Genomic DNA, 230686 nt, shown 5'->3' on the forward strand with positions numbered 1-230686 from the left:
AGGCTCTATGGCAGATTTCAATATGGATAAACAATCATTTATAAACAAAGTATCATTGTTTACAAAAGCAATGTATTTAGAATTTGTAAATTGATAACCATACATATTTCCAGCACCAAATCCTGTATTTATGCAACTCCTTACTAGTTTGAAATTTGAGTAATTTTTAGCAACAAAAGTGTTTTGAAGATTTAGAAAATCTTCTTTTTCAGAACAATTATCCACTACCACAATTTGCAATGAAAGATCAAGAGAAGTCTTCTCGAAAATGCTTTCAACGCATTCACAAGTAAGTTTACTTGAATTATAGTTTATTATAACAACGGCAACTTCAAACATAATACTATATAGGTTTTATTCCAATTTTCGATACTTTAACCATAAAAATAAATACTTTTTAAAGGTCGCAAAAGCCTGTATGTAAGAGAGAATAAATCCTTCTTTGCCTTTTAGTATTTGGAGTTTTAAAAAATAATTTTTGATAAAATTCCCAAAAGGAATTGCGATTAAATGAAAGTAATTTGGTCTGATTTTCTTTTCATACAGTATATTAGCAAGCTCTTTAGCCTCTAATGTTAACTGCGAATTGTATTCGTCAAACCCAATACTGTTTTTTGAGAACAAATTATTTTTCTGCATAAAGAAGTTTATGAAGTGCAAATGTAATAAATTTACGGTCATAATTTTTAACTTAAAATTAGCAAATGACACGTTTACCTATATTGATGTACCACAATGTTTCAAATGTTATAGATGATAGCAGAGGGCTTACTGTTTTCAATAAAACGTTAGAAGAACAGTTTTGTTACTTGGTTGATGCGGGTTATACTACATATCATTTTTCTGAATTAGAAAACAAAATAACTATAGAACCAAAAAGTGTCATTATTACTTTTGACGATGTTACTGAAAATCAGTTAATATATGCAGTTCCTTTACTTCAGAAGTACAATTTGAAGGCTACTTTTTTTATTCCATTCGGCTATATTGGGAATGTAGATTCATGGAACTCAGGAAACGAAAAGATAATGTCCATAGAGCAATTGAAAGAATTAGATAGTAGGGTAGAATTAGGACTTCATTCTTTTGAACATAACAGATATGCTGCTTTATCAGAAGCTGAAATAAATGCTGATTTTTCTAAATGTTTTAAAATTATCGAGAATAGTAATCTAAAAGTCTATAATGCTTTAGCTTATCCTTATGGAGACTATCCTAAAAAAGAACCCAATAAATCAATATTTATAAAAGTTTTACAAAAAAATAATGTAAAATTTGGATTGAGAATAGGGAACAGAATTAATAAATTTCCTTTTAAGAATCCATATGAAATCATGCGAATTGACATAAAAGGAGAAGACAGTATGTTGAAGTTTAAAATTAAATTACTTTTAGGAAGATTGAAATTATTTTAGCCCTTTTTCGATTAAAATAATTTTAGCATACCTGGAGAAAACTCCATAAGCATTAATACTGGCAAGTGCCAAGCCAGGTACACCATCCATAAAGCCTCTTTTTAAAATATAGGACGAGAAAAAACGATAAAAAGGTTTGAATATTAACTGAAAATATCCTGCCTTTTTTCCTTTTTTAAAAGAAGTATTTGCTTGGAACCAAGCGTAAGAATCCTTCTTTTGCAAAAGATGAAAAAGACCTTTATAAGTATAGTGAATCATGAAATTTTTCAAGGTACCAGTACTTCCTTTGAATAAGAGTTTTTCATGAACATCTCCAGAAAAAGAGATGGAATCATTTTTCACTAAACGTACCACTTTATCTACTTTATGGTATAAAAAACGATTCATATAAAAATGAGGAAATTGAAGCTTATAACCTTGATGTTTCCCATTTTTGATAACCGATAAGATTTCAATTTTTAGTTTTTGAGAAACACGCTCGTCGGCATCAATAAATAAAACCCATTCTCCAGTGGCATAGGAAATGGAGTGGTTTTTTTGACTAGAGAAATTGTCAAATTTTCGATCAAGTACTATACAGCCCAATTCAAGTGCTTTTTCTTTAGTGCCGTCAGAACTAAAAGAATCAATTACAATAATTTCATCAGCAAATTCAATTGATTTTACAGCATCTTCAATATAATCAATCTCGTTGTAAGTAGGAATTATTACGGTTAATTTGCTCATTTTTTTATTTTAAGAAAAACAAAATTAATAATTTTAGGTTATCTTTGTGACATTATGCAAAAGAATATTTCCGTTATAATTAGCACCTATAATTCTGTCGAATGGCTAAAAAAAGTCATTTGGGGATATAACACTCAAACGTATCGTAATTTCGAGATGGTGATTGCCGATGATGGTTCACGTCAGGAAACTTTCGATTTAATTGATGAATTAAAAAAGGAAGTCTTTTATCCTATCATCCATGTTTGGCATGAAGACAATGGTTTTCAAAAATCTCAGATTTTAAATAAAGCTATATTAGCTTGTACAACAGATTATATAATGATGTCAGATGGCGATTGTATTCCTCGTCCAGACTTTGTAGAACAACATATTAAATTCAGAGAAGAAGGCTATTTCCTTTCTGGAGGGTATCATAAATTACCATTGGAATTGTCTCAAAATATTACAAAAGAGGATATTTATTCAGGGAAATGTTTTGATGTTTCTTGGTTAAAGCAAAATGGAATGCAATCTTCTTTCAAAAACAATAAAGTGACTTCAACAGGTTTAAAAAGTTCAATTTTAAACTTTTTGACTCCAACAACTCCAAGTTGGAACGGACATAATGCTTCAGGTTGGAAAAAAGATATTCTAGCTGTTAATGGATTTGATGAGCGTATGCAATATGGTGGGCAGGATAGAGAATTAGGTGAACGATTGGTTAATTATGGTATAAAACCTAAACAAATTCGTTACAGCACTGTTTGTCTGCATTTGGATCATCCTCGTGGTTATGCTACACCAGAATCTATTAATAAGAATAGAAATATTAGAAAGGAAACTAAAATTCAAAAGATAAAACGAACCGATTTTGGAATAGAAAAGAACAAAGCAACTATATAAGGTTGCTTTTTTTTATGACTTTATTTTTGGGCGTGACCCTCCCAAAAAGTTCGGGTCGGGCTTTACGTTCCCGCTTTTTTGTGAGCGACTAAAAAGTCGTCGCTCACAAAAAGAGCTCCACTTCAATCCCTCACGCAGTCATAAATCCCTTTAATTAGTTAATTTATAAATTATTTTTCAAGAAAATATCTAGCTCAGGAAGTATCAGCTCAGGTGTTAATTGTTTGTATAATTCATCTGGATTTTTTTCTATTTTCTTACGTTCCTCAAATGTGAATTCCTCAAATAAATTAGGTTTTATTTCTAGTAAATGTACTGAGTGGTGTAATTTTCCATCTTCAAAACTAGCCCAATGATCTTTGCTTACATAAGGAGAAAATATAGTAAAAGTTGGTTTGTTCAAAGCTTTGGCGATATGTACCGTACCTCCTTCATTAGAAACCAAAAGAGCACATTGATTCATCAATTTGATAAAATCACGAATGCTTTTGGCATAAATATCCAAAATAATATTGGATTTATTCTGGCACATTTCATAGATTTTTTGTGCTTCTTCTTTTTGATGTGGTGCATAATTAAAAAGAATATACACGTCATAATGAGAAGCAATAAAATCTACCATTTCCGCTACATATTCATAAGGCATCGATTTTTGAGGAGTACTTCCCAAAACGCCGAGAACTATAACTTTCTTGTCAGTATATTTACCTAGCCAATCTTCTTTTTTTTCTCCTTCTGTTAAAAATATTTTAGGTTCATAATTGATAGGTTCAAAATTTCCCGCCTGACTTAATAAATGAATTCGGTCTTCAATTGCTTTACCACAAATTTTGGTCTTTTCTTTAGAGATAGTCAAAGGATGAGTGTAATATCCCCAATTGCCTAGTTTTTTTCGACTTTTGTGACCTATAGTCTGTTTGGCTTCAGAGAATTTACAAATTAATTTACTCTGTGTTTTGGAATAGGGATCAAAAATTATGTCATATTTTTCATGTTTAATTCGGCGAATTAGTTTAAATAAAACAGGAAGTTTTTTTAATTCTTTATCATTTATAGAAATGATTTTGTCGATATTAGGATTATTCAAAATGACTCCGTGAGTAAAATCGTAAGCCATAAAATGAACTTTGCTATCAGGATATTTTGCTTTAAAATTATTAGCAATTACCGAGCTGATTAAAACATCTCCAATTCGTTTGTTTTGTATGATTAAAACTTTCATTATGAGTTATTTGTTTTACTAATTTTTTGTGTGTGATTCTCAATATTGAGTTTTTAATATTAACTCAAATTAGGAAGTTTTATTTCTTTGTGGCAGTATTCTTTGGCGCAAAGTTCTATTTTTTATACTTTTAAACCAAATTATAATTGTAAGCTGTGTCAATAATCATTCATTCGAAATATAAAAGTAAAGAAGAGGCTATTCTTCAGTTAGTTGCTAATTTTTTTAACGAAGGAGATATGATTGTTGCCGGGGCTCGAAATACAATCAAGTCCAATTTTCTTGTTGATGAAAAGGTAAATATTAAATTTTTTCAAAAACCAGGGTTATTCAAATCTATTATTTATTCTTTTTTTAGAAGTACTAAGGCCAAACGCTCTTTTGACTATGCTAATTATTTGTTAGATCATCATATTTTGACTCCTTTTCCAATTGCTTATATTGAAAATAGAAGTGGATTTGGACTTTTGAAAGACAGCTATTATATATCTCAGCAAATTGATCATGATTTTACAATTCGGGAATTAATTCATAATCCTTTATTTCCAGAACGTAATATAATTCTGAAGCAATTTACTGAATTTACTTTTAAAATGCACGAAGCGAAAATTAATTTTCTGGATCATTCCCCAGGAAATACTTTGGTTGTAAAAAAAGAGGCTGGAAAATATGAATTCTATCTCATAGATTTGAATCGAATGAGTTTCAAAAACTTGTCTATTGAAGAGCGAATGGATAATTTTAAGAAAATGTGGTTGTCTAAAACGATGGTTAAAGTGATTGCCAAAGCATATGCTGAATTAAGCAACGAACCTGAAGAAAAATTGCATGCCATTCTTTTGGAGAAAACCGCTCAATTCAAAAGAAAAATAACCAAGAAAAAATATCTCAAAAGAAAAATAGGTAAAAAATAAGATTTCCGATCTTTTTTTTAGAAATAAGAAAACCAAATTCCAATCGATTTATCAATTGAAATTTGGTTTTTTTATTTGACTATAATCTGATTTTTATACAGCTACGTCGTATTCTCTTAACGCATTATTTAACGATGTTTTCAAATCTGTAGATGGTTTACGAGTTCCAATAATTAAAGCACAAGGCACTTGAAATTCACCAGCAGCAAACTTTTTAGTATAACTTCCAGGAATTACTACTGAACGAGCAGGTACAAAACCTTTCATTTCTACAGGAGTTTCTCCAGTAACGTCAATAATTTTTGTAGAAGCAGTCAAACAAACATTTGCACCAAGAACGGCTTCTTTTCCAACGTGAACGCCTTCAACAACAATACATCTTGATCCCACAAATACACCATCTTCAATAATTACTGGTGCAGCTTGTAGCGGTTCCAAAACACCACCAATTCCAACACCACCACTTAAGTGTACATCTTTACCAATTTGTGCACAACTACCAACAGTTGCCCAGGTATCTACCATTGTTCCAGCATCAACATAAGCACCAATATTTACATAACTAGGCATCATAATTACGCCACTAGAAATGTAAGCTCCATAACGAGCCGATGCTCCAGGAACTACACGAACACCTTTTTCAGCATAATCTCTTTTTAATAACATTTTGTCATTGTATTCGAAGATTCCAGCTTCTAATGTTTCCATTTTTTGAATTGGGAAATACATAACAACGGCTTTCTTTACCCATTCGTTTACTTGCCATCCGTCACCTTTTGGTTCTGCAACACGCAATTTTCCTGAATCTAATAATTCAATAACTTCTCTGATAGCATCAGTAGTTTTTGTTTCTTGTAATAAAGCTCTGTTTTCCCAAGCTTGTTCTATTATGGATTGTAATTCGTTCATTTTTGATAAATTTTCTGCAAATATACCAATTTTGGTTCATAGCAAAAAAGAGAAATTTGTTGAAATTGTTATATATTTGTATTTCAAATTAATGAATTATGGAAACGATTAGATTAGAATTTCAGCCTAAAATAAAAGCTAAAATCTTGGAATTATTGAGTTCGTTTTCTTCAGATGAATTGAAAATAGTTCAGGAAGATGCTGATTTTAATAAAAATAAAAAAATGCTTCATGCAAGAGCAGCTAAAATTGATAATGGAACTGCGAAATATAGCACTTTTGAAGAGTTAGATGTTTTGTTGGAAGAAACTATTTCAAAATATGAAGATTAAATTAGCAGTTGAATTTAATAATGATTTAATTGATATAGTAAATTTTATTTCTAGAGATAAGCCTTTAGCTGCTAGAAAATTTAAAAATGATTTAATCAAAAACTTTAAAAGCGATTTAAAGGACCCATTTCATTTTAAAAAATCAATTTATTTTGATGACGACAATTATAGAGATTTTGTATTTAAGGGATATACTGTAATTATTAAAATCGATGTCAAAAAGGAAATCGTTTTCGTTATTGGTATTTTGAAATATAGAAATTCATTTTAAATCAAAAAACACCTTTCAACTATAAATAAATGCCAAGAATACTCTCCATAGATTACGGACAAAAGCGAACAGGAATAGCGGTTACTGATGAATTTCAGATTATAGCTTCGGGTTTAACTACGATTCCATCAGCAACTGCAATAGATTTTTTAAAAGACTATTTTGCTAAAGAAAAAGTCGAAGCAGTACTAATTGGTGAACCCAAACAAATGAATGGGGAACCTTCCCAAAGTGCTTCAATAATTAAGGGATTTGTAACTCATTTTACCAATCATTTTCCTGATATGAAAGTTATTCGGGTTGATGAGCGTTTTACTTCAAAAATGGCATTTCAAACGATGATTGATAGCGGGCTTAATAAAAAACAGCGTCAAAATAAAGCCCTTATTGATGAAATTTCGGCGACTATTATGCTTCAGGATTATTTGAATAGGAAATAACATGATTAATTTAACAAACAGTTATGTTGTTCAGGTGTTTTGTAACTAAAAAATAATTTTTTTTTGCGATTTTTAGAGTTAATTTTGCAATTCCTTAAAAAATACAAAAATGTCCGATACAACAATACGATCCTCTTCCGATGTAGTTTTAATTGGAGCAGGAATTATGAGTGCTACTCTTGGTTTAATTTTAAAAGAATTACAACCTGATTTAAAAATTGATATTTACGAAAGATTAGATGTTGCTGCGGCAGAAAGTTCAGATGCATGGAATAATGCTGGAACAGGACATTCGGCTTTTTGTGAACTTAATTATACTCCTGAAGGAGCTGATGGGAAAATAAATCCAAATAAAGCAATTAGTATTGCTGAGCAATTTGAAGTTTCCAGACAGTTTTGGTCTTATTTGGTAAAAGAAGGAAAACTTACCTCTCCAGAAGATTTTATAAAAAGTATTCCTCATATTAGTTTTGTTTGGGGTGATAAAAATGTTGAATTTCTTAAAAATAGGTTCGAAGCTTTACAATCGAATCCTCTTTTTGCTGAAATGATTTTTAGTACTGATGTTTCTGAATTGCAGAAATGGATGCCTTTAGTAATGGAAGGTAGAAATCCAGACGAAAAAGTAGCCGCAACTTCAATGAAAATTGGAACCGATGTAAATTTCGGAACATTAACCAGAAGCATGCTAGAGTATTTGACAAAATTGGATAATGTTACCATTCATTACAGTCATGAAGTTAAAAAATTAAAACAGAGAGAAGACAAGTCCTGGAGAATAAAAATCACTGATTTGGTTTCAAATCAAAAGAAAAAAATATATACCAAATTTGTTTTCATAGGTGCAGGAGGAGGTTCATTACCTTTATTAGAAAAGGCAAATGTACCCGAAGGAAAAGGATATGGAGGTTTCCCAGTTAGTGGTCAATGGTTAAAATGTACAAACCCTGAGGTGATAGCAAAACACCAAGCTAAAGTATATGGAAAAGCTAGTGTTGGCGCACCACCAATGTCTGTCCCGCATGTTGATACCCGAATGATTGATGGTGAAAGAGCATTGCTTTTTGGACCATTTGCAGGATTTTCTACCCGATTCTTAAAAAATGGATCTTATTCAGATTTACCATTATCGATAAAACCTGATAATGTAATTCCGATGATTGTTGCTGGATATAAAAATATTCCGCTTACTAAATATTTAATTGAGCAAGTACGTCAATCTCCAAAAGACAGAATGAATGCTTTACGCGAATATGTTCCAGGAGCCAGAACTAAAGATTGGAAATTGGAAAGAGCTGGACAACGTGTTCAGGTCATCAAAAAAGATGAAGAGTTAATTGGGAAATTGGAATTTGGTACAGAAATTATCAATACTCACGATGGAAGTTTAGCGGTTTTATTAGGAGCTTCTCCAGGAGCATCAACTGCAGTTTCAATAATGGTTGAGTTGGTAGGAAAATGTTTTCCAGAGCAATTTAATTCACCAGAATGGCAGGAAAAAATGAAGGCTATGATTCCTTCTTTTGGTCAGGCTTTAAATGAAAATCCAGAGCTATTAGCAGTCCTTAGAAGTAATACTGCTGAAGTTTTAAAAATAAATTAATTTATTTATTTAATAAATACTAAATGACAGTTTTAGGTTTCGAATCGAAGAGACCAAAAGCTGTCATTGTATTTTTATTCAATTCTCCATTAGTTTTTTTGTGCTTTTTAAAATCCCTTCGGATAAATTAGTTAGCCAAATTAATTGTTCAATTACCAATTGAGCTTCCTGCATTTTTATAACAAACGCTTCTTCATCTATATTATCAACTTTTTTTAATTCGTTTTCACGGATGTTTTTTAATTCCGTAAATCGATTAGCTATTTCTTTGTTTGAGGCTTCGTCGAGTTCGAGAATCTCTTTGTTTTCTAAAATATCAATAGATTGTTCGAGGTTTTTAAGAACTTTTTCGACCACAATCGTAAACGCTCTTGACGAAGGGGTAGTTTTGTGTGATTGAGTATAAGTTCCTAAGGAAGCTGTTGATGAAAGTAAGGAGTGATTAAGCTCTGTCAATTTATAAAGCAATAACATGTTCTTTTGCTTTGATTTTGGTTCTTGTGACATTCTTTGGAAAGAAGCCATAAGATTTCCAATTTCAATAAAAGCATTTTTTCGTGCTAAACGATAAGAGGTAGTAACTTCTCCTTTTTGAGTATAATAAGTGAAAATTTCTTTTAAATAATTTCTATTAGCAATAATCGATTTTTCTAGGTATTCCGGTGCTTTGATATATTCCCAAGAAGGCCATAAAAAATGATTGGCCAAATAGGCTAATAATCCTCCTGTCAATGTATCAACGATTCTAAACTGAATAACATCCAAATAATCAGTAGTTAATATGCCATATATAAATACAATGTACATCGTTACAAAAGTGGCGCTTACCGTATAATTGATTTGTGCAAAGGCAAAACCTAGCAACATACAGAGAACTGCCAAAATGCTTAATATGAAATGATTTGGCATTAATGATAAGATACTGAATGCAATTATGCCACCAATAACAGTCCCAATAACACGTTGTATGGTTCGCTGTTTGGTCAAACCATAACCAGGTCTCATGATGATGATAGTCGTCATTAAAATCCAGTATACATTTTGAAATGGAAGAAATTTACCAATTAATCCTCCTAAGATTATAGCAATTGTTAATCGTAAAGAATGTCTAAATATAGTTGAAGAAAAACTGATGTTTTCAATAAAAGTACTAATAGGATAATATTGCGGAGTTAAAAACTTCTCCAAATCTTTGTCTTTCCCTTTAAAATCATAATTGTTGGATACAGATGTAAAAGTACGTTCGATGATTTTGATTTTTTCGATTTGTTTTTCAGCATATTCGAGCATGGTTTTTAGCATCAAAACACCTTCTGAAGCTTCTGTTTTTCCTAATTCGTTTTCATACTCACCAATAGCATTTTCTAAAGCCGTTAAATTGGTGCGTAAAGTATGTTCTGGGATAAAATTGGTTCTTTTTACTATGTTTTTAGATAATTGTTTTAATGTTGAAGCCAAGTTATAGGCCAAATTTTGATAGGTTGCCAGAGTTTTGGGGTGTTTGTCAAATTTTTGATGCAATCTGTTATGATCAAATGAAGTAGAGAGAGCCAGTTCTAATATTTCTACTAAAGAAACAAAAGCAATCAACATTTTTCGGTTTTGATTTGATGAAACAGCGTTAATTTGTTTCCCAATAAGTACTCTTCGGATATTATGATGTATGTCATTGAGTTCAACTTGCAGATGCAATTGTTTTTCGAGAATTACTTTTCTGTCGGCAGTACTATTCCATAAGTCTCCTCTTAGTTTAAGATATTTGGCTGTTAATTTGATACATTCGGCAACTTGTAATTCGGCATAACGATACGGTCTTATGTAATGAAATAATAATGAGATAAGTAAATAAAATAATCCTCCTGTCAATATCAAACCCGAATACTGAAGCATTTCTAGACCAGTATGCATGTGTGCAAATGACAATGATGCAGATAACAATGCCGAAAATGATGTAAACGTAGCTCTTTGACCATATACGGACAGCATGGCTAAAATAAATATCAATAACGGGAAAAGTGGATAGAATATATAAGGAATAGGGTAGGTAAGATTGATTAATAAATTGATTCCAGCTACCAAAAATGCAGTAACAATAATTCCATTTATTTTATGTTTCAAACTACTTGGAATATCGCAAGGATAGGTCAAAAAGGTTCCAAGAGCAATAGTAAAACCTATTTCAAAATGATTAAAATAAGTACAAACTAATACCGGAATCACTGCAGATATTGTTGCTTTTAAGGCATTGGTAAAATAGGTGCTATCAGTAAATTTTTCTATTTTGGCAATCATTTAATTTGGTTTAATATAAAGGTAATTTATAAATGGCTTTGTACGGTTTTATTTAATCTATTAAATGTTATAGTACAAAAATATGCTAATTATTATAGAGAGATAAATCATTATCTATTTTTTTACTACTTTTGCCAACCTAATTAAGTGGATTTTTTCCTTTATTTACGCTAGATATTAATAAAAATAAATCAAATGATATTACCAATTATAGGATATGGTGATCCTGTTTTAAGAAAAATAGGGGAGGAACTTACTCCTGATTATCCAAATTTGAAGGAAGTTATTGCAAACATGTATGAAACCATGTATAATGCAAGTGGCGTAGGTCTGGCAGCTGAACAAGTGGGATTGTCTTTGCGTTTATTTGTTATAGATACTACTCCATTTAGTGATGATGAAGATTTGGAAAATGCTGAACAGAACAAATTGAAAGGTTTCAAAAAGACTTTTATTAATGCTAAAATAATAAAAGAAGAAGGTGAAGAATGGGCTTTCAATGAAGGTTGTTTAAGTATTCCGGACGTCCGTGAAGATGTGTACAGAAAACCAACCGTTACAATTGAATATTGTGAAGAAGACTTCGTTATGAAAACAGAAGTTTTTGATGGTTTGATTGCAAGAGTTATTCAGCATGAATACGATCATATCGAGGGAATTTTATTTACTGATAAAATATCATCTTTGAAAAAGAGATTGATTCAAAAAAAATTAAAAAACATTACCGAAGGGAAAACATTTCAGGATTACAGAATGAAATTTTTTGCCAAAAAAGGAAGATAGTTGTATATTCGTTTCAATAAAAAATAAGTAAAAATAATAAAATGAGTTTAGAGAAAATATTATCCATTTCAGGGAAACCAGGTTTATACGTTTTAAAAGTACAAACTCGTACAGGTTTTGTTGCAGAGTCATTATTGGATGGAAAAAAAGTAACAGTAAGTTTGAAAAGCAATGTAAGTCTATTGTCTGAAATTTCTATTTATACTTATGATGCTGAAAAGCCTTTGTCAGAAATCATGCAGAATATTGCCAAAAAAGAAAATAAAGGTCAAACGATTTCTCATAAAGAAGACAATGCAACTTTGTTAACTTATTTCAGAGAAATTTTACCAGATTATGATGAAGAAAGAGTTTATGCGTCTGATGTGAAGAAAATTGTAAACTGGTACAATACGCTTCAAGCAAAAGGATTGCTTGTAGAAGAGGCTCCGGTTGTTGCTGAAGAAGTAGCTCCAGTTGCTGAAGAAGTAGTTGCAGAGAAAGTAAAAAAAGCACCAGCTAAAAAAGCAGCAGCCAAAAAGGAGTAATTAGCTCTTAGTAATTAGTAACGAGCAATAGAATTATGAATCGTACTTCAAGCTAATTACTAATAACTATTCACTAATAACTAAATATATTTTATCCTGTCAAGATGTTTTTCCTGACAGGATTTCTTATTTTTACAAAAAACCAAAACAACATGAACACCAGACAAAGTCAACTCCAAGCCTTCGAACGATTATTAGATATCATGGATGATTTGCGTGAAAAATGTCCTTGGGACAAAAAGCAAACCATACAAACGCTTCGTCATTTAACAATTGAAGAAACCTATGAATTAGGCGATGCGATTTTGGATAATGATTTAAACGAAGTTAAAAAAGAATTAGGTGATTTGTTGCTGCATATTGTTTTTTATGCCAAAATAGGCAGTGAAACGAACGATTTTGATATGGCTGATGTCTGTAATGAAATTTGCGAAAAATTGATTCATCGCCATCCTCATATTTATAGTGATGTTGTGGTAAAAGACGAAGAAGAAGTGAAACAAAATTGGGAAAAACTAAAACTCAAAGAAGGTAAAAAGTCAGTTTTGGAAGGAGTTCCAAAAAGTTTGCCAGCACTTGTAAAAGCAAGCAGAATTCAGGACAAAGTAAAAGGAGTTGGATTTGATTGGGAAGAATCACATCAGGTTTGGGATAAAGTCCAAGAGGAATTACAGGAATTGCAGGACGAGGTTGCTGAAGGTGATCAAGACAAAATGGAAGCCGAATTTGGTGATGTTTTGTTTTCGATGATAAATTATGCCCGATTTTTAAATATCAATCCCGAAGATGCTTTAGAGCGAACCAATAAAAAATTCATCAAGCGTTTTCAGTATTTAGAAAGCAAAGCCGATGAATTAGGTAAGCCATTAATGGATATGACACTGGCTGAAATGGATGTTTTTTGGAACGAAGCGAAGAAGTTGTAGGTTTTAAGTATTCAGTATCACGTAATCTTTGTCATATCGACGGAGGAGATATCTCCACAAGTGACTCGACAATCTAAATTAAAAAATACACCTTTAATGTCTAAATCTCTAAAATCTAATTAAGGAATTATATTGCGGAGTTCCCTCGTTCCTCGGGATGACAATATTGTGGTAATACTTTGTGTTGATTTTTTGTTTTATTCTCTAATCTGCTATTTTTCTTAACTTATTAATGTCTTTTAAAACAATTTTTTTACCAACTAATTCAATTAAATCCAGTTTTTTAAAATCAGATAATAATCGAATACAGCTTTCGGTTGCGGTACCAATCATACTGGCCAATTCATCTCTGGAAAGCTGAATTTTTAAAGTTCCATCAGTATTCGTACCAAAGGTTTCATGCAAATAAATTAAAGTCTCTGCCAATCGTTCTTTTACCGATTTTTGAGCCATATTTACCGTGTGGTCATCAGCAGATTTTAAATCTCCACAAATTGTTTTCATAACATTCATGGAAAATTGATTGTTTTTATCGAAGAATCCTAGTATTTCAGTTTTGGGTATAAAACATACTTGCATATCTTCTAATGCAACAGCACTTAAATTCGCAGGTTCGTCACTAATCATGGAACGCTGACCTAATAATTCTCCTTTAGTAACCAATTTTACAATGTGATCTTTTCCGTTTGGGCTTAATTTTGTCAGTTTGCAAACACCATCTTTGATGCAAAAAATACCATTTACATTTTCTCCTTCTTCAAAAATATTTTCTCCTTTTTTGATAATTTTGGAGGTCTTACAATCTGAAAGTTTTATAAGTTCATCTTTGTTTAGTGCTTTCAAAGAACTAAACTCTCTTACGATACATTGCTCACATTTACTCATAACGGATAGGATTTTCACGGACAAAGTTATACATTTATATGATATTTGTCATTTTTTTATCATAATCTATTTATAAAATTTGCATATCTAAAATTAAGTTTTGTTTATGGAGAAAAATAACTGTTTTCATTGTGGCTTGGAAATAATAGAGGATAAAATTGTCTTTGATGAAAAAGAATTTTGTTGCAATGGATGCAAAACAGTGTATGAAATTTTCAGTCTAAATGGCTTAACATCGTATTACGATTTTGAAAAATCTCCAGGCGCTACTCCACAAGACAGTATTGGAAAATATGATTTTTTAGACAATGAAAGTATTGTTTCCAAATTATTGGAATTTAAAGAAGATGCTACTGCAATCATTTCGCTTAATATTCCGCACATACATTGTAGTTCCTGCATTTGGATTTTGGAGAATTTACAGCGTCTTCAAAAGGGAGTAAATACCTCTCAAGTTAATTTCCCTGAAAAAAAAGTCCGTATCAACTACAATCCTGAAGTTGTTTCTATTAAAGAGATAGTGTATCTATTAAGTTCTATTGGCTATGAACCTTATATTAGTTTAGAAAATTACGAAACTGGTAAAAATAATATCGACAGAAGTCTGACCTACAAACTTGGAGTTGCTTTCTTTTGTTTTGGAAATATAATGTTGCTTTCTTTTCCTGAATATTTTGAAGTAAAAGAATATTGGCTGGATAATTACCGTCCCTTTTTTAGAGGATTAATTTTTGTTTTGTCTTTGCCTTCCTTCTTCTATTCGGCAAGTGGTTATTATGTTTCGGCTTATAAAAGTATCAAATCTAAGATGCTTAATATCGATATTCCTATTGCTTTGGGAATAATCGTAATGTTTGTTCGTAGTACGTTTGATATTGTAATGGATTACGGTTCAGGCTTTTTTGACAGCTTAACAGGCTTGATTTTTTTCATGTTATTGGGGAAAATGTTTCAAATAAAAACCTATAATTTTCTAAGTTTTGAAAGAGATTTTAAATCGTATTTTCCAATTGCGATTACCAAAATAAATACGGATTCTACAGAAGAAAGTATTCCTGTTTATGAAATCGAAAAAGGTGATCGATTATTAATCCGTAATCAGGAGCTGATCCCAGTTGATGGAATTTTAATATCAGATAAAGCCGAGATTGATTATAGTTTTGTAACTGGAGAAGCTGTTCCAATTACCAAAAAATCGGGCAATAAAGTTTTTGCCGGAGGAAAGCAAATAGGGAAAGTTATCGAAATGGAAGTTTTACACTCGGTATCCCAAAGTTACCTGACACAACTATGGAGCAATGATGTTTTTCAGAAAAGAGTAGAACAAAAACACAAAACGATTACGGATCAGATTAGCCGTTATTTTACACCAATCCTTTTATTGATTGCATTTGCAGGATTTGGTTATTGGATATTTTTTGATGCCAATACGGCTTTCAATGTTTTTACAGCAGTGTTAATTGTGGCTTGTCCTTGTGCACTGGCATTAACAGCTCCTTTCACAATGGGTAATATGTTGCGGATTTTTGGAAATAAATATTTTTACCTAAAAAATGCTTTGGTAATAGAGCAATTAGCCAAAGTTGATACTATTGTTTTTGATAAAACGGGAACGATAACAACCAATACAAAATCTAATATTTCTTATGAAGGACAAAGGTTAGATGAAGTAAATTTGATACTAATTAAAAGCGTTCTTCGGGCTTCTAATCATCCTTTGAGCAGAATGCTATATGATTTTTTACCTGAAACTAAAAGAGTAAAACTAGATACTTTCGAAGAAATTACAGGAAAAGGAATTCAGGCTGTGATTGATGGAGTTTCAGTTCAAATGGGGTCTTCGGAATTTGCAGGCACAAAAGAAAGGGATGCAATACAACAAACCGCTGTTCATGTCAAAATAGGTGAAGTGTATTTTGGAAAATATATTTTTAATAATGAGTATAGAGAAGGTTTGTCTGAATTGTTTACAAAATTAAGCTCTCAGTATCAGGTTAAAGTTTTGTCGGGAGATAATGAGGGAGAACGCTTTGTATTAGAATCGATTTTGCCAACAGGAACTGAAATGATTTTTAATCAAAAACCAGAACAAAAATTAGAGTTCATAAAAGGATTGCAGGAACAAGGCAGAAACGTCATGATGGTAGGTGATGGACTTAATGACGCTGGTGCTTTGGCACAAAGTAACGTTGGAATATCAATATCCGAGAATGTAAATGTTTTTTCGCCCGCTTGTGATGCCATTTTGGACGCAAAAGAATTTAAAAAGCTTCATTACTTTTTAAAATTATCTCAAAAAGCCATTTCAACTATCAAAATGAGCTTCACATTATCACTTTTATACAATATAGTAGGATTGTCTTTTGCTATAACTGGAAATCTTCTTCCATTGGTAGCGGCAATTATTATGCCTCTGAGTACCATAACAATAGTGAGTTTTGTAACAATCATGAGTAATTATTATTCCCGAAAAATAAAATAGTTTAACAGGTAATTATTTATTTTTTTTAACTAAATTTAACATATTTTGGCGAAATATGATAATTGTCATATTTTATAAAAAGCGATGATTTTACTTTTGTTTAACTTAAATATTTAAGATATGAGTGTTATCTACTTATTAATCGCTATCAGCATTTTTGTCGCCATTGGTTTTTTTATTGCTTTTGTTCTAGCAGTAAAGTCAGGTCAATATGATGATGATTACACACCATCTGTCAGAATCCTTTTTGATGATGAATTAATTAAACCCTCCGAAAAAAAATCTGAAATTAAAAGTTAAACTAGTCTTTAATCTTTTAATTAAAAATAATCCTAATCTAAACAACTTTAAAAACAATTATAAATATGGAAATGGAACAATTTTATTATGACAACAAAATTGTAAAGAAGTTCATTTACGCTACCATTCTTTTTGGGGTAGTAGGGATGTTGGTTGGGCTTATTTTGGCCACGATGTTCCTTTTTCCTAACATGACCGAAGGAATTTCGTGGTTAAGTTTTGGAAGATTGAGACCTTTACATACCAATGCGGTGATTTTTGCCTTTGTTGGTAACGCAATGTTTGCGGGCGTTTATTATTCGCTTCAGCGTTTATTAAAAGCCAGAATGTACAGTGATTTTTTGAGTAACCTTAATTTTTGGGGTTGGCAATTAATTATTGTTGCAGCAGCTATTTCACTTCCCTTGGGATATACTTCTTCAAAAGAATATGCGGAACTAGAATGGCCAATTGACATTGCTATTGCTTTAATATGGGTTGCTTTCGGTATAAATATGATTGGTACGATGCTTAAAAGAAGAGAGCGTCATTTATATGTTGCCATTTGGTTTTATTTAGCGACATTTATTACTGTTGCTGTATTGCATATTTTTAATAGTTTAGAGTTGCCGATTTCTGCTATGAAGAGTTACTCTGTTTATGCAGGAGTTCAGGATGCGTTAGTGCAGTGGTGGTACGGTCATAATGCCGTTGCCTTTTTCCTGACTACGCCATATTTAGGATTAATGTATTATTTTGTTCCTAAAGTAGCCAATCGTCCGGTGTATTCTTATCGATTGTCTATCATTCACTTTTGGTCATTAATATTTTTATATATCTGGGCAGGACCTCACCATTTGTTATATTCTGCTTTACCTACCTGGGCACAAAATTTAGGAGTTGTATTTTCTGTAATGTTGATTGCTCCATCTTGGGGAGGTATGATTAACGGACTACTGACTCTAAGAGGAGTTTGGGACAAAGTACGTGAAGAACCAGTTTTAAAGTTCTTTGTGGTAGCTATGACAGGTTACGGAATGGCAACTTTTGAAGGGCCAATGCTTTCGCTAAAAAATGTAAACGCAATTGCACACTATACCGATTGGATTATTGCTCACGTACACGTTGGAGCATTAGCATGGAATGGATTTATGGCTTTTGGTATTATTTATTGGTTGGTTCCAAGAATGACAAAAGTGACTTTGTATTCTACCAAATTGGCTAATTTCCATTTCTGGATAGGAACTTTAGGAATCATATTATACACTTTGCCAATGTATTTGGCAGGTTTCCTGCAAGCTTCTATGTGGAAACAATTTAATCCAGACGGGACATTAACTTATGGTAATTTCCTTGAAACTGTTACTCAAATTATGCCAATGTATTGGATGAGAGCCATCGGAGGAACCTTGTATTTAGTAGGTATGTTAACGTTGGTTTATAATATTATCCAAACAGTAAGAGCTGGAGAGGAAGTTGAAGATGAATTGGCAGAAGCTCCTGCATTAGTCTCTATCAAATCAGGAAGACTTAAAGGAGAGAAATACCACTCATGGTTGGAAAGAAAACCAATTAAGATGGCAGTTTTCGCAACGATAGCGATATTAATTGGAGGAATTATTCAAATTGTACCAACGATTATGGTAAAATCAAATATTCCAACAATATCAAGTGTTAAACCATATTCTCCATTAGAACTAGAAGGACGTGATTTATACATTCGTGAAGGCTGTGTGGGATGTCACTCACAATCGGTTCGTCCATTTAGAAGTGAAGTAGAACGTTACGGACCACAGTCTAAAGCAGGAGAATTTGTTTACGATCATCCATTTTTATGGGGTTCAAAACGAACAGGTCCAGATTTATTGAGAGTAGGTGGGAAGTACAATGATAATTGGCATTTTAATCACTTTTGGAGTCCGCAAAGTATATCATCGGGTTCTATTATGCCAAGTTATAAATGGTTATTTGATAATAAAGCTATGGATGTTTCAATGACCGAAAAGAAAATGAAAGCTATGGTGACGCTTGGTGTACCTTATACAGATGCCCAGATTACAAATGGATTAAAAGATCTAAGAACTCAGGCATTAGCTATTGAAGAAAGTCTTAAAAATGATCCTGACTTTGTAAAAAGCTATGAGGAAAGCAAAAAGAAAGCTATTGCAAAAGGTGAAAAATTTGTCCCAATGAACGAGAGAGAAATTGTAGCAATGATCGCTTATATACAAAGACTTGGTACTGATATTAAAGTTCAAGAAAAATAGAAAGTTATGTTCGAACAAATAAAACACAATATGGAAACCATTGCGGGAGTTGCAATTTTTCCAATACTATCATTGTTGATTTTCTTTTTCTTTTTTCTCGGTTTGGGAATTTGGGTATATTCATATAAAAAGGAGACAATAGAGGAAATAAGTCAAATTCCTTTAGAAGATTAAATTGTACAATTTCAAAATATATAAATAATGAAAAAAATAATTCCACCTTATATAAGAGTTCTAGTTCTATTTTTCTTCGTTTTTGGAGTAATGGAGTATTTTATTGATTCCGGAAGTCAGCCTGCTTTCATAAAGTATCCTATGGTTTTGGTTTTTTTGATTGTTTTTCTGTTTCTTTTGATAGCAATCGAAATAACATTATCAGCAGTTAATAAGGTTACCTATCTTTTATTAACAGATGAAGAAAAAGAAAAATTAGCTAATGAAGAAGCTTTAAATTCACAAAAGAATAGTTGGTACCAAAACTTGATGCAAAGTTTTACTCAATCTGCTCCAGCAGAAGAAGAAAAACAATTATTGATGGATCATGATTATGATGGTATCAAAGAATTAGATAATAATTTACCACCATGGTGGGTTTATCTATTCTATGCTTGCATCGTTTTTGCCGTAGTATATTTGGTTCGTTATGAAATTATGGGTGCTCCTGATCAAGATGCTGAATTGAAAGCTGAAATGGATCAAGCTAAAATTGAAGTGGTTGAATATATGAAAACAGCACCCGATTTGATGGATGAAAAAACGGTTGTTTTGTTAGACGATGCTGCATCCATCGGAAAAGGAAAAGAAATCTTTACCACCAATTGTGTAGCTTGTCACAGAGCTGATGCAGGAGGTCAAATTGGACCAAATCTTACCGATGATTATTGGATACTTGGTGGTGGAATTAAGAATTTGTTTCATACCATTACAAATGGAGGCCGCGATGGCAAAGGAATGATTGCTTGGAAAGCATCTTTGAAACCAAAAGAAATTCAGGCTGTAGCCAGTTATGTAATTTCTTTAAGAGGAAGTAACCCAAAAGATCCTAAAGCGCCAGATGGTGAGATTTGGGTTGATGAAAATGCGCCTAAAACAGAGACAGCTTCGGCAGTTCAAACTGTAGATAGTACACAAGTAAAGTAATACTATATAAAAAGAGCTTTGTCAAAATTAAATTTTAAGCAAAGCTCTTTTTTAATGTTGTAAAATTTAAAAAAAATGGCAACTAATCTGGACGAATCTTTTAGAGATACCATAGGGACTATTGATAAGGAAGGTCGTAGAAAGTATATTTATCCCAAAAAACCTTCGGGAAAATTTTACGATTATAGGAAATGGGTCAGCTATTTTTTATTAGCCATTCTTATTGCTAATCCCTTTATAAAAATAAACGGGAATCAGTTTATGATGTTCAATGTATTGGAGCGTCGTTTCAATATTTTTAGTTTCCCTTTTTGGCCACAGGATTTCTATCTTTTCGTAATTTTTATGGTTATTGGGGTCGTGTTTGTGCTTTTATTTACCGTTATTTTTGGGAGAATATTTTGCGGATGGATTTGTCCGCAGACCATTTTTATGGAAATGGTTTTTCGCCGAATAGAATATTGGATTGAAGGTGACAGAGGTGCCCAGATACGATTACAAAAGCAGGAATGGAACGCAGAGAAAATTAGAAAAAAATCAATAAAATGGTTTTTATTTCTAGTGGTTTCATTTTTAATAGCCAATGTTTTTTTAGCTTATCTAATAGGGAGTGATGAATTATTCCGATTGATAGAAGATGGACCTTTGGCCCACACTAGCACTTTTATATCATTATTGATTTTTACGGGCGTTTTCTATTTTGTTTTCGCATGGTTTAGAGAGCAGGTTTGTATTATAGCTTGCCCTTACGGAAGATTGCAAGGCGTTTTATTGGATAAAAAATCAATCAATGTTGCTTATGATTTTGTTCGTGGCGAAAAAGAAGTTGGAAGGGCCAAATTCAATAAACAAGAAGATAGAGAAGCTTCTGGAAAAGGGGATTGTATAGACTGCAAACAATGCGTAAATGTATGTCCAACAGGAATTGATATCCGTAATGGAGTGCAACTTGAATGTGTGAATTGTACTGCCTGCATTGATGAATGTGATACAATTATGGAAAGCGTAGGATTGCCTTTAGGATTGATTCGTTATGCTTCTGAAGATGAAATTGAAACTAAGGCGAAGTTTAAGTTTACTGCCAAAATGAAAGGCTACTCAGCTGTACTATTGATATTAGTTGGGATCCTTACTGGATTATTGTTTTTGAGAACAGAAGTTGAAGCTACTATTTTTAGACTACCAGGACAATTGTTTCAGCACAAAGGAGATAATATTAGTAATATCTATACTTTTAAAATTATCAATAAAACCAATCATGATATTAAGGATATGCATTTTAAATTGGTTGGTATTAAAGGAACTTTGAAGGTTGTTGGAATTCAGGAATTGAAAGTTCCAAAACAGGGAATGTCAAGCGGGACGATGTTTATTGAGATTAATAAATTTTTATTAGAATCGGATAGAACTAAATTAGAGATTGATCTTTACGAGGGAAATAAAAAAATTGAAACCACTAATACCAATTTCTTAAGTCCTCGAAGTTTTGATTAGCTTTAATAGTTTTATAAAAAATAAAAGATAAGAAATGAAAAATAATTGGGGAACTTATATAGTGATTGCTTTCGTTTTGTTCATCAGCTTTATTATGTATTTTGTTTTGAAAGTACAGACCGATAGTAAGTATGATAATGATTTGGTTGTCGAAGAGTATTACAAGCATGATGTTCATTTTCAAGATGAGATGGCACGCATTCAGAATGCTCATGATTTAAAAGTGAAACCTGTAATTACTGTTGAAGCTAATGGTGTTTCTATTGTATTTCCTGCTGATTTTACGCCAAAGGACATTAAGGGAACAGTTGCTATTTATCGGCCTTCAAATAAGAAATTTGATTTTCAGGTGCCTATTTCATTTACGGATTCTGCTTCTTTGTTTGTTCCAAAAAGTAAATTTGTCGGAGGAGAGTGGTATATAAATATGGAGTGGCAGTATAAAGGAAAATCGTATTTGACTAAGGAAAAAATCTACGTTAAGTAGATTTATGAATTATGAATTATGAATTACGAGTTAGCGCAAAGTATGACCACAATATTGTCATCTTGAGGAACGAGTGAACTCCGCAATACAATTCCTTAATATTTGGATAGGGAAAATAGTTTGATTGGTATTGTCGAGTTACTTGTGAAGATATCTCCTTCGTCGATATGACAAAGATTGCGTGATGTGGATTGTGAAAATGGATTTCAGATATTAGAAATTGGTTAGCATTAATCAAGGAAGTTCACAATTCAATGAATAAAAAAACAAGAGACAATTAAAATAGGAGAAAAATTTCTAGCCCAAAGAATGACCGCAATATTGTCATCCCGAGGAACGAGGGAACTCCGCAATACAATTCCTCAATATTTGGTTAAAGAAAATAACTTTGATTTGGATTGTCGAGTTACTTGTGAAGATATCTCCTTCGTCGATATGACAAATATTATGTGATATGGATTATGGAAACATAATTAAAAATATAAATTACAATGTTTTACACCGCTTTTTTATTTGGATTAATAAGTAGCTTTCACTGCATAGGAATGTGCGGTCCTATTGCTATGATGTTACCTGTAGAGCGAAATAATCCAGCAAAAAAAGTAGTTCAAATTATTACGTATCATTTAGGGAGATTAACAGCTTATGGAAGTATCGGATTGCTTTTTGGACTGTTAGGGAAAGGATTCTTCCTGGCTGGAATTCAGCAACAGTTATCTATTTTAGTTGGAATTGCAATGATTTTGGTGATTCTAATTCCTGAAAAAGTTTTGGCTCGATATAATTTTTCTAAGCCAGTTTATAAATTGATTTCAAAAATGAAGCAAAAGCTTGGAAGTCATTTTAAAAATAAAAGTTTTAAGTCTCTTTTTATAATCGGTTTGCTGAATGGTTTTTTGCCATGCGGAATGGTTTATGTTGCCTTGTTTGGTGCCATTGCCATGCAAAGTGCAGGTTTTGGAGTTTTGTATATGGTACTTTTTGGCTTGGGAACCGTGCCATTGATGAGTTCGGTTGTTTATATAAATTCATTTCTTACGGTTCCAATTCGGAATAGCATTCAAAAAGTAATTCCTTATGTGGGAGTTGCAATAGGAGTGTTGTTTATTCTTAGAGGTCTTGGACTCGGAATTCCTTATGTTTCTCCTTCCAATATGAGTTTGTTTGTACAGGAAAAAGCTAATTGTCATTAATTGGTTTTTTGTGAATTAATGAGAAAGATGTGAGCTTAAGTTGAGAAAAACACTCTCTGATGGTCGTTTACAACTAACATTAGTGGAGACTAAGTTTCTCGTAATTTAATTTTAGAACTAAAATCTTTAATTAAATTATGCAAGTATTTGTAATATTCAAATGAATTTTCTCTAGCAAACTGTTCCATTTGTAACTCTGAAATTGATATTAGATGTCTTCTATCAATTTCTACATTTTTTATTTCGTCATTATAAATATTACCCATTAATGCAGGGATTTTAAATGGAACTGATTTTAGAACGTTTTCAAAACTCGAATGAGAAAATCCATTTCGCAAAAGATCATTAATGAATTTCTCAAGATGTGCTTTCTCGTCTAAATTTATCAATCTTTGATTGAAACAATTTGTTATTGTAGAACGTAAGGCCATTCCTTGATATTTGTTGTATGCTTTTATCGAATCTTGCTCATTTTTATTATTTAAACTGTTATTGTAAATCAAAACAATTTTTAATAACCTTTCTAAAATATGATTTCCAATAGTAATACCTGCGACGTGCGCATCAAGAATTAAACATCTAAAAAATTCGTTCATTAATTGGCCAACACCAAAGAATAGATTTGTTTCAATTTCAAAATAAGGTTCCAATTTTTCAAAATTTGATTCGGCTTTATTAATTAAAAATTGTTTATACGTTTCTAAATCCATTTGTTTGTTGTTAGATATTAATTCATTTTAGGCAAGTTTGCCACTAACTCATTTATATACGAAACAAACTTCTGTACATATATTTAAAATGTGGCTCATTAACGAAGATTTGCTTAAATATTTACTCTATTTCAAATATAGAGATTTAAAATCACAAACCTATACATGTGTTTTTTGTTTATTGTAGATGTTTTTTTGCTCCTCGCAGTAAAATAAGGCTTCTGAAGAGAAAATAATACCCTGATGAGAGCTTCCGTCGTCCTGATACGGGCTTCGTACTCTCTGATATGGTCTTCGTACAGCCTGTTGTATGCTTCGTACTCCCAATTATAGTCTTCGGAGATGGAATTATCTGCTTCGTAAAGGTTTTTGCTAGATAGTTTTGATTATAGACAGAATTTAGATTGTGTTCCAGAGTGGGAGATTTTCGCTTACAAGGGACAAGAGTATACATTAGGTTTGCATTATCACATAAGTTTGTCATTCCGACGTAGGAGGAATCTGCACAAGTAGCTCCGCAATTTTAGTCAAATAAGTGATTCAAAAAATCAAGGTCTGGATTAATTGTTTTTATGAGGTCTAATTTCTTTTCTCGTCTCCAGCCTTTTATTTCTTTTTCACGGGTAATAGCTTCCTGTATCCAAATAAACTTTTCATAGTAAAGCAAAAAATGAACATTATAACTTGAGGCAAATGTTTTGTTTTTAGATATTATATTGTCTTTGTGTTGCTCCAAACGTATTTTTAAATGATTGGTAACACCCGTATATAAAACAGTCTTTGCTTTATTGGTGATTATATAAATGTAGTACGTGTGATATCCTTCTTGAAATTGCATAATACTAAAGTAGTGTTTTGATTACAAATAAAAGAATACTACCGTTAGTAATGATAATTTAGATATGGAAAAATTTACGGAATAGTATTGCGGAGATTCCTCGTTCCTCGGAATGACAATATTGAGAGTAAAAAACTTTATGGTTGAGGTTCAATAACTTTACAGAAAACCCTAAACCTTCTTTTGAAACTCAAGCCATCCTATCCCCGATAGTAGTGGAAATCCTTGTTGCCCGGGGTTTGGGCAACAAGATTGCAACGGATTGCTTCGCCAGTTCGGCTTTCAGCCTCGTGTGCGGGAACCCATGCTTCCTGAAAATGTCTAAATTCTCTGCTCCTAAATACTATACAAATTTCAAATCGTCATAGAAAATAATGCCGTATCTGGTGTCTTTCTTTTCAATCGTAAATCGAACGCCATGCAGATGTTACGCACGTATGGTTTTCCTTTTTCGGTAACTAGAATTTTGTTTTCGTTTATAATCAATAGACCATCTTTTTCCATCTCTTCAAGCTGGATCAAAATTTCTGGAATTTCGGGAACATAATTGGCGGAATCTTCCCAACTGGTTTCGAATTGACACATTAGATTCAGAATGTGTTTTCGGATGATGAGGTCTTCAGTAGATAAATGATGACCTCTATATACGGGTAACTTGCCCCATTCTAATATTTGGTAATAATCCTCGAGATTCTTGACATTTTGAGCAAAACTATACCAGCTGTCACTGATAGATGAAACTCCCAATCCAATCATTAATTGGGTTTTGGATGAGCTGTAGCCCATAAAGTTTCGATGTAGTTTTTTATTGTCGAAAGAGTTGTATAAGCTGTCGGATTTTAATGCAAAATGATCCATACCGATTTCATGATACTCATTTTCGAAAAGTAATTCTTTTCCAACTTCGTATAATTTTCTTTTAGTTTCATCTTTGGGAATGTCTTCATCACGAAATCCGCGTTGTCCGTTGCCTTTTATCCAAGGTACATGCGCATAACTGTAAAATGCCAATCGATCGGGTTGTAATGAGTTTGTTTTTTCGATGGTATCAACGATATTTTCAATTTCCTGAAAGGGGAGTCCAAAGATAATATCATGACCTATGGATGTATAGCCAATTTGTCTGGCCCAGAATGTTACTTTGGCTACGTTGTGAAAAGGCTGGATTCTATGGATGGCTTTTTGGACTTTTTCGGAATAATCCTGAACTCCAAAACTGACTCTTCTAAAGCCTAAATCGTATAATTTCTGCAAATGAGCATGAGTTGTGTTGTTGGGATGTCCTTCGAAACTGAATTCGTATCCTTCTGCTTTGTCGGCATGAGATAATATTCCGTTCATTAAGTCTTCAAGATTTTCTATGGAGAAAAAGGTAGGTGTTCCTCCGCCCAAATGAATTTCTTTGATTTTTGGTCTTTCGCCCAAAATTGTGCAATACAGTGTCCATTCTTTTATAACAGCTTCGATGTATGGATTTTCGACCGCATGATTTTTGGTAATGCGTTTATTGCAACCACAAAAAGTACATAAGCTTTCGCAAAAAGGCAAATGAATATATAAACTAATGCCTTCTTTATCATTGCTTTCGAAGAAAGATTTTTTTAGAGTTTCGATCCAGATTTCATTTGTAAATCCTGACTCATCCCAATAAGGAACCGTAGGATAACTCGTGTAACGGGGTCCTGGAACATTGTATTTTTGAATAAGTGAGGTTTCCATAGAGATACATTTTTATATGTAATCAAAATTAGTCTGACTTTTTAGTAATAAAAATGATAATTATCATGTTGAGTGTTGTCTATTTACAAACAAAGAGACTCAAATGAGTCTCTTTGTTAAGTTATTAGAGTATGCATTCATTGATTGTGTCTACCCATTTTTGAGCTAATCTGTGATCTTCATATAAACAATTAAAGTCTAGAAAATGATTTTCGATATTGTAAACTGGAATCATTTCTTTTTTCATCGTGTCTTTATGAACCAGTTCTATTTCGACTTTTGAGACAGTTCCTAATTTGCTTTGAGTTGTTACTGATAAATTGCACAAAAGAATGTTTTTTAGATTTACAAAATAGGCAGTTTCTTCTTTGTAGCTAAAATCGATAAATAAGAAACCTTTGTTTTTTTGATCTATAGATATGATTTTTTTGTTCTGTGTTTCGGTTAAATCAAAATCATAATGACCGTTTTGACTGTATTGTTTCTTTATTTGGGTTATTTTATTTTTATTCGAAATGTTTGAGCGAAATACTAAAGTCAGAGGAATGCCTATTAATACTGTAATTACAAGGCCTATTATTGTTACGGAAGTATCCATTTTTTGTTTTTTTGAGAATTATACATAATGATTTGTTTTCTTGGTTCTGTTTGAATCAAGAAGAAATTAAAAGTTTTTTAACTTTTATAAAACGAGATCATGTAATTAAATCACCAAAAATAATGGAAGGGGAAAAGTAAAATCGAAACTTCTGCACATCTGTCGATGTCTTGGTTTGATAGTACTATTTTAATGTTATTTTCTTTTAGACTTGTAAATAATGGGAGTAATGTGTTACTGCTTAAACCAACTGGAATACGGTTGTTGTGTTTTAGATCCGGAGTTCCTCTTTCTATACTAGGTTGAATGAAATGAGAAGTACTTAAACTTTCTTTACCAAATTCAGTATTGTTTTCTTTTTGAAATGTAATTACAGCATCGTGATTTGCACTATATGCAAATGTAGACTGAATCAATAGACCAGTAAATACGATAAATTTCCAAAAAGTTTTCATGTGGCAAATTTAGAGAATAGGTTTTTGATTAACGAGGGTATTATGGTAAATGAAAGTTAAAATTGTTTGTTTTGCGGTATAAAAAAGCCTCAAACTAATGAAAGTATGAGGCTTTGTATGTAATTGAAAGTTTAAATTTATTCTTGACCTAAATTTCTCAATTGTTTTAATTTTTCTTTCCAAACATCAAGGCTTTCTTTGTGAATAGCAATGTTTTTACGAACTTCTAATACTATTGAATTTTCTTTTTTAGCATTTTTTGTATTAGTAAAAAACTGAATGTTATTCTCTAATTGGAAAATTTCGTTTTGAACTTCTTCAATTTTTCTCATCAAGAAAATCTTCTCATTATCAAGTTTACGAGTATCGTTACTTTCAGATAAATGATCCATTCTGTTAGAGAAACGCATCATTTCAGTGTCTTTTTTGCTCAAGCTTAATTTTTCAAATAAAGCATCTAAGATTTTATTGAACTTTCCTTCGATATGTCTTCTTGGGAATGGAACTTTTCCAAATCCTTTCCAAGTTTCTATATGTAATTTGATGGCATCCAAATCTGTTTTGTGATCTCCTGTTAATTCAAATGCTCTTAATGTTTCTAAATAGGCTTTCTTTTTGTCAAAAGCTTCTACTTCGTCAACGTTTTCTACACTTTTGTGTTCTTTTAATTTATCAAAATAATGGTTACAAGCTTCTCTAAATTCATTCCAGATTTTATCAGAATATTTTCTAGGGACATGACCAATTTTTTTCCACTCTTCCTGAATTTGCTTCATAATAGGAGTAGTACTTGCAAAATCAACGCTTTCTTGTAATTCTTTGGCTTTTTTAACCAAAGCAATTTTTTTATTAAGGTTGTCGTTTTGGTCTTTTTTAATGTCTTTGTAAAAAGAATTTTTAAAGCTATTAAAGTTTCTTACAGCTGTTTTAAATGATGCCCAAGTAGCTTCATTTACATCAGATGGAACTTTTCCGGCAGAGAAAAAAGCAGTACGTAATGCCTCAACTTTTTCAATCTGAAGCAACCATTGTGAATGCGCATTTACTTTTTCAGTAGCTAAAACTTCAATTTGGGCAATAATTTCTTTTTTCTTTTCCAGGTTTTCAAGTTCGGTTCCTCTTTGGCTTTCAAACAATACTTCACGCTTATCGTGCATTTTTTTTGTTAGCTCACTAAATTGATTCCAAATCTCATCACGGTGTTCTCTAGAAACTGGTCCAATGTCTTCCTTCCAGATACGGTGAAGATCTTGAAGTTCTCTAAATGCTTTATTGATATCGGCTTCTTTTAATAATTCTTCAACACGAGCAACGATTTTTTGCTTTTGATCTAGATTGTATTTAAAGTCAATATCTCTTGCTTCTCTATCAAGGTGTAAATAGTCATAAAAATTCTCAACGTGGAAGTGATAATTATTCCAAACGTGATTGTATTTGTCTTTTGGAATAGAACCCGCATTTTTCCATCTTTCTCTTAATTCATTAAAATGATTTAAGGTGTCTTTGATGTTGGCTTGCGGATTAATTAATTCTTTAAGTTCTTCTACAATGGCTAATCGAACCTCCAGATTGGTTTTTAAATTAGATTGAAGACTTTTAAAATGAACATTTTTATTGTCTTTGTATATCGTGTAATATTGATCAAACTTAGATTTTAAAGGAGAATGGTACTGGAATTCTTCGTTAGGATCTTGGTTCTCCTGATTAAATTCTTCTCTTTTCTCTTCAATAAAGTGATTGTATTTGGCTAAAAATGCTTTTCGAATTTCTTCAACATGCTCTTTAATAGACATTACTTTTTCATTTGTAACTAAATTTTTCAATTCATTTACAAGTGTTTCCATTGGTAATGCTTCATAATCAAGCAACGGAATGTCGTGACGCTCTTTTAATGTTTCATCTTCACTTTCCTCAGCATTTGTTTCGGCAATGGCGTCGAGAACGGTTTGCTTTTCATCGGCTGCATTTTCATCAGTTGTTGATACAGTTTCCACTTCTGGAATTACTGTATTTTCTTCTGCAACTGAATCGCTGATTTCATTTTCGGTCACTATAGGTGTTTCAGACTGAATTGTTTCTTGCAATTCACTTACTACTTTTCCGTCTGTCTCATTTTCGTTAAGAGCCAGGTTATCATTCTTTTCTTCTAACATTTTGTAAATGTTTAAGGTTTTTATTTATTGAATGCGAAAGATACTAAAGGTGCGCCAAAATACAAAATAAAACTTTTGATTATAGCTTATTATTTAAGGTAATTCTTTCTTTTTATACGTTATTTGAATTTGGTCTAGTTACTAACTCGTTTTTTTAAGTTTCTAAAAGGGAGTATGCGATTGATGGAAATTAGGAGAATGGTTTTTAGGATTAAAAAAAAATGAGTTTTTGAGCTGTTGTGAATGCTTTCAAATTTGTATTTTGGCTTAGATTCTAAATATGTTCGTTTTGTAATATTTTAAACAATCAAAACTAAAGAAGAATTCGAGAGAATATGCAAAACCTAATCAAGATCTATGTCTTATCTATTATTCTTTTTAGCTTAACTGCTTGTGGTGGAGGTAAAACTGCTTCGTCAACTGTATCTGGTTTTAACACGGCTAATTCAATTACAACAATCAGTTCATCAGGCAATGAAAGTGTTCAAAAACTTACTGATTATACAAGCTATTCGGTTGCTAGTATTGTTAACTGTGGACAAGGCATAGTGACTAATGTTAAAACCGTCAGTCTTTTTGGTGATTACGATGGAAAAGTACAAAATAAAAGTCTTTCTGATTTGAACTTTAGTGGTTGGAATCACTCTACCAATGGAAATATTGCTGAATGGACCAATTTGAAATTGACAGGTAGTAGTTACAGTTTTGACAATAACATAAAAGCAAATAGTAGCTGTAACAATCTTAATACTATTGATATTGTGCTTTTAAAAAAAATTGCCGATTGGAATCATCAACACTCAAATGGTTTTGAATGTAATATCCTCGCTCGAGGTCATAAATTTGGAGATATCGAAAATCTGGTATTCGACTTGAAAATCAATAGTGCTAAAACCAAAATACCTAGTGTAGAAAGTTTAAAAGCTACTTATGCTAACTATGTAAATGATTCTATTGTTGATGCTTTGGAAGATGGTAAAGTCAATATAGGTATTACACTAGGCGACAATACAAACCTGAACGCCTCCATTATTATTCAATTAGATCAGAAAATTCTAAGTGATAAATGGGTTCGAGTGACTATCCCGATGGATCAGTTGTCATTCTATCAGGAAATTAATTATAAACATACCAGCAAAACCCAGGCGGATTTGAATAATATTATAATTAACCGCATTCTGATAGTTGGGGAAACCAAAAGTGGTTCTGTACTGCGCGGTAAGATTAATAATTGGAATGCAAACGTTCCAGAAACTTTTAAAGAAATGGATTTAAGCTTTAAGAAAATTGAATTCCAGTTGAAGTAGGTTTTTTAGCTTTAAAATAAAATATTCGAACAGAATAAAAGGGTTTATTTCTATATCAAAAGCCCTCAAAATTAAGATCCATTTTGAGGGCTTTTGTTTTTTGTAAAATGAGGATTCTTTATTTGTTCCAAATTTTCCAAGCTTTTTCGGCTTGAAAAATAAGCATATCCATACCATTTTTTATTTTGGCTCCTTGAGCTTTTGCTTTGCTTAGAAATGCAGTTTCTGCAGGATTATAAATTAAGTCGTAAGCAATATGTTTTTCTGTGAAGTATTCATAAGGGATAAGCGGAAAAGCATCAACATTCGGACTAGTTCCTACAGGAGAACAATTGATGATAATTTGATAGTTATCAAATGTAGTTGCATTGATTAGTTCGTAGCTAATACAGTTTTCTTTAGCTTCACGTGATACAAATGTATAGGCAATGTCTAATTTGTCTAAAGCAAAAGCAACTCCTTTTGATGAACCGCCAGTTCCTAAAATAAGGGCTTTTTTATGATGCGTTTCCAATAAAGGCTTCAATGATTTTAGAAAACCATAATAATCGGTATTGTATCCTTTTAATTTTCCTTTTTTGGTGAATTTTATAGTATTTACTGCTCCAATTTCAGATGCGTTTTTAGATAATTTATCCAAGAAAGGTAATATATCCTGCTTGTATGGAATAGTAACGTTTAGTCCATTAAGATCGGTATTGTTTTTCCTTAATTCAGTGAAATAATTGATTTCAGGAATATCAAAATTTTCATAAGAACAATTTTCAAAATGTTCATTACTGAATTTTTCTGTGAAATATCCTTTTGAAAAGGAATAACTAATATTACGACCTAATAAGCCAAAACGTTTTCTTAAAACTTCAATCATTATTGTATGTTATGTTTGTCAATATAATTTCTTACCATTTTCTTTTGCCACACAACTGGAAATAAATCTTCTAGAAGTATGTAGTTTTCAGAATTTAAGCGTAAGGCATTACTCAAGTGAAATTTGGCTTTGATATTATCTGAAATCATAAAATACAATCCTGCTAATCGATATTCGATTTCATTTTCCTCTGGGAAATACTCCGTAGCTTGTAGTAATGTTTGAATAGCGCTTTCGAATTCACCTAAAAACTGAAGGATATCTACCCAAAATAACCAAGTGTCAAGTTGGTGATCTCCAAATTCTACAGCTTTTCTATAGCCAAATTCAGCTTCTTCAAACAGGTTCATTTGTTTGTTAATAGCTGCGAAACGTTTCCAGTACAATTTATTTTGATTGTCAATAGCTAAAGCCTTGTTGACAAAAAATAATGCTTTTTGGAAGTTTTTTTGGCGTACATAGAAATCGGTAATGGCAATCCAACCTTTGTCTAACAAAGGGTCTTCATGAACCGTTTTATTATAATATTTAAGAGCCAAAACTTTGTTGCCTAATCTTTCATAGCATTTACCTATTCGAAGTAAAGCATAGGAAGTAGCATCATCCAATTCCAATGTTCTGTTGTAGCTTTCAATAGCTAAATCATATTTTTTTAAGCGTTCCAGTGCTTTTGCTTTTTCCATAAAAGCACCAAGGAATTCTTCATCTATAAGAGTTGCATAATCAAATGCGCGGATGGCACTTTCATATTCTTTTACGCCATAGAACAAGCGTCCCAACTGATGCCAAGCAATCTCGCTGTATGGATTTTTGTTGATGTATTTATTTAAATAAGCAATCGCTTCTTGGTTTTGGTCTAAAAATTCAAAACAATAAACCACATTATATAAAGCAGATTGGTCTTCTAAATCTTCTTCGAGACATTTTATAAAGCTTTCTTTGGCTAATTCAAGATTGTCCATAAAAAGATATTCCATACCAATTAAGTTGTACACATCGGCATAGTCATCAGTATATTGTAATGCTATTTTAAGCATTTCAACAGCTTTTTCATGTTGATCCCTTTTAGAGCAAATATTGGCCTTCTGAATATATATTTCTTCGTTTGTAGGTTCGATAGCGAACAACTCATTCAATAACTTTTCAGCTATTTCGAGTTTATCATCATAAATTAGCATTTCTACTTGGACTAATTTAAGGCCACTAGATCTTGGATGTTGTTCCAAAGCTAATTTTAGAGCTTTTTTGGCCAATGCAGTCTTGCCCATATCGAGATAATGAAGAATAATTTCTTCAAATTCTTCGGAGTCAAAAAAGAGTACTTTGTTGGTTTTCAACATAGACTCAAATTTGGATAGGGATAAGTTATAATCTTCTTCTTCGTTGCTTAATTGCATACTGTGTGTTTTTAAATTATCCTTAAATAAAATTAGGAAAACGTATTATTGATATGAGGAAGATTTCTATTTGTTGTGAACAATTTAATTAACATGTTTTTTTTCAATAGTAATACTAAATATGAATGGTAATATAAAAGGCATTTTTTTAAAATATAAAATCTGAATTCTTTGTGTTTTATTCAAATATAAATTATTTATCTTTAGCCATAATCTCGTTCATTACTTCTATAATTATCGCGCAACCTTCTCGAATTTCTTCTTCCGAAATAGTAAGAGGTGGAGTAATTCGGATGGCACAGCCTTCAAACAGCAACCAAAATAGAATTAAACCTCTGTCTTGGCATTTTAAAATCACTTCATTTGTGATGTCAGCATTCGCAGTCATAGCTGCAAGCATTAATCCTCTTCCTCTTATTTCCTGTATCAAAGGATGTACCAAAAGTGATCTAAAAAGTTTTTCTTTCTCTAAAGTATCTGTAATTATATTGGTTTCAGTTAATTCTTTCAAAGTCGCTAAGCAAGCTGACGCTATGACAGGGTGTCCTCCAAACGTAGTAATGTGGCCTAATTTTGGATTTTCTGTCAATAAATCCATCATTGCTGATGAAGTGGTGAAAGCTCCTACTGGCATTCCGCCTCCCATTCCTTTTCCCATCACAACAATATCTGGAACTACATCATAGTTTTGAAATCCAAAAAGAGCACCAGTTCTACCAAAACCTGGTTGAATTTCATCTAAGATCATCAAAGCACCTACTTCAATACACCTTGCTTTTACTTTTTGCAGAAAATCATTATGTGGCTCAATAAAGCCAGCTCCACCTTGAATGGTTTCTAATAAGATTCCAGCTGTTTTGGTAGTTATTTTTTGTAAATCAGCTTCGTTATTGAATGTTATAAAATCGATATCTGGAAGTAAAGGACGAAAAGCTTGTTTGCGTTCTTCAAATCCCATTACGCTCATTGATCCCATGGTATTTCCATGATAGGCATTGTGACATGAAATAAGTTGACTCCTTCCTGTTACTCTTTTTGCAAGTTTCAAAGCGCCTTCAATTGCTTCTGTTCCTGAATTAACCAAATAGGTTTTGTCTAAGGGAGCGGGTAGAAGAGATGCCATTAACTTACAATATTCTACCGCAGGACTTTGTGAATATTCACCATAAACCATAACATGCGAATATTTGTCTAATTGGTCTTTTATAGCATCATTTACTCTTTTATTTTGATGACCAAGAGTACAAGCAGAGACACCTGCTACAAAATCTAAATATTTTTTATTATCAGTGTCAAAAATATAAGATCCTATGGCATGTGAGACTTCCATACCCAAAGGATAAGGGGAAGTTTGTGCTTGATATTTTATGAAATCGGGATTCACTTTTATAAGTTTTAAAGGTTTGTAGTTTTGTTTTCAATGCCAAAACATGTAACCTGAATTTTACTAATATATTTAGTTTATTTCTTTGAATTTTTCTTATCGTAATTCAAAGTTTCTTTTCGAACTTTCATAGGGACACTTTCTTTTGCTTTGTCTTTTTGAGTTGCTTCAATGATTTTTAGTTCTTCGGCATTTTCTTCTTCGCTAAAAACATCATCTTTAGATTTTATTCTTTCATCGCCACGCCAATTTAGTCCCCGAAGTGTTCTGGCATTTTCGGGTAATTCAGATTCAGGGTATATATCTCCGTCTACTTGTGTGAAAAAAGTAATCGTATCTATTGCATTTTGATCAAAAATAATATTGATTTTACTACTTACATTTTTATTAATTCCGATGAGCTCCTTAGCATCATTTCTCATGTAGTATATAACTTCAGCATTTTTTATTATATCTACATCATGGAGTTTTCCATCTTTGAATTTTCCAAATAAATTTTGCCCTTTGGTTTGATTATATCCAGTTCCGAGTGTGTCTTTTGAGACTAGAAAAGTATTGTTGAGGACTTTGAGGGAATCTAGTTTTTGTGTTTTTTTATCCCCAATAAGATGCATTATGTCTCCGGTTATTTGGCTATCTCCATTCCAAAGTATTGGGTTTCCTATTAATTTTGTCAAAGAAATTTTAGAGCTAGAATGAATAGAATCACATTTTCCACTCATATCAGTTTTGTAAAAACGAACATTGTTAAAAGCACGGAGGATTCTATCTCCTTCTTTACCTGTAACCATTAGTTTTTTGCCATGAATATAGACTGAGTCGTTGTCTACAAAATTGACAGCCAATGCTCTTTTGGTTACAAACATAGAGTCTTTGTTCTTGTATAATTCAGCATAATGTCCTCGAACAACACCACGATTGATAGAATCAGTTATTTTTACATTTCGAGTTGCTGATGCAAATTCTTTATTTCGGTCATAATACAAGCTATCTCCTTTTATGACTCGGTCATCATATTTGATGTAGGATTTATCTAAAAAATGAGCTAGATTTTTTTTGGTATCATAAAATCCTTTTTCAGTATAAATGTAATTAGTTTTACTGGTAATTGTAGATGGTCCAAATAAGTAAGAATGCCCTGAATTACTGTAAAAATCTAAATGATTAGACTTGATTTCATAAGTTTTATTGGTAAGTGTTACCGCAGTTAAAAATTGAAATTTTTTCTGTTTTACGTAATATCTTCCCGATTTACTTTTTAAAGTATTGTCTTTGTTGATAATAGTTCCGTCTGTGTTGTAAAATACTTCTTGAATATTTCGATCAAAATTAATAGTATCAGTTGCTAAAGTAGCATCGGGTGAGCTCATTACAGCATTACCGGTTGCAAAGGCTTTTTTTAATTCGCCACTATACTCTGCATAATTACTATTTAAATATAAAGTGTCTCCCTGCACCAATTGAACATTTCCAAAAGCTTTTAAATAATTTTCTTTCTGAAAAAAATAGGCTTTATTGCAGGTTAGGATTACGCCATCATGGCTTACTTTTACATTTCCAGTAAGTAAAAGAGCATCTGGATACTTTAGCTGATCAACATCGGCAAAGTCAGATTGTTCAATATGTATTTTTTTTGGAGCTTGTGCCAAAACAAAGGTTGTACTAAGTAATACCAGGTTATAAATAATGAAATATAAAGATTTCTTCAAGGGTCTTGATTTTTTTGTAAATTTATGAAAAATGAGACAAACCCTTTAAATATTAGGATTTATTTATAACAGTTTGTTAGAGGAATAGGGTGAGGAATTTTTTTAGAAAATAAATAGTTATAAACAAAGAGATTTTCTATTACGTTGTAGTGGTTTTCGACTGGTAAAAAGTCTATGTTCTAGAGGTGTTGTTTGTTGTTTTTTTTTGAAAAATCCTTAAATTTATAGGTTGGTACAATATTGATAAGTGTCAATTGTATATTTTTAATTTTTATGATTTAAAAAAAAATGAACACAAAAAAAATAGTAATGACAGTAGTAGGTATTTTGCTTATAACTGCAGGATGTAAAACTAAAGATGTAAAAATGAGTGTACAAAAGAAAGAAGTTGTTTCCGAAAATAAGGCGGTAGTGTATCAGGTTTTTACTCGATTATTTGGCAATAAAAATACAACTAATAAACCTTGGGGAACCATTGAGGAAAATGGAGTTGGGAAATTTAATGATTTTACAGACAAAGCACTTCAGGAAATAAAAGATCTTGGAGTTACGCATATTTGGTATACAGGAGTTCCGCATCATGCTGTGATACGAGATTATACTGCAATAGGAGTTTCAAATGATGATCCTGAAGTAGTGAAAGGGAGAGCTGGTTCTCCTTATGCTGTTAAAGATTATTATAATGTTAACCCGGATTTAGCAGTAAATCCAGAAAAACGCTTAGAAGAATTTGAGGCTTTGATTAAACGTACTCATAAAGCAAATCTTAAAGTAATTATTGATATAGTTCCTAATCATATTGCCCGTAAGTATGAAGGTAAAACGAATCCAAAAGGTGTAAGAGATTTTGGTGCCGATGATGATGTTACTGTTGAATATAAAAGAGATAATAATTTTTATTACATCCCAAATACTCCATTCCAATTGCCTGATGGTGATAAACCTTTAAATGGTGAACGCAATCCTTTGATTGACGGGAAATTTGATGAGAATCCTGCGAAATGGACAGGGAATGGATCTAGAATGGCAAAGCCTGATAAAAATGACTGGTACGAAACAGTAAAAGTAAATTATGGTATTCGACCAGATGGTTCGAAAGATTTTCCGGAATTACCTACAGGATTTGATAAACTTTCCTATAAAGAACATTTTGACTTTTGGAAAGACAAAAGTGTACCAAGTTCTTGGATCAAATTTAGAGATATTGCTTTGTACTGGACTGCCAAAGGTGTAGATGGTTTTAGATATGATATGGCGGAAATGGTTCCTTATGAGTTTTGGAGTTATATGAATTCGTCAATAAAAAATGCAAATCCGGATGCTTTTCTAATAGCAGAGGTTTACAATCCAAAAGAATATCGCAATTATATTCATTTAGGAAAAATGGATTATTTGTATGATAAAGTAGAAACCTATGATAAATTGAAAGACATTATTCAAGGAAAAACACCTCCAGATGGTTTGTCTTATATTCAAAAAGGATTAGCAGATATTGATGTTCATATGCTGAAGTTTTTAGATAATCATGACGAGCAACGATTGGCAAGTCCAGAATTTGCAGGTTCTGCAGAAAAAGGAAAACCAATGATGGTTGTTTCTGCGATGATAACTTCGGCGCCAATTATGATTTATTTTGGTCAAGAAGTAGGGGAGGCTGGTAATGAAAATGGAGGATTTGGTTCTCATTCTAGGACTTCAATTTTTGATTATGTAGGAGTTCCAAATCATCAAAGGTGGATGAATAATGGCGCTTTTGATGGAGAGAAACTTACACAAAGCGAAAAAGAACTGCGTGATTTTTATAAAAGAGTATTAAGCTTTTCTGCCAAAAGTCCAGCAGTAATGGGGGAGTTTCAAGACCTTCAGGAAGTAAATCGTCAAGCTGGACTTGGATATGATCCTAATCATGTATATTCATTTGTTCGCTGGTCAGATAATCAAAGATTAATTGTACTTACTAATTTTTCTTCTGAAGTTACTAATATTTTTGAATTAAAAATCCCTGTAGATATTATTACTAAATGGAATTTGAAAGATGGTAATTACACCATCAAAGATCAATTATATGGGAGTACTATTCAGTTAATAGTTGTAAATGGCGAGGGAAAATCAAGAATTTCAATTAAACCTTTGGAATCCTTTATCTACCAATTGTAAATAATTAAAAAAGAAGTGATCTGTTTCTCTTTAGCCCCGATACAAGTGAAAATCCTTTTTGTTTTTTCTTTAAAAACAAAAAGATTGTAACGGATAGCGGGTACTATACTTCTTGAAAATTATTGCTGTTAATGCTCCAAAAATAAGAAAGGCTGTTTCATACAATTGATGAAACAGCCTTTCTGTTTATAGTACTTCGAAACTATTATTTCAACTTATTCATTGTATCGGTAAAATCTCCTGAAATGGTTACACCATTGTTTTTGGTAACATTTCCATAAACCGTGATAGAAGAGCCTGAAGCAAATTCTACACGAGCACCACTGTTTAGGATAAGGTTTCCGTAAATTAGAATACTACCATCTATTTTTAGCGTACCATTTACATTAAGAGATAAATAAGGATTGTTGTAATTTCCTTGTGCCATTGAACCTTTCATGGTAAAGACACCTCCGCTATTAATATTTATTCCTTGAGCTACTGAAAGCGAACCACAGAATGTTAAGTTTTGATTTACGTTTATTCCTTGTAGTGAAGCAGCACCTTGATAACTTAAGTTTTCACCTGAATTAACATTTAGCCAATCTCCACCTTTGTATGTTGGAAAACTTGTACAGTTAATTGAAGCCGATAGCTTTTTAATAATTTTTAAACCTCCGGTTCCTGTGGCAACAAAAATATAATCGCCAACACTTTTTACATAATTGGCAGAACCTCCTAAATAAATACTCCCTAATGAAACTAAAGTGTTATTCAAGTTTTTGTAAACGGCTATTCCTGCGGCACCATTTGCACTATATACATAATCACCATTTACCGAAACGGCATTCGTAACTATATCTTCTTGATTTATATTTGTGATTCCTGTAGGTAAAGCCAAGGTTTGTAATAAACTTCCAGTTGAGTTAAAGACTTTCAAACCGCTATATCCATCTGCTACTAGTAAATTTGAGCCTTGAAAATCAATTGTTCTTTTGGCATCTGGAACATCAGTTGATGTAGTAATTGATGAAACTAAAGCCATTGTGTCAGAGTTGTAAATTTTGATGCCTTCAGTACCACTAAGGACAACTACTTTATTAGTGATATAACCCAAAGCTCTTAAATCGGCAATTGATATAGATGTATTTATTTCATTTGTTGAGTTATTGATTTTAGCTAAAACTCCGTTATTTCCAGAAATTGTAAAATAATTTGAATTAGCAATAGCTACACCTGTACCAACATTTCCAGTTAAAGAAACACGCGAATAATCATTGGTTAATAATCCGTTTTGTAAAGGCATTTTTCCAACAAATGCTGAAGAAGTTAATTCTGGATTTGCATCTTTGCTTGTAGCTCCAGAGATATATAGGATACCATTATTGTAAACAACGGTACTAATGTCAGTATTTGGTAATATTGCCTGAACTACTAATTTAGGATTATTTGGTTGTGAAATGTCAATTACGTCAATTCCTCCCAAATAGGTTTCTCCTTGCGTATTGTATGAAACATATGCATAATTATCTTTTACATCTACATGTGTAGCGGTAAGTTTTTTTCCATCATAAGTTGGAGAATTTACTTCTGCCAATAATGACATCGGGAAATTATCCGTTCCTTGTATTGCTGTATTTCTGGAAGTTAATTTTGAGGTTGTTAATGTAATAACACCAGAATTGGAATAATCCATTCGATTTGACAATTCCGTAGTGTTTGAATTTAAGACTACTTTTGATTCATTGCTCGTAGTGGTATCATCTGATTGACAGGCTTGTAATAGAGTAATAATTATTAAAAATAATGCAAAAAGATTCTTTTTCATTTTATATTGTTTTTTGAGTGACAAAATTACAACATGAAATTTCTATAACTTAAAGATTATCAGTGTTTAACTAATTTAAGATTGTTTTTAAAGATGGTATCTGTTAAAATTTTATTTTTCAAGGCATTTTAACATAAAGAAAGCTTTATACGCAAAAAAGATCTCTATGAGAGATCTTTTTTTAATATTTTGAATATTTAATTTTGATAAGCTGAATTAATGTCTAATTAAAGTTACTTTTTGAAAGTAGCTCTGTAATTATCATTTACCTTTTCCCAGTTGACTATATTGAAAAACGCATCTATATAGTTTTTCTTTTTGTATTGATAATCTAGAAAGTAAGCGTGCTCCCAAAGATCAATTCCTAAAATAGGTGTTCCGTGGAATCCTACAACAGGTGCATATGTCATTAATGGATTGTCTTGATTTTGTGTAGTTGTTAATTGGAGTACTCCAGTTTTATCAACTACTAACCATACCCAACCTGATCCAAATTGCTTTATTGCGGTTTCTTTAAATAAAGTTTTAAAATTAGAAAAAGAACCAAAATCCTTATTGATACTTGATGCCAATGTGTCTATTGGCTCGCCTCCTGCTTTTGGTGAAATAGTTTTGAAATATAAACTATGATTATAATATCCTCCTGCATTATTACGTATTATGGGATCATTAATATCTAATGTTTTTAAAAGATCTTCTATAGTAAGGTTTTCAAATTTTGTACCTAAAACGGCTTTGTTAAGATTATTGGTAAAATATAAATAATGTTTACCATAATGAGATTCTAATGTTAAAGCCGATATATCTGGGGCTAAATCTTCATATCCAAAAGCAATTTTTTCCATTTGAAATGAACCTTCTGCGGCTTTGACATCATTTGGATTGCCTATTTTTATTTTTTCTTGTACTGTTGGTAATGGAACTTCTACAACCTCAGTCATTTTTTTTTCATTACAAGAAATTAAGACCAAAATAAAGAGCAAATTTGCTAAGATAAAAGTGTTTTTTTTCATGAAAATAATACTATTACTTTATTAGGGAATGAATTAATTTGATATATTTTTTTTTAGCTTCATCTTGTGTAAGATGGCTAATTTGAATCCAAGCATTTGTTTTGAATGCATTTCTTAAATCAGAATTGTCTGTAACTGTAAAGTTGCTTTTGTCAAATGTCGCCTGTTTGTAAAAGGCATAAAGACGTAATTGTACATCTTGAGGCAAAGATGCTTGTGTCATAAAAGAAGCAATTTCCACTGCTTCTTGAAATCGTTTGTCTAAATCTTCTTCAATCATTAAGCTTTAATTGCAATTATTGTTTTCCCTCCAATTGCTTTTTGATTTAATTCCACATTAATTGGAGTACCTAAAGGTAAAAAAATATCAACTCTTGATCCAAATTTAATAAAACCTGCATCAGTTCCTTGTACAACTTGCATTCCTTCTTGTGCATAATTTACTATACGCTTTGCTAATGCACCAGCAATCTGACGGTACAAAATAGCTCCAAAAGTTTGATTTTCTACAACAATGGTTGTTCTCTCATTTTCTTCACTAGCTTTTGGGTGCCAAGCTACAAGGAATTTACCAGGGTGGTATTTGCTAAACTTTACAAGACCACTTATGGCATATCGTGTAACATGAACATTTATGGGAGACATAAATATTGAAACTTGAATCCTTTTGTCTTTAAAATATTCGCTTTCAAATACCTCTTCTATAACGACTACTTTTCCGTCTACAGGAGCAATAATGTGATTTTCATTGATTTCTACAGTTCTTTTTGGATTTCTAAAAAATTGCAAAATGATAATCAATAATAATAGTGTTACAATTTCAATAGTCATTTTGATCCATTCTGTTTGAATGAAATGATCTGATGCTAAGAAAATTACAGCAGTTACAATTGTACCTAATAAAATACTTTGAGTTCCTTCTTTATGAAACATAATTTAAAATTTGATAAAATAAAAATATAATTGGTGCTACAAAGATAACACTATCTAGTCGATCTAGGATGCCTCCATGTCCAGGCATGATGTTTCCACTGTCTTTTTTTTCTGAAATTCGTTTAAATTTGGATTCTACTAAATCTCCAATAGTTCCAAAAATGCCAACAATAGCAGCAATTATAAGCCAAATGTAAGTATTCTTATCTGGAAGCATTAAAAAATATTTTGAAATAAAATAACTTGCAATTAATGCAAATCCAATACCGCCCAAGAATCCTTCAATGGTTTTTTTAGGAGAAATCCTTTCAAATAATTTATGTTTTCCAATTGATTTTCCAACCAAATAAGCAAAAGTATCATTGGTCCATATTAAAATAAAAATACTAATCAGGATATTTGGATTGTAACCTTTAATTCCAAAAGGTATTTTTGTGATAATAATAAAAGGCAGAACTATATAGCCAATTAAATAGGCGAATTTTGAAAATGAATCTACTTTTAAATTCTTGTTGTCGAATAGAAATACAATACACTTTAAAGAAACAATAAGAGATAAAAATAATACGGCTAAATCAAAACTTCTATTATACCTTAGTATATATATAAAACCATCACTTTTTTCAGCTATTGCAATTTTATAAAAAAAGAAATAGAATAAACAAGCTATTATAATTGGAGCAATCTTGTTTAAGTGTACTAAATTGCAAAATTCACTTACTGCAATTAATAAAAAAACTCCAAATAGTACAAAAAATGTTTCTATAGAGTATTGAATTGATGCTATTAGTAATAAAATATAAATAGCTCCAGATATTGATCTTTTTAGTGTTTCATTCATTTTAAAGATCTTCTAAAAGCAATAGATATAAATTTTTTGCAGAGCTTCCGTACTGAGTGAAATCTTCCTCCTTGGCTTTTTCAAAATATTTGATTGTTGTAATATTGGTTGGGTATTCTGTTAAATATTTTTTTCGAATAGCACTAAGTCCATCACTTTTGCCTTCAACGATTTGGCTAGTTTTTGCCAAAATAACTATATTGGCGGGTAAATCGTTGGGTTTTTTTTGTTTAATTTGATTAGATGAAAATAAAATTGACCCTTCTTCTGCTACTAGATTTTCACAACCTGATAATAAAAATTTAGGATTAATATTTTGACCATAACTAAGTTTGTTTTCATCTAATAATAAAAACAGTTTAGGTTCGTAGCATAAAGCTTCGCATTCAAACCAATCATTTTCTTCAAGTATGTTTTCAAATTGTTCTTTTACTTCATTTAAATTTTCGCAGTATAAAAATTTTCCTCCATTTTTTTTAAAATTATAGATGAATTGTTCATCTAAAGGGGAGTTGATATCTGGATTAGGTCTATTTGAATTATCATTTCCACCTTCATCCGATGAAGGGGAATTAGAACCAAATAATTTTTTAAAAAGATTCATAATTTGTTAGTAATCGTTTTGTGTTACTTGAAAACGTTCAAAGATAAAAAAATCTTAATTCAAAACGTAGTTTTGAATTAAGATTTTAAATATTTGTTAATTTTTAAATTATGAAACTACTTCACCTAAGTTTTTGTCAAAAGTTCTTTTTCCAAATATAGCTTCTAAGTCATCTTTGAAGATTACTTCTTTTTCGATCAAGATATCAGCTAATTGATTTAACTTGTCTTTGTTTTCTTCTAAAATTTCAATTGCTCTTTTGTACTGTCCTTCAATTAATTCTGAAATTTCAGCATCAATTATTTTGGCTGTTTCATCAGAATATGGTTTAGAAAAACTGTATTCACTTTGTCCAGATGAATCATAATAGGTAACATTTCCTATTTTGTCATTCAAACCATAAATAGTTACCATAGCACGTGCTTGACGCGTTACTTTTTCTAAATCACTAAGTGCTCCAGTCGAAATCCTGTCAAAAGTTACTTTCTCAGCTGCTCTTCCACCCATAGTAGCGCACATTTCGTCTAACATTTGATCAGTTCTTACGATCTGTCTTTCTTCTGGAAGATACCAGGCAGCTCCTAAACTTTGTCCACGAGGTACGATAGTTACTTTGATAAGTGGCGCTGCATGTTCAAGCATCCAGCTTACAGTTGCATGACCTGCTTCGTGAATTGCAATTGCTCTTTTCTCTTCAGGAGTGATGATTTTGTTTTTCTTTTCAAGACCACCAATAATTCTATCTACAGCATCAAGGAAATCTTGTTTGTCAACTGCTGTTTTATTGTTACGTGCTGCAATCAAGGCCGCTTCGTTACAAACATTAGCAATATCTGCTCCAGAAAAACCTGGAGTTTGTTTTGCAAGAAAATCAAGGTCAAGATTCTCTACTTTTTTGATTGGAGCTAAGTGAACCTGAAAAATTTCAGCTCTTTCACGAATATCTGGTAAGTCAACAAAAATTTGTCTGTCAAAACGTCCAGCACGCATTAAGGCTTTGTCTAGGACATCAGCTCTATTGGTTGCTGCTAAAACAATTACATTAGAATTAGTTCCAAAACCATCCATTTCAGTTAGTAATTGATTAAGAGTATTCTCTCTTTCGTCATTACCACCAGACATATTGCTTTTACCTCTAGCTCTACCAACAGCGTCAATTTCATCAATGAAAATAATTGCTGGAGATTTTTCTTTGGCTTGTTTAAAAAGATCACGTACACGTGAAGCGCCAACTCCTACGAACATTTCTACAAAATCAGAACCAGATAGAGAGAAGAAAGGTACTTGCGCTTCTCCTGCAACAGCTTTGGCTAATAAGGTTTTTCCTGTTCCTGGAGGTCCTACTAATAATGCTCCTTTGGGAATTTTACCTCCTAAATTAGTATATTTTTCAGGGTTTTTAAGGAATTCTACAATCTCTTGTATTTCTTCTTTAGCACCTTCTAATCCAGCTACGTCTTTAAATGTAGTTTTGATATCTGTTTTTTCATCAAAAAGTTTAGCTTTTGATTTTCCAATATTGAAAATTTGACCGCCTCCACCACCTGGGCCACCTGACATTTTTCTCATAATAAAGATCCAAACACCAATTATTATTATTATAGGTAATAGGCTTATTAATATATCTGTCCAATTGCTTTTTGGTAAAAAATTAAAATCTTTCAATTTGCCTTCAGCAACAGCTTTTTCCAATTTAGTTTGAAAAATTTGATCATTCCCTATGTCGAAAGAATAATGAGGTCCTTTGTTGGGTCTGTCTAATATGTCTTTAGCAACTTTTTTATGTTCAGGATCGCTTAGAGCTTTTTGATTTAAAAAAACTTCAGCTTCACTTTTATTATAAACAATTACCTTGTCAATTTGTCCTTTTTCTAAATAGGAATTAAATTTTGAAGATGTTAATTGAGCTGGCTCTTGAAAGTTTGATCCACCAGTTGCAAAACTTATTCCTAAAAAAATTAATATGATTGCAGTATATACTAACCAAGGACTTACCTTAAAATTATTCGAATTTGGATTATTATCTTTAGCCATTAGAAAATTATTTCTTTAATATTTGTTTTCGATTTTAGTGATCTTAGCATCACCCCAAAGACTTTCTATGTTGTAATATTCACGGATATGTTTTTGAAATACGTGCACTACAATATGAACATAATCCATTAATACCCATTCGGCTACATCAGAACCTTCCACATGCCAAGGTTTGTCTTTTAAATCTTTAGAAACTGTTTTTTGAATTGAATTAACAATAGCATTCACTTGAGTATTTGAGTTACCATTGCATATTACAAAATAGTCACAAACAGCAGTGTCTATTTCTCTTAAATCTAGAATATCTATATCACTTCCTTTTACTTCTTCTATTCCTTTTATGATGTTTGCTAATAGAGCATCATTGTTTATAGTCTTTTTCGCCATTTATTTTTTTATATGAATTTGTAAAGTTACCATTTTTTGTGATTAATTTTGAACCTTAACATAATATTAAATTATGTTTTGCAAAATTAGGACAGATGAAGTTAATCAAACTCGATGCCATAGATTCTACAAATGATTTTCTAAAAGGTTTATCGAACAAACAAGAGGTTCAAAATTTCACAGTAGTTACCGCTGAAACTCAATTGAAAGGGAAGGGGCAAATGGGATCAAAATGGGATTCTGAGTCAGGTAAAAATCTTATAATGAGTGCTTTGGTTAAGGGTTTTTTGTTTGATCATGAAGCTGTTTTTAACCTTAATGTAGTGGTTTCACTAGCTGTAATCAGAGCTTTGAAAAAATATAATATTCCTGAATTAAGTATCAAATGGCCTAACGACATTATGTCAGCCAATAAGAAGATTGGTGGCATATTGATTGAGAATAGTATCAAAGGCGATGGAACTATCACTTCGATTGTTGGATTAGGACTAAATGTTAATCAATTGAATTTTCATAATTTACCAAGAGCTTCTTCGTTAGCCTTAATTTGTAATGCTAATTTTGATAAAGAAGAAATTCTTTTTGCAATAGTTTCAGAGTTGGAAGCAATGATAATAGATTATGATGCAAAATCTTCTTTTTTATGGACGGAATATTCAAATGAATTGTTCAAAACTGGCATTCCAACAGCTTTTTCGGATGAAAATGAAATCAATTTTATGGGAATTATAAAAGGAGTTTCCGCTGTGGGAAAACTTCAAATTCTATTAGAAGACGATAGTATTTGTGAATACAATCTCAAAGAAGTGCAGATGTTGTACTAATAAAAAAGCCTTTTAGCTAAAAACTAAAAGGCTTTGAAATTTTTATAGAAACGTTGTTACAGTTTTGTCATGTTGTTGGCTAAAGTTTCAATGAATTTTGAAATTGGACCTTTTATCATCATTGCCATCATTGTATTGAATTCACCTTCAAAATTTAGTTGTACTGCGCTTGATTGTTCGGAAATAGTATCAATGTTAGCTACTAAAGTAAATGGAAGTTTATCACTTGCAGCGCCCAAAACTACTTTGTTTGGTGCTATTTTATCTTTCATTTTTAATTTAATTTCCGGCATTCCTTTTAATCCAAAAATAAAAGCGTCTTCACCTGTAATTTCAAATTTTGCAATATTATCCGGCATTAATTTTTCGAAGTTTTTTACATCGATTAATAAATTAAATAATTCCTGTGCAGATTTTTCAACGGTAACCTTAGGGCTTTCTAAATTCATAGTTGTATTTTATTTGTATTCTGATTAAGCAGTCTAAAATTATATATTCCAAGTTGATGGACTAACATTCCATTCTCTCAAAGTTTGCTCTTCTTTTTCGGTTATATAACTTTTTGCAACTGCCAAATTCAATAAATTTTGATAATTACTCAGTGTGTATAAATCGATTTCAGCATTTTTGAAGTTTTGGTCTGCCACATCAAATCCGTAAGTGAATATAGCTGCCATACCTTTTATAACTGCTCCTGCTTCCCGTAAGCCATCAACGGCAAGTAGGCTACTGTTTCCAGTACTGATTAAATCTTCTATAATTACTACGCTTTGTCCTTTTTGTAAAAAACCTTCTACTTGATTTTGACGGCCATGTTTTTTGGGTTCTGGTCGAACATATACAAAAGGTAATCCCATGCTCTCGGCAACTAGCATTCCGATGCCTATTGCTCCAGTGGCTACACCTGCAATTACATCTGGTTTTCCAAATTGTTTTTCGATGTTTTTAGAAAATTCGTCTCTAACATAATTTCGTATGGCTGGAAACGAGAGGATTAAACGATTATCGCAATATATTGGCGATTTCCATCCAGAAGCCCATGTAAAAGGATTTCCTGGATTCAATTTAATTGCATTTATTTGCAAAAGCAATTCGGCTGTTTTTTCGGCTGTATCTTTATTAAAAATCATAATACAAATGTATAAAGTTTTTGTTAACGACAAACCACTTTTTTTGACAAATCAAATCTCTAAGGAGACCGATTTTCAACTTTTTTTGCTGGACAGTATTGATGTAGAGCAACTTATAGTGAAAATATTTCAAAATAAAATTAATAAAGCGTATTTGTATCATCCAGATGAGAGCTTAATTATGAAAACTTTGAAAGCCAAAATTCCAGTAAATAAAGCTGGCGGAGGTTTAGTCTATAATAAAAATAGAGAGGTTTTGTTTATTTTTAGAAATGGAAAATGGGATTTGCCTAAAGGAGGGACTAATAAAGGTGAAGATATTGAAAACACCGCTATGCGGGAAGTAGAAGAAGAAACAGGCGTAGATGGATTGAAAATTATTGAAAAACTTCAAAAAACCTACCATGTTTTTAAACGTAATGGAAAATACAAATTAAAAATTACACATTGGTTTGAAATGGAAACTGATTTCGAAGGAACACCAATTGGTCAAATTGAAGAAGGTATCGAAAAAGTTGCATGGCTGAATCCAGAGCAAATCAAAGAAGCATTGAAAAACTCGTATGAAAATATAAAATTATTGTTCGAAGAGCAATAAGGTAGTTGTTTAAAACTTTTTGGGCGTGCCACCAGTAAAAAAAGGGGCTAATCTGTATTGCGTAGATTAGCCCCTTTTTTTACTGCTGTCAGGCTATCCGCACCGCTTTGGCGGTTTGCTTCTATCCTTCACGCAGACCTAACAATCTTTTTGTGAGTGAATACATTTTAGGTTTTTAATGCCATTTTAATTTTTTTCTTTCTAGCCAATAATCAGTTGATTGAACGCGAAAAGATTGAAGTTGTTTGATTTCTTCTTCGGATAATTCAAAATTATTTAGTTTCCAATTTTCTTCCAATTGATAACTGTCAGATGCTCCACTTAAAACCATAAAGGGTTCAATTGTTTGAATGCAAAAACGCAAGGCAACAGCGTCAACTCCAATTTCATATTTGGCAGCCAGTTGCTCTAATACATTATATAACTTGAGATAATGCGGATAATTGGGATTGGGTAAAAGTCTGCCGTTAGCAAGCCCTTCTTTAATGATAATTCGATTGCCCTTCTTTTTTATAAGATCCAAAATTGTTGCTAAACTTTGTTCTAAGATGTTATAAGTAACTTGAAAAACATCAAAAAGTGGTTGGTTATCAACAGCAATTTCTAATGCTTTTCTCAAGACATCCACTTGATTATCGCCTGAAGTTGTGACTCCAATTCGAATATGATATTGCTTTTTGATTTGAGCTAGTTTTTGTAAAACAGCTTCATTTTCTAACACTCCAGTATCAAAAGTAGCAGAGTGAATCTGTAATGTAGAAAGATTTGGAAGTAATTCTTTGGAAACCTCCCATTGCTGTATCAATTGTTCAATACTATGGTCTTTTACTTCGTGAATACTCGCATTTGGATCAAAATTAGCGGTATAAACATACCCCCATTTAGTAGCTACTTCTATTGTTTGATCCTTTTTAGTTTTTATCCAGTCAGCAAGTAATTCTTCGGCTAAGCCATAACCTGGAGCAGTATCATAATAGCGGATTCCTTTTTTGTAAGCTGTTTCTAAAACTTCAATTCCTTTGGCTTTGAAAATTTCTAAGTCAAAAATTTCTCTTACATTTTGTTGGATGTTAATATATAATGGACGACCTATGGCTGCAGTGCCTAATCCTACTGAAAAATTGTTCATTTCTTTAATTTTATTCAAATATATTTAAAATATAAGCTTTACTAAAAAGAACTTTTGATTTGTTTTGGTGGTTTGATTCTAACAAGGCAAGTGCTTTTAGAAAGTGTTTAATCAATTTTAAATTGAATTCTTGAAAAGTTAAAAAGAGCATGTCTTAGACCTTTCAACTGAAATTTATCACTGCAAACTTTTTTACTACCTTTGCAAAATGAATAAGAAACACCATTCCAACAATATATTACTAAATTTAGGCATCGAAAGCTTAAACGAAATGCAAGAAGTTGCACAAGATGTTATTTTAAATGATAATAATGTTTTATTGCTTTCTCCAACGGGTTCTGGAAAAACACTAGCTTTTTTACTTCCTATTTTCGAAATGTTACAACCTGAAATTCTATCGGTTCAATGTTTAATTCTTGTGCCATCACGTGAACTAGGATTGCAAATTGAACAAGTCTGGAAAAAAATGGGAACTGATTATAAAGTGAATGTATGTTACGGAGGACATTCTATTGATACCGAAATTAAAAATTTGAGTAACCCTCCAGCAGTTTTAATAGGAACACCAGGGCGAATTGCGGATCATATAGATCGAGGAACTTTTCGATTGGATAAAATTCAAACGTTAATTCTGGATGAGTTTGATAAATCTTTGCAACTAGGTTTCCATGAACAAATGTCTTTTATAATTGGAAAACTTAGCAAACTCAACAAACGTGTTTTGGTTTCGGCGACTTCTGATATTGAGATTCCAAAATATACAAGAGTAGTCAATCCTACGATTTTAGATTTTATCCCAACAGAAGAAGAACAAGTAAGTAATTTGTCGACCAGAATGGTTATTTCTAAATCTAAAGACAAAATTGAAAGTTTGTTCAATTTAATTTGTTCATTGAAATCACAGTCGGCGATTGTTTTTTGTAATCATCGCGATGCTGCAGAACGAATTAGTGATACTTTAAATGAAAAAGGAATTTATGCGACCTATTATCATGGGGGTATGGATCAAGAAGAACGAGAAAGAGCATTAATTCAGTTTCGTAATGGAAGTGTAAGCTATTTGATTACTACTGATTTGGCAGCACGCGGATTAGATATTCCCGAAATGAAACACGTAATTCATTATCATTTACCACTAAAAGAAGATGAATTTACTCACAGGAACGGTCGTACTGCTCGTATGCAAGCTTCGGGAACTGCTTATCTTATTGTAAATGAAAGTGAAAAAAAACTGGATTATGTGGATTATGGCATGGCAATTTTAAATGTAGAAAATGTTACAAATTTGCCTAAACCACCCGAATTTCAAACGATTTACATTAGTGGAGGTAAGAAAAACAAATTAAATAAAATAGACATAGTTGGTTTCTTTTCTCAAAAAGGAAAACTAGAAAAAGGAGATTTGGGTTTGATAGAAGTGAAGGATTTTATCTCTTTTGCAGCAGTAAAATTCAATAAAGTTAGAGATTTATTACATGCTATTAAAGATGAAAAAATGAAAGGGAAAAAGTTTAAGATTGAAGTTGCCAGAAAGGTTATTAAAAAAGAGGAAGAGTAGGTTTCAGATATTAGATTATGTTTGTAATTAATTTAATAACTTAAGAAAACATAGTAGTAAATTTTTAAAATAAGATCTAAGGTTCGTAAATATTATGTTGTTGTTTTAAATTACAAACAAAATAATTGATTTTATGTTAATAAAAAAAAGGATTGATAAAGGAGTTGTTTTTTTTTATTATTATGTTTGCTGACAAATACTTACCTAATAGAGTATATTATTAAACCCCAAATAAATTATGAAAAAAGTTATTGCAATTGCTATTTTATTTATTAGTTCTGTTGGTTTTAGCCAAATTAAAGTTGTTGAAACTGTGCCTGTTGAGAAATTAGGTAGAGTAAATAATGCTTTTTATGTTCAAAAAATTGGAGATGATTTTACCTTTTTCTATACTACAGTTCAAAGTGATGAAGAGGAAGCAGCTCTAAAGAATTTTACATTTAAAAATGTAGATAATGCCTACCAAAGCTTTTACGGTATTATTTCAAAAGGGTTTACAGCAAGTCCTTTGAATGATGTGAAATTAGAATTACCTAACAATTTTGTTTGGTTGCATTATATTGTAAGTTCAGATAAAACAACTGTACAATTTATGGTAACAAATAAAATAGCTAGTACTACTAATGTTTCTGAGCCATTATCAAAAGAACAAATTGAAAAATTATTTCAAAAAAGCTAGTCTTAGTTTCTAAGATTGTAGTCATAAAAAAACGTCTTGAGAAATCAAGACGTTTTTTTTATGGAAATAAATTAAAGCTATATTTTCTTAACGTATTGTGTAATAATTACAATTTGTTGTCCATCGACTTTTCCTTCTATGTATTCGGCATTTTCGTGGTCTAAACGTATGTTACGAACAGAAGTTCCTTGTTTGGCTACCATACTCGAACCTTTTACTTTTAAATCTTTGATTAACACTACTGAATCCCCATGAGTTAAAATGACACCATTTACATCGCGATGTACGATTTTGTTTTCATCTTCTTCACCTTCGCCTGTGGCTTGAGCCCATGCTAAAGTATCTTCGTCAAAATACATTTGTTCTAACAATTCTTGTGGCCAGCCATTGCTGCGTAAACGGCTCAACATTCTCCAAGCTACAACTTGCACCGGAATATGTTCGCTCCACATACTATCATTAAGGGATCTCCAGTGGTTTAAATCTTCATGACCAGGATTTTCTATTTGGTCTATACAAGTAGAGCAAGCGTAGATACTTTCATCTAATCCACCTTTTTGAGTAGGTAATACTTGGTATTCTTTTAAATTTTCGGTTGCAGCACATAATTCACATTGTGAACCACTGCGTTTATTTAATTCTCTTTCAAAGCTCATTGTTGATGTTGTTTTTTTGCGAAAGTAGCACTATATATGCATTTTTCTATGTTTATTTGGTATGCTATTTTTTAACACGTACTGCTTCAGGAACTAATAATTGATATTCTCCGTTATTGCGCAAAACATCTCTTACGATACTAGAACTTATAAAAGAAGTTTTTGCAGCTGTTAATAAAAACACAGTTTCAATTTTAGACATCCTTCTATTTGTGTGGGCAATTGCTTTTTCGAATTCGAAATCGGCAGGATTACGAAGACCTCTCAAAATAAAATCGGCTTTGATTTTTTTGCATAAATCAATAGTCAATCCTTCATAAGTAATAACAGAAACCTTTGGTTCATCTTTGAATGTTTCTTCAATAAAGCGCTTTCTGTCTTCAAGCGAAAACATATATTTTTTTTCAGCATTGATTCCAATCGCGATTACAATTTCATCAAACAAGGAAATTCCTCTTCTAATAATATCTTCGTGACCTAATGTGATAGGATCAAACGATCCTGGGAATATGGCTTTTTTCATTTCTAATTTAATTTAGTTGTTTTTCAATTCTTGAATCTGGGATAATCCAAAGCATTGCCACTGCAATATAAAGTAAACCAGAAATCCAAGGAGACAAAAAAGCTAATGGAATAGCCAAAAGATATGCTATAGTTGATATTTTACCTTTGAAGTCGTTTTCAACTGCACGATGCAAAATCGAATCTTTACCTTCTAGTTTTATAATTTTATTTTGAAGCATATTATAAGCTATAGAGCATATCAGCAGGATAAAACCATATATACTCATTGGTACAGCTGCAAAATGATGTTCACCAATCCAACTTGTAGCAAATGGAATTAAGGACAGCCAAAAGAGTAAAAAAAGATTGCCCCACAAAATTGAGCCATTCACTTTTTTAACTACCTGAAACATGTGATGATGATTGTTCCAATAAATTCCTACGTAAATAAAACTCAAAACATAGCTCAGGAAAACTGGAATTAAATGTGTTAAGGATTCAAAAGTGTCTTCTTCAGGCGCTTTTATTTCCAAAACCATAATGGTAATGATAATTGCTAATACGCCATCACTAAAGGCTTCAATTCTTGTTTTGTTCATTTTTTATTTGATTTTTATTTCCTTAAAACCTCTATAATTTCTCCTTCTTTATAGAGGTTTGCAATTTCAGATTTGGAATAATGAATTGTTCTTTTTGAATAGTTTTCTGGTTTATCAATGTCTTTTATTTCATACGGTAAATAAGCATCATAATCATTGTGGGTTGTATAAATACTATCTTTTGTTACCTGATCTATTCTCATACTCGAATAATATCCATTTGAAAATTTTAAATGATAAATATCTCCTTTTGCTGGTGTTTTTATTAAAATTGCGGATTCATCTTTTGATTCGATGTAATTATTTATAAAAAATGTAATGGCTAAAACCAAAAGTATACAGCCAGAATACATCCAAATTGGATTATTGAGTTTTTCGTTTTTTAATTGTAATTGACTATTTTTATCTAAATCGTCATAATCAAAAATAGTACTACAATTTGAACATTCGATGTTGACATATTTTCCAATAGGAAAAAGAGGTATTAATGTGAGATGAGTATATCTTCTATAAATGCTAAAATTCAAACTATTTTTTGATTCACATTTTGGACATTTTGAATCCAAAATTTGACCATTCTTTATATTTGAATCTTGAACTCCTATTAATACCATCATAAATTAGCCATTTGTTTTTTACTAAGTTAAAGCCAACTCAATCGCATTAGTAAATAAATCAGTTAATGTAATTCCAGCTGCTTTAGCTTGTTGTGGAATTAAACTTTCTGTTGTTAATCCTGGAATAGTATTCATTTCTAGCATGTGTGGTTCGCCGTCTACAAAGATGAATTCACTTCTAGAGAAACCTTTCATTTTCAAAACTTCATAAGCACGTTTTGCCGCTTCACTAACTTTTTGAGTCATTTCTTCAGAAATTCTGGCAGGAGTGATTTCCTGAGATTTTCCTTGGTATTTAGCTTCATAATCGAAGAAATCATTTTCAGAAACAATTTCGGTAATTGGTAAAACAATTACTTTTCCTTGGTAATTGATAACCCCTACTGAAACTTCAATTCCGTCAAGGAAACTTTCAATGATGATTTCATTGTCTTCTTTGTAAGCTACTTCAATAGCAATAGGTAATTCAGCTTCAGTTTTTACTTTTGAAATTCCAAAACTAGAACCAGATTTATTTGGTTTTACAAAGCAAGGTAAACCAAGTGTTTTTACGATTTCGGCAGTATTAATTTTGTCACCTTTGTTCAAATAATATGAATTTGCAGTTTTGATTCCGTATGGTTTTAAAACTGAAAGCATATCCCGTTTGTTGAATGTTAATGCGGCTTGGTAATAGTCACATGAAGATTGTGGAATACCAATTAGTTCGAAATAGGCTTGCATTAAACCATCTTCACCTGGTGTTCCATGAATAGCATTGAAAACACAGTCGAAAGTGATTTTAGTTCCATTTACATTGGTTGAAAAATCATTTTTGTCAATTGGAAATTCATTGTCTTTGTCATCAACATATACCCATTTTTCTTTGAAAATGTGGATTCTAAATCCGTTATATTTAGTTTTGTCTAAGAATTGATAAACTACGTTTCCGCTGATTAAGGATATTTTGTATTCGCTGGAATAACCGCCCATGATGATGGCAATATTTTTCATTTTATATGTTTAATTGGTTAACTGTTTAATCGATTAACCGATTAAACGTAGTACTAAACAAAATTATCATTTTTTTTGAAACGAAATAGCTTTATCTTTGCGGGAAATAAAAAATATTTATGAGCTTAAAAAAATATCTTACGAGTCGCGTATTTTTTGGACAAGTGCTTTTGGCATTTGCTATTATTGCAGTTTTAGGTTATTTATTCATGCATTGGTTGACTTTTACGACCGATCATGGGCATGAAATTTCAGTTCCGGATTTAAGAAAATTGACGGAAGAACAAGTAGAAGATAAACTTGACGCCTTGGATCTGGATTATGAATTGTTGGATAGTGTTGATTATAGAGACGATTTTCCAAAATACAGTGTAGTAGAGCAGGACCCGATGCCAGGCACGAAAGTAAAAGTTGGTAGAAAAGTATATATAAAAATTAACTCATCTGGATTTTCATCAGTACGAATTCCAGATTTAATTGAAAAAACATATCGTGAGGCTGTGCCAACACTAAAAGCTTTAGGACTTGAAGCTGGCACAATTACGTATGTCCCAAACCTAGGAAAGGATATGGTTTTGGAAATGCGATATAAAGGAAGAAATGTAAAAGCGGGAGACCGTGTTTTGAAAGCTTCAAAAATTGATTTGGTTTTGGGAGATGGAAAAGAGAGTTATCAGGAAGAACCAGTGGACAGTACAGCTGTTCCAGCAACAGAAACAGAAGCACCAAATGAACAATAATATTGAGCCAATAGAAGACTTAGACGAAGAGTTATTTGAACATTACAGGTTTGAAGTGCCCAAAGGGCAAACAATTTTACGAATAGATAAATATTTGATGGGTTTGATTCCAAACGCTACAAGGAATAAAATTCAGAATGCTGCTACCGAGGGAAATATTTTTGTAAATGATGCTACAGTAAAGTCTAATTATAAAGTTAAAGCTTTTGATGTGGTGCGTGTAATGTTATCGCATCCGCCATTTGAAAATAGAGTAGATCCAGAGGATATTCCACTAGATATTGTTTATGAAGATGAGGCACTTTTATTAATTAACAAACCGCCAGGTTTAGTTGTTCATCCAGGTCATGGGAATTATACAGGAACTTTGGTAAATGCGCTTGCCTTTCATTTTGAGAATTTACCAATGAACAGTAGCGAACGTCCTGGATTAGTTCATAGAATTGATAAGGATACTTCTGGATTATTGGTTATTGCCAAAACGGAAGCTGCAATGACTCATTTGGCAAAACAATTTGAAGCTAAAACATCAGAAAGAGAATATATTGCTCTAGTTTGGGGTAATGTTACCGAAGATTCTGGGACTATTGAAGGGAACTTAGCTAGACACTTGAAAGATCGTATGCAAATGGCAGTTTTTGCTGATCCGGAAATTGGTAAACCAGCAATAACACATTATAAAGTTCTGGAACGTTTTGGGTATGTTACATTGATTTCATGCCGATTAGAAACAGGAAGAACACACCAGATTCGTGCGCATTTGAAACATATTGGTCATCCACTTTTTAATGATGAACGCTATGGTGGTCACTTGATTTTGAAAGGAACTACTTTTACAAAATACAAACAGTTTATAGAGAATTGTTTCAAAGCATTGCCACGTCAAGCGCTTCATGCCAAAACACTTGGTTTTGTTCATCCAAATACAAATGAACTGATGCGTTTTGATACTGAATTACCTCAGGATTTTCAAGATTGTATTGAGAAATGGAGAGGATATTCTAAATCGCACCAAGTGGATGAGGAAGAGTAGTTATTAGCTATTAGTTGTTAGGCTTTTTCTAGCTAAATGATATAAATAAAAAGAGGTGTTAAGAAAAATCTTAACGCCTCTTTTTTTTGTGTTTTCTATATGAATTTAAAAACTAAAAACCATCAACTAAGAACTATACTTCTGTTTCCGGAGTTGGATTTGAAGTATCCGAAGGATTATAATCTATTGAAGTGTGACCTGGTTTTTTAACGCGCGGTTTTTGTTTTTTCATTTGTTCTCCAATAATGTTTGAAGCTGAAAAACTAGTAACCATACTGTTTAACATATCACTTGCTGCTTGTGGAGAATTGGGTAATAAAATTAAGTTCGAATTGGTATCTGCACCAATGGCTTGCAAAGTATCGTAATGTTGTGTAATTACAATCAAAGCTGATGCTTCTTGCGAATTAATTCCCACTTGGTTTAATACTTCGACACTTTCTACTAATCCTTTTGCGATTTCTCTTCTTTGGTCGGCAATACCTTGACCTTGAAGTTTTTTACTTTCGGCTTCAGCCTTTGCTTTTGCAACAATTCTAATACGTTGTGCTTCCGATTCAAACATGGCTGCTGTTTTTTCTCTTTCAGCAGCATTAATTCTGTTCATAGCATTTTTTACCTGAATATCCGGGTCAATATCGGTAACCAAAGTATTGATGATATCATACCCATACGCCATCATTGCTTCGTTTAATTCTCTTTTTACCGCAATTGCAATATCATCTTTTCTTGCAAAAACATCGTCCAAAATAAGTTTTGGAACTTCAGCACGAACTACGTCAAAAACATAAGCAGTAATTTGGTCATGTGGGTATTCTAGTTTGTAGAATGCCTCGTAAGCGTGTTCAGGAATTACTTTAAATTGAACTGAAATTTTCATTTTCACAAACACATTGTCTTTAGTTTGAGTTTCAATAATAACATCAAGTTGTTGAATTCTAAAGTTTACACGCCCAGCAATTCTGTCAATGATTGGAAATTTAAGTTGTAATCCAGAGTTTCGGATACTCAAAAACTTACCGAAACGTTCTACAACAACCGCAGTTTGTTGTTTTACTGTAAAAAAGGAAGAAAAGAGAATAATTAGCCCAAAGACTAAAAGAAAAATCATAAATGGTGCCATGAGTTTTTTGTTGTTTAAGTTAAAACTATTATACGTACTGATAGGATTAAAGTTACATGTTTTGGTAAAATTAAACTTATTCTTTAATCCTAAATATGCTGTTTGATAACTCCTTTCGAACCTGTTGGGCTTGGCTGTAATTCTAAAACCGAATTCGGAGCAAGATTAGGTTCTATTCGATGTGAAACAAACAGGATGGTAATATTAGTTTCCCTTTTTATTGTGTTGATAAGTTGAATTACCAATGCTACATTATGGTCGTCTAAACCTTCAATTGGTTCATCTAGAATTAATAACGGAGGATGTTTGAGAACCGCACGGGTAATAAGCGCTACTCTTTGTTGGCCAATCGAAAGTCTGTTGAAAATTTTGTTTTTCAATGGTGTCATTTCAATTAAATCAAGCCATTGAGAAACAATTTTTCGCTGCAAGGTTGTTGGTTGTCTGTACAACCCAATGGAATCGAAGAAACCAGAAAGAATCATTTCTTCCAAAGTTGTATTTCTATTGAACAAATCAGTCATGGATGTTGAGAAAGACCCAATTTTCTTTTTGATTTCCCAAATGCTTTCCCCACTGCCTTTTTTTCTTCCAAAGAGTTCAATGTCCTGTCCATAACCTTTGGTGTTATCACCCGAAATTAATGATAAAAGTGTGCTTTTTCCAGAACCATTCGGACCTATAAGCTGCCAAAATTCACCTTGTTTAATAGTCCAGGAAAGCGAATCGATAATTGATCTTTCGTCATAAGAAACAGATATCTTATTCATTTTTATAAGAATACCATCTTTAAAAACTTCTTTGTGAATAGGTATTTTGTATTCATTATTTTCAAGTGAATGATCTTCAGTTATTTTTATATCGTTCAATTCAAATGAATTGTTTTCTATTTGTGCTTTATTAGAAATAAAAGGAAGCAAATCGGCCGTTCGATTCACCAATTGAATAATTCGAACCGAATTTGATATGGTTTCGATTGCTGTTGCTAATTCTAATCGGGATTTTTGGTCAAGATGATCCATTGGATTATCCAGAATGATATAGTCAGGATTTTGTTTGAGACAATATTTTAAAAACTCTTTTTTTCGTTCTCCAGATGAAAAGGTACGTAGGTTTCGGTGAGCTTCAACTGTAGCTTCGATTGAATCGTGTTTGAATTCTTCCTCTATTAATTTTTGAATGGATATATCAGAAAATAAGATTCCTTTTTGAGTATTGAAATCTGATAATTTTCCTTGAATTTTTCCTGATAATAAAGTATCTATGAAGTTTTTTTTATCAACCTGATTGGATAAAAGAATGTCCCAATGTTTCATTTTGTGCGTATTGAAAATAAAATATCTAATTTGGTGAAATTAGCCATAATAATGCAAATTTGAAAAGGATTTACCCAATAAAAAAAGCCTCAACAAATGAGGCTTTAATGGTTTTAATCAAGTTTATTAAATTTCTTTATCCACAGTTTCTGGCTCTTCTATTTTTTCTGTTTCTTCAATTTGAGCTACAGGTTCTTCAAGTTCATTTGTTTCTTCTTCGTTTTCATTGTTTTTATTTTTAGAAAACCATCCTTTTACTTTATTTTTGAAAGCACCAAAGAAACCTAAAAGTGCCAATATAATTACTTTGGCAAATTTAGCAAAGATTGCAAAGAATCCAACTTTAGCCAAAACCTTTCCAGCAACAAGACCTCCAATTGTCCAGGCTGCTACTTCATCTACAGATGAGTCAAAATCGTCATATTTATATCCATCATTAAATTGAACAATATCAAGCACTTTATTAATATCTTTTTGGACAAGAGGCAAATCATTTTCGGTTGCAATAGCGTTCAATACCAAAACTCCTTTTCTACCTAGGACTCTAACATTATAGTTTAGTGTATTTATAGGGTCTTTACCAAATTTTATTTCTTTTGCCCAGTGCAGAATTTTTCTGTCTTTATCATAAAATGGTTTTGCTGCCCAACCTACAATATTAACAGGTTCATAACCTGCTTTTTGTCTTTCCTTGTTTTCTTCGACAGTTTCTTTTTGCATTTCGGTTAGCAAATCATCATAATTAATATCATCTGCGTCATCGTCTTCTACGTGACCAATCTCATCGTATTGGATGTTAAAAACATATCCATTTTGACTAAGTATACCTTGATTTTCAGGTAAAAGTAAACCCAGAGTCAAATTGTCATCTTTTGGATTACCCCATAAATCGACTAAGACTCTTTCTGCTTGAACTGGATTTAGATATTTAAAACCTTTTGGAACATTTATTTTTCCAACTCCGTTTTTTAAATTAATGGTTCCATGCTCGTATTTAAACGATTTCTCGATAGAGTCCATTTTTTTTACTGAAGCTTCATCTTGAGAATACATAAAATAAGTGATGAGGCAAGAAATAATTGTCAAAGTAATTTTCTTCATTTTCTATATTTGGTTAATGATTGGTAAAAAAACATGTAGTTAAAAAGACTACATGTTTTCAAATATAAGTTTTTTTTTAATAAATACTATTTTTTATTAAGAAGGTATTTTACCAATGTATTAAATGATGTAGAGAGAATTTAATTTATTTCAAAGGAAAATTGGATTCAAAAGTTTTGAAACGAGAATCCAAATTTTGAATTAATTGTTTTTTTACTGCTTTATCCTGAATAAAACTATAGTTGATACTGTTGTAAACAAATTGCTTGATATCAGTATAAGAAATAGTCGGATATCTTTTGGCTAGTAAAACATATTGCTCAGTCATATTGGTTCGTAATATTCCGGCATCGTCTGTGCTAATGACAATAGGTACTCCAAATTCTTTATATAATAGAATAGGATGGCGATTTTCTTTTACTTTCAAAATGAATTCATTACTCGTCAGATTGATTTCAACAGGAATATCATTCTTAGCCATGTAACGCAATAAATCATAGCTTTTATCTTCGTAAGCGATATCAACTCCGTGCCCAATTCTATTGGCACCTGCGGTATAAACAGCAGCGTTGATATGCCAGGACAATTCTTCTGGGCGAACTAATCCTAAGGTGAGTTCTCCTGCATGCAACGTATATTTTACTTTTGGAAATCGGCTGTGACAATACTTGAACATCAGCATGTGTAACTCATAATCTTTCATCGATGTTTCACCATCTTCGGGAGAAACTATGTTTACGCCCGCCATCAAAGGACTACTATCTGCAGAGATAAATGCTACAACCAAATTTTTGAATAAATCTACTGGTTCCATAAAGCGTAAAACAAAATTCTGGTAGCGCATCGTGAATTGTTTATCATCGATTTTTAATTCATTGTGCATTTTGCCAACAAAATTGGTATTGAAATCGGTGGCGTATTTTTTAGCATCATTTTTAATGAAAATAGTATACAAAGAATCCAAGGATTGCATGACAGCTTTCTCATTTTTATTGGCAACCATTTTTCGTAATTGCGTATTGAATTTGGCTAAATCGTTTGTTTGTATAGCGCAAGGAATAGTTGATAATTGAGTTTCGATGTAGCTTACATTTTCTTTTATAGCTCTATTTTTTAGTTCTAATAAACCTGCTTCAAAATTTCCGTTCGTGGCGGGCTCAAACTTCATGAAAGATTCAAAAAACTGTTTATCCGAAGGGTAATCGACATAGTTAAAATCCTTAACTGACCATTTATGCATTACTTTTTGTTTGTAAGCTTCCAATTCTCCATTCTTTTGTAAAGTCGAGAATAATACCCAGTCTGTTCCTGTTTGTTTTTCTTTACTAACAGTCATGGTTTGAGTATTCAGATAGAAATCTTGAGCGATCGCATGAGCTAATAAAGGTTCGGCATAAATAGAACCTGAATAGTGATGATGCAAATCACCACCTTTAGGCATTTGTGCAAAAAAAGCAGTTAGAGCTGCTTCGTTATTTCTAATTTTCTCGAAATATTGCTCTGTTGATTGTGAAAATCCAACGTTGAATAGGATACAAAAAAGGAAGGTGTGAAATAATTTCATGTTCTATATTTCCTTGCAAATATAACAAAAATTTGGAAATTTGTTTGAGTATTATGGTTAATTGATTTTTAGTAACTGTTTTACTGTTGATTTTCAGTGTAATCCAAATCGACATGAAAGGTTTCTTTTAATTTCCATAGCGCCAATAACGAACCTATTGATAATATAGATCCGACAATCATTCCTGCTTTGAGAATATCTCCTTCAAAAATGCGATCTCTGAAAAAACTATATATTAAAATAATCAACGGAAGCGAACCTCGAACAAAATTTGGAACTGTTGTAGTTACAGTTGCTCTGATATTGGTTCCAAATTGTTCTGCTGCAATGGTTACAAATAAAACCCAATAACCTACAGAGATTCCCATCGTAAAACAAAGGAGGTAGAAAGTAGAAGCAGATATTCCGAAGGCATTCAAGTAAACAAAAACCATAATCAGATTGAAGACCAAGAACAAACACATGATTTTTTTTCGGCTTTTTAACCATTGGCTGAATAATCCGCTGGCAATATCTCCAAAAACTAAACCGGCGTAACAAAAGGCAATTGCTTTTCCTGCTACTATGGTTTCGGCATGTTCTACACCAAGTGCTTTTGCAAATTCGGGTGAAAAAGTAATTAGAACGCCCACTAAAAACCAAAGTGGAACTCCAATCAAAATGCATTGTAAGTATTTATAAAATCGTTTAGAGCTGGTAAACAAAGACAAAAAATCTCCTTTCTTTTCATCACTTTGCAGTACTTGTTTAAACATTCCAGACTCATGAATACTGATTCTTAAAAACAATAATAAAATTCCAAGTCCACCTCCTGCGTAGTAACACAAGCGCCAGTCCTGAAAAATTTGATATACTAAATAAGCTGCGACCGCACCAGAAACCCCAACCGATGCAACTATCATGGTTCCGTAGCCACGTTTTTCTTTTGGTAAAGATTCGGCAACAAGAGTAATTCCAGCTCCTAATTCTCCTGCAAGTCCAATACCCGCAATCAATCGCCAAAACGCATATCCATCAACGGTAGTAACCATTCCATTGGCAATATTTGCTACAGAATAGAGTAGGATAGAACCAAATAAAACGGAGATTCGTCCCTTTTTGTCTCCTAAAATCCCCCACAAAATCCCTCCGAAAAGCATCCCAAACATTTGCATACTAATGAGATATTCGCCTTGGTTTCGAACTGCATCGCCTGTTATTCCTAAGTCATTGAGACTGTCTGTACGAACAATTCCAAAAAGTAATAAATCATAAATATCTACAAAATAACCTAGTGCAGCTACAATTACTGCAGCATTGAGAATGGATTTAGGATTTTTTATAAGCGATTGAGGAGAGTTAGTCATTTGGTTTTGGTCTTTTGGTTTTTCTGGAAATCAAAAATACACAAAAATAAATACCGTCAATTTTAATTTTCTATGGTGCTATTAAACAATTCAATTTATTGTTTCTGAATTCTAGATTTCAATTTGTATTTTTGAAACAAATAATTGCTATCCATGAAAATTGTATTATCGCCTGCCAAGTCATTAAATTTCGAACAAGAATTACCAACTTCTCAATATACATCATCTTCTTTTTTGAAAGAATCAAGACAAGTTCATAAAGTTTTAAAACAACAATCGCCAAAATCTTTATCAGAGTTAATGTCTATTTCGGATAAATTGGCTGATTTGAATTGGAAACGCAATCAGGATTGGAAAACGCCTTTTACACCTGAAAATGCTCGCCCAGCAGTTTATGCTTTTGATGGAGATGTTTATACAGGATTGGATGCTTATTCTATTCCAATTGAAAAAATGGAAGAGCTTCAAGATAAATTACGAATTTTATCGGGGCTTTATGGATATTTAAAACCATTGGATTTAATTCAGCCATATCGTCTGGAAATGGGAACTAAATTACCTATTGGCGAAAGCAAAAATTTATATGAATTCTGGAAAAAAAACTTGACAAATTCATTGAATAAAGAACTGAAAAAAGACGAGTTGTTTATCAATTTGGCTAGTAATGAATATTTCTCTGCAGTTGATGTGAAAGGGTTGAAAGTACCAGTAATTACTCCAGAATTTAAGGATTACAAAGATGGGAATTTAAAAATCATTAGCTTTTTTGCAAAGAAGGCAAGAGGATTGATGGTTCGTTATATTTTGGATACCAATGCGCAAACGCTTGATGATTTAAAAGGCTTTAATTATGAAGGTTACCAATTTGATGGAAATTTATCCAAAGGCAATAATTTGGTTTTCACGAGATAGATTTAAACAGGCCAAATAAAATGTAAAAAGAATAGGCAGGAGTTAATTCAATTTCCTGCCTATTTTCTGATTATGCTTTTTCGTTATATTTTGGGTTATAATCTACCATCCATTCAATACCATATTTGTCTCTAAACATTCCAAAATAGGTACCCCACGGACTATCACTAATTGGTACTTCAATAGTTCCGCCTGCTGAAAGTCCGCTGAATAATTTGTCGGCTTCTTCACGGCTTTCTGCATTAATAACTATTTTGGACCTGTTTTCATTTTCATTTACGCGTCCCATTCTCTCAGGAACATCATTTGCCATCAAAATATTTTTGCCGATAGGCAAAGCAATATGCATTATTTTATTAGCTTCATTTTCTGATATTGGATTGTCAGGGCCTGAGATGTCTTTGAAACGAATAATCGTTTCAAATTCTCCGCCAAATGCTGATTTGTAAAAGTTGAATGCTTCTTCGGCATTTCCGTTGAAGTTAATGTGTGGATTGATAAGTGCCATACTATTGTTTTTAATGTTAATTTAAATTTGAATTAATTTTGTGATAAGAAATATAGGAAGCTGTCAAAATACCTAAAAAGATCAAAGGAAAAAAGGATTGAAAGTCCATTCCATCAATAGCAAAATGACTAATGCTTGCAAAAATAAAATCAAAGGCAAAACCCGCATAAGCCCATTCTTTAATACGCTTTGGTACTTGTGGGAGGATGAGTGATAATGCACCCAAAACTTTAAAAACAACTAATGCGTTTCCAAAATATTCAGGATAACCCAAATGCCGTATGCCTTCTTTAGCCATTTCTGTTTGTGAAGTGAATGCAGGAATTAATCCTTCCATTATAAAGATTAGCCCAGTTGTTATCCAAAAAATGATTTTCTGTTTTTTCATACTGTTATTTTTTTATTGTTGCGGAAATTTTGACATATCTATAAAGAAAATTTCCCAAGTATGTCCATCAAAATCTTCTATAGTTCGTTGTTGCATAAACCCATAATCTTTCATTTCAGTTGGTTCTATTCCACCAGCTTTTAGACCATCAGCCATCATTTTATTTACAGCTTCTATATTCTCCATCGATAGTGAAAAAAGACCAGCGATATTCGTTTTGGTATCGGCAATTGGTTTAGTTGTAAATAAAGAAAATTTTTCATGTGATAAGAGCATTACAAAAATACTTTCACTCCAAACCATGCATTTTCCTGTTTCGTCAGAGAATTGTGGGTTGTTAGTAAACCCTAATGCAGTATAAAATTCCATTGACTTTGCAAGGTCACTTACTGCTAAATTGATGAAAATTTGTTTATTCATTTTGTTTGTTTTTTAATTGTTAGTAGTTGATTCTCTTGTATAATTCAGCAACCAATGATTGCCATATTTATCTGTTAAGTCGCCAAAAATCGCGCCCCAAAATGTATTTTCTAATGGATGATCGGACTGACCACCAACTATTAAAGCTTCATATAAATTTTTAATTTCTATTTCGCTCTCACAATCAACCATTAAAGATAAATTATTCCCTTTAATGATTCCGGTTTTTGGAACCATATCTGTTGCCATTATTACAACTTTTCCATTGGTTAAGGTTGAGTGTAATATGAAGTCTTTCATTGTTTTCGGCATTTGGTCAGCCATTGGAGATTCACCAATAGTTTGAAAATACAATTCGCCACCTAAACATTCTTTATAAAAATGCATCGCCTCTTTACAATTACCGTTGAAAGTTAAATAGGAAATGATATTTTTCATGCTATGCGTTTTTTAGTGTCTCGATATCAAACTTTTTCATTTGCATAAAAGCCTCCATTACTCTTTGTGATTTAGCAGGGTTGGTCATTAATTCTCCTAAAATAGTGGGAACGATTTGCCAGGACATTCCAAACTTATCTTTCAGCCAACCACAATTACTTTCTTCGCCACCCTCGGTAAGTTTGTTCCAGTAGTAATCTATTTCTTCTTGTGTTTCACAATCCACTACAATTGATATTGCTTCGTTGAATTTAAAATTTGGTCCACCGTTCAATCCCATAAATTTATTTCCGTTTAATTCAAAGTTTACAACCATAGGTGTGCAAACTTTTATTGATGAATTTTTAAAAATACTGCAATAAAATGTTGCTGCTGCTTCGGCTTGTCCATTAAACCATAAACAAGGATAAATCTGATTTTTCATTTTCTTTTGTTTTAAATTGTTTTCTGAAATTTGTTGAACTAATTCTGTGCTTTGAAAATGTATCTTAAAATGTTTTTTTATATTAATACTTTTTTAAATGCATAACATATTGAACAATACAAAGATGTAACAACAACGTAAAAAATAAGTTGTGTATAAAAGACAAAAAAAAGGTCATTTGCGACAAAATGTTTTTTAATTTAGTAATATGAAAAATGTTGCAATTTTAGTACCCGAAAATTCAGTAATGCAAGCCATTGCAGATCCTCAATATTGTTTTAATGCAGTAAATCAGTTTTTAGCTGTTTCAGGTAAAAAGCCCTTATTTAATGTGGAATTGGTTGGTCTGAAAAAAGAAATCTTTATAAACGAAGGAAAATTTTCTATTCATACTGATGCTTTATTGAAAGATGTAAAAGAAACCGACTTGGTAATTATTCCTGCTTTGTTTGGAGATATGTCTGAGGCTATTAAGTCTAACAAAAAAACTATTTCGTGGATTGTTGACCAATATAATAATGGGGCAGAAGTGGCTTCACTTTGTGTAGGTGCTTTTTTGTTGGCTTCGACAGGTTTGCTTAATGGTAAAAAATGTTCGACACATTGGGGATTTCAAAATGAGTTTAGAGAAATGTTTCCTGAAATCGAAGTTCAAGACGGCAGTATTGTTACCGAAGAAGATAGAATATATTCAAGTGGTGGTGCAAACTCCTATTGGAATTTGTTATTGTATTTGGTTGAAAAATATACGGATCGTGAAACTGCTATTCTTACTTCCAAATATTTTGCAATAGATATTGACCGTGAAAGTCAGTCTGCTTTTGCGATGTTTCAAGGTCAAAAAGGGCATACAGACGAAGCGATAAAAAATGCACAAAATTATATTGAACAAAATATTGGAGAACGAATTACTGTCGAGGAATTGGCTGATACTGTTGCACTAGGTAAAAGAAGCCTTGAACGCAGATTTAAGTTAGCGACCAATAACACAGTTTTGGAATATATTCATCGTGTAAAGATTGAATTTGCCAAACGAAGTTTCGAAAATAGCCGCAAAAACATCAATGAAGTAATGTTTGATGTTGGCTATACTGACACAAAAGCATTTAGGACAACTTTTAAAAAAATCACAGGTCTTTCTCCTGTTGAATACCGAAATAAATACAACAAAATGGCTAAGAGTAATTAAGTTGTTTTATCAATTTGATGGAAACTTATCCAAAGGGAGTCATTTGTTGTTTACGAGATAGATTTTAAGCAGCAGATGACAGAATACTCAGGAAGTTTCTAAGTCTTAATTTATTGCGTTCCTGAAGTAAAATTGGGTATACATTAAATATTGTGTTGAATAGTATTGAAGAGAAAAACATTTCGTATAAACTTAAGATTAATGTTACGATCTGGTATATTAGCACAAAAATGAATCCGAAAAAATGACATAATTCGGATATTGTTATTTCATTAAGGAGTTTATAAATTTCTTGTATGGTTGGTTTTTTTGTTATTTTAATTTTTGTGTTGCAATGTCTGAAGAATGTGTTTTTTACGCAGTATGTAAACAGGTCAAGTTTTAGCAGTTTATAAAATCCTATATTTTTAGTTATTTCAAAATTCTTGGCGGAATAAAAGAAAGAGCAGTTATATTTCCTTATAATCTCTGCAATCCATAGTCCGGGAAGACCACTATAAATAGCAATCATAAGAGAAATTATTTGATATACTAATTGTTGATTCATTTTACTTTTCAGTAAGATTGTTCATGATAGATGTTTTATCCTATTTTTTATAATTTGTTATAAGTATAAAATACCACTCAAGCCATAGCGAACTAGAGAAATAATCTTTAACAAGTTGGTGATTATAGTTTTATTGTAATGCTTTTATAAATTGTTTCATTTCCTGCATTGTTCCCACTGTAATCCTTGTCCATTTTCCTTGTTCGACATAAATTCTTGTACCTTCTATATTGTTGTCTTTTAATTTCTGGAAATAGTCTTTCTTATAATTTGTCAAAGAAAAATAGATGAAGTTTGTATTGGATGGAATGCATTCACAATTTAATTTTTGAAGTTCATCAATAGTATATTTTCTTGCTATTTCATTTTGAGAACTGCAATCCGAAACAAATTTATTGTCTTTCAAAGAGGCAATAGCCGCAAGTTTTGATAATACACTAACACTATTATTTGTGTTTGATTGTAGATTTGCCAAATTGTTAATCAGCGTAGTATCTGCAATTGCATAACCAATTCGAGCTCCTGCTAAACCGTATATTTTGGAAAATGTTTTGGCAACAACAATATTTGGATGAGTACTAATAAGGCCGCTAAGTGATTGTTGTTTTGTGAATTCCAAATAGGCTTCGTCAATTAAAACGATTGCAGTAGGAGGAACATTGTTTACAAAATTAACTAATTCATTCCTTTCACAAATTGTTCCTGTCGGATTGTTTGGATTACAGATATAAACCAATTTGGTGTCTTTATCCACAGCTTTTAGCATAGCCTGCAAATCAATTTTTTTGTCAGCATTGAGAGGAACCTTTATTTTTTTTAAACCCAAACTATCCAAAGTAGCAGTCCAGTATTCATAGCTTGGGTCAGCGATAACATAATTTCCTTTTTGAGATGCAGCAAACTTTGCGACTAAATCCAATATTTCAGTGGAGCCTGCTCCTAATAGAATATTTTCGTCTTTAACATTGTTTTTTACTGCAAGGTTAGAAATTAGTTGAGTTGCAATCTCCCAATTATATCTGTTGCTAAGAGTCAAATTGTCGGCAAATGCTTTTCTGGCTAATGGAGATGGGCCATAAGGATTTTCATTAGATCGTAAAGTAATAAAATTATTTTGAGGCTCTAAATTGTCAAATACGTTTTCTGACACAAGAGGAAGGGGAGAAGCAAAAGAATTCATGTTTGTCATTCCAATACCTGCAATTCCTAATCCTACATTTTTTAACCAAAGACGTCTATTTATTTCCATGTTGAGATTTTAATGATATGACTCTCAATAGACTTATTTGTTACAAAAGCATTTTTAAATTCAACTATAATCCCAATCTTGCTAAACAGATGTTAACTGTAATTCGTTTATTTTCCCATTGTCCAAAGTAACTTATCAACGATTCTATTTCGGCAAATTACACTCAAATTTTCTAAGTCATTAAATTCGTTGTGAATTATATCAGTTAGAGAATTAGTATATTTTAAAGAATTTTCAAAAATAGATTCATTATTATTTTTAAATCCAATGAGTTTATTTTTGTATATAGAATATTTGTTTTCCTTTTGATTTAATGTTTTTCTTGCTAAACTATCCATTGGGATTATTTCCCATGGATTATTTAAAAACAATATTTTTGAAGCCATCGAAGTCATGATTTTTTTATTCGTTATAGTTTCGGATAATTTTTCAGCAAATAAATCAACATTATCAGACTCATTGTTTTTTATCCACAAAGAAGTTTCTGCCAACAATTTATTTACAGTCCCGCTTGGAAAATTTCTAACAACTCTGAATTCAATTAGAAAAGAATAAAAGCTACCAGCATCTTTTTTAATGTATTCTTCGGGTGATATTTTTCCTTTTTTAAAATTTTGAAACTGATTAATATAATTTAAATCAGTTCTGTAGTAAGTAAGGAAATTTCCAATAGCTTGAATTTGTTTTGTCGTCATTATTTTTTACTTAATAAAGGATGTATATTTAATTTTGATTAACGTTCTGTTGTGGATTAAAGAGGTGATTTTTAATAAAGACTAATCTCGCATAAAGACCATTATGCGCGTGTTATATTTTCCATATTCGTTTAGATTTTTGCCATTCGCATTTGAATATTTTTTTTGAAAGTAAAATTATTTCATCTAAATTTTCTTGCAATTCATCTTGTTTTAAATTTAGTACATCTTCAAATCTTAAATTCTTCGAAAGTTTATCAATTAATGCCTCGATTCTATGATGGTTTGCATTATCCGAATCTAAATACAGGAGAACTTTATTTGCCAATTTGTTGACTTTGTGTATCGATGCGACATGAAGATGATAGTCCGTTTTTATGATTTCGCCAATTGCTATTTGGCTGATTTTTCGAGCTTCCTCTAATTTATGATGCATATTCATAACGATTAGATGACAATCAGCATAAGCCACAATCAATTCACTTAAAATTTCTCGTAAATTTTCCATCCAAGCAATTCTAGCACTTGAAATATTATTTGATTTTACTTGACAGAGTGCTATAAAAGCCGCTATTAAAGCTACTAAGATTGGTAAAATATAGGTCAGTAGATTTGATTCATTATTTTGTTCAAATTGAACTCTAATAATTGGAATTTCTGATAGAATCATTTTTAGATTTTTTTAGGTAAAATAGCACATAACATTCTTTCTTTCAAATATAAAGATTTAAAATTATAAACCGCTACCCGTAATTTTTGCTTATTCTAGCTGTTTTTGTACTCCGCCCAGTAAAATCGGGATTCCGAAAAAAAAATAATGCCTACAAAAGATCTTCCGCCTCCGTCAAAAGGTCTTCCGTCGCCATCAAAGATGCTTCCGTGCTCATCAAACGAGCTTCCGCCTCCATCAAGAGGTCTTCCGTGTCCATCAAACAAGCTTCCGCCTCCATCAAAGATGCTTCCGTGTCCATCAAACAAGCTTCCGCCTCCATCAAACAGTCTTCCGTGTTCTAATTATTGTTTACGGAGTGGTTATGGTCACCTTCTGATGGATTTTTGAGAGATAATTGTATACAAACCGAACTTGATTCTAATCGAGGATACTAACAAAGAATCACTATGTTTGTCTTTAGCCCCGATAGTAGTGGAAATCCTTGTTGCCCGGGGTTCGGGCAATAAGATTGTAACGAATAGCGGGAACCCATGCTTCCTGAAAATACCCATTCTTTATGCTCCTAAAAAAGCATACTTAATTTTATAAAAAAAGCCAAATTCATTACGAATTCGGCTTTTCTATATTATGTATTTAAACAACCTGTATTAATGCATAGCATCGGCTGGGTTAATTTTATTTTTTCCTTTTTTGACCAAAAGAATTATGGGAATACAGAATAAAAACATAATTCCTAACCACATAAAAATATCCATATAGGCCAAAACGGTACTTTGTTTCATTACAGAATAATCTATTACTTGGTACGCTTTATCTAAGGCTTCATTACTGGTAAATCCTTTGGACATAAAGCTTTTTTGTAAACCAAGAATACGCTGTTGTACCTGATAATTAGTTGGGTCTAAATGTGAAACTAAATTTACTCTGTGTTCCTGACTCCAACGGGTGATAAATGTGGTAATGATGGCAATACCAAATGATCCTCCCAATTGACGCATCATTCCGGTAAAAGCAGCTCCTTCTCCAATATGTTTTCCTTTTAATGTAGAAAGGGAAAGTGTTGTGATGGGTACAAATAATAATCCCAATCCAATTCCTCTTAAAATTAATGGCCAATATAAATGCTCTACTCCAGTATCTGGAGTCATGTTACCGTACATTAAAAAACAAAAGAAGAAAAAGACTAAAAATCCAACTCCTACCATATAGGTTTGCGGTACTCCTTTTTGAATTAAATTACCAATTATTGGCATCATAAAGGCTGTAGTTATCGAACCTGGAATTAGTAATAATCCCGCATCTGTTGCTGTCCATCCTAAGATAGATTGCGTGTAAATTGGTATAATTAATGTTGAACCATACAACCCGAAACCGAGTATAAAACACATAACGGTTCCGATTCTAAGATTTCCATCTTTTAGAACGCTTAAGTTTACAATTGGATGTTTATAGGTGAGTTCTCTCCAGATAAAAAGTATTAAACCTGCGATGGTTACAACACTCAAACCTGTAATTAAAGGATCATTAAACCAATCGTCTTGTTGTCCGTGTTCTAAAACAAATTGCAATGATCCGATGAAAGAAGCTAATAATACAATTCCCCACCAATCGACCTGATTTGCCTTTAGTTTCTCACCATATTTTGGGCTTCTTACGAAAGAAATGGCCAAAATAGTAGCGATAATTCCCAACGGAATATTGATGTAAAAGATGTAAGGCCAAGAATAATGATCGACCAAATAACCTCCCAATGGCGGACCAAGTGTTGGTCCAACAATTACACCCATTCCGTAGATAGCTTGTGCCATTCCACGTTTTGCAATAGGATAACTCTCAGTGATGATGGTTTGTGCTGTTACTAATAAGGCTCCACCTCCCATACCTTGTACGAATCGAAAGGCTACTAATTCCCAAATGTTTGTTGCGTTTCCGCAGAGGAAAGAACACACTGTAAAAAGTATAATCGAGGCTACAAAGTAATTACGTCTTCCAAATTGTTGCGATAACCAACTGGTCATTGGAATTACAATAACATTTGCAATAGCATAAGCGGTAATTACCCAAGCTACATCGGTTAAGGTAGCTCCAAGACTCCCTCGCATATCGGTAAGTGCTACGTTTACGATGGTCGTATCAACGATTTCCAGTAAGGCACAAAGTACCGCTGTAATCGTGATAAGAATTCGTCTATAGCCGTATTCGACTAAATCGTCGTCTGCTGCTTGTACTGTTTTTGTCATTTTTAATAAATTATAAAATGCGTTTTATTTTTCTCACCATATAAGGCATATAAGTTCATTTAAGAGTTAGCTTATGTGAACTTATATGTCTTATACGGTTGATTTTTTATTTGTTTTGCAGTACTCCAAAAAAATCTTTCTGATTACTTAGTCAAAACTAATCTAAAGTCTGATGTATTACTTCAAATGCACATCAACATCAGCATTCATTCCTGGACGTAATAATTTTATTTTTTCAGGATCATTCGTTGCGTCTAAACTAATTTTTACTGGTAATCTTTGAATTGTTTTTACAAAGTTTCCTGTAGCATTATCAGGTGGTAATAAAGAGAAACGAGAACCTGTAGCCGGAGAAAATGAAGTTAAAGTAGCTTGAAAATCATAGTCAGGGTATGCATCTACTTTTATAGTTACTTTTTGTCCGATAACCATTTTGTTTAATTGTGTTTCTTTAAAATTAGCAACAACCCACGCTTCATTATTGTTGATGATGTAAAATAAAGATTGTCCAGCTTGTACTAATTGTCCTGGTTGAATATCAATTTTAGAAACTTGTCCATCAATAGCAGCAGTTACAACAGTATATGTCAAGTTTAACTCAGCAGATTCCAGTAATGCTTTTGCTCTTTTAATGTTTGCTGCAGCTACTAGAGTTTGTTTATCAGAAACTCTTGATTTTGCTTCGATAGCCGATTTTTGATAAGAGCTTGCGTTTTGTTGTTGTTGCAAAATACGTACTTGACTTTCGGCTTCTTGTTTGGTAGCTAAAGCTTGTTCGTATTGTTGTTTGGTGATAGAATGTGTTTCGTATAAGTTTTTATAACGTGCATAATCACTGTTTGCTCTTCCTAATCTAATTTTGGCTGTTTCAATATTTCCTCCTGCAGATTGAATATTAGCATTCGAAACTGCAACATTTGCTAAAGCACTTCCAATTTCTTCTTTTGCAGATTCAAAACTTCCTTGAGCTCCTACAAAAGCAGCATTAGCTTCTTCTATTTTCAATTGATAATCTCTTTTGTCTATAGTAAATAAAGTATCTCCTTTTTTTACAAATTGATTATCTTTTACATAAACTTTATTGATATATCCCGAAACTCTTGGGATAATTGGGTTCATGTTTTTCTCTATTTGAGCATCATCCGTTTCTTCATGTTTTTGAGAATGGAGGTATTTTGAAATTCCATATGTTCCACCTGCAAGGATTAAAACAGTTAGGATTATAATGAATTTGGTGTTTGTTTTTTTCTTTTCCATGGTGATGGTTATATTTTAGAAAGGTTGAAGGTTTGAGATAGTTGGCCAGTAGTTGAAAGTAATTCGTAATATCTTTGAATAACATCTACTTTTGAAATAGTTTCGCTAATTTTTGATCTAAGTTGCTCTACATCGGCATCTAGTAAATCATTAGTATCTGCAAGTCCATTTTCGTTTTTGTCTTTTACGATACGATAATTTTCGGTAGATTGTTCGACAGCCTGAGTTAAAACAACACTTTGCTTTAAAGCCAAATCATAATTAGTAATCGCTTGTTGTACTTGAACTCGAATATTATCCTTTAATAATTCTTCGGAAGTTTGAACCTCAAGAGATTTACTTTTTGCAACTTTTACCTCAGTACCATTTTTTAGAATACCACTAAGATCGTATGATACACCAACTCCTAAGAACATGGCATTTTGTACAGTCAAAAGGTGTTGTATGTTCAAAGCCGCATATCCTCCTGTCAAAGCAACGCTTGGATAATAGTTAGATTTGGCCATGTTTAAATTATTTTGAGAAGCCTTTTTCTGAAACTTTATTGCTTCCAAATCTTTACGATTTTCAAATGCTGGTTTTTCGTCTGTAGGAATTTCATCCTTAGGGAAATTAATCAAATCACTTTCATTAACTACTAATTTTGTACCTGTTGGTAATTTCAAAATCGTAACAAGGTAATAATTGAATATTGTCTCATTGTTGATAGCTTCATCAAGTGATAACTGAAGTTTAGAAACCTGAAGTTGTGCTTTTAATAAATCATTACGAGGAATGATTCCATTTTTTTCTAAAGCAATATAATCAGTTACACGTTGTTGTGCGCTTTTTTGATTTTCCTTTATTAATTCAATGGTTCTTTGAGATTTGTACAAATTGGCATAATAGTTTATTACTCGCATTGCCACATCTTCTTTTGTTTTAGAAGCCATTGCATTTTCTGCCTGAAATAAATTATCTTGAAGCTTGATTTCGTTTTGAATTTTAAATCCAGAAAATATTGGTACTTTCAAGCTAGCTTGACCTATAGATATATGACCAGGTACAGGCATTTCACTAGCTGAGTCTCCAGCACTAATGCTTGAACTGATTGTTGGTTCGTTTAAACCAAGAAATTGCCCTGATAGTGTTAAATCAGGATACTGATTGTTTTTTGCCGATTGTAATTCGTGTTTCTTTGTGTCTACTTTGGTGTTCGCCAATGTAACTTCATTACTCTTAGTCCAAGCCAATTGTATCGCTTCTTCTAGCTTTAAATTGGTTTTTTCTTGGGCAGTTATAGATGAAATTCCAATGAAGAAACCTCCAAAAAGTATTAAATAACTAACTTTCATATGTTAAGAGGGCTTTAATGGTTTGTTGAATGTGCATTGTCAAAGTTGTTTTTATATAAGTGTTGTATTCTTCTTCTGTTTTTAGATCTAATAAGTTTTCAAAAAAAGGTTTGTTCATTTGGAAATGAAAAAAAGTTCCTAAAATTGTTGGAGTTATAAGTTCGATGGTGACATCTTTTCTGAAAACTCCTTTGGCCTGACCTTCTTTAATTATAATTTCCAATGATCGTAGGTTCGTCTTTTTTATATCTGAAAAAGATTCTAATTCTAAAACTCTTTTTTTAGAAGCTAATTCAAAATGTAAAATTCTATAAATTCCCTGATTGCAATTAAGTCGATTAACATACAGGTCAATTAGTTTGTACATCTTTTCGACAGGTTCTAATTGTTCGTCTATTAAATCGCTTAAAAGTTCTTTAAGACTGGAGGTTTTATATAAAACCAAAGATTCCAGTAGTTTTTCTTTGCTGCCAAAATAATAAGAAACCATTGCAACATTAATCTTCGCTTCTTTAGAAATATCCCGAATCGAAGTACCATCAAATCCCTTTTCTGCAAATAACTTTTCCGCTACTTGTAGAATTTGAATTTGTTTCTCGTTTAAACTGTTTTCCACCGTTTTTATTTTTAAAGGTACAAAATTAAACACTTGTTTAATTTAAACACTTGTTTAGTTTTGTTTTAACTTTTTTTTAACGTTATTTAGATTGAAGCTTTAATTGTAATTAAAATTACATAAATTAACCTTAAGTCATCTTGTTAGCTGTGTAATTTTCTGATTTTCAATAGATAAATAAATTGTGAATATCTATTTCGAGAATTAGATATTATTTTTTCTTTAAAATCTATCTTTGGCATCCTTAAAAAAATACATATATGAGCACAATTTGGTACGAATGCAAAATTAAATACAGAAAAACTGATGAAGCAACAGGAACGCAAAAGGTTACAACAGAGCCTTATTTGGTAGATGCGTTGTCTTATACAGAAGCAGAGAGTAGAATTACCGAAGAGATGTCTGCTTATATTAGTGAAGAATTTAAAATCACCAATATAAAAACGGCAAATTACGCAGAAATTCACCCTTTCGAAAATACAGACCGCTGGTTTAAATCAAAAGTTTCTTTGATGGCTTATGATGAAGAAAGTGGAAAAGAAAGAAAATCGAATATGTATTTATTAATTCAAGCCAATGATGTAAGAGAAGCTTATGATAATACAGTTCACGTAATGAAAACTACCTTGAGTGAATATTCTATTCCAGCTATTTCAGAATCTCCTATTATGGATGTATTTCCATATTTTTCTGGAGAAGATGAAGAACTAGAGAGTTTGGAGAAGTTTAATGCGCGTAAAAATTCTAAACCAGCAGTTATAAAAGATGCTGATTTTGAAGATTCTATGGAATTTGAAACTGCTTTGGAAGAGGAGGAAATAGAGGCTTAAAATAAATTAAGCAATAAAATAGATGACTTTGTTTGGATAACTAATCTTCTGATTGTCAAATAAAGCACCAAAATGGATTAGAAATAGTGACTCACCAGTAATAAATTGGAGGGTTTTTTTCTTTTAACATTTTGGTGTTTTTTTATTTGTCAGACTATACTATATTTATAAAAAAAATCGGATACATTGAAGTTATAATTATTTAAGCTTGGTTAATGGAAAAGGCAATAAAAGAATTTAGCTATGAAGAACTTCTTAAAAAAGTAGAAGAACAAGATATACTTATAAAAGAATTAAATAATGAAAGGCAGGACATAACTAATTTTGAATATTTTGTAAAAGATTCTCCAGACTTAGTATGTATTGTGGATTCCGATGCCTATTACAAATTTGTTAATGATTCTTTCAGTAAAGTACTTGGATATTCGAGAGAAGAATTAGTATCCATACCTTTTTTTAATTTCATTCACCCAGATGATTTAGATATTACTTCATCTACTTTCAAAAATTTAGCAAAAACTTCTCCAGTAATCGATTTTGAAAACAGGTATATAAAAAAAAATGGCGAGATTGTTATTTTGCAATGGAAAGCCAATTTAAATAGGTCTAATAATTTAGTTTATGCGATTGCCAGAGATATTACAGATATTAGAAAAACTCAGGAGAAACTTTTATCCAGTGAAAGATCACTCAACGAAGCGCAAAAAATTGCAAAATTTGGAAGTTGGGATTTTATTTTAATGACTCAAGAATTAAACTGGTCCAACGAATTATATGAAATTTTCGAATTTGAAAAAATACCAAATGATCCGGAACTTTATAATAAATTCAAATCTTGTTTTTTTCCAAAAGATGCCGAAGAATTAAGTATCAATATTGAAAATACGATTACAAACAGGGTACCTTATGAAATGGAGCATCGTATTCTGTTACCAAATCAAACCATAAAATGGGTATTTTGCACAGGAGTTTCAATAGTAGATAGTAATAATAATGTAGTGGCGCTAAAAGGAGTTGTCCAGGATATTACTCAAAAAAAACAGATAGATGATGCTATAAAAGCCAAAGAAAAAGCGGAAGCTTCTAATAAAGCAAAATCGGATTTCTTAGCAAACATGAGTCATGAAATACGTACTCCGCTTAATGGAATTGTCGGTTTTACGGATTTGTTATTAAAAACAAAATTTGATAAAGATCAATTAGAATATCTATCTACTGTAAATGAATCGGCTAATACGTTAATGGAAATCATTAATAATATTCTTGATTTTTCAAAGATCGAATCGGGCAAGTTAGAATTGATTTCTGAAGAAATTGATGTTTACGAATTATCAAGTCAGATAATAAATTTATTCAAATACGAAGCCAATCATAAAAAAATTGATTTATTACTTCATATTGACGAAAATGTCTCGCAATTTATTGTGGGAGATTCTTTTCGACTGAAGCAAATATTAGTTAATTTATTGAGTAATGCTATGAAGTTTACTTTTTCAGGGCATATCAAATTAAATATAACGCAAGTAGAAAAAGATGAGACAATCTCAAGTATTAAATTTTCGGTAATTGATACAGGAATTGGTATTAAGGTTCAAAATCAAAAGAAAATTTTTCAATCTTTTATTCAAGCAGATAATACAACTACCAGAAAGTACGGAGGAACTGGTTTAGGATTAGCTATTTCAAGTCAATTATTAGCCTTAAAGAACAGTGAACTCAAATTGAGTAGTTCATATGGTATAGGCAGTGAATTCTTTTTCATTATAGACTTTGAAAAAATCGAGCAAAAACAAAATAATTCAGTTGTTGAAACGAGTATTGAAAGAAACAAATCTTCCAAGCCATCAAACTCACTAGATAACTATAAAGTGTTAATTGCCGAAGACAATAAAATAAATATGCTTTTGGCAAAAACATTAGTTCAAAAAATTGTAGCCAATTGTACTATAATTGAAGCCACCAATGGTTATGATGCTGTTGTTTTGGCTGAAATAGAACTACCAGATCTTATTTTAATGGACATACAGATGCCAATTCAAAATGGCTATGATGCTACAGCTGCCATTAGAAAATCAAAAACCACTATGAATATTCCTGTAATCGCTTTAACTGCGGGAGTTTTAAATGGTGAAAAAGAGAAATGTATTAGCCACGGAATGTCGGATTATATTACAAAACCGATAGTGCATACCGATTTAGAAAAAGTACTACATATGTGGTTGAAAAAGTAATCAAAAGGTATTTATCATTTTTCTTATGTTTTAAATAAAATTTCACATTAATAAATCAATTTTCTTTTGACTTTTATAAAGAAAGATTTTTCTGAAAATACATAATTAGTAATTTATTTGACTCTAATTATTTATATGTTAGTATTTTATGTTAATTTTTTTCATATCTTTAATTTTACTTTTTTGTTGCATAGTTTTCTCTATTAATTCAATTTTGCTTTGAGATATAAAATGAGCATTCCTTAAAATTGTTTTAAAAAGTACAATGAAGGTTGCACATTAGATGTTTCAATGGTAAACAATAAATGTCTTCATATGAAAGAAAATTTACCATCTGTTGAAGAATTATTACAAAAAATAAAAAAACAAGAACATACTATTTCGCTATTGCAAAAGAAGATTGACTCTATTGCAAATTTTGAGTTTTTTACCCGAGAAACTTCCGATTTTATTTGTGTTTCGGATTTAAATAGTTATTTCAAAGAATTTAATCTTGTATTCATTAATAAACTAGGATATTCTAAAAGAGAATTACTGGTAAATAGCTATATTCAATATGTTTATCCAGAAGATATTCCTAAAACAAGGAACGCTTTACAAGAACTTTTAAATGGGAATAAAACCGTAATTTTTGAAAATAGAATCCTTTCCAAAAAAGGAGAACTAATAACGGTGCAATGGACTTCAATTATAAATCCTTCTAAAAATTTGGTGTATTCCATAGGAAGAGACATTACTGAAATTAGAAAAGTTCAAGAAAAATTATTCGCAAGCGAAAGTTTACTAAATGATGCTCAGAAAATTGCAAAAATTGGAAGTTGGGAATTCAATCTTCTAAACAATGATTTAATTTGGTCTAACGAACTGTATTGTATTTTCGAAATGGAGAAGAAGCCAAGTAATCATTTATTTGATAATTATTTGAAATATTTTTCTGAAGAGGATAAGGAGATGGTATATAGTAAAATACATGCATGTGTGCAAAATAAAAAACCTTATGAAGTAACTCATAAAATACTATTTCCTGACAATCGAACCAAGTGGATTTATGGAACAGGAATTCCAATATTAAATGATAAAGACGAAGTAGTAGCTTTACGAGGGGTTGTTCAAGATATTACCGAAAAAAAAAGAATAGAAAATGAAATTTTAGCAAAAGAAAAAGAAGTTGCCGTTATTAAAGAGAAAGAGAGAGAACAAGAGAGTAATGCTAAGTTTAGAAACTATGTAGAGAATGCTCCAGATGGAGTTATGGTGGTAAATATGGAGGGATGCTTTATAGAAGTGAATCCGGCTGCTTCTAAGATTACAGGCTATTCCAAAAAGAAATTATTAAAAAAAAAGCTGAGAGATTTAACGCCATCGGATTCTCTAGTAAATATTGAACCTATTTTTTCAACTCTTTTTTTGAAAGGAACTTCAAATGATAGTATACCTTTTATACATCAAGATGGAACTATACGTGACTGGTCAATTGATGCTGTTAAACTTTCGGAAAAGCAAATTTTATTGTTTGTAAAAGATGTGACTGAACGGAAAAAAGCAGAAGTAAAGCTAAAGGAAAGTGAACTTTTTTTAAAAGAAACTCAGGATATTGCTCAAATAGGAACCTATAGTATCAATATGTATACAGGAAAATGGGCACGTACCGATTTGTTGAATACAATTTTTGGAATTGATTCTGATTATGATTTGAACGCAGAATCATTTACCGCTCTAGTTCATCCGGATTGGAAAGAAAATTTAGAACTTTATTTTCAAGATGAAGTGGTTAATAAAAGAAAACCATTTGATAGAGAATATAAAATTATAAGAGTAAACGATAAGGCAGAACGTTGGGTGCATGGAATGGGAAGCTTAAAATGGGACAATGAGAACAAGCCATTAGTTGTTTTAGGAACCATTCGTGACATTACAGAGCACAAATTATTAGAATTGGAATTGATAAAATCTAAAGAAAAAGCCGAAGAAAATGAAAAAGATTTATATGTAAAGTATATTGAATATGAAGAAATAAACGAAAGGTTAAAACAAACTAATAGGGAACTAAAAAAAGCAACAACTCAGGCAGAAGAAGCCAATAGAGCCAAATCGGATTTTTTATCCAATATGAGTCACGAGATTAGAACACCATTAAATGGTATTGTGGGTTTTACCGATTTATTGATGAAAACTAATCTCGAAAAAAACCAATTGGAATATATGTCTACGGTTAATATTTCGGCCAATTCATTAATGGAAATTATTAATGATATTTTAGATTTTTCTAAAATTGAGTCTGGAAAATTGGAATTACACATTGAGGATATTGATCTTTTTCGACTATTACATCAAGTGATAGAATTGTTTAAACACCAAGCCAATTTAAAAAATATTGTTTTAACGCTTGCAATCGGAGAAAACGTTCCACAATTTATTTACGCAGATTCAATACGATTGAAACAAATATTGGTAAATTTAATTAGTAATGCATTAAAATTTACCTCTTTTGGACATATTAGATTAGATGTCGAACATGTAAAAGAGGGTAAAAAAAAGACGGTTATAAAATTTTCTATTAAAGATACAGGTATTGGAATTAAGCATTACAATCAAAAAAAGATTTTTAATTCATTTGTACAAGAGGATAGTGCTACTTCTCGAAAATTTGGAGGAACAGGTTTAGGTTTGGCAATTTCTAATTTGCTGCTTGGACTAATGAAAAGCAGTATGCAGCTAAAAAGTAAATATGGAGATGGAAGTGATTTTTTCTTTTTTATAAAATTTAAAAAAGCAGAGCCTATAAAAGAGAATTTTACTGAGTTAGCAACACATAGAGTAATTAAAAAAATAGAGAAAACAAAAAACCTAGATGCATATCGAATTTTAATTGTAGAAGATAACAAAATAAATATGTTTTTAGCGAAGACTCTAGTGAAAAGAATTATTCCAAATGCTGTTATTTTGGAGGGTAGGGATGGTCAGGAAGGGGTTGAACAATTTGAAGTAAACAAACCTGACTTGATTTTAATGGATATTCAAATGCCTATAAAAAATGGATACGAAGCTACTCTCGAAATCAGAGCTCTTAAAAATGGTGATAAAATACCTATTATTGCTTTGACAGCAGGAATTATGCTTGGGGAGAAAGATAAATGCTTAGAGTTTGGTATGAATGATTATGTTTCAAAACCAATAATAGAAGATGATCTGGATGTGATTATTCATAAATGGTTACCATAGGAATAGTTTTGTGACTATCTAAATAAATAAGCGGTTCTGATTTTGTATAGAATGTGTATAAAAAAAAAGAGCGTCGAATTACTTCAACACTCTTTTCGGGGCATTATAAATTAATTGCATTACAGTTTCTGTGCAGATTTAGCAGTACAACAAGATTTTTTAGATTTGTCGCATGCTTTTTTTTCTTTAGCAGTGCATTCTTTTTTTGTAGATTCTTTTGACTTTGTTTCTTGAGCACTCATATTCATCCCTGCCGAAAAAAGAGCTACTGCTAAAATGGTGATTAGGTTTTTCATTTTTTGATTTTTGATTGTTAATGAGTTTCAAAAGTATTCCTTTTTTTGAATAAGGATTATTAATTAACTTTTTTATAACGTAATGTTGGGAATATATTGAGCTCAATAATAGCAACATTCATAATTAAAAATGAATATCTTTTTTTTGATTAAAAACTGTGCTTTTCTTTAATTATTTTAATTAAATCAGAGCTACTTAGAACACCCGATTGTCTCCATAATTGTTTTCCGTTTTGGAAGAGAATCATTGTTGGGACTCCACGAACTTGATATTGAGAAGCTATTTGTTGATTTTTGTCGACATCAATTTTGATGATTGAAATTTGTTCTCCCAAATTATCTTTTACTTCTTTTAAAATAGGAGCCAATGTTTGACAAGGACCACACCAAGTGGCAAAAAAATCAACCAAAACAGGTTTCTCTGATTGAATAATGTTGTTGAAAGCACTCATTTTTTGGAGTATTTGTTTTTAGGGACGGTGCAGCCATTAGGCCCACAGCCTGAATTAAATATAGCTTGAATAAAGAAAAATAATCCGAAGACAATAAAAAACCATTCGTGTGTATTGTAGGCTTGAGCGAATAAGAATATGGCAAAAGCTAAACGAAAAACCCGCATGGCATTCCAGTTGCTAAATAGTAATTCTTTCATTTTGTAGGTTTATAAAATGGGATTTTCAATTTTATATTTGGGATCGTAGCTAATTTCTTTTTGAAAAGTTTTCAAATTAATTTCAAAATTACTTATTATTAATATTTCAGCAAAATTTGTACTCATATTTACATTCAAAACGCCATCAATTGCAGTAAACTTTTCGGAAACTGCATTGCTACATCCATTACAAGTGATGCCTTCAAATGAATATAAATTTACAATAACTGTATTGTTTTTTTGTATTTCTATCCATAATTCGGTTCCAGCTCTTGGTGTTACTGAATTTTGAGATACTTCTATTTTTAAAAAGTCGAAAGCTGCCTTGAAAAGCATTTCATATTCTTCTCGGCTTCCACCAAATGGAGGATTTGTTTCGAATGTTCGGTTGAATAATAATCCGGCAATTTTTCCTTCTTTAGCTAATAGCTGATGCATTTTCCAAACGTATTTTTGGCGCATTGTGGGAGGCAAAGCACAGAAAAAAGTTTGTTCGAGGATCAAATCATATTCGCCTTTATGTTCAAAAAAATCTCCTAATAGAATATTGATGTTAGGATTATCTTTGAATTTGGTTTTTAGATTTTGAACCAATGTAGGGGCAATATCAATAACGGTAACATTTGTAAAACCTTGTTCTAAAAGATACACTGCTTCATAGGTGTTTCCACAACCGGGAATTAAAATTCGAGTGTTTTTATCTTTTAAAGTATCGATATAACTTTTTATAGGCAGTGATACTGTTCCAAGATCCCAACCTGTTGTATTGGCTTTATATTGATTGTCCCAATAGGTTTGATCCAAAGGATTATCACAAGCTACTACGCAACATTTTAAATTGTCCATACTTATTTTTTCTTTTGAAAGTGTTTATATTTTAACAACTAAGTTTACTGAAATAGTATTGCTTCTTAGGTACTTGCGTGAGTGATAGGAGCTAGCTACCGAAGTAGCGCGGATAGTACGACAGCATCTCAATAAAAGGGCAAATACTCGCAAAGATTAGTTGCCCTTTTATTGGGATGGTGGCACGCCCTGACTATTTAAATTTTACTTTGGCACACAAAATCAGTTCTGGGAACATTAGTTTTTGTAATAGCATTAAATCCGCCTTCAATTTCGCTGAAATTTCGAAACCCTCTTGCTTGCAAAATAGATGCGGCGATCATACTACGATATCCACCTGCACAATGTATGAAAAATGGCTCGTTTGGATCAATGTCTTTCATCCAATCGTTGATGTTTGCCAGTGGTTTACTGTAGGCTTCGGCTACGTGTTCGGCACTGTACTCTGTTTCTTTACGAATGTCGATGATTTTGCTTTCGCCAATTTTTACTTGTTTTTGGAATTCCTCGGCTGTAATTCTATTTACGATGTCAATTTCTTTTTTAGCATTTTTCCAAGCATTAAAACCACCTTCTAAATGACCTACTAAGTTGTCAAAACCTACACGACTTAAGCGGGTTACAGTTTCTTCTTCACGCCCCAGTTCGGTAATTAAAAGAATTGGTTGTTTTACATTGGCAATTAAAGCACCAACCCAAGGAGCAAAATCCCCATCGATTCCTATGTTTATGGATTGTGGAATGAAGCCTTTGGCAAAATCACCGTTTTTTCGGGTATCTAGAATTAAAGCTCCAGTTTCATCAGCAGTTGATTCAAATTTTGTTACTGATAAAGCATTCATCCCATGTTTTAAAACTTCCTGAAAACTGTCATATCCTTTTTTATTCATGGCTACATTCATTCCAAAATAAGCTGGAGGAGGAAGTAAGCCATCGGTTACTTCGGTTATGAATTCGGTTTCGGTCATGTTGGCTCTCAATGCATAATTAGTAGCTTTTTGATTTCCGATGGTCGAAACTGTTTCTTTGCTCATGTTTTTACCACAAGCACTGCCCGCGCCGTGTGCTGGATATACAATAACATCATCGGACAAGGTCATAACTTTGTTTCTTAACGAATGGAAAAGTAATCCTGCCAGTTGTTCCTGAGTCATTGAAGCTGCTTTTTGAGCAAGGTCTGGTCTTCCCACGTCACCAATAAACAGGGTGTCACCAGAGAAAATAGCATGGTCTTTTTTATTTTCATCAATTAACAAATAGGTTGAGCTTTCCATAGTATGGCCGGGTGTATGCAATACTTTTATTTTGATATTTCCTATTTCAAATAATTGATTATCGGTTGCAATAATGGATTCAAACTCGGGTTTTGCAGTTGGACCATAAACGATTGGAGCACCTGTTTCTTTGCTTAAATCAAGATGACCAGAAACAAAATCAGCATGAAAATGAGTTTCAAAAATATATTTCAGTTTCACTCCATCGCGGGTAATTCTGTCTAGATAAGGTTGTGTTTCTCTTAGCGGATCTATTATAGCAGCTTCACCATTGGAAGTGATATAATAGGCTCCTTGCGCTAAACATCCTGTATATATTTGTTCTATTTGCATGATTTTAATTTTAAAAAGAGTTACAAAGTTACTCCTGTTTTATGATACTATATGTGATAAAAATTACTTTGTTAGATGAAAATTTCTTTAATGATAATGTAAATACCCATTATCAAAACAAACCATCCAAAAATTGGCTTGAGTTTGTTGCTATCTATTTTTTTGGATAGGTGAGTGCCAATAAACATTCCTATGAAAGCCATACTTGAAATACTCAGTAAAAAGATATAATCTATTGGTGCACCAATATATAAATCACCTGCAAAACCAATAGCAGAATTAATAAAAATGATTAATAATGAAGTGCCAACAGCTTGTTTCATTGGTAATTTGGCAAAAAACAAAAGAGCAGGAATGATTAAAAATCCACCACCTGCACCTAGAAAACCTGATATAGTTCCAATCACAGCTCCAATTACTGCTAGTTGCCAATAATTAGTACTAATAGCGTGTATTTGAGTTTTGGTTTTACCAATCATAGAAATAGATGCCGATACCATCAGGATTGCAAAAATGATCATGATTAGAAAGTTCTTGGTGACTTGAAAATCATTTATGGTAAAAAGCAAATTAGGAATCTTCAAAAAAATTACTTCTCGAATAATCAAAATTGAAAATACGGAAGGAATGGCAAAATATAATGCCGATTTGATTTTGAGGTTTCCCATTCGATAATGGCTAAAACATCCTGATAAAGCTGTGACTCCTACTATGAATAAGGAATAACTAGTCGCCAGTTTTGGATCAATTTTGAATAAATAGACCAATATAGGAATGGTTAAAATAGATCCTCCACCGCCGATTAACCCTAAAGAGAGTCCTATTATGACCGAAGCCAAGTAACCAAAATATTCCATGTCCTGTTTTTATATTTCAGACAAAGATGCGAAGTGTTTTTTTATATAGATGTAACTTTTGTCACATTGGTTTAGGTTTGTCTGAAAGCTAAAATTTGCCTACTGTTAGCCGAATACGATTAACTATAGAATTTCAATCTGATTGCGGTGCAAAACGACCAAACCTCGCTGTTCCATTTTTTTGAGTAGCCTCGATATAACTTCTCTGGAAGTATTCAAATCAGATCCGATTTCTTGATGTGATAGTTTTAATTCTTTGCAGCCACAAGCTTCAACTTGGCGTTTTAGATAAAATTCCAACCGCTCATCCATTGCTCTAAAAGCAATACTGTCAATTACCTCTAGTACTTCTTCTAAGCGATTGCGATACGAGCCTACAACAAATTCGTACCAACTGCGATGTTCCATCATCCATTTGTCCATCATTGCTAATGGAAGCATGATTATCTCAGCATCTTCAACTACTTTTGCCATGATTTGGCTTTTTTCATTCTTGATGGCGCAAACCATAGATAAGGCACAGGCTTGTCCAGGTTGTAAGTAATACATGAAAAATTCGCCACCATCACTGTCTTCACGATAGACTTTGATTGTTCCTTTTACTAATAGTATGGTGTTTTTAATATATTGTCCAGTGCGCATGATCACTTCTCCTGCACTAATATTTTTTATTATTTCATTTGCTTTGATGTCTTGTATCAATTCATTTGAAAAGGAAGGAAATGTTTTTTTTAATAGCTCTGGCATTTTGTTTTTTATTTAGAAATTAATTGGAATTCAGGAGTGTAAAAATACTAAAAATAGAACTTATTTATAATTGAAATGACGTCTGATATGATGTTGAAATATATTCGATATTACGAAAACGTTTTCTTTAAATTATTGTATAATTCACAAAAAAGGGGTGTATTGTTTGAGGAAAATCTCGTATTTTTACGAAAAAATATATATTATGAATTTGACACAAGAAGAATGGGTTTCTCAAATGGAAGCCGATGAGAATGCAGTCCTGTTAGATGTAAGAACCGAAGATGAATGCGATCAAGGCATAATAGAAGGTTCTATTAATATTGATATTCATAAAGGTCAGGAGTTTGTTGATACTATTGCTGCATTAGATAAAAGTAAAAATTATTATGTGTATTGCCGCTCTGGAATGAGAAGTGCAAAAGCATGTGAAATTATGAACGAGCTGGGTATAGACAATGCCTATAACTTACTCGGTGGAATTATAGAATGGGAAGGTGATATAGTTTAACATCACAAAAAAGAGGCCAACGCCTCTTTTTAAAATTTAATAGAAATAACCAAAATAACCAAGAATGAATACAATACCTCAAGAATTTCAAATTACATCTTTGCTTAACCAAGACACTTATTTGGTAAACGGCGAATTAAAAAAATGGACAGGAAAAACAACACCAGTATATTCAACTATTTCTTCAACTGAAAAATATGAACCAACTTTATTAGGTTCTATTCCATTTATGGGAGAAGCAGAGGCACTAGAGGTAGCAGAATCTGCTAAAGCAGCCTTTAATAATGGACAAGGATTATGGCCAACAATGAAAGTTGTTGATCGTATCAAATGCATGGAAAAGTTTGTTGTTAAAATGAAAGAAACCCGTACCGAAGTAGTGAAACTTTTGATGTGGGAAATCGGTAAGACATTAGGCGATTCTGAAAAAGAATTTGACAGAACGGTAGAATACATTGAAGATACTATCGAAAGTTATAAAGAACTACATGGCCGTAGCGCACATTTTTCTAAAGTACAAGGAATTAATGCCATGGTACGTAGGGGACCAATTGGAGTTGTATTGTGTCTTGGACCTTATAATTATCCATTGAACGAAACCTTTACATTGCTTATTCCAGCTTTGATTATGGGTAACCCAGTGATTTTCAAGCCTGCTAAACATGGTGTATTATTAATTTCGCCATTATTGGAAGCTTTTAGAAGCAGTTTTCCAAAAGGAGTAATTAGCATTGTTTATGGTAGAGGTCGCGAGATTGCTTCACCAATAATGAAATCAGGTAAAGTAGATATTTTGGCTTTGATTGGAAACAGTAAATCAGCTATTGCTTTACAAGATCAGCACCCAAACAAAAACAGATTGCGTTTGGTATTAGGATTAGAAGCTAAAAATCCAGCAATTATATTACCAGATGCTGATTTGGATTTGGCTATTCAAGAATGTATAGCAGGAACTTTGTCTTTTAATGGGCAACGTTGTACTGCTTTGAAACTTTTATATGTGCATGAATCAATTGCCGAAGAGTTTAATAAACGTTTTGCAGCCAAAGTTGATTCTTTAGTATTCGGTAATCCATGGGAAAAAGGAGTTTCATTAACACCACTTCCAGAGGCAGAAAAGCCAGGGTATATTCAGGAATTAATTGACGATGCTACCAGTAAAGGAGCAAAAGTGATTAATGCTAAAGGAGGAGAGCATAGCGATAATTTTATATTTCCTGCGGTTTTATATCCAGTAAAAAAAGACATGCGTGTGTATCAGGAAGAACAATTTGGTCCAGTAGTACCAGTGTTGACTTTCAAAGATATTCAAGAGCCATTGAATGATATGGCTGAGTCAAATTATGGACAACAAGTAAGTTTGTTTGGTAAAAACATCAAAACTCTCGCTCCACTTATCGATACTTTGGTAAACTTGGTTTGTAGAGTAAACTTGAACAGTTCTTGCCAGAGAGGACCAGATGTTTTCCCTTTCACAGGAAGAAAAGATTCTGCTTTTGGAACATTGAGTATTCATGATGCTTTGCGTTCATTCTCAATCAGAACTTTTGTTGCTTCAAAAGACAATGCCTATAACAATGAAATAGTACAAGAATTGTTAAACAGTAAAGAATCAAATTTCATCAATACCGATTATATTCTATAATCATTTTTTGAACTTTTTTAAAAGAGGCGATCTAGTTTTAGATAGCCTCTTTTTTGTATTAATACAGTATTGAATTTATTTTATCTTTTATGATTTTGTGACAAATAAAGGTATTATACCTACCTATGCTATTTTTGTTTAATCCTAGCGATGATGAATCGATGAAGCTGTAGAGTGGTTTAATGGGTTGTTTTTTAGTAATGTACTGGTGTTGTGCTGCTAAATTCCTTATCTTTGTTAGAGTAGTTTTTTAGTTTATTTCTAAAAATAATAATAACTACTGATTAGAATGATTAAAGGAATTTAATCTGTGACAAGTTTTACTTCAAAATATTTATTAGTATCAAAAAGAAAGCAAAAATAGTCGCCAAAAATTTCCACGGGTATTTACATCGCGAGCCTTATTATGTGCATCCCAAATTAAAATTCATTCCTAATATAATTGTTAATAGCATCTCTCTTTTTATTGCTATTGCATTAATAAGTGCCATTTTGTATTTATTATGTAGCTATTTGATAAAGGCTTTTTATAATTTATAATTATTTAAAATTCAGTATTTTAAATAATATTTGAAAGGTTGTATTTGGCTTTTTCCATGAAAAAAGTATATTTATTTTGTTACAAAAAACTTTATTTTTAGACTTACTTGTTATTATTAACCAGTAATTATCAAAAAATAAAATCAGCATGATAAAAAACTTCCTTACACAGGTATCAGTTGCTCTTTTTTTTCTTGCTCAAAGTAGTTTTGCACAAGAGCTTTATATGCCAAGAAATATAAAAGAGGCTTATACCAAAGAAACCCGTTCAATGGATGGCAAACCAGGTAAAAAGTATTGGCAAAACCACGGTGCATATACAATGGATATTACCGTAAATCCTACCAACAAAACAGTTAGTGGAATCGAAACTATTGTTTATGAAAACAATAGTAATGATACTTTGAAAAATATGGTAATCCGTTTTGTTAATAATTTGCATAAACCCTCTTCACCAAGGAGTGGGACGGTTAGTACAGATTTTTTATCTGATGGATTAACAATTACTTCTCTCAAAATAAACGGAATTGTTTATAATGAAGATGCCAGAAAATGGGGTACAGTTGGGAATGTGAAAATGAAAAGCCCAATACTTCCTAAATCTAAGGCTACTTTAGAAATTGAGTGGAATTATCCATTATCTAAAGAGAGCGGAAGAGAAGGACAAATAGATGAATCGACTTTTTATGTAGCATATAGCTATCCTAGAGTATCTGTATTCGATGATTATAATAAATGGGACAGATTGCCTCACACGGATCGTCAAGAGTTTTATAATGACTTTAATGACTATGTTTATTCGGTTAAGGCTCCTAAGAATTATGTAGTGTACGGAACAGGTGATTTGTTAAATCCTGATGCCGTTTTAAATCCTGAGTTTTCGGCTCGTTTAAAGAAATCGTATACTTCAGATGATATTACGCATATTGCTAATGAGCAGGAAATGAAAGAAGGACGAGTTACCCTTCAAAATGATTGGAATACTTGGAAATTTCAAGCAAATAATATTACCGATGTGTGTTTTGGTTTAAGTAATCATTATTTGTGGGATGCAGGTAGTGTGATCGTAGATTCGAAAACCAAACGTCGCACCAGTACACAAGCTGCTTATGATGTAAAAGGAACAGATTTTATCAACTCTGTTAAAAACAATAATTATGCATTGGCATGGTTTTCTAACAATTGGCCAGGAGTTCCATACCCATTTTCAAAAATGACCGCTTTTCAGGGATTTGCAGATATGGAGTATCCTATGATGGTTAATGATTCTCAAATGGGAGATCCGGTTTTTGCTCAATTGGTACAAGATCATGAAATTGCTCATACTTATTTTCCTTTTTATATGGGGATAAATGAAACTAGATATGCTTTTATGGACGAAGGTTGGGCTACTACTTTTGAATATCTTATTGGTATAGCCGAACACGGAAAAGAAGCTGCTGATAAATTTTATAAAGAATTCAGGGTTGAGCATTACATTAATGACGCTTCAACCGAAGAAGATCAACCGATAATTTCAATGTCGACGCAGGTTTCAGATGCGGGTTATGGTAATAACTCTTATGGAAAAGCTTCCCTATCTTATATTGCTTTGAAGGATTTACTTGGAGATGATCAATTCAAAAAATCACTTCATTTTTATATGGATACCTGGAACGGAAAACATCCTATCCCGTGGGACTTTTTTAATTGTATGAATAGCAGTTCAGGCAAAAATTTAAATTGGTTTTTCAATAATTGGTTTTTCACGAATAATTATATTGATTTGGCTATTGATAAAGTAGAACAATCCAAAGGCACTATTTCGATTAAAAATGTAGGAGGTTTTGCGATTCCTTTTGATGTTGTTGTCGTTTACAAAGATGATTCAAAAGCGGTTCTACACCAAAAACCATCCATTTGGGAAACGAATCAAAAAAGTACTGTGATTTCTTTTAAAGTTGATAAAATAATAAAATCGATTTCTGTTGATAATGGTATATTTATGGATGCTACTCTGTTAAATAATATATGGAATAATCAATAAAATTGCTTTTTATTTGATATTTACTAATTTTTGTATTTTATTTTGGTTTTTATTCAAAGTTTGTTCGTTTTCATGATAAATATCAGTTTTAGTGCTATAACGTTTTCTTAAATTTGATGTATAATTTAATAGCACAGATCATGAAAGCAAATTTTAAATTTTTAGCACTATTAACTTTACTAATTACAACAGGAACAAAGAGTATAGCTCAGGAAATAAGCTGGTATGCTCCTGAATATTCTAATTCATTACAAAATCCATTTGTAGGAAATCAAAAGGCAACAGATGGAGGGGGAGAAATATTCAATCAGATGTGTGTGCTGTGTCACGGTGTAAAAGGACAAGGAAACGGGGAAGCGGGGCGTACACTGCAGCCACATCCTGCTAATTTTACTGCTCTGAATGTAAAGAATCAAACAGATGGTGCTATTTTTTGGAAAATAACCAATGGCAATGCACCTATGGCTACTTACTTTGAAATTTTAACAGATGATCAACGATGGAAGTTGGTCAACTATATACGAGAATTAGAAAAAAAATAATTTTGAATTAGTAACCGAATAATTTTTTTTTAAAGAAAACCGTTACGACTTATTAATTTAAGTAGCAGCGGTTTTTTTTTATTTGCATGTACTAGTAGATGAAAAATAATTTTAGATAGCCACACTAAAGAGTTTTTACGGAATTGAAGTATGTGATTTATGAAAAAATACAACAAATTTAGCTGTAATCAATAAAATAATAACATTAGTTTCTTTCGATAATGATGTATTTATAGATGTTAGTTCGTTAAAAGTTTTGATTTATAATTTATTTAAATGTGTTTTAATTGAATATTTGACAAATATGATGTAGTATATTGTTTTTTGTTTGATGATAATGTAATTTTGCACGAAATATCAGATTTTATTTTTTGTGTTAGCAAAAGCCATAATTCCGGTATCCCTTTGAAATTTAAATAGATAATAAATCATATATAAGAATTAGAAAAAATAGTTTTGAATTAGTACCTGAAAATATTTTTTTAAGAAAAAACCGCTACTACTTATCATGTAAGGAGTAACGGTTTTTTTGTGAATAAAATCTATTTATAGCTTTTAATAAAATTAGAATTTCATATTTTTAATGTGATTCCAATTTAATTAAATGGTTTGGTTGTTAAATTTAGTTTTTTTACCAAATCTGAACTCTTAAAGTCTTTGGTTGCCACATTTTGCTTCCTTCTTTGATGTTAAATGCTTTGTAGAATTCTGGTGTATTTGCTAATGGTCCATTAACTCTAAATTGTGGAGGTGAATGTACGTCTGTCATTATTTGTTGTGATAAAGATTCCTTAGTTGCATTTACCATCCAAGCATATCCATAAGCCAAAAAATAACGTTTTTCAGGTGTCAGACCACTAACAATCTCTTTGGTTTTGTATTGTTTCGTTTTTTTAAATGCTTCAAAACCCATAATAACACCACCTAAATCGGCAATATTTTCTCCTTGATTTGAATCTCCGTTAACATGTTTGCCGCCTTCAATTTCAAATTTATTAAATTGCTCTACAATTAATTTGGTTTTGGCTTTGAACTTGGTATAATCTTCCTTTGTCCACCAATTGTTTAAGTTTCCTTTATCATCATATTGGCTTCCTATGTCGTCAAATCCATGAGTAATTTCATGTCCGAATGTTGAACCACCAATGATTCCATAAAGAATAGCATCATCCGGCATTCTTCCTTCAAAACCTGGGACTATAATATTGCAAGCAGGTACACAAATTTCGTTATTGACAGGGTTGTAATAAGCATTATACGTTTGAGGATATAAAAGCCATTCTGTTCTATCAACAGGTTTCCCAAACTTATTAATCATATAAGTATAATTCCATCGATTAACAGATTTTATATTGTTGATATATGCTGTTTTATCGATAATAATCGAACTTAAATCCTTCCACTTGTCAGGATATCCAACCTTCATTACTATTTTATTTAATTTATTTAGAGCTTTTCCCTTTGTGGTTTCACTCATCCAATCTAACTTTTTGATACGTTCTGCATACACATCGCGGACATTATTTCCTATTTCAAGAAGTTTTTCTTTGGTACCTTTTGGCAAATATTCATCGATATATACTTGTCCAATTAATTCACCTAATCCTTCGTCTGTTTGTCTTACGATTCTTTTCCAGCGTGGTTTTTGTTTTTTAATTCCATTCATCACAGTGCTAAAGAAATAGAAATTTTGACGCTCAATATCTTTATTCAAATAAGCTGCATACGAATTGAATAAATCCCATTTTAGATACGTTTTCCATTCGTCAATTGTGTAACTTTTTAGTGCAGCATTTAATCCTTTATAAAATTCCGGTTGACCAACAATTACAGTATCGGCATTTTTAATATTTAAATTGGTAAACATTATTTTCCAATCAATGTCTGGAGTAAGTTTATTCAGTTGGGTAACTGACATTTTATTATAGTTCTTATTTGGATCCCGAAGATCTTCCAGTTTTCTGGAATTCTTTGCTAATTCAGTTTCCAATTTCATTACGATTGTAGCATTTTCAGAAGAAATATTTTTATTTTCTCCACATAATTCAAATATTTTAGCAATATGTTTTACATATTCCTTTCTAATATTTTTGGTTTCAGCATCAGTATCAAAATAATAACTACGCTGTCCTAGTCCTAATCCACCTTGATTAATAAACAAAGCATTTTTTGAACTTATTTTGTCATCTTGACTTACACCAAAACTAAAGGCAGGTGTTGTACCAGTAGTTTGAAAATAAGCAATTGTTTGCAATAAACTTGATACGTCTTTTATATTGTCAATCTTAGAAATTTCATTTTTAAGAGGTGTAATTCCAAGTTTATCAATAGTGATTGAATCCATTCCTGAAGCATAGAAATCACCAATTTTTTGTTTATTACTCCCTTTGTCAGCATTAGATTCGGCAGATTTTAGGCAGATAGTTTTAATTTGATTATTAATCGTATCCTGAATTATTCTGACAATTCCATTACTTTTTTCAGAAGAAGGTATAGGATTCTTTTTGAACCAACCTCCATTAGCGTAATTAAAAAAATCATCTGATGGATTGACAGTTGTATCCCTATTGGTAAGTAATGGGTCAACAAATGCAGTGTCTTTTTTATTACAACTAGCTATGCTTAATGTAATTATTGAAAAAAGGGTAATTTTGGTAATTATTTTCATGTACAATAGATTTAGTAAAGAATTAGTATTAAATTAAAGAAAAAATGTTACAATAGATACTGATTTTGTTTGTAATATTTTTACATATAAGTTTTAAATTATTGAATGGAAGTACATACTAGTTTGGAATTCTTGACATTGTATTTAAAATAGTAATATAAAAAAGCAACCCTGAAAATCAATTATTTTCAAGGTTGCTTTTTTAGTAAAAAATTAAAAATTCTTATTTAGCTTTAAATCTTAGCAATTTTTTTATCCTTTAAGCGAAGCCATATCAATTACAAAACGGTAGCGAACATCACTTTTCAGCATTCTTTCATACGCTTCATTAATGTCCTGCATTTTGATTAATTCAATTTCCGAAACAATATTGTGTTCACCACAAAAGTCAAGCATTTCCTGAGTTTCGGCAATACCACCAATCAAAGATCCTGCTACTGATTTTCTTCCCATAATCATCGGAACAGTGTTCAAAAATGGATCTAACGGTCCTAAATACCCAACTAAAACCAAAGTTCCATTCGTATTCAAAGTCCCAACATATGGATTCACATCATGGATGTAAGGAACCGTATCTATAATCAAATCAAATTTTCCATTTACAGAATTCATTTGATTATCATCTGTCGAGATAATTACAGCATCTGCACCCAAATCGAAAGCATCTTTTTCTTTACCAGGGCTTCTTGAAAAAAGTGTTACTTCGGCACCTAATCCTTTAGCCAGCTTGATACCCATGTGACCCAATCCGCCTAGACCAACAACAGCTACTTTACTTCCTTTCCCTACTTTCCAATGGCGAAGAGGAGACCAAGTCGTGATTCCTGCACATAATAAAGGTGCTGTAGCAGCCAAATCAAGATTGCCAGGCACTTTTAAAACGAAGTGCTCATCAACCACAATTTTTTCTGAATAACCGCCAAGAGTCATCCCGCCCAAATGTTTGTCAGGAGCATTGTAAGTTCCGACCCAACCATTCGAACAATATTGCTCTAAATCTTGCTTGCAATTATCGCAAGTGTGGCAAGAATCTACTAAACATCCAACGGCAGCAAAATCACCTACTTTTAGTTTGGTAACTTCACTTCCTATGCTGGTCACTTTTCCAACAATTTCATGACCTGGTACGGCTGGATAAGTGGTGAAACCCCAATCATTTCTTGCGGTGTGCAAATCGGAGTGGCAAACACCACAATACAAAATGTCAATTTCAATATCTTTTACAGTCAGACTTCTGCGTTGTATTCCCATTTGTTCCAAAGGAGCATCAGCGGATTCCGTACCGTATGCTTTTACATTCGTTGTTCCCATATTTAAAATTTTAAATTAGTTTTTTAAAGTGTATTTTTAAAGATAGTATTGTTCTTAATTGGTGGGCAGGTTTTGTGAATTTTATCAGAATCATTGTAATTAAAACGGAGCACATTTTGAGGATGTATGTTCCATATAATGAGTTGTATAACACTTAACGTAAATATACCACATAAAAATCAATTCTTTTATCTGTATTGAGTTAACTTATTGTTTTTTAATGTTTTGAACTGATTTTATAAAGATCTTTTAATTTAAAAACCGATATTCATTTGGTGTATATCCAGTCGATTTTTTGAACATTCGGTTAAAGTGTTGCGGATATTTAAAACCCAATTCAAAAGCAATTTGACTAACGGTTTTTTCAACATCAAAAATTCGTTCTTTAGCAAGGTCAACTATTTTTAATTGAATGTGTTCCTGAGCCGTTTTTCCAGTTTCTTTTTTGATTAAATCACCAAAATAATTAGCAGAAAGATGCAAACAATCGGCAAAATAACTAACTGAAGGAAGTCCCAAATTATTAGGGTTTTCAGACTTAAAATAGTCGCTAAGCAAATGCTCAAATCGTGATACAACACCAGTATTCAAATTTTCCCTCGTTATAAACTGCCTGTCATAAAAACGCACACAGTAATTCAGTAGTAATTCAATACTGTTGATAATGATGCCTTTACTATGCTTGTCTATGGTTTGTTCCAGTTCGAATTTAATTTTATCAAACAACTCTTTTATAATCTGACGTTCTTTTTCAGACAAATGCAAAGCTTCGGTTATTTCATAAGAAAAGAAAGAATACGTATCCATTCGTTTATTCAATTCGCTCCCTTTTAGTAAATCAGGATGGAAAAGCAGTCCTAAACCAGTCGGTTTGTAATTAGCATCATTGTTTATTTCCATGACTTGCCCAGGTCCAATAAAAACAAGCGTTCCTTCTTCATAATCATACGTATTTCGACCGTATTTTATCTCTCCGCAATCTCCTTCTTTTAAGTAAATACTATAAAAAGCCAAGTTCATTCGAACATTATTCGGAAGTTGTTTGCTAGTAGTATTATCAAAAACACTAACCAAAGGATGAATCGTTTCGATCCCCTTTAAAGCATTGTATTCTGATATTTTGTCAATTTTTAGAATAGTGTTCATCGCCTTTTCTTTACATTTATACTACAAATATACAGTGCATATAATTAGATTGTTAGTCCAAAGACTCAAATCAGTAATAATGGTACTAACATCCGTAATCCATATACAAAGTGGGCTCTTTTATTGGGGGAAATTTGCATCATTATAATTTTGTAATACTAAAAATCTATAAAATGGAAACACGTAAACTAGGAAACAGTGGGCTGGAAGTATCTGCTTTGGGAATGGGATGTATGGGATTGAGTTTTGGTTATGGACCCGCTACAGATAAATTACAAGGAATAAAATTAATCAGAGAAGCCCACGAACAAGGCGTTACTTTTTTTGATACAGCCGAAGCGTATGGCATAGCAAACGAAGAATTAGTTGGCGAAGCCTTAGCTCCCTTTAGAAAAGAAGTTGTCATTGCTACCAAATTCGGATTTAAAGAAGGAAACTCGACTTTGGGTATGGACAGTCGCCCAGAACGCATAAGAGCGGTTGCTGAAGAATCGTTAAGACGATTAAAAACAGATGTTATTGATTTGTTTTATCAACATCGGGTAGATCCAAATGTGCCAATAGAAGATGTTGCAGGTACTGTAAAAGAATTGATTCAAGAGGGAAAAGTAAAACACTTCGGACTTTCGGAAGCGGGAGTAGAGTCTATTCGTAGAGCGCACGCTATACAACCCGTAACGGCTTTGCAAAGTGAATATTCTATTTGGTGGAGAGAACCAGAATTAAAAACACTGCCAACTCTGGAAGAATTAGGAATTGGTTTTGTGCCTTTTAGTCCGTTAGGAAGAGGGTTTTTGACAGGTGCTATCACTGAGAATACACAATTTGATTCAACCGATTTCAGAAACTCATTGCCTCGTTTTAATGACGAAAACAGAAAAGCCAATCAAAAATTAGTGGATTTACTAGCGGTAATCGCTTCACAAAAAAAGGCAACTCCGGCACAAATTGCATTAGGTTGGCTGTTGGCACAAAAACCGTGGATTGTTCCTATTCCCGGAACCACAAAATCACACCGATTGACCGAAAATATTGGAGGTGCTTCTGTTGAATTATCCATAAGTGATATTCAGGAAATCGATGAAGCTTTTGCAAAAACCAATGTGAAAGGAGACCGATATCCAGCACATATACAAAGCAGTATCGAAAAATAAAAGAGGGATCAATTATTAAAAAATAAAAATTAACCACATAGAGACATAGAAAAAAAAGAATTGGATAGCCAAATTCTTCGGATCACATAGCTATGTTTGTCTTCAATAAAGTGAAATGCCTTTAGAAATTGATTAAATCTATGTTTCTATGTGGTTAAAAAACAAACGAACTATTAATAGATTAAAAAATATAAAATGGATTTAGAAAACATCATTTTTCCTAAGGGAGAAAAATTATCAAACGATTGGTTTACAGGAAATGCATTTTTGACACCGCTTCTAGGGAGCGATGCGAATAATGAGTACTCGATAGGAAGTGTTTATTTTGAAAAAGGAGCAAGAACCAATTGGCACACGCACCCCAAAGGACAAGTGCTGATTGTAACTTCTGGAAAAGGTTTTTATCAGGAAAAAGGGAAGCCTGCACGAGTAATAACCAAAGGCGATGTTGTAAATATTCCAGAAGATTTAGAACATTGGCACGGCGCTTCGGCAGAGACCGAAATGATACACATTGCCATTACCAATTGCAAAAACAATGTTTTTGTAGATTGGTTAAAACCTGTCAATACAGAAGAATACGCTGAAGCAAACAGCTAAAATCAAAAGTATTCAATTGCGAAAGCGATCGAAATAATTACCTGCCAAAAATCTCTAAATACAATAAAGTGTTTGGATATTTTTTTTTAGGAGCAGAAAATCCGTTTTCAAAAAAGCCTTTAGTCCCGCTGTACACTATATCTTTTTATCCCGAAAAAAAATCGGGATAAAAAGGATGCCGTTTCCATCGGGGCTAGACTAGAAGTTCAGTTTTTTAGAAGAAATTGGAATAATCATACTTTCTGTCTTCTATTCAAAAAACTAATTCTTTTAAATTATAGAATAGCTTTATTGGAGCTTAGCACCTCCTTATTCTTCTTCAACAACATTTTAATAGGACAAAAAAATTGAATCTTAAAATAAATTCAAAAATCCGATATTTTTTATAAAAATTAAATACTGATAATCAGTTGTTTACTATTTATGTTAAAATATTAACGTTTTTTCAAAGCAACCTTATTTGTTATTTGCCCTCTTCATATTATATAAACAATATAAATATTAGTATGAAAAATTTTAGATTAAAATCAGTTTTAGTAGCCTTATTTGTGTTAACTTCTTTGGTTTCATGTAATAATGATGATGATGAGTCACCAGTTACAGAAACTGCAAAAATTGCTTTCGTAACAGAAGTAAAAGGTCCTGCAACGGGAAAAGTAAATGTAGAATTAAGCTATGATGTAACTTTTGTACCTGAGACTGCCTGTGGAGTGTTTAGTAAGTTTTCAGACGTAACTATTGGTTCTGTTAAAGGTTTACAGGTTGAAGTAAAATATCCATCTGATGTTTGTACACAACAAGTTCCTGCTCCTAAAACTGTAGTTTACAAATTCAAACCTACAACTAAAGGAACTTATGAAATTAAATTCAAAAAATCTGCAACAGTATTCATAACACAAACTGTTGTGATCTCAGAATAGATTTTTTAAACGGCTTAAAAGAGGCATTTAAGTTGTGAATTTATTTAATAAAACACCAATCTAAGATTGGTGTTTTTTGTTTTTAGGAATAGTTAATTACTAGTTTTATTGGTGTTTTCTACCAATACTATTGGTACTTCGTACCTGTCTTGTTGGTGCTTCGTACCTCTACTATTGGTACTTCGTACCTGTTTTGTTGGTGCTTCGTACCTGTCTTTTTGGTGCTTAGTACCAATACTATTGGTGATTATCACCTGTTTTATTGGTACTTCATACCTTTACTATTGGTACTTAGTACCAATACTATTGGTGTTTAGTACCTGCCTTGATGGTGTTTAACACCTGTTTTTGATGAATTATCTTGATACAAGTTAAATAAGGTTTAGGCATTTTATCACGTTTCGATATCATGGATCGTTAAATCAAAGCTGTTTTTCTGAATTACAACTAACCATCTAGTTTGTCAATTCTGACGAAGGAGGACACGAGGATTTATCCGAATTGGCGAAGCAATCTCCATTAGAAACTCGATAATAAATGTAAAATCTTTACAGGATAGTATTACTAAGATATCCTGTTTTGGCGCGAGCGTTTCGCTCGTAACCATTCCAATTTGATAAGCGATCTCATACTTTGTTTTCACGAGCGTGACGCTCGCGCTCGCGGGGGACTGCAATCGTGATTCAAGAAACACTTTGATGATTGGTAAAAAAAATGTTTTTAAAACATTTACGGTAAAAGTCGGGAGACTTTTGACAGATTTACATTTTTTAAGAACATTTAAAAAAAAGCGCAAAGTCATGAGACTCTGCGAAGCAATTGTTATTTAAAGGAACACTTCGGAGAGCGGGGGACCTATTACATAATTGTTAAGTTTTGTTGTATTATTACACTGAATAGTAGTTAGTTAAAAATGGTTCTTAATCTCTGAAATTTTACAGCTGGCTGTGAAAGACCCATCAGTTCGTATAGGTGTGAATTGATTTTGATTGTAGGCACGAGCTAGAAGCACGCGCTAGCGGGGGATCATGAATGTACTAGATTGCAAATTTTTGTTGTTTTTCAAATAATTCCATTCCTGGAACATCAGAATATCTTTCATTTAATCTACTTCTTAAACCAAATAATCTTTTTTCAGCTGAATCTACAATTTGGGAAAAAAGACAAATTTGAACTTTACCCATTTCTACTTGATTTGCATTTACAACTTTTTGAATAGGCTGTATTTTATTATCAAAACTATCTCCAACAACAAAAGCATTAATATATGGATTTTCTATTAACGTTCCACAATTCATAAACTCTTCAACATAATCTACAGCCTGATTTCTTTCATTTTTTGATAATTTGAAACCACCTTTTTTCAACTCAATAATTAAAATTTTGTTGATTGATGATAATCCATTTTCATTATCAAATGCAACTGTTCCTGTTATTGAAAAAGTAGAGTTTGACATTACAACAATATCAGGTCTTTTTTTATGGTTATTAAATACGTTTTTGTCAATTTTTTTTCCAAAAACTTTTTCAATAGAAGTTTGTAATTGACTGTTTGAAGAATATTCTGGAGAATCAAATTCTGGTCCAAAAATCCAACGTGCACTCGCCACTAAAGGATGAAGTACATGTAATTCGTCCACAGTATTGTCATTTGATAATTTTCTAATAGCTTCAATCACAGTTATTCTTTTATCTATTTCATCTAAAACAGTTAAAGCATCTTTTATACTCCAATTGTCTAAAATTTTATTTAAACCTATAATATCTTCTGAAGTTAGCAATGAAAGTTTTTGTAATAATTGTGTTCCACTTCTAGTTTTTTCTAAACTAATTACTGTTTCAACCGCTAATGCAATTGATTCTTGTCTCGCAGTTGGATTTGATATTGAAATATTTTGAATTACTTCATTAAATTCATATTTTGCTAAAGGACTCAGTTCATTATATTCTTTTATATAATCTTGTTTTATTTGTTTTGTTGTTTCTTCAATATTTTCTTGGGCTATTTTAGAAAACATTGATTGAATACAAATGTCAATTTTTTCAAACAATATATCTAAAATGTCATTTCTTTTGAAACCTGTCCAATCTTCTAATATAAAATCTCCTAGATCATCAGATTGAATAACAACAGAATATCTTTTTGCAAGTTTGGTTCTCCCATCTAAAACCATATATTTTCCTATAATCCAAGATGGTTCACCAACTAATCTTCCTCCTTGCCAAAAAGCGATGCCTTGATAAAGAGTTGATTTTCTTGCTTTTTTAGAATCAATTAAATGTACGTTTAATGAAATATTTTTAACTTTAATAGTTTCTGTGAAAATTAAGCCACTATGATCTTCGAGTTCGATTGTTTTTCTATTTATAGAAACAATAAATTTTGGATCATGAAGAAATCTTGCTGATATAATTTCTAATATATTTTCAGCTTTAGGTAAGTTTTTTTCAACTATTACTTCTAATCTTGTTCCGTGTTTTTTGGTCTTTATAAAGTTTTCTTCTTTAATAAGAAAAGGTTCGCTTTCACTTTTTGTCGTAACTATGAAATTTGATTCTACACCATTTTTAGATGTTATTACATTGTATTCATTATTAAAACAAAGCATTCCATGTCTGCCAACACCATTTCTTCCATATGCAAATCTTTGAAGATTTATATCTTTTGGAAATTCTACTTTTTTACCTTGATGTTTTAGTCTATTATAACCTAACTTCATCCATCTTGAATAAAATTCGTCTTTAGTAAGTCCAATCCCATTGTCTTCAATAACAATTTTTTGACCTTTCCCTTCAGGAATAAAAATTTCAACTTCGGTTGCACCTGCATCCCATGCGTTAGCTACAATTTCAGTTAAAGCAATTTCAGCAGAACTCCCTAGATTTCCTAATGTTCTTATTAGATAATCTTCCTCAAAAAGTGAACCTTGGATATATTCTTTTTTGCTATTCATTTGGTCTTATTTCTACGATTTTTTGTATCATGTTGCACAAAGTTCTGACTTTATACTTTGTAAATTACTAAAATAGTAATAAATTCCTCAAAGGAAAGAAGAAGTTATTATTTGAACTGTTTGAAATCTAATCTTTTAAAATTGATTTTACTTTTTGTATGGGCATTTTGTAACACATCTATTGTATTATCTATATATCTTCTAGGACTTCCAGAGACACTACAATAAAATGATTTGATATGAGTTATGATGTTTTCAAGTTTTTCCTCATCTTTTAAGTTATCATAATCTCTTTGAGTTAATATAAACCAATCAAGGTTAATATGCATAATTTTTCCAGATTTAAGACTTATTTTATCTTCGAAAATTAAATTCTGTACGAGTATTGAATGGTCGGCCGACGACTTATTAATATACAGATAATCATTGATTGAGGAATGAGCAACGACGCCCAAATAATTTACATCTTCTTCAATTAAATACGCATCGATTATTGGTTGTCCAAAATAAATTTGTTCAGTTTTATTTAAACTAATTTCTCCGTGTGCAAAACCACCCTTCATAGCAATTTTATGCCGAATAGAGTTTGCAAATATCCCTCTGAGTGCTACTAAAAAATACTCAAAATTTTCAAAAGAATCGTTTTTTGAGAAAATTACTATTGAATCTGAAAAGCTCACGACATATACATCTGCATCATAAAACCGCTCACTGTTTTTAAGTGAAAGTCTATTTTCAACTGTCTCTTTGAGTTTTGAAATTTTAGAAAGTTCCTCATAGATTTCAGCATGAGATTTTCTCATAACTTTGTCTTTGAAGCCTAATATATCAAGAAAAGCAACGAATCTTGGATCGGTCGTTTTCCACTTATTAGGTGTATTTATTATTATTTTTTCGGGCATTTTAAATAATTTCTGATAACTAGTTTATAATTGTTATAATCTACCCAAATTTAGGTGTATATGCAAAGGTTTATTTACTATTATTCTTTTTTCAAAAATATACAAATTTAATTACAAATTCATCAGTAGACAATAAATAACGTGGCATAAGTAATCTGAAAAATAAAATATAAAAAAGTGCCATAAAACCTAAGTCTTACAGCACTTTCACCCCAAATTAAATAACTAAACCTATTCTTTTATAACATCACCTTCTTTAATTTCTTCGCTGGCAATTTTTACCAATTTATCATTCAGATTCAAATCACCGAATATTTCGATTTTATTCTCGATTTCTCTTCCTTTTTTAACTTCAACTCGGGTTGCTTTATGGTTCACGACTTTAATAACAAAAGTGCCTTCGGCAGATTCTACCAACGCTGTTTTTGTGATTACATAAGTGCTGTCTTTCGCGTTAAGCGGTAAAATCACTTCGGCAACCATTCCAGGCAATAAATTTCCTTTAGTGTTGTGAACATCCATTTCTACACGTTCCGAACGCAGTTTCAAATCCAAAGCACCAGACATTCTCTGAATCGTAGCTTTGAAAGTATCAGGCAATGATTTTACATTAAAACTCATTTCGTCCCCTTTGTGTAAATACCCCGTGTACAGCTCTGGAATAGAAACCGCCAAACGCAATTTATCCTGTTGCTGAATCGTAACTAAAGGTGCACTAGATGTTGGGCCAACAAACGTTCCTAAATTGACATTTCGAGCCGCAACAACGCCATCAAAAGGAGCGCGAATCTCCAAATATCCTCTCATAATCGAAACTTCTTTGTGCGCTGCAATTGCCGCTTGGTATTGAGCATAATCAGAGTTTTTCTTTCCGCTTGCCATTTCCAAATCGTTTTTAGAAATCGTTCCTTCTACTTTGCTCGTTTCGTACAAACGGTTGTAGGTACTTTTGCTAGTTTGATAAATCGCTTCCATCGATTTTAATCTCGATTCGGCAGCAGCCAATTGTGAACTTATCTCGGGAGCTTCCAAAACAATCAAAAGTTGTCCTTTTTTTACTTCGGTTCCAATATCAACTTTTAAAACTTTGACAAAACTGCTTACTTTGGCATATAAATCCACTTGTTGAAAACCAGTTAATTCAGCTGGCAAACGCAATTCGGTCGTTAGTTTTTCTTTGGCTAAAAGAAAAGTCTCTGTTTTAGGTTCAAGTTCCGCCGTAGGTGCTTCTTCCTTTTTAGAATTACAGCTATTTAGAAATAGCAAGGCTGCAAATAATAGCGCGGTCGATTGTATAATTTTATTATTTTTCATTTTTTGGATTTAATGATGAGATATAATGGATGCTTTCTTCGTCTTCTGGATCTAAAGAAACAGATTGTGTTGTGGTATGTTCTTGTGCCCAAGCAAAAATCAGAGGCAAGATTAACAACACCGCAAAAGTCGAGAATAATAATCCCCCGATTACTGCTCTTCCTAATGGTGAAACCTGATCGCCGCCTTCTCCGTGACCAATTGCCATTGGTAACATTCCCGCAATCATCGCAACCGAAGTCATGATAATCGGACGAAGACGTAAGGCTGCTGCTTCACGAGCTGATTCTAATGCGTTGCCATTTATTTTTCGTAATTGCTCGGCATTGGTAACCAATAAAACGGCATTAGCTATCGAAACCCCAACCGACATAATGATTCCCATATACGATTGTAAATTTAAGGTAGAACCTGTAATCGTAAGCATCAATAAAGAACCTAAAACTACTGCTGGAACTGTCGTTAAAATCACTAACGAAACTTTGAATGATTGGAAATTAGCGGCCAACATTAAGAAGATTACAAAGATGGCAACTAACAATCCAACTTGTAAACTGCTTAATGTTTCGCTCAATACAGTACTCATTCCAATAGGCGAAATGAATAACCCCCGCGGTAATTCGCCTAAAGAACTTATCGTCGTTGCTACATCTTTTGTTGCCGTCCCCAAGTCGGTTTCATGGATGTTTGCAGTAACCGTAATGTATGGCATTGCCCCTAAATTATCATTTTCACCACTTACATATCCAGGTGTAATTTTTGCGACATCGCTTAAAACCGGACGAAGTGAATTCTTTAATACCGGAATTTCACCGATATCCGTTTTGCTTTTCATTTGATTCAAAGGCACCTGAACCTGAACATTCACAGATAAACCTGATTTTTCATCAATCCAGGTATTTTTCTCCGTATATCTCGATGATGAGGTTGAAGCAATTAATGAACGCGAAATATCATTCATATCGACACCTAGTTCAGCAGCACGAGTACGGTCAATATCAATATTCATGGCTGGATAATGAATTGGCTGTCCGATCTGAACATCTCTGAAATAAGAGAATTTATTCAGTTTTTCTACAAGCTGATTGGCATACAATTCATTTCGTTTCTTGTCTTTTCCTGCAATTCGAATTTCAATTGGAGTAGGTGAGCCCTGACTCAAAACTTTATCGGTCAATTCAATAGGTTCAAAAGAAATTTTTACATCAGGAAGAATCTTTTTAATTCTCGCTCTAAGGTCATCTTTAAAATCATCCATATTGGCTTCATAATCTTTCAAACTCACCTGAAAAACAGCTTCATGAGAACCTGCCATGAACAAATAAATAGGATTGATAGAGAACAATGACGGATGCGAACCTACATATACAGAAGAAATTCCGATGTGTTCTTTGCCAACCATTTTCTGTAATTCTTTCAATACCAAAATGGCTTTTTCTTCAGTACGTTCGATACGGGTTCCATCAGGAGCGCGCATTCTCAGCTGAAACTGACTTGAATTTACTTTAGGAAAAACATCTTTTCCGATGGTTGTAAGAAAGACTACAGCCAAAAGTGTAATTCCAATTAGATACGTCAGACCTGCTGCTTTTTTGAAAGGAAACAAACGATCTAAGGTTTTCATAAATCGAATTCGGAATCGTTCGAAACCACTTAGTTTTCCATCAGAATTAAAGTCGTCTCTTTCAACCATATGTTTTTTCTGAGTGATTAACTCTTTCTCTGATTCTGGCGTTAATCCACAGTCGTTAAATTCGGCTTCATCATCCGTAATATTCGGTGCGTGTTCGTGTTTTGGATGGTCTTTCATCAACCAGTTTGCCATGACTGGTACAAATGTCTGCGAAAGCAAAAATGAAATGACCATCGAAAACCCAATCGCTAATGCCAAAGGCAAAAACAACGCTCCCGGAATTCCTACCATCGTAAATGCAGGTGCAAATACGGCAAGAATACACAGCAGAATTAATAATTTTGGTAACGCAATTTCTTTACAGGCATCCCAAATAGCGAGTGCCTTGGGTTTTCCCATATCGAGATGCTGGTGAATATTTTCGATCGTTACGGTACTTTCATCCACCAAAATTCCAATTGCCAAAGCCAATCCGCTTAACGACATTAAGTTGATAGTTTGTCCGAATAATTTCAAAAACAATACTCCCGAAATAATTGAAATCGGAATCGTAAGAATTACAATCAAAGCCGCACGTTTGTCTCCAAGGAAAAGTAAAACCATTAAACCAGTCAAAACTGCACCAATAATTCCCTCAGTAATTAAACTTTTAACAGAATTGATTACATAAACCGATTGGTCAAATTCGTATGATAATTTTACATCTTCGGGCAGCGTACTTTGGATTTTAGGAAGTTCAGATTTTAATTTCTGAACTACATCCCAAGTCGAAGCATCTCCCGCTTTGGCAATACTGATATAAACGGAACGTTTTCCGTTTACCAAAGCATATCCATTGGTAACATCGGCACCATCTTTTACAGTAGCAACATCACCTAATTTTAAGTTTTGAACACCACCTTTAAACAACGGAATTTCCTCAAAATCCTTAATATCTCTAATGGTATTGTTAGTAGGAGTAAGATAATTGATATTTCCAATTCTAACATTTCCAGAAGGAGCTGTTTGGTTGTTTACACGAATGGCTTCAACAACTTGGTCTGGTGTCATATTGTGCGAACGCAGTAAATCTGGATTTACGTTAACCTCGACTGTTCTTGGGCTTCCGCCAAAAGGAGCCGGCGATAATAAACCTGGAATTGATGTAAAGGAAGCACGAACATAGACGTTAGCCAAATCTTGTAATTCATTATTAGAACGTATTTTACTGCTCAAAACCAATTGCCCGATTGGCAAAGAAGAAGCATCAAAACGAATGATAAACGGCGGTTGTGTCCCTGGAGGAAATGCCGCCTGAATTCTGTTCGATAAGGCACTTAATTCGGCAGCAGCCTGAGCCATATTTGTGTTTTCGTAATAGGTTAATTTCATAATCATTAACCCTTGAATATTCTTGGTTTCCACCGATTTTATACCATTGGAAAAAGGTAAAATATTCACGTAATTTTTGGCAAAATAAGCCTCCATCTGATCAGGAGTATAACCTCCAAAAGGATGTGCGATGTAGATTACCGGCAAATTCATTTTCGGAAGAATATCTACCTTAATGTCCTTGATGGCGCCAATTCCGAAGAAAAATAAACCCGCAACTAATACTAATATCGAGATGGGTTTGCGGAGTGCAAAACGTATTAAATTCATTAGGATCTATAATTAAAATTCATTTGTAAATAAGTCAAAATTGCCCGTGGCCGCTACTTTTAGCAAATAGGATTGCCACACATTATTGTTGATAATGTCACGATCAATTTCGGCACGGTTCAGCGTAAACATGGTTTGTGTTAAATCGGTCAGATCGGTCAAACCATTTTTGTACAAAGTCGATTTTTGCAGATACGCTTTTTGCGCAGCATTAACCTGAATTGGCGCTTCGGCATAGTTTTCTAACGTGATTTTTATTTTATCATCTGCCAATGCCAGCTGCGATTTTAACTCTCTGTCGGCCTGATTGTATTCTTCTTTCAAAGCTTCCGTAACAAATTTTTGAGCTTTTACTTGTTTACTCATTCTAAAAGGAGTGGTCAGATTCCAGCTGATTCCAATTCCAACCAAATAATTAGAGCGGTCTGGATTTACGCCATCCCAATAATTTCTGCTAAAAGAGTTTTGGTCGATTGCATAACCAGTCTCAAAACCAGAAGCCCGGGTTTGTAAAACTCCAAACGCACTCATTGTTGGATAGTAAAAACGTTTGTATAATTTAGTCTGCTGATTGCTGTAATCAATCTTTGTTTTGTACAATTGTAATAAAGGATGCAGGCTGTCAGAAGCCTTTTCGTCAAATGCTAATTGTTTTGGAATCTGATTTACAAAAAGCGTATCGGCAATGAAATTTTGTGGTGCAACACCCATTAAATCGACCAATTTGTTGTTTTGTTCTTTGACGAAATTTCTAGCCAGATTCAAAGCGATTTTAGCTTTCGAAACTTCGGCGGTTGCCAATGTAGAATCGACTCCTGCCAACAATCCGTTTTTAACTCGGGCAACAGCTGTCTTTTTGAAAACTTCGGCACGAGTTAGATTTTTTTGTTGTGAAATTAATAACCTTTGGCTTGCCAATAAATTCAAATAAGCTGATGAAATTTTGATTTGCTGTTGAAATTTTTCCTGATTCAAATCTTTTTCTTTCGCCTGAACATCGACTTTCGCCAAATTAATTTTTTCCTGTGTTTTTCCAAAAGTGAAAAAATCCCAGTTCATATTGACCAGATACAAAGCACCAAAAGCGGCGTTCCAGTTTTGCTCTGGCAGTGCTGGTCCGGAAGAAGCAGTTCCTAAACCATTGAAACCATATAAAGCACCATTTTGCCCATTGATAGTTCCATAATCTTGTTGTGCCGATAAATTTAGATTAGGTAAATAATCGCGACGAGTTTGTTGAAGGGTTTCTCGCGAAGCACTTGCGTAATTGCTTTTTGCTTTTACAGAACCATAGTTTTCCAGACCCGTTTGTATCGCTTCTTTCAAAGACAAGGTTTGTGAAAAGCCAGTGGTAGCAAAAATCAAGAAAAATAATAAAGTAATTTTTTTGAAATACATAAAACTCAGATATTGAAATTATGCCCCAAAATTATTTCTCTTAAGCGGATATAAGCCTCCTTAAATGATGTACTGCAATGATAAATGACCAATTCAATTGGTCATTTATTGGGAATAATAATTAAAAAATAGTGGTTAATTTGTAAACTATTTTAGTATTAAAGATGAACAAAAAGTTTAATGATATAATGGAAAATAAATGGTGGCAGGAAATTGCTGTCGTCGGTTTTTCATTTACGATTTATACCTTAAAAAATGATTGGATGTTAATTAGTTCTTTCATTTCGATTTTGATGGGTATTTTTTTCTATTGCATTTTATACATGCACGCCCAGTTCAATCGTTTTTTTATATTACCTATATTATTCAAAGGACAAAGGCCTCTAAGTTATATCTTTTTGACACTTTTAGGAGTGTTGGTGTTTTCGGTAATTCTATATGAAATTACGGAGTTGAATATGTTTAGCAAATGTCATTTGTATCAAAACTCACATCAAAGAAGTTATGTTTATCAATTAGCCAGCGTTTTGGGGACATTGGTTTGTATTTTGAGTCCGATTATTGTTTTTAAATTCTACAGAATCAATAAAAAACAAACTGATGAGACTTTGCTTTTCAACCAAATGCAGTTGAATTCGCTAAAAGGACAATTGAATCCTCATTTTTTATTCAATACTTTTAATACTCTTTACGGAATTAGTCTTGAATTTCCAGAAAGAACGCCCGATTTGATTATGAAAGTGTCGCAATTAATGCGTTACCAACTCGAAAGTAATAACAAACAATGTGTCTCTCTGGAAGATGAATTGGAATTTATAAATAGTTATATTCAACTGGAAAAAGAGCGTGTTGGCTATCGTTGTGAAATCACTTATGATAGTAAAATAGACAATGAGAATGCTTATAAAATTTCTCCAATGTTATTGATTGCTTTTATAGAAAATGCTTTTAAACATGGGACTTGCGCTATCGAAAAATGTTTTGTCCGTATCATTATAACAGTCGAAAATGGATTACTGCATTTGCATGTAGTGAATTCTATTCCGAAGAAAACGGATGTTGTTTCGACAAAAATTGGTTTAAAAAATACGATTGAACGTTTGAATCTAATTTACGGAAAAGAGTATCAATTAGATATTAAAGACGATAAAAATACTTATATTGTAGATTTAAAACTGCAACTTAAAAAGTTTGTATAATGAAGGAACCCAAAAAATGCATTATTGTTGACGACGAACCGGCAGCGCATTATGTTTTGGCGAATTATATCAAACAAAATCCACAATTAGAATTGGTTTTTCAAGGTTATAATGGCATTGAAGCAATGGATTATCTTCGGGAAAACAAAGTAGATCTGATGTTTTTAGATATCAATATGCCCGAAATTTCAGGAATGGAATTGCTAAAAATTCTTCCAATTCACCCCAAAACGATTTTAACGACAGCTTATTCTGAATTTGCTTTGGAAAGTTATGATTATGGTGTGATTGATTATCTTTTGAAACCGATTTATTTTCCACGCTTTTTGAAGGCTATCGAGCGTTTTTTTTCTACAGAAATTATAAAAGCCGAACCCGAAGAAGCAGCTGTCAATTCCATAAGTGTAAAAATTGATGGGTATTTGATAGACATCGAATTAGATCAGCTTTTATATGCGCAAAGTTTTGGTAATTATGTGAAGTTACATACTATCAAAAGAACGTATTTAGCATCAATAACCACAACAGAATTAGAGAAATGCCTGCCCGAAAAAAACTTTATGCGAATTCATAAATCGTACATCGTTGCAATCGATAAAATTGACGATTCGGATAAGGATTTTGTTGTTATCAAAAAAGAAAAATTACCAATTGGAATTACTTACAAAAGAGAATTATCCGACCGATTGAAAAAATAAAAATTAGAAATAAACGTGCTTACTAACTCAATTATTTCAAAATGAAGCCTGCTTGGATTATTCTTTGCAGGTTTTTTTGTTATTTTTTAGTTTGATCAGATCAATTGAGAATAGAATAATAAATTGAAATTTGATAATTCTTTTGATGAATTCTATAATTTGCAATAGCTATAAAATCAGAACTTTATAAAATTATAAACTGCAAAATACTAATAGTTTAAAATATAAAGTTATGGGAGATTATAAAGATTTAAAAGACAGTTCTGCTGTTCAAAAAATAAAAGATTTAGCAGAAAACATAAAAACGTGTATGTTTTGTACATACGATAATAGCGGAAAACTGAATTCAAGACCAATGTCTGCGCAAAAAATTGATGATGAAGGGAATCTTTGGTTTTTATCTGATAAAACCAGTGAAAAGAATCATGAAATTATAGCAAATTCAAAGGTTGAGCTTTTTTTCTCGGCACCTCATGACCAATTTTTGACATTGCATGGTCATGCGGCTATTTTATATGACCGAGAAATTATAAAAGATTTATTTACTCCAATTGTAAAAGTGTGGATGCCTGAGGGCGAAGACGATCCAAATCTAAGTGTTATAAAAGTCGTTCCTAATGAAGGATATTATTGGAATAATAAACATGGAAAAGTAATTGCAGCAGCCAAAATGACTGTAGCATTTATTATAGGAAAAACTATGGACGACGGTATTGAAGGAAATTTGAATTTGTAGAATTCAATAAAAAAGGCAGCTATTTTTTTAAACAGTTGCCTTTTTACATTCTTAGAAATTAGCTTTACCGATTTATTTTATACCTAACTCTTTTAGGAATTGATCAACGTCTTTTGAGTTCCAACCCATGGCTGTTATTATGGCTTTTGCTTTTTTTGCATTTTCTATAGCATTCTTTTTATCATCGATTTTATTATATAATCTGGCTAATAAAAGAGTGCTTTCAGCTGAATTATTAATCTCGATTGAATGTTTAGCCCATGAAATAGATGATTTCAAAGCATCTTTATCAGTTATATGTTCAATATAAACTTTGGAAATACTATTGATTGTTGAATAATCATTCCAAGCCAATTTCTCTACAGATTCTGAAGTAATCTGCTGGTAATTTTTCCAGCTTTTTATACCCTCATACATTTGTAAATCATACTTAAAAACTAATGAATCTACTTTTCTTATATGGATATTTTTTGCAATTATTCTGTTTTTGGAGTAGTTGATAGAATCCAGATAATTCATGTTTTGGGTTAATGTTTTTTTGACCACACTTACAATTTTGGCTTCAACTCTTTTTGGCGAAGCTATTTTTGCAAAATCGTTTTGATTATTTAAGATTGTTTCAAATCCTTTTGAATTCAAATCATTAACGCCATAAGCAACAATTTTCCAATTTATTGGAGTTATCAGTTGGTCTTTGGATTGGGTTGCTAAATACCTGGCTGTTACATTATCACTTTTGTCGGAATCAATACTTTTTCTCAAAGCATTTAAGTAGATCAGACAATTTTCTGGATTTCTTACATCCTCATTGACTTTTCTTTCCAAATAAGGTAATTGTTTATCTGGGTTTAGCGCATTTTTGGCTTCAGTAAGAAATTCTTCGGTGGTGAATTCGCCTCCAGTACTGTAAAGATGAGTTTCTTTTTCGTCCAGAAACAGAAAGACTGGGAAGGATTTTATGTTATATTTTTTCATAAACTCTTTTCCTATTGGTGTTTCAGAATCCATCATTACATTAATGAAATTGCTGTTGAAAAATGTAATGACAGTTGGTTCTTTTAAAACGGTATTTTTCATTTTGTTACAATGTGTACACCAAGTGGCATAAACCATAACAAAAATTGTTTTTTTGGACACTTTAGATTGTTCAAGTGCCAGTTTATAATCATTTTGTATAAAATTAATGGATGTTTGTGCTTTTGTTGTTACTGTTACAAACAATAAAATTAAGATAAAGGTATGTTTTATGAAAGTTTTCATTTATGGACTATTTGGAAGTAAAACAGTTGGTTTAAAGTTGCAATTTAATACTTTTTGGTAGCTTTAAAAAAGAGTTCCCTGGATAAATTGCTCTTGAGGGGTATCATTAAACAGAAAGGTGTTAGTTGCAAAAAACTGTTTTTTATTTTCATCAAATAATCTCAAAACTACACTGTCACAAATAAAATGCAAATCGATTGTAGTAAATAATTGACTGGCTTTTAGTAAATTTTCAGGAGTTAATCTTCGGGCAATGGACAGATGTGGACTATCACTTTTTTTCATATCCTGAATTTTAAGTGATTTGTTAAAATGCTTCATGATGTGTTTCAAATCTATTTTAGAATCATTATCGGGAGCTATAAAAAAAGCTCCGTTTGGGAATGAACCAAATTCATTTAGGTGTACTGCGACTGGAGTCAAAGAATTGCATAATTTGATTATTTGATTTTTAATGGATTCAATTGTAGTTTCCGTTGCTTTAAATTCGCAAATGGTAATGTGTCCTACAGAGTTTTTACTATTGTACCAACCTACTTCATTAGCCAATTGCTCTTTCATGGTTTTAATCAAAATGAGATGATCTTCGGGAGGATGAATGACAAGAGAATATAGCTTTTCCATTGGGACTTTTTTAATACGCAAAAGTAAAGATTTTTAATTATTAGAATTGCCAGCTTTTTTCCGAAAATATTATTTAAACAGAAATTTAGGAAAATTCTAGAATTTATTTTTCAAGTTGAATAGTATTCTTATAAAAGTATTGAAGAGTGTTTTTTGACGAGTTTAAAAACCATTTTGTTTGTTTTTATCTCAAATTCCATTTAACTTAGCGTGTCTTTATTTTAAAGGAAAAAATCAATTTATAATAATTTTGTTTCATTATTTATGATATATATTTATAAATAATGCCTATAATTGTATTTTTTACACTTTTTAAAAATAATTAATCTTTAAAACAATTTCTCTTGAAGAATTTTGTACTCTATTTTGTATTCTTAATAACTTTTTCTTTGACCGCTTTTTCACAAGAGTATTCGGTTAAATTTCTCGATATATCAAATGGTTTGTCTAATAATTCGGTAATTACAATTTATCAGGATAGTGATGGTTTTATGTGGTTTGGTACCTATGACGGATTAAATCGTTATGATGGTTATAATTTTAAAGTGTACCGCAATAAGATTAATGATAAAAACTCATTGTCTTTTAATACCATTTATAATATTGAAGGGGATTCTAAAAAAAATATATGGGTTGGTGGTTCAAATGGAGCTTGTGTTTTTGATAAAAAAGAATCTATTTTTCATCCGCTGACTTATGTTTCAAAAAATAATACTACTCAAGTTTTAAAAGACATTATTCATCAGATTAGATCTGTTTCAGAAAATTTGGTGTTGGTAGCTTCACAAAATTATGGTTTGTTAATTTATCAAAATGGATCTTTTACTGGAAAACATATAGATCTTGAGCAATCCAAAACTAAAGGTTTACAATATGGCTATAACGCTGCAGTTCTTGAAAACGACCCCAAAAATGGTCGTTGTTGGGTATATGTAAGAAATGTGGGGATTTGTCAGTATAACTATAATTCAGAAAAATTAAAGATAGTATATCCATTATCAATGGAAGTAAAATGCATGAAACTTTCGGCAGACGACACACTTTGGTTAGGAACTGATGAAGGGTTGTTTTCTTTTAACGCAAAGACAAATTCATTTTCTGAAAATTATTTGTCGGCTAACTGTACCGTTACAGATATTCATTTTGATAAGAAAAAAGAAATGTTGATAACTACAGATGGTTGCGGCATCTATAAAGTGATTGGTCAAACGAAAAAAGCAATTCTTTATAGCTTAGCCAAAGGCAAACAATTTGTAAAAAGTAATTCGATATGGGCTTTGCATGAAGATGTTGCTGGAAATATATGGCTTGGTACTTTACGTGGTGGTATAAGTATGATAAGCAATAGTCCAAAATATTTTAAGAATATAAAAGATAATAATGACAGTGATCCTGCTGGAAATTTTATATTGTCCTTTTGTGAAGACGAAAATAAGAATCTGTGGATAGGAACGGATGGAGCAGGATTGAAGTATTGGAATAAAAAAAGCAATAGCTATACGCTTTATAGTACCTCGGCTTCTTCGCCTCATAAAATCAGCAGTAATTTTATTACAGGTATAATAAAAGATAATGCTAATGAGATTTGGGTATCCACATGGGCAGGAGGGGTAAATCGTATTAATCCTGTAAATAATACAATAACTCATTATTCATGTTATAATCCTTTTACAAAACAGATTGAAAAAAACATATGGTTTGTGTATAAAGATTCCAAGGGAACAATATGGGCAAGTGCTACTAATGAAGGTTGTTTGTATTTTTTTGATAGTGCCAAAAATGCTTTCGTTCTTTTTGATAAAACAATAGATAATTTGCAGTGTCTTGCTGAGATGAGTGATGGTAAACTTTGGGGAGGGAATAACACTTCGTTATTTGCTATCGATAAAAAAACCAAAAAATACGAGAAATTCCCAATTGGCAGTGCGATTAGATGTATTTATGAGGATAAAGATAAAAATCTTTGGTTGGGAACTCAAGAAGGAGGGCTGTTATTGTTTGATAGAAAAACTAATAAATTTAAAAGATTAACTACTGATGATGGCTTGCCTTCAAATACTGTTTTGAGGATGTTGGAAGATAAGGGAGGGAACTTATGGATGAGTACCTATAATGGAATTTGCAGATTTGATAAAAAACGAAAAACATTTAGAAATTTTTCTATAAATGATGGCTTGCAAAGTAATCAGTTTAGTTTTAATGCTGGTTTAAAATTGTCTACTGGAGAATTTCTGTTTGGTGGAATAAATGGGTTTAACTCCTTTTTTCCAGAAGATATAAAAGAATTTAATCAGAAGAACAATTTACATCTGACGGATTTTTATGTAAACAATCAGCCTATAGAGGAAAGTAAAAACGAATTAATTTCGGAATGGGATTCGGGTAAAATTAAAGAAGTAAAATTGCCTTATGATCAAACCACATTATCAATAGAGTTTGTTACATTGGATTATAATAATGCCGACAAAATAAATTATGCATACTATCTAGACGGCTGGGATAATCAATGGAATTATGTAGGTCAGGCCCGAAGAGCAAATTATGCAAGATTGACAGAGGGTAAGTATGTTTTTAAAGTGAAAACTACCAATTTCAGAGGTGGCTGGAATAAAGAGGTAAGTCTTGTTACTGTAATAGTTTCACCACCATGGTACCGTAGCTGGTGGGCTTATACTTTCTATTTATTGGTTGGAGCAGGAATTATTTATGGGTATATCAAATACAATAAAAACAAAGAGAAATTAAAGTATAAAGTAAAGGTAGCCGAATTAGAAAGTGCCAAAGAAAAGGAAATTGCAGAGAAGCAGTCATCAATGTTTACGTATATCTCTCATGAGTTTCGTACGCCTTTATCTTTGATTATAAATCCGTTAAAAAAGGCAATTCAAAAAGGAAATACTGAAAATAGTTCTTCGGTAAGTGATTTGGTAATAGCACATAGAAATGCCAAAAGGCTTTTGAGTTTAGTAGATCAGCTATTGCTTTTTCGTAAAGCTGAAAATGATGCCGATGAACTCAAAATGTCTGTTATAAATGTCAATAATCTTTGCTATGAAATTTACCAGTGTTTTGTAAATCAGGCAAAAGATAAAAATATTGACTATACTTTTCAGATACCAGAAAACAATATTGAAATAATAGGGGATTACGAAAAAATTGAGATATCATTGTTTAATTTGATTTCTAATGCTTTCAAGTTTACTCCCGTTGGTGGAGAAATTGGTCTTAATTTATCTGAATCTGAAACGGATGTAATCATAGAAGTTTTGGATAGTGGGACAGGAATTGCAAAAGATGATTTGGAAACTATTTTTGAGAAATTTAAAAGAGGTAATTCTAAAGTTCCAGTAGGAGGTAGTTCTGGCTTTGGAATTGGACTTTTTATAGTTAGGTATTTTGTCGAAAAACATAAAGGGAAGGTTACTTGCAGTAGCGAAATAGGAAAAGGAAGCTCATTTAAACTGAATTTTTTAAAAGGTCAGGATCATTTTGAAGATTTACATATAAGTATAGTTGCTCCCAAATTGAGTCCATTGGTTGAAGAATTAATGACTGACAATATAGAAGAGATTGTAGAGTTCTCTGCAAATTTAACTTCAGAGACTGAATTGCATAAAGTGATGCTTACCGATAAACGCACACTTTTAATTATAGATGATAATACCGATATCAGAAATTATTTGATTGGACTTTTTTCCGAAACGTATATAATATATAGTGCAGACAATGGTGAAGAAGGTTTAAAACTAACTAAAAAACACATGCCGGATTTGGTCATCAGTGATATTGCAATGGATGTCATGGACGGACTTGAGCTATGTAGAAAAATAAAGGAAAACAGCAGCTTGTCACATATTCCAGTAATATTGTTAACAGCTTCAAAAAATCCAGAAACGCATCTACAAGGGATAAGTGACGGAGCCGATGATTACATAACCAAACCATTTGATGATGATTTGCTCGTTGCACGTGTCGAATCACTATTGAAAAGCCGTAGTAATTTGAGAACATACTTCCTAGATAGTATTACGCTTAAAGAAAACACTCAAAAAGTTCCAGCCGAATATCAGGAGATTCTAAAAAAATGTATTGCAATTATAGAAGCCAATATTCATAAGCGTGATTTTACCATTAAAAATTTTGCTGCCGAGATGGGAATGAGTCATAGAACTCTTTATACTAAAATTAAAATCATTTCGGGACAAACTCTAAATGCATTTATACGTTCTATACGCATAAGAAGAGCCGCAATGTTAATGCTTACCGAAAATATGAATATTGCTCAAGCAAGTGTTGAGGTAGGTTTTGAAGATCCAAAATATTTCAGACAGCAATTCGTTAAACTTTTTGGGATGACACCTTCTGAATACATCAAAAAATATAAAAGCTCTTTTAATTCTGATTTGAATATTATAAAGTAAATTTTAGTACTTACACTTGGGTTTTATATCGGAGACGATATTCTCTTGGAGATATTTCCATTACCTGTCTAAATGATTTTGAAAAGTGAAATGGATCGTAATAACCCAATTGATAAGCAATTTCTTTTATTTTAAGATTACTGAACTGCAAAAGGGAACACGATTTTTGAATTTTTAACTGATTGTAATAATCCATAGGAGTAGAGGATGTTTTTTCTAGAAACAAGGCTCCAAAATAGGAGCTCGAATAGCTTACATGATGTGCTATTTCTTGCAGTGTAATTTTATTTATTAGATTGTTTTTCATAAATATAATACTCATCGGAATTACATCTAAAACTTCTGTATCAGCTGTTTTTATTTTTAGAAATTGATCGGTGTATTTTATGCTTGCTAAAAAATGCTGTAAACAAATACTAGAATACTCAAGATTATCAGGATTAAAACCCATTTCCAGATTCTGATAAATTTCTTCAAATAAGTTCAGCCTGTCAGATGATCTGCTGTCGTTTAGATTTAAAACTTTTCCCGAAACTGCAGTATGTAAAGAGTTTGCTGTTCCTTTAAAATGCAGCCAGTAAATGCTCCAGGGTTTTGAAATTTCCGCTTCATAACTGTGTGCTTTGTGTGCGGGAATTATAAAAGCCTGATCTTTGGTAAGCGAAAATTGTTCATTTTCAATAGTTATAAAGCCTTTTCCATTTTCACAATAAATAAGTATATGCTCGAGTGCGCCTTTTGACCTTTTCCTAAAATGATGTTTTGCATTGGGATAATAGCCAATATGCGTAATGAACAGGTTTTTTGTCAGTTCATTTTCAGACTGAAAGCTGCGAATACTATAAGGAACAACTATTGCTCTTTCTCCTTTAAAACCATCTGCGATCTGATCCATAGTACGGTTATGTGTATTTTTAGAATGAAAAATATTTAAAGATAAATAAAAACATATCAAAACCATGGTAATTTACATATTATGGAGTAATATTATTATAAATGTGATGTTTTAATGTGGTAAAATGTTTTTAGTAAGATATTTTATAGGTTATATGGCATTAAATCATCAAAAATAAATTCAAATAAATACACTTACCCTAAAAAATAGGCTTTATTATTTTTAGTATGGTAATTTTGATATAAAAATCTATGTTTTATACATGTTTTACATAAATATTACATTTCTGGACGTGTAGTATGTAACGATATTTGTATTGATAAATAAATTAAAAAATTAAATATATATGAGTAAGTATAATTCTTCTTACCTGCTTTTTATTGCATTGGTTTCAGCAATGGGTGGTTTGTTATTTGGATATGACTGGGTTGTAATTGGAGGGGCAAAGCCTTTCTATGAAGTTTTTTTTAATATTACTAACTCACCTTCTATGCAGGGCTGGGTAATGGGAAGTGCTATTTTAGGCTGTTTGTTGGGTGTAATGATTTCAGGAAGTTTATCTGATAAGTATGGAAGAAAACCGCTGATGATTGTAGCTTCCATCTTTTTTACTCTTGCAGCTCTTGGTACCGGGATGGTTGATGCGATTGAATGGTTCATATTCTGGAGGGTTATTGGAGGTATCGGTATTGGTATCGCTTCAAATCTTTCACCAATGTATATAGCCGAAATTGCACCAAGCGAATCCAGAGGCAAATTTGTTTCTATAAATCAATTGACGGTTGTTATAGGGATATTGGCAGCCCAAATTGCAAACTGGTTAATTGCTGATCCAATTGCAGAGGGACAGGATATTTTGAATTCATGGAACGGGCAATGGGGTTGGAGATATATGTTTTGGGCAGGAGCTATTCCATCTGTAGCCTTTTTTGTTTTGATACTCATTATACCCGAAAGTCCAAGATGGTTAGCGAATCAGCGGAAATATGATAAAGCAGAATCTATTTTTACTAAAATTGGAGGTCTTTCTTTTGCAAAAGACCAAATAGAAGAAATTAAATCAAGAACTGGAGAAATCAAAGAGGAAGTCAGTTATAAAATGCTTTTTGAAGGCAAGATGCCAAAGATTCTTTTATTAGGGATTGTGATAGCTGTTTTTCAGCAATGGTGTGGTATTAATGTGATTTTTAATTACGCTCAGGAAATCTTTTCAGCAGCAGGTTATGGCGTTTCAGATATCTTGTTTAATATCGTAATTACTGGTTTAACCAATGTAATCTTCACATTTGTAGGAATGTATTTTGTTGACAAATGGGGAAGAAGAACTTTGATGCTTATTGGATCAATGGGGTTGTTTTTTATCTATGCTTTATTAGGTGCTTGCTATTATTTTGAAATTACAGGTCTTGCTGTTTTAGGTCTTGTTATTGCGGCAATTTCCTGCTATGCAATGACATTAGCACCTGTTACCTGGGTAGTCTTGTCTGAAATATTCCCGACAAAAGTACGCGCAATGGCAATGGCTATCTCCACTTTTGCCCTTTGGACTGCTTGTTTTGTACTTACTTACACTTTTCCAATACTCAACAGCAGCCTTGGCTCTTACGGAACATTCTGGCTTTACGGTAGTATCTGCTTAGCTGGATACTTTTTCCTTCGCTATTCTTTGTCGGAAACGAAAGGAAAATCTTTAGAGGAAATAGAAAATGAATTGACAAAATAAAAGCATATAATAAAATGGAAAATATAACAGCAGAAGATTTGCATGCAAAACAATCAGTAAATGAAATAGGTCAGGATGAAAAAATCACGGCTTATTTAATTCAATCAACCGTTAATGAAGAGGGTGTCGTACGTGTTTGGGAAGAAGATATTTTATTACCAACGTACCAAATTGGTGAAGAAGAAAAGAATCCAATATTTCTTGAAAAACGTGTGTATCAAGGAAGTTCAGGAGCTGTTTATCCTTATCCTGTTGTTGAAAAATTGGCTGATGAAAAACACGATAAATCGTATCACGCCCTATTTTTAGAAAACATATACATCAAAATAATGATTCTTCCGGAATTAGGCGGACGCGTTCACATGGCGTATGACAAAGTAAAACAGCGTCATTTTGTGTATTACAATCAGGTAATTAAACCTGCTTTGGTAGGACTTACCGGTCCTTGGATTTCTGGCGGAATAGAGTTCAACTGGCCACAGCATCACCGTCCGAGTACTTTTTTGCCAACAGATTTCAGCATCGAAGAAAATGCAGACGGAAGCAAAACAATTTGGTGTAATGAAGTAGAAAGAATGTTTAGAACTAAAGGAATGCAGGGATTTACACTGCATCCTGATAAAGCCTATATCGAAATTAAAGTAAAAATATACAATCGTACCGCCTTTCCACAAACGTTTCTTTGGTGGGCAAATCCTGCGGTGGTTGTAAACGATGGATATAAATCGGTATTTCCTCCAGATGTAAATGCAGTTTTTGATCATGGAAAAAGAGATGTCTCTAAATTTCCGATTGCGACTGGCGAATATTACAAACAAGACTATTCTGCTGGCGTGGATATTTCGAAATATAAAAATATTCCGGTTCCAACATCATATATGGCGGTGCAGTCTAAATATAATTTTGTGGGAGGTTATGAGGATAATGTTCAGGCAGGATTACTGCATGTGGCCAATCATCATGTGTCTCCTGGAAAAAAGCAATGGACTTGGGGTAATGGAGATTTCGGTCTGGCTTGGGACAGAAATCTAACCGACAAAGACGGTCCGTATATCGAATTAATGACTGGAGTATTTACAGACAATCAGCCTGATTTTTCTTGGCTTCAGGCTTATGAAGAAAAATCATGGGTGCAGTATTTTATGCCTTACGCCGAAGTTGGATATGTTAAAAATGCAACCAAAGATGCGATCATAAATATTGAAGTTGAAGGAAACGAAGCTGATTTAATCTTGTACACAACAGGCCTTTATGAGAATTTAAAAATTGAATTAAAAGACAAAAAAAATAACGTTTTATTTCAGGATGAAATTACAATATCTCCTGTGAATCCGTATAAAAAAAGAGTTTCGATTGGGGATTCTTTATCAGAGGATTTAGTTTTTACGGTTTATACTTCTGACGGAAAAATTTTGGTTCAATACCAAGAAGAAAAGGCCGAAATAAAACCTGTTCCCGATCCTGCAAAAGCGGCGCTGGATCCAAAAGATATTGCTTCGATGGAGCAATTGTATTTAACAGGATTGCATTTAGAGCAATACCGACATGCAACATACAATCCACTGGATTACTATTTTGAAGCTTTAAACAGAGATTCAAGAGATGTAAGATGTAATAATGCTGTTGGTTTGTTAATGTTAAGAAGAGGTCAGTTTGAAAAAGCCGAAACGTATTTCAGAACCGCTGTTGAGGTTTTAACAGAGCGAAATCCAAACCCGATTGATGGTGAATCACTATACAATCTTGGTTATTGCTTAAAATTGCAGGGGAAATTTGACGATGCTTATAATTCTCTTTTCAAATCAACATGGAATGCAGCGTGGCAGGATGCAGCGTTTTATGCTTTGGCGCAAATAGACAGCATAAAAGGGGAATGGACAGAAGCTTTAGAACGCGTAGAATCGTCACTTATCCGTAATTGGCACAATCACAAAGCACGTCAATTGAAAGCTTCTATTTTAAGAAAATTAAATAGAAATCAAGAAGCTTTATCGTGGATTGAGGATTCGATCAAAATTGACCGCTTTAATATGGGATGCCGTTTTGAGAAATATTTGATAACCAAAGACCAAGCCATTCTTGATGAAATGAATACAATAATGCGTCAATGGTCACATGGATATATAGAGTATGCATTGGACTTTGCGGGAGCTGGATTGTATCTGGAAGCGGAACAATTATTGCAGGAGTCTATACAAAGTAATGATGAGGTTTATCCAATGGTGTATTACGCTCTGGGTTATTTTGCTTCTAGAAATGGTGATACTGATAAAGCAATAGAATGGTATAAAAAAGCTGCTGTACAGTCTCCAGAAAAATGTTTCCCAAATCGAATTGAAGAAGTAAATATTTTGCAGGATGCCATTAAATTAAATGCTGAAGATGCAAAAGCACCTTATTATTTGGGGAATTTCTGGTATGCATTCCGTCAATATGAAGATGCTGTAAAATGCTGGGAATTGTCGTTTGACATAGATGAAAAATTCCCTACCTTGTTAAGAAACCTTGCGCTTGCTTATTTCAATAAAACGGATAATAAGGCCAAAGCTCAGGAAATGTTAGAAAAAGCATTTGCATTGGACATAACAGATTCAAGGATTTTTATGGAGCTGGATCAGCTTTATAAAAAAATAGGTAAATCGCCGGAATTTAGATTAAATGTTTTAAATCAATATCCAGATTTAGTCGAAGAGCGTGATGATTTGTGTATTGAAAGAATTACACTTTATAATCAGACAGGAAAGTATGCTATTGCAAAAGAGCTGATTTCTAAACGGAAATTTCACCCTTGGGAAGGCGGAGAAGGAAAAATAACGGGACAATATACTTTGTGCAGAGTCGAATTGGCAAAAAGTGCAATTTCAGAAAACCGTTTTACTGATGCTTTACAATTGCTGAAAGAAACTGAATTTTATCCGCATGATTTAGGTGAAGGAAAATTGAAAAATGCTGAGGAAAATGAGGTTTTTTATTATAAAGGATTGGCTTATAAAGGTCTTGGAGATTTGGTAAATGCAAATGCCAATTTTATTCAGGCAACGCTTGGATCACCTGAACCTGTTCAGGCATTTTTCTATAACGATCAGCAACCAGATAAGATTTTCTATCAGGGATTGGCATGGCGCGAATTAGGTGATGAAGACAAAGCACGAAGCCGTTTTAACAAACTGCTGGCACATGGTGAAAAGTATTTATTCGAAAAGTCCAGAATTGATTATTTTGCGGTATCACTTCCAGATTTGGCGATTTGGGACGATGATTTAAATGTTCGTAATCAAGTACATTGCTATTATGTGATGGCTTTGGGACATAGCGGATTAGGAAACGAAAATGAATCTGAGAAATATTACCAAAAAGTAAAACAGTTAGATAGTAATAAACAGACCTTTCGTAAATAGAAAGTTGTTGTTTACAGTATCATAATTATAAAATTTAATCAAATGAAAATCAAACCTATCATAACAGCTGTTTTGTTATTTCTTTTTCTCACTTCATGGGATTCTGACGACAAGAAGGTAATGAATATAGCCGGCGACTGGACTGTTCAGTTGGACAGCGCCGATATTGGACAGAAAAACGGCTGGCAGAACATGAGTTTTAAACAACTGATAAAATTGCCGGGAACTACTGATGATGCAGGCCTTGGAGTGGCTAATACTTTAAAACCAAGTTTGGAGAAACTTCAAATGAGTCATTTAACCCGAAAGCACAGTTATCTTGGCGCTGCGTGGTACACCCGCGAGATCACAGTTCCGGATAATTGGAAAGGGAAAGAGTTTATACTAAAGCTGGAACGTGTAATCTGGAAAACAAATGTCTGGATTGACGGCAAAGAAGTACAAGGAGAACAAAACAGCCTGATTGCACCGCATTATTTTGATCTTAGTCAATATCTAACAGCCGGAAAAACGCACCGCATAACAATTCGTGTTGATAATCGTAAACTTTTTGATATCAGTGTTGATAATATGGCGCATGCTTATACCAATGAAACACAGATCATCTGGAATGGAATTATTGGTAAAATGGAAATTGAAGCATTTGATGCTATCCATATTACTAATCTTCAGGTGAAGCCTGATATTAATGCTAGTAGTACAAAAGTGAAGGTGACGCTTAACAACAGCACAAAAAATGCAAAAGGAATTTTAAGCATTACGGCAGTAAATAAAAAGACTAAAATTTCGGTAGCAGCACTTCAAAAGGAAATCCAGATAAAAACGGGAGAATCTTTTGTTGAAGTAGACTATAATATGGGCAAAGACGTAAAACTTTGGAGTGAGTTTTCACCTGAATTATATGAATTAACTACCGAATTAAAAGCGGGAAAAAACATATCCAATACTTCTGTAGATTTTGGTATGCGAAACTTTTCCAGAAAAGGTTCTGTTTTGACTATTAATAGACAGCCAGTATTTTTAAGAGGAACATTAGAATGTGATATTTTTCCGCTTACCGGGCATGCTCCGATGGACAAAGAAGGATGGAGAAAAGTTTTTGGAATGGCTAAAAACTGGGGATTAAATCACTTGCGTTTTCATTCCTGGTGTCCGCCTGAAGCAGCATTTGAAGTGGCAGATGAAATGGGATTTTATTTGCAGGTCGAATTGCCAGTCTGGGTACTAAAAATTGGAGAAGATCAAAAAACAACAGACTTTTTATATGCCGAAGCTCAGCGCATGATTAATGAATATGGAAATCATCCATCCTTCTGTATGTGGTCGATGGGGAATGAGTTACAGGGAGATATGACAGTTTTGACAAAGTTGATGAACAGTTTAAGAGTTCAGGATGATAGGCATCTTTATACAACAACTTCTTTTACTTTCGAGAAAGGACATGGAGACTGGCCAGAATCTGATGATGATTTTTTTATTACACAATGGACTAAAAAAGGATGGGTTCGCGGACAAGGCGTTTTTAACAGTGAATCTCCAACGTTCAATAAAGATTATGCAGCTTCTGTTGAAGGGATGACAGTGCCTTTGGTTACCCATGAAATTGGTCAGTATGCTGTTTATCCTAAAATTGATGAAATTGCTAAGTACACTGGCGTTTTGGAACCAATCAATTTCATGTCGGTTAAGGAAGACCTGGAACGTAAAGGCTTAATCAATAAAGCAGCTGATTATACAAAAGCTTCGGGAAAATTGGCTGTACTATTATATAAAGAAGAAATCGAAAGAGCATTAAAAACGGCAGGAATAAGCGGTTTTCAGTTACTTGATCTGCATGATTTTCCTGGACAAGGAACGGCTTTAGTAGGCTTGTTAGATGCTTTTTGGGATAGTAAAGGATTGATTACAGCAGAAGATTTTAGACAGTTTTCAGCTCCTGTTGTGCCTTTAATACGGTTTAATAAAGCAACTTATTTAAACAATGAATCCTTTACGGCTTCTTTGGATGTAAGTAATTATTCTGATGCAGTTTTAAAAGATCAGGAAATAGAATGGAGTATTACTGATTCTAATACCATAGTGGCTTCAGGAAGTTTAAAAACGACAATTAGCATTGGTTATAATCATAAATTATTGGAGTTAAATGAAAGTCTTCAGAAAATTACAGAGGCTACCAAATTGACTATAAATGTATATCTGAAAGGAACTGCATATCATAATCAATGGAATATTTGGGTATATCCGGAAAAACAAACTATTGATTATGGGCAAGTGGTTTATACCAAAAATCTGGATGAAGCATATAAATTGCTTAACGCTGGAAAAAAAGTATTATTAAATCCAGATTGGAAAAAGATAAAAGGCATTGAAGGAAAATTTGTTCCTGTATTTTGGAGTCCGATTCATTTTCCTAAACAGGCGGGTACAATGGGTGTACTTTGTGATCCATCAAACAAAGCACTTGCCGATTTTCCGACAGATATGAATACAGACTGGCAATGGTGGGATTTGAATGTGAATTCAACGACGATGATTACAGATGAAATCGAAGGAGGAAATCCGATTGTAGAAATGGTAGACAATTTTGCAAATAACCGAAGACTGGCATCTCTTTTTGAAGGAAGTGTACAATCGGGGAAACTGGTAATTGCTTCTTTTGATTTAGCAACAGATTTAGATAAACGCCCAGTTGCAAAACAAATGCTGATTTCGATTTTAAAATACATGAACAGTTCTTCGTTTAATCCCGAAGCGATAAAAAATCCTGAAATTTTAAAATCTATATTGGCTGATCAAAAAGAAAAAAGGAAGGAAGGCGCAAAAAGTATCTATTAACATGCCTTATTGTAATAGATCAAAATTTGAGAATGCAAATTCTGTTTTTCAAAATTATACACAAGGAATCTAAAAATTCATAACTACCAAAAACAAATCTGACTACAATAATTTAATTTTTGTAAGAGGATTTGTTTTTTTTATAATCGCTTCAGTATCTCTTTCTGATAGCTAAGGAACTGCAAACCTTTCCAATAAAAAAAGTAATTATCTGACATCGTCATTTTTCGGTATTGCTGGTAAATGATCAAAATTAGTATGCCTTTTTGAAAACTATTTGTGGTTTGTATGTTCAGGAATGATTTGTTTAGGAGTTTTAAATGAACGTAAAAATAATGAATCAGATGAAATACTGATGAAAGCTTATAAAGATAGTGTCAAAAAGTATTGTCAATGTTATTATTAATTTGAGCGAAACATAACGGACATATAAATTGAAATTAAGTGGCTGTTTGTTGAAAAATGAATTAATATCATATGAAACATCTGGAAATTCAAATGTAAATAAAAGAGATATTTTTCAAAATAATAAAAGTATAGTGCCAACAAAATCGATTAATACTTAAATAGGGAAATACATATAATTTGATGTAAATGGATAAAATGTTTACAATGTGTTAAGGATTGTTTTTGAGGATTTAATTGTTTTTGGCTTGAAATAAGCTATTCGTTGATGAATTTCAAACGTTTTAGCTAAAAAACAGATATTTTTCAAAAATTGAATATTGTTTAAAAAAAAGCAATTATTTTTTTATAATTTCTAAAAATTAGTCATAAATAATGGTTAATTACGATTTTGACCTCCTTTTTTTTCCATTTTACCCCTCCTGAAACTTTAGAACTAACCATTACTTTGCACTTATAGTTATTTTAATGGGGTATTATTATCAATTAGATAAATATGTTATTATATAGTTAAGGTATCGATTTCGGAACATTAAAAATGGCACTGTTATTAATAATAAAAAGTTGGTTTGATTAAAATAGGACTAGAAACTGAAATTGGATATCTCAAGGTTTAAAGAATAAAAGAAAATTTAAAGAATATATAATGAAGAAAATTATCGCTTGTTTATTTCTATTAGGAACACAGTTTATTTCTGCGCAACAAAATGAATGGGAAAACCCTCAACAAATTGACCGCAATAAACTACGTCCACATGCTTCTTTTGTAATTTATAATAATGAAGAAAATGCAATCAAAGGAAATCCAACAGAATCATCTTTATATAAAACTTTAAATGGACAATGGAAATTTAACATTGTAAAGAATCCAGCAGCAAGACCTTTGGATTTTTATGCAGTTAGTTTTAATGATAAAGGATGGAGCGATATTGCAGTACCAAGCAATTGGGAAATGAAAGGGTTTGATATTCCTATTTATACCAATATTATTTATCCTTTTCCTAAAAATCCACCTTTTATAGGAGGTGACTATAATCCAGTTGGAAGTTATCGCAAAACGTTTACAGTTCCTGAAAATTGGAATGGTAAAGATGTGATTTTGCATTTTGGGTCAATTACAGGTTATGCAAGAGTTTATGTGAACGGTAAAGAAGTCGGTATGACTAAAGCTAGTAAAACACCAGCCGAATTTGATATCACTTCTGCACTTAATAAAAAAGGAGATAACACACTTGCCGTACAAGTATTCCGTTGGCATGATGGAAGTTATCTGGAAGATCAGGATTTTTGGCGTCTTAGCGGTATAGAGCGTGATGTGTTTTTAGAAGCACAGCCCAATTTATCAGTTTCAGACTATCAGGTTACAGCAGATCTTGATAAATCGTTTATCAATGGTTTATTATCTGTAAAAGTTGATTTTAAAAGAAATAATTCAAAGTCAAAAGCTGATGGTAATTGTACATTAAGATTATTAGATGCTGCAGGTAAAGAGGTTTATACAAGTAATCAAAAGCTTTCGGCTAATTCAAATAATTTGGTTTTTAATACTACTTTGAATAATGTTCAAAAATGGAGTGATGAGACACCAGTTTTGTATCGTTACATTATCAAATGGGAAGGACAAAAAGGAGACAGCGGAGTTATAACTGGTAAAGCAGGTTTCCGTAATGTGATGATTAAAGATGCTCAACTTATGGTTAATGGGAAGCCTATTATGGTAAATGGGGTGAACATTCACGAGCATGATCCAATCAATGGTCACGTTCCAAACAGAGAATTGATGATGAAAGATTTGTCTCTTATGAAACAAAATAATATCAATACTATTAGAATGTGTCATTATCCTCATGATTCTTATTTCTATGAATTGTGTGATGAATTTGGTTTCTATGTAGTAGATGAAGCCAATATAGAAACTCATGGTATGGGTGCCGAAGGGCAAAGTCCGTTTGATAAAAATCTTCATCCGGCTTATTTACCTCTTTGGGAGAAAGCACATTTGGATCGTATTGAGCGTATGCTAGAAACGGATAAAAATCATCCTTCAATTATCTTATGGAGTATGGGGAATGAGTGTGGTAATGGTGCTGTATTTCATGAAGCCTATAAATGGCTTAAACAACGTGATCCTTCACGTCCTGTTATATTTGAGCAAGCTTTGGAAGATGTAAATACAGATATAGTAGCACCAATGTATCCAAGTATTCAATACATGAAAGATTATGCTGCCAGTAACAAGAAAAGACCTTTTATAATGTGTGAATACAGTCATGCTATGGGAAATAGTAATGGTAATTTTCAAGAATACTATGATATAATTGCTTCGAGTCCAAAAATGCAAGGAGGTTGTATCTGGGATTGGGTAGACCAAGGAATGAAAACACAAGATGAAAAAGGAACAGAATTTTTTGCTTATGGTGGAGATCTTGGTGGTAAAGACATGCATAATGATGAGAATTTTTGTGCAAATGGTCTTGTAAGTGCTGATCGTATTCCTCATCCTGGATTAAAAGAAGTGAAGAAAGTATATCAGGATATCGCTTTTGATTATAAAAATGGAAGCTTGACTATAAAAAACAAATACCAGTATTTAAATCTTTCTGAGTTTGATTTCAAATGGGAGTTATTGAAAAATGGTCAAAAAGTACAAGATGGAAGCTTCGCTTTGACAACATCGCCAGGTCAAGAAAATTCGATTCCTATTGATTTGAAAATTACAAATGATTCAGAGTTTTATTTAAGTGTTTATGCATATACTAAAATAGGGACTCCATTGGTACCTACTGGTCATGAAATAGCAAGAGAGCAATTTAAAGTTAATGAGGCAAAGTATTTTGTAAAAAGTACTGTTGCTGAAGGAAAGCTTAAATATACTGAGGAAAATAATGTTCTAACTTTTTCTGCAAAAAGCACAAGCGGAACTTTTGATTTAGGAAAAGGAATACTTAGCAGTTATAAAACAGTAAACGGAGAGGAGCCAATTACAGCATTTCCAATCCCTTTTTTCTGGAGAGCTCCAACAGATAATGACTTTGGTAATCAAGCTCCAAAAAAATTATCAGTTTGGCGTGAAGCACATAAAAATGCTAAAGTTGAAAGCGTAAAAGTTGGAAAAATGACTCCAGAAGGATTACCAATTGTTGCCACTTATTTACTTGAAAGTGTAAAAGTACCTTATACCGTTACTTATTTAATTCAAAATAATGGAAGTATAAAAATTACAGCAAGTATAAATGAAGGAACTCAAGATTTACCTGAAATGCCGCGCTTTGGAATGAGGATGGAATTGGCTTCGGATTATGAAAATTTACAATATTATGGACGTGGACCATGGGAAAATTATTCAGATAGAAATACTGCCAGTTTTATGGGGATCTATGATGATAATGTAAAAAATCAATTTACCTGGAGTTATATCCGCCCACAAGAAAGCGGTTACAAAACTGATGCTCGTTGGATAAAACTAACTAATAAAACTGGAAAAGGGATTAAAGTTACAGGAGATCAGGCATTAAGTTTTAGTGCTATGAATGTTTCTACAGAAAGTATTGATCCAGGATTAACAAAGGATCAGCGTCATACCAACGATGCGCATCCAGAGAACAAAATTTATTTTCATGTAGATCTTGCACAACGCGGAGTTGGTGGTGATGATAGCTGGGGGAAACTTCCACATGAGCCTTATAGATTGACGGCTAAACAATATTCTTATAGTTATACTATATCAATTGAGTAATTTTTTTTGCCAATTTTAAAAATGTACAAATGACACTTATAAATAACCAGAAACAAAAATAACCTAAAGAAAACTCTATGACAAAAACCAAAAACTTATTTTTTTATTGCAATGAAGTATTGCAAATAACGGTAAAGCAATTAGCAAATAAAATGCTTATGCAACCCACTAATACATTCTTAGATTGATAAAATAATTTAATTAGACTACGTGATGATATTGAAATTGTATCAATGTCAATTTTTAAAAACCAAAAAAAAAATAACCTTAAAATTAAAGAGATGAAAAAAATTAAATTTTTATTTTTTCTTGCCTTTTTTGCAATCCTTTTTACGGGATGTCAAGATAATGAAGATGATTTTCCAAGTTCAGAAAACCCTACGCTTGTTGTTGGAACAACTGAAATTTACGGAGCGCCTAACAGAAAATTTGAAATTAAAGCAGCTTTAGCAGATGATTTAGGATTAAAGAGTGTACGAATTCAAATACCAGAATTAGCACTAGATAAAGTAATCGCATTTGGAACAGATCCTTTGGTTACAACTTATGATTTGAGCTATTTTTTTGAAATTCCTGCTGATAGAGGAACATCAGAAGCTTTCAAAATCAAATTGACAGTAACTGACGTTTCTAATAATTCTATTGATAAAGACATTAATTTGCGATTAGATGGAGAGTTTGATGCTCCCGCTATTACGATGATAACTCCAAAAGAAGGAGCTGTTATTTTGTTGTCAACAAGTAATGAAATGCCAGTTAATTTTACAGTTAATGATGATTCAGGTATTGATTTTGTTCAGGTAAAATGTGCTGCTTTAGGTATCGATGAAATGGTTCAGTTAACAGATTCACCTCAGTCATATACTTTCAACAAAACATATTTATTGCCAGTAACGGCAGCTAATTATGTATTGACAATTACTGCAAGAGATAAATTTGCGATACCAAATACAGGATCATTAAATATTAATGTTGTTGCTACTAACGAATATCCAGCTATTTATTTATGTGACCAACCAAAAGGGACAAATCTAACAACAGATGCTGCGGGTGTTCCTATGTATTTCCATGAGAAAAATGGCCAGGATTTCGAATTTAAATATTATGCGGATTCAGATAATAAAGAAGTTTATTTCTTAGGACAAGAGTCTGATTTTGCACCACATTGTTTTGGATTAGATGCATCAGGAAATTTAAAAGATGATGTAACTGGGGCTCCAATTGTTTTACCAACAAAAGGGTATTATAAAATAAAAGTGAATCCAAATACAATGGCTTATTCAGTAGAAAAATATACGCCATCAAGTAAAGTTTGGGCAGATATTGCTAATGGATTATGGCATGATGACGAAGCGCTTAGAAGACCTTTTGTAAGTGTTTGTGGCGAAGGAGTTAAAGATGCAAACTGGGATACTTGGAATGCATGGACAAATACTGGATTACATTTAGTTAATAATCCAAATAATCCATATCAATTAGTTGGAGAGATTACGTTAACAGGATCAACGGTGAAAATTACTTTCACAGGTCAGTGGTGGAATCCACAATGGAGATTAATTAATAACGGTATTGCAACTATGTCACCAGGAGAAAACGGTAATGGAGCATATCCAGCGGCGGCAGGAGTATATAAAGTTATTGTTGATACTGAGTTGGAGAGAGCCTTTATAACAAAAAAATAGTTTGTTATAGCCTAGTTATAACATTTAATAAATAAAAATATCTGAATATGAAATATAGATTTATATGGTTATTTATAGCCGTGTTGTGCAGTGCAACAACATTTGCGCAGATAACAGTAAAAGGATTGGTAAAGGACAAAAGTTCTTTACCAATTCCAGGAGCAAATATTGCTTTGAAAGGGACAGGGACAGCAATTTCTACCGATTTTGATGGTAGATTCTCTATTGTAGTTCCCAATAAAGATTCCCAACTTGTATTTTCTTTCATGGGTTTTACAAGTAAAACCATAATTGTTGGAGATAGAACTTTTATTGATGTTGTTTTGGACCAAGCAGGTCAAAGCTTAGAGGAAGTGGTAGTCGTTGGATATGGAACAATGAAAAAGAAAGATGTAACTACATCAATATCTTCTGTAAAAGGGAAAGAACTTCAAACCATGACAGTTGGTAATGTTACCGAATCATTGCAAGGAAAAGTAGCAGGCGTACAAGTTACAGGACAAGGAGGTCCAGGAGCTCAGCCAAGAGTATTGATTCGTGGTATTTCTACTCTTAATCTTAGCACAGATCCTCTTTATGTTGTTGATGGTGTCCCAATGGGAACTAGTATCAACTTTTTGAGTAACAATGAGATTGAATCTATGGATGTGCTTAAGGATGCTTCTGCAAGTGCTATTTATGGTTCTCGTGCTTCAAACGGTGTTATCCTTATTACTACCAAAAGAGGTAAAGTTGGAAAACCTAAGTTCAATGTAGATTTGAGTAATGGTTTTCAAATGGTGAATAATCCTTATAATATGGCAGATGCTGAAAGCTATGCAAATATTATGAACAAAGCATATACTAATTCTGGATATTCTGAGTATTTGCCAAATGCAGAACAATACAGAGGCAAAACTACCGATTGGTGGGGTACAGGAATAAAAAAAGGTTCACCAGTGCGTAATGCTTCTATTGGAGTAACAGGAGGTTCTGAAAAAAATACGTATGCGGCAAGTTTGAACTATTATAAATCGGACTCTTTTTACGGAGTTGGAGGATGGGAAAGAATTACAGCAAGAATTGCTAATGATTTCAAGTTTTCAGATAAAGTTTCTGTTGGAATTACTTTAAATCCTCGTTTTGAAACTTGGGGTTCACCAGGGAACTGGGCCGATTTTGATAAAATTGATCCAATTACTCCAATTTATAAACCAGCAGATCAATTGAACGGTACAGAAAATGAATACAGCATCTATGCACGTTCTCCATCGTATGTTTGGAATCCAGTAGCCTCAGTGGCGAGATACGATGATTATACTGATCAGTATAATTTGAACACCAATGCATATTTACAATATGAACCAATCAAAGGTTTGATTTTCCGTACACAAGGATCTATTGAAGTAGGTGATAAAACACAAAGTATTTTTAGACCTGATTTCGTAATTGATGCTGCACACGAAAAAGCAGAAATAAATAGTGTTGAAAGAAAAAACACTACTAATCATGACTGGACATGGCAAACAACAGCTACCTATACCAAAACATTTGCTGATAAACATAATGTATCTTTAATGGTAGGTGCTACAATGGAAGAGTATAATGGGAATGATGTTTGGGGGTATGGAGAAGGTGTTCCAAATAATTCTGATTTGATGAGAGAGGTAAATGCAGCTACTAAAAACCGTAATAGCGCGGGTAATAGCTGGTCTAGTTCTCTACAATCTTATCTTTCACGTCTTTCTTATAATTACGATAGTAAATATTATTTGACAGGTAGTTTCAGACGTGACGGTTCTTCAAAATTTATGCAAAATAACAAATGGGCTAATTTCCCATCTCTATCTGGATCTTGGAGAATTTCTAACGAAGGATTCATGGATAACACAAAATCTGTGATAAATAATCTTAGTTTAAAAGCAGGTTGGGGTAGAGTAGGTAATCAAAATTTACCAGATGCTGTTTATCAGTCAAATATTGGACAAGATTATTATGTTATTGGTGGTGAAGTTGTAGATACTTCTTACCCTTCTTCTATGGCAAACAAAGACATCAAATGGGAAACTGTAGAAGATTTTAACTTTGGTCTTGATTTTGGATTGTTTAAAAACAAATTTTCAGGAACATTAGAGTACTATCAAAAAACAACAAAAGATATGTTGTTTTTGAAACAATTCCCAACCTATAGTGGATTCCCAGGATTTTCAACTATGTGGACAAATGTGGGATCTATGAAATCGAATGGTATTGATTTGATTTTGTCTTATAAAGATAAAAAAGGTAGTTTCTCTTATGGTGCTGATTTTACTTTTACGACTGTTAACGTTGATATGATTTCTTTATCAGCAGATGGCGAAAAATTATATGGATCAAACAATAGAACTTTAACTGTTGAAGGTGATGAACCTGGATATTTTTACGGATATGTAGCTGATGGTCTATTCCAAAATCAGACAGAATTGAATGCTCATACTGATGAGCACGGAACTAAATTACAACAGTATGCTAAAGTTGGTGATATTCGTTTCAAAGACGTAAACGGTGACGGTAAGCTGGATGATAAAGACAGAACGAAAATTGGTTCTCCATGGGCGGATTACACTATGGGATTGAATTTGAATTTTGCATATAAAGGTTTCGATTTGATTGCTAACTTCTATGCAAGTATTGGAAATGACATTGTAAATCAAAATATTTCTGATTTGTACAATGGTGCAAGTTTGACAAACAAAGTTGCAGGACTTGAAGACATGGCTTGGCATGGAGAAGGAACTTCAACTAATGTTCCCCGTTTGTCTAAAAATGACGATAATGAAAACTTTACCAAATTTTCATCATTGTACGTTGAAGACGGATCGTACATGCGTATGAAAAACCTTCAAATTGGATATACATTCCTGAACCAGTTTGGACTTGACAGACTTAGATTGTCTATATCAGGTCAAAATTTATGGACTGTAACTAATTATAAAGGTGTTGATCCTGAAGTTGCAGGAGGAGATCCTGAAAAAGGAGACAGAGTTAAAGGAGCAGGTTTTGGAGGATGGAATTATCCAGTACAGCCAACAATCTTGATGGGGCTTAATGTAGGATTTTAATAAAAAAAAACATGAAAAAAATAATATTATCAGTACTAACTTTTGCTGTATTTGCAGTTTCTTGCGAAGATTTTATAGATAAAGAGCAAAGAGGAAAGCAAACCTTAGAAAACTACTTTCAAACAGCAACAGAATGCGAAAACTATGTAAATGGGTTAACGCGTAGATTGTTGATAACAAGTGACTGGTACACATTGCTGGCACCAAGATTAACAAACGAAACAGCCACAGATGATGCCTGGATGGGTAATACTGGACAGGATAGTGGTGCTTTCAGACCTTGTGCACAGTACATTGTTACGCCTGAAAACATGGGATCGATGAACAGTATCTATACAGCTCATTATTATACTATTCAATCGGCTAATATTGGTTTAGAAAAAATGGCTTTATCACCGCTTTCTACTACGCAGAAAAATCAATATGTAGGTGAATCATTATTTATTCGTGCCTATTGCTATTATGAGTTAGTAAATAACTTTGGAGCAGTTCCATTATATACAACATCTCTTGGTACAGCTGATTTGAAATTAGAGCGTAGTTCTGTAACTGCTGTTTATGCACAAATTGAGGCAGATCTTAAAGAATCTGCAGCAAAATTAGAAGGTATTACAGTTGACAGAAACGGAAGGGTAAACAAATGGGCTGCTTATGCTTTATTAGCTCGTGTATCTTTATTTCAGGAAAAATGGGCAGAAGCAAAACTATATTCAAACAAAGTGATCACGGAAGGACCTTATGCTCTTGAAGCAAATTTCTTAAACATCTGGAATGTGAATAATCACAACGGCGTTGAATCAATTTTGGAGGCTCAATCCTCTTCTGTACAGGATAAGAATTTAGGATCCATGTTACCAACTTTCTCAGGAGCACGAGGCGAAGACAAGAAAAACTTCCCAAGCAATGATGCTAAAGATGTTATTGATGGTTGGGGATGGTGTATGCCAACCAGCGATTTGGAGAACGCTTATATTTCTGAAAATGATGTGGTACGTCGTAGAAGTACAATTACTAAATGGGGCGAAGCTGCTTATGGTGATGAGGTGTTAAACCCAACTCATAAATTTAGTTTGAACGACAATAAATCAGGACGTATCTGCCGTAAATATTATATTCCTATAGCGACTCGCCGTGCTTTGGACAAAAAAGATGGTAAATTACCATTGAATGTGCCATTGATTCGTTTGGCTGAAATGTATTTGACAAGAGCAGAGGCTGCTTATCAGTTAGGTGATGCCGGAGCAGCTTTGGCAGATATTAATATTATCAGAGCCCGTGTGCAACTTGATGCTAAAGTAGGTTTGGCAGGCCCAAATTTATTGAGACAAATCTATAAAGAACGTCGTTTAGAATTGGCTTTCGAAGGATTGCGTCTCTTTGATATCCGTCGTGAGAAAGATCCAAGTACAGGAAGACCAGTTATAGAATCTTTGATGGGAGCAAACGGAACTTTTGTTAAATATAACTTGAGTTCTACTGATCCTTATGAGACTACTAATTTGAAAGAAGCGCAGGACAAAGGAATTAATTTTAACCCTGCTAAAAATTTATTATGGCCAATTCCTCAATTGGAAATCGATTTAAGTGGTGGTTTAATTTCACAAAATTCTGGATATTAATATGAATAGTATTAAAAACTATAAAGTAAGCCTGCTATTCGCAGGCTTGCTTTTAATCAACTCATCGTTAATTAGTTGCTCATCGGATAACAACTCTGATGCTTCGGAACCAGCTACTAGTTCTGCAAAAGATTTAAATGTTAATCTGGATGCGAATCTTCAAACAATGGAAAGCTTTGGAGCTTCTGATGCTTGGCAATGTAATTTCATTGGACAAAATTGGCCTCAAGATAAAAGAAATCATATTGCTGATTTATTATTTAGTAAAGAAGTAGATGCGCAGGGAAATCCAAAAGGAATTGGATTATCGTTATGGCGTTTTAATCTGGGTTCTGGAAGTGCAGAGCAAGGAGAAGCGAGTGATATAGGTGATGAATGGAGACGCACAGAATGTTTTACTGCTGATGGTACTACTTATGACATGAGTAAGCAAGCTGGTCAAGTTTGGTTCATGAAAGCGGCTAAACAGCGTGGTGTAGAAAAATTATTGGCTTTTACCAATAGTGCACCCGTATATTTAACAGGAAATGGTAAAGCTCATGCAAGTATTAAAGAGTTTTATAATCTGAAGGATGGAAAAATGCCAGACTTGGCTGATTTTTGGGTGAATTCTATTGATAAATTGAAAACAGAACACGGCTTAACAATAGATTATATAAGCCCTTTCAATGAGCCTCAATATGAGTGGGACGGAACAGGTCAGGAAGGTTCTCCTGCTACTAATGCTAATATTTACAGTTTTGTAAATACGTTGTCACCAAAATTACAGGCAAAAGGTCTTGAGTCTAAAATTGTGGTTGGCGAAGGAGGTTCATACGAGCCATTATACAAAACTATAAGTGGTTCAGCAAGCAGATCGAATCAGATTGATTATTTCTTTGGATCAAATTCAACCAAAAATATTGCTGGATTGAGTAATGTGAAGAAAACAATATCAGGTCATAGTTATTGGCAGGCTTGGCCATTGAGTACTCTTATTTCTTCAAGACAAGCTGCAGCTTCCAAAATACTGACTGCTCCAGGACTTAGTCTTTGGTCGTCTGAGTATTGTATTCTTGAAAGTCCAGGGACGTCTGAACTTCCAGGTGGAGGTGGACCAGGACGAGATTTAGGAATGAAAACAGCGCTTTGGGTTGCTAGACTTGTAAGCACAGATATTGCTGTAGGTGGTGTTACTTCATGGCAATGGTGGACAGCCATAAGCCGTGGTGATTACAAAGATGGTCTAATTCACGTAGATGATAATGCAAGCAATGGAGCTGGAAATGCCAATTATTGCAAATTTGACGGATATGTAAGAGAGACTAAAATACTTTGGGCTTTAGGGAATTTTTCATTTTTCGTAAAACCTGGGATGGTTAGAGTTCAAATACCTAATGTAGATAATGCTATCGCTACTACAGGTGTAATGTTAACTGCTTATAAAGATGAAATTGCTAAAAAACTGGTAATTGTAGCTGTTAATTTTAGTGAAACTGCAACAATTCGCAAACTGAACCTTTCAGGTGGAACTGTAGTAAATAATAAACTGACACCTTATATCACTTCGGATACTAAAAGCTTGACAAAAGGAACTGATGTAGATGCTGCAAATTTTGAAATACCAGCAAGAGCAGTAGTTACCTATGTTGGGACTTATAAGTAAAAAGTCAAAGGAAAAGAATAAAAATTACCATAATTTATTTCGTTTCAACGAAAGAAGAAATCTTCATGACGTGAGTAAATAGTGAAGATTCTTCTTAGTTGGAATGATAATATTGTGGCTATAAATAGAAAGAATATAAAATGAAAAAGGTATATGTCTCGCTTTTATTGTTAATCAGTTCTATGTCTTTTGCACAGAGAACAGCTACCATAAGTATTGATAATGTTGTACAAACAATGGATGGTTTTGGAGGTTCAGATGCTTGGAGATGCCAATTTGTTGGAAAAAATTGGCCTGACCAAAAAAAGAACGCTATTGCCGATTTATTGTTCAGTAAAGAAATTGATGCTGAAGGAAACCCAAAAGGAATTGGACTCTCAATTTGGAGATTCAATCTTGGGGCTGGGAGTACGGAGCAAGGAGAAAACAGTAAGGTTTCTGATGAATGGAGAAGAAGCGAATGTTTCCTAAATGCTGATGGAACGTATGATTTCTCAAAGCAAGAAGGACAAAGATGGTTTTTACAAGCGGCTAAAAAACGTGGAGTCGAAAAATATTTGATTTTTACAAACAGCCCGCCTGTTTCAATGACAAATAACGGATTGTCTTTTGCAACTCAAAAAAACAAACTGAATCTGAAAGAAGGATCTATTCCGAAATTTGCTGATTTCTTCGTTCAAAGTATTCAGGGATTAGAGAAAAAAGAAGGAATTAAGTTTGATTATGTGAGTCCAATAAATGAACCGCAATGGGAGTGGATGGCAAATAATGGTGATAAAAATAGTCAAGAAGGAACACCTGCTACCAATCAGGAAATTTATGATTTGACAAAAGCGCTTTCTGATAAGCTAAAAGCTCAAAAAATGAGTACCAAAATTGTTATTGGAGAAGCTGGGCAAATTAATTATTTGTATGAAAATGTAAATGGTGAAAACCGAGATAATCAGATAGATTACTTTTTTGGGAATACCAAAACAAATATTGCTAAACTTCCTAATGTAGAAAATACTATTTCTGGACACAGTTATTTTACCACTTGGCCAGTTGACAGACAGGTTTTAAGTCGAAAATTAATTGCTGCCAATGTAAAACAAAAATCAGGTTTAAAATATTGGCAATCTGAATATTGCATTTTGGAAAATCCAGGAGAATCCGAAATCCCTGGAGGTGCTGGTGGCGGAAGAGATTTAGGTATGCAAACTGCTTTATTTATTGCCCGTTTAATACATAATGATATTGCAGTTGCTAATGCAGCTTCATGGCAATGGTGGACATCACTCACTCGTGTAGATTATAAAGACGGTTTGATTTATCTGGATGATGGAAAAAGTAAGGGAGGAACAGCGCCTGATTATGTTAGAAATGATGGAGAATTCCATGATTCAAAAATGCTTTGGGCATTAGGCAATTACTCTTTGTTTGTACGTCCGGGAATGCTTAGAATTGATGTTCCTAATCAAGATGAACTGGGTGCAGCAAATGATGTAATGTTAACGGCCTATAAAGATGCTGAAAATAAAAAACTAGTGATTGTTGCTGTAAACTGTGGAAAATCGGATCAGAAATATAATTTTAATTTAACAAATAAGACATTGAAAAATAGCGAACTAACTCCTTATGTAACTTCTGAAAATTCAAATCTAAAAAGAGCGAACATTCAGAAAATAGATAAGGTATTGATTCCTGCAAGATCAATTGTCACTTTTGTTGGTGAATTACAGTAGTAAAGTCGCAGTTCAGATCTGAGGCGAAATAAAGAATTATAATAGAAAGCTTAGCAACTTAGAACTTAAAAAAATAAATATAGTGTTTACAAAAAAAATCTTGATCCCTGTTTTTTTATTCAGCTGCCTATCTGCATTTAGCCAGATATCGTTTGGAGATTCAAAAAAAATAAATGACAACTGGAAGTTCAATCTTCAGGATACTCCGGAAGCACAAAATACGAGTTACGACGACAGTAAATGGCAATCTGTAAATGTACCTCATGACTGGAGTATAAAAGGGCAGTTAAGCCCAACTTTGGCCGCTTGTACAGGATTTTTACCTGGTGGAATTGCCTGGTACAGAAAATCTATTAATGTACCTCAAAGTAAAAGTGGTGAAAAAGTATATTTATATTTTGAAGGTGTTTACAACAGAAGTGAAGTCTTCATTAACGGACATTCATTAGGTAAACGTCCAAACGGATATATTTCTTTTGCTTACGATGCAACACAGTATGTGAAATATGGAGCAGAAAATACGATTTCAGTTCGTGTAGATCATAGCCAAAGTGCTGATTCAAGATGGTACACAGGTTCTGGAATTTATAGAAACGTTTGGCTAGTATATTCAAACCCAGTTCATATTGCACAATGGGGAGTTTATGCTTATCCAGAAGTAAATAAAGGAAACGGAACTTTGAATGTTGAAGTTGAAGTTGAAAACAATTCTAAAGCAAAATCAGCTCTTACCGTTATAAATGAATTGATTTCAAAAGATGGAAAATCAGTAGCAAAAGCAACAAGTAAAATTGATGTGGCAGGAAACCAAAACGGAAAAATTGCTGCTAAAATGAATATTAAAAACCCTGAATTATGGGATTTAGAACATCCAAATTTATATCAGCTTAAAACTACAGTATTAAAAGACGGCAAAGAAATTGACAAAACTGTTACACAAACCGGTTTCAGAAACTTCACATTCGATCCTAATAATGGTTTTGCCCTTAACGGAAAATGGATGAAAATGAAAGGGGTTTGTTTACACCACGATGCAGGAGTTTTAGGTTCTGCAGTTCCAAGAGAAGTTTGGAAAACCAGACTAAAAACGCTTAAAGAAATTGGAGTAAATGCAATCCGTACGAGTCATAATCCACAAGCTCCTGACTTTTATGAGCTTTGCGATGAATTAGGATTATTGGTATTGAATGAAGCATATGACGAATGGGAATTTCCAAAACGTAAATGGTTAGAAGGATGGAATTACGGAACGCCAGGATTTGAAGGGTCATTTGATATTTTTGCCAATTGGGGAGAAAAAGATTTGGAAGATTTTGTACGTCGTGACAGAAATCACCTTTCAGTATTTGCATGGAGTATTGGTAATGAAGTAGATTATCCAAATGATCCGTATTCTCACCCTGTTTTAGACAAAGGAAAAGACGGCTTTGGTCAGGCAACTTATGGAGGCTACAAAAAAGATGCACCGGATGCAATGCGTCTTGGGGCAATTGCAAAACGTTTAGTAGCAGCTGTTAAAAAGTACGACAAATCTCGTCCAACAACAGCTGGACTTGCTGGAGTTGCAATGTCTAACGAAACAGAATACCCAGGGTCATTAGATATTACAGGATATAATTATACAGAAAGCAAGTATCAGTCTGATCATGAAAAATACCCAAACAGAGTAATTTTTGGAAGTGAAAATGTTCATGATATGGGTCCTTGGCTGGCTGTAAAAAATAACAAACATATTTTCGGACAATTTTTATGGACTGGAATTGATTATTTAGGGGAATCAGGAAGATGGCCTTCAAGAGGTTTCTATTCAGGATTGGTTGATTTCGCTGGTGTTATTAAACCACGAGGGTATTTCCGTCAGTCATTATGGTCAGATAAGCCAATGGCATATCTTGGAACTTATCCATTAAAAAATGAAAAAGAGGTTTCTAAAGATGCATGGTCGATCTGGAATTACGATCAAGGTCAAAAAATCCGTGTAGTTTGTTATACCAATGCAGCCAAAGCACGTTTGGAATTGAATGGAAAAGTGGTTGGAGAAACAAAAGTGTACGACGAGAAAACTGGAATCATTTATTGGGATATTCCTTTTGCTTCAGGAAAACTGGAAGCAATTGGTTTGGATGCAAATGATAAAGAGGTGAGCCGTTATGCTATCAGTTCAACTCAGCAGCCAGTCGAATTGACAATTGCAGATAAAAATATCACTATTGCAAAAGTCAAGGGTGTTGCAAAAATCATGGTTCAGGTAAAAGATCAAAACGGTCTTCCGGTAATGCTTTCAGATAATGAAGTTACTTGTACGATAAATGGTGCTGGAACATTATTAGGATTGGAAGCTGGAAACAACAGCGACATGACTGATTATACAGATAATGTTCAGAGAGTTTTTAACGGACACATTGCCGCTTATATTCAGGCAAACGGAAATTCGACAGAACCAATTAAAGTTACTTTTACAAGTCAATGGTTAAAGCCTGTAGAAGTTACTATAAATGTAAAATAAATGCTGTTTTTTCAAACAGATGTAAGAATAAAACGAGTTAACCTATCAGCAATTGAGTTGATAGGTTAATTTATTTTTATATAAAAAAAATTTCATTATATTTAAAGTGTAAAAACAACACATATAATTATCAAAATGAAAATAAAAAATATATTTGCTCTGATAATAGGAGCTGCATTAGTATCAGTTAGTTCAAATGCACAGACAAAAAATTTCGCTAAAGAGGAATTTAAACAATGGGCACAAACACCTCCAATGGGTTGGAATAGCTGGGATTGTTATGGTTCGACAGTAGAAGAGCATGAAGTAAAAGCCAACGCCGATTATATGGCTAAAAACCTTAAAAGTCTGGGTTGGGAATATATAGTTGTAGATATCAGATGGTTTGTCGAAAATGACAAAGCAGGAGGGTATAATCAAACCGATCCTCGTTATGTAATGGATCAATACGGAAGATATCTGCCGGCTTTGAACCGTTTCCCATCTGCAAAAGATGGACAGGGATTTAAACCTTTAGCAGATTATATCCATAAAAAAGGATTGAAATTCGGAATCCATATCATGCGCGGAATTCCTAAAAAAGCAGTCGAAGACAAAATGCCAATAAAAGGCGCAAACGGAATCACTGCTGACCAAATTTATTCTACAGCTTTGCAATGCGAGTGGCTAAAAGATAATTATACTGTCTTGGCTGACAAACCCGGTGCTCAGGAATATTATAATTCTATATTTGAACTTTATGCACAATGGGGTGTAGATTTTATCAAAATTGATGATTTATCAAGACCCTATCATGAAGGTGAAATCAACTTGATTAGAAATGCAATTGATAAATGTGGCCGCAAAATTGTTTTGAGTACCTCACCTGGAGAAACGCCAATTACTGCAGCACCTCACGTAACTGAACATGCTAATATGTGGAGAATGGTTGATGATGTTTGGGATACTTGGCCACACGTTACACACTTGATGGATGTTGCCCAAAAATGGTATCCATATATTGCCCCTGGAACATGGCCTGACTGCGATATGATTCCGTTGGGAAGAATATCGTTAAGAGGAGAACGTGGTGAAGACAGAATGTCCCGCTTAACAAAAGACGAGCAATACACACTGATAACATTCTTTAATATTTTCAAATCACCTTTGTTTTTTGGTGGAGATTTACCAAGTAATGACGCATTTACTTTGTCTCTATTAACGAACAAAGAAGTTGTAAAAATGCACAACGAAAGTACTGCTGTAAAACAGCTTTTCCAAAAAGATGGAAAAGTCGCCATTACTTCAAAGAATGCCAAAGACGGAAGTACTTATTTGGCATTGTTTAATATTTCAGATGCAAATTCAGAAAAAGTAACTGTAAAGCTTTCAGACTTAAATCTAGCAGGAACAGTTGAGTTAACAAACTTATGGACAGGTGAAAAATCGATTCTTTCGTCAAGTGAAATTACAACAGAACTAAAACCTCACAGTTCGATTTTGTATAAGATAAAAAGCAAAAAATAATGAAAAAAATAACTTTTAGCCTGGCATTATTTTTAATGCTCTTCAATTTTTCACATGCCCAAAATGCAAAAGGAACTCCGCCAGTTATTGCAGATAAAGACTTAACGGCTTATCTCTTTGTGTACTTCACAGGAAATAGTGTTGAGGAAGAAGCAGTGCGTTATGCAATAAGCTCGGATGGGTATCATTATTATCATTTAAATGACAATAAACCTGTCATAGATAGTAAAATTATTAGTTCTACAGGTGGCGTTCGTGATCCGCATATTTTACGTGGAGCCGATGGCAAAACATTTTATATGGTTTTGACCGACATGACTTCATCCAAAGGTTGGGATAGTAATCGTGCAATGATTTTACTAAAAAGTACTGATCTTGTAAAATGGGAAAGTAATGTTGTAAACATTCAGACTGCATTTCCAGGAAATGAAAATTTAAAAAGAGTTTGGGCACCTCAGACAATTTTCGATGCAAAAGCAGGAAAGTACATGATTTACTTCAGTATGCAGCATGCTGGAGGTCCTGATAAAATTTATTATGCCTATGCGAATAAAGATTTTACAGCTTTGGAGAGTGCTCCAAAATTATTATTTGTGCCTAAGTCAGAGAGAGCCTGCATTGATGGTGATATTATAGAAAAAGACGGCGTTTACCATCTTTTTTATAAAACGGAAACTGAAAAAGCAGGAATTAAAGTGGCAACAACACCCGATTTGACTTCTGGAAATTGGACAGAAAACGATAATTATCTGCAACAGACAAAAGATGGAGTAGAAGGTTCAAGTGTTTTTAAACTAAACAATTCTGATGATTATATTTTAATGTATGATGTATATACAAAAGGGAAATATCAGTTTACAAAAACCAAAGACTTAGAAAATTTCACTGTTATTGACAACGATATTTCAATGGATTTTAATCCCCGTCACGGAACTATTTTGCCTATAACCCGTTCAGAATTAAAAAGAATTACCGCTAAATGGGGAATGCCAGCAAAGTATCCAAAAGTGAACAATAACCCGGTTTTAGAAGGATATTACGCTGATCCAGATATTCTGTATTCTAACAAAACTAAGAAATACTATATCTACCCAACAAGTGATGGATTTGATGGCTGGTCTGGTTATTATTTCAAAACTTTTTCTTCTGATAATTTAGTGGATTGGAAAGATGAAGGCATTATTATAGACCTTAAAAAAGACGTTACTTGGGCAAATAGAAACGCTTGGGCTCCTTGCATTGTTGAGAAAAAGATTAAAGGAAAATACAAATACTTCTATTATTTTACTGCTGCTCAAAAAATTGGTGTTGCTGTTTCCGATAATCCAACAGGACCGTTTAAAGATAGAGGAAAAGCTATTGTAAGCACAAGACCTGAGGGAATAACAAACGGTCAGGAAATTGATCCGGATGTTTTTACAGATCCAAAAACTGGGAAAAGTTATTTGTATTGGGGAAATATGTATATGGGTGTTGCCGAATTAAATCCTGATATGGTTTCTCTAAAACCTGGAAGCACAAAAGTGATTGCTGTAAATGATTCTTTCCGAGAAGGAACTTATGTAATTTACAGAAACGGAAAATATTATTTCTTTTGGAGCGAAGACGATACCAGAAGTCCAAATTACAAAGTGCGATATGCTATTTCAGATTCACCAGTTGGTCCACTTGTAATGCCAAAAAATAATACAGTTCTTCAAGGAATCAAGGAGCAGGGAATTTATGCAACTGGACACAATTCTGTATTGCAAATTCCAAATAAAGACGAATGGTACATCACATACCACAGATTCTCTTATCCTACAGGAATAAAAATGGGTGATGCTGGCGGTTTCCACCGTGAAGTTTGTATTGACAAATTAGAGTTTGATAAAGACGGTTACATAATACAAGTAACTCCAACTCTTGAAGGGATAACACCAATTGTAAATACAAAAAGATAATGAGGTTTAGTCATTTTTTTTTCGCATCTAAAACAATAAGGACTATGATTAAGAAGATAAAACTAGTAACATTATTATCGTTCATTTTAGTAACAATGAGCTATGCTAATGGTAAATCGTCTATCGATACTAATAAGATTGTAAGTAAACAACTTTTTGATTTTGATTGGAAATTTTCTTTAAGTAATGCTTCTGATTATAGCTCGTTAAATTTTGATGATAGTAATTGGAGAAAATTAAATCTGCCTCACGATTGGAGCATCGAAGGAAAATCAGAAAAGGCAAATCCTAGCGAAGGTGATGGAGGATTTTATCCAATGGGAATTGGATGGTATAGAAAAACATTCTCTGTGCCTGCGAATTGGGATAAACAAAAAGTTGCCATTTATTTTGAAGGAGTATACATGAATGCTGAAGTTTTTATAAACGGAAAATCAGTAGGAATGCAGCCATATGGTTATACTTCTTTTGAATATGATTTGACACCTTATCTGAAATTTGGACAGCAAAATACAATTGCAGTTAAAGTAGATAATTCACAACAAAAAAATTGCAGATGGTATAGTGGATCAGGTATTTACCGCCATGTTTGGTTAAAGGTTAGAAATCCAATTCATATAAAAACATGGGGAGTGGCTATTAGTACACCAGAGGTAAAAAACAATAAAGCAAAAGTTCTAATTAAGACTATTGTAAAAAATGAAACGGCTATTACTCAAACGGTTTCATTGTCTTCAAATATTCTTGATAAGAAAGGAAAAAAAGCAGCTTTTACTTCTAGTACAATAACGCTGCAACCCAACGAGGAGAAAGAAGTTTCGCAAAACAATATCGTTGAGAATCCTAAGTTATGGTCACCAGAGACGCCAAATTTGTATCAGGTGAATTTAGTGGTAAGCAAAGACGCTAAGGAGATCGATGGGATTACAAAAGATTTCGGAATTAGAACAATTGAATTTAGCGTTGATAACGGTTTTGTATTAAATAACAAAAAAGTGTTGTTAAATGGAGGTTGTGTACATCATGATAATGGTGCTTTAGGTGCTGCTGCCTATGATCGTGCGGAAGAAAGGAAAGTAGAATTATTGAAGAAAGCAGGTTTTAATGCTGTAAGAACATCTCATAATCCGCCTTCGGAAGCATTCTTAGATGCTTGTGATCGTTTAGGAATGTTAGTTATAGATGAGGCTTTTGATGGATGGAGAGAAAAGAAAACGACTTTCGATTATGCCAGTATTTTTGATAAATGGTGGAAACACGATGTAGAATCCATGGTGTTGAGAGATCGAAATCATCCTTCAATTATCTTTTGGAGTATAGGAAATGAGATTATTGAGAGAACAAAACCTGAAGCAGTTGAAACGGCAAAAATGTTAGCAAATGCTATTCATGCAATAGATTCAACACGTCCCGTAACCTCGGCAATGACGACTTGGAATGAGGGTTGGGAGATTTTCGATCCTTTAATGGCAGCTCACGATGTGGCAGGTTATAATTATGAATTAAAACGTGCTGAATCGGATCATATAAGAGTGCCATCTCGAATTATTATGCAAACCGAATCCTATCCTAAAGATGCTTTTGAGAATTGGAATTTAGTTCAAAAACACAGTTACATCATTGGGGATTTTGTTTGGACAGCAATGGATTATCTAGGAGAATCTGGTATTGGACGTTATTTTTATCCCGGTGAACCCAAAGGAGAACATTGGGAATCCAATTTATACCCTTGGCATGGTGCCTATTGTGGTGATGTCGATTTGATTGGATGGAGAAAACCAATCTCTCATTATAGGAGTATGTTGTATAATGACAATGAGAAATTGTATATGGCTGTTCGCGAACCAAATCCCGAAAGTGGAGCAATAGAACTCACTCGATGGGCAGTTTGGCCTACTTGGGAAAGCTGGAATTGGCCAGGTCATGAAGGAAAAAATATTGATGTGGAGGTGTACTCAAAATATGCTAAAGTTAGATTGTATTTAAACGGAAAAGTAATTGGAGAGAAAGAAACTTCCATAAATCAAGAGTTCAAGGCTGCGTTTACGATTCCATATACAAGTGGTGAATTAAAAGCAGTTGGATTAGAAAATGGTAAAGAAGTAGAATCAGTTGTATTAAAAACAGCTAAAAAAGCATCAAATATAAAATTATCTGCCGATAGAAATAAAATAAAAGCCAGCGGTCAAGATTTGTCTTATATCACTGTAGAAATTACTGATGATGAAGGGAATTTAGATCCAAATGCAGAAAATGAAGTTGTATTTAAAGTCTTTGGACCTGCTGAAATCGTGGGGGTTGCAAATGCAAATTTAAAAGATACAGATTTGTATGTTTCGAATACCAGAAAAACTTGGAAAGGCAGGGCAATGCTCATCGTAAAGAGTACTAATGACGCTGGTGATGTTACTATTGAAGCTATTGCTAATGGTTTGAAAAGTGATAAAATTAAAATTGTATCAACTAAATAATAAAATAGTTTGGGATGTTTAAACGTAGAATAATTACTGTAGTTGCTTTCTTTTTGTGTGTAGTATTTCCTGTTTTTTCACAGCATAAAACCATAGAAGCTAAAAACAATATACCTCTAGATTCCATAAGGATGAGTGATCCTTTTGTCCTTGCTGATAAAAAAAGCAATATGTATTACATGACAGGTACGGGTGGATTATTGTGGAAAAGTAAAGACTTAAAATTCTGGTCTGGTCCCTTTGTAATTGCAAAACCAGATCCTCAATCGTGGATGGGGCAAACTCCAATGATTTGGGCTGCAGAAATACATGAGTACAAAGGGAAGTATTATTATTTTGCTACTTTCACTAATGAAAAGACTACTATTGATGATAAAAAAAACAATAGAAGAGCAAGTCATGTACTGGTAAGCAGCAAACCCGATGGACCTTATGTACCGATGAAGGACGAAACTTATTTGCCTGAATCGATGTCTACTCTTGATGCAACTTTGTGGATAGATAAAGACAAGAAACCCTATATGATTTATTGTCATGAATGGGTTCAGAATAATAATGGGACAGTTGAAAAAATCGAACTTAAACCAGATTTTAGCGGAACTACAGGAAAAGCAAAGATTCTTTTCCGTGCTAAAGATTCACCTTGGAGCAAACAAAATGAAAACGGATTTATAGAGCCAAATAAAGTAACTGATGGACCATGGGTTTTTCAAACCAAAACTGGTAAATTAGGTATGTTATGGACCAGTTGGGTGTACAATGTATATACGCAAGGTGTGGCATATTCTGAAAGTGGTACGCTTGATGGACCCTGGATACAAGAAGCTGAGCCAATAACTCCATCTAATTTTGGACACGGTATGATGTTTCGAACTTTTGATGGTAAGTTGCTTATGTCGTTACACAGCCATTATGAGAATAATAAAGGGAAATATATTCGTGTTCCAAAGTTTTTTGAAGTAGATGATTCTGGTGATAAGATCAGGATTGGCAAAATATATGGTCGGTAATGATGAACATACAACTTGTATATTTAAAAAGAAGAATTTAATATTTAAATAAAAGTATTAAATGATTAAAAAAAAGAATTTAATGATTAAATAAAAGCATTAAATAATTAAAAAGAAGAATTAAATACTTAAATAAAAGTATTAAATGTTTAAATAAAAGAATTCAATACTTAAATAAAAGTATTAGATAATTAAAAAGAAGAATTTAATACTTAAATAAAAATATTAAATGTTTAAATAAAAGAATTTAACTATACTATTTATTACATCACAGGTTAGTAATTTCAGTTTGGTTAGCAAAGGCTGTTTCTCTTATAAGGAACAGCCTTTGTATTTCCTATTGTAAATAGAAATCGAAAAACATTCTATATTATAGTCACTTTATTATATTTGTAATCTATATCATTTAGCTATTATTAGTTTGAAAAATTATTTACTTTTTTTTGTATTATTTACGATTAGTTATTCGGGTTATTCATCGAGTACTAGTGATTCTATTTTTGATAAGTTGAATGATGCCTTAAAAAATAAACAGAAATATGTTTTATTAAAAGAGGAACGTATTTTAAATTTTAAAAAAATTAAATCAGAAGATTTAACGAAGGAACAAGAATACAATTACAACAAAACTTTATATACAGAATACCAAAAATTCAAGTCAGATTCTGCAATTTTATATGTCAAAAAAAATCTTGTAATTGCTGCAGCACTTCAAAATGCTGCTTTATCAAATTTAGCCGAATTACAATTGGCTAACTTATATTCTTCATCAGGGAAATACAGGGAATCTGAGGCAATTTTAAAAAGTATCAATAAAAAAACACTCGACAAATCATTACTGCCCAATTACTATATAGTTTACAGGGAATTTTTCGAACACTATAATGCAAATAGTTTCAGCAAAATATACATTGAACAAATAGGAAAATATCGAGATTCTTTGCTTGGTGTATTAAATCCTGCAACATTGAATTTTAAAATCAACCAGATTCAGAAAAATGTTTTTGATAAAAAGTTTGCTGTTGCTCTAAAACAATTATCGATTTTATTGAAATCTACCAAAGAAGAAGATTCTCAGTATGCCATGATTACATACCTTTTTGGGAAAATTTATGAAACTACTCATCAATTAGAATTAAAAAAAAGATATTATGCGCTTTCGGCTACTGCAGATATAAAAAATGCTATAAAAGATAATGCTTCACTTCAGGAATTAGCTTCAGTTTTTTATGAAATAGGAGACGTTGACATGGCTTATAAGCTTACACAATCAGCAATTGAAGATGCACTTTATTGTAATGTTCAGTTTAGAACACTGCTAATGTCTCAGATTTATTCGATTATCAATACCGCTTATTTAGAAAGAGAAGCCCAAAGAAAAACCGAATTGCAATTGTATTTGTTATGCATTAGCTTACTTTCTGGATTCTTGATTGTGGCGATTGTTTATGTGTACAGGCAAATGAAAAAAGTATCCAAAATTCGTGGTGAGCTTTTTGTAACCAGCCAAAAATTAGCCGAATTAAATAAAGATATTACTGAAACAAATAACGAATTACAGGAACGAAATGCACAATTATCTGAATCTAATCATGTTAAAGAAGAATATATTGCACATTTTTTTAGTTTGTGTTCGAGTTATATCAATAAATTAGAAAATTATCGCGTTATTTTAAACAAAAAAGCAGCAGTCAAACAATTTGATGAGATTTACAAAATACTAAAATCAACCACTTTGGTTGAAAAAGAACTACAAGAATTATATGAGAATTTTGATGTGATTTTTCTAAACTTATATCCAACTTTCGTAAAAGACTTTAATGCACTGCTTATTAATGAAGAGCAAATTGTATTGAAACAAGGAGAATTATTAAATACAGAACTTCGCATTTTTGCATTAATCCGCCTCGGGATAACAGATAGTGTGAAAATTGCAGCATTTCTTCGTTACTCTTTAAGCACTATTTATAATTACCGAACCAAAGCTCGAAATAAAGCGGTAGTTTCTCGAAATGATTTTGAAGAAATGGTCATGAAAATTGGATTATTACCTTTAAGAGCTTAATTTTTATTTTAAAAGCACTACTTTTTTTACCTCTTTTTTTTATTTAAATATCTGATTTTTAATATTTTGATTTTTAAATTCACTACTTTTTTTGTTTAGAAATTCAAAGCAGACTATAACGTTTTAGCTTTACATTATTATTAAAAGATGCTTTAGAAGAAGAGTGTCTTTAATTATAAAAATTTAATGCTTTAATAAATTAAGAGGTATGTTTAAAAATGTTAAAACAATTGTTTTTTTACTATTGTTGAGTTCATTCGCTATGAATGCACAAAATAAAGTTCCAGTTTATCTTGATGATAAAAAACCTATTAATGAGCGTGTAGAAGATGCACTTTCTAAAATGACTACCGAAGAAAAAATTGCCATGATTCATGCGCAATCAAAATTTAGTTCACCTGGTGTTCCGCGTTTGGGAATTCCAGAAAATTGGATGACAGACGGTCCACACGGAATTCGTACCGAAGTTTTATGGGACGAATGGGATCAGGCTGGTTGGACTAATGATTCTTGTACTGCATTTCCAGCTCTTACTGCTTTATCAGCAACCTGGAATAAAGAAATGTCCTCTTTATACGGAAAGTCAGTAGGAGAGGAAGCTCGTTACCGAAATAAAAATGTATTGTTAGGACCTGGGGTTAATATCTATAGATCGCCATTAAACGGTCGAAACTTCGAATATATGGGAGAAGATCCTTTCTTGACTTCAAAAATGGTGGTGCCTTATATTAAAGGAGTTCAATCAAATGGAGTGGCTGCTTGTGTAAAACACTTTGCTTTAAACAATCAGGAAACGAATCGTAATGCCGTAAATGTAATTGTTGACGACCGTGCGTTATATGAGATTTATTTGCCTGCTTTTAAAGCTGCTGTTCAGGATGGTGATGCATGGGCAATTATGGGTTCGTACAATAAATATAAAGGACAACACTGTTGCCATAATGAGTTTTTGTTGAATAATATTCTTCGCGGAGAATGGGGATTCAAAGGAGTTGTAATCTCAGATTGGGGAGGAGTTCATGATACAAAACAAGCTATTCACAATGGTTTGGATATGGAATTTGGTTCTTGGACTAACGGACTTTCATGGGGAACCAGCAATGCTTATGACAACTATTATTTGGCAAAACCATACTCAACTATGATTGCTAAAGGAGAAATTGGAACTAAAGAATTAGACGAAAAAGTACGTCGTATTTTACGCTTATCTTTCTTAACAACAATGAATAAAGAAAGACCTTTTGGATCATTTGGAACAAAAGAACATGCTCAGGCTGGTTTGAAAATTGCTGAAGAAGGTATTGTATTACTTCAAAACAAAAATAATATTCTTCCAATTGATTTAAACAAAACAAAGAAAATCGCGGTTATTGGAGAAAATGCAATCAAGATGATGACAGTTGGTGGAGGAAGTTCTTCACTTAAAGCTAAATATGAAGTATTGCCTCTTGACGGATTAAAGAAAAGAATTGGCAGTCAGGCTGAAATCGTATACGCTCGTGGTTACGTAGGAGATCCAACTAGTAATTATAATGGAGTGGTTGCAAAAGTTAGTTTAGAAGACAAACGTTCTCCAGCTGAATTAACTGCAGAAGCTTTAAAAGCTGCAAAAGACGCTGATGTTGTATTGTTTTTTGGAGGTTTAAATAAAAGCGACAATCAAGATGCTGAAGGAGCAGATCGTAAAGATTTAGGTCTTCCATACAATCAGGATAAATTAATCAGTGAATTGGTTAAAGTAAACAAAAATGTGGTTTTTGTAAACATTTCAGGAAATGCTGTGGCTATGCCATGGGTAAATGAAGTTCCGGGAATCGTACAAGGTTGGTTTTTAGGTACTGAAGCAGGTACTGCTTTGGCCGCTGTTTTGGTTGGAGATGTGAATCCATCTGGAAAACTAACATTTACTTTCCCTGTTAAGTTATCGGATAATGGAGCTCACGCTTTAGGAGAATTCCCAGGGGGTGACGATGTAACGTACAAAGAAGGAATTTTTGTTGGATACCGTTGGGCTGACAAGCAAAAAGTAAAACCTTTGTTTTCTTTTGGACACGGTTTAAGTTATACAACTTTTGAATATGGTAAAGTAACTGCCGACAAAAAACAAATGGCAGCTGGTGATAAAATTACTTTTTCTGTTAAAGTAAAAAACACAGGAAGCCGCGATGGATCAGAAGTAGTTCAGCTTTATATAAGCGATTTAAAATCATCTTTGCCTCGTCCGGTAAAAGAGTTAAAAGGTTTTGATAAAATTTTGCTTAAAGCTGGTGAAGAAAAAACAGTAACTTTTACTGTAGATAAAGCTGCCTTGAGTTTCTTTGATGATAAAAAACATGACTGGGTTGCAGAGCCTGGAACTTTTGAAGCTTTAATTGGAGCATCATCTACAGATATAAAATCTAAAGTGAGTTTTTCACTTCAATAAAATCATTTTTAAATTGGTTGTTTGTAAAGCTGTAATTGTAAAAAGTTGCAGCTTTATTTTTAAAAAAATAAATAGCATGAAAAAAATAGTATTATTTGTAGTTGTTTTTTTGTCATTACAAAAATCTTCTGCACAAAGTTTAAACAAAATGCAATGGTTTAATGAACCTGAAAAATGGGAAATTAAAAACAATGCATTGATTATGAATGTTACGGCAAATAGTGATTATTGGCGCATTTCACATTACGGATTTACCGTTGATGATGCTCCATTTTATTATGCTAATTACGGCGGAGAATTTGAAGCTAAAGTAAAACTGACAGGTAATTATATTGCCCGTTTTGACCAAATGGGATTAATGATTCGTATTGACGAAAAAAACTATATTAAAACTGGAGTTGAATTTGTAGATGGAAAATTTAATATCAGTACGGTAGTGACACATGACAAAAGCGATTGGAGCGTAACAACTTTAGATAAAGCACCACCATTTGTCTGGATAAAAGTAGTAAGAAGATTAGATGCTATTGAAGTGTTTTTCTCTTATGATGATAAAAACTATATCCTAACTCGTAATGCGCCATTGCAAGACAATACACCAGTTATGGTAGGTTTGATGGCTGCATCCCCAGACGGAAAAGGTTTTGAAGCTAAATTCGAAAACTTTACTGTAAAACATTTACCAGATCAGCGCAGAGTAGAATGGCTTAAAAATCATCAAGAATAAAGAATCAATAAATTTATGTTTTTATGTTTTAAAAAAGTATTTTTAATTTTTAGATTAAATCAAAAGCATAAAATCACTTTTAATCAATTATCATTTTATGAGTTCCATTTCTACAGATATTAGACCAAAAAAGCATTATGAAATTTTAGACGGTTTACGTGGAGTAGCTGCAATTTTAGTTGTTGCTTTTCACATTTTTGAAGCTTTTGCTGGTGGAAATCGTTTCAAACAAATTATTAATCATGGTTATCTGGCTGTTGATTTCTTTTTCCTTTTATCAGGATTTGTTGTCGCTTATGCGTATGATGACCGCTGGGGAAAAATGACACAATGGGAGTTTTATAAACGACGTTTAATTCGTTTGCAGCCCATGGTCATTATGGGAATGATTATTGGTGCTGCGTTATATTATTTCCAGGCTTCGGATATATTATTTCCACAAATTGCAACTATGCCAATATGGAAATTGGTATTAGTAATGTTTATAGGATTCACGTTAATTCCGTTAACACCATCAGCAGAAATCAGAGGTTGGGGCGAAATGCATCCGCTTGATGGTCCTGCTTGGTCGTTATTTTTTGAATATATCGCAAATATTTTATACGCTTTAGTTTTTAGAAAATTCTCTAATAAAGTACTTTCTATTTTTGTTTTGATATTTGCAGGAATGCTAATTAATTACACTGTTTTTGGTCCAAAAGGAGATGTTATTGGCGGATGGTCATTGAATTTTGAACAGATGAATATTGGTTTTACCCGTTTATTATATCCATTTTTTGCAGGGATTTTACTTTCTCGTCTAAGGAAATTAATACATGTAAAAGGAGCTTTCTGGGTTTGCAGTTTATTGATTGCAATTGTTCTTATAATGCCAAGAATCGGTGATGAAAATAGTTTATGGATGAATGGATTATATGAGTCTTTTTGTATTATTCTTATTTTTCCTTTAATTGTTTCAATTGGTGCTGGTGGCGAAATTAAAAATCCATTTTCTCTTAAAATCTGCAAAGTATTAGGCGATATTTCATATCCAATTTATATCACGCACTATCCACTTATTTATTGGTATACAGCTTGGGTAGTAGATAATAAAGTTTCGTTAGAAGATGGTTTTGCTTTAGGAATAGGAGTTTTGATTGCCAGTATTGTAATCGCTTATTTGTGTTTAAAATTATATGATGAACCCGTTCGTAATTGGCTTCAGAATAAATTTCAAAAGCAAAAACCTGTTGTCGCAGAATAATTTAGTTGGTTTCAATTTTATATTTAAAAGTTAAGTAACTCTGTTTTGTGTAGAAGATTTTTCTTCATACATCAAAACAGAGTTATTTCATTTTATTTATGTTTCGATCCCATATAAAAAGTTATTTTAGAACCATTAGTAATAGTAGTATGGTTGATGAATAAACTATTTAAAGGTTTTCCGTCTAGCAATACTTTTTGGACGTATACGTTTTTAGGACTTTGATTGATTGCTTCTACGGTAAATGTTTTTCCATTTTCTAATGTAAGTTCTGCATTGTTTACAAGTGGTGATCCCAAAGCATATTGATCAGATGCTGGAGTGACAGGGTAAAATCCTAACGAAGAGAAAATATACCAAGCACTCATTTGACCGCAATCATCATTACCGCCTAAACCATCAGGTGTAGGTTTGTATTGCATATTTAAAATTTTACGGACTTGTGCCTGAGTTTTCCAAGGCTGGTGTGTCCAATTATAAAAATAAGCGACGTGATGTGCTGGCTCGTTACCATGAACGTATCCTCCAATAATTCCTTCTCTGGTAATGTCTTCTGTTTCTGCAAAAAAGGAATCAGGTAAATGCATTGTAAATAATGTATCCAATCGAGAAGCAAAAACTTTTTTTCCGCCCATCAAAGTAATTAAGTTTTCGGGGTTATGTGGTGCAAAAAAACTGTAATTCCAACTATTGCCTTCTATAAAACCTTGTCCGTTTGTACTTAAAGGATCAAATTCTTTTTTGAAGGTACCGTCAGCCAATTTGGGCTGCATAAATCCAGTATTTTTATCAAAATTATTTTTCCAATTCTCAGAACGTTTTATAAATTCATTGTAGATTTCGGTTTGATTTAGTTTTTTAGCTAATTGGGCTATACACCAATCGTCATAAGCATATTCTAAAGTGTTTGAAACTGAGATTCCGCTTTTTTCAGCTGGAATATATCCCAAATCCATATAATAGCCAATTCCTTCATAATCTCTATGTTTTGCTGTGGTAACGCAGGCTTGTAAAGCTGCATTGGGATCACCTTTATAAACACCTTTGATAATAGCATCAGTAATTACAGATACACTGTGATAACCGCTCATACACCAGTTGTCATTGGCATAATGTGACCAGATTGGCAGCATGTGAAGACTGCTTTGATCATAATGTGCTAGCATAGATTTTACCATATCGTTGTTGCGTGATGGCTGAATTATATTGAAAAAAGGATGCAAAGCTCTATAAGTATCCCATAAAGAAAAGGTGCTGTAATTAGTAAAACCATCTGCTTTATGTGTTCCCTGATCTAAACCTTTGTACTCTCCATTTACATCGGTATAAACGGTAGGATTTATGAAAGTATGGTACATGGCTGTGTAAAAATTCACTTTGACATCATCGGAAGCTGTAATTTTTATTTTATTTAGTTCTTTGTTCCAAGTAGATTGGGCTTGTGCTTTTACTTTTTCAAAATCCCAATCTTTTATTTCTTCTCTCATGTTTTGCAAAGCGTTTTCTTGGCTAACAGGAGACAAAGCAAATTTTATTTTAATTTTTTCGGCTTCATCTGTTTTAAAATCAAAATACATTCTGATTTTTTTTCCAGCTATTTCTGGAAAGTTTTTATTTTGATCAAATTTTCCCCAGAAGCCTCTATAGACTTGCTTGGTTTCATAATTTTTTTGACCATATTGTGTGAAAGGTTTAGAGAAAGCCATCGCAAAATAGACAGTTTTCGTTCTTGCCCATCCATTGGTTTGTCTGTAACCAGTAATTAGAGTGTCGTTAATGACTCTTATATACGTCCAAACATTTTTGTCATTATAATTATAAATCCCAGCCATCAAATCTAATATAATATGACTTTCATCTGATTTTGGAAAAGTATATTGATGCATACCAACGCGGGTGGTAGTGGTCATTTCGGCTAAGATATTTTCATCATCTAGCTTAACTTTATAATAACCTGCTTCGACAGTTTCGTTAGTATGAGAAAATGCCGAACGATAACCGCTTTTTGGATTAGAAGCGGTTCCTGGATTTAATTGTAATTTCCCTTGTGTTGGCATTATCAAAAAATCTCCAAGATCTGAATGTCCTGTTCCGCTTAAATGGGTATGACTAAAACCGACTATGGTTTTATCCTCATAGCGGTATCCTGCACAATATTTATATACTTCGCCATTGTATTTTCCATTCTGTTCATAGGAAATAGTATCTGTTTCCGGACTAAGTTGTACGGCTCCAAAAGGAACTGTAGCGCCAGGATATGTATGCCCCATTTTTTCGGTACCAATAATTGGTTTTACAAATTGAACCAGATTTTGCTGTGCATTAGTAAAATAGAAACTTAAGAATAAAACTGGCAGAAATATTTTTTTCATCTGAGGGTATTGAATTTAAAATAAGCAATTTTTTTGAGTTGAATTTAAAGTGTAATTTACTTTATTTAGACCAAAAGTTGGATGTTGAGACTGTAGAAATAGATGCTATTTCACCTAATTGTGGCACAATGTACCTTAAACCTTGTTTGTTAGCAGCTTCTATAAAACGCTCTACAGGTTCTGTCCAACTATGATGTGCCAATGCAAATCCTGCCCAATGTACGGGCATTATAGTTGTAACTTTAGCATCAATGGCAGCTTGTACACTTTCTTCGGGGAACATATGTATTTGACTCCAGTTTTCATTGTATTGCCCACATTCCATAAAGGCAAAATCAAAGGGACCTAGCTGTTTTCCTATTTCTTTAAAATGTTCACCATAACCGCTATCACCACTAAACCAAATTTTTTCCTTTAATGTTGTTAAAGCCCAGCCACCCCACAAAGATTTGGCTCTATCGGTTAAACCTCGGCCAGAAAAGTGTCGTGTTGGTGTAAAAGTGATTTGTATATCATGAAAGTAATCAGCATCCCACCAATCAAATTCAGCTATTGTAGAAGCTTCAATTCCCCATTTAACCAAATGACGTTTTACACCCAAAGCCACATAAAATTGTTTCACTTTCGGTTTTAATTTTTGAATACTATCATAGTCCAGGTGATCATAATGATCATGAGAAAGCAATACTAAATCAATAGGGGGTAATTGGTCAATTAGATCAAGGGTATTTTCAGAAAATCGTTTTATAGGAAATGGCGCAATTGGGGCAGCATTACTTCCAAACATTGGGTCGATTAAAATAGTCAAACCATTTATACGTAATAAAAGTACGGAATGACCAAACCAAATAAACCGCACATTTTCTGAAGGTTTCTCGAACTCCTCCAGATTAAAAGGAATTATGTTTAAAGGCGTTTTTGGGGCTCTGTCTTTTTTATCGCAAAATTGTTTGTATAAGAGCTTCGGTATCGTTCGGATACTTATATCCATTGAAGTATTTTCAATGTTTAAAAATTTTTCACCATCCCATTGTTTTGAATTGGAATAGAGTTGTATATCTGATTTTGTTGGTTTGGCTCCAAATTGTTTTCTCATATTAATACCTTTTTTAATTTTCTTGCGAAATTAATTCTTGAGAATAAATTGTTTTTTCATCCTTTAAAAAGAGAATCAATCACCACAATTGTAAAAGTACAACTGAAAATAATAAATGTATGCAAATTCCATAAAAAATTAGATTTTAAGAATTGATCCCGTTTTGTTAAATCTTCAAAAAATAATTTAGTTTCTTATATCTTAATTATTTAATCTGATTTTTAAAACAATTAAATGGATTGGGTGTTAAAGTTGAATAGGTAATAGTTTATTATTTAGTTAAAATATTTAATATTATTTCATTTTTTAATAAAGTTTAGTTTAAAATAATAAAAGTGTAAAATTTAATTACAGTGTTTTAATTTGTTAGTTAATTTACAAAATTAACACTATACGTTGTAAATATGCAAAAAATGAAAAAATACCCCCTAATTTCGACAAATTAACCCCCTGTATTGTAGGTAAAATAAGTATAATTTTGAATTTTATTTTTAACAAACAAATACTTTATTTTATGAAAAAATTAAATTCTTTTTTATTTTTAGGAATGGTTCTGATTGGGGCATTAAATTCCTGTAGCAATGAATCCAGCGCTGAACCACAAGCGGAAAACACTCAAGAAGCAAATGCCAATATGGTTATTACACCTTCGAAACTTACGAGTAAGTCTACAGGCGTTGCTGGTATAGCTGGTGTGAATTGGGCTGATGGAAGAGACAATTTTGTAGATGGCTGGGTGATTCCGTCAGGTTTAACTGCCAGTGATAGTTACACTACTGTTGAAGCGAAAACTAATTCTCTTTTAGACGCTTTTTCTACTAATATAAATGGTGTAAATACCATACGTATTCCAATTAATCCTCCATCAGTTTCCGAAAGTTGGTGGAATAGCTATACAGCAGTTATTGATAAAGCAACTAGTAAAGGGTGGAATGTGATTATTTGCTGTTGGGAATCTTCTGCATCTAAAGATGGAAAGATAGATGATACAACTAAATTTTGGGCGATGTGGACAACTGTTGTAAATAAGTATACGAGTAATAGTAAAGTGTACTTTGAAGTTTTTAATGAACCGCACGGATATACCTTAAGCCAATTAACAACAATTTATAATGATTTTCTAGTAAAATATCCAAGTGTTCCTAAGGGGAGAATATTATTATCAGGTACAGGGTATAGTGATGATGTAAAAGGAGTTGGTGCAGATAGTCGTTTTACTAGTTGTTTATTGTCTCTGCATAATTATGCATTTTGGGCTACACGTACTGCAGCGGCTTGGCAAACGGATTGGCGTAGTAGAATGGGTAGTTATGCTTCACGAACAGTTATTACTGAATTTGGTGCGACTATGAATTCGGGTAAAGATTATCAAAACGGACCACAATCTGACAACGAAATAGCTTATATAGTTTCTACGAGCGATGTATGTAGAACTGATAAAGTGGCTAGTGTTTACTGGCCAGGATTGAGAGACGGTGATTCCTATAGTCTTCAAAGCAGAGGTGGTAGTGGTACAAACATTACTTTATCAACTGTTAATGCTTCGGGAGTATTTCGTTTGAGATATGGATGGGGGCTTTAATTAAATAAAAAAGGATCTCATTATGTGTAAATATAATGAGATCCTAAATAATGCTTAATAGATTAAGCCATTTGCTAAATAAATGGGTGAAATAAAATTGTATAAAAATCCTATATTTGCATCGTGAAATTTATACACCTAATATTATCAATCTACATAATCGCTCTGTCTTGTTTACCATGTACAGATGTAGAAGGCAATATTGGAAATAAAAGAGCATTAATTACAACTCACGAAAAAGCAACATCAGGACATCAGGATGATATCTGTTCTCCATTTTGTATCTGTAATTGTTGTCATAGTTTTGGTTTTTATAAAACTGCTGATTATTTAGTATCAGCAACTATAAAAATAAACAGAGAAAGTAGTAAAACAGAGTACAGCTCAGTTTTTCTTTCAAACTTTTATGCTTCTATTTGGCAGCCGCCTAAAATTTGTTAAATATAATTAGTTTTTTAAATCCTTCTCTGAAGTATCAGTGAGGATATTATAGTATTTAACAAATCAAATTACAATGAAAAATATATTTTTATTATTGGCATTAGTATGCAATTTCGCTATACTTTTTGCTCAAGAGCCTGTTAATGATACCCTAAATAAAAAGTCTGAAGAGCTAGACGAAATAGTAGTACAATCTACAAGAACAAGTCGGACAATTTCTAATACACCAACCCGAATTGAAGCTATTGATGCTGAAGAATTAGACGAAAAAAGCAATATGAGACCTGCCAATGTCAGTATGGTTTTACACGAAAGTACAGGTATCCAAGTACAGCAAACCTCGGCTACAAATGGCAATGCTAGTGTAAGGCTTCAGGGCTTGGATGGAAGATATACTCAACTGTTAAAAGATAACTATCCTAATTTCGGGAACTTTGCAAGTGGTTTAAGCATTTTGGAAATCCCACCTTTAGATCTTAAACAAGTTGAAATTATCAAAGGACCTTCATCTACTTTATATGGTGGTGGTGCCATTGCAGGAGTAGTAAACTTTATTTCTAAAACACCAAATGAGGAAGGAGAGTATAACTTTATAATAAATCAATCCAATGTAGGGCAGACTAATATTGGAGGTTACGCTTCTCAGAAAAAAGGGAAATTTGGATATACATTATTAGCATTGTATAATAATCAATTAGCTTATGATGTGGATAAAGATAATTTTTCGGAACTTCCAAAATCCCATAGTTTTACAGTAAACCCACAACTTTTTTATTATCCAAATGAATCAACAACGTTTATGTTGGGTAATAGTTTTTTACAAGGCAATAACTTAGGAGGAGATATGCAGGTTATATCAGGTAACTCAAATGAAAACAATGTTTATTTTGAAAAAAATGAGACCATTCGGAATGCAACTACTTTTGAGTTTGATAAAAAATTCAGCAATAACCAAAGCTTTAAATTGAAACAAAGTTTAAGTTTCTTTGATAGAAAAATCAATATTCCAACGTATAGTTTTTCGGGGCTTAATACGAATAGTTTTACTGATGCTTCTTATGTTTTTCATCATAAAGAGCACAATATAATCAGTGGTTTAAATTTAGCGTATGATAACTTTAAGCAGTCTCAAGGAGCATCGATAAATAATAGTCTGAATGCAAAATCAATCACAATAGGAGTCTATGCTCAAGATACTTGGGATATGACTGAGAAATTAAAATTGGAATATGGTGCCCGTCTTGATAACGTTAGTTTTAGCAATATCAATTATAAAAAAAATCAAACTTTTATTTTACCAAGAATTTCGGGCTTGTACAAATTTAATCATGAATTTTCTACTCGTTTAAGTGGTGGTTTGGGATATAAAATTCCAACAACTTTTACGGAACAAACAGAAACTATTCAGTATCAAAATGTTTTGCCATTAAGTGATGTTGAAGTTGAAAAGAGTATAGGAGGAACGCTTGATTTTAATTTCAAAACAAAACTAACACACGAGTTGCTTTTTAGTATTAATCAGATGTTTTTTGTAACTCAAATAAATAAGCCATTAGTTCTAGAAACGGATAGCTTTGATAATTCGTTTTTTGTAAATGCCTCTAAACCTATTACGAGTAACGGTTTCGAAACCAATATTAAATTGATATTTAGAGAAAACTTTAAGTTTTTTGGAGGTTATACTTTTGCAAATGCTAAGAATACGTATTTAGCAACCAATCAATACATACCATTAGTGCCTAAAAATAAGATCAATTTAACTTTGGTTTACGAGAAAGAGGATGACTTTAAAATTGGTTTGGAAAGCTATTATACTGACAAGCAATTTTTATATAATGGAATGGAAACTCCTTCTTTTTGGGAATTTGGAGCAAGTGCCCAAAAGACTTTCGGTAAAGTATCTATTTTTATAAATTTTGAAAACTTTACAGATGAACGTCAAAGTAAATATAAGAGAGTGGTTAACCCTCCATACAATAATCCTACGTTTGATGATATTTGGAATCATACAGAAGGGTTTGTCTTTAACGGAGGCTTGAAAATTAAATTGTAATAATAGAACTAAGAAGAAATAACCACTTTTAAGAAAGTATTCCCTTATTGAAATTGTAAGCATTAACAAACTTCTCAAGAAATTGGGAAGTTTTTTTATGTTCTATACAGAAATATTTAATGGTTCTCAACTGTTGATATTACCTTTTTATTTATTATTCTTCGACAAAGTCAATAAAATGGCTTAATTTGTTAATTAAAAGTTAATTTTAAGTACTATGTGATACACAATACCTTTTTAAAGATATATATTTGCATAGGATATTATTATATGATCCAAGTTATTTAATCAATCAAAAAACAATCATTAATCAAAAAATTAATTATCATGAAAAATTCAATCATTTATTTAGGAGTTGCTCTAATCGCATCAACAACAGTTTTATCAGCATCAAATCTGTATTCATTTCCAAAGACTTCATATGAAGTTACATCTTCTGAAACAGTTTCTCCCTTGAGCATCGCCATTTGGAAAGGAGATTTAAGCAGTGTCAAAAAATTCATAGAATATGGCACAGATGTAAGTGAAAAATCAAACGGAATGACTCCTTTAATGGTAGCAGCCCGTTATAACAAAGTTGAAATTATTAAATTTTTGTTATCTAAAGGTGCTGATGCTAAAGCTAAAGATGTAAACGGATTTACAGCTTTAAAATATGCTGAATTATCGAATGCTTATGAAGCCATCAAAGTTTTAAAATAATAAATAGAATAAAATCTGAATGAGACATCATTGATGATGGTGTCTCATTTAAAAAATCAATCAAATCAAATCAATCAATCAATCAATCAATCAATCAATCAAATCAAATCAAATCAAATCAATCAAATCAAAAAAATAGTAATCATGAAAAATTCAGTTTTAATCTTAGGAGTTGCATTAGTATCATTTTCAAATATTTGTAATGCAAAAAATACAGTTAACTTATCAAACAATTTATTCCAAAATATAGTTTTATCAGATGATACTACCGAAACACGAACTAATGAAGCTGCAAAATTTGAAAAACCTTCCTTAATAGATGATGTTGAAGTATTCAATCCAGAAACAGTAATTACCAGTACTCCAAAAACAATAAAAGAAATCATTGTTGAAGGTGATAAGATTGTTGAGAATGCAGTATCAGTTTCGGATGAGGTGGCATTTATGGAATATGAAGAATCAATGAGAGAAATAGTTGCTCAATCAGATTTAATTACAGAAAGCACTGTTTCAGATGTAACTTATCCGCTTTATATTGAAAGAACACTATCTGATGAAATTACTGAGATGGAATTAGTTATTGAAAGTAATGTGACCAATGAGGCACAACCACTAGATTTTAAAAAAATAAATAGTAATTCTATCATGATTAATTCAATTAGTACTAAAAAATTCATTGGAATGAATTAATAACAAGAGCGAAACATATAAGCTAAATGCTTAGGGGATTTTATAAAAGAGCACCATTATAAAGAGTATAATGATGCTTTTTTTTTTTATGCATATAGGAAATAGTTCTGAAACAGTTTTGTAAGGATAATTAATTTTCTAAAATCTCCAAATCTACTACTTTACCATCATTTTTTCATAAACAGCTATTTGTATTTCCTTTTCTTTAATTAATTATTCTTTTTTTGCAACTGTTTGTTTGAGTTTTTTTCTGCTTGAGTTTCAAAAGGTATTTGGAGATATTTCTCCATTAGTATTAAAAATTTGTGGATCAATATTTTACTTAGTCGCTACAAAGCACCCATTTGTAAAGATATTTATTTAAAATATTGATATTTAGTTGTTTGTGGTGTATTCTACTCTTTGCTAATATGATTTTGTTGACATGCAGGTGAAGTATATTTAATCTTTTTTTCCTTTTTTTAAATTTAATAATTTTATGAAATAACTTAAATTTTTATAGATTAAAGAAACTGTAAGTTGGTATCATAAATCAATTGAAAAGCGTAGTTATAGCGATTAGAGAATTGCCCGAAACTACCAGATAAAAGAGATGAAAAGTTTTTATTAGTTTTTGTATTAATCATATTTTTAGATGTTTATAAAATATTTAACACTCAAACATGGGAATTATATAAGTTTTCTATATAATTTTGTAACATCAAAAAACGATTTCAAGGTTTTACTAAATATTACATTTTTATTTTATTTAAATCAACTAATATATTGCGTATGAAAACAGTTTTGATGGTTTTGTTTGTTTGTCTTAGCTCTTTTACTATTAATAATGTATCTGATAAAAAGATAATATTAAATGAGCTCGATAATTTAAAATTAACTGATCATGTTAATGAAATCAAATCATTAATAAGTGCTGATCATAAATACAATAACAAAATTGCATTTTTGATTGATATGAAAATTAAATCTGCAAAGAATCGTTTTTTTGTATATGACCTTCAAAATAATAAAATATTAGATCAAGGACTTGTTGCACACGGTAGCGGTTCGGAAACAACTGTACGTGGAGAATTGAAATTTAGTAATGAACCAAATTCTAACTGCACCTCACTTGGAAGATATAGTATTGAGAAATCTTATAAAGGTATTTTTGGTAAAGCTTTCAGACTTAATGGTCTGGATGAATCAAATAACAATGCTTTAAAAAGAGCTATAGTGTTGCATGAGTATTCAGCGGTTCCTTATGAAGAACAGGATCATTATATCGTAAACAGCCATGGTTGTCCAATGGTTAACGAAGTGTTTTTTAAAAGACTTGAAAAAATAATTGATAACTCTGATTCAAAAATCATGCTTTACGTTTATTATTAATATTCGAAAATAGACAGAATAAATAAAAAAAGAGCTCTTTTGTAGTAGTCATGGTCGGAAGAAAATCTTCCGACTTTTTTTGTTTTTAATTATTTATTTAACGAGATTTTTCTTGTTTATAGTATTGATTTTACGTATATTTATTACTGGTAAATCAGTAATCTATGGCAAATTTTAAAGACCACAAAGTATCCGTTAAAGAGTTATTAGGCTTCATTCCAGAGGCTCTCTTATCCCATCTTTCCACCAGTACTAAAGTAGATCATTATTCAAAAGTTCTTCATGGCAAAAAAGTATTTTATCTGCTTTTATATTCTATAATGGATAACGAAAAGCTCAGCCAACGAACATTGGAAGACACCTTTAACTATTCAGGTTTTAAATCTATATTTAACTTGGATGAATCAGAAACTATCCGAAGAAGTTCAATTTCAGAGAGACTCTCGAAGATTGATGCGAGTTATTTCAAAGAAATTTTTGAATGTATGTATGATCGTTTTTCTGAGAGTTACAATCAGTTAGAAAGAGGCAAGTATAATTTAATTCGGGTAGATAGTACCATTGTTGCAGAAGCTGCTGGAAAACTCAAAGAAGGTATTGATCAAAAAAGCGGTAAAAAACTTATAAAATATAGTGTTTCCTTTGACGGAATTCTTCCTTCTGGTGTTGAGATATTTAATGCTCAAAGATATTCAGCAGAAGATAATGCTCTTCCCGAAGCTATTTTAAATCAAGTAAAAAAAGATACTGAACATAGCAATATTTACATTATCGACAGAGGTATTCAATCCACCCGAACTATGAAAGACTTTGATAAAAAGAATATCAAATTTGTTATCAGGTCTAAGGAAAACCGAAAACATCAAGAAATACGGTCTTTGATTCTGGAAAATCAGGATTTAGATATTGGAGAAAATATCTTAATTCAAGACAGTATTGTCAACCTTTACACAGGTGTTCCAATAAAAAACAAGCGAGGGAACACACATCATCGCCAAGAAAAAGTCGATAATCAATTCAGGCTAGTGGTTGTGAAAAACAAACAAAATCCCGAAAAAGTTTTTTGGTTTATTACTAATGATTTTCAACTTACTGCTAAAGAAGTTGCTGATTATTACAGGAAAAGATGGGATATTGAAGTTTTTTTTAGATTTATCAAACAAGAACTCAATTTTAGTCATCTTGTTTCACTCAGCAAAAATGGAATAGAAGTAATGGTTTATATGACTTTAATTGTAGCAATGCTTATCCTTATATATAAAAAAGCAAATAATATTGGTTATAAAACCGCTAAAAGAAGATTTGTTTTGGAACTTAGAGAACTTATTACTGCAATAATGATAACGTTGGCAGGTGGAGATCCTTCAAAAGTCTTTAAAACATAAGTGGCCGGAATTTCTTCCGACCACTACTACTTTTGTAGAGCTCTTTTTTTATGCTACAAAGTTAGAAACATAGCTCATGAATTCTTTAGAGTTGTTATTTTTTTTATTACAATCCTTTTTTGTTTTTATTAAGGAGTCACATTTTTTTTATACTACTTTCATTCAATAGTCAACTTAATTCTACTTCTAATTTTCGTTTTTAAAATTCTCCTCAATAAAATGAGTCTGATTAATTAAATCACCAATGTATTGCAGTATAATTAATATTTGTTGCAGATTTTCCTTTATCTCTTCAATTATATCAGTAATCAAAGTGAATCTCAGCTTAAAATATTATAGTATGGAAAAACAACGCTTATCTAAAATACTGGTATATAGCGTTCTAATATTAAATAGTTTAAAAGTCATACCTTAGATATGATAAAACGAAAGGATCTTACAGTTGTAGATCGGATTAAATAAATTGAATATTCATTTTTCTTAATAGCAAAAATTTTGCATTTTTTTTTATTGCGTTCTATTTCAATGTTTTTTTTAACAGTTAAAAACTTATTTTTCGCAAATATTTGCAAAAAATATGCATTTTATGCAAAAAAAAAGCAAACGTTTCAAATATATTTATATATTTGAAACGCCAATAGAAACCAAAAAATATGAAAACCAAGAAATTATGAAAACAAAGTTAATTACATTACTATTTATTGGGGGGATTATCTTCTCAGGAAATGCAACAGAGGCTGCAATAAAAAAGCAACGTTTTGATCAAAAAAGCGCTCAGGTTGAAATTTCGGGCCAAGTAATTGGTCAGGATGACGGAATGCCAATTGCTGGAGCAACTATTTATGCAAAAAGCAATAATAAAATAGCAACAATTACAGATGAGTCAGGAAGGTTTAAATTAAATGTTCCAGAAAATGAAACACACATCATTATAAGTTATATAGGTTACGCAAGATTAGAATTCAATTTACAGCAAACTACAGATTTGATTATAAAAATTAAGCCAGCTGAAAATGTTTTAGAACAAGTTGTTGTAACTGCATTAGGTGTTAAAAAAAGTAACAAAGCCGTTTCATATGCTGTAACTGAATTGAAAGGGAATGAATTTACCAAGGCTAAGGAAAGTAATATTGCAAATGCTTTAGTTGGAAAAATTGCAGGTGTAAATGTAAGCAGTACGGCAACTGGGCCAAACGGATCAACCAGAGTTGTGATTCGTGGAAATGGTTCATTAAACGGAAATAATCAGCCGATGTATGTTGTAAATGATTTACCTATAGATAACACTCAACTTAATTTACCAGGTATTGGCAATGGCGCTGGTTCTACAAGAATAAATGTTGATAGAGGTGACGGAACTTCTGTTATAAATCCAGATGATATTAAAAGCATTACGGTTTTAAAAGGGGGAACTGCAGCAGCATTATACGGTGCAAATGCAGCAAATGGTGTTATTTTGATTCAGACCAAAAGAGGGTCTGCTCAAAAAGGAATTGGTGTAGAATACAATACTTCATTCACTTTTGAAACTCCATCTATTATACCTGATTGGCAATATGAGTATGGTTCTGGTGCCGGAGGAAAAAAACCAACAACTAAGGAGGAAGCTATTGCTGATGGCCGTTGGTCTTGGGGTGCAAAAATGGATGGGTCTAATGTTATACAATTTGACGGGGTTGAGAGACCTTACGTAGCTCAAAAAAACAATATCAAAAACTTTTACAAAACAGGAACAACTTTCATTAACTCTATCGCTTTATCTGGTGGAAATGAAAAGGCAACAGGGCGCCTTTCGTTTCTGAACATGGATAATCAAGGGGTTGTGCCAAATTCAGATTTTAATCGTAAAAGTGTTAACATTGCGAGTAACGTGAACTTAACAAATTGGTTGAAATTTGATGCTGTAGTTCAATATAATTTAGAAAAATCAAATAACAGACCAACAGTTTCTGATGCTGAAGCAAATCCGAACTGGGGAACTTATATGATTGCCAACACAGTTGATATTAGAAACCTTTCTCCAGGATATGATGAAAATGGTATTGAAGAGGCTTGGAATCCTGTTGCGGTTGCTACCAATCCTTATTTTGCAGTTAATAAAATTCAAAACAGCGATACTAAAAACCGTTTTATTGGAATGCTGAATGTAAAAGTAAATTTCACACCCGAATTATTCCTTCAAGGACGAATTGGTCAAGATTATACTGATTACGAGTTTTTTGGGTATATTCCAAAAACAACATTAAACAATCCTGTTGGATATGCACAAGGTTCAAGAATGAAATTATCAAATCTGAACTCTGAAGCAATCCTTAATTATACTAAGAAAAATATTTACGATAATTTCTCTTTAAATGCTTTAGTAGGAGTTAATTCCCGAACTAATTTAAGAGATGAAACAAAAGTTGAAGGATCTAATTTTGTATTAGATGATTTCTACGCTTTAAGTAATTTATCGACACTGACTTATACTTATCCTTACGGAAAAACCAAAACAAACTCTGTTTATGGAGCTGTAGATTTAGATTATAAAAATTTAGTTTTCTTAAACTTTACTGGACGTCAGGATTGGTTTTCTACTCTTTCTGCAGAAAATAATACTGTATTTTATCCATCTGTAGGAACAAGTGTTATACTTTCTGAAATTGTAAAAATGCCAGAATGGGTTTCATTTACAAAGCTAAGAACTTCTTGGGCACAGGTTGGAGGAGCAACTCCAGATCCGTATGCACTAAACCAATCATACTCTATGGTTCAGGGTGGGCATAATGGACAGCAATTGCAAACTCCAACAAGTACGAGAGTCCCAAATTCAACTTTAAGTCCATTGACTTCTACAACATTTGAAATTGGAGCTGACTTAGGTTTTTTAAACAATCGTTTAAATATTGACTTTGCATGGTATAACCGAGCAACAACAGATGATATTGTTGAAACTACAATTTCAAATGCATCTGGTGCTAACACCGCTTTATTGAATCTTGGAAAAATGAGAAATAAAGGAGTTGAGCTTTTAGTTAGTGGTAAAATTATTGCTTCAGGAAATTTTTCATGGGATGCTAGCTTTAATGGGGCATACAATAAAAATACAGTTGAAGCTCTTACAGATCAGCTTAGTTCGATTACGATGGCGACTTCTGTAAATGGATATGTAACTATTACAAGTGATGTTGGCAGACCTTATAGTACTATAAAAGGGTATAAGCCTCTTACAGATGCAAATGGCAATACTGTTTATAATGTAAGCGGTGGTTCAGCGACTATTGCTAGAGGTCCGCTTGAGGAATTAGGTCAGGGAGTTCATCCTTGGTCCGCTGGAATCAGCAATGAATTTAAATATAAATCATTTTCATTCAGCTTTTTGGTTGATGGTAAATTTGGAGGAAGCCTATACTCAGGAACTGATTTGTATGGAACTCGTATGGGATTAACAAAACTTACTTTGGAAGGGCGTGAAAATGGTCTGCCGATTAAAGGTGTAGACACTAAAGGAAATCCAGTTGACATGGTAATTGCTCCGGAAAACTTAAGAACGTATTATGATGGTTTAAAAAGCATTTCTTCAACATTTGTTTACGATGCAAGTTTCGTAAAATTAAGACAAGTGGTTTTTGGTTATCAATTGCCAATTGAAAAACTAAAAGGTTTATCTAAACTTCAGGGAGCCTCTATTTCTTTTATAGCAAGAAACTTATTCATTCTTTATAAGAAAACACCAAACGTAGATCCTGAATCTGTATTTAGTGCTGGAAACGCTCAGGGTGTAGAACAATTTGGAGTGCCAAAAACAAGAAGTTTTGGTTTAAGTTTAAACGTTAAATTTTAAATTACAAAGACATGAAAAAGATAACCATTTTATATATTACAGGTATACTTTTAGGAAGTATGACAGCTTGTACCAATGATTTTGAAGAAATAAACACTAATCCAAATGTTGTTGAGAAACCAACTCCGAATTATGTTTTTAGTAAATCGCAGCTTGACGGTTTAAACAATAATTACTATTCTGTTAATATCTTACAATGCGGAGGCATGTTACAGCATTATGCTACTTATAAAGAAGCGTCTGGTGTTGGAGATAAATACTTAAATAATGAAGTCTATTTTTCAGCATATTTTAATCAAGCATATCCAACTGGTATAAATGAAGTTGAAATTGTAATTGATGCTTTAAAAAACAATCCGAACGACAGTAATAGATTGAACATTGCAAGAATTTGGAAAGCTTATTTATACCATAGGGTTACTGATTTGTATGGTGATGTTCCATATTTTGAAGCTGCAAAAGCAAATAGCTCGCAAATTTTTCTGCCAAAATATGACACTCAGGAATCTATTTATAAAGATTTATTGAAGGAGCTTGATGAAGCGGCAACTGCATTAGATATTTCTAAACCAAGTTATGGTAATGCAGATTTTATATATAACGGAGATGTTGCCAAATGGAAAAAATTCTCTTATTCGCTAATGCTTCGTCTTGGGTTGAGATTAACAAAAGTTGATCCGGCTCTTGCCAAAATTTGGGTTACAAAAGCTATTAATGGTGGGGTAATCTTAAACGGATCTGATAATGCAATTATGAAATATACGGATGGTCCAAATGATCTCAATAGAAACCCAGTTGGTTTTGATTCAAGAAAACAAGATTTTACTCAAGGTTCATACGGTCAAAAAAATGTTGAAGGTGGAAAATTATCTAATACATTTATCGATCTGTTAAAAACAACTGAAGATCCTAGAATCAGCGTTTATGCTGGAGTTTGGGAAGGAACAGTGCAAAACACAGCTCTTGCTGTTCAAAAAGGTTTTCCAAACGGACTGAAGACAGCTCCAACTCCAATTGAGCAAGCTACATTTTCTGAGCCAAACCAAAGTACTGTTTTTAAATACGATGCACCTCTTATAGTTTTAAGTAATGCTGAAACGAATCTATATTTAGCGGAAGCTGCTGCAAGAGGATGGTATATAAATGAAACTGATAAAGATTTATATGATAAAGGAGTAAAAGCTTCATTCTTGAATATGGGAATTTATGGAGTTGGTTACGCTATTACAGATGCAAGTCCATATTTAACAGTAAATCCTTTTAATACTGCTGGATCTTTTGATGAAAAAATGAATCAGATTCACACTCAGATCTGGGTTGCTTTATTTGTTGATGAACAAGAAGTTTATGCAAACTGGAGAAGAACTGGATACCCTGTTTTAGTACCTGTAAATTTCCCTGGAAATGTTACAAACGGAACAATTCCAAGACGTATAAAATACCCAACTAGCGAATATTCAGTGAATTCTGTTAACTTAGCAGAAGCGAACAAACGCCAAGGAGAAGATGCTTTTACAACAAAAATTTGGTGGGATAAATAATTATACGAGAAATAAATGAGCATTTTAATTCTTACTGCATGCATTGTTTTTTTAATCCTGCAAATCGCTTGGTTTAAAATCAATCCTTTTATTGCATTCATTATAACAGCTTTATTAGCAGGTCTTTTTTTAGGCCTGCCAATAAACACTTTGTCGCAAACGGTGCAAAAAGGTTTGGGGGATATGCTAGGTTCAATTACATTGATAATTGTTTTCGGAACTTGCATCGGAAAACTAACCGTTTCGTCTGGAGCTGCCAATGTTATTGCAAAAACTGTTATGGGATGGACGGGCAAAAAATACGTTCGCTTGGGCTTAATGATTACTGGGTTTATTGTTGGGATTCCTTTATTTTATAGTGTTGGTTTTGTTTTGTTAGTTCCGTTAATTTTTTCGGTAGCCCATCAGTTTAAATTGTCAAAGGTATATTTAGGAATTCCTATGCTTGCGTCACTTTCTGTTGCGCACGGTTTTTTGCCACCACATCCTTCTCCAATGGCATTGAGTAGTATTTTAAATGCTGATATTGGACTTGTTTTAGTTTATGGGATTGTCATTGCTATTCCAACAATTTTTATCGCTGGCTTATTATTTTCGAATTTGCTTAAAAACATCAAAACCGAGTCAAATCATGAAATCTTAAATGTAGAAGAAATTGCAAATGAAGGTAAACTTCCAAGTTTTTCCATTAGTTTATTCTCTGCTTTATTTCCTGTTTTTGGTTTAACATTGACTTCGTTATTGCCATTAATTTCAAAAAACGAAACGGTTATCAATATTTGCAAAACGATTGGCGAACCAAGTATGATTATGCTTATTTCACTGCTTATCTGTACGTACACATTAGGTATAAGAATGAACCGAAGTTTAAAAGTTGTGATGGATGATTATGCAATTGCAATTAAGGATGTTGCTCTAATCGTTTTAATTGTTGGTGGGGCAGGAAGCTTAAAAGAAGTTATGATTGTTAGTGGTGTAAACGAAACAATCGTATCTACTTTGACCCAGACAAATATTCATCCCTATTTATTGGCTTGGATAATGGCCGCGATTATAAGGGTTTGTGTTGGTTCTGCTACTGCTGCTGGTTTAATGACTGCCAGTGTTTTACTGCCTTTACTACAAGCAAACCACCTCGACCCTAATTTGTTAGTTTTAGCGGTCGGGGCAGGAAGCTTGATGTGTTCACATGTAAACGACCCAAGTTTTTGGATGTTTAAAGAATATTTTAATATCAGCCTAAAAGATACTTTTAAATCATGGACAGTCATGGAATCTTTAGTATCTGTTTTAGGAATCATTTTCGTTTTTATTTTAAACTCAATTATACATTAATATCATGAATTTATTGCCTCAAGAAAAATTTGAAACATTAGGATTATCTCTACCGCCAGCACCAGAACCGCTTGGTATTTATAAACCTTATTTAGTAGATGGTAAGTATTTATACCTATCTGGACATGGCCCTGTTAGAGATGACAAATCCTTAATCATCGGCCGAATTGGAGATGATATGGATATAGAAAAAGGAAAAGTAGCTGCACAACAAGTTGGATTAACAATGCTTTCTACAATTGTAACCAATTTTGGAAGCTTAAATAGAATAAAAAGAGTTATAAAAGTCTTAGGAATGGTTAATTGCTCTTCAGATTTTTTAAGACATCCTTACGTAATCAATGGCTGTAGCGAATTGTTTGCCGAAGTTTGGGGTCAAGAAAACGGAATTGGAGTAAGAAGTGCCGTAGGAATGGGCTCCTTACCTGATAATATTCCGGTAGAAGTAGAAGCTATTTTCGAATTATATTAAATAAATTAAAGAATGAAAACCAATAAACCACAAACCAAAATTGTAACTTTTGGCGAATTGTTACTCCGAATGAATGTCGTCGAGGGCTATCGTTTTACACAAGCCAACGAAATGCGCGTTCATGTTGGCGGAGCCGAAGCAAATGTTTGTGTTTTACTTTCTCAATTAGGAATTCAAACCGATTATGTTACACGCTTACCGCAAAATGATTTGGCTCAATTAGCCTTAAATGAACTTCAAAAATATAAAGTAAATACATCTAATTGTGTTTATGGTGGAGAGCGCTTAGGTTTATATTTTGTAGAAGCAGGAAATCAAATTAGACAATCGCAAGTCATTTATGACCGAAGTAATTCTTCTTTTGCAACTATTAAAGAAAAACAGATTGATTGGAATGCTATCTTAAATGATGCAACTCATTTTCATTGGTCAGGAATAAGTCCTGGAGTTTCTCATGAAGCAGCTTTAGTTTGTAAAGAAGCTATTTTAACAGCGCACAAAAAAGGATTGCCAATTTCTTCCGATTTTAATTTCAGATCTAAATTATGGCAATACGGGAAACAGCCGTCTGAGATTATGCCTGATTTACTTCAGTATAGCACGATTACAATTGCTGATTTAGATGCAATAGAAATTTATTTTGGAATCAAAACGGATACAAAAGAATCTGATGCTGATCGTTTTCAAAAGACATACGAATTAATAAAATCCAAAATGCCTTTTCTAAAAACGCTTGCAATGAGTTTTAGAAAATCAGATGGTCCAGCACATTTATACAAAGGGCTACTGTTGCACGAAGGCAGTTTTTATGAAACAAAAGAACATAAAATACATGTAGTGACCGATCAAATTGGTTCTGGAGATGCTTTCACCGCAGGATTATTATATGGACTCACAAATGAATTATCCGGGCAAGAATGCATTGACTGGGCAACAGCATGTGGTGTAATTAAACAGAGTATTCCAGGAGATTTTGCAATTAGCAATTTAACCGAAATTAGTCATTTTATCAAAAATGGCACAAGTAATAGAATTAATAGATAAATTATCCTCAAATTATGTACAGCATTTTAAAAACACAAGGCGTACTTCCGTTAGTAACTCAAATCAACATTCAAACTGCCGAAATCATATTGAAATCAGCTGCAGCAACTGGTATTAAAGTCATCGAATTTGCAGCTCGATCAAACGATGCAAGGGAAGTTTTTAGCCAAATGATTGCGTTTAGAAATGCTAATAATTTAAATATAAAAATAGCCGTCGGATCTATTTTAACTGTAAATGATGCTGAAATTTACCATCAATTAGGAGCAGATTGTATTATTTGCCCGCACACCGATTTAGAAATTGGTAATTATTGCTTTAAAAATAATATTTATTGGATTCCCGGTGCTGCCACTTTAAACGAGGTACTTCATGCTAACAAATTAGGAGCAGAAATAGTGAAATTATTTCCAGCCGATAAAATTGGCGGGCCAGGATATGTAAAAGCTATAAAAGCTCCTTTTCCTAATTTAAAATTAATGCCAACTGGTGGTGTTACCTTAGAAGAAAGTAATTTGAAATCTTGGTTTAAGGTTGGTGTTGTCTGTGTTGGAATTGGATCAAATTTGTTTTCAAAAGAACTTTTAGCTCAATTAACGTATGAAAAATCAGTTGAAGCTTTTCAAAATTTAATTGAAGTTATTGAAAAAACAAGAAACTAAATCATGGAAAAAAATTGGTGGAAAATTAATTCCGAAACACTTATCGATACTCCTTTTTTAGCAGTTTACGAAGATCGTTTACAGCACAATATCAAACAGCTTATTGAAAGCGTAGATGGTAATGTTGAGAAATTAAGGCCGCATATTAAAACACATAAAATAGGCGAAATTTTAGATTTGTTTAAAACATACAAAATCAACAAAGTCAAATGTGCTACAATTGCTGAGGCTGAACTTTGTGCGATTCACGATATATCTGATATTCTTTTGGCATATCAACCTGTTGGATTACGAAAAGAACGATGGATTTCTTTAATTAAAAAATATCCTAATTCTAGTTTTTCTACCATAGTAGATAATTTAGAAACAGCAAAAGCATTAAATGAAAGTGCTGAAAAAAATGATTTGAGACTTTCTGTTTTTCTGGATTTAAATACAGGAATGAACAGAACTGGAATTTCGATTTCTAAAAACTGGAGTGATTTGATTGCCCAAATTATTGAATTAAAGAATATTCATTTTGCAGGAATTCATATTTACGATGGTCATTTAAAAGGGGATGTAGAACAACGTACATCTGCGGCTTCGAATGTGTTTTTTAGTATAAATGAAGAAATTGAGAGAATTCAGCGAATAGTAGGTTATGAATTAAAAATTGTTGCTGGAGGATCAAATACTTTTCCGTTTTATTCTCAACAAAAAAATGTAGAATGCAGTCCTGGAACTTTTGTTTTTTGGGATGTAAATTACAGTGTTAATTTACCAGAACAAAACTTTAAACCCGCAGCCGTTCTTGTTGGAACCATAATTTCTAAACCTACAAGTTCAACTTTTTGTATTGATATTGGTTATAAATCCGTTGCTTCAGAAAACCCAATTGATAAAAGATTAGTGATTTTGAATGATGAAAATTTAATTCCAACAGCACACTCAGAAGAGCATTTAATTATAGAAAATAAAGGTAGAAATGAATATAAAATTGGTGATATTATTTATGCCATTCCGTATCATATCTGTCCTACTTGTGCTCTCTATGACACGGTTAAGGTTGTTAACATATCACATGAAATTTACAATCAATGGTCTGTTATTGCGAGAAGTAGAAAAATTAATATTTAAAAGTCCACTAATATGTTTATAATAGATGCCCATTTAGATCTTAGCATGAATGCGATGGAATGGAACAGAGATTTGAGAAATGATGTAAAAACGTTACGTCTTTTAGAAAAAGGGATGAACGACAAACCAGATCGCGAGCGTGCAACAGTTTCGCTTCCTGACCTGCGAAAGGGTAATATTGGTATTGTGGTTGCTACTCAAATCGCTCGTTTCGTAAAACCAGGTAGTAGTATTCCAGGCTGGAATTCTCCCGAGCAAGCATGGGCGCAAACACAAGGACAAGTTGCATGGTACAAAACTATGGAAGAAGCTGGCGAAATGGTTGGTATTACCGATAAAAAATCGCTTCAAAAACAACTTGATTTGTGGAATGATGGTACTCCAAATGATAAAAAACCAATTGGTTATATTTTGAGTTTAGAAGGTGCCGATTCTATTGTTGATATTTCTTATCTGGAGAAAGCTTACAATTACGGATTACGAGCAATAGGTCCAGCACATTATGGTCCAGGACGTTACGCAAACGGAACAGATGCAACTGGGAAAATGAATCAAAACGGACTTGATTTATTAAAAGAAATGGAACGTTTGAATATCATTTTAGACGCAACACATTTATGTGATGATGCTTTTTGGCAGGCGTTAGATCATTATAATGGTCCTGTTTGGGCAAGTCATAATAACTGTAGAAGTTTGGTTGATCATAACAGACAATACAGTGATGAAATGATTAAAGCTTTAATTTCAAGAGGTGCTGTTATTGGTGGTGCTTTAGATGCTTGGATGCTGGTTCCTAATTGGGAAAGAGGTATTTCGACTCCTAAAGAAATGCAATGTAATCTGGAAACAGTTTTCAAACACATGGATCACATTTGCCAATTAGCAGGAAATGCAAATCACATTGGTGTGGGGTCTGATCTTGATGGCGCTTTTGGTACAGAACAAGGACCTTACGATTTAGATACGATTGCTGATTTGCAAAAATTGGTAATGATTTTTAAAAACAACGGTTATTCTGATGAAGATTTAAAAAATATCTTTCATCAGAATTGGATTAATTTTTTAATAAAAAATTGGAATTAAATAAAAACTAAACTTGGAACTGCCTTCTTATACGATTGTAATTTTTCGTGATTGGGATCAACCTCTGTAACTACATAATCAACCTCGGATAAGCTGGCAATTTTCATTTTTAAAATAGTATCTAATTTTTCAGAAATAGTCAAAATAGCTGTTTTTTCAGAAGCCTGAATCATTGCTTTTTTTACCTGAACGGTTTCCCAATCTGAATCTGAGAAACCTCCTTCGATATCTAAAGCATTGGTTCCTAAAATTAGTAAGTCAACTTTTATATTTGCGAGTTGATTATAGACATCACCGCTCACACACATTTGGCTGTAAGAAGAAATACTACCGCCAATCATAATAATTTTGACATTCGGTTTGTCTAGAAGTTCAACAGCTGATAAAACAGTAACAGTAAAAATAGTAAGATTTAAATCATTTGGAATTAAGCGAATGAACTCTCTAATAGTAGTTCCGCCACCAATTAATAAAACCATACCATCATGAAGTAAACCTAAAGTTTTTTTCGCAATAACCTGTTTTGATTCGCCTTCATAAGTTTGATTTGATGAAGAATGATGGTACGCTTTTGTCATTGCACCACCTTTTACTTTAATCAATAGAGATTCCGACTCAAGTTCATTTATATCGCGCCTTACGGTATCCTCTGAAACATATAGTTTAGCCGATAGCGTTTCAAAACTTACACGAGTATGTAAGTTAATCTCTTTTAAAATATAATTTTTACGTTCTTCCTTAGTATAATTTACTACTTCATTCTCATTATTCATGCAAATTCAATTTTGTTGGGACAAATGTAAACAAATAATGCAATATTATTGCGAAACAAAAAATAACATGAAAGAATAAAAAAGTTAATTACCTTATTTAAAAGACATTTATGCCTTGTTGAGTTTTGCATATTTTTTGCAAAAATAACCGTAAACAATACATTTGTTTACAGCTAACCGGAAATAAACCATGAAAAAAAATCTTATATTTCTTCTATTATTTTGTTATTCCATCGGAAATGCACAATCCACTTTCGATAACAATTCTATAATTCCTGCTCCTAATTCGTATAAAATTACAGGCGATAGCATTCGTTTAAACGGACAGATAAAAGTTGTTTTTGATAATAATAAATTTAGTACAAAAGAACTAAAAACAGCGCAAATTTTTGAAAATGCGGTTAATGTAAATTTGCCATCAAAAAAAGCTTCAACCGAAGTTACATTTATAACCAAGAATCCATCTTCAACATCAAATAAAGAGGCTTACAAAATAATTATTACTTCAAAAAGAATAGTAGTTACAGGTTCAGAAGAAGGATTGTTTTATGCTGTTCAGAGTTTGATGCAGTTACTTCCGAATAAACCATCAGACAAAAAAGAAATAAAATTGCCATGTGTAATTATTCAAGATGAGCCAAGATACGTTTACCGCGGATTACATTTAGATGTTTGCAGACACTTTTTTTCTGTTGATGTTATAAAAGATTTTATCAGTCAGATGGCGTATTATAAATTGAATAATTTCCATTGGCATTTAACGGATGATCAAGGTTGGAGAATTGAAATAAAGAAATATCCAAAACTAACTGAAATTGGATCAAAAAGAGCGCAGACTCTGGTTGGAAATAAGTTTGAAAGATCTCCACAATTCTTTGACGGAAATCCGTATGGAGGTTTTTACACGCAAGAAGAAATTAAGGAAGTCGTTAAGTTTGCCGAAGAACGTTATGTAAATATAATTCCTGAAATCGAAATGCCAGGTCATGCAACCGCAGCAGTTACTGCTTATCCTTATTTATCCTGTTTTCCAGAACGAACTTATAAAGTGGTGGAAAACTGGGGTGTTTTTGAAGATATTTTTTGTGCAGGAAAAGAAGAAACATTTACTTTTTTAGAAGATGTACTAACTGAAGTGATTGCTTTATTTCCTAGTAAATATATTCATATTGGTGGAGACGAATGTCCAAAGGCAAGATGGAAAATATGTCCTAACTGCCAGAAAAAAATCAAAGATTTAGGTTTGAAAAATGAGCATGAATTACAAAGTTACCTAACCACGCGAATAGAAAAATTTCTTAATGCAAACGGCAGACAAATTTTAGGTTGGGATGAAATGCTCGAAGGCGGATTAACTCCAAACGCTGCTGTAATGTCTTGGCGTGGTGAAGCTGGAGGGATTAGTGCTGCGAAACAGAAACATTTTGTAATCATGAATCCTGAACAAGTTTTATATCTTGATTACAACCAAGGATATTCACCACAAGAACCATTAACTATTGGAAGATTAACTACCGTTAAAAAAATATACAATTACAATCCGACTCCTATAGATAGCCTAACAATTGAAGAACAAAAATACATTTTAGGAGTACAATCAAATCTTTGGTCAGAATATCTAACAAGTCCCGCCAAATTAAATTACATGCTTTATCCAAGACTATTTGCCTTAGCAGAAATCGCTTGGACAGAGCCTCAAAACAAAAATTATGATCATTTTATTTTAAATCAAATACCATATCATTTAGAAAAATTAGAATCACAAAAAAGATTGTATAAAGTTCCAATCCCTTTTGGATCAAATGAAATAGCTCTAATTGGTTCAGAATATGTTTTAGACTTAAAACCAACGATTAACAATGGTCAAATATTTTATACGATTGATGGTTACAATCCAGATGAAACTGCCGAACTTTACAGTAAACCAGTATCTATTACTATTCCAAAAGGAGAATATCGAATTATAAAAACTATTCAGATGAGTCCGAGTGGCAAAAAAAGTTCTATCAGTAAAATAGTAGTTAGAAATCCAGATTTAAAATCGGCTTTAGCAATAAAACTAACTAAAAAAGGTTTAAAATATGAATATTATACTGGAGCATTTTTTCAGCAAGTACAAGATCTAGAATTGGCCAAACCAATTAATTCAGGCATTTTTGAAGGAACCGTAAGTAGTGAAAAATGGAAGTCAAAAACAGAGCGTTATATCGGCTTGAAATTTGACGGATACATCTATATCTCAGAAACTGCAAATTATACTATTTCTACACTTTCAGATGATGGGTCGAAGTTATTTATAGATAATGAATTAGTGGTTAACAACGACGGAATTCATTGGCTTAATGAGGCTTATGGAGCTGTAAAACTCGAAAAAGGTTTTCATAAATTCAATATCAGCTATATTGATCAGATTGGCGGAACTACTTTAAGTTGTTTTATACAGCAAGAAGGAAAAGAAAAGGAGGAAATAAATGCTTTACAATTGTATTACGAATAAGTGAGTTTACGCAACTAAAAAGTAAAGATAAAGTTAAGTTGCATTTTTGTTGTATGTTAATTGGTTGTTTTGTTTCATAAAAATATAAGTAGTAAAAAATAAAAAAATAAATCATGTTAAAAAGTAAAATCGATAAAGCGACAGGATTCGAAAAAAGATTCGAAAACATCAATACGGTTGTTTTTGAAAACTCTAATAGTGCTTCAAAAGCAGTTGCTCAGGAAATTTCAGCTTTAATTCAATCGAAACAAAAAGAAAATCAACCTTGTGTTTTAGGGCTTGCAACGGGTTCTTCTCCTAAAGGCTTATATGCTGAACTGGTGCGTCTTCACAAAGAAGAAGGTTTGAGTTTTAAGAATGTAATAAGTTTTAATTTGGATGAATACTATCCAATGGAACCTAATTCGATCAACAGTTATGTTCGTTTTATGAAAGAATTGTTGTTTGATCATGTTGATATTTTACCTGAAAATGCTCACGTTCCCGATGGTTTTTTAACTAAAGAACAAATTGCAGATTATTGTCATGATTATGAAGCAAAGATTGAAGCTTTGGGTGGTATCGATTTGCAAATTCTTGGAATTGGAGGAAACGGACATATTGGTTTTAATGAATCAGGTTCCCTTCAAAATTCTAAAACACGTTTAGTAGCTTTAGATCATATTACAAGAGTTGCGGCAAGCAAAGATTTTTCTGGATTAAGTAATACTCCGAGAACAGCAATTACGCTTGGAGTAAAGAAAATCATGGAAGCCAAACAAGTTATTTTGATGGCTTGGGGAGAAGGAAAAGCAAATGTCATTAAAAAGTCTGTTGAAGATGAAGTAACGAATCAAATTCCTGCTTCCTTTTTACAAGAGCACAATAATGCAGTTTTTGTTTTAGACAAAGAAGCATCTTCTAAATTGTCGAGAATCAATAGACCTTGGTTGGTAGAAAAAGTAATTTGGACGGATAAACTAACTCGTAAAGCAGTTTTAGGATTGGCACTAGATCTTAAAAAGCCAATTTTAATGCTTACTGATGCTGATTATATTGAGAACGGAATGAGCGATTTATTAGCTGATTCGGGTCCTGCTTACGATATTAATATTAAAATTTTCAATAAATTACAAAATACGATCACAGGTTGGCCAGGAGGTAAACCAAATGCAGACGATTCTAACCGTCCTGAAAGAGCAGAACCAGCAAGAAAACGTGTACTACTTTTCAGTCCGCATCCAGATGATGATATCATTAGTATGGGAGGAACTTTTATGCGTTTGCAAGAGCAAGGACATGAAGTGCACGTAGCGTATCAGACTTCTGGAAATATCGCTGTCGCAGATGATGAAGCGTTGCGTTTTGCAAGATTTGTAATTGATTACAATGAAAAATTCGAAATCAAAAGCCCTGAAGCAGATGCTATTTACCAAAAATCAATCTCTTTTTTAAGTAATAAAAAGAATAGTGAAATTGATATTCCAGAAGTACGTTATATAAAAGGATTAATCCGAAGAGGTGAGGCGAGAGCAACAAGTCATTTTGTTGGTTTGCCAGATGAGCAAATCCATTTTATGGATCTTCCATTTTATGAAACAGGTACAATTGAGAAAAAACCAATTGGGAAAGAAGATATTCAATTGACCATGGACCTGATTGAGAAAATTAAGCCACATCAAATATATGCGGCAGGAGATTTGGCAGATCCACACGGAACACATAAAGTTTGTTTGGATGCAATTTTTGAGGCTGTAAAAGAATTAAAACCAAAATCATTTATGGATGATTGTTGGCTTTGGTTGTACCGTGGAGCTTGGCAAGAATGGGGAATTGACGAGGTTGAAATGGCCGTACCAATGAGTCCTGATCAGGTTTTAGCAAAACGCCATGGAATTTTCAAGCATCAATCACAAAAAGACGGAGTTGTTTTTCAAGGAACAGATGCTAGAGAGTTTTGGCAAAGAGCTGAAGATAGGAATGCAGAAACTGCTGCTTTATATCAACAATTAGGATTAGCAACTTATGCAGCTATGGAGGCTTTTGTTAGATGGCATTACTAATTAAGGAGTAAAAAAATCATAAGAAACATACAAGGAAAAATGTATGTTGCGTAAAAATATTTTTTTTAATTAATTGAAAATCAACTTAATATAATTGGTTTTCAATAAAAAAAGCGTATAAATCATATGATTTATACGCTTTTTTGTGGAATTTCGCCGGGTATAGAACTATTCTAAAAACCCCATATTTTAATAGGCTTAAAAAAGGTTAAACCCTTGGGTAACCGATTTTACCACCTTAAAAAACTGTCCAAATTATCACAAATCGTATGTGTAAATTTACGAATTAAATGCTAGATACAAAAAATATGAGTTCATTTTTTGAACTAGTTATCCAGCATTTATTAAATTTTTTAAGAGAGAATTTGTTTTTGAAATTTCAAGTTTTAACTGTTTTCAATCCACAATGAGGGGGAGGACTTGATCAATTTCTAAACTAGTGTATTGGCAGAACTCAGAGATGGATAGGAGTTCGTTTTCTTGTTTGTAAAGAGCCTCTCTAATCTTGTGATGTAATCGGATGCTTTGTCGGTAGCTTTTGCCTGTGATGCGTTGTATATCTTTTGGATAGATACACAACCTCTTCGTTATGTTTTTCATACACTCTAGGTTTGTGTATAGCTATTTCAGGACAAGACATGACTTATCGTGTCTAAATTTATGAAAAAAATCAATCGGTTAGTTTCGACCAAACAAGATGTGATATCTTTCGTCTAATAGAGTTTTGTATTTTTCTTTATAAGCTGCAGAAAGAAAAGAGTTTTCAATCCATTGGTGCGCTGTAGTTTTTTTGTTTTGAAAACGTTTGGCTATTCCTTTGATTTGTTTGTCATTTAGATCCAAGGTTTTGCCTAGTCTTTCGAAATGTTCCCATTTGAGTTTTTTCTTTTTTCCTTCAATGGTTAATGCGAGTTCTTCGGTGTCCTCTGGGTTTACGATGGCTACATTTAGCAGATCATAAGCTGGTGCTAAGATCCATTTTTCATTGCTGTGGATCATTGAAAAGTTTTTGAGGTGCATGTCGTTATTTCCTGTGAGAAAACTGAAAATAGCTAGTTCTAAAAAATACACTTTATCCAATAAGGTATTGTCGGAATACTCGTTGAGTGCTTTTCCAATTTTTTCCATTGAGCTTTTGTATTTATCAAAGGCTTCAGTGATTTGGAACATATCTAGCATATGAATCTTTTCGCCTGTAATAGTCCTGTCGATTCGTTTGGTGATATAGGATAGCTCACCTGATTGCAAACGAATAAGACTTGATTGGACGGTATTGATTCCAAATGCTTCAGCAATGCGCATAGTTAGGTGTTCATTTTCGGGCATTTCTGCGAATTGCTCAGAAGGTGGTTTGAAAATATAATTACCTCCCAAGGCACCAACAACAGTCAAACGTCCTTTGTTTTCTTCTTTGAGGGTATCTTGTACTAACGATAATGATAATTTGGGTTGTACTCCTGGAATAGCCACACTTCTTTCGACTACATTTTTGGCCAAGGATGCCATTTGTTCTAAAGTATGTTGGAAAGCAGGTTGTTGTTTGGTTCCGAAAAATTCGAGACTGCAGGTTTCGTGAAAATCATCTTGAGTATTTTCATCGAGTTCTTTATAACAGTATAGGCATTTTTTACTCATTTTCTTCTTCCTTTACAATTGGTAGTACACTTACAGCTCCGATGCAATTTTTGCAACAGGCTAACAACAATCCCATACGGTCGTTGGGGTTGATTTTCCAACTTTTAGAAGCGATATCCAATAACCAACCTTCTGGAATTAATCCCTCAAAAAAAGGAAATAACCGTTTATCGGTGTATCTTTTTGTCTGTACCGGCATCGTTACTGAAATCGGTTCTTTGGGATGCTGGGTTACATATTCAGGAGTGTATTCAAAATGGTATTCGCCCTCGTCAGTTTCGGTCAGTATTCCTGCGATATCTTCTTTGTAATAAATGGCTGCTTGTCTCATATATTATCCGAATTAGTCTTGAATAATTCTCTGGCATTTACTGGAGCCAAGGTATGTCCAAACATTTTGAGAACCTGATTCACTTTTTCAAGATTCAGATTTTCTTTACCTTGTTCTATTTTTCGAATTACGGTAAGCGCTACTCCTGCACGTTCGGCAAAGGCTTCCTGTGTCAGTTTCACTTCATTTCTTTTTTCTTTTACAAAGTCGGCTAGTGTTGTCATGATTATATGCTTTTGCAACGATTTTAAACAAATGTAGTGAATTATATGTAAAAGCATATAATTTTGACTTATTTTATGGTTCTATATGTAAAAGCATATAGTTTGATATTGTTTTCTTTGCATTTCACTTTATAAAAAGACACTAATCCAATGCAACTCGCCGCGGCTGTGGAGTAAACCCGAACCGATCGAGAAAGAGCAACCACCATAATACAGGAGGGCTTTAACTATAATACGGCTGGAATGCAGAGAAGTGGAGGAACGAAGCGCAACGAAATGAAGCTGTATTATGGTTATGGTAGCCCGACCGAACGCAGGAAGAGACTGTGTGAAGATGAGGGAGAGGAAGCAGGGGGTAAGGCTGCTTGTTTTCAAGCTGCCTTACCCCCTGCTGACGAACGTACTGTGGAATGGAGGGAGGAACGACCGACTGGAACAGCCGAACGAAACTAAGGGAACGACCGGATAGAGACTGCTTGATTGCCCGTTATTTTATGAGCACTTACTTCTTTTTAATGCTGATTGTATAGATAGTACTATGGGTACTATGTCAGGTAAATTGCGGAATAAACTTGACATTTAAAATATAATAGTTATCTTTGTTGCTTATTATGAAAGTAACAGACAAAATAGTAGCTAAAATAAATCGAATAGATACAGGAGATGTATTCGGATATGATAGTCTTGGATTAACTTCGGATGAAATTATTGCTGGTTCTAAAGCCTTAAGTAGATTAGTTGATAAAGGAGTTATTAAAAGAGCTAGAAAAGGTTATTATTATAAGCCAAAAGTTTCTGTATTTGGGGAACAAAAACCGAGAGAAGATGTTTTACTCTCTCTTTATTTGTTTGATAAGAATAAACAAGTTGCTTATATAACCGGAACTAGATTGTATAATAGACTTGGTTTGACGACTCAAGTACCTACTTCTATTCGTATTGCTTCCTTGGATAAACAAATTAAAGGTAAAGTGGGAAATGTAGTTATTAAACCTGCGAAGAGTTATGTAAAAGTTACTGCTGATACTATTAAATATTTAGAACTATTGGATGTTATTAAAGACTTGAATACCATACCTGACTTGCAAAAAAGTGATGGGCTTGTCTATTTGAAAAAAGTAATCTATAATTTTGACACTACCGAAATAAAAAAGCTGGTTACTTATGGAGCTGCTTATCCTCCTAAAGTTAGGGCTTTACTTGGAGCACTTTTGGAAGCTTTGCGAATAGAACCTATTGTTTTTTCTGTTCTAAAAAAGTCAATAAATCCTTCTAGTAGCTATGAATATGGCATTAACTCAACGATGCTTACTACCGCTAACACTTGGAATATAGTATAATGAATCTACATTTAGATAAAGACAATTTTGAAGGTGCTATTGTTGCTACCGCTGATTATTTTGAAATTCCAGAGATTTTTATTGAAAAGGATTATTGGGTAACTTATGCTTTGCATCAATTGTTTCATTCTGAAGTGAAAGATTTGATTGTTTTTAAGGGGGTACTTCATTATCCAAATGCTATGGTGTTATTAAGCGATTTTCGGAAGATATTGATATCGTTGTTGTGAAGAATGATACTGATACTGGAAATGTTTTAAAAAATAGATTGAAAGACATTACAAATGTAATTGATAAATCTCTTCTTGAGGTTGTACTTAATGATCCGAATACTAATAAGAAAGGCAGTATTCGAAAAATTATTTATTCCTATCCAAAGGTTGGTGTAAAAGGTCTTTATGGCGAAGTAAGAGAAAATATTGCTTTGGAAGTTTCTCATTTGGGTAATGCGGAACCTAATGTTGTACAACCTATTCGTACTTTGATTGCGGATTATATTAAAATTACACCCAATATTGAATTAATTGCTGGGTTTGGATTAGAAGATTTTCAGGTACAAGCTTTGTCAGTTGAGCGCACTTTTTGTGAAAAGATAATTGGCCTGGTTCGTTTTTCTTATATTGAAAATCCTTTGGAGGATTTGTCTAACAAAGTACGTCATACTTATGATTTGCATTTATTGATACAACTTGACTCTATAAAAGACTTTGTATATTCAACTTCTTTTGATACAATGTTATTACAGGTTGCCAAAGATGATGATAAAGCAATTCCTAACGACAAAAATTGGTTGTATCAACACCCGAAAGAAGCACTAATTTTTAGTAAAACTGCTACTGTTTGGGACACTCTAAAAAAGACCTACACTGGTTCTACATTTACCGAATTAATTATCGGGAAAGCTTTACCGCCTGATGAAAATGAGGTTTTGGGAACTTTGTTGTTTCTTTCTAAACGTATTGAAAGAATAGAGTGGGATGTTGAGAAATAAACGATTTAGTATTTATTGAAATCTAAATATTTTTTAAATGTAACTATTTGTTTATGTTTTGTTTATAGAAAATTTCGAGTCGCAAGCATTAGCTGTGAACTTACTATTTTGTAACAAATTAAGTAAATATTTGTTACAAAATAAATGTTTGTTAATTTGCCTTTTTTGTGGTAAAATAATAGTAAAGAATCTATTAAATTAGTCGGAGAAGGGGATTGCTTGGATTGTAAATTTTAAATACATAAGACTAAATAATTACTCTAAATTGAGTTGATAGGCAATAGATCGTCTGGCACCGATTTTTATAAAGGCACTGCTTTCTGCTAATTCTTGTAAATCTCTAGTTGCGGTGGCTTTAGAGGTTTTATTAATAGACATGTATTTCTTAGCAGTCATACCTCCTTGAAATCCTTTTTCGCCTTGATCCATCATTTTTGTTATGGCTTTTAGCTGTCGTTCATTGAGATCATTTTTGAATTTTTCGAAAAACTTGGTTTTCTTCAGGGCGAAGAGAATAACTGTTTTGGTATCTGTTACGGCTTCAGATAGTATGTTGAAAAAATAAATAATCCAATCGGTAATATGTAAGTCACACAGGGCTTTTTTAAGTTCGGAGTTGTATTGTGCTTTATTCTTTTCAATTACTTTTGAAAGACTTATAAAAATAAGAATGTCTAATTTTTCGACTAGGGCTCGTCCTATACGTCCGTTGTCGTCTTCAAAAGGATGTAGTGTTTCAAAATACAAATGGGTAATGGCCGAAAGTATCATAGCTTCTCCAATTTTACCTACTTCTGTTTTTGAAAAATTCTGATACCAATGAAAAAAGTGGTTCATTAAATTAGGTAGGTCCTTTGAGGGAGGTGCTTCGTAATATACTATGAAGTTTCCATAACTTCCCGAAATGACTTGCATGGGTTCGGTACCAGAGCGGTATTTTCTTGCATTGATTCCTTTTTCAGCATTCATCAGTAGCTCGTGCCAGTGTAATAATAACGATTCATCCAAAGGTTTTGCATACGTATTTTGTACCTCAATCATCAATTGGGCGATGGCATTTGCTTTATTGTTTTTGGTGTTTTGATGAAAGTCTTTGATTCCCAAATTAAGTTTGAGTGATGACATTATTTCTTCGCGGCTAAAATATTCGCCTTCAATTTCAGACGTTTTTAAAGCTTCGACCAGCATTATTTCAATAAAAATCTCCTGTTTTGTTGCCTCCGAAAAACCCATAAGGAGTCCGTTGGCTTCGCCTACTGCTAAAGCAAAATTTTTTATAATTGGTTGGATGTTACTTTCATCAAAAGTAAAATCAGGAAAGTTTTTGAATTGCCAACTCTACATGGTGAGCCGATTAAAAGTGTTATTCGGCTCAAATACACTAAAAATATGAGCTGATTAGGTTGTCTAATTGGCTCAAGATTGTGTTGAAATAGAAACTAGACTGTTTTTAATGAATCAGTTACCATAATTTTCGCAAGCGGGATGTAATTACTAGTTGAGGATAATTAACTGAAGTATTACTAAATCAAAAGGCTATTACCGATATAAGGTAGTTAATATCAATTTCATTTTCAAAAACTGCAATTTCTATCTTTTGGTTTAGCCTCAATAAACCATCGATATTACCATTATATTTTTGGTAAATCCTTAATTGTTAGATATTTATGCGGTTTCTCATAAAATAACTGCTAACGTCTTGGCGCTACAAGAGGTTTGGGATTAAAGAGGCGAGTTTTTTCCATTATGCCCACCCGAGCGATAGCGAACTGACGAAGTAAATTTTCCAAATACAAAACCATCTTCAAATTCAGCCAAATACCCAAATCTCTTGTAACGGCTCCTATGTTTGTAATTTATTATATTTAAGTAATTTAAAATCTAAAATTGAAAGAACAAATGAGCAGAACAAGATATTGTAACGGCTTAGGCATTATAGCTTCACTAACATGATTATCCCTGCTCATTTCTTGCTTCAAACCGTACAGTTTATTTGAACAAAAAGTTCGTGCTAGGATCGTTGGTTGTATTGCAAGACTTGTTCTATCAATAAAAAATAAAAGTAAAGAAAATGGAAAACAAAAACAACTATTGTGGTATTGATGTTTCGAGCGAAACATTAGATGCTTATTTTAAGAATAAGAAAGGTATTGAACAACATTTGCAAGTTTCCAATTCGGTATCTGGATTTAGAGAATTGATAAAAGAAACAGGAAAAGAAACTCACTTTGTTATGGAATCAACAGGTGTTTATCATTTGAGTTTTATATTCTTTTTGAATACCAAAAATATAAAATTTAGTGTTGTGAATGCCCTTCAAATCAAGCGTTACATTCAAATGCATTTAGAGCGCAATAAATCGGATAAGAAAGATGCAAAACGGATCTATGAATATGGATTAGATCGTCATCCAGAATTGTATCAAATGCCTGACAACACTTACTTTGAATGTCGTTCTTTAAATAATTGTATACACGATTTAACCAAAGAAGTCACCAAGTTCAGCAATCATATACATAGCTTAAAGAAGTGTCCTTTTGATACGAAATCGGTAGAGAAAAGCTTTGATAAAATCATCAAAAAACTAAGAGAAGAGAAGCAAAATTTAGAACTTGAGTTACAAGAAAAACTCGTTGAATGGGAAGGAGAAACTTTAAAATTAGTACAGAGTGTAAAAGGAATTGGAACTAGGGCATCAGCCGAATTAATTATCTATACTAAAGGGTTTAAAGATATGAATTCCTATAAACAATTGATCTCGTATGCAGGGTTAAGTCCCACCGAATATCAAAGTGGAAGTAGTATAAGAGGAAAGGTTAGAATCTGTAAACAAGGAGGAAAACAACTACGTAACATCTTATATATGTGCGCGCTAAATGCAAAGAAAACCAATGCACATTGTAGTGCATTATATGACCGATTAGTAGCTAATGGAAAGAACAAAAAAGTAGCTCTAATTGCAGTGTGCAATAAGCTGCTGAAAATTGTATTTGGAGTAGTCAAAAACAGAACTTTATACCAGAATATTTATTTACAAAAAACGGCTTAAAAATTAGTTTTTTTACACAGTTCATGTTGTGCGTAGTATTAATTTTTCTTATATGTTGTTGTTTTTTTATCTCCATTTTTTGTTATGATTCTATTTTCAACAGCTTTTTTTAAATCTCTACTCGCTGTTGCAGATGATAAATCTTTGAAATAATTTAAATAATCTTTTCTTGTAAATTCATCTACAAAATTTTCAATAAAAACTTGAATTCTATCTTCATTAGAAAGCTTTTTTACTGAATTTTCTAAAAGTTCATTTAAAGATTGTTCTATTATACTCAACATATATTCAATGAATTTTGTTGATTTACCTTCTTTATCGGAAGCAGATAATGCACTATAGTATGCTGATTGATTTTTTGATATTAATGTTTCAAAAGGCAAAAAAGCAAAAACTGGATATTCGTCCATTAAAATTAAAGTTTGCCATAATCTTCCCATTCTTCCGTTTCCATCCATAAAGGGATGAATGAATTCCATTTCATAATGAAAGACACAGCTTTTAATTAATGAAATTTCAGATTTGTCCTTTAAGTACTGAAATAAATCTTTCATTAAAAATGGGACATTTTGATACGGAGGAGCAATATGCTCAACTTTAGAACCTTTTACAATTCCAACACCTTTTATTCTATATTTTCCTGAATTTTCAATAAGATCTTTCATTAACATTTTATGAGCTTTTAAAAAATCTTTTTCAGAATGATATTTAAGTTCATTTAAATTTTTATAAACCTCCAAGGCATTCAGTACTTCGATTATATCTTTTTGAGGCCCGACAACTCTTTTGTTTTCTAAAATTGCCGTAATTTGTTCTTCAGATAAAGTGTTTCCTTCAATACTTAATGAAGAATGAATTGTTTTTATTTGATTTTGTTTTCGCAATGTTGGATTAGTTTTTACTAAATATTTTGCATTTACTTCTCCAATCTTTTCAGAAATTGAAGATACGAATTTTAATATTTGCGAAGTTATTTCGTATGGAGGTTTCATATTTTGATACTATCATTTGATACTATCAAAAGTATAAATTTAATTCGATTTTTGATATTATGTTGGGAAATATTACGCACAACGTCTTGGTGCTTGTCGTGGTTGGGGATTTCGAAGCCGAGTATTTTCGGTTAAACGAATATATGAATAAAAACGTTGATTCCACTAAAACCCCAATCACGACAAACGGCTGTTATGCGTTCGTTTATTTTTTTTTAGTCCAAATGTTTGCAACTTCAAAATGTCGGTAAAAGATTATCCAATTAGTTTCTTCGGAAAGTATTGTAACGTCATCTGAGCTTGGATACAAAAAATCAGTCCAATATTTTAAGAAAATTGATTTTGAAGTTTTCAATGTAATATTGTTTTTCCAAGTTACTATTATTTCTTCATTCCAAGGTTCAAGTAATAATTGTAGTTTACTTCTAAATCTTTCTACTTTCAAATTGTTTTCTGCATTTGTGCTTATCCAATCTGTTTGAGTATATTTTTCTATTAAGTTCTGTTCAATTTCGAAGTATTTAATAATCTTATTTAACCGTTTGGATTCAGATTCAGAAACGGGCTGAATTTGGCTTTTTTCCAATTCAGAAATTTCAGAATTATGATTTCTTTCCCATCTCCATCCTAATTCAAAATCCTTCAAAGGAATAAATTCTGAAACTTCAATATTTATTTTCAATGTTCCGTTTTTTTAAATGATGCACCCGTCCTGGCGCTACAAGAGGTTTAGGATTAAAGATGCGAGTTTTTTCCATTATGCACACCCGAGCGATAGCGAACTTACGAAGTAAATTTTCCAAGTACAAAACCATTTTTAAATTAAGCCTAATGCCCAAATCTCTTGTAACGGCTGGTGGCAGTTTTTATTTCGTCCGTTTTGCTTCTATCTTCTTTCCATTCTGTAATAAAAACAAATTTGAAATTTCTCCTTTTTCGTTCTTTTCAAACTGAATTTGTGCATCTACTACTTTATAGAAAAATAACATTTCACTTTCTACAAATATCGGAAACGTATTTTGTCCTGTCAATTGTGAAAATAGTTGGTCTTTATCTAATGAAATTTTGATTTCAAAATCTTTTTCAACCTGATAATTCCCAACAAACTTTTGAAGTTCTTCAGTTGTAATAATAATTTCTTTTCTGATTTTTTGCACAGGCAATGGTTTATTATATAGAATATTTCTAATTGCTTTAGAAGGAATTGACACGTTGTTGTGATTTTGAAGTATTATTATTGTTTTATCATTCGTAATATGTCTATCGATAAAAGTTACATAACCTGGCCAACCCCCATTATGGTTTGCAATTTTCCCAAAATCAGCATTTTCTTCAATTCCCCAACCAAAACCATAATTCCTTTTAGCTCCGTCTTTCAAAGTTGCTACTTCAAAAACTGCTTTCATTCCCTCTTTTGTGAGTAATTTATTGGTGTATAATACTCTATCCCAAATCAATAAATCCTTTACAGTTGAATTAACTGTTCCGTCTCCAACAATACCATCAAGCCAAATAACCATTTTAGTTTCTTTCAATTCGTCTGGTAAAACATATTTTTTCAAACTATCTGAGTAAACATATCCAAAAGCATAATTGTCAATTTTCTTTGGCGATAATCTACGAGTGTACACAAAGGTATTTTTCATTTTCAACGGTTTGAAAATAGCTTTTTTTAGATAGTCAGCGTATGTCAAACCCGATACTTTCTCAATTATTGATGCCAATAGTGCATAGCCCGTGTTGCTATATTCCCATTTAGTATTTGTCTCAAATAATATTTTTGGTTGATGATTACTAAATATATTAATTATGTCTTTGTTAGTGGCAATTTTAGATTTGTCAAATAAACTATCCATAAGCTGCATATAGTCTGGAAGACCTCCAGTATGATTTAATAAGTTTCTTACAGTTATACCTTTATAAAAAGAAAGTTCGGGTAAGTATTTTTGGATGTCATCGTCCAAATTCAACTTCCCTTTTTCTTTAAGTATCATTATCCCCATAGCTGTGAACTGCTTTGAACAAGATGCCAATTCAAAAATCGAATTTTCGTTCAATTTATCTTTTGTTGTTTCGTTTGCAAGTCCAAAACTATGGCTATAAATAACTTTCCCTTTTTCTGCAATTAGAAAATTTCCATTGATTTTCTCTTTTGAATAAAGAGAATTGAGTAAACTGTCAATTTTTTGAATTCTGTCTTGTCCAAATGTAAGATGCCCAATTAAAAGAAGTCCGATTGTAATGGCTAATTTCATTTTTTTATTTTTTGTTAATTAATGTAGGTGAGATGTCTCGCAAAATTGCCACCAACGTCTTGGTGCTACAAGAGGTTTGGGATTAAAGATGCGAGTTTTTTCCATTATGCACACCCGAGCGATAGCGAACGGACGAAGTAAATTTTCCAAATACAAAACCATCTTTAGATTCAGCCAAATGCCCAAATCTCTTGTAACGGCTCCTATGTTGGCAGTAGTTATTTTTTTGAGTTTTCGTCTATTTCATTTATTATTTTTTCAAAATCTGTTAAATCTCCAATTTGCATAAAGTTCATATCTTCTCTTTCAAATTTTTTATAATTTTCAAAATTCCGATAAGCTAAAAGATATTGTTCAATCGGGTTTTCATTATTATCGTGTTTTTGAATAAATATTCTTTCGACTTTTTCTAAATAGTATTTTCTGAACAAAATAGAGTAGGCAGTTTTTCCTTTATTATTTTCATAAGGAACGAACAAGTCGTTGTAACCTTCTGGTAATTTTGTTGATATTTTACTAATTCCTTTACCAAACTTACACTTTCGCTTGCTGTTATGAAGTTTTTTATCAGGAAAAAGTGTGTGAACTATTTTTGTGTTTTTATATGTTATTAAATGATATTTTTCTGATTGATTATAATTATAATATCCTGTGTATTTATCAAAAACATCAGGTTTGTTATTCTTTGTTATGTTTTTGTTTTCTTCACAAAAAATGGTGTCAGCAATTTTTACATAATCAATTATTGGCATCATTCTCGGATTAAACTTGCTTGGATTGTCAAGTTTTAAATTCTCTATTTCGTTAGGAATCCAATAGTTTTTGAAAGATAAAAAACTATGTCTTTCATTTAGATGTTTAAAACCTGTATCTAAATTTCCTTCAACAAATATTAGCTTATTATTTTTTGAAATTGTTTTAATTGAAATTTGTGTAGCATTTCCATTTATAACAGTTGCATCATAATAATATTCCCAATTAGATTCCGCTTCATTTTCAATAATAGTTAATTCCTCTTTTGTGAATAAATTTTCCATTTTTTCGATTTTGCGGGATAATTACTGCCAACGTCCTGTCGCTACAAGAGGTTTGGGATTAAAGATGCGAGTTTTTTCCATTATGCACAAATTTTCCAAGTATAAAACCATCTTTAAATTCAGCCAAATGCCCAAATCTCTTGTAACGGCTTAGCCATAGTTATTTTTTCATTAGTATTGAAAGTAATTCTATTGTTGAAATTATTTTCTTTGTTTGTTTACCTTCTGTAATGAATTTTAATAATTCTTCTTTATAAATTGGATTTACAAAAGTTTTCACATCCTTAAATTTATTGTCTTTTTCATTAATTATAATCAATTCTTCTTTCAAAAGATTAACTAAATCTTTACCATTTACGCCAAATGAATTTATTTTCCCAAATTGATTTGGTTCTAAAACTATCCAATCTGTTAGGCGTTTAAATTTTCCATTTGAATAAAAAATGCGTATAAAACTCTCAAGCAATATTTTTGATTTTTTTAAAGTATTTTCTTGTAATTCATTGTTTATTTCATAAGCCAAATCTAAACTGTTATCTTCATTGTTGCAATTAATAAAGTTGACTTTTGGAATTGATGTAGTTTTTATATTTTGGCCTAATCCTTCAAAATTACAGTTGTAAAAGAAAGTGTTTTTATCAATATTGCATTCCCAAAATAGGTTATAATGTATGAAGTCACAATTATGAAATGTTATCCCAGAGAAATTAAAACGCAATTTAGACTCTAAACTGTTTATAAACATTAGTTTAACATTGTTTAATACATTATTCCCAGATGAAAATAAATCAATAAGTAATTTGGTATTATGTTCTCTGCTATTTGAATTAAACTGAATATTTATAGATATAGCTAAGTTAAATAAGCCCGATATAGCTTTTCTTTTAATTTTATAATTTTCTATTTTAAAATCAATTATTTGTTCAATTAAATCACGTAATTTAAGAATGTTATCTTCTGTCCAACTTTCTGTATTCTTTACTATATAACTTATTGTATCGGATCCGTGTGTTAATTTTTGTCCAATGAGGTTAATTAAATCAAAATCTATAGGATTTTCATCATCAATCTCTAACATTTTCCTTAAAAAAAGACTAGTGAAATAATTTTCGAAAAAATCGTATTTGAAAGAAAATATTTTATTTTCTTTTGTGAATAATAAAAATGGATGTGTTTGAAGTGATTTAATTGTATTATCGTCTATATCTTTCAATTTTAAAGAGTTAATTACAAATGTTTTAAGCTCATCTTCTCTAATAAAACCTTTATTGTAAATTGCAAGATGATTAAAAATGACAATTTGGGAATCAACTTTTATTTGCTTTACTCTTTTTTCTTCTCGTTCACAAATTCTATAAATTATATAATCAATCTTGTTGGTTTGATTTAGCCAATTTGATTCAACTGTATTATCAGAAAATAAGACTTCTTGATCACTTTCAACTATTTCTTTTATTATATCTAATACAAAAGGGTGATAAAATGCTATATTATTTTCATTAGGAATATTAAAATCCTCTGAAATAGTAATTGCTTTTTTTTCCTTCCTTTCATCTGTTTTAAAGCTTTTCTTAAAAAATTTATTTCTTCTATCAACGTCAAAAGGTTGTAATTCAATTGACTTAATTGATTTATCTATAATATTAGTATTGTCCCAAAAAAATGTTCTTGAAGTAATGACAATTTTTGTGTTTCCCAAACCAGAATTAGAACTTATGATAGAATTAAAGAAATGGTCTATATCTAAATAAACAGAACGTGATACAATTTCTTCAAGTCCATCAACAATCAAAAGCAAGTTGCCAGCATCCATACTTAATGAAAACAAATCCTTATCGATGGAACTCTCTCTTGATGAATTTGATGCAATATATAAGTTGTATAAGTCTAATTTTTCACCTGTCCTTTGTTGCTTATTTAATTGTTCTTGAATCTCAAAAGAATCTATAAACAAAACGTTTCTTCTATTTGTTTTACTATACTCGTCAGAAATATATTTTGCAAAAGTTGTTTTTCCAATTCCTGCAGTACCTTTTACAACAAGAATAGGACTATCAGGCTCATCAAACCACTTTTTTATATTTAAATTATCACTTTTATAATTTGGCTCAATAAAGTTTTTTATGTTTAAATACTTTTCTTCATCATTATCAAGATATTTCTCAATCAAACCTTCAATGAATTCATCTACATAGTAGATATTTAAAGGTTTAAATAATGACTGAATATTGTTTATTCGTTTATCAAAGTTTATCTGCGATTTTTCTTTAGGAATGAAAATAATTGTATTATTCTTAAAAATTATTGGATGTTTTTGTTTAAGAAATTCTAATGTTTTAGTTTGAATAATACCTTCATATAAATATAAATAGAATGTAACATTTTTTTTCACTTTATCTTCCTCACGAATTAAATGAAAACCTATCTTGCTTTTTTTACTTTCGTAAATCTCAATCTCTTCAATTGAATTAGATGTAGTATAATTAGATATAATCTTTTTAAAAAGTTTATAACCTCTAAATTGATTGTTATTTAATTCTTTTGGGTCTTTTATTTTTAAAATATATTCCCCTCCTTTATGATTTTTGTCTATAAGAGGATATCCTTGAGGTTTTTGTAAAATATTTAAGTCAAATCTCAATTTGACGAATTCTATAATTGAACCAAGCCTAATATCCTCTTTGGCATTTGATAGAAATTCAATTATACTTTCACCAAAATAACTATTCTCTCCTTTACTTCCACAGTATGTAACTTCTCTTCCAGAAGTCAATGCCCATCTGGAACTATACTCGTCTAAGTTAATTGATTTATATTTAGCTGGATTCGTCAAAAGTAGAGTTGTTGCAAAACAACAATCGGATAATATTACTAAATGTTTAGAATTAATTTTTGAAACTAAGTCCAGAATAGTTTCATTTCCCAACCAGTTTGTGTGATTATCTTGATGTCCATCGGAAGGTATCCAAAAACCTCTATTAGCACTTTTCTTAAAACCTCCATGACCTGAAAAATATATTATTAGACTATCATTTTCATCTAAAATTTGCGAGTAATTTTCTAATTCATTTTGAATATTAAGATTAGTTGCATTTTCATTTATTAATTCTGTTATAAAATCATTTTCAAAAAAAAATTTTTCTAGTAATACAAATTTTAAATCTTGTACATCTTTAACACAAGTAGTAAGCAAACTACCTTCTCCTATAAATTTTGGATATCTGTCTATACCTATTAATAATAGATGGTTTCTCATTTTTTTTTTATAATTATGGCTAACTAGTATATAGGCGAAATAAAACTTCTCATATATTCCCATTCCTGGTTGCATTGGTGAAGTTTTGTTTCGCTTTCGTTTGTTTCAAATATATTGTTTTTTTCTTACAAAGCATCAATTTATTCTAAAACAAAAAAAGAGGTTCATCACTCTATCCCACTGTTTTCTCCTCGTTCTCCAGCTATCATTAAGATGTATGTATCTCATACGATCATAAAATTTCCCTCTGAGCCTCAAACCAACAATCGATAGTACAACTAACCCTATTATTTCATACCACTGTATTTTATCCTAGATTTAATTATGAATCAAACCTATAATTTTATAGAATCAGTAACAAACAGTACAGTGTGGGATTCAGGAATTGAATACTATAATTGGAGTACAAAAAAATAAGGATTGTATCTCATATTTATGGAAACTCTTCGTATATGTAGGAAAATAGAGAAACACTATATGAACATTTTCATTGAAATTCTCAAAACCAATGAGCACATTTACATTTTCTAAAAAGTAACCCAAGAAATTTTAAGACCTAAATAATCTGGACATATATAAATTTATGAATAATAAGTTTGTTATGATTTTAAAATAGATTATAAGAGTTTAAAATTGTAAGGATCAGAATGTCATTTAATTATAAAAATCAATTGCAGAGGAGGTGATAATTCCTAATTTTAGTTGCTCATTTTTGCATAATATAGCAGGACAATAGACTGCAATTTTTTACATTTATTTTTTTATGAGAATCTATTTTTATATACATAACTTAAAAAGCAATAATGTATATTTGGTGAAATTTTTTATTGAAATAATATGTTAAACACAATATGTTTCATTTCTTTTAAATAATTAACAATGGACATGGAGAAAATATTTGAGGAATTATTACTTGCAAATACAGCTAAAGAAGTTACAGACTTACTTGAAAATTTAATTGACAATTTTAATGTTCAATGGAACCCAGTAGGTGGATACAAAGATAATATAGCAACTATTAATATTGGTACTGATCCTGCAGCGGGATTAGCCGAAAGAATGACTAATGCAATAGATGCGGTTATGGAACTTGAATGGCAAAATCAAGGACAACCAAATAATTTTACAAGCCCTAGAATTGCAGCAGAAAATTGGTTTAATCTAAAGGAAGGGAAGTTAAGAAACATAGATAATGCGCTAGATAAAAAGATTCAAGAACTAGCAAAAAAAATTAAAGTAACACTTAGGGATTCAGAAAGAGAAAATTACCCGACTGTAGAGATTAGAGACCAAGGCATTGGAATTAAAGCAGATGATTTTTCTAAAACAATTCTAAGTTTACATGGACAAAATAAAATATCTAAATTGTTTTTAATGGGTGCTTATGGTCAAGGTGGTTCTACTGCCTTATCATATAATAATTATACAATAATTGCATCCAAACCAGCAAAAGGAGAAAAAAAATTTACTGAAGAAGTAAGCTGGACGATTGTACGTATAAATCCTGGTAATATAGATTCAGATAAATTAGAATGGTTTGAGTATTGTGTCGATAAAAGTAATGGCCAGCCTTTTAATTTAAAAATAAATGATAAAATATTTAAACACGGTACTTTAATACGTCATATCGGTATGGACTTAGGTAAATACACCGCTAAAATTACCGGTCCAACATCCTCTTTATGGTACCTAGCTCATCATTATCTTTTTGACCCAATCATTCCAATTACTATAAGTGGAGAAAGAAAAAAAGACTTAAATCAAGGCAAAATTGAAAACCGAAGTATTTTTGGAAATAATAGGCGATTAACTCGTGGAGGAGGCGATGAAAAGAATCTTACGCAGTACCAAAATGAAGTTAATTTAACCTTCAAAGATGGAAAAGTTACAATTTATTATTGGGTTCTTACATTGGAAGGCTCTGATAAACCAATGGATAGAATCAAGAATTACTGTTTATCTTCGCAGCCCATTATTATTACATTTAATGGACAAAAACAAGGTAGCTTAAGTAGCTCTATTATTAAATCTGATTTAAAATTGCCATTTATCGAAAAATATTTAGTTGTGCAAATTGAATGTGATGGATTGGATAATGAATCAAAACGTCATTTATTTAGTAGTACGAGAGAATCATTGCGGGACACTTCTATTTTGGAAGAATTAAAAAAGTTAGCAATAGATACATTAAAAGAAGATGATAAGTTAAAATTTCTTGACAAAGAAAGAAAAGATAGATATTTAAAGAAAGATGTAACAGAATCTTTAGATAAACTTCGAAAAAAATTAGCTAATAGAATAAATGTTTATTTCAAAGCTGCTGGCAGTGGAATAGAAGTAAAAGCTTCTGAAACTAAAGAGTCTGTTAAAAATAAAAAACAACAGCCAATTCCTTTTAACGATCCACCAACATTTCTAGAAATAACGACCGAGAAAGACAAAGAAGTTTACGTTGGTAAAATATTTAGTGTTAAATTTAAAACTGATGCACATCCAAGTTATTTTACAAATCCAGATGCTTTCCTCGCTGTTATTGAACCTCATTCTTTTGGTAGTTTCACTGGTTCAGCCAGAGTAATTGACGGATATGGAATTGCATATTTTAAAGCTAGGGATACGAATGAGTCTCAAACTAAAGGTTCTATAACTTTAGAACTTAGACCTCCGAGACAAAAAACTTTAAGTGATTCTATTAATGTGATTGCAGTTGATTCTGAATCTGATGTAAATTCAAAAAAAACAGGAGATAAAAATGTTCCAAATATCCAAATTCATAATATAAATGAAGATGATGCATATTATAAAGATTCTGATTGGAATTCTGATACTGTAGCTGATGTAGATATAAGCAGTGACGCAGTTGATATATTTATTAACGATTCCAATAGGCATTTGACAAAATTAATTACAAGAGCTCAACAATATAGCACAGCCTCTGTTGAGTCCATAAAGAATAGATATAGGGAGCATATTGGATTTTGTGCTTTCATGATAAGCCAGAATAAAATTGAAAATAGTTTAAAAAATGACGAAGGACATGCATTGTCACAAGAAAATATTGATTTAATTAAAAAAGCTGATTTAGCAAATGCTTGTGAAACGATTGTTGACATGATTAATGATTTTTTTCAAGTAATTATAACAGAAAGTGTAGAAGAATAATGGTTTCAGATAATATCCCAACTCCGTGGTCCAAACTTAACGCAAGAGATTTTGACTCATGGCATTCAATGTGCTCATATTTAGGAGCATTTCCACCCCCGCTCGCAAATTATTTTATACAATATTTTTCTAATGAAGGTGATCTTGTTTATGATCCATTTTCTGGTCGAGGAACAACCATCTTAGAATCAAGGATTTTAAATAGAAATTCTCTAGGGACAGATTTAAATCCAATAGCTTTGGCGTTAAGTGAAGCTAAAAACTGTAATTTGACCAAAGAAGATATTTATTCAAGAATTGATGAGCTCGAAGAAAAATATGATTACGCATTATACCAACCTGAAGCGATAGCGCAATCAGATGAAATTCACCTCATTTTTCATCCTAAAACGTTAGCACAATTATGCTATTTAAGGAGAAAATTACTTAAGTCAGAGAAACAGATTGATAAATATTTAATCGGGATTACTCTTGGTATACTCCATGGAGGTGAAAGAAAAGACACAACCTCTGCTTATGCTTCTATTGACATGCCAAACACTTTTAGCATGTCTCCTGAATATGTTCGCAGATACGTTCAGACTAAACAATTGAATAGAATTGAAAGAAATATTTTCAATCTATTAAAGGAAAAAACAGATAGAATTTATAAAAAACATACACCTTTAGGTGGAAAAGGTTTTATTTTAAAAGCAAATGTAAAATCATTATCCAAATATCAAGAATTGCAACAATATAAAAATTCTGTAAGTTTGGTACTTACATCTCCTCCATATCTTGGTATTGTAAATTATGCCAAACAAAATTGGATTCGCTCCTGGTTTATGGATCAAGACCCTATAGCAGTTTCTAAAGAATTAGATGACGACTTAAATTTAGATGAATGGATTGAATTCTCTAAATTAGCAATAGTAGAATTAAAACAATTTTTAAAAGAAGATGGAGTGGCTGTTTTTGTTATTGGAGATGTTGCAAAATCAAAAAATAGTGTTATATCTTTAGCAAGAGAATTTTGTTTAATGATTAATGAAAACAAGTTTTTTAAAAATGTTTGGTGTATAAATGACGTCATAACTAGTTCTGATAAAACTACTAGAATTTGGGGAGATAAAAAAGGAATTGCGACAACAACGGATAGAATAGTTATTTTGTCAAACATAGATCCTTTCGAAAAGTTTAAGAGCAAAAATCAAATTGAAAAATTGAATTTAGAATCTGTTGAAGAAATTACTAAATACTTTATAGGAAATTATAATTAAACTTTAAATTTAAAAAAATAAATGTAAAATGTATGATTGGGAAGTCAAAAGTATTGCGAATTGATGATGATTCAAAGCCTGATTGGTATGATGAAATAGACCCTGTATCATTTTACGAAAAACATTTTGAAACAACTTTTCTGGAAAAAATAAGTGTTGTTTATCCCGATTTTATTGGAATTAGCTTTGCCTTAAAGATTGAAACCGTTTTAGGAGAAAGTTCAAAGCCCGATTTGGCTATTATAAGAAAAGATTACAAAGAATGGTATATCATTGAAGCTGAAATGGGTAGACATTCTTGGGAAGACCATGTTGAAAAACAAGTTAAGGTTTTTACAAATGGAATATATGAAAAAAATAAAATAGCAAATTATATTTTTAAACAAGATTTAACTAATGTTCTTGAACTAAAGCATTTAGAAAACATGGTCAGTTTAATTCATCCAAAAGTTATGGTGGTGGTTAATGAACATAAGCCACATTGGCAGAAAGAAATAAAAAAACATAAAGCTTTCTTGAGTATTTTTCAAATTTTTAAGGGCTTGAATGGATTTGAAATTTTTCGAATTGAAGGCGATACCCCATTTGTATACAGAGACAAGTCACATTGCGACTTTCTTAGAGGAGGTAGTAATATACTACAGGTTTATACTCCACATTTTATAACAGAACCTGACGATCAAGAAATTCAAGTTACCTTTAGAGGTAAACAAACAAAATGGATAAAAAAAAGTCAAACAAATGGAACCGTTGCTTTAATATTTAAAGGATCGTCAACATTTTTGCAGCTGGAGAAAAAATATATATTGTACGTAACTGATAAAAATGAATATTTCTTAGACCTAAATTAATTATGGAAGAATTAAAAATTGAATTTGCATCGGATTTAGTTAGCTCATATAAAAGACTTTCATATAAAATATGGTATGCTTTAGCAGAATATGTCGATAACTCTACTCAAGCTTACGAAAATAATAAAGCTATTTTAGATAAAGTTTACGAAACTGAGAAAAGTAATCTCATAGTGAATATTAATTACTTTAGAGGCCAAACCATTGAGGAGGATTACTTTGAAATTATAGATAATTCAATTGGAATGTCTACAGATGATCTAAAGAGAGCATTTAAGATCGGATTACCTCCCGAAAATAACACTGGCAGGAGTAAATATGGTCTTGGAATGAAAACTGCATCTTTTTGGCTTGGTGACGAATGGACAATTCATACTAAAAAGTTAAATGAAAATACAAAAAGTAGTTTAACGCTAAATTTAAAGTCTATTGCGCAAGGTAGTTTATCATTAAACATCGAAACTGAAGAAGCAGATACAAAAGATCATTACACTGTGATAAAAATATATGGATTGCACAGACGTTTTAAAGGAATGACAATTAGTAAAATAAAAAGCTTTTTATCATCAATCTATAGGTTTGATTTGATCAATGACAGGATGGATTTGGTATGGAATGGTGAAAAATTAGAATGGTCTAATTTTGTCGACAACGATTTTATAAAAAATAGTGAAATGGAACCGCTGAAAAGACCTTTTGATTTTATGGTAAACAATAAACGTGTACATGGATGGGCCGGTATCTTGTCAAGTGGAAGTAGAAACAAGGGAGGATTCTCATTAATTAAACATGAAAGAGTTATACAAAGTCCTCCGAATGGTTATAAACCCGAAAGTATTTTTGGAGAGCAAGAAGGAGGAATCAATGATTTAGTTAATCAAAGGTTAGTAGGTGAAATTTACTTAGATGATTTTGAAGTTAGCCATACAAAGGATAGTATCTTGTGGGAAGGAACTGAAGAAGAGGATCTTGATGATCAAATATTCAAAGAAATTGGTGATTTTAAGAAAACGGCAGTACAATTTCGTAAAAGGGCTGTCGATGAGAGAGGTCCTTCCGAAGAAGAAGTAAATATTGCGATTGATGAAATTACTAAGGAATTAAACTCGGGAGAGATTGCAGATACGCTATTCGCATTAGAATTACCTTCCGACGATATCATTTCAATTTCTAATACGCAACTGGAAGAAGTAAGCAAGTCGAATATTGAACCAATAATTGTTACATTAAACCAACTAACAATTAAACTATATGTTGACGATACAATGTCTATCAATGATCCATATGTTATCAATAATTCTACGAGCGATAGAGATACTGTCATAATTATTGTTAACAAGAATCATCCATTTTGGAATGAATTAGGTGATAGTAGAGGAGTATTAAATTATTTACGTCAATGCGTTTATGATGGAGTTTCCGAGTGGAAAGCTTATTTTTTTAATTCCTCCATTAAACCTAATACAATTAAATATATAAAAGATGACTTACTTAGGGTACCTTTTAATATTGAACGCTCATAAATGGTATTTAATGCAAAGACAGATGAATATTTACAAATGCCTTTTCAATAAGATTAATTTTAATTTTTAGTGAATATAAATCTAATAAATATTCTTCAGTTTCAATATTTGAACCATATCGAAAAGTTATACTTTCTGGGTCAAAATCATTTATTGCTAAAATTGTATTTTTAAACCAAAGCGGTATCTGCTGATTAAATCTAGTTAAGATAAGTTTTTCGAAAGTATCATAAAGTTTTTTTAAATTATGAATTTTTATTTCTTTTCCTATCATTGTAGATTTAATAAATAATTCAATGCTATGTCTGTAACAGAAAATAATAGGACATAAAAAAACTGCTCTTTCGTTGCTTTCAATTGCTATTGTAACAAGTTCATCAGCAGATCGTTTGTATGATTTTGCAAGCAAAATTTTATCAGAATAATCAGCCAACAATTGATCAATATACTTTCACCCGTTATTCCTATATTAAAATCATTAGGCTCAAGAAATAAAGGAGTTATTCCATCTATAAATTCATCTATATTATCTTCATAATGCTCATTACAATTTAGTCCATACATAATATTTTCATAGTCGGGCATATTTTCCCAATACGAACTAATGTAAGCTAAAACTCGAATATCAGAAAGATTGAATCTTTTTTCTAATGTCCCTTTGGATTTTGCTTCAACACTAAAAAATTCTGGAAAATAGTAAATTGAATCAAGAATAAATTTTTTGTCAGATTTTAGTAAACGCTTAGCTTCAGCAAACTTAAAAATAAGTGAATAATTAATATCTGATTCCATAAAAAATAATTATTTTAAAAGTTGAAAATTACTATTTACCAAATATTCGTAGACGGATGAAGCAGTTTCGGTACTTATGACCTTACTTAAAGCTAAATCTATAAGTTTTCCTTTTAGTAATTGTGCCCAAGTTTTTTTTGGAAGATTATATTGTAATTCCCTTAATTCATCAATTTCATTAAAAATTATTTCTTGTCCATGACCTAAATTAATAAGATGTTCAATAATGTTATCAATCTTTTTATCCAGATCACTTTTTGTCTTATTATTTTTACTACGCTTATTTTTTCTTTCAATATAAGATGCACCTTTAACAGAAATTTTAACTTTATCTGAATCGCCATATTTGTCTTTTAATATGACATATCCTCTACTATGCAAATCTTCTGCAATTTCCCTGGACTCTTTATCACGATATTTAATATTATTAAACTCGAGAATTCGTTCTATTGAGTACATCTCATCTCCAAATAAACTATTCAACTTTGACAGTACAAAATCATTTTTATCTGATATTGTCTCTATTATTAATAATTTTTGACTATCAAATAAAGTTTCAATAATGGACAAATATCCTATCGTTAATTTTAAACTTTTTTTAAATCTATTAAGCCTCTCTATTTCTTTCTTAATTTCTGGTTCTTTTTCTATACCATATATAGAATAAACGTGATCAAAAATTGAATTGTATTGTTTATCAAATAGTTCTAATATTATATCATTATCTGGAATTATATGATTGCTAATATGTAGCTCTGATTTTTCAATCAAATCATCAGATTCTGCAATAAATTTAGTTAATATTGTGTTTTCAGACTCTAATAATATCTCAATCTCATTCTCATACTTTTCAAGTATTTTGAAAAAGTCAAAATGTGAAATTTCTTTTAAATTATAATTCATTTTAAATATTTTTGAAATTTTTAATCTAATTGTAGGCAAATTAATAGTTAATTAGTAAAATAATCGAACATATTCTTCAAATACTATATTGCAGAAAATAAAAGAATAAATAGAATTGTGCCAAAAATTTATTCTTGATTTTTAAATAATCTTTTGTAATATTATAAAAAAAGATGCCCCAAGCATCTTTTTTTGTTTCACAATTTAAATTATTCATAGCCATGAAAAACACATCTGGCTCTTTTATTCTTTATTGTAAGATTTTTTAACTAATTGCCCTTTAGTATTTTTATTAAACTTTAATTCGGCATTTTCTTCTTCAACTAATTTGAAAAAATCAGATAAGGAAATTTCTAAAAAATCACAAATTGCAAAAAGTTTACTACATGTAACATTATGATCACTTGATGTATATCTTTCTAAACCTAAGTTTTTACCAATCTCAGAATAATATTCATTGTTTTCACTCAAAATTGCATTACCACGTTCCTTATACAACTTTTTAATGACAATAGAAATTGAATTAGTAAGTTCTTCTATTTTTATTTGCTTCCTCATAAAAACAAATAGAATGATAAAAAAATGCGATAACAATTACACATGTGTAAATAATTTTGTTATATTTGTATTATTTATTACATTATTTTTAATGTAATTTTGCGATTCTTCATATAAAATATTTGAAGCATTCGCTTTGAATCTCGTACTAGAAAATTGGCCTTTTCAAATTACCACGAGATGATAAGTATGATGCTCACGTCATTGGCGTGGGCTCACTTATTTGTGGTAAGGTATGGCCAATACCTCTAGTGCAGTAAGCTGAGTTCCGCGCCTTTTTTATTGGCAAAATCTCAGATGATTCCTAGCTAATCCCCTTCATATTTTTCATAGTCTCGCAGTCAATTAGTTGCTAACCTAACCGCTAACACCAGCTTGCCTATGATTTAAAAACAAAGAATATGTAATTAAGGCCTGTGCTATTTCTCTATTTTGAATTAGTATTGAGCACAGGCTATTAAAGCAAACAAAAAAGGCCCTCTAGCCGTCTGGACAACTACTGAGAGGACCTATAGCCAAACAAAACCAACGTTTCAATTAACCAACCCAATACTATGAAAAATATTTCATTTTACAAGGGGGGCAGGGCTTTTTATTACCTAATTATAATGGGTAGCATACTGTCTTTTTCTCCTCTTCAGGCCAATCCTTTTCTCAGGCAAAACAAACTACAATCACAGCAATTTCAAATTCAGGGAACTGTCACCGATGGCAGCAATCCGTTGCCCGGCGTAAGCATTGCGATAAAAAACAAAACTAAAACAGCCACTGTAACGGATTATAACGGTGAGTACAATCTTTTTGCCTCCCCAAAAGACACTTTGGTATTTTCGTATGTAGGCTTCAAAACAGTATTTGTTGCCGTTCATGACCAGCCTGTTATTAATGTGGTTCTGCAGGCAGATGCCACCACACTCAAAGAAGTAAAGATTAATGCGGGCTATTATTCGGTCAAGGAAAGCGAACGCACAGGGAGTATTGCCCGCATCACTGCCAAAGACATCGAATCACAGCCTGTATCGAATGTGTTAGCCACGATGCAGGGACGCATGGCAGGTGTCGATATCATACAGGATGGTGGTACAGCGGGAGGTGGTTTTACGATCAAAATAAGGGGACTCAACAGCCTTCGGGCAAATGGCAACGAACCGCTATATATTATAGATGGTGTCCCATATTCCTCTGAAACCATTGGCTATAGCGATACGACTCCCGGAATGGCGACTCCTACCAGTCCGCTCAACAGTATTAACCCATCCGATGTAGAAAGCATCGAAGTATTAAAAGATGCCGATGCTACCGCTATTTATGGTTCCCGTGGAGCCAATGGAGTGGTATTAGTTACCACCAAAAAAGGAAGAGCAGGTAAAACCAAAGTGAGTGTTACTGCTTCTACTGGGATTGGCAAGGTTACCAAGATGGTGGATATGATGCATACCCAAGACTATCTGAACATGCGTAGGCAAGGTTTTGTCAATGATAAAATTACTGCCTATCCAAGAACGGCCTACGATGTGAATGGCAGTTGGGATCAAAACCGTTATACCGACTGGCAGGAAGAATTATTGGGAGGCACAGCCACTATTTTCAGCATGCAGGGTGTCGTATCTGGAGGATCGGACTTGACACAATACCTCCTCAGTGGCACGTATCGATCTGAAACCACAGTAATTCCTGGGGACTTTGGCTATGACCGGACAGCGGTTCATTTTAATATGAATCATGCCAGTGAGGATAAAAAGTTCAAGCTTGTTTTTTCGGCAGGATACAGCTTTCAGCAAAATGTACAGCCCACAGAAGATTTGACGCGTAAAGCAAGAAATCTGGCACCTAACGCTCCTGCTTTGTACGATGAGAATGGGGAACTGAATTATGAGAATAATACGTTCCAAAATCCATTGGCACCGCTCAAGAGTTTTAGCACGGCAAAAACAAATGATCTGGTAACCAATGCCGTACTGAGTTATGAAGTAGTACCCAGTCTGGAACTCAAAGCCAATTTGGGATTTACAGATTTAAATAATGGCGAACAACAAATAATCCCCTCCACGATTTACAATCCTGCTTATGAAATTGGCAGTGATAACTCGATCTTATATACGAATGCTACAGCCAGACAATCTTGGATCGTGGAACCGCAACTGCATTGGAGCCATAATTTTGAAAACAGTAAAATAGATATCCTGGTTGGAGCTACGGCACAGCAGCAGCGTTCGTCCAGACTCTATCAGTATGGGGTAGGTTTTTCAAGCAACAGCCTGATTACCGATTTGGCTTCGGCCACTGATAAGTATGTGATTGCAAGTGATGAAACCATATATAAATACCAAGCCTTTTTTGGAAGGATTAATTATAATTACCAAGAGAAATACATTGTGAATCTGACGGGTAGGAGGGATGGATCAAGCCGCTTTGGTCCCGGAAAACAGTTTGCCGCTTTTGGAGCGATAGGGGCTGCATGGTTATTTTCGAATGAAAATTTTCTGAAAAACAATTCCGTTGTAAGCTTCGGGAAACTGCGTGCCAGTTATGGAACTGGCGGGAATGACCAGATAGGGGATTACCAGTTTTTGGATACCTATGCCTCTTCGGGGCTCAATTATCAAAATGCAGTGGGTTTAGATCCAACCCGTTTATTCAATCCTGACTTTGGCTGGGAAAGCAGTCAGAAGTTCGAAGTGGCTTTGGAAACAGGATTTTTTCAGGACAGACTTTTTCTAACGTTAGCCCATTATAGGAATCAATCTTCGAATCAGCTGGTAGGAATCCCATTGCCGGGGACTACTGGATTTACGTCAATAAATGCCAATCTGGACGCCACTGTACAGAACTCGGGTCTGGAATTGACTCTGCGCACGGTAAATTACAGCGGCACCCATTTTAAATGGACAAGCAATTTTAATATTTCGGCAGCGAAAAATAAACTGCTTTCGTTTCCAGGATTAGAAGGTTCAACCTATTCGAACCGATACATTGTTGGAGAATCAACCAGTATTGTAAAAGTTTATAATTATAAAGGGGTCAATCCGCAAACGGGATTGTTTGAAGTAGAAGATGTCAATGGTGATGGCAAAATTACTGCTCTGGATGATAAAAAAAGAGTGGAGGATTTGACACCTGAATATTACGGAGGATTACAAAATGTACTACAGTATAAAAATTGGCAATTGGATTTTCTGTTTCAGTTTGTAAAACAAAAAAATTACGATTGGAGTCCCTCAGTACAGGGAGGCAGTTTTTTTAATCAGCAGGAGGATCTGGTTAATGCGTGGCAAAAGCCGGGAGATATAGCACCCTATCAAATGTATACCTCTGGACGCAATAGACCGGCGGTCACTGCGTATAACAATTATTTGAATAGCAATGCCATGATTGTTGATGGTTCGTATCTCCGTTTGAAAAATATAGAACTGAGCTATATGCTGCCGCTGCAGACAAAGAAAGCCAGCTGTCGATTGTCATTACAGGGACAAAACGTGTTGACATGTACTCCGTACAAAGGAGGCGATCCCGAATTTAAATATACAGGATACTTACCGCCGCTGCAGGTTTACAGTGCAGGCGTACAACTAACTTTTTAATCTAAAAAATAAAGCTATGAATACTGTATTTACTGCTCTGAAATATTTTATAATCACAGGGATTATCCTGTTTTTAGTACTGTCCTGCGACAGTTTTGTGGATGTGGATTTGCCTAAATCACAACTGACCAAAGAAGCCGTTTTTGAAGATATGGCTACTGCCAATGCTGCTATGGCTGGATTGTATGCCAAGATGCGGGATGCTGGTGTCCTGACAGGAAGCGCTGTTGGAGTTTCCTGTTATCTGGGGCAGTATACTGATGAGTTTGATTATTATCAGCAGGATAAAATTTCTGATTTTTATGCTAATTCGCTTTATGCGGGTGTGTCTGGAGTAGGCGATATTTGGAACCAAAGCTACAATCAGATTTATGCTGCCAATGCTATTATTGAAGGGGTAGATCAGTCGGTTTCTTTGCCTGAATCTGGGCGCAGTCAGTTAAAGGGAGAAGCGTTATTTATCAGGGCACTGCTTCATTTTTATCTGGTAAATCTGTATGGAGACGTGCCTTATATCACTACTACGGATTATGAAAAAAACAGTAAAGTGACAAGAACGGCAAGTGCTGCGGTATATACGTATATCGTAAATGATCTTACCGAAGCGATTACGTTATTGCCAGAAGACTATGTTTCGGAGGAGCGCGTGCGTCCTAACCGAAGCGCGGCCTCGGCGGTCTTGGCTAGAGTGTATCTGTATATGGGATTGTATGCCGAAGCAGCGAATGAGGCATCGGCTGTTATCAACAGTCCGCTTTATGTTTGGGAAACCGATTTGGATAAGATTTTTTTGAAAGAAAGTAGCACCACGATTTGGCAATTTATGCCCGATGTTGATGGCAAGAATACAGCTGAAGGGAGCTTGTATATTTTTACAGCAGGACCGCCCTCTATTGTGGGGTTGAGAGCCGATTTTGTTGATGCTTTTGAAGCCAACGACCAAAGAAAAGTGCATTGGACAAAAGCCGTAACCGATGGAGTTACTGCTTGGTATCATGCCTATAAGTACAAAGAAGAAAATTACACAGGAAGTTCTGTAGAGTATTCGATTGTATTGCGCTTGGCAGAGCAGTATCTGATTCGGGCAGAAGCAAGAGCAAGACAGGGAGAACTCATCAGTGCCAAAGACGATCTGAATCTGATCCGCCATACAGCTGGATTGCCCAATACAAGCGCCATTACGGCGGATGAAATTGCGGCGGATGTATTGAAACAACGGCGATTTGAACTGTTTACAGAATTTGGGCAGCGCTTTTTTGATCTGAAACGATTGGGGAAACTCGATGCTGTTTTGTCAATCTCCAAACCCGGCTGGAATACCGAAGATAAACTGTGGCCATTACCCGCATTGGAATTGAGTTCGAATCCGAATTTGAATCCACAAAATCCAAGTTACTAAATGGATGAGATGCTAGTTAGAACGAAATACCACTTTTTTTTATTTTTAATTAGTACTTTTTTGCTGTGCTCTTGTCCTATGGTGGGACAGGAGCCACAAAAGAGGGATTTGAAAGAAGCAGATTATGGCAAGTGGGGCACTTTATGGACGAAAGGACTTTCAAATCGAGGGAATTGGGTCAGTTTTGAAATGACTTATCAGGATCATAATGATACGTTGTTTTTAAAAAGAACTAGCGGAAATACAACTTATACTTTTCCGAAAGGCAAGAATGGGCAGTTTGGAAGCGAAGATATTTTTGCCTGCCTGTTGCCTAATGCTGTTTTGCAGGTGACTGAATTGCGTTCTGCAAAAATACAGTTGTTCCCGGATGTTAAGCGGTATGATTTGTTAGTGGGAGGCAAATACATCCTGACCAGTAATAAGGGGAGGAATACCATTAGCCTGATTAAGATCAGAAATCAAAAAGGAGCAGTAATAGACAGTATATCCAATGTTACGGATTATGTATTGAATCCGAAGAAAAACGGGATGCTGTTTACTGTTACAAATGGCAGTCAGCATTCGATAGGCATTATTAATTTTGAGGACCACTCTAAACGGATTATTACTCAAAGTAAGGGCGGTTCCTTTTATCAATTAACATGGCAGGCGAATGGAAAATCGGCAGCCTATCTATTGGAAACAGATACTGTTGCAAAAACAAAAGTAATACAGCAGTATCGGATTGCAGACCAGCAGCTTTTTACATTTGATACTCAGAAAACTATAGGTTTTAAAGATGGTTTTGCTATATATGATCGGTTTAAGCTGTCTCTATCTGAAAGCGGCAGCCAAGTGTTTTTTTGGGCTGCTTTGAAGTCACTGTCTGAATTGAAAAAGGAGGATAATAGGGCAGAGGTATGGAATGGAACAGATAAACAGATCTACCCTTCCCAGCAGTTCGAAACGTCCGAGGGAGAACTGCCTAAATTGGCTTGTTGGCATCCGGAGAAAAATCAATTTAGTATTGTCAGCAGTGATGCCTTGCCACAAAAGAGGCTAAGTCCAAAGCAGGATTATGCATTGCTCTCTAACGCATATTGTTATGGCTTAGAAAATACCTACTATGAAAACGTGGATTACTATCTTAAAGACATCTGGACTGGGAAGGAAAAGCTGCTTTTGGAGCATCAATCCCATGATCCGAATCAAATTGGCTTTTCGGCATTTGGAAATACCATCATCTATTATCGGAATAAAAATTGGTGGATTTATGATATTGATGCAGGGAGTCATCGCAATATGACCCAAGGCATAGTAACCAATTGGGATAATTCGAGTACTAATGCACCGCATCAATTTGATGTATATGGCAATCCAGGCTGGAGCGCAGATGGTAAAAGTGTGCTGTTGTATGATGAGTTTGATATTTGGTGCGTAGCTTTGGATGGTTCTAATTTTCGAAGATTGACTACAGGAAAAGAGCAGCAAACGAGCTTTCGGATTGCAGCCGTTGAAAATGCGGGTTTCAAAATTGCAAACTATGAGGGTAGAAATCCTTATGTCTATGATCTGTCGAAAGACCTGCTGTTAGAAGCCAAGAGGCAGACGGATTATGCAACGGGCTATTACCTGCTTACCTCTGGAAGCAAAGTGCAAAAACTGGTTTTTGAAGCCAGTAAAATTACCGATCTGCTAAAAAGTGAAAAGGGGAATTACGTATATACAAAACAGCGTTTTGATCAATCACCAAAACTGCTGTTCCTGTCAGATGATCATAGGTCTCCCAAATTGCTGTTTGAATCCAATAAACAACAAAAGAAGTATTATTATGGGAGGTCAGCATTGATTGCTTACAAGAATAGTAAAGGAGAGCCTTTAAAAGGAGCCTTGTTTTACCCTGCTCATTATGATGCAGCAAAGCAATACCCTATGGTAGTGAATATCTATGACGCATTATCTAAGCACGTATATGATTACGCGAATCCATCATTATTAAACGCAGAGGGGTTTAATATAACTAATTTTACCCTTAATGGTTATTTTGTACTGCTGCCAGATATTAATTATCAATTGGGCAATCCTGGTATTTCTGCTGTTGATTGTATGACGGCAGGAGTGACGGCTATTATAGAAAAAGGGATTGTAGCCAAAGATAAAATTGGATTAATTGGACATTCGTTTGGAGGCTTTGAAACCAATTTTATTATTACACAAAGTGCCTTATTTGCAGCCGCAGTCTCAGGTGCAGGGATTAGTGATCCTATTGAATTGTATTTTAATATAGGACAAAATAGAAATATGCTGTCTGATATCTGGCGGTTTGAAAGTCAGCAATGGCGCATGGGAAAATCACTGTATGCCGACAAGGAAGGGTATTTGCGGAACTCCCCAATAATGCACGCTGATAAAATAAAAACACCCTTGCTATTGTGGGCAGGTAAAAATGATCGGATTGTTCCGATGCACCAAAGTGTTGCTTTTTATCTGGCTTTGCGCAGATTGCGGGTAAAGAATATATTTCTTGGATATCCAGAGGAAGAGCATTCTATAGCAAATCCAGAAAATCAAATAGATTTAACACATCGGGTACAGCAATGGTTTGACTATTTTTTAAAAGACAAAACTTCCGAATCGTGGATTTCGAAAGGCACAAGCTTTGAGTAGCTAAAAATATAATGCAGTTTCTTATATTCGAAACTGCATTATCTTTCACAAAGGAAAATAAAGGCTTAATTATTATAATGCAATTGCGCCACACATTTGCCTTGTGCGTTTTTTGCATAAGCTGTAAAGCCTGAACTTAGACATGCTGCACCTGTTCCAGGGCTACACTCGACTTCTACTTCGTCACAATCATTTACTGATGGATTGTGAATGTATGCTACTATCGGCAAAGCTGTTTTGCTTTTACTGGATACATTGGTGCTAACAGCACCTGCACTTGCTAATGCAAATGCTGCTAACGGCAGCACAAACATTTTTAAAAGATTTGTTTTCATAATTACTTAAATTAAAATTTATTAAATGTGATCTACTCTTTTCTACAGGTTTTCGATCTTTGGTCCTGCTACTGGCCAGTATATTTTAATGTCATATTTTTAATCTTATCATTGCGGGAGTTGCGAAGTACGTGACAAAGCAGCCTCACTATCACAATTCGTAATTCGTAATTCCCAACACAAGTCATTGCGAGGAACGAAGCAACCTCACTATCACAATTCGTAATTCGTAATTCATAACTCATAATTCACAATTCATCCTTCCCCCAATCTTGTCATTCTGACGAAGGAAGAATCCCCACAAGTAACTCCACAATCCATATAAAGCAACACTATCACCCAACACAAGTCATTGCGAGGAACGAAGCAACCTCACTATCACAATCCACAATCCACAATCCACAATTCACAATTCATAATTCGTAATTCATAATTCGTAATTCATAATTCACAATCCACAATCCACAATTCATAATTCGTAATTCATAATTCATAATTCGTAATCCACAATTCATAATTCATAATTCGTAATTCACAATTCATAATTCAAACTTCCCCAACTTCGATCTAATCCTCTCCCCATACCCATACTTAAGCAGAAAATGCCCCGAAATCACATACAGTGCATCCCTTGTGGCAAAGAAATTTTTCATTTTGAATCCTTCTTCATCAAATACATAAAAACTCAATACATACGTTTGTTTAGTAATATCATAGACATCGACAACGGTTGCATTTTTCCAAACGGCAGCATCCTCATATCTGCCCCGCAATACTGAATTAACAAACAACAGGTTATTGGTAATAGTCGTATGCCTGTTAACCATATAAGGTGGCGCTGCAAGTTTACTATCTCCTGATTGCTTTATTTTAACCACTTTTAGTTTTGCTTTTGAAGTGGTATCAATCGTATGCGCACGATGCTGAACATTTAGGTTCTCGTCAGTAACTATATATTCATTGCGATAGTAGTAGGTATAGACTAGTTTTTTCTGTTCAGGGCTGTATTGGAATGTTCCGTCAGTATCAAAAATACCATCCATCTGTTTCTGTAGTACCCGTTGATTGTACTTGATCTGTAGCGTATCATTATGGCTGATTGTGGCTAAAATATTTTCGCCAGAGTATTGTTTTTGAGTACGAAAGGCGATGAGGTTGGTATTTATAAATTGTATATCCGAAAAATAGAATTGTTTATCACTGATTACTTTGGCTTTCCAATCGGCAACTTTACCTTTATAAATTACTGGTACAGTGCCATCATATAGATAAAAATCAGGATAGGACACCCGTACCTCGACCGCTTGAAATTTGAAGTTTTCACGATCCAGCAGGATAGTGGAGAGTTTTTTGCTTTTCAGATTAGTATCGATTTCAAGAATCTGCAATGGAGCCAAGCGATTGGCTAGATAGATTTTTCCTTTACCTGTTCCTGCGACATAATACGAAGTGTTCAGTAAATCAATGCCTGCTACTTTTGAAGCGGTACCTTGTGGAAAGCTGCGGATAAATGGATTTTCTTTTTGCATAATGTCTTCAGAGAAAAGAAATAGCCCTACGATGAATGTTGAACTTATAAATAGTAGCGTTACTAATCGAAATAGCACTTGCTTTGTAATTGAATGTAGAATAATGGCTATGATCCCCAGAACCACAAATGAAGTATTGAATATAAGATGTTCTTTCCATCCTAATTTTTCAAGTATGCCACCACAGGAGCAGGGAACAAAAGAACTGAAATTGAGAATGATGATAATATAGGTTGTAAAAAGTACCATTAGTGAAACTGCTGCGTGAAGTGTGTAATACCTAAAAATGGGAACTGCCAATAGAACAGCTATTACCAATTCTAAGGTTAATACGCCAACAGCTGCATAATCTGCAAATGGACTTAAAAGCGGTGACTGTCCCAATTGCGCCTGAAAATTTTGAAAATCAAGTATTTTGCTGACCGCAGCATATACAAAAAGAAGTATAAACAAATAGCTTATAAGGGTCTGATAGTTTTTTACAAAAATTGTACTTAATTTCATTTTCTTGATTTTTAGTCTTGTAAAATTCTGTGAATAAAAACGGTAAGGAATGGTGATTTGGGAATTATACTATGCAATTATAAAAGTGTTGCTTTTTAACCTGTTCTTTTTAACTCTAATTATCTTGGATTAGCTTCGCCCTGCTATTTTAATCATAAAATCACGGGAGAATTTTTAGCATTGGCAGGCGGGAGTGATCCAAGAGACGAGGAGGAACGACGAACGGCTGGATCGCGATAGGAAAACCGAAACGAAGTGAGGTTCATCGAACACCAATAACAATAAAAGTCAAGCGAGCTAAAAAAGTAAAAATTAATTTAACCCCTCTGTTGATTCTTTTCAATACCCCTTACTTTCACAAATTAATTCGCGCTAATTTGTGTAATTTGTGGTAAAAAAGCATAATAACTTTTTGCTTCACCATTTACACCAAATAATTTTGAGTAGTACTTGCTACGCCCTGTTCTTTTTAACTGAAATCTTCTCAGTTGGCTATCGCTTGTGTCCTCCTTTAGGAATAGCAAAAGGGTAATTAACATATGCAAATCATGTAAGTTTGTCATTCCGACGAAGAAGGAATCTCATCAAGTAGCTCGACAATCATAGTAAAGCTATCCTTTAAAAAAAAACTATTAATTGTCAGGCAGCTAAATCGAAGATTCATCGAACACCAATAACAATAAAAGTCAGGTGAGCTAAAAAAGTAAAAATTAATTTAACCCCCTCTGTTGTTTCTTTACAATACCCCCTTTACTTTCACAAATTAATTTGCGCTAATTTGTGTAATTTGTGGTAAAAAAGCATAATAACTTTTTGCTTCACCATTTACACCAGATAATTTTAGTAGTACTTGCTACGCCCTGTTCTTTTTAACTGAAATCTTCTCAGTTAGCTGTCGCTTGTGTCCTCCTTCGTCATAATAGCAAAAAGGGTAATTGACATATGCAAATCAAGTAAGTTTGTCATTCCGACGAAGGAGGAATCTCATCAAGTAGCTCGACAATCTTAGTAAAGCAATCCTTTAAAAAAAACTATTAATTGTCAGGCAGCTAAATCAAAGATTTATCGAACACCAATCAAAATAAAAGCCAAGTGAGCTAAAAAAGTAAAAATTATCTTGGATTAGCTTCGCCCTACTATTTTTAATCATAAAATCACGGGAGAATTTTTAGCGTTGGCAGGCGGGAGTGATCCAAGAGACGAGGAGGAACGACGAGCGGCTGGATCGCGATAGAGGAAATTTGTACGATTATTTTTTGACTAAAAATCGTGAGGCAGTGAAATCGAAGATTCATGAATACAAAAAAAACAATAATAACCCATGAATATTTTTTTGTTACTTTTTTTATCAAGGCAAATCGAAGATTCAGCGAACACCAATTAAAATTAGCGTTAAGTGAGCTAAAAAAGTAAAGAGTATCAATATCACTCTGACGCTTATTTACAACGAATAAGTTCTTCCATCGGGTTTAACTTATTTATTCCAAAACGGAAGTACGCTTCACCTCACTAGGAGCATATTTAAATCTTTTTTTAAAAGACTTATAAAAATTGGTATAATCATTAAAACCACACATAAAGGCAATTTCCTTTATAGGAATTGCTGTCTGTTGAATTAAAAGATGGGCACGTTTTAATCTTTCTTCAGTATAAAACTGATAAATACTGGTATTAAAAAAATGCCGGAAACCATCTTTTAGCCTGAATTCATTTGTTCCGAACATTTTTGCTAAAACTTTGGCACTTGGTAGCGGGTCTTCCAGATTATTAAGAATGTAGTCGTACACGTTTTGGATAATTGCTGCTTCAGTTGGTCTTGGCAAACCAAGGTTTATTGTGTTTGTATGATCTGACAAGCTATCTTGAAGGTGAGTAGTAATAGAACTAATTATGATTGTATTGCTATAAAGTACTCTTGAGACTGTACAAAAAGTGGGGATAATTTGGTTTTCTGCAGTTATAAAAAGCAGTTGAATGGTACTGTGAAAGCTGTCGTCATCGACTATTTGATTGCTGATGCTTTTCCATAACGGATGGATTTGTATGGCCAGAATTTCATCAAAGTTCTTTTTAAACAATTGTTCGGATGGCAATCCTAATGCCAAAGGTAAATTAGAACTAAAGCCTTGAATAGTAAAGTAATTATCCAAAATACAGGTATGCTGAATAAGGTTTTGATAGCTGTAATGCAGATTTATAAACCCCGAGGTAACAATTTTGGATTGCATTTCTGTTGCAACTGAATTCAGTATAGCTGCAAGTTCATCGAGTTCATCTGCTGGAACACTTTGCTGTAATCGAAACATAAGATTTCCTGTTGCCATCTCGAAGAGCATGTGGTACAAATCTCTAATTCTTTGTTGGTTTGATCCTTTGTTCATGAGAGTTGTTTTCGGTTAGCATGGGAAGGTTTGCTATGTAAACTCAATCAAAACTAGAGATTATAAAATTTGGAAACTAAAAGTATAGTGCTGGATTCTGGAATTGAATAGGGAGATTTTTGGAAGAATTAAAATAGTGATTTTTTTAGATTAATAATTTTTATCGAATTACTACTATGCAATTCGGGAATTTAACATCGCAATTCTGGAATCACATAGTACATTATTTGCAACTAATGCTGTACTTAAATAGATTTGTAGCCGATTACTTGCATATAGGTAATCAGCTAAATCTATAACATTCAATGATTAAATTGTTTTCAGAATCCCTTAAGTCAGAGTTAGAGTCCAAGTTAGAATTGATACCTGTACAAAGGAATGATTCGGTTCTTTACGCCGAACACGCTATGAAGATTATGATAGAGGGTTTAGAAAAGCTAAAGTCATTTTCCTTAAAATACAAATTCAAAAACAAAGTAGAGGAGATTAGATTCTTCCGCGAAATCAAACCACAGTTTGCAAGCAACTTGATTTATTACAATGAAATTTACAATATCGAAACCAATAAACCTTTTGGTTCTAAAAAAGCAATACGAAAATACTATAATAATGAATTAACTAAATTAGTATCTTTTTTTAATGACAATCTGGAGTTTTATAAATACTACCGAACAGGAAATAGGTGTCTTGATATCAAATATTTTGTACGTGGCGAATACGATATCAAAATGACGCTGGACAGCTTTTATTTTCAGGCAGATCAAAAATTCACAACCTCACATGATTACAAAGTAGCCCAAATTTTGGCCAACGATTTAATAAAAAAATTTTTGGAAGAGAAATTAGAGAGTATGAATAGCAATTATACAGCACTTGCTTCATTAAACAAAAAACAAAAGTGGACAGGATCAAAAGTTGAATTAATAGAATTGATTTACGCGCTCCATACCGAAGGAGTAATCAATAATGGCACATCAGGACTCAAAGAAGTCACATCCTTTTTCGAATCCGCTTTTGAAATTGATTTGGGACAATTCCATAGAGTCTTTTTAGAAATCCGAAACAGAAAATCAGAAAGAACCAAATTCCTGAATACCCTCAAAAATAAACTCATTATCCGAATGGACAATGCAGATGAAAACTAAAAAAGACCGTTCTTATGAACGGTCTTCCAGTTGTTTAAACATAATAATTAACTATCATTTCTAGATAAATCAAGCCGTTAAAACTGAAGCTTAGCCTAATCCAAAAATGTGGCCTATAAAGATCTTCCAATCAGGGTCAATTTCAGCATAACTTACACGAATAGGAGCCAGTGAATCGCTTAAATTAATTTCATTTTTATTTTCAAAATAGGAATGCGGTATTCTGGCAGTCATTGAAGAATGCATGCTATAAGATTCAAAAGAAAATGAAATGATCATGGTTGTCAAAAGGATAGGGTACAAAAATATTTTTTTCATCTTTGTTAATGTTTAATAGTTACTGATTACTTTTTTAATCAGTTCGTTTCTCCCGGGGTAATAAGAACAGTAGTGGTTTTGCTCATAACAAAACCGATTGAATTCAAGGCAAAACTAACCTGAAGGTAAGAACTGCACAACCAGACTATTGTTCGATTCTAGAATTCAAAATGTGTAATTCTGGAATTGAACACAATAAGTTTTATAATAAAACAGAGATTTTCAACAACTTAAAACTATATCGCCTAATTTTATTTAACGGTGCAGCCCATTGTGTTTTCTGTTTTATTTTAGCTACATTTATTTTTGACAAATAGGGCTTTCATAGCTTTCATTTTATATTTTCCCATTTTATCTAATTCATCCCTTTTTATAGCAATGCAAAATAATTACATCTTCATATTAGTAATATGGTTTTATTGTTGTGGAAATGCACAGCAAAAGAATTTTAAATTTCCGGACAGTTTATCTTCTAAAAGCTATAAATACTTTAGCGATAAAATAAGTTACAATGACAGGAATAGTATTCGGGAACAATTGTATGCACAATCTTGGTTAGCAAAAGCAAAATCGGAAAAGAACTTTAGTCAGATGGCGCAAGCCTATAAAACTTTCATTTATCTATTTGATAAAAAATTACGATTAATTTATGCTGACAGTGCAATAACAGCAGCTAAACAGACAGAAGAGATTGAGTTAATTGGTTCGTCATATATGACAAAAGGAATCGTGCAATATGACCGTAATGAACAAATGAAAGCTTTGGATAATTATATTATTGCTAATCAGTATATTTCCCACACAAATAACCAGTATCTTATTTACAAAGTAAAATATGGAATAGCACTGACAAAATACTATCTTGGTTATTATAATGAAGCTATAGCGCTATTCAAGGAATGTGTTGTCTATTTCAAAGAAGAAAATGAACGCGCTTATCTCAATTCACTTCATTCATTGGGATTATGCTACAATAAAATCGGTAATTACCAATTATCTGGCCAGACAAATCAAATAGGACAAAATGCTGGTCAGCTGTTTAAAATAACAGAAATGGAACCTTACTTCATCCTATCGGAAGGCATTAATCAATATTGTCTGCACAATTATAATGATGCCGAAAAAAAATTAAAAGCAGCTTTGACAGCTATTGAAAAAAATAAAGATTTTACAAACGAAACGATAGCCTATTTTTATATCGGAAAAACGTATTGGGCTCAAAATCAAAAAGAAAAAGCATTGCCCTATTTCAAAAAAGTAGATGAAGCTTTTCAAAAACAAAATTACATACGCCCAGATTTAATAGAGGCTTATGCATTGATACTGGATTATTATGTAAAGAAAAAGGATAAGGAAGCACAATTACACTATACCAGCAAGCTCTTAAAAGTGGATCGTGTAATGAACTCCCATTACAAATATCTTATAAGAAAAATATTTAAAGAATACGATGCCAAAAAGTTAATTCTGGCCAATCAGGATATCGAAAATGCAGCGGTCCTGATTATATCTATATTGGCTTTGATAATTATTATTCTGGTTTACAGACGCCATAAAAACAAAAGATTATTCGATGAATTGATGAACCGGCAGCCAGAAGCGGCAATTCCATTTATAGTAGACGAAAATAAAAAAACAGGTGGCAATAGGAGTCCTGAGGAGACAGCTGTACCGGCATCAAGTGGGAATAAAGTAACAGAGCTCGATATAAGTTCCGAAGTTGTGCTGGGAATTCTGATAAAACTTGAAAAATTCGAAAACTCAAAAAAGTATCTGGAGAAAGAGATGAGTCTAATCAAATTAGCTTCATTATTAAGTACAAATACCAAATACGTTTCAAAAATCATTATGAAATACCGCAATAAAGGGACTATAGAATATGTGAGCGATCTAAAAATAGACCACATTGTAGAACTGCTCAAAACCGAAAAGAAATTCCGCCAGTACACCAATAAAGCATTAGGGGTAGAAGTAGGATTTGGTTCAACACAAAATTTCACAAGAGCCTTCAATAACCGCACAGGTATTTCGCCAAGCTACTTCATAAAAGAATTAAACAAATCAATATAGTTTCCTGCTTACTCTTTTGTTTTGATTATAACTGTAATTAACATATCACTCTAATGCTCGTTTGCAGCTGGTAACTGCTTAGTTCATTAAGTTAGGATAATTTAAGTAATACTTGCCAGACCCAGTTCTTTTTACCAAAAATTATCTTGGATTAACTTCGTCCTACTATTTTTAGTCATAAAATAACGGGAGATTTTTTAGCGTTGGCAGGCGGGAGTGATCCGAGAGTCGAGGAGGAACAACGAACGGCTGGATCGCGATAGGAAAACCGGCACGAAGTGAGGTTCATCGAACACCAATCAAAATAAAAGCCAAGTGAGCTAAAAAAGTAAAAATTAATTTTCCCCCCTCTGTTGTTCCTTTACAATAAACACCACCTGACTTTCACAAATTAATTTGCGCTAATTTGTGTTAATTTGTGGTAAAAAAAAGCACTATAACTTTCATTTACACCAGATAATTTTAAGTAGTACTTACCAGACCCTGTTCTTTTTAATTGAAATCTTCTCAGTTGGCTGTCGCTTGTGTCCTCCTTCGTCATAATAGCAAAAAGGGTAATTGACATATGCAAATCAAGTAAGTTTGTCATTCCGACGAAGGAGGAATCTCATCAAGTAGCTCGACAATCTTAGTAAAGCAATCCTTAAAAAAAACTATTAATTTTCAGGCAGTGAAATCGAAGATTCATGAATACAAAAAAAACAATAGTAACCCATGAATATTTTTTTGTTACTTTTTTATCAAGGCAAATCGAAAACACATCGAGCACCACTTAAAATAAAAATCCAGCGGACTAAAAAAACAAAATATTCATTCACAACTTGTGAACCCCTTGTGATATAAAAACCATCAAAACCTACAATTTTGTTCATGACAATTTAAAGCACAAATTTTAAATTGTACATACAGGAATAGAAGTTAACCATCAATTATTAAGATAGGCTAATTGCAAATTCAAAGTAAAAACAATTTGTAGTATCAAATATGAAAATAGAACAAAAAAGAGTTTGCATTTATCCGAAAGACATTCAAAGAATTACTGGCAAAAGTTATAAGTATTCAAGATTACTTCTAATAGACATTCGAAAAAAACTAAACAAAGAGGAACATCAATTCATTAGTATTGAAGAATTTTGTTCATATACAGGACTAAAATTAGAGCAGGTACAACTATTAATCATCGGATAACTTTAATAATTTCCCTCCTGCGGTAGGGCGCATAATAGTATTAAGTTAGGCTTTACTATTTCTCTCAAAGAGGCAAAATTCAGAATTGATTTCTTTGCGTCTCAGCGCCTTTGCGAGAACTAAATATAGGTATTCATCATTCAAAATTTAAAATCAACCATTCATAACTCGTCGTCTAATCAGTAAAAATTTGTGATAATTTGTGCAATTTGCGGTAAAAAAATCTAAGCAGAAACAAACATCTAAATAATGACCTTCTGTCATTGCGGGGAGCGAAGCCCCCCTGAGTAAAGTGAACCGAACATTACCTAATGTATGCATTCTTTTCCTCTTTCCTCCAAAAAATAAAAAAAAAGCCCAATTCCGAAGAACTGAGCTTATAAAATAAAACCACTTTTATTTTTCCTTATTCCGAATCAGCTTTTTAAGCAGTATCGAAATACTAAAACTGACAATCGCTCCCAAAGCAGCCAGAACAATTGTTTTCAAAACATCTTCTGAGTGCAGATTGGGCAGCACACTCAAAAAAGTACCGCTGGCAGTACCAACTAGCGGACTGTTATTACTCTGCATCTGGATACGAATTAGTATCAGTTGTCAATTGACTCACAGCAGAGAGCACGCCACCGGCAACAGCCAGATAACCCCCTATGGTAACCACTGCCACAGGCAGCCCAATCGGAGCAGTAACCAAACAGCCGCCAACAGCCGCTGCGGCAAGTCCGATATTTCGAAGAATTTTAAAAAACTTTGGAGTACGAGCCGCAGCTCTTTTTAAAATAGACATAAATACATTTTTTTAAATTAAAATTTCACAAAGCCAGCAGCAGTTATAGTGAGAATGTCCACCAAAAGATTCACTGCTAATAACAATTACAAATCACTCATTACTCATTACACATTGCCCATCACCCATAGCTCACCGCCCATAGCCCTATTCAGCATAAGACTGAACAAGCAGCAGCACACTCTCTTTCGCATCAAGTTGAGAAAAAACCAATTTCTTAAGCTTTGCAAAGGCAAGTCTGGATTGGAGTCCGCGTCCTTGACCAGAAAGTTGAGTTACTGGAGCAATACAGCCGTTGAGCTCAGTTAAAGCATGATTCGCAGGATGAAACAGAATTAGATTTCTCTGAGGCACATCTAGTATTTCTAAATGCCATCTAAATTTTCTGCTGTATCGCTTTTGAATAAAATATTCCCCTTCTGGAATACAGGAAACTTGACTAATATTGTCCTTCCATGGCAATTCAATTGTATTACAGATTATTTTGCCATCATAGACAAGTTTTCCATTAGTTCCTTCAGGGAAATAAGTTCTCGTCAATACCAAAACCATCCTATAAACCGCTTACAGCAGCCAAGGCCAATGGGTTATAAGTACCATTTTTTAAGGAGTACATTTTTCCATTTACCTCTTGATAAAACTCCATTCCCAGAGCCAAAAATAAAGGCTTAACACTATTGGCTGTCACCATATTGCTTAGATTAATAGCTAATGTTGGCTGTGCATTCCATGCTAGAGGAAGGGTTTCCGAATGAGATTCGACAAAGGTTTCGGCTTCAAAATCAATTTCAGTACCTGCCGAAATAATTTTAAAATGCGTGGTTCCAGCAGGCGCTGCAATCATATTTGTGGGTATGAAGGAAGCAAATACAGCTGAGATTTCACCGCTCACACGGTCAATAGTTGGGGTGTAGGTTGCAAACAGACTGGAACTCAATGTTCCATTAACATTAAATTCGAAGCCATTTAATAGTTCAGCTTCTCCATCAATAACATTTCGCATACCGCGTTCGCTGGTACTGTCGGCTTGAAGTACTTTGATCATCGATTGTGTCAGCCGGCTGACCATCCTGCTGTCCGATGAATTCAAAAGCAGTGATCGTATTGAAGTTCTCAAAACTTTGCCTGCCTTACCAGCTCTCCCAAATTCAGCACCATTTTCACGGGTGCGCTGAAAGGCAGGATCATTGGCAATTCGTTTGGCGTCGATGCCTCCTTTTTCGCGGGCCATATGGCCATCTTTGGTTTTGTAGAAAGTAATATCCCCGATAGTGCCTTTCAGTTTAATAATCCCTTTTTGCTGAGCCATAATTTTAAAAGTATAATGTTGATGTTTAAAATGTTCGGTACATTTTTTCAAACCTTATAAATCAGTTTTGATGCATCTAAAAGCGGATCTATGGTACAAAGCTCTAACTATTGTGTTTAGTATCAAAGTAGTAGGGTTCACCAATAACCATTAAAGATGATAATGACCTTTAAGGCCTATTTTGCCCATACTAAATCACAAAATTTAGTGCCTCTTATACAAACAAACAATCTATTATAACCAATAAATTTTGGTAGAGATTATTTATTTAATAGCCTTGTATAGTCATTTAGAATTCACTTTGAGACTCGTTATAATTGTTTTAAAAACAGTCACACCCATAGAACAACCAAAACCTTCTACTTTAAATTCGCCCTACTATTTGTAGTCATATAATCACGGGAGAATTTTGGCGTTGGCAGGCGGGAGTGATCCAAGACTCGAAGAGGAACGACGTGCAGCTGGATCGCGATAGGAAAACCGACACGAAGTGAGGTTCATCGAACACCAGTCAAAATAAAAGTCAAGTGAGCTAATAAAGTAAAAATTAATTTGCACTAATTTGTGTAATTTGTGGTAAAAAAACACACAATAACTTTTTGCTTCACCATTCACACCAGATAATTTTAAGTAGTACTTGCTACGCCCTGTCCTTTTTAACTGAAATCTTCGCAGTTGGCTATCGCTTG

The 230686-nt window shown here is 32.7% G+C and carries 185 protein-coding genes and 1 pseudogene (1 of these 186 cut by a window edge); 91 read left to right on the forward strand and 95 right to left on the reverse strand.

Annotated elements, in window-relative coordinates; all coding sequences use genetic code 11:
- Both CLU82_RS14960 and CLU82_RS14965 read right to left on the reverse strand, forming a co-directional pair.
- Positions 1–339, reverse strand: partial view of a glycosyltransferase family 2 protein gene (locus CLU82_RS14960; RefSeq protein ID WP_100843836.1) — the 5' portion only. It extends 579 nt beyond the left edge of the window; 339 of the gene's 918 nt are visible here — the first part of the coding sequence; it begins with the start codon at positions 337–339; its stop codon lies off the left edge, out of view.
- Positions 340–354: 15 nt separating this feature from the next.
- Positions 355–639 carry a hypothetical protein gene (locus CLU82_RS14965; protein WP_100843837.1) on the reverse strand — a complete coding sequence of 95 codons (285 nt, stop codon included), beginning with the start codon at positions 637–639 and terminating at the stop codon, positions 355–357.
- A gap of 65 nt (positions 640–704) precedes the next feature.
- Here CLU82_RS14965 and CLU82_RS14970 point away from each other — a divergent pair, with 65 nt between their 5' ends.
- Positions 705–1415, forward strand: a complete 711-nt coding sequence (locus CLU82_RS14970; protein WP_100843838.1) for a polysaccharide deacetylase family protein — start codon at positions 705–707, stop codon at positions 1413–1415.
- On the opposite strand, the gene CLU82_RS14975 is transcribed toward CLU82_RS14970, so the two are convergent.
- Complete coding sequence (locus tag CLU82_RS14975; RefSeq protein WP_100843839.1) at positions 1407–2144, reverse strand: glycosyltransferase family 2 protein; 738 nt, start codon at positions 2142–2144, stop codon at positions 1407–1409. The two genes, CLU82_RS14970 and CLU82_RS14975, sit on opposite strands and share 9 nt — an antisense overlap.
- 54 nt (positions 2145–2198) lie before the next feature.
- Between CLU82_RS14975 and CLU82_RS14980 the strand changes: the two genes are divergently transcribed.
- Complete coding sequence (locus CLU82_RS14980; RefSeq protein ID WP_100843840.1) at positions 2199–3029, forward strand: glycosyltransferase family 2 protein; 831 nt, start codon at positions 2199–2201, stop codon at positions 3027–3029.
- 163 nt (positions 3030–3192) lie between these two features.
- Here the strand turns inward: CLU82_RS14980 and CLU82_RS14985 are convergent, their stop codons facing one another.
- Complete coding sequence (locus CLU82_RS14985) at positions 3193–4251, reverse strand: glycosyltransferase family 9 protein (protein ID WP_100843841.1); 1059 nt, start codon at positions 4249–4251, stop codon at positions 3193–3195.
- Between the two features lie 155 nt (positions 4252–4406).
- Here CLU82_RS14985 and CLU82_RS14990 point away from each other — a divergent pair, with 155 nt between their 5' ends.
- Positions 4407–5165 carry a lipopolysaccharide kinase InaA family protein gene (locus CLU82_RS14990; RefSeq protein WP_100843842.1) on the forward strand — a complete coding sequence of 253 codons (759 nt, stop codon included), beginning with the start codon at positions 4407–4409 and terminating at the stop codon, positions 5163–5165.
- 93 nt (positions 5166–5258) lie between these two features.
- Here CLU82_RS14990 and CLU82_RS14995 read toward each other — a convergent pair whose 3' ends face one another.
- The gene (locus CLU82_RS14995) at positions 5259–6074 is read right to left on the reverse strand and encodes a 2,3,4,5-tetrahydropyridine-2,6-dicarboxylate N-succinyltransferase (protein ID WP_100843843.1); all 816 of its coding nucleotides are present in this window, start codon (positions 6072–6074) and stop codon (positions 5259–5261) included.
- Between the two features lie 98 nt (positions 6075–6172).
- Here CLU82_RS14995 and CLU82_RS15000 point away from each other — a divergent pair, with 98 nt between their 5' ends.
- From CLU82_RS15000 to CLU82_RS15015, 4 genes are all read left to right on the forward strand, one after another.
- The gene (locus CLU82_RS15000) at positions 6173–6406 is read left to right on the forward strand and encodes a hypothetical protein (RefSeq protein WP_100843844.1); all 234 of its coding nucleotides are present in this window, start codon (positions 6173–6175) and stop codon (positions 6404–6406) included.
- A complete protein-coding gene (locus tag CLU82_RS15005) occupies positions 6396–6677 on the forward strand; it encodes a type II toxin-antitoxin system RelE/ParE family toxin (protein ID WP_100843845.1) in 282 nt (93 codons plus the stop codon). The genes CLU82_RS15000 and CLU82_RS15005 overlap by 11 nt, the downstream gene beginning before the upstream one ends.
- A 29-nt stretch (positions 6678–6706) precedes the next feature.
- A complete protein-coding gene (gene ruvX, locus CLU82_RS15010) occupies positions 6707–7117 on the forward strand; it encodes a Holliday junction resolvase RuvX (RefSeq protein WP_100843846.1) in 411 nt (136 codons plus the stop codon).
- A gap of 109 nt (positions 7118–7226) precedes the next feature.
- The gene (locus CLU82_RS15015; protein ID WP_100843847.1) at positions 7227–8720 is read left to right on the forward strand and encodes a malate:quinone oxidoreductase; all 1494 of its coding nucleotides are present in this window, start codon (positions 7227–7229) and stop codon (positions 8718–8720) included.
- A gap of 78 nt (positions 8721–8798) precedes the next feature.
- Here the strand turns inward: CLU82_RS15015 and CLU82_RS15020 are convergent, their stop codons facing one another.
- On the reverse strand, positions 8799–11012 hold the full coding sequence (locus CLU82_RS15020; protein ID WP_100843848.1) for an FUSC family membrane protein: 2214 nt from the start codon (positions 11010–11012) through the stop codon (positions 8799–8801).
- A 195-nt stretch (positions 11013–11207) separates the two neighbouring features.
- Here CLU82_RS15020 and def point away from each other — a divergent pair, with 195 nt between their 5' ends.
- From def to mazG, 3 genes are all read left to right on the forward strand, one after another.
- Entirely contained in the window at positions 11208–11795 is a 588-nt protein-coding gene (gene def, locus CLU82_RS15025; RefSeq protein WP_100843849.1) for a peptide deformylase, read from the forward strand.
- A 41-nt stretch (positions 11796–11836) separates the two neighbouring features.
- On the forward strand, positions 11837–12322 hold the full coding sequence (locus CLU82_RS15030; protein ID WP_100843850.1) for a DUF5606 domain-containing protein: 486 nt from the start codon (positions 11837–11839) through the stop codon (positions 12320–12322).
- 152 nt (positions 12323–12474) lie between these two features.
- Positions 12475–13248, forward strand: coding sequence for a nucleoside triphosphate pyrophosphohydrolase (mazG, locus tag CLU82_RS15035; protein ID WP_100843851.1), 774 nt, complete (start codon positions 12475–12477; stop codon positions 13246–13248).
- 204 nt (positions 13249–13452) lie between these two features.
- On the opposite strand, the gene CLU82_RS15040 is transcribed toward mazG, so the two are convergent.
- Positions 13453–14133, reverse strand: coding sequence for a Crp/Fnr family transcriptional regulator (locus CLU82_RS15040; RefSeq protein WP_100843852.1), 681 nt, complete (start codon positions 14131–14133; stop codon positions 13453–13455).
- Positions 14134–14239: 106 nt separating this feature from the next.
- Between CLU82_RS15040 and CLU82_RS15045 the strand changes: the two genes are divergently transcribed.
- The 8 genes from CLU82_RS15045 (at position 14240) to CLU82_RS15080 (ending at position 23475) form a co-directional block, all read left to right on the forward strand.
- Positions 14240–16615, forward strand: a complete 2376-nt coding sequence (locus CLU82_RS15045; protein ID WP_100843853.1) for a heavy metal translocating P-type ATPase metal-binding domain-containing protein — start codon at positions 14240–14242, stop codon at positions 16613–16615.
- Between the two features lie 120 nt (positions 16616–16735).
- Positions 16736–16915: a cbb3-type cytochrome oxidase assembly protein CcoS gene (gene ccoS, locus CLU82_RS15050; protein WP_100843854.1), complete on the forward strand. Its 180-nt coding sequence runs from the start codon at positions 16736–16738 to the stop codon at positions 16913–16915.
- Positions 16916–16980: 65 nt separating this feature from the next.
- The gene (ccoN, locus tag CLU82_RS15055) at positions 16981–19161 is read left to right on the forward strand and encodes a cytochrome-c oxidase, cbb3-type subunit I (RefSeq protein ID WP_100843855.1); all 2181 of its coding nucleotides are present in this window, start codon (positions 16981–16983) and stop codon (positions 19159–19161) included.
- 6 nt (positions 19162–19167) lie between these two features.
- The gene (locus CLU82_RS15060) at positions 19168–19335 is read left to right on the forward strand and encodes a CcoQ/FixQ family Cbb3-type cytochrome c oxidase assembly chaperone (RefSeq protein WP_100843856.1); all 168 of its coding nucleotides are present in this window, start codon (positions 19168–19170) and stop codon (positions 19333–19335) included.
- Between the two features lie 27 nt (positions 19336–19362).
- Positions 19363–20301, forward strand: coding sequence for a cbb3-type cytochrome c oxidase N-terminal domain-containing protein (locus CLU82_RS15065; RefSeq protein ID WP_100843857.1), 939 nt, complete (start codon positions 19363–19365; stop codon positions 20299–20301).
- A 75-nt stretch (positions 20302–20376) separates the two neighbouring features.
- Positions 20377–21795, forward strand: coding sequence for a cytochrome c oxidase accessory protein CcoG (gene ccoG, locus CLU82_RS15070; protein ID WP_100843858.1), 1419 nt, complete (start codon positions 20377–20379; stop codon positions 21793–21795).
- Positions 21796–21829: 34 nt separating this feature from the next.
- Complete coding sequence (locus tag CLU82_RS15075) at positions 21830–22282, forward strand: FixH family protein (RefSeq protein ID WP_100843859.1); 453 nt, start codon at positions 21830–21832, stop codon at positions 22280–22282.
- 491 nt (positions 22283–22773) lie between these two features.
- Positions 22774–23475: a sulfite exporter TauE/SafE family protein gene (locus CLU82_RS15080; RefSeq protein WP_100843860.1), complete on the forward strand. Its 702-nt coding sequence runs from the start codon at positions 22774–22776 to the stop codon at positions 23473–23475.
- An 89-nt stretch (positions 23476–23564) separates the two neighbouring features.
- Here CLU82_RS15080 and CLU82_RS15085 read toward each other — a convergent pair whose 3' ends face one another.
- The 6 genes from CLU82_RS15085 to CLU82_RS15110 all read right to left on the reverse strand — a co-directional run bounded on the left by CLU82_RS15085 (position 23565) and on the right by CLU82_RS15110 (position 29948).
- A complete protein-coding gene (locus CLU82_RS15085; protein WP_100843861.1) occupies positions 23565–24185 on the reverse strand; it encodes a hypothetical protein in 621 nt (206 codons plus the stop codon).
- Positions 24186–24708: 523 nt separating this feature from the next.
- The gene (locus CLU82_RS15090) at positions 24709–25023 is read right to left on the reverse strand and encodes a GIY-YIG nuclease family protein (protein ID WP_100843862.1); all 315 of its coding nucleotides are present in this window, start codon (positions 25021–25023) and stop codon (positions 24709–24711) included.
- A gap of 354 nt (positions 25024–25377) precedes the next feature.
- Entirely contained in the window at positions 25378–26742 is a 1365-nt protein-coding gene (gene hemN, locus CLU82_RS15095; protein WP_100843863.1) for an oxygen-independent coproporphyrinogen III oxidase, read from the reverse strand.
- 124 nt (positions 26743–26866) lie between these two features.
- Entirely contained in the window at positions 26867–27340 is a 474-nt protein-coding gene (locus CLU82_RS15100) for a hypothetical protein (RefSeq protein WP_100843864.1), read from the reverse strand.
- A gap of 110 nt (positions 27341–27450) precedes the next feature.
- Positions 27451–27795, reverse strand: a complete 345-nt coding sequence (locus CLU82_RS15105; protein ID WP_100843865.1) for a hypothetical protein — start codon at positions 27793–27795, stop codon at positions 27451–27453.
- Positions 27796–27932: 137 nt separating this feature from the next.
- Positions 27933–29948 (reverse strand): DUF349 domain-containing protein, encoded by a 2016-nt coding sequence (locus CLU82_RS15110; protein ID WP_100843866.1) that lies wholly within the window; start codon positions 29946–29948, stop codon positions 27933–27935.
- Positions 29949–30283: 335 nt separating this feature from the next.
- Here CLU82_RS15110 and CLU82_RS15115 point away from each other — a divergent pair, with 335 nt between their 5' ends.
- Positions 30284–31255, forward strand: coding sequence for a hypothetical protein (locus tag CLU82_RS15115; RefSeq protein ID WP_100843867.1), 972 nt, complete (start codon positions 30284–30286; stop codon positions 31253–31255).
- Positions 31256–31373: 118 nt separating this feature from the next.
- Here the strand turns inward: CLU82_RS15115 and CLU82_RS15120 are convergent, their stop codons facing one another.
- The 4 genes from CLU82_RS15120 to CLU82_RS15135 all read right to left on the reverse strand — a co-directional run bounded on the left by CLU82_RS15120 (position 31374) and on the right by CLU82_RS15135 (position 36613).
- Positions 31374–32123: a shikimate dehydrogenase gene (locus CLU82_RS15120; protein ID WP_100843868.1), complete on the reverse strand. Its 750-nt coding sequence runs from the start codon at positions 32121–32123 to the stop codon at positions 31374–31376.
- Positions 32123–33520 carry a tetratricopeptide repeat protein gene (locus CLU82_RS15125; RefSeq protein ID WP_100843869.1) on the reverse strand — a complete coding sequence of 466 codons (1398 nt, stop codon included), beginning with the start codon at positions 33518–33520 and terminating at the stop codon, positions 32123–32125. Before CLU82_RS15125 ends, CLU82_RS15120 begins: the two co-directional genes overlap by 1 nt.
- Before the next feature lie 193 nt (positions 33521–33713).
- On the reverse strand, positions 33714–34904 hold the full coding sequence (locus CLU82_RS15130) for an aspartate aminotransferase family protein (RefSeq protein ID WP_100843870.1): 1191 nt from the start codon (positions 34902–34904) through the stop codon (positions 33714–33716).
- Positions 34905–34981: 77 nt separating this feature from the next.
- Positions 34982–36613 carry an OstA-like protein gene (locus CLU82_RS15135; RefSeq protein WP_100843871.1) on the reverse strand — a complete coding sequence of 544 codons (1632 nt, stop codon included), beginning with the start codon at positions 36611–36613 and terminating at the stop codon, positions 34982–34984.
- Between the two features lie 288 nt (positions 36614–36901).
- On the opposite strand from CLU82_RS15135, the gene CLU82_RS15140 reads away from it, so the two are divergent.
- Positions 36902–38770, forward strand: a complete 1869-nt coding sequence (locus CLU82_RS15140) for an alpha-amylase family protein (protein ID WP_100843872.1) — start codon at positions 36902–36904, stop codon at positions 38768–38770.
- A 205-nt stretch (positions 38771–38975) separates the two neighbouring features.
- Here the strand turns inward: CLU82_RS15140 and CLU82_RS15145 are convergent, their stop codons facing one another.
- The 8 genes from CLU82_RS15145 to rsfS all read right to left on the reverse strand — a co-directional run bounded on the left by CLU82_RS15145 (position 38976) and on the right by rsfS (position 46389).
- Entirely contained in the window at positions 38976–40577 is a 1602-nt protein-coding gene (locus tag CLU82_RS15145) for a hypothetical protein (RefSeq protein ID WP_100843873.1), read from the reverse strand.
- A 233-nt stretch (positions 40578–40810) separates the two neighbouring features.
- A complete protein-coding gene (locus CLU82_RS15150; RefSeq protein WP_369829035.1) occupies positions 40811–41518 on the reverse strand; it encodes a superoxide dismutase in 708 nt (235 codons plus the stop codon).
- An 85-nt stretch (positions 41519–41603) separates the two neighbouring features.
- Entirely contained in the window at positions 41604–41870 is a 267-nt protein-coding gene (locus tag CLU82_RS15155; RefSeq protein WP_100843875.1) for an acyl-CoA-binding protein, read from the reverse strand.
- On the reverse strand, positions 41870–42523 hold the full coding sequence (locus CLU82_RS15160; protein ID WP_100843876.1) for a phosphatidylserine decarboxylase family protein: 654 nt from the start codon (positions 42521–42523) through the stop codon (positions 41870–41872). Before CLU82_RS15160 ends, CLU82_RS15155 begins: the two co-directional genes overlap by 1 nt.
- Positions 42513–43364 carry a phosphatidate cytidylyltransferase gene (locus CLU82_RS15165; protein WP_100843877.1) on the reverse strand — a complete coding sequence of 284 codons (852 nt, stop codon included), beginning with the start codon at positions 43362–43364 and terminating at the stop codon, positions 42513–42515. The genes CLU82_RS15160 and CLU82_RS15165 overlap by 11 nt, the downstream gene beginning before the upstream one ends.
- Before the next feature lies 1 nt (position 43365).
- A complete protein-coding gene (locus tag CLU82_RS15170; RefSeq protein WP_100843878.1) occupies positions 43366–43968 on the reverse strand; it encodes an LUD domain-containing protein in 603 nt (200 codons plus the stop codon).
- Between the two features lie 108 nt (positions 43969–44076).
- Positions 44077–46002, reverse strand: a complete 1926-nt coding sequence (gene ftsH, locus CLU82_RS15175; protein ID WP_100843879.1) for an ATP-dependent zinc metalloprotease FtsH — start codon at positions 46000–46002, stop codon at positions 44077–44079.
- A 15-nt stretch (positions 46003–46017) separates the two neighbouring features.
- Positions 46018–46389: a ribosome silencing factor gene (gene rsfS / locus CLU82_RS15180; RefSeq protein WP_100843880.1), complete on the reverse strand. Its 372-nt coding sequence runs from the start codon at positions 46387–46389 to the stop codon at positions 46018–46020.
- Between the two features lie 95 nt (positions 46390–46484).
- Here rsfS and CLU82_RS15185 point away from each other — a divergent pair, with 95 nt between their 5' ends.
- A complete protein-coding gene (locus tag CLU82_RS15185) occupies positions 46485–47213 on the forward strand; it encodes a biotin--[acetyl-CoA-carboxylase] ligase (RefSeq protein ID WP_100843881.1) in 729 nt (242 codons plus the stop codon).
- Positions 47214–47269: 56 nt separating this feature from the next.
- Here CLU82_RS15185 and CLU82_RS15190 read toward each other — a convergent pair whose 3' ends face one another.
- Both CLU82_RS15190 and pyrE read right to left on the reverse strand, forming a co-directional pair.
- Positions 47270–47662 carry an orotate phosphoribosyltransferase gene (locus CLU82_RS15190; protein ID WP_100843882.1) on the reverse strand — a complete coding sequence of 131 codons (393 nt, stop codon included), beginning with the start codon at positions 47660–47662 and terminating at the stop codon, positions 47270–47272.
- A gap of 39 nt (positions 47663–47701) precedes the next feature.
- Positions 47702–48343 (reverse strand): orotate phosphoribosyltransferase, encoded by a 642-nt coding sequence (pyrE, locus tag CLU82_RS15195; RefSeq protein ID WP_100843883.1) that lies wholly within the window; start codon positions 48341–48343, stop codon positions 47702–47704.
- Between the two features lie 7 nt (positions 48344–48350).
- Between pyrE and CLU82_RS15200 the strand changes: the two genes are divergently transcribed.
- Positions 48351–48941 carry an NUDIX hydrolase gene (locus CLU82_RS15200; protein WP_100843884.1) on the forward strand — a complete coding sequence of 197 codons (591 nt, stop codon included), beginning with the start codon at positions 48351–48353 and terminating at the stop codon, positions 48939–48941.
- Positions 48942–49116: 175 nt separating this feature from the next.
- Here CLU82_RS15200 and CLU82_RS15205 read toward each other — a convergent pair whose 3' ends face one another.
- On the reverse strand, positions 49117–50070 hold the full coding sequence (locus CLU82_RS15205) for an aldo/keto reductase (RefSeq protein ID WP_100845047.1): 954 nt from the start codon (positions 50068–50070) through the stop codon (positions 49117–49119).
- A gap of 208 nt (positions 50071–50278) precedes the next feature.
- On the opposite strand from CLU82_RS15205, the gene CLU82_RS15210 reads away from it, so the two are divergent.
- Both CLU82_RS15210 and CLU82_RS15215 read left to right on the forward strand, forming a co-directional pair.
- Positions 50279–51628, forward strand: coding sequence for a DEAD/DEAH box helicase (locus tag CLU82_RS15210; RefSeq protein WP_100843885.1), 1350 nt, complete (start codon positions 50279–50281; stop codon positions 51626–51628).
- 238 nt (positions 51629–51866) lie between these two features.
- Positions 51867–52307: a hypothetical protein gene (locus CLU82_RS15215; RefSeq protein ID WP_100843886.1), complete on the forward strand. Its 441-nt coding sequence runs from the start codon at positions 51867–51869 to the stop codon at positions 52305–52307.
- A 77-nt stretch (positions 52308–52384) separates the two neighbouring features.
- Here the strand turns inward: CLU82_RS15215 and CLU82_RS15220 are convergent, their stop codons facing one another.
- From CLU82_RS15220 to CLU82_RS15240, 5 genes are all read right to left on the reverse strand, one after another.
- Positions 52385–52963 carry an alkylphosphonate utilization protein gene (locus tag CLU82_RS15220; protein ID WP_100843887.1) on the reverse strand — a complete coding sequence of 193 codons (579 nt, stop codon included), beginning with the start codon at positions 52961–52963 and terminating at the stop codon, positions 52385–52387.
- Between the two features lie 64 nt (positions 52964–53027).
- Entirely contained in the window at positions 53028–53486 is a 459-nt protein-coding gene (gene coaD / locus CLU82_RS15225) for a pantetheine-phosphate adenylyltransferase (protein WP_100843888.1), read from the reverse strand.
- Between the two features lie 7 nt (positions 53487–53493).
- The gene (locus CLU82_RS15230; RefSeq protein ID WP_100843889.1) at positions 53494–54066 is read right to left on the reverse strand and encodes a TMEM175 family protein; all 573 of its coding nucleotides are present in this window, start codon (positions 54064–54066) and stop codon (positions 53494–53496) included.
- 14 nt (positions 54067–54080) lie between these two features.
- Complete coding sequence (locus CLU82_RS15235; RefSeq protein WP_100843890.1) at positions 54081–54683, reverse strand: hypothetical protein; 603 nt, start codon at positions 54681–54683, stop codon at positions 54081–54083.
- 21 nt (positions 54684–54704) lie between these two features.
- Positions 54705–55676, reverse strand: coding sequence for a D-alanine--D-alanine ligase (locus CLU82_RS15240; protein ID WP_100843891.1), 972 nt, complete (start codon positions 55674–55676; stop codon positions 54705–54707).
- 119 nt (positions 55677–55795) lie between these two features.
- On the opposite strand from CLU82_RS15240, the gene CLU82_RS15245 reads away from it, so the two are divergent.
- Both CLU82_RS15245 and CLU82_RS15250 read left to right on the forward strand, forming a co-directional pair.
- Positions 55796–56416 (forward strand): PASTA domain-containing protein, encoded by a 621-nt coding sequence (locus CLU82_RS15245; RefSeq protein ID WP_100843892.1) that lies wholly within the window; start codon positions 55796–55798, stop codon positions 56414–56416.
- Positions 56406–57449 carry an RluA family pseudouridine synthase gene (locus CLU82_RS15250; RefSeq protein WP_100843893.1) on the forward strand — a complete coding sequence of 348 codons (1044 nt, stop codon included), beginning with the start codon at positions 56406–56408 and terminating at the stop codon, positions 57447–57449. Before CLU82_RS15245 ends, CLU82_RS15250 begins: the two co-directional genes overlap by 11 nt.
- 133 nt (positions 57450–57582) lie before the next feature.
- Here the strand turns inward: CLU82_RS15250 and CLU82_RS15255 are convergent, their stop codons facing one another.
- The 5 genes from CLU82_RS15255 to CLU82_RS15275 all read right to left on the reverse strand — a co-directional run bounded on the left by CLU82_RS15255 (position 57583) and on the right by CLU82_RS15275 (position 63899).
- Positions 57583–58572: an SPFH domain-containing protein gene (locus CLU82_RS15255; protein WP_100843894.1), complete on the reverse strand. Its 990-nt coding sequence runs from the start codon at positions 58570–58572 to the stop codon at positions 57583–57585.
- An 89-nt stretch (positions 58573–58661) separates the two neighbouring features.
- Complete coding sequence (locus CLU82_RS15260) at positions 58662–59888, reverse strand: ATP-binding cassette domain-containing protein (protein ID WP_100843895.1); 1227 nt, start codon at positions 59886–59888, stop codon at positions 58662–58664.
- 126 nt (positions 59889–60014) lie between these two features.
- Entirely contained in the window at positions 60015–60989 is a 975-nt protein-coding gene (locus tag CLU82_RS15265) for a DUF2167 domain-containing protein (RefSeq protein WP_100843896.1), read from the reverse strand.
- A gap of 145 nt (positions 60990–61134) precedes the next feature.
- Positions 61135–62553: an adenosine deaminase gene (locus CLU82_RS15270; protein WP_100843897.1), complete on the reverse strand. Its 1419-nt coding sequence runs from the start codon at positions 62551–62553 to the stop codon at positions 61135–61137.
- Positions 62554–62633: 80 nt separating this feature from the next.
- Positions 62634–63899 carry an MFS transporter gene (locus CLU82_RS15275; protein WP_100843898.1) on the reverse strand — a complete coding sequence of 422 codons (1266 nt, stop codon included), beginning with the start codon at positions 63897–63899 and terminating at the stop codon, positions 62634–62636.
- Between the two features lie 153 nt (positions 63900–64052).
- Here CLU82_RS15275 and yaaA point away from each other — a divergent pair, with 153 nt between their 5' ends.
- Positions 64053–64811, forward strand: coding sequence for a peroxide stress protein YaaA (yaaA, locus tag CLU82_RS15280; protein ID WP_100843899.1), 759 nt, complete (start codon positions 64053–64055; stop codon positions 64809–64811).
- A gap of 70 nt (positions 64812–64881) precedes the next feature.
- Here the strand turns inward: yaaA and CLU82_RS15285 are convergent, their stop codons facing one another.
- Genes CLU82_RS15285 through CLU82_RS15305 form a run of 5 tightly spaced genes read right to left on the reverse strand, consistent with a single transcriptional unit; the run spans position 64882 to position 66989 of the window.
- Positions 64882–65319: a VOC family protein gene (locus CLU82_RS15285; RefSeq protein ID WP_100843900.1), complete on the reverse strand. Its 438-nt coding sequence runs from the start codon at positions 65317–65319 to the stop codon at positions 64882–64884.
- 16 nt (positions 65320–65335) lie between these two features.
- On the reverse strand, positions 65336–65707 hold the full coding sequence (locus tag CLU82_RS15290) for a DoxX family protein (RefSeq protein ID WP_100843901.1): 372 nt from the start codon (positions 65705–65707) through the stop codon (positions 65336–65338).
- A 12-nt stretch (positions 65708–65719) separates the two neighbouring features.
- The gene (locus tag CLU82_RS15295) at positions 65720–66127 is read right to left on the reverse strand and encodes a VOC family protein (protein WP_100843902.1); all 408 of its coding nucleotides are present in this window, start codon (positions 66125–66127) and stop codon (positions 65720–65722) included.
- A 12-nt stretch (positions 66128–66139) separates the two neighbouring features.
- Positions 66140–66565, reverse strand: a complete 426-nt coding sequence (locus tag CLU82_RS15300) for a VOC family protein (RefSeq protein ID WP_100843903.1) — start codon at positions 66563–66565, stop codon at positions 66140–66142.
- 1 nt (position 66566) lies between these two features.
- On the reverse strand, positions 66567–66989 hold the full coding sequence (locus tag CLU82_RS15305; protein ID WP_100843904.1) for a VOC family protein: 423 nt from the start codon (positions 66987–66989) through the stop codon (positions 66567–66569).
- Between the two features lie 208 nt (positions 66990–67197).
- On the opposite strand from CLU82_RS15305, the gene CLU82_RS15310 reads away from it, so the two are divergent.
- Positions 67198–68178: a GlxA family transcriptional regulator gene (locus CLU82_RS15310; RefSeq protein ID WP_100843905.1), complete on the forward strand. Its 981-nt coding sequence runs from the start codon at positions 67198–67200 to the stop codon at positions 68176–68178.
- Positions 68179–68242: 64 nt separating this feature from the next.
- Here CLU82_RS15310 and CLU82_RS21160 read toward each other — a convergent pair whose 3' ends face one another.
- The 9 genes from CLU82_RS21160 to CLU82_RS15350 form a co-directional block, all read right to left on the reverse strand.
- The gene (locus CLU82_RS21160) at positions 68243–68725 is read right to left on the reverse strand and encodes a hypothetical protein (protein ID WP_369829036.1); all 483 of its coding nucleotides are present in this window, start codon (positions 68723–68725) and stop codon (positions 68243–68245) included.
- A gap of 130 nt (positions 68726–68855) precedes the next feature.
- The gene (gene hisC / locus CLU82_RS15315) at positions 68856–69974 is read right to left on the reverse strand and encodes a histidinol-phosphate transaminase (protein WP_100843906.1); all 1119 of its coding nucleotides are present in this window, start codon (positions 69972–69974) and stop codon (positions 68856–68858) included.
- 107 nt (positions 69975–70081) lie between these two features.
- Positions 70082–70669: a hypothetical protein gene (locus CLU82_RS15320; protein WP_100843907.1), complete on the reverse strand. Its 588-nt coding sequence runs from the start codon at positions 70667–70669 to the stop codon at positions 70082–70084.
- Between the two features lie 112 nt (positions 70670–70781).
- Entirely contained in the window at positions 70782–71339 is a 558-nt protein-coding gene (locus tag CLU82_RS15325) for a hypothetical protein (protein WP_100843908.1), read from the reverse strand.
- Positions 71340–71434: 95 nt separating this feature from the next.
- Complete coding sequence (locus tag CLU82_RS15330; protein ID WP_100843909.1) at positions 71435–71647, reverse strand: hypothetical protein; 213 nt, start codon at positions 71645–71647, stop codon at positions 71435–71437.
- Positions 71648–71989: 342 nt separating this feature from the next.
- The gene (locus CLU82_RS15335) at positions 71990–73582 is read right to left on the reverse strand and encodes an MDR family MFS transporter (protein WP_100843910.1); all 1593 of its coding nucleotides are present in this window, start codon (positions 73580–73582) and stop codon (positions 71990–71992) included.
- Positions 73583–73759: 177 nt separating this feature from the next.
- The gene (locus CLU82_RS15340) at positions 73760–74839 is read right to left on the reverse strand and encodes an HlyD family secretion protein (protein ID WP_100843911.1); all 1080 of its coding nucleotides are present in this window, start codon (positions 74837–74839) and stop codon (positions 73760–73762) included.
- A gap of 8 nt (positions 74840–74847) precedes the next feature.
- Positions 74848–76173, reverse strand: a complete 1326-nt coding sequence (locus CLU82_RS15345) for a TolC family protein (protein WP_100843912.1) — start codon at positions 76171–76173, stop codon at positions 74848–74850.
- Positions 76163–76789 (reverse strand): TetR/AcrR family transcriptional regulator, encoded by a 627-nt coding sequence (locus CLU82_RS15350; RefSeq protein ID WP_369829037.1) that lies wholly within the window; start codon positions 76787–76789, stop codon positions 76163–76165. Before CLU82_RS15350 ends, CLU82_RS15345 begins: the two co-directional genes overlap by 11 nt.
- A 260-nt stretch (positions 76790–77049) precedes the next feature.
- On the opposite strand from CLU82_RS15350, the gene CLU82_RS15355 reads away from it, so the two are divergent.
- From CLU82_RS15355 to CLU82_RS15365, 3 genes are all read left to right on the forward strand, one after another.
- Positions 77050–77619 carry a DUF4494 domain-containing protein gene (locus tag CLU82_RS15355; protein ID WP_100843913.1) on the forward strand — a complete coding sequence of 190 codons (570 nt, stop codon included), beginning with the start codon at positions 77050–77052 and terminating at the stop codon, positions 77617–77619.
- Between the two features lie 215 nt (positions 77620–77834).
- Positions 77835–79850 (forward strand): PAS domain-containing protein, encoded by a 2016-nt coding sequence (locus CLU82_RS15360; protein ID WP_100843914.1) that lies wholly within the window; start codon positions 77835–77837, stop codon positions 79848–79850.
- 315 nt (positions 79851–80165) lie between these two features.
- Positions 80166–83072: a PAS domain S-box protein gene (locus CLU82_RS15365; RefSeq protein WP_198520230.1), complete on the forward strand. Its 2907-nt coding sequence runs from the start codon at positions 80166–80168 to the stop codon at positions 83070–83072.
- 119 nt (positions 83073–83191) lie between these two features.
- On the opposite strand, the gene CLU82_RS20740 is transcribed toward CLU82_RS15365, so the two are convergent.
- The 6 genes from CLU82_RS20740 to CLU82_RS15395 form a co-directional block, all read right to left on the reverse strand.
- The gene (locus CLU82_RS20740) at positions 83192–83368 is read right to left on the reverse strand and encodes a hypothetical protein (RefSeq protein ID WP_157813369.1); all 177 of its coding nucleotides are present in this window, start codon (positions 83366–83368) and stop codon (positions 83192–83194) included.
- Between the two features lie 149 nt (positions 83369–83517).
- A complete protein-coding gene (gene trxA / locus CLU82_RS15370; RefSeq protein ID WP_100843916.1) occupies positions 83518–83820 on the reverse strand; it encodes a thioredoxin in 303 nt (100 codons plus the stop codon).
- A 209-nt stretch (positions 83821–84029) separates the two neighbouring features.
- Positions 84030–84866: a methyltransferase domain-containing protein gene (locus CLU82_RS15380; protein WP_100843918.1), complete on the reverse strand. Its 837-nt coding sequence runs from the start codon at positions 84864–84866 to the stop codon at positions 84030–84032.
- A gap of 197 nt (positions 84867–85063) precedes the next feature.
- Positions 85064–86473, reverse strand: a complete 1410-nt coding sequence (locus CLU82_RS15385) for a rhodanese-like domain-containing protein (protein WP_100843919.1) — start codon at positions 86471–86473, stop codon at positions 85064–85066.
- Between the two features lie 71 nt (positions 86474–86544).
- Entirely contained in the window at positions 86545–87330 is a 786-nt protein-coding gene (locus CLU82_RS15390; RefSeq protein ID WP_100843920.1) for a sulfite exporter TauE/SafE family protein, read from the reverse strand.
- A 123-nt stretch (positions 87331–87453) separates the two neighbouring features.
- Entirely contained in the window at positions 87454–88077 is a 624-nt protein-coding gene (locus CLU82_RS15395) for a Crp/Fnr family transcriptional regulator (RefSeq protein ID WP_100843921.1), read from the reverse strand.
- A 205-nt stretch (positions 88078–88282) separates the two neighbouring features.
- Here CLU82_RS15395 and CLU82_RS15400 point away from each other — a divergent pair, with 205 nt between their 5' ends.
- The 4 genes from CLU82_RS15400 (at position 88283) to CLU82_RS15415 (ending at position 93341) form a co-directional block, all read left to right on the forward strand.
- Positions 88283–88588, forward strand: a complete 306-nt coding sequence (locus tag CLU82_RS15400; RefSeq protein ID WP_100843922.1) for a rhodanese-like domain-containing protein — start codon at positions 88283–88285, stop codon at positions 88586–88588.
- Between the two features lie 64 nt (positions 88589–88652).
- A complete protein-coding gene (locus CLU82_RS15405; RefSeq protein ID WP_100843923.1) occupies positions 88653–90233 on the forward strand; it encodes an NADP-dependent glyceraldehyde-3-phosphate dehydrogenase in 1581 nt (526 codons plus the stop codon).
- Between the two features lie 688 nt (positions 90234–90921).
- A complete protein-coding gene (locus tag CLU82_RS15410) occupies positions 90922–92799 on the forward strand; it encodes a M1 family metallopeptidase (protein ID WP_100843924.1) in 1878 nt (625 codons plus the stop codon).
- A 140-nt stretch (positions 92800–92939) separates the two neighbouring features.
- Positions 92940–93341 (forward strand): cytochrome c, encoded by a 402-nt coding sequence (locus CLU82_RS15415; RefSeq protein ID WP_157813370.1) that lies wholly within the window; start codon positions 92940–92942, stop codon positions 93339–93341.
- A 631-nt stretch (positions 93342–93972) separates the two neighbouring features.
- Here the strand turns inward: CLU82_RS15415 and CLU82_RS15420 are convergent.
- The 3 genes from CLU82_RS15420 to CLU82_RS15430 all read right to left on the reverse strand — a co-directional run bounded on the left by CLU82_RS15420 (position 93973) and on the right by CLU82_RS15430 (position 98466).
- Positions 93973–96009: a M13 family metallopeptidase gene (locus tag CLU82_RS15420; protein WP_100843926.1), complete on the reverse strand. Its 2037-nt coding sequence runs from the start codon at positions 96007–96009 to the stop codon at positions 93973–93975.
- A 252-nt stretch (positions 96010–96261) separates the two neighbouring features.
- Positions 96262–97320 (reverse strand): NAD(P)-dependent alcohol dehydrogenase, encoded by a 1059-nt coding sequence (locus CLU82_RS15425; protein WP_100843927.1) that lies wholly within the window; start codon positions 97318–97320, stop codon positions 96262–96264.
- A gap of 249 nt (positions 97321–97569) precedes the next feature.
- The gene (locus tag CLU82_RS15430; RefSeq protein WP_100843928.1) at positions 97570–98466 is read right to left on the reverse strand and encodes an AraC family transcriptional regulator; all 897 of its coding nucleotides are present in this window, start codon (positions 98464–98466) and stop codon (positions 97570–97572) included.
- Between the two features lie 173 nt (positions 98467–98639).
- On the opposite strand from CLU82_RS15430, the gene CLU82_RS15435 reads away from it, so the two are divergent.
- The 3 genes from CLU82_RS15435 to CLU82_RS15445 all read left to right on the forward strand — a co-directional run bounded on the left by CLU82_RS15435 (position 98640) and on the right by CLU82_RS15445 (position 101140).
- Complete coding sequence (locus CLU82_RS15435; protein ID WP_100843929.1) at positions 98640–99620, forward strand: aldo/keto reductase; 981 nt, start codon at positions 98640–98642, stop codon at positions 99618–99620.
- Positions 99621–99815: 195 nt separating this feature from the next.
- Positions 99816–100220 (forward strand): cupin domain-containing protein, encoded by a 405-nt coding sequence (locus CLU82_RS15440; protein ID WP_100843930.1) that lies wholly within the window; start codon positions 99816–99818, stop codon positions 100218–100220.
- A 506-nt stretch (positions 100221–100726) separates the two neighbouring features.
- Positions 100727–101140, forward strand: a complete 414-nt coding sequence (locus CLU82_RS15445; RefSeq protein WP_100843931.1) for a hypothetical protein — start codon at positions 100727–100729, stop codon at positions 101138–101140.
- 92 nt (positions 101141–101232) lie between these two features.
- On the opposite strand, the gene CLU82_RS20745 is transcribed toward CLU82_RS15445, so the two are convergent.
- The 6 genes from CLU82_RS20745 to CLU82_RS15475 form a co-directional block, all read right to left on the reverse strand.
- Positions 101233–101394 carry a hypothetical protein gene (locus CLU82_RS20745; RefSeq protein ID WP_157813371.1) on the reverse strand — a complete coding sequence of 54 codons (162 nt, stop codon included), beginning with the start codon at positions 101392–101394 and terminating at the stop codon, positions 101233–101235.
- A 783-nt stretch (positions 101395–102177) separates the two neighbouring features.
- Positions 102178–104094: an ATP-binding protein gene (locus tag CLU82_RS15455; RefSeq protein WP_100843933.1), complete on the reverse strand. Its 1917-nt coding sequence runs from the start codon at positions 104092–104094 to the stop codon at positions 102178–102180.
- 107 nt (positions 104095–104201) lie between these two features.
- Positions 104202–104996, reverse strand: coding sequence for a hypothetical protein (locus CLU82_RS15460; protein WP_100843934.1), 795 nt, complete (start codon positions 104994–104996; stop codon positions 104202–104204).
- Between the two features lie 231 nt (positions 104997–105227).
- Positions 105228–106310, reverse strand: a complete 1083-nt coding sequence (locus tag CLU82_RS15465) for an efflux RND transporter periplasmic adaptor subunit (RefSeq protein ID WP_100843935.1) — start codon at positions 106308–106310, stop codon at positions 105228–105230.
- Entirely contained in the window at positions 106300–109584 is a 3285-nt protein-coding gene (locus CLU82_RS15470; RefSeq protein WP_100843936.1) for an efflux RND transporter permease subunit, read from the reverse strand. The genes CLU82_RS15465 and CLU82_RS15470 overlap by 11 nt, the downstream gene beginning before the upstream one ends.
- A gap of 12 nt (positions 109585–109596) precedes the next feature.
- Entirely contained in the window at positions 109597–110982 is a 1386-nt protein-coding gene (locus tag CLU82_RS15475) for a TolC family protein (protein WP_100843937.1), read from the reverse strand.
- A 164-nt stretch (positions 110983–111146) separates the two neighbouring features.
- On the opposite strand from CLU82_RS15475, the gene CLU82_RS15480 reads away from it, so the two are divergent.
- From CLU82_RS15480 to CLU82_RS15490, 3 genes are all read left to right on the forward strand, one after another.
- On the forward strand, positions 111147–112181 hold the full coding sequence (locus CLU82_RS15480; protein ID WP_100843938.1) for a sensor histidine kinase: 1035 nt from the start codon (positions 111147–111149) through the stop codon (positions 112179–112181).
- A complete protein-coding gene (locus CLU82_RS15485; protein ID WP_100843939.1) occupies positions 112181–112879 on the forward strand; it encodes a LytTR family DNA-binding domain-containing protein in 699 nt (232 codons plus the stop codon). The genes CLU82_RS15480 and CLU82_RS15485 overlap by 1 nt, the downstream gene beginning before the upstream one ends.
- Positions 112880–113111: 232 nt before the next feature.
- The gene (locus CLU82_RS15490) at positions 113112–113615 is read left to right on the forward strand and encodes a pyridoxamine 5'-phosphate oxidase family protein (protein WP_100843940.1); all 504 of its coding nucleotides are present in this window, start codon (positions 113112–113114) and stop codon (positions 113613–113615) included.
- Positions 113616–113687: 72 nt separating this feature from the next.
- On the opposite strand, the gene CLU82_RS15495 is transcribed toward CLU82_RS15490, so the two are convergent.
- Entirely contained in the window at positions 113688–114875 is a 1188-nt protein-coding gene (locus CLU82_RS15495) for a thioredoxin family protein (protein WP_100843941.1), read from the reverse strand.
- Between the two features lie 63 nt (positions 114876–114938).
- On the reverse strand, positions 114939–115499 hold the full coding sequence (locus tag CLU82_RS15500) for a 2'-5' RNA ligase family protein (RefSeq protein ID WP_100843942.1): 561 nt from the start codon (positions 115497–115499) through the stop codon (positions 114939–114941).
- Positions 115500–115843: 344 nt separating this feature from the next.
- Here CLU82_RS15500 and CLU82_RS15505 point away from each other — a divergent pair, with 344 nt between their 5' ends.
- Positions 115844–119920, forward strand: a complete 4077-nt coding sequence (locus CLU82_RS15505; protein WP_100843943.1) for a hybrid sensor histidine kinase/response regulator transcription factor — start codon at positions 115844–115846, stop codon at positions 119918–119920.
- A gap of 10 nt (positions 119921–119930) precedes the next feature.
- On the opposite strand, the gene CLU82_RS15510 is transcribed toward CLU82_RS15505, so the two are convergent.
- Positions 119931–120815, reverse strand: coding sequence for an AraC family transcriptional regulator (locus CLU82_RS15510; protein WP_100845049.1), 885 nt, complete (start codon positions 120813–120815; stop codon positions 119931–119933).
- 346 nt (positions 120816–121161) lie between these two features.
- Between CLU82_RS15510 and CLU82_RS15515 the strand changes: the two genes are divergently transcribed.
- From CLU82_RS15515 to CLU82_RS15600, 18 genes are all read left to right on the forward strand, one after another.
- Positions 121162–122538 carry a sugar porter family MFS transporter gene (locus tag CLU82_RS15515; protein ID WP_100843944.1) on the forward strand — a complete coding sequence of 459 codons (1377 nt, stop codon included), beginning with the start codon at positions 121162–121164 and terminating at the stop codon, positions 122536–122538.
- 14 nt (positions 122539–122552) lie between these two features.
- Positions 122553–125936, forward strand: a complete 3384-nt coding sequence (locus CLU82_RS15520; RefSeq protein ID WP_100843945.1) for a DUF5107 domain-containing protein — start codon at positions 122553–122555, stop codon at positions 125934–125936.
- Positions 125937–125978: 42 nt separating this feature from the next.
- A complete protein-coding gene (locus CLU82_RS15525; RefSeq protein WP_198520231.1) occupies positions 125979–128771 on the forward strand; it encodes a sugar-binding domain-containing protein in 2793 nt (930 codons plus the stop codon).
- A gap of 1051 nt (positions 128772–129822) precedes the next feature.
- On the forward strand, positions 129823–132912 hold the full coding sequence (locus CLU82_RS15530; RefSeq protein WP_100843946.1) for a glycoside hydrolase family 2 TIM barrel-domain containing protein: 3090 nt from the start codon (positions 129823–129825) through the stop codon (positions 132910–132912).
- Positions 132913–133193: 281 nt separating this feature from the next.
- Positions 133194–134594: a hypothetical protein gene (locus tag CLU82_RS15535; RefSeq protein ID WP_100845051.1), complete on the forward strand. Its 1401-nt coding sequence runs from the start codon at positions 133194–133196 to the stop codon at positions 134592–134594.
- 47 nt (positions 134595–134641) lie between these two features.
- Positions 134642–137674 carry a TonB-dependent receptor gene (locus CLU82_RS15540; protein ID WP_100843947.1) on the forward strand — a complete coding sequence of 1011 codons (3033 nt, stop codon included), beginning with the start codon at positions 134642–134644 and terminating at the stop codon, positions 137672–137674.
- An 11-nt stretch (positions 137675–137685) separates the two neighbouring features.
- A complete protein-coding gene (locus CLU82_RS15545; RefSeq protein WP_100843948.1) occupies positions 137686–139293 on the forward strand; it encodes a RagB/SusD family nutrient uptake outer membrane protein in 1608 nt (535 codons plus the stop codon).
- 1 nt (position 139294) lies between these two features.
- Positions 139295–140938: a glycoside hydrolase gene (locus CLU82_RS15550; protein WP_100843949.1), complete on the forward strand. Its 1644-nt coding sequence runs from the start codon at positions 139295–139297 to the stop codon at positions 140936–140938.
- 140 nt (positions 140939–141078) lie between these two features.
- A complete protein-coding gene (locus CLU82_RS15555; RefSeq protein WP_100843950.1) occupies positions 141079–142662 on the forward strand; it encodes a glycoside hydrolase in 1584 nt (527 codons plus the stop codon).
- A gap of 82 nt (positions 142663–142744) precedes the next feature.
- A complete protein-coding gene (locus CLU82_RS15560; protein ID WP_100843951.1) occupies positions 142745–145168 on the forward strand; it encodes a sugar-binding domain-containing protein in 2424 nt (807 codons plus the stop codon).
- A 135-nt stretch (positions 145169–145303) separates the two neighbouring features.
- Positions 145304–146674 carry a glycoside hydrolase family 27 protein gene (locus CLU82_RS15565; protein ID WP_100843952.1) on the forward strand — a complete coding sequence of 457 codons (1371 nt, stop codon included), beginning with the start codon at positions 145304–145306 and terminating at the stop codon, positions 146672–146674.
- Entirely contained in the window at positions 146674–148617 is a 1944-nt protein-coding gene (locus CLU82_RS15570) for a family 43 glycosylhydrolase (RefSeq protein WP_100843953.1), read from the forward strand. The genes CLU82_RS15565 and CLU82_RS15570 overlap by 1 nt, the downstream gene beginning before the upstream one ends.
- Before the next feature lie 44 nt (positions 148618–148661).
- Positions 148662–151088 carry a sugar-binding domain-containing protein gene (locus CLU82_RS15575; protein WP_100843954.1) on the forward strand — a complete coding sequence of 809 codons (2427 nt, stop codon included), beginning with the start codon at positions 148662–148664 and terminating at the stop codon, positions 151086–151088.
- A gap of 14 nt (positions 151089–151102) precedes the next feature.
- A complete protein-coding gene (locus CLU82_RS15580; protein WP_100843955.1) occupies positions 151103–152098 on the forward strand; it encodes a glycoside hydrolase family 43 protein in 996 nt (331 codons plus the stop codon).
- Positions 152099–152519: 421 nt separating this feature from the next.
- Positions 152520–154163 (forward strand): DUF6377 domain-containing protein, encoded by a 1644-nt coding sequence (locus CLU82_RS15585; RefSeq protein WP_100843956.1) that lies wholly within the window; start codon positions 152520–152522, stop codon positions 154161–154163.
- A 208-nt stretch (positions 154164–154371) separates the two neighbouring features.
- Positions 154372–156588 (forward strand): glycoside hydrolase family 3 C-terminal domain-containing protein, encoded by a 2217-nt coding sequence (locus CLU82_RS15590; protein WP_100843957.1) that lies wholly within the window; start codon positions 154372–154374, stop codon positions 156586–156588.
- A 76-nt stretch (positions 156589–156664) separates the two neighbouring features.
- Complete coding sequence (locus CLU82_RS15595) at positions 156665–157315, forward strand: DUF1349 domain-containing protein (protein ID WP_100845052.1); 651 nt, start codon at positions 156665–156667, stop codon at positions 157313–157315.
- Positions 157316–157412: 97 nt separating this feature from the next.
- On the forward strand, positions 157413–158558 hold the full coding sequence (locus CLU82_RS15600) for an acyltransferase (RefSeq protein WP_100843958.1): 1146 nt from the start codon (positions 157413–157415) through the stop codon (positions 158556–158558).
- Positions 158559–158650: 92 nt separating this feature from the next.
- On the opposite strand, the gene CLU82_RS15605 is transcribed toward CLU82_RS15600, so the two are convergent.
- On the reverse strand, positions 158651–160930 hold the full coding sequence (locus CLU82_RS15605) for a GH92 family glycosyl hydrolase (RefSeq protein ID WP_100843959.1): 2280 nt from the start codon (positions 160928–160930) through the stop codon (positions 158651–158653).
- Between the two features lie 61 nt (positions 160931–160991).
- Positions 160992–162026 carry an MBL fold metallo-hydrolase gene (locus tag CLU82_RS15610; RefSeq protein WP_100843960.1) on the reverse strand — a complete coding sequence of 345 codons (1035 nt, stop codon included), beginning with the start codon at positions 162024–162026 and terminating at the stop codon, positions 160992–160994.
- A gap of 514 nt (positions 162027–162540) precedes the next feature.
- Between CLU82_RS15610 and CLU82_RS15615 the strand changes: the two genes are divergently transcribed.
- The 15 genes from CLU82_RS15615 (at position 162541) to CLU82_RS15685 (ending at position 181332) form a co-directional block, all read left to right on the forward strand.
- Positions 162541–163608: a cellulase family glycosylhydrolase gene (locus tag CLU82_RS15615; protein WP_100843961.1), complete on the forward strand. Its 1068-nt coding sequence runs from the start codon at positions 162541–162543 to the stop codon at positions 163606–163608.
- A gap of 123 nt (positions 163609–163731) precedes the next feature.
- The gene (locus CLU82_RS15620; RefSeq protein ID WP_100843962.1) at positions 163732–164049 is read left to right on the forward strand and encodes a DUF6660 family protein; all 318 of its coding nucleotides are present in this window, start codon (positions 163732–163734) and stop codon (positions 164047–164049) included.
- A 73-nt stretch (positions 164050–164122) separates the two neighbouring features.
- Complete coding sequence (locus CLU82_RS15625) at positions 164123–166102, forward strand: TonB-dependent siderophore receptor (RefSeq protein ID WP_100843963.1); 1980 nt, start codon at positions 164123–164125, stop codon at positions 166100–166102.
- Positions 166103–166429: 327 nt separating this feature from the next.
- A complete protein-coding gene (locus tag CLU82_RS15630) occupies positions 166430–166804 on the forward strand; it encodes an ankyrin repeat domain-containing protein (protein ID WP_100843964.1) in 375 nt (124 codons plus the stop codon).
- 144 nt (positions 166805–166948) lie between these two features.
- A complete protein-coding gene (locus tag CLU82_RS15635; protein WP_157813372.1) occupies positions 166949–167494 on the forward strand; it encodes a hypothetical protein in 546 nt (181 codons plus the stop codon).
- A gap of 771 nt (positions 167495–168265) precedes the next feature.
- Positions 168266–168865, forward strand: a complete 600-nt coding sequence (locus CLU82_RS15640) for a murein L,D-transpeptidase catalytic domain-containing protein (RefSeq protein ID WP_100843966.1) — start codon at positions 168266–168268, stop codon at positions 168863–168865.
- A gap of 164 nt (positions 168866–169029) precedes the next feature.
- The gene (locus tag CLU82_RS15645; protein ID WP_100841957.1) at positions 169030–170250 is read left to right on the forward strand and encodes an IS4 family transposase; all 1221 of its coding nucleotides are present in this window, start codon (positions 169030–169032) and stop codon (positions 170248–170250) included.
- Between the two features lie 670 nt (positions 170251–170920).
- Complete coding sequence (locus CLU82_RS15650; protein ID WP_100845053.1) at positions 170921–174076, forward strand: SusC/RagA family TonB-linked outer membrane protein; 3156 nt, start codon at positions 170921–170923, stop codon at positions 174074–174076.
- Between the two features lie 11 nt (positions 174077–174087).
- The gene (locus CLU82_RS15655; protein ID WP_100843967.1) at positions 174088–175617 is read left to right on the forward strand and encodes a SusD/RagB family nutrient-binding outer membrane lipoprotein; all 1530 of its coding nucleotides are present in this window, start codon (positions 174088–174090) and stop codon (positions 175615–175617) included.
- Between the two features lie 15 nt (positions 175618–175632).
- Positions 175633–176952 carry a GntP family permease gene (locus CLU82_RS15660; RefSeq protein WP_100843968.1) on the forward strand — a complete coding sequence of 440 codons (1320 nt, stop codon included), beginning with the start codon at positions 175633–175635 and terminating at the stop codon, positions 176950–176952.
- 4 nt (positions 176953–176956) lie between these two features.
- Positions 176957–177424 (forward strand): RidA family protein, encoded by a 468-nt coding sequence (locus CLU82_RS15665; RefSeq protein ID WP_100843969.1) that lies wholly within the window; start codon positions 176957–176959, stop codon positions 177422–177424.
- 12 nt (positions 177425–177436) lie between these two features.
- Positions 177437–178468: a sugar kinase gene (locus tag CLU82_RS15670; RefSeq protein ID WP_100843970.1), complete on the forward strand. Its 1032-nt coding sequence runs from the start codon at positions 177437–177439 to the stop codon at positions 178466–178468.
- Between the two features lie 14 nt (positions 178469–178482).
- Complete coding sequence (locus CLU82_RS15675) at positions 178483–179130, forward strand: bifunctional 4-hydroxy-2-oxoglutarate aldolase/2-dehydro-3-deoxy-phosphogluconate aldolase (RefSeq protein WP_100843971.1); 648 nt, start codon at positions 178483–178485, stop codon at positions 179128–179130.
- A gap of 3 nt (positions 179131–179133) precedes the next feature.
- On the forward strand, positions 179134–180249 hold the full coding sequence (locus CLU82_RS15680) for a D-TA family PLP-dependent enzyme (protein ID WP_100843972.1): 1116 nt from the start codon (positions 179134–179136) through the stop codon (positions 180247–180249).
- A gap of 12 nt (positions 180250–180261) precedes the next feature.
- Positions 180262–181332, forward strand: a complete 1071-nt coding sequence (locus tag CLU82_RS15685; protein ID WP_100843973.1) for a dipeptidase — start codon at positions 180262–180264, stop codon at positions 181330–181332.
- Here the strand turns inward: CLU82_RS15685 and CLU82_RS15690 are convergent.
- On the reverse strand, positions 181329–182105 hold the full coding sequence (locus CLU82_RS15690) for a DeoR/GlpR family DNA-binding transcription regulator (protein ID WP_100843974.1): 777 nt from the start codon (positions 182103–182105) through the stop codon (positions 181329–181331). The two genes, CLU82_RS15685 and CLU82_RS15690, sit on opposite strands and share 4 nt — an antisense overlap.
- A 190-nt stretch (positions 182106–182295) precedes the next feature.
- On the opposite strand from CLU82_RS15690, the gene CLU82_RS15695 reads away from it, so the two are divergent.
- Both CLU82_RS15695 and nagB read left to right on the forward strand, forming a co-directional pair.
- Positions 182296–184602 (forward strand): family 20 glycosylhydrolase, encoded by a 2307-nt coding sequence (locus tag CLU82_RS15695; protein ID WP_100843975.1) that lies wholly within the window; start codon positions 182296–182298, stop codon positions 184600–184602.
- Positions 184603–184715: 113 nt separating this feature from the next.
- Positions 184716–186644 carry a glucosamine-6-phosphate deaminase gene (gene nagB, locus CLU82_RS15700; RefSeq protein WP_100843976.1) on the forward strand — a complete coding sequence of 643 codons (1929 nt, stop codon included), beginning with the start codon at positions 184716–184718 and terminating at the stop codon, positions 186642–186644.
- Positions 186645–187322: 678 nt separating this feature from the next.
- On the opposite strand, the gene CLU82_RS15710 is transcribed toward nagB, so the two are convergent.
- From CLU82_RS15710 to CLU82_RS15720, 3 genes are read right to left on the reverse strand one after another with little or no spacing between them, the layout of a single operon-like run.
- Positions 187323–188279 (reverse strand): HipA domain-containing protein, encoded by a 957-nt coding sequence (locus CLU82_RS15710; protein ID WP_100843978.1) that lies wholly within the window; start codon positions 188277–188279, stop codon positions 187323–187325.
- The gene (locus tag CLU82_RS15715) at positions 188272–188610 is read right to left on the reverse strand and encodes a HipA N-terminal domain-containing protein (protein WP_100843979.1); all 339 of its coding nucleotides are present in this window, start codon (positions 188608–188610) and stop codon (positions 188272–188274) included. Before CLU82_RS15715 ends, CLU82_RS15710 begins: the two co-directional genes overlap by 8 nt.
- Positions 188607–188834 carry a helix-turn-helix domain-containing protein gene (locus CLU82_RS15720; RefSeq protein ID WP_100843980.1) on the reverse strand — a complete coding sequence of 76 codons (228 nt, stop codon included), beginning with the start codon at positions 188832–188834 and terminating at the stop codon, positions 188607–188609. The genes CLU82_RS15715 and CLU82_RS15720 overlap by 4 nt, the downstream gene beginning before the upstream one ends.
- 611 nt (positions 188835–189445) lie before the next feature.
- Here CLU82_RS15720 and CLU82_RS15730 point away from each other — a divergent pair.
- The 3 genes from CLU82_RS15730 to CLU82_RS15735 are packed head-to-tail and all read left to right on the forward strand — an operon-like array spanning position 189446 to position 191165.
- A complete protein-coding gene (locus CLU82_RS15730; RefSeq protein ID WP_100843982.1) occupies positions 189446–190174 on the forward strand; it encodes a DUF6088 family protein in 729 nt (242 codons plus the stop codon).
- Positions 190174–190404 carry a hypothetical protein gene (locus CLU82_RS21030; RefSeq protein ID WP_232735255.1) on the forward strand — a complete coding sequence of 77 codons (231 nt, stop codon included), beginning with the start codon at positions 190174–190176 and terminating at the stop codon, positions 190402–190404. Before CLU82_RS15730 ends, CLU82_RS21030 begins: the two co-directional genes overlap by 1 nt.
- On the forward strand, positions 190392–191165 hold the full coding sequence (locus CLU82_RS15735) for a nucleotidyl transferase AbiEii/AbiGii toxin family protein (protein WP_232735302.1): 774 nt from the start codon (positions 190392–190394) through the stop codon (positions 191163–191165). Before CLU82_RS21030 ends, CLU82_RS15735 begins: the two co-directional genes overlap by 13 nt.
- A 255-nt stretch (positions 191166–191420) precedes the next feature.
- Here CLU82_RS15735 and CLU82_RS15740 read toward each other — a convergent pair whose 3' ends face one another.
- Positions 191421–192290, reverse strand: coding sequence for a Fic family protein (locus CLU82_RS15740; RefSeq protein ID WP_369829049.1), 870 nt, complete (start codon positions 192288–192290; stop codon positions 191421–191423).
- A pseudogene (locus CLU82_RS21100) lies at positions 192273–192488 on the reverse strand (DUF4172 domain-containing protein); the annotation flags it as partial. The pseudogene CLU82_RS21100 and the gene CLU82_RS15740, both read right to left, overlap by 18 nt.
- A gap of 748 nt (positions 192489–193236) precedes the next feature.
- Here CLU82_RS21100 and CLU82_RS15745 point away from each other — a divergent pair.
- Entirely contained in the window at positions 193237–194214 is a 978-nt protein-coding gene (locus tag CLU82_RS15745) for an IS110 family transposase (RefSeq protein ID WP_100843984.1), read from the forward strand.
- A gap of 38 nt (positions 194215–194252) precedes the next feature.
- Here the strand turns inward: CLU82_RS15745 and CLU82_RS15750 are convergent, their stop codons facing one another.
- The 5 genes from CLU82_RS15750 to CLU82_RS15770 all read right to left on the reverse strand — a co-directional run bounded on the left by CLU82_RS15750 (position 194253) and on the right by CLU82_RS15770 (position 201829).
- A complete protein-coding gene (locus tag CLU82_RS15750) occupies positions 194253–195206 on the reverse strand; it encodes a Fic family protein (RefSeq protein WP_100843985.1) in 954 nt (317 codons plus the stop codon).
- A 205-nt stretch (positions 195207–195411) separates the two neighbouring features.
- Positions 195412–195888, reverse strand: a complete 477-nt coding sequence (locus tag CLU82_RS15755; protein WP_100843986.1) for a hypothetical protein — start codon at positions 195886–195888, stop codon at positions 195412–195414.
- Positions 195889–196072: 184 nt separating this feature from the next.
- The gene (locus CLU82_RS15760) at positions 196073–197461 is read right to left on the reverse strand and encodes a serine hydrolase (protein WP_100843987.1); all 1389 of its coding nucleotides are present in this window, start codon (positions 197459–197461) and stop codon (positions 196073–196075) included.
- 218 nt (positions 197462–197679) lie between these two features.
- Complete coding sequence (locus CLU82_RS15765; protein WP_100843988.1) at positions 197680–198498, reverse strand: hypothetical protein; 819 nt, start codon at positions 198496–198498, stop codon at positions 197680–197682.
- 160 nt (positions 198499–198658) lie between these two features.
- Positions 198659–201829 (reverse strand): NACHT domain-containing protein, encoded by a 3171-nt coding sequence (locus CLU82_RS15770; RefSeq protein ID WP_100843989.1) that lies wholly within the window; start codon positions 201827–201829, stop codon positions 198659–198661.
- An 810-nt stretch (positions 201830–202639) separates the two neighbouring features.
- On the opposite strand from CLU82_RS15770, the gene CLU82_RS15775 reads away from it, so the two are divergent.
- Genes CLU82_RS15775 through CLU82_RS15790 form a run of 4 tightly spaced genes read left to right on the forward strand, consistent with a single transcriptional unit; the run spans position 202640 to position 208549 of the window.
- Positions 202640–204916: an ATP-binding protein gene (locus CLU82_RS15775; protein WP_100845054.1), complete on the forward strand. Its 2277-nt coding sequence runs from the start codon at positions 202640–202642 to the stop codon at positions 204914–204916.
- Positions 204916–206175, forward strand: a complete 1260-nt coding sequence (locus CLU82_RS15780; RefSeq protein ID WP_100843990.1) for a DNA methyltransferase — start codon at positions 204916–204918, stop codon at positions 206173–206175. The genes CLU82_RS15775 and CLU82_RS15780 overlap by 1 nt, the downstream gene beginning before the upstream one ends.
- A 32-nt stretch (positions 206176–206207) precedes the next feature.
- A complete protein-coding gene (locus tag CLU82_RS15785) occupies positions 206208–207026 on the forward strand; it encodes a hypothetical protein (protein ID WP_100843991.1) in 819 nt (272 codons plus the stop codon).
- Positions 207027–207028: 2 nt separating this feature from the next.
- Positions 207029–208549 (forward strand): ATP-binding protein, encoded by a 1521-nt coding sequence (locus CLU82_RS15790; RefSeq protein ID WP_100843992.1) that lies wholly within the window; start codon positions 207029–207031, stop codon positions 208547–208549.
- Between the two features lie 7 nt (positions 208550–208556).
- Here the strand turns inward: CLU82_RS15790 and CLU82_RS15795 are convergent, their stop codons facing one another.
- The 4 genes from CLU82_RS15795 to CLU82_RS15810 all read right to left on the reverse strand — a co-directional run bounded on the left by CLU82_RS15795 (position 208557) and on the right by CLU82_RS15810 (position 210802).
- The gene (locus CLU82_RS15795) at positions 208557–208823 is read right to left on the reverse strand and encodes a hypothetical protein (RefSeq protein WP_100843993.1); all 267 of its coding nucleotides are present in this window, start codon (positions 208821–208823) and stop codon (positions 208557–208559) included.
- Positions 208824–208909: 86 nt separating this feature from the next.
- A complete protein-coding gene (locus CLU82_RS15800) occupies positions 208910–209341 on the reverse strand; it encodes a hypothetical protein (protein WP_100843994.1) in 432 nt (143 codons plus the stop codon).
- 9 nt (positions 209342–209350) lie between these two features.
- Positions 209351–210244, reverse strand: a complete 894-nt coding sequence (locus tag CLU82_RS15805) for a hypothetical protein (RefSeq protein ID WP_100843995.1) — start codon at positions 210242–210244, stop codon at positions 209351–209353.
- A gap of 243 nt (positions 210245–210487) precedes the next feature.
- Positions 210488–210802 (reverse strand): hypothetical protein, encoded by a 315-nt coding sequence (locus CLU82_RS15810; RefSeq protein WP_100843996.1) that lies wholly within the window; start codon positions 210800–210802, stop codon positions 210488–210490.
- Positions 210803–211356: 554 nt separating this feature from the next.
- On the opposite strand from CLU82_RS15810, the gene CLU82_RS15815 reads away from it, so the two are divergent.
- From CLU82_RS15815 to CLU82_RS15825, 3 genes are read left to right on the forward strand one after another with little or no spacing between them, the layout of a single operon-like run.
- Positions 211357–214383, forward strand: a complete 3027-nt coding sequence (locus tag CLU82_RS15815; RefSeq protein ID WP_100843997.1) for a SusC/RagA family TonB-linked outer membrane protein — start codon at positions 211357–211359, stop codon at positions 214381–214383.
- Positions 214384–214399: 16 nt separating this feature from the next.
- Complete coding sequence (locus CLU82_RS15820; RefSeq protein ID WP_100843998.1) at positions 214400–215782, forward strand: RagB/SusD family nutrient uptake outer membrane protein; 1383 nt, start codon at positions 214400–214402, stop codon at positions 215780–215782.
- The gene (locus CLU82_RS15825; protein ID WP_100843999.1) at positions 215783–218431 is read left to right on the forward strand and encodes a prolyl oligopeptidase family serine peptidase; all 2649 of its coding nucleotides are present in this window, start codon (positions 215783–215785) and stop codon (positions 218429–218431) included.
- 65 nt (positions 218432–218496) lie between these two features.
- On the opposite strand, the gene CLU82_RS15830 is transcribed toward CLU82_RS15825, so the two are convergent.
- From CLU82_RS15830 to CLU82_RS15840, 3 genes are all read right to left on the reverse strand, one after another.
- Positions 218497–218766, reverse strand: a complete 270-nt coding sequence (locus CLU82_RS15830) for a DUF6520 family protein (RefSeq protein WP_100844000.1) — start codon at positions 218764–218766, stop codon at positions 218497–218499.
- A gap of 539 nt (positions 218767–219305) precedes the next feature.
- Positions 219306–220799 carry a MauE/DoxX family redox-associated membrane protein gene (locus CLU82_RS15835; RefSeq protein WP_100844001.1) on the reverse strand — a complete coding sequence of 498 codons (1494 nt, stop codon included), beginning with the start codon at positions 220797–220799 and terminating at the stop codon, positions 219306–219308.
- Between the two features lie 1478 nt (positions 220800–222277).
- The gene (locus tag CLU82_RS15840) at positions 222278–223180 is read right to left on the reverse strand and encodes an AraC family transcriptional regulator (RefSeq protein WP_100844002.1); all 903 of its coding nucleotides are present in this window, start codon (positions 223178–223180) and stop codon (positions 222278–222280) included.
- A gap of 305 nt (positions 223181–223485) precedes the next feature.
- Here CLU82_RS15840 and CLU82_RS15845 point away from each other — a divergent pair, with 305 nt between their 5' ends.
- Positions 223486–224325 carry an RteC domain-containing protein gene (locus CLU82_RS15845; protein WP_232735256.1) on the forward strand — a complete coding sequence of 280 codons (840 nt, stop codon included), beginning with the start codon at positions 223486–223488 and terminating at the stop codon, positions 224323–224325.
- A gap of 90 nt (positions 224326–224415) precedes the next feature.
- Here CLU82_RS15845 and CLU82_RS15850 read toward each other — a convergent pair whose 3' ends face one another.
- Positions 224416–224643 (reverse strand): hypothetical protein, encoded by a 228-nt coding sequence (locus CLU82_RS15850; protein ID WP_157813373.1) that lies wholly within the window; start codon positions 224641–224643, stop codon positions 224416–224418.
- 378 nt (positions 224644–225021) lie between these two features.
- Between CLU82_RS15850 and CLU82_RS15855 the strand changes: the two genes are divergently transcribed.
- Both CLU82_RS15855 and CLU82_RS15860 read left to right on the forward strand, forming a co-directional pair.
- A complete protein-coding gene (locus CLU82_RS15855) occupies positions 225022–226713 on the forward strand; it encodes an AraC family transcriptional regulator (protein WP_100844004.1) in 1692 nt (563 codons plus the stop codon).
- A 984-nt stretch (positions 226714–227697) separates the two neighbouring features.
- Positions 227698–227901, forward strand: a complete 204-nt coding sequence (locus CLU82_RS15860; protein ID WP_100844005.1) for a hypothetical protein — start codon at positions 227698–227700, stop codon at positions 227899–227901.
- A gap of 396 nt (positions 227902–228297) precedes the next feature.
- On the opposite strand, the gene CLU82_RS20875 is transcribed toward CLU82_RS15860, so the two are convergent.
- The 4 genes from CLU82_RS20875 to CLU82_RS15875 all read right to left on the reverse strand — a co-directional run bounded on the left by CLU82_RS20875 (position 228298) and on the right by CLU82_RS15875 (position 229997).
- A complete protein-coding gene (locus CLU82_RS20875) occupies positions 228298–228474 on the reverse strand; it encodes a hypothetical protein (RefSeq protein ID WP_198520232.1) in 177 nt (58 codons plus the stop codon).
- Positions 228464–228688, reverse strand: coding sequence for a hypothetical protein (locus tag CLU82_RS15865; protein ID WP_100844006.1), 225 nt, complete (start codon positions 228686–228688; stop codon positions 228464–228466). Before CLU82_RS15865 ends, CLU82_RS20875 begins: the two co-directional genes overlap by 11 nt.
- Positions 228689–228835: 147 nt before the next feature.
- Positions 228836–229240, reverse strand: coding sequence for a DUF5675 family protein (locus CLU82_RS15870; RefSeq protein WP_100844007.1), 405 nt, complete (start codon positions 229238–229240; stop codon positions 228836–228838).
- A gap of 1 nt (position 229241) precedes the next feature.
- Positions 229242–229997 carry a hypothetical protein gene (locus CLU82_RS15875; RefSeq protein ID WP_100844008.1) on the reverse strand — a complete coding sequence of 252 codons (756 nt, stop codon included), beginning with the start codon at positions 229995–229997 and terminating at the stop codon, positions 229242–229244.
- Between the last annotated feature and the right edge of the window lie 689 nt (positions 229998–230686).

It is taken from the genome of Flavobacterium sp. 5 (assembly GCF_002813295.1).
GTDB lineage: Bacteria > Bacteroidota > Bacteroidia > Flavobacteriales > Flavobacteriaceae > Flavobacterium.

Bases quoted from the DNA above. Each gene is read 5' to 3' on its own strand.
- CLU82_RS15455 (WP_100843933.1), bottom strand. From the start codon at position 104,094: ATGAATAGCAAAAAAGAATATATCCAAGGTTCACTTTTTGAGGAAGAT.
- CLU82_RS15570 (WP_100843953.1), top strand. From the start codon at position 146,674: ATGAAAAAAATAACTTTTAGCCTGGCATTATTTTTAATGCTCTTCAAT.
- CLU82_RS15120 (WP_100843868.1), bottom strand. From the start codon at position 32,123: ATGATTGAAGTTTTAAGAAAACGTTTTGGCTTATTAGGTCGTAATATT.
- CLU82_RS15810 (WP_100843996.1), bottom strand. From the start codon at position 210,802: ATGAGGAAGCAAATAAAAATAGAAGAACTTACTAATTCAATTTCTATT.
- CLU82_RS15630 (WP_100843964.1), top strand. From the start codon at position 166,430: ATGAAAAATTCAATCATTTATTTAGGAGTTGCTCTAATCGCATCAACA.
- CLU82_RS15740 (WP_369829049.1), bottom strand. From the start codon at position 192,290: ATGTCATCACTCAAACTTAATTTGGGAATCAAAGACTTTCATCAAAAC.
- CLU82_RS15850 (WP_157813373.1), bottom strand. From the start codon at position 224,643: ATGAAAAAAATATTTTTGTACCCTATCCTTTTGACAACCATGATCATT.
- ruvX (WP_100843846.1), top strand. From the start codon at position 6,707: ATGCCAAGAATACTCTCCATAGATTACGGACAAAAGCGAACAGGAATA.
- CLU82_RS15685 (WP_100843973.1), top strand. From the start codon at position 180,262: ATGTTTATAATAGATGCCCATTTAGATCTTAGCATGAATGCGATGGAA.
- CLU82_RS15485 (WP_100843939.1), top strand. From the start codon at position 112,181: ATGAAGGAACCCAAAAAATGCATTATTGTTGACGACGAACCGGCAGCG.
- CLU82_RS15730 (WP_100843982.1), top strand. From the start codon at position 189,446: ATGAAAGTAACAGACAAAATAGTAGCTAAAATAAATCGAATAGATACA.
- CLU82_RS15545 (WP_100843948.1), top strand. From the start codon at position 137,686: ATGAAAAAAATAATATTATCAGTACTAACTTTTGCTGTATTTGCAGTT.
- CLU82_RS20740 (WP_157813369.1), bottom strand. From the start codon at position 83,368: ATGAAAAACCTAATCACCATTTTAGCAGTAGCTCTTTTTTCGGCAGGG.
- CLU82_RS15045 (WP_100843853.1), top strand. From the start codon at position 14,240: ATGGAGAAAAATAACTGTTTTCATTGTGGCTTGGAAATAATAGAGGAT.
- CLU82_RS15310 (WP_100843905.1), top strand. From the start codon at position 67,198: ATGAAAAATGTTGCAATTTTAGTACCCGAAAATTCAGTAATGCAAGCC.
- ccoS (WP_100843854.1), top strand. From the start codon at position 16,736: ATGAGTGTTATCTACTTATTAATCGCTATCAGCATTTTTGTCGCCATT.
- CLU82_RS15860 (WP_100844005.1), top strand. From the start codon at position 227,698: ATGAAAATAGAACAAAAAAGAGTTTGCATTTATCCGAAAGACATTCAA.
- CLU82_RS15000 (WP_100843844.1), top strand. From the start codon at position 6,173: ATGGAAACGATTAGATTAGAATTTCAGCCTAAAATAAAAGCTAAAATC.
- CLU82_RS15250 (WP_100843893.1), top strand. From the start codon at position 56,406: ATGAACAATAATATTGAGCCAATAGAAGACTTAGACGAAGAGTTATTT.
- CLU82_RS15595 (WP_100845052.1), top strand. From the start codon at position 156,665: ATGAAAAAAATAGTATTATTTGTAGTTGTTTTTTTGTCATTACAAAAA.
- CLU82_RS15790 (WP_100843992.1), top strand. From the start codon at position 207,029: ATGGAAGAATTAAAAATTGAATTTGCATCGGATTTAGTTAGCTCATAT.
- CLU82_RS15770 (WP_100843989.1), bottom strand. From the start codon at position 201,829: ATGCAACCAGGAATGGGAATATATGAGAAGTTTTATTTCGCCTATATA.
- CLU82_RS15290 (WP_100843901.1), bottom strand. From the start codon at position 65,707: ATGAAAAAACAGAAAATCATTTTTTGGATAACAACTGGGCTAATCTTT.
- CLU82_RS15020 (WP_100843848.1), bottom strand. From the start codon at position 11,012: ATGATTGCCAAAATAGAAAAATTTACTGATAGCACCTATTTTACCAAT.
- CLU82_RS15875 (WP_100844008.1), bottom strand. From the start codon at position 229,997: ATGGCTCAGCAAAAAGGGATTATTAAACTGAAAGGCACTATCGGGGAT.
- CLU82_RS15675 (WP_100843971.1), top strand. From the start codon at position 178,483: ATGTACAGCATTTTAAAAACACAAGGCGTACTTCCGTTAGTAACTCAA.
- CLU82_RS15475 (WP_100843937.1), bottom strand. From the start codon at position 110,982: ATGTATTTCAAAAAAATTACTTTATTATTTTTCTTGATTTTTGCTACC.
- CLU82_RS15425 (WP_100843927.1), bottom strand. From the start codon at position 97,320: ATGGGAACAACGAATGTAAAAGCATACGGTACGGAATCCGCTGATGCT.
- CLU82_RS15160 (WP_100843876.1), bottom strand. From the start codon at position 42,523: ATGTTTCATAAAGAAGGAACTCAAAGTATTTTATTAGGTACAATTGTA.
- ftsH (WP_100843879.1), bottom strand. From the start codon at position 46,002: ATGGCTAAAGATAATAATCCAAATTCGAATAATTTTAAGGTAAGTCCT.
- CLU82_RS15355 (WP_100843913.1), top strand. From the start codon at position 77,050: ATGAGCACAATTTGGTACGAATGCAAAATTAAATACAGAAAAACTGAT.
- trxA (WP_100843916.1), bottom strand. From the start codon at position 83,820: ATGAGTGCTTTCAACAACATTATTCAATCAGAGAAACCTGTTTTGGTT.
- CLU82_RS15500 (WP_100843942.1), bottom strand. From the start codon at position 115,499: ATGGAAAAGCTATATTCTCTTGTCATTCATCCTCCCGAAGATCATCTC.
- CLU82_RS15490 (WP_100843940.1), top strand. From the start codon at position 113,112: ATGGGAGATTATAAAGATTTAAAAGACAGTTCTGCTGTTCAAAAAATA.
- CLU82_RS15270 (WP_100843897.1), bottom strand. From the start codon at position 62,553: ATGAAATTATTTCACACCTTCCTTTTTTGTATCCTATTCAACGTTGGA.
- CLU82_RS15615 (WP_100843961.1), top strand. From the start codon at position 162,541: ATGAAAAAATTAAATTCTTTTTTATTTTTAGGAATGGTTCTGATTGGG.
- CLU82_RS15520 (WP_100843945.1), top strand. From the start codon at position 122,553: ATGGAAAATATAACAGCAGAAGATTTGCATGCAAAACAATCAGTAAAT.
- CLU82_RS15040 (WP_100843852.1), bottom strand. From the start codon at position 14,133: ATGAGTAAATGTGAGCAATGTATCGTAAGAGAGTTTAGTTCTTTGAAA.
- CLU82_RS15715 (WP_100843979.1), bottom strand. From the start codon at position 188,610: ATGAGACAAGCAGCCATTTATTACAAAGAAGATATCGCAGGAATACTG.
- CLU82_RS15610 (WP_100843960.1), bottom strand. From the start codon at position 162,026: ATGAGAAAACAATTTGGAGCCAAACCAACAAAATCAGATATACAACTC.
- CLU82_RS15855 (WP_100844004.1), top strand. From the start codon at position 225,022: ATGCAAAATAATTACATCTTCATATTAGTAATATGGTTTTATTGTTGT.
- CLU82_RS15300 (WP_100843903.1), bottom strand. From the start codon at position 66,565: ATGAAAAATATCATTTCCTATTTAACTTTCAACGGTAATTGTAAAGAG.
- CLU82_RS15265 (WP_100843896.1), bottom strand. From the start codon at position 60,989: ATGAAGAAAATTACTTTGACAATTATTTCTTGCCTCATCACTTATTTT.
- CLU82_RS15805 (WP_100843995.1), bottom strand. From the start codon at position 210,244: ATGAATTATAATTTAAAAGAAATTTCACATTTTGACTTTTTCAAAATA.
- CLU82_RS15580 (WP_100843955.1), top strand. From the start codon at position 151,103: ATGTTTAAACGTAGAATAATTACTGTAGTTGCTTTCTTTTTGTGTGTA.
- CLU82_RS15205 (WP_100845047.1), bottom strand. From the start codon at position 50,070: ATGAACAATTTTTCAGTAGGATTAGGCACTGCAGCCATAGGTCGTCCA.
- CLU82_RS15325 (WP_100843908.1), bottom strand. From the start codon at position 71,339: ATGATTCTATCAGAAATTCCAATTATTAGAGTTCAATTTGAACAAAAT.
- CLU82_RS15210 (WP_100843885.1), top strand. From the start codon at position 50,279: ATGAATAAGAAACACCATTCCAACAATATATTACTAAATTTAGGCATC.
- CLU82_RS15540 (WP_100843947.1), top strand. From the start codon at position 134,642: ATGAAATATAGATTTATATGGTTATTTATAGCCGTGTTGTGCAGTGCA.
- CLU82_RS21160 (WP_369829036.1), bottom strand. From the start codon at position 68,725: ATGAATCAACAATTAGTATATCAAATAATTTCTCTTATGATTGCTATT.
- CLU82_RS15465 (WP_100843935.1), bottom strand. From the start codon at position 106,310: ATGAAAAATAATAAAATTATACAATCGACCGCGCTATTATTTGCAGCC.
- CLU82_RS15140 (WP_100843872.1), top strand. From the start codon at position 36,902: ATGAACACAAAAAAAATAGTAATGACAGTAGTAGGTATTTTGCTTATA.
- CLU82_RS15390 (WP_100843920.1), bottom strand. From the start codon at position 87,330: ATGGAATATTTTGGTTACTTGGCTTCGGTCATAATAGGACTCTCTTTA.
- CLU82_RS15420 (WP_100843926.1), bottom strand. From the start codon at position 96,009: ATGAAAATAATTACCAAAATTACCCTTTTTTCAATAATTACATTAAGC.
- CLU82_RS15555 (WP_100843950.1), top strand. From the start codon at position 141,079: ATGAAAAAGGTATATGTCTCGCTTTTATTGTTAATCAGTTCTATGTCT.
- CLU82_RS15825 (WP_100843999.1), top strand. From the start codon at position 215,783: ATGGATGAGATGCTAGTTAGAACGAAATACCACTTTTTTTTATTTTTA.
- CLU82_RS15405 (WP_100843923.1), top strand. From the start codon at position 88,653: ATGAATACAATACCTCAAGAATTTCAAATTACATCTTTGCTTAACCAA.
- CLU82_RS15080 (WP_100843860.1), top strand. From the start codon at position 22,774: ATGTTTTACACCGCTTTTTTATTTGGATTAATAAGTAGCTTTCACTGC.
- CLU82_RS15395 (WP_100843921.1), bottom strand. From the start codon at position 88,077: ATGCCAGAGCTATTAAAAAAAACATTTCCTTCCTTTTCAAATGAATTG.
- CLU82_RS15670 (WP_100843970.1), top strand. From the start codon at position 177,437: ATGAAAACCAATAAACCACAAACCAAAATTGTAACTTTTGGCGAATTG.
- CLU82_RS15305 (WP_100843904.1), bottom strand. From the start codon at position 66,989: ATGAAAAATCAGATTTATCCTTGTTTATGGTTTAATGGACAAGCCGAA.
- CLU82_RS15255 (WP_100843894.1), bottom strand. From the start codon at position 58,572: ATGGCACCATTTATGATTTTTCTTTTAGTCTTTGGGCTAATTATTCTC.
- def (WP_100843849.1), top strand. From the start codon at position 11,208: ATGATATTACCAATTATAGGATATGGTGATCCTGTTTTAAGAAAAATA.
- CLU82_RS15775 (WP_100845054.1), top strand. From the start codon at position 202,640: ATGGAGAAAATATTTGAGGAATTATTACTTGCAAATACAGCTAAAGAA.
- CLU82_RS15640 (WP_100843966.1), top strand. From the start codon at position 168,266: ATGAAAACAGTTTTGATGGTTTTGTTTGTTTGTCTTAGCTCTTTTACT.
- CLU82_RS15525 (WP_198520231.1), top strand. From the start codon at position 125,979: ATGAAAATCAAACCTATCATAACAGCTGTTTTGTTATTTCTTTTTCTC.
- CLU82_RS15115 (WP_100843867.1), top strand. From the start codon at position 30,284: ATGCAAAACCTAATCAAGATCTATGTCTTATCTATTATTCTTTTTAGC.
- CLU82_RS15815 (WP_100843997.1), top strand. From the start codon at position 211,357: ATGAAAAATATTTCATTTTACAAGGGGGGCAGGGCTTTTTATTACCTA.
- CLU82_RS15365 (WP_198520230.1), top strand. From the start codon at position 80,166: ATGAAAGAAAATTTACCATCTGTTGAAGAATTATTACAAAAAATAAAA.
- CLU82_RS15605 (WP_100843959.1), bottom strand. From the start codon at position 160,930: ATGAAAAAAATATTTCTGCCAGTTTTATTCTTAAGTTTCTATTTTACT.
- CLU82_RS14985 (WP_100843841.1), bottom strand. From the start codon at position 4,251: ATGAAAGTTTTAATCATACAAAACAAACGAATTGGAGATGTTTTAATC.
- CLU82_RS15005 (WP_100843845.1), top strand. From the start codon at position 6,396: ATGAAGATTAAATTAGCAGTTGAATTTAATAATGATTTAATTGATATA.
- ccoG (WP_100843858.1), top strand. From the start codon at position 20,377: ATGGCAACTAATCTGGACGAATCTTTTAGAGATACCATAGGGACTATT.
- CLU82_RS15565 (WP_100843952.1), top strand. From the start codon at position 145,304: ATGAAAATAAAAAATATATTTGCTCTGATAATAGGAGCTGCATTAGTA.
- CLU82_RS15030 (WP_100843850.1), top strand. From the start codon at position 11,837: ATGAGTTTAGAGAAAATATTATCCATTTCAGGGAAACCAGGTTTATAC.
- CLU82_RS15645 (WP_100841957.1), top strand. From the start codon at position 169,030: ATGGCAAATTTTAAAGACCACAAAGTATCCGTTAAAGAGTTATTAGGC.
- CLU82_RS15445 (WP_100843931.1), top strand. From the start codon at position 100,727: ATGAAAAATTTTAGATTAAAATCAGTTTTAGTAGCCTTATTTGTGTTA.
- CLU82_RS14995 (WP_100843843.1), bottom strand. From the start codon at position 6,074: ATGAACGAATTACAATCCATAATAGAACAAGCTTGGGAAAACAGAGCT.
- CLU82_RS14980 (WP_100843840.1), top strand. From the start codon at position 2,199: ATGCAAAAGAATATTTCCGTTATAATTAGCACCTATAATTCTGTCGAA.
- CLU82_RS21030 (WP_232735255.1), top strand. From the start codon at position 190,174: ATGAATCTACATTTAGATAAAGACAATTTTGAAGGTGCTATTGTTGCT.
- hisC (WP_100843906.1), bottom strand. From the start codon at position 69,974: ATGGAAATAAATAGACGTCTTTGGTTAAAAAATGTAGGATTAGGAATT.
- CLU82_RS15125 (WP_100843869.1), bottom strand. From the start codon at position 33,520: ATGCAATTAAGCAACGAAGAAGAAGATTATAACTTATCCCTATCCAAA.
- CLU82_RS15720 (WP_100843980.1), bottom strand. From the start codon at position 188,834: ATGACAACACTAGCCGACTTTGTAAAAGAAAAAAGAAATGAAGTGAAA.
- yaaA (WP_100843899.1), top strand. From the start codon at position 64,053: ATGAAAATTGTATTATCGCCTGCCAAGTCATTAAATTTCGAACAAGAA.
- CLU82_RS15385 (WP_100843919.1), bottom strand. From the start codon at position 86,473: ATGCAAATAGAACAAATATATACAGGATGTTTAGCGCAAGGAGCCTAT.
- CLU82_RS14965 (WP_100843837.1), bottom strand. From the start codon at position 639: ATGCAGAAAAATAATTTGTTCTCAAAAAACAGTATTGGGTTTGACGAA.
- CLU82_RS15295 (WP_100843902.1), bottom strand. From the start codon at position 66,127: ATGAATAAACAAATTTTCATCAATTTAGCAGTAAGTGACCTTGCAAAG.
- CLU82_RS15435 (WP_100843929.1), top strand. From the start codon at position 98,640: ATGGAAACACGTAAACTAGGAAACAGTGGGCTGGAAGTATCTGCTTTG.
- CLU82_RS15230 (WP_100843889.1), bottom strand. From the start codon at position 54,066: ATGAACAAAACAAGAATTGAAGCCTTTAGTGATGGCGTATTAGCAATT.
- CLU82_RS15460 (WP_100843934.1), bottom strand. From the start codon at position 104,996: ATGCCCGAAAAAATAATAATAAATACACCTAATAAGTGGAAAACGACC.
- CLU82_RS15635 (WP_157813372.1), top strand. From the start codon at position 166,949: ATGAAAAATTCAGTTTTAATCTTAGGAGTTGCATTAGTATCATTTTCA.
- CLU82_RS15600 (WP_100843958.1), top strand. From the start codon at position 157,413: ATGAGTTCCATTTCTACAGATATTAGACCAAAAAAGCATTATGAAATT.
- CLU82_RS15340 (WP_100843911.1), bottom strand. From the start codon at position 74,839: ATGGAAAAGAAAAAAACAAACACCAAATTCATTATAATCCTAACTGTT.
- CLU82_RS15785 (WP_100843991.1), top strand. From the start codon at position 206,208: ATGATTGGGAAGTCAAAAGTATTGCGAATTGATGATGATTCAAAGCCT.
- CLU82_RS15085 (WP_100843861.1), bottom strand. From the start codon at position 24,185: ATGGATTTAGAAACGTATAAACAATTTTTAATTAATAAAGCCGAATCA.
- CLU82_RS15170 (WP_100843878.1), bottom strand. From the start codon at position 43,968: ATGAATCTTTTTAAAAAATTATTTGGTTCTAATTCCCCTTCATCGGAT.
- CLU82_RS15240 (WP_100843891.1), bottom strand. From the start codon at position 55,676: ATGAAAAATATTGCCATCATCATGGGCGGTTATTCCAGCGAATACAAA.
- CLU82_RS15690 (WP_100843974.1), bottom strand. From the start codon at position 182,105: ATGAATAATGAGAATGAAGTAGTAAATTATACTAAGGAAGAACGTAAA.
- CLU82_RS15150 (WP_369829035.1), bottom strand. From the start codon at position 41,518: ATGACTGAGGTTGTAGAAGTTCCATTACCAACAGTACAAGAAAAAATA.
- CLU82_RS15090 (WP_100843862.1), bottom strand. From the start codon at position 25,023: ATGCAATTTCAAGAAGGATATCACACGTACTACATTTATATAATCACC.
- CLU82_RS15145 (WP_100843873.1), bottom strand. From the start codon at position 40,577: ATGAAAAAGAATCTTTTTGCATTATTTTTAATAATTATTACTCTATTA.
- CLU82_RS15655 (WP_100843967.1), top strand. From the start codon at position 174,088: ATGAAAAAGATAACCATTTTATATATTACAGGTATACTTTTAGGAAGT.
- CLU82_RS20875 (WP_198520232.1), bottom strand. From the start codon at position 228,474: ATGCAGAGTAATAACAGTCCGCTAGTTGGTACTGCCAGCGGTACTTTT.
- CLU82_RS15345 (WP_100843912.1), bottom strand. From the start codon at position 76,173: ATGAAAGTTAGTTATTTAATACTTTTTGGAGGTTTCTTCATTGGAATT.
- CLU82_RS15285 (WP_100843900.1), bottom strand. From the start codon at position 65,319: ATGGCACTTATCAATCCACACATTAACTTCAACGGAAATGCCGAAGAA.
- CLU82_RS15470 (WP_100843936.1), bottom strand. From the start codon at position 109,584: ATGAATTTAATACGTTTTGCACTCCGCAAACCCATCTCGATATTAGTA.
- CLU82_RS15650 (WP_100845053.1), top strand. From the start codon at position 170,921: ATGAAAACAAAGTTAATTACATTACTATTTATTGGGGGGATTATCTTC.
- CLU82_RS15865 (WP_100844006.1), bottom strand. From the start codon at position 228,688: ATGTCTATTTTAAAAAGAGCTGCGGCTCGTACTCCAAAGTTTTTTAAA.
- CLU82_RS15835 (WP_100844001.1), bottom strand. From the start codon at position 220,799: ATGAAATTAAGTACAATTTTTGTAAAAAACTATCAGACCCTTATAAGC.
- CLU82_RS15750 (WP_100843985.1), bottom strand. From the start codon at position 195,206: ATGAAACCTCCATACGAAATAACTTCGCAAATATTAAAATTCGTATCT.
- CLU82_RS15870 (WP_100844007.1), bottom strand. From the start codon at position 229,240: ATGGTTTTGGTATTGACGAGAACTTATTTCCCTGAAGGAACTAATGGA.
- CLU82_RS15575 (WP_100843954.1), top strand. From the start codon at position 148,662: ATGATTAAGAAGATAAAACTAGTAACATTATTATCGTTCATTTTAGTA.
- CLU82_RS15235 (WP_100843890.1), bottom strand. From the start codon at position 54,683: ATGATGGTATTAATAGGAGTTCAAGATTCAAATATAAAGAATGGTCAA.
- CLU82_RS15110 (WP_100843866.1), bottom strand. From the start codon at position 29,948: ATGTTAGAAGAAAAGAATGATAACCTGGCTCTTAACGAAAATGAGACA.
- CLU82_RS15260 (WP_100843895.1), bottom strand. From the start codon at position 59,888: ATGAAACATTGGGACATTCTTTTATCCAATCAGGTTGATAAAAAAAAC.
- CLU82_RS15840 (WP_100844002.1), bottom strand. From the start codon at position 223,180: ATGAACAAAGGATCAAACCAACAAAGAATTAGAGATTTGTACCACATG.
- CLU82_RS15400 (WP_100843922.1), top strand. From the start codon at position 88,283: ATGAATTTGACACAAGAAGAATGGGTTTCTCAAATGGAAGCCGATGAG.
- CLU82_RS15830 (WP_100844000.1), bottom strand. From the start codon at position 218,766: ATGAAAACAAATCTTTTAAAAATGTTTGTGCTGCCGTTAGCAGCATTT.
- CLU82_RS15380 (WP_100843918.1), bottom strand. From the start codon at position 84,866: ATGGACAATTTAAAATGTTGCGTAGTAGCTTGTGATAATCCTTTGGAT.
- CLU82_RS15510 (WP_100845049.1), bottom strand. From the start codon at position 120,815: ATGGATCAGATCGCAGATGGTTTTAAAGGAGAAAGAGCAATAGTTGTT.
- CLU82_RS15320 (WP_100843907.1), bottom strand. From the start codon at position 70,669: ATGACGACAAAACAAATTCAAGCTATTGGAAATTTCCTTACTTACTAC.
- coaD (WP_100843888.1), bottom strand. From the start codon at position 53,486: ATGAAAAAAGCCATATTCCCAGGATCGTTTGATCCTATCACATTAGGT.
- mazG (WP_100843851.1), top strand. From the start codon at position 12,475: ATGAACACCAGACAAAGTCAACTCCAAGCCTTCGAACGATTATTAGAT.
- CLU82_RS15065 (WP_100843857.1), top strand. From the start codon at position 19,363: ATGAAAAAAATAATTCCACCTTATATAAGAGTTCTAGTTCTATTTTTC.
- CLU82_RS15165 (WP_100843877.1), bottom strand. From the start codon at position 43,364: ATGAATGAAACACTAAAAAGATCAATATCTGGAGCTATTTATATTTTA.
- CLU82_RS15625 (WP_100843963.1), top strand. From the start codon at position 164,123: ATGAAAAATATATTTTTATTATTGGCATTAGTATGCAATTTCGCTATA.
- CLU82_RS14970 (WP_100843838.1), top strand. From the start codon at position 705: ATGACACGTTTACCTATATTGATGTACCACAATGTTTCAAATGTTATA.
- CLU82_RS15215 (WP_100843886.1), top strand. From the start codon at position 51,867: ATGAAAAAAGTTATTGCAATTGCTATTTTATTTATTAGTTCTGTTGGT.
- CLU82_RS15550 (WP_100843949.1), top strand. From the start codon at position 139,295: ATGAATAGTATTAAAAACTATAAAGTAAGCCTGCTATTCGCAGGCTTG.
- CLU82_RS15765 (WP_100843988.1), bottom strand. From the start codon at position 198,498: ATGGAAAATTTATTCACAAAAGAGGAATTAACTATTATTGAAAATGAA.
- CLU82_RS15745 (WP_100843984.1), top strand. From the start codon at position 193,237: ATGGAAAACAAAAACAACTATTGTGGTATTGATGTTTCGAGCGAAACA.
- nagB (WP_100843976.1), top strand. From the start codon at position 184,716: ATGTTAAAAAGTAAAATCGATAAAGCGACAGGATTCGAAAAAAGATTC.
- CLU82_RS15275 (WP_100843898.1), bottom strand. From the start codon at position 63,899: ATGACTAACTCTCCTCAATCGCTTATAAAAAATCCTAAATCCATTCTC.
- CLU82_RS15665 (WP_100843969.1), top strand. From the start codon at position 176,957: ATGAATTTATTGCCTCAAGAAAAATTTGAAACATTAGGATTATCTCTA.
- CLU82_RS15440 (WP_100843930.1), top strand. From the start codon at position 99,816: ATGGATTTAGAAAACATCATTTTTCCTAAGGGAGAAAAATTATCAAAC.
- pyrE (WP_100843883.1), bottom strand. From the start codon at position 48,343: ATGATTTTTAATAAAGATACAGCCGAAAAAACAGCCGAATTGCTTTTG.
- CLU82_RS15695 (WP_100843975.1), top strand. From the start codon at position 182,296: ATGAAAAAAAATCTTATATTTCTTCTATTATTTTGTTATTCCATCGGA.
- CLU82_RS15190 (WP_100843882.1), bottom strand. From the start codon at position 47,662: ATGAATTTAGAAAGCCCTAAGGTTACCGTTGAAAAATCTGCACAGGAA.
- CLU82_RS15480 (WP_100843938.1), top strand. From the start codon at position 111,147: ATGAACAAAAAGTTTAATGATATAATGGAAAATAAATGGTGGCAGGAA.
- CLU82_RS15430 (WP_100843928.1), bottom strand. From the start codon at position 98,466: ATGAACACTATTCTAAAAATTGACAAAATATCAGAATACAATGCTTTA.
- CLU82_RS15185 (WP_100843881.1), top strand. From the start codon at position 46,485: ATGAAGTTAATCAAACTCGATGCCATAGATTCTACAAATGATTTTCTA.
- CLU82_RS15075 (WP_100843859.1), top strand. From the start codon at position 21,830: ATGAAAAATAATTGGGGAACTTATATAGTGATTGCTTTCGTTTTGTTC.
- CLU82_RS15780 (WP_100843990.1), top strand. From the start codon at position 204,916: ATGGTTTCAGATAATATCCCAACTCCGTGGTCCAAACTTAACGCAAGA.
- CLU82_RS15660 (WP_100843968.1), top strand. From the start codon at position 175,633: ATGAGCATTTTAATTCTTACTGCATGCATTGTTTTTTTAATCCTGCAA.
- CLU82_RS15845 (WP_232735256.1), top strand. From the start codon at position 223,486: ATGATTAAATTGTTTTCAGAATCCCTTAAGTCAGAGTTAGAGTCCAAG.
- CLU82_RS15200 (WP_100843884.1), top strand. From the start codon at position 48,351: ATGTATAAAGTTTTTGTTAACGACAAACCACTTTTTTTGACAAATCAA.
- CLU82_RS15515 (WP_100843944.1), top strand. From the start codon at position 121,162: ATGAGTAAGTATAATTCTTCTTACCTGCTTTTTATTGCATTGGTTTCA.
- CLU82_RS15530 (WP_100843946.1), top strand. From the start codon at position 129,823: ATGAAGAAAATTATCGCTTGTTTATTTCTATTAGGAACACAGTTTATT.
- CLU82_RS15680 (WP_100843972.1), top strand. From the start codon at position 179,134: ATGGAAAAAAATTGGTGGAAAATTAATTCCGAAACACTTATCGATACT.
- CLU82_RS15100 (WP_100843864.1), bottom strand. From the start codon at position 27,340: ATGGATACTTCCGTAACAATAATAGGCCTTGTAATTACAGTATTAATA.
- CLU82_RS15360 (WP_100843914.1), top strand. From the start codon at position 77,835: ATGGAAAAGGCAATAAAAGAATTTAGCTATGAAGAACTTCTTAAAAAA.
- CLU82_RS15155 (WP_100843875.1), bottom strand. From the start codon at position 41,870: ATGATTGAAGAAGATTTAGACAAACGATTTCAAGAAGCAGTGGAAATT.
- CLU82_RS15590 (WP_100843957.1), top strand. From the start codon at position 154,372: ATGTTTAAAAATGTTAAAACAATTGTTTTTTTACTATTGTTGAGTTCA.
- rsfS (WP_100843880.1), bottom strand. From the start codon at position 46,389: ATGGCGAAAAAGACTATAAACAATGATGCTCTATTAGCAAACATCATA.
- CLU82_RS14975 (WP_100843839.1), bottom strand. From the start codon at position 2,144: ATGAGCAAATTAACCGTAATAATTCCTACTTACAACGAGATTGATTAT.
- CLU82_RS15820 (WP_100843998.1), top strand. From the start codon at position 214,400: ATGAATACTGTATTTACTGCTCTGAAATATTTTATAATCACAGGGATT.
- CLU82_RS15710 (WP_100843978.1), bottom strand. From the start codon at position 188,279: ATGAGTAAAAAATGCCTATACTGTTATAAAGAACTCGATGAAAATACT.
- CLU82_RS15410 (WP_100843924.1), top strand. From the start codon at position 90,922: ATGATAAAAAACTTCCTTACACAGGTATCAGTTGCTCTTTTTTTTCTT.
- CLU82_RS15800 (WP_100843994.1), bottom strand. From the start codon at position 209,341: ATGGAATCAGATATTAATTATTCACTTATTTTTAAGTTTGCTGAAGCT.
- ccoN (WP_100843855.1), top strand. From the start codon at position 16,981: ATGGAAATGGAACAATTTTATTATGACAACAAAATTGTAAAGAAGTTC.
- CLU82_RS15335 (WP_100843910.1), bottom strand. From the start codon at position 73,582: ATGACAAAAACAGTACAAGCAGCAGACGACGATTTAGTCGAATACGGC.
- CLU82_RS15015 (WP_100843847.1), top strand. From the start codon at position 7,227: ATGTCCGATACAACAATACGATCCTCTTCCGATGTAGTTTTAATTGGA.
- hemN (WP_100843863.1), bottom strand. From the start codon at position 26,742: ATGGAAACCTCACTTATTCAAAAATACAATGTTCCAGGACCCCGTTAC.
- CLU82_RS15795 (WP_100843993.1), bottom strand. From the start codon at position 208,823: ATGATAGGAAAAGAAATAAAAATTCATAATTTAAAAAAACTTTATGAT.
- CLU82_RS15105 (WP_100843865.1), bottom strand. From the start codon at position 27,795: ATGAAAACTTTTTGGAAATTTATCGTATTTACTGGTCTATTGATTCAG.
- CLU82_RS15535 (WP_100845051.1), top strand. From the start codon at position 133,194: ATGAAAAAAATTAAATTTTTATTTTTTCTTGCCTTTTTTGCAATCCTT.
- CLU82_RS15060 (WP_100843856.1), top strand. From the start codon at position 19,168: ATGTTCGAACAAATAAAACACAATATGGAAACCATTGCGGGAGTTGCA.
- CLU82_RS15760 (WP_100843987.1), bottom strand. From the start codon at position 197,461: ATGAAATTAGCCATTACAATCGGACTTCTTTTAATTGGGCATCTTACA.
- CLU82_RS15495 (WP_100843941.1), bottom strand. From the start codon at position 114,875: ATGAAAACTTTCATAAAACATACCTTTATCTTAATTTTATTGTTTGTA.
- CLU82_RS15220 (WP_100843887.1), bottom strand. From the start codon at position 52,963: ATGAGCTTTGAAAGAGAATTAAATAAACGCAGTGGTTCACAATGTGAA.
- CLU82_RS15415 (WP_157813370.1), top strand. From the start codon at position 92,940: ATGAAAGCAAATTTTAAATTTTTAGCACTATTAACTTTACTAATTACA.
- CLU82_RS15245 (WP_100843892.1), top strand. From the start codon at position 55,796: ATGAGCTTAAAAAAATATCTTACGAGTCGCGTATTTTTTGGACAAGTG.